Below are 192,500 nucleotides of genomic sequence, written 5' to 3'. Positions count from 1 at the left end.
ACAGCCCAGACCACCAGCTAAGGTCCCTAAGTTACTGTTAAGTGGAAAAGGATGTGGAGTTGCACAGACAGCTAGGATGTTGGCTTAGAAGCAGCCATCATTGAAAGAGTGCGTAATAGCTCACTAGTCGAGTGATTCTGCGCCGAAAATGTACCGGGGCTAAACAGTACACCGAAGCTGTGGATTCAGTAATGAATGGTAGGAGAGCGTTCTATAGGCGGTGAAGGCATACCGTAAGGAGTGTTGGAGCGTATAGAAGTGAGAATGCCGGTATGAGTAGCGAAAGACGGGTGAGAATCCCGTCCACCGATAGACTAAGGTTTCCAGGGGAAGGCTCGTCCTCCCTGGGTTAGTCGGGACCTAAGCAAAAGCCGAACGGCGTATGCGATGGATAACAGGTAGAAATTCCTGTACTTGGGGTAACGTTTGAGCGATGGAGGGACACAGGAGGTGAATCCACGCAGACGGATGGAAGCGTCTGTAGAAGCAGTGAAGCGGGAGAAGAGTGAAAGGCTTATCTCTAACGACGAGCTGTGACCTGTAGCGAAGCAAGAAGTAGCGAAGGTGGATAATCAAACTGTCGAGAAAAGCTTCTAGTGAGTGCACCCAACCCGTACCGCAAACCGACACAGGTAGTCAAGTGGAGAACACTAAGGTGAGCGAGAGAACTCTCGTTAAGGAACTCGGCAAAAAGACCCCGTAACTTCGGGAGAAGGGGTGCTGACGCAAGTCAGCCGCAGTGAATAGGCCCAGGCGACTGTTTATCAAAAACACAGGTTTCTGCTAAATCGTAAGATGATGTATAGGAGCTGACGCCTGCCCGGTGCTGGAAGGTTAAGAGGAGTGCTTAGCGCAAGCGAAGGTGCGAATTGAAGCCCCAGTAAACGGCGGCCGTAACTATAACGGTCCTAAGGTAGCGAAATTCCTTGTCGGGTAAGTTCCGACCCGCACGAAAGGCGTAACGATCTGGGCACTGTCTCAACGAGAGACTCGGTGAAATTATAGTACCTGTGAAGATGCAGGTTACCCGCGACAGGACGGAAAGACCCCATGGAGCTTTACTGCAACTTGATATTGAGTGTTTGTGTGACATGTACAGGATAGGTAGGAGCTTAGGAAGTGTGTACGCCAGTATGCATGGAGGCGATGGTGGGATACTACCCTTGTGATATGAACCCTCTAACTCGCGCCAAGCAAGCGGAAGACAGTGTCAGGTGGGCAGTTTGACTGGGGCGGTCGCCTCCTAAAGAGTAACGGAGGCGCCCAAAGGTTCCCTCAGAATGGTTGGAAATCATTCGCAGAGTGCAAAGGCAGAAGGGAGCTTGACTGCGAGACCTACAAGTCGAGCAGGGACGAAAGTCGGGCTTAGTGATCCGGTGGTACCGCATGGAAGGGCCATCGCTCAACGGATAAAAGCTACCCTGGGGATAACAGGCTTATCTCCCCCAAGAGTTCACATCGACGGGGAGGTTTGGCACCTCGATGTCGGCTCATCGCATCCTGGGGCTGAAGTCGGTCCCAAGGGTTGGGCTGTTCGCCCATTAAAGCGGTACGCGAGCTGGGTTCAGAACGTCGTGAGACAGTTCGGTCCCTATCCGTCGCGGGCGTAGGAAATTTGAGAAGAGCTGTCCTTAGTACGAGAGGACCGGGATGGACACACCGCTGGTGTACCAGTTGTTCCGCCAGGAGCATCGCTGGGTAGCTATGTGTGGGATGGATAACCGCTGAAAGCATCTAAGCGGGAAGCCAGCTTCAAGATGAGATTTCCCATTCGTGAGAAGTAAGACCCCTGAGAGACGATCAGGTAGATAGGCTAGAAGTGGAAGTATAGTGATATATGGAGCGGACTAGTACTAATCGGTCGAGGACTTAACCATAAAGATTTTGAGGTTTTGTGAGGTGTTATTTAGTTTTGAGTGATCGAGAGACGCTCTAAGACATAAAGAAGACGTGTGGTGATGATGGCAAGAAGGACACACCTGTTCCCATGCCGAACACAGCAGTTAAGCTTCTTAGCGCCGATGGTAGTTGGAACTTTGTTCCTGTGAGAGTAGGACGTTGCCACGCGTTTTTCATTTATGTTTATTCCGCCATAGCTCAGCTGGCAGAGCGCATGACTGTTAATCATGATGTCGTAGGTTCGAGCCCTACTGGCGGAGTCATGATGTACAGGTTAGCAGGGAGAGTTGTCCGAGCTGGCCGAAGGAGCACGGTTGGAAACCGTGTAAACGTATAGAATACGTTTCAAGGGTTCGAATCCCTTACTCTCCGTACATTTTATCTGATAAATAATATCCTGGCCCGTTGGTCAAGCGGTTAAGACACCGCCCTTTCACGGCGGTAACACGGGTTCGAATCCCGTACGGGTCATCAAGAAATGAATATAAGGGGAATTAGCTCAGTTGGGAGAGCGTCTGCCTTACAAGCAGAATGTCAGCGGTTCGAGCCCGTTATTCCCCATTTTAATTGAATATGGTCCGGTGGTGTAGGGGTTAACATGCTTGCCTGTCACGCAGGAGATCGCGGGTTCAAATCCCGTCCGGACCGTTTTGGCTTGGTAGCTCAGTTGGTAGAGCACTTGATTGAAGCTCAAGGTGTCGGCAGTTCGATTCTGTCCCAAGCCATATGGAGGGGTAGCGAAGTGGCTAAACGCGGCGGACTGTAAATCCGCTCCTTCGGGTTCGGCAGTTCGAATCTGCCCCCCTCCATTAATAATAGGAATTTAAACCTGCTTCGTGGTAATAGGGGCTTAGTTTAACGGTAGAACAACGGTCTCCAAAACCGTTAGTGTGGGTTCGATTCCTACAGTCCCTGTTTTCATTCATGGCGGTTGTGGCGAAGTGGTTAACGCATCGGTTTGTGGATCCGACATTCGTGGGTTCGATTCCCATCAGCCGCCTATTGTTTAAGTATTTTATTATTATTGGGGTATAGCCAAGCGGTAAGGCATCGGACTTTGACTCCGTGATTCGTTGGTTCGAATCCAGCTACCCCAGTTTTTTTGTGGCGGTATAGCCAAGTGGTAAGGCACGAGTCTGCAAAACTCTGATCGCCGGTTCAAATCCGACTACCGCCTTCTATCACTATGGCGGTGTGGCGGAATTGGCAGACGCGCTGGACTCAAAATCCTGTGCCCTCACGGGCGTATCGGTTCGACCCCGATCACCGCTATCTTAGGAAAGCATTTATCATTACATGGTAGATTGCTTTCCTCTTTTTGTTTAAATAAAGGTTATGATTTTGAAAGGAGGGGCATAGGTGCGAAGTAAGGTGATTGATTATTTTTCTAAGGAAGCAATCCCCTTTCCTGAAGGCTATCTTGATATTCAAATTCCAGCCTGGACTCTGATTGAGGATTCGTATCTTGCCGAACTTAAAGCTTTATTTCATCAAACATCAGGTCACCTACTGCAAGAAGAAGAATTGGACAATCCACTTGTCTATACCTCTTTGGGTTTATCTGACATCCATGGTTTAGATGATTTTAGACGGTGGCTTCGATGTGACTATCAGCATAAACAAGCTTATAAAATTTATTATTCTAAATTAAGACCCTATCTATTAGCTTTTCATGCTGAATCTGCACAGGTTATCATTAATCAAGAGGAATATCTTGTTTTTGAAGAGAATTATATTGATCAAATGAGGCAGCATGCGGCAGACTATGATGAAAGGCTTAGGACTTATGCTCAAAATTATTTGGGTCTAAAAGGAAATGTAATGACCCATATTAAGGAGCAAGCCTATGAAGAGTTTATATTTCGTTTAATCGCAAACCATCGCTATTCTAAAGAGATAGAGCAAGTTGATGAATTAGCTTATGATACTTATATTCAAAAAAAATCACTTGAGGGCTATGATCCTATCAACTTGTTTCATGACTTGCCTTTTGATTTCTTTCGAGATCGATATGGTGAAATCTTGTATAATGAAGAACTTTTTGACTATTTCTCAAATCAATTTAATTTTGAACCAAGGAATTTATAAACTAGCGTTTGAATAAGATTTCTCAAATTGGTATATTATTGGATAGAGTCGTAAAAGGGGGAGAACAGGTTGGAAGAAAGAATCATTGATAGATGGTTTTTTGTGCTTTTTACCATTGTGGGCATTTCTCTATCCTTTTTTACTTTTTTATTGTTGTTTCCAGATTACTTGTCTAAGCCAATCGAATCGCCTATTCATTATAGCGACTATATTGTCGACTTGAGTTCATCGAGCGGGTATATTTTGGAAGATTTTAAGCCAAACCAAGATACTTTTGATATCAAAACAAAGGTTGACCAACCTCTTTTGGAAGATTCAAATGAGGATGTATTAGGGGAAGACATGCCCTGGTTCTATTATAGTCCTAACGTTGCGATCGTCTCTCCAAGTTCCCTTGCGAATCGCTATCCTGTCAAAAGCCGAGAACTCCTCAATGATTTTACACTTAGGAAGAATGCTGAAGGGTCATTCCTCTTTCAATTTAATGAGCCTTTTACGGGTTGGCATGATCAAGGGAAAGGACTGACTTATTACGAGAAAGGAAGAGAAATAAGAACCTTTAAACAGGGAAATACTCGGGCTTCCGATTGGCAAGTATATGGAAATTGGATAAGAAGGCTGCTACCATTTCCGCGTGAACGCTATTTCTTTGTAAAGAGTCAGCAAAGCTATAGTCAACAATATAATAGTTTCGATATTAAGTATGGGATTGTTTATAAGAACCCACAGGAAATCATTCTATCCGCTCCACCGACAACCTTTGGCTCAAAAGTGCGTTCGACTACCCAGAATTACGTTGAAATGCCCTTAGATGTGATTGAAGAAGTCACAACAGATAATGAGGTTTGGCTCCATGTGAAAGTAGGCTACAATGACCTCGGATGGCTTAAAAAGGATGACTCCTATCAGGATTATGTTCTTACATACTACAGTGAAACGACTCTCTTAGATAAGATACAAGAGACACTCAATGCATATATACCATATATTAGCGCAAATACTGGTGCTTCATTTGTTAATAATGATTCAATGGCACAGGTATCAGTTAATAATCAAATATTTTTCCCAGCCTCAACACAAAAGATTTATGTTCTAGGAGAAGTCTATCATCAATATAAGACGGGTGAACTTTTTCCAGAATCTGTCTATTATACAACTTGGGATGATATCGTTCCGGGTGCTGGAACCCTGCAAGACTTTCCAGCTGGATCGGCTTTTTCCATTGATTACTTAGTCAATCAAGTGGTGTCCATTTCAGATAATACAGCTGCTAACAGCTTAATTGAAGTGGTTGGTGGCGGTAATCGAATTACGCCACACATGCATCAATTAGGGCTTTATGATACTTATGTTAATGGCAAATACTATCACCGTGATACAAATGGTTTGTTTCAGACAACTCCTGCCGATGCAGCTAGATATTTTGCTTTGCTCTATAATAGTCAAGTCAATGGAGAGCCTTACGATGATCAATTAATTCTTAAGCTGATGCAAAATAGTCATACTTATATTCGGACTTATATTCCAGTTCGCTCTTGGAACAAGTCTGGTTCTGGCGAAATGGAGCAGAATGATGTAGCAACCTTTGTGACACCCTATGGTTCATATAGTCTTGCTGTCTATACGAATTATCCTTGGAATTACATGGCAGTGGGTGAGCAGATGGCGGCCTTGTCACTAGCCGTCTATAACACCTTTAACGATTACCGTTCTTTACTCTGGCAGCCTGTGGAAGATCCAGAAAGTTATATGGCGGATCTCATTTACGAACAGAACCAAGCCCAAGTGGAAGAAGAATCATTAAAAGATGAAGAAGTCGAATAATAATTAAGAGATGATGAAGTTTAAATCTTCATCATCTCTTTTTTAAATATAGAATGTGTTAGATCGTTTAGTAAAGGTGATTTAACTAAATAAGAAATCCCCAGAACCATCCTAGGTTTGGGGAATAAGAAATTTCCATCGAATTTATTTGTATTGTGAATAAGCATCGAGAACAAGTTTAGCCGTATCACTTGTAAGGGAGTAAAAAATCTTAGTCCCATCTCGTTCAGCAGATACAATTCCAGCTTCACGTAATTTGCTAATATGTTGTGAAACAGTTGATTGGGTCAAATCTAGAGATTCTTGGATTTTACTAACATTTAACACACCATTGTCCTTAAGTGATAAGGCTATTGAAAAACGAATTGGGTGAGCCAGTAATTTAATGACATTTACGAAGTCAGTAAGTTCTGGAGAGTTAACGATATACTTTTGCATACTTTCCCTCCTATTTTCATAATTTATTAGTGCTAGTACGCATTGTAACATATCATTATGAAAAAGTTTATTCATAAGTATTAAATATCAGTAACAATGAAATAAAATCAGAAAAGAGATTGACAAACAAAAACATTCAATAGTGAAATGACCGAATGTAAGTGGTATCATCGATTATTAAGGAGGGATATTATGTCAAATCTACCATTAAGAAATGAAGTTCCTGTTGACCATACTTGGGATTTAAGTTTATTGTTTTCTAGCCAAGAGGCATTTGAAGAAGCAATCCTTAACTATCATGAACTGTTAGAAACGATTCAGACTTATAAAGGAAAGTTAATAAATGCTGAGGAAATCATCGATGCGCTGAGTTTATATGAAAAAATTATAACTGATTTTTCCAAAATAAGTCATTATGGTGAACTCGCCTATGAAGTGGATAAACTCGATCCTTTAAAGGAAGAGAATAATGCGAGCGTGCGAAATTTAAGGAATAAAACAGGTGCAGCAACTGCCTTTATTCGAGTTGAAATTGCTGAAAATAATATTGAATTACTTCAGTCCGTTATGGATTCAGATGAAGGTAAGGGCTATCGCGTTTATATCCAAGATATAATAGACCATAAAGATCATATTCTTTCTGAAGAAATGGAAACTTTTCTAGGATTTGTAAGCTCTGAGCTATTCAATCAATATCAGATTTATAACACCTTGATGTATCAGGACTTATCTTTTGCTGATTTTAGTGCAGGAGGAAAAACTTACTCAAATTCTTTCGCTGGTTTTGAAGGGGAATATGAAGTAGACCTCAAGGCAGAAGTGCGTCATAATGCCTGGAAGTCTTTTCATGCCGGATTATCCAAATATCAAAATACAGCAGCAATTAATTATATATCCCACACGCAAACTGAAAAGAAATTATCTTTAGAGAGGGGATATGAATCGGTCTTTGATTATCTGTTAGCTGACCAAGGAATTGACCGCTCAACCTATGACAAACATATTGACCTGTTGATGACTGAGTTTGCCCCAGTGATGCAACGTTATGCGCGTTTGTTGAAAGAAAAGCATGGGCTCGACACGATGAGTCTAGCGGACATCAAAATTCCTTATTCAACAGATTCCGGCCACAATCTTAGCATTTCGGAGGGTGAAGAAATTGTTAAGAAAGCCTTGTCGGTCTATGGACCTGATTATAATGCCTATGTCGACCGGGCTTTTAATGAACGTTGGATTGATTTTCCTATGAATCAAACTAAAACAACCGGTGGTTTTTCAACTACGGTTCCTGGAGGTCCTTCCTATGTCTTGTTAAATTGGACCGGGTATTTGAGTGAAGCTTTGGTTTTGGCACATGAATTAGGGCATTCGAGCCACTTCCAGTTAACCTATCAAAATCAATCGGTATTATCACCAGAAGTCAGCCTTTATTTTGTTGAAGCACCATCCACATGTAATGAAGTGATTACCTGTCAGTACCTATTAAATGGAGACTTGAGCCATGAGGACAAGATCGGTTTAATTGGCGAGTTTATTTCAAGAACCTATTTCCATAATATGGTGACTCACCTTTTAGAAGCTGATTTCCAGCGTAAAGTCTATCAAGCTGTTGACCGCTTTGAGAATTTGAACGCAGATAAGCTCAATCGATTCTTCTATGATACCCTGAAGAAATTCTGGGGAGATGCATTAGAAATTAATGAAGGGGCTGAGCTCACCTGGATGCGACAACCTCATTATTTTATGGGACTCTATTCTTACACTTATTCTGCTGGTTTGACAATCGGAACCCAGGTAGGACTTAAAATTGCAAATCAAGATCAAGAAGTGATTGAAAACTGGTTAACTGCTTTAAAAGCAGGAAGTAGTTTAAATCCTCTTGAATTAACCAATTATGTTGGGGTAGATATGTCGACTCCTGACGCTTTAAGAGCGACCATCCAATATGTTAGTTCCTTAGTGGATCATTTAGAAGAAGATTGTAATATGACGAATGCATGACATTTTTCTTGACCACTTGCCTTCTTGTAAAGGTCTCGTTATATACATTGCAGACAATCGACGAGGCTTTTAAAGATCACTAACAAGTGCTTTTGAACCGTGAAATAAAGAGTCACTTCTTGTAGAATACGATCATATTTAAAAATGACTTAAGAAGCGAGGGTTAATGATTAACAAGAGATCCTAGTTGATAAGTCCGAAGGAGTATTCAATGAAAAGAAGTAGAAAGATTCGATTGATGAGCGGTTTGTTGGTCCTTGTTTGCCCTTTTAATCCAGTTAATGCGACAGCAAACAGTCATCCCTCAATTGATGGTAAAGCTGCCCTTGGTTGGATAAAGCGTTCTGAAGTAGCGATCAGACAATCGATCCAAGACCAACAATATATTCAAAAAGATGTATACACGGTCCAGTGGGGAGATACTTTAGGTAGCATTGCCAATGCGACCAACCATTCTCTGCATGATCTGATTCAAATCAATCAGATTGATGACCCAGATTTAATTGTTCCAGGAATGAAGATATATTTCAGTCAAAGTCCCCTCGCAGGGCGAACTCCACTGAATCAGCCGGGAGTTAATGAAAAAGAGGCCGATTATGTTGAAACGACTCAACCGATGAATCCTTTAACTGAAGCAAGCGCAGAAGAAGGAGTAGAAGTAGCTGAGGTAAATAGGAAGGCTTCTAATGAGGAGGAAGAGACTCAAAACAGGCCATTAAATCCTCCTATGATAGCAGTGGAGGCAGATGAATGGGAACCTACTGAGAATGAGGCGGCTGTGTCAGTCGAGACTGACAATTCAGCAATTGAGTCAGTAGACAATTCGGCTGTCCTCTCCGATTCCGCCACACCGTCAACTAATGGTGAAAATGTTTCACCTGAGACGAATGAAATAGAAACCAGCACACTGCCATTCGAGGATCCTCAAGCAGCTTTTGCAGATGTGGTTAAGAGCTATGGCGTCTCAACGGCTGAACAAGAAATGTGGGCAAGTATTATAGAAGGAGAGTCTGGATGGGATTATCAAAATACGAATCCTTATTCTGGTGCATATGGCTTGCCGCAATCTCTCCCAGGTCATAAAATGGCCTCCCATGGGGCTGATTGGCAGACAAATCCCCATACCCAATTACGCTGGATGTATGATTATATGATGAATCGTTATGGATCGATTACAGCTGCTTGGAATTTCTGGCAGGCAAATCATTGGTATTAAAAAGATTAGCACAACTGTTTAGCGGTTGTGCTTTTTGAATTTAAAAAAATGACGTGATAAACTGGCTATGAATTATTTTTGAGGAGGGTGTGTATGGATTCTCAAACACGGATCACATTCATTAATGGTCTGGATACAATTGGTGGTAATATTATCTCTTTGGAGAAGGACAACTTTCGAATCATTACGGATTTTGGGGCGATTGGAGGAGCGGATATATCAGAACTAACTGATCCAAAAAATACACAAATTTTATTGGATAAGGGTCAGCTACCTAGACTTGATGGGGTTTACTCAAAAGAGTTTATCACGTCTAGTGATATATCGGCTTATGAAGCATCTCCTGTTTCAACGATTATCTGCTTGTCTCATCTGCATTTAGACCATTTAGGCTCCCTTGGACAAGTTGTTCCGGATATTCCCGTTTTTGCTTCTGAAGAGGCCGTTCATTTCTATCATCATTTGACGGATAATGGCTTATTGCCTCGCTATCCGGTGAACTGGCAAGCGGTTCCTTATGATCAGATCGTTGAACATGGACCTTTCAGTATCCAGTTCAAGGAGAGTGACCACGATACCACAGGGGCTTGTGCTCTCTTTATTCAGACGAAGGACCTCAAGGTCATTCACTCTGGGGACTTGCGGTTATCAGGATTCTGTCCCCACAAGGTCTTCAAGTGGGTCGAGGAAGCCTATCATTTTGCCCCCGATATCTTGTTATTAGAAGGGACATCCTATTCAAGATTAGGAGAGGAAGTTCAGGATGTACCGCCGATTGAGGAAAAAACCTATTCAATTAATTGTTCAACTGAACGCTCGCTCATGCACCAGATAAAAGAATTGATGGTGCAAAAAGACCAGAATCTATTTGCGATTGATTTATATCCTCAAAATATCCAACGACTGGCTGAACTGATTGAGGTATCACAGGAATGCGGGCGGACATTTGTCTTAGATTCAGCTTATTATAAGCTCATTAGTCACTATCTTCAGGAGGTCCCTGAATCACTTTTATATTTGAGTGAAAGGGAAGACGAGAAAGCCATTACAATTGACCAAATACGAGCGAATCCAGGGGCCTTTCTGCTACAAGTAGATTATGAAAGACATCAGGTGCTCTTTGATGTTCCTGTGGGATACTACCTTCACTCAAATGGTATGCCTCTAGGTCCTTTCATGCCGGAGTATGAACCTTATGTTTCAAGCTTAATCAATCAGGGGTGGGCCTATTATCATGCTGAAGTTTCTGGCCATGCTGATCCTCAAAGTTTATTGACAATTGCCTATACAATCCAGGCTCGACTCCTGATTCCTTGGCATACTTTTAAGCCAGAATTATATAGGGAGACCTTGAATCAATATGGTGTCCATGCTATTCTTCCAGACCCAATGGTTCGCTATACTTTAACCGATTTGTTAGGGGAGTGAGAGGATGCAGATTCAATTTATTCTAACAAGTGATACCCATGCGCAATGGCAAGACCATCCGAATCATCCAGGATATTCTTTATTAAACACAGCGAGTTTGATTCGGAAATTACGTCAAGATCATTTGGGCCCTACCATCCAGATTGACCTGGGAGATTTTATTCAAGGTTCCTCCATGGCAACTTATACAGGTAAGGTTAAGGAGGATGGGGATGTCTACAGCCGAGTGATGAACCAGTTAGACTATCATTATCAAATAATTGGCAATCATGAATTTAATTTTGGTAGGCAGTATCAAGATTCAGCTCTTGATGGGCTGAATGCTAAGATTTTATGCAGTAATATTGTGCAGCAAGACACCGACCTTCCTTTCAAGGGAGCTGCTTATGATATCTTGGATTTTAATGGTCAAAAGATCGGGATAATTGGTGTGACCACTCATTATATTCCCCATTGGGAGTTACCTGCCCATTACCAAGGCCTTCAATTCAAGGATGCCTTTGAAACAGTCAAGGAATATGTTCATCGACTTCGAGATCGGGTCGACCTACTGGTTGTTGCTTATCATGGCGGATTTGAAAGAGATCTTGTTACAGGTGTACCAACTGAAGAGCTGACTGGTGAAAATCAAGGCTATCAAATGTTGGAGGAGATTTCAGGTATTGATTTGTTATTGACGGGTCATCAGCACCGAATAATTTGTGAAACATATAAGCAAACCTTATGCTTACAACCAGGCTACGGAGGGGAGACGGTCGGGCAAGCACTGGTAGAAATGGAAGCGGGTGAGATACTTTCGGTCCAGGGGGCCTTGCATTCTTTTGAGGAGCATGAGGCGAATCGTTTAATCAAAGATGTTTTAGAACCCGAGTATTCCGATAGTTTAGAATGGCTCTCTGAGATTCTAGGTTATGCTTCGATTATCTCACCCACTCAGTCTGAAGCAGAAGCCCGCATCGAAGGGCATCCCTTCATTGAATATATCAACTATCTAATTAAAAAAGAAATGAAGGCTGACTTTGCTGGCTCCTCCTTACTGAACCATCACTTTGCAGAATTTCAAGGAGAAGTCACTCGTGAGACCTTATTAAAGATCTATCCCTTTTATAATTTGATTGCAAAGGTAAAAGTATCAGGTGAAGCCCTATATTCGATTATGGAACATAACATGGCGTATTTTGACTTAGACAGTGGGGGAGAAATAATTGTCAATCCATCTTACCTGTCCCCCAAGCCTAAGCATTATAACTATGATTTATATACTGGCTTCACTACGGAAGTCGATTTGAGTCGAACCGTCGGCAATCGCGTACTGACAATCATTGATGAGCGAACTCAAAGACCAATCGATCGAGACAAGGACTATACTTTAGCTGTTACCCAATATCGTGCAGTGGGGGGAGGAGATTATCGCGATTTTAGTTCGGATAAAATTATTCAAATGTCACAAGAAGATATCGCAACGCTCATTCAAAAAGGTTTAAAGGAATTAAAACAGAAAGAATGGGACTATATTAATCACCATTATCAGCATGTTGTTTGGCGCCATCCTTTACAATAACTTTACAAAAAACATGAGTGGATTTACATGGAATTTACATTGGTTTGCTATACTGACTTCACTATGAAAGGGGCGCGACATAATGCAAGTCCGTTTTGAAGATGTCACAATGGCCTTTAAAGATAAAAAGGTTCTCGATCAAATTAATTTCACACTCCCGAGCCATCAACTCATTTCTTTTTTGGGTCCATCAGGATGTGGGAAGTCAACCACACTCTATCTTATTTCCGGATTGCTCACAGCCACATCAGGTAAAATTTTCTTTGATGATGTCGATGTGACAAAGGTAGACCCAGTTAAGCGAGGCGTTGGCTTAGTTTTTCAGAATTATGCCCTGTATCCGCACTTAACTGTTAGGCAGAACATTCAATTTCCACTCAGAATGGCTGGCATGAAGCGCAAAGAGCAAAAGGAAAGAGCGGAAGAGATGGCTGTTTTGACTAGAATTCAAGATCAGCTAGATAAATACCCACGTCAATTATCGGGAGGTCAGCAGCAAAGAGTTGCCATTTCGAGAGCCTTAGCCAAATCACCTGAAATCCTTTTAATGGATGAGCCATTATCGAACTTGGATGCGCGTTTGCGAATTGAAATGCGCGAAGAAATAAGGCGAATCCAACAAGAAACAGGTATTACAACCGTTTTTGTTACCCACGATCAAGAGGAAGCACTTAGTATAGCAGATAAGGTGATGGTGCTCGATCAAGGAAAGATTCAGCAATTGTCCGACCCGGTGACTTTATATCAGCAACCAAAAAATTTATTCGTTGCACAATTTATCGGTTCTCCTGTCATCAATACATTGACTAAGAACGCTTCACTTTTGAATCCTCACCATCCTATTATGGCATTTGATTGGGATAAAATTGGTGTGCGGTCTGAAGATCTGGAGATCGGGAGTCCAGAGGATTATCTAGTCAAAGCGGTCGTTGAACGAGTAGAAGTCATAGGGAAGGATGTCACGGTGCATCTGAACCAAGCGGGACAATCGCTTCTTGCGTCTGATTTGCCGATTACAATCCAAGAAGGCCAGGAAGTCTTTCTGAAAGCTCACACCCAACATATCTTAATGTTTGATCCACGAGGTAATCGTCTGCCTTTTAATGAGGTGAGCGACCATGAATCGTAAAGCTAACTTAAAATCTACGATCCAAGCCCTTCTCTATATTTTACCGATGCTTTTAGTGATTGGGATATTTACTATTTACCCCATTCTTAAGTCCATCGATATGAGTTTTTATACACGTTATAATATTTTTTCTGGGGTCGTAGAAGAGCGAGGTATTGATAATTTCTTAACGATTTTTTCAGATCCCAAATTTTATCTTGCCTTAAAAAACACCTCTGTGTATGTTTTGTGGGTCGTTCCCTGTTCATTAGTTATCTCCTTAATCATTGCGGTCCTCCTTAATCAAATCCCATGGATTAAAGGTTTTTTCCGAACCGTTTATTTTCTTCCCTTCGTTACTTCAACAGTAGCCATATCAATTGTTTGGTCTTGGCTTTACCATTCGAAATATGGGCTCATGAATTATTTCCTAGGGTTCTTTGGAATAGAAGCTATGACGTGGTTGAATTCGCCTAAGTTAGCAATGCCGGCAGTGATTATCATGGCAATCTGGAAGGGGTTGGGCTTTAATATCCTTCTTTTACTAGTTGGCTTAGGAAACATCGATGAAACCTACTATAAAGCAGCTAAGGTAGATGGAGCCAATGGCTTACAGCGGTTCTTTCGAATTACATTGCCTCTCTTACGTCCTACGCTCTTTTTATTAACGGTTGTCGGTGTCATTAACTCCTTCAAAGTGTTTGATGAGGTCTTTGCTCTGTTTGGAGGAAGACCAGGCCCAGCTGGGTCTGCTACAACCCTTGTTTATTACCTCTATCGAAAATTCTATGAACAGTATGACTATGGTATGGCAGCTGCCACAGGAATGGTCTTATTTGGAATTGTTCTTTTACTAACGATTATTCAATATATGGGCAACCGCTATTTTGAAAAGAGAGGTGGTTAGGATGAAGCGTATCTTACAGCTGACGATCACGTATCTAATTTTAGCTATTGGGGGCTTTTTTATGATTTTGCCCTTTTATTGGATGCTGTCAACCAGTTTAAAGACGGCTGGGCAGACAAGTGCCATTCCACCGATTTGGTGGCCCAATGAAATGCGTTGGGAGAACTATCGTCAAGCATTGGCTGCAGCCCCATTTGATCGTTATTTTATAAATAGTGTGATTATAACACTGACGACAACGATTGGTGAATTGATTACCAGCATATTAGCAGCCTTTGCTTTTTCTAAATTTAAGTTTTGGGGGAAAGACCTAATCTTTCTTATTCTATTAGGAACCATGATGGTGCCAGGAGAGTTAATGACGATTCCGAACTTTGTGACCTTATCGAATTGGGGCATGATTAATACTTATGGTGCTCTAATTCTTCCATGGTTGGCTTCGGTATTTTCGGTCTTTACCTTGAAACAATCTTTTCAGAGTGTACCTGATGAATTATATTATGCAGCAATAACAGATGGGGCTAGTGATTGGCGCTTTCTGTGGGAGATGATGGTCCCCTTATCAAAATCTTCGATCATTGCTGTGCTAATTCTAAAGGTTATCGGATCGTGGAATTCTTTTATGTGGCCGTTGATTGTAACAAATGACCGCACCATGAGGACTTTACCGGTTGGTTTACAAGCCTTCACGACAGAATCCGGCACGCATTTTGAGCTGTTAATGGCAGCCTCAACGATCGTGATTTTGCCGATGGTCATTTTTTACCTAATCTTCCAAAAACATATTATCCAAGGAATATCGCGCTCTGGTCTGAAGGGATAGTTGACTGTCGCACTTGGCATTTCAAAAGGAGAGTAAAAATGAAAAGAATAAAGTTACTTCTAGCTGTGGTTGTTACTTTTATTGTATCGAATGTATTGGCGCCGTTTGCCTTCGCTCAAGAACCAGTTGAAATTACTTTCTGGCATGCTATGAATGGTCCACATCAAGAAGCGATTACAAAATTAGTTGAGGCCTTTAATGCTTCCCAAACAGACTATAAAGTTGTTGAACAAAATCAGGGGGACTATGCAACCTTGCAACAATCAATTATTGCTGCTGGGGTATCAAAGGATCTACCAGTGATGGCGCAGTTAACTGCTTCAACAGTCGTTGATTTCAAAGATCAAGGGCTAACACTGCCTCTCGATGATTATCTTATTGCTGATAATGGCTTCACCGATGAATTGAAGTCAGACATTTTTGAAGGTTTTACCAAAGGGGTAACACTTGATGATAAAATCTATGCCATTCCATTCTCAAAATCTGTTCGCTTGATGTTTGTTAACCAGGACCTCTTAGACGAGGTGGGGGCTGAAATTCCGACCACTTGGGAAGAAGTAAAAGAATTGGGCGAAAAATTAGATGAGGCAGGAAAAGAAGAACCTGCTATGGGATTTGAAAATGGTCCCTCAATGGAATATGAGACAATGGCACGTCAAAACGGGGCTACTTGGATTGCGGATGATCTATCTTCAACCGATATAGCGTCAGAAAAAGCTGTTGAACCTTTAGCATTTATTAAAGCGTTAATCGACGATGGTCATGCCCGTTTAGCTGGAGAAGATAGTTACATGTCTGGGCCATTCTCACAAGGCGCAACTGCCCTTTATATCGGCTCTTCTGCTGGTTTACCCCATGTACTACCAGGTGTGGAAGAATCTGGAATGAACTTAAAGACCGCAGAAATTCCTGTTTATGGCCAAGGAGACCCTCTGACGCTCTATGCTGGGAATGACCTAGGTGTCTTTGCATCGGCTTCTGATGAACAAATTGCAGGTGCTATTCAATTTATGGCTTTCTTATTACAAGCAGATAATACAGCACAATGGGCTGTTGATACAGGCTACTTACCGATTACCCAAGCAGGTGTCGATTCAGAAATTTGGCAGCAATATTTAGAAGATACCCCTTATATGCAAGCAGCGACAAAAGAGCTTGAGTATGGCAATTCACAAGTTCCTTACGTTGGCTCTTCTGAAGTGTTTACAGAGTTAAATATTGCACTAGAAAATGTTTTCATTAATGGAGAAGATCCAATGAGTGAAATGCAAAGAATTGAAGATCTTGTTAAGTCTCATCTAGGACTTTAAGCGATGGTTGATCCTATTCCAGCTCTCAAATAGAAGCGAAGTGATTGAGCTGATCTCCTGATGAAAAGGCTGAGAGAGGATGATGATGCTTTGCAGCTATGGAGGTTTGGAAGAACTTTTTAAAGATAAGCAGATGTCACCAAATTCTTCTAAATGGGATACTGAAAGATATCGACTATACTAGATGGGTAATTTATCTTATAAAGCATTCGCTTTAATATTGATAGGGTTGGGGAAGAAAGACACTTCCCTCAACCCTATTTTTGACTATTCAATACAGGGGATCGGATCTTTTAAAGTACAAATAAACTATAAAAAACTCTTGTGTAGTTCTTAGATGATCCAAAAACAGGTCAAAGTATGATGAAGTTTCAGCATCCGCCTATTTCGCCTTTAAGAACTTATGGTATAATAGGCTGCAATTGATAATATCATGGGGGGTGAATCCAATCAGAACGAGTCATTATGAGAAAGCATTTGTTGTAGGAGATATTCATGGTATGGCTGATGAGTTTGAAGAACTTCTCGAAAAGTGGTCTCCTCAAGACCAACAATTGATTTTAATTGGCGACTATATGGATCGCGGATACGCCAATCAAAAGGTCTTGGAGAAGATATGGGAGCTCCAGTCGCAGTATTCAGTCATCACACTGAGGGGCAATCATGAAGAGATGTTATTAAATTTCTTGCGAAGTCCCAGTAATTATTTTAATCATTTTGTTATGAATGGGGCAGTGGAGACTTTAAGCCAACTCACAGACCTACCCGAGCAGCTGATTACGAAAGCGAATAGTCGGAAGCTGACTCGTCAGCTAAAACGGTGCTATCCTCGTCTTGAAGATTGGTTAATGAATTTGCCCTACTATGTAGAATTTGGCGAATTTATTATTGTTCACGCTGGAATTGATCTGTCCTTAGATGATTGGCATCAGACTTCTGATTACGACTTCCTGTGGCTGCGTGATCATTTTCATCATGCAATCAATCAGACGGGTAAGCAAATTATTTTTGGACATACGCCTACGATGGTCTTGAATCAGAATTACTATAATTCAGACGTGTGGCGAAAAGACGGGAAATGGGGTATCGACGGGGGAGCCGTCTTCGGTGGCCAACTGCATGCTTTAGAGATAAGTCAATCAGCCGTCATTGATATTCATTCAGTGAGGGTCCAAGAAGGGAATTAAAATATCAGCAATGAGTCTATCAGATAACATCATTCATTTAGTCAGTCAGACGGTCCATATTAAGTCCTCTCAGGTACGTTCCGTTCTAAAACTTTTGGATGAAGGGAACACAGTTCCCTTTATCGCGAGATACCGTAAGGAGCAAACGGGGTCTTTAGATGAAGTGCAAATTGATACCATCCAAAAGCATTACCACTATCAGCTAAACCTGGAGCAAGAAAAGGAAAAGATTATTCGAACCATCGACGATCAGAAAAAATTAACGCCAGAATTAAGGATTCAAATAGAGTCTGCCAGCACCTTACAAAAATTGGAAGACTTGTACCGTCCATTTAAGCCCAAAAAACAAACAAAGGCGATGCAAGCCATTGAAAATGGTTTAGAGCCCCTCGCTGACTGGGTTTTAAAGGTGCATCCTCAAGCAGAAAAATTTGCCAATTATTGGCAAAAATTCCGCAGTCCAGAAGTCCCAGATGAAGCCAGCGCTAGAGCAGGAGTTCACGAAATTATTGCCCAGCAAGTGGCCGATCGTGCAGATTTTCGTGAGTTCATTCGCAAGTATACTCGGTATAATGGATATTGGGAGACGAAATTGAAAGAAGCTAAGAAGGATGAGAAAGAGACATATAAGCTTTATTATGATTTCAAAAGCCCTTTTCGAGAGATAGCGGACCACCAAGTTTTAGCTAGTAATCGCGGAGAGAAAATGGAGGTCTTGACCATCCAATTAACGGTGGATCATGACCCAGCGCTTCATTATCTAAAAAAACATCTGTTAAATGACCAGTTCAATGATGATCAGGTTACAATGATTGAAAATGCAATTGAAGATTCCTACAAACGTTTTATTTTTCCATCTATCCAAAGAGAGTTGAGAAAAGAACGTACTGAGCAAGCTGATCAACAAGCAATTAAGCTTTTTGGGGATAATCTTCGCCAGTTATTACTACAGCCACCACTAAAAGGCAAGATCGTTCTAGGTTTAGATCCTGCTTATCGTACAGGATGTAAGCTAGCAGTGATTGATCAGACGGGGAGGGTGCTAACTAAATCTGTTATTTACCCACATCCTCCTGCTTCAAAAGAAAAGAGAGAAGGAGCTAAACGGGATCTCAAACAATTGATCGAAGCCTATCAGGTTGAGCTGATTGCAATTGGTAATGGAACAGCGAGTCGTGAGTCTGTCACCTTTGTCAGTGAAGTGATCCGACAACTGGATCAAAGAGTCCAGTTTATTGTAGTAAACGAGGCAGGGGCCTCTGTCTACTCTGCTAGTGAAGTCGCTCGTCAGGAATTTCCTGACTTCCAAGTGGAAGAGCGTTCAGCGGTCAGTATCGCAAGACGGCTCCAAGATCCACTTGCAGAACTTATCAAGATTGATCCCAAATCAATGGGCATTGGTCAGTATCAGCACGATGTTAATCAAAATCAACTAGGACAGGCTTTAGATTTTGTTGTGAAGATGACAGTCAATCAGGTAGGGGTCGACGTTAATACTGCAAGTCCTCAATTACTAGAACACATTTCAGGTATGACGACCGCAACGGCGAAAAATTTAGTGGCTTTAAGGGATGAGCAAGGCAGCTTTACAAGCCGAGATCAACTCAAAAAAGTGAAGCGGTTGGGACCTAAGACCTTTGAACAGGCGATTGGATTTATGCGGATTTTGGATGGGGAAAATCCTTTAGATCAAACTTCTATCCATCCTGAATCCTATTCGATCGCTGAAGAAATTCTTTCAAGGGCCGGTGTGGATCGTAGCGATTTAGGTTCTGATGACAGTATCTGTGCGATTAAGGCGGTTGATCTTCAAGGGCTAGCAGAGGAGGTCAATATAGGCAAAGAAACGCTCTCTGATATCGTTCAGGCCTTATTATACCCACTGCGAGATATTAGAGATCTCCAAGATGCCCCTCTATTACGAGAGGATGTGTTGACACTCGATGATCTGCGGGAGGGAATGATTCTAGAAGGATCTGTTCGCAATGTCGTAGACTTTGGAGCTTTTGTTGATATTGGTGTCAAAGAAGACGGACTCATCCATATTTCCCATCTCTATCAGCGAGATGGAAGGTTTATCAACCATCCAAGTGAAGTGGTTGGAATTGGAGATATTGTGAAGGTCGAAGTAGTCAGTATTGACCAAGCAAGAGGACGTATTGGCTTGAAACAATTAGCAAATCACTCTAAGAAATCTGTCTAATCGATCATTTAGTAAATAAGTTGTAGCGGAGCATTCTCCCAAAAAATGGCTTGTTTTTTCATATTTAGGCTTGACATTTAGGGGATAACTTCGCTACAATGAAATTTGTTCACTTTAGGTGAGGCGGTCGTGGCGGAATGGCAGACGCGCCAGCTTGAGGGGCTGGTGTCCTTAAGGATGTGGAAGTTCGAGTCTTCTCGGCCGCAGTTTGAGACGGAATCGTTTATCGATTGACTCAAGATAGCAGTTTTGTTATCTTGGGTCTTTCTTTGTTATTGTCTCATTTGTCTTTTGAAGGGATCATTTAATGAGGAATGAATCCAGGGGAGAATTTGAATAATAGATTGTGAATCTTTAATCAAATAAAACCAATTTAAAGAGTTGATCGATTATAATTAAAAATATTCTCATTTATTAATGGTAATGAAAGCGTATAAAATGCTTGTTTTAAGCCTTTTATAAGGTTTGGAGAGGCAAGTTTTTAAATTAATTTTAATTAAAAATAATAAATTCGCTTGTGAAACCGTTTTTAATATGTTAAAGTTACCTAGGTGCTAAAGGAAAAATGAAAGCGATTCTATGTTATGAGTTGAGTCGAGTGACATGGATAGAATTATTTTTTTTAGACGATATACCAACAATAGCTAGTTGAAAGGAATTGTTATATGAGTGTTAATGATATTGTCATTTTAGTTCGGGACTTCCTCTGGGATTATGTTCTTTTATTTGGTTTTATTGGGATTGGTTTATTTTTAACAATCCGGTTACGTTTTCCACAGTTTTCACGTGTGTTTCCCGCTTTCAAGAAATTGATTTCAGACATTATTCACAAAGTGCCGGCTGAACCCGGTGGGATGACGCCGTTTCAGTCTCTAGCAACGGCAGTTGCTGCTCAGGTAGGAACAGGGAATATCGTTGGGGTAGCGACCGCGATTACTTCTGGGGGACCAGGAGCTGCTTTCTGGATGCTGATTTCTGGATTCTTGGGGATGGCGACTATCTTTACTGAAGCAACCATGGCTCAAGTTTATCGGGAACGTGATGATAATGGTGAATTAGTTGGGGGTCCTGCTTATTATATTAAAAATGGTCTTAAGCAGGAATGGCTAGCCTTCCTCTTCGCTTTATTCTGTATTATTGGATTGGGAATCGTGGGAATTATGGTTCAAGCAAACTCCATTATTACCTCGATGAACTCTGCCTTTGGCTTTAACCAAATTGCGATTACAGTCGTGTTAATGTTGGTAGTTGGGTGGATTCTGATCGGGGGAATGGGCCGAATTGCGAAGTTCTCTGAAAACGTTGTGCCGGTAATGGCTTTTGCTTATGTAGCTTCTTCATTGCTTGTTCTCATCTTAAACATTGACCAAGTTTTACCTACTTTGCGCTTAATTATCGTCGGTGCATTTAACCCTCAAGCAATCGCGGGTGGTGCCATGGGAATTGGCGTTAAAGAAGCAGTCCGCTACGGTTTGGCACGTGGTCTATTCTCTAATGAGGCAGGTATGGGATCCACGCCGCATTCACATGCGGTTGCTGTTCAAAAGCACCCTGCTGAACAAGGTTTTATTGCCATGATTGGTGTATTTATCTGTACGTTCGTAATCTGTGTCGCAACTGTTATGATTAACTTATTAACAGGATCATTCTCTGAAGAAGTGATGTATGAATTAAGCAGTGCAGAGTTAGCTGAATATGCTCAAATTATGACCCAAACAGCCTTTGCTAAGCAGTTTGGTGCCATTGGAGAAGGTTTCTTGTCCATTTCATTATCAGCCTTTTCATTAACGACTATTGTGGGTTGGTTCTTCTTTGCTGAATCTAATGTCAAGTATATTTTCCGGAAACCGGCGATTGTCAAAGGCTTTAAGCTATTGGCACTCATCGCCATTGCGCTAGGTTATTACGCTGGTTCTGGTGTGATCTGGGACCTAGCCGACCTTTCAATGGGTCTAATGGCCTTGCCAAATATTATTGCTTTAATTTTTCTTTCTGGACAAGCCGTCAAGGTTCTACGCGACTATGACAAGCAAATGGAAATGGCACCTGAGCATCTGACCTGGGAGTATAAATATGAAAATGTGGATGAGGGCGTCTTTTAAGAGTTAAAGCAGAAGATTTCCGGGAAGGCTGAGTGCCCACTCAGCCTTCCTTTTTTTGATGGTGTTTTAATCAAACAGATCGTTTATAATAAGGATAAGCTGAAATAAGAGGTGATATTATGCATGTGAAACGGTGGTTGATTCCTTTGATTGCCGCGCTTTTGTTTGTTTCTATTTATCCATCAGGTTCGACAAACTGTGTGTTAGCGGCTCCTAGCAAGGTGGAAGAAAAAGAAATCATTCGGAATCAAGAAGATGAAAATCAGGAAGTATTAAATTTTATTGAGGCTTTTGATCATTTAGAAGCCTCTGATCGTTATCAAGTAGCGATTCGGTGGATTGATTTAATGGATCAATCAACCATTGGTGAGGTCAATGTGATTGGCCAGCAGAGTAGTGGGGATTTCCTAGCTCATTTTAAGTTTTATCCTTCGAATTATGTGCCGCAAATAACGGAGTTTAATCTTTTGTCTTATCAAAGGTACGACCTTGTCTATGCTCAATTATTTAAGCTATTGGATTCACTTGCCTTCTACAAACAGCCCTTCTTTGATTATCATTTCGATAAATTAATCAAAAAATATAAGGAAGATTATGTTCAAGTTGACCAGCAGGAATTCAAAACAGGAAATCTGGCACAAAAGCCTGTGACTCCTTTTATCATTCAACCGAATAAAGATAAATTAAATAAAGTGGCAAAGGATTATTTAGAAAAAAACCCCTTGAATGGAAAATATGATTTAAAAATTGACCGAATCGAGATTCCAGGTAACTTTTTTGAAGGCCAAAAACAATTTGGCCTTGATTATCAAATGTTTGTTAATTTGCAAGAGGCATCGACTAAAGACCGAAACTACCATCACTGGCAGAATGAATTTCAGCAGCAAGTACGTCTTAGTGAGGAAGAGAGTGTGTTTTCGGTTCAGTTCCAAGTAAAATCAACGATATCCGATCAATTATTAAAAGGCCATCCAGAGCGAGAAAGATGGATGAATGATTTTGAACAGTCAAACTTATTATCAGGGCGTGGCATAATGGATAAGGTAACAAAAGTGCATATGACCTTAGATCCAGATAAACAGACCTATCAATTGGTGGTTGAAGGTATGATGGAAAGCCTTGACTTCAACCTTTTTAAGGAAGACACAGCAGAGCTATCTACTAAGCATATCCGGATGGAATATCAATTTTCTCCGACAGACATTGAAGTTCCTGACCTTGATAGCATCCATACAATGTCCATTGATGAAGCGAATTACCAAATAGAGCAGTTGCTTGATAAGTAACCTATTTGTGACAGGTGGCCGGTCTAGACCAATTGGCATACCTATACAAGGGTTAAAACAGGAGGCGTTTTATGAAACGATTTCGACTCAATTCCGCAGGAGTTTTAAAAGTTAAAAATGGAGAGAGATTACTCACTTTGAATGATTTTGAATCGTCTGAAATCCTAGCCACGATGCCTGAAGGGCAAGTGATTCTGGTGGGTGATGCTGATAAGACTTTTACAGTTCAAGCTATTGTTGGGAGACAGAACAAAGGGTTTGCCTGGATTATCTTTGACGATCTGACCCAAATTTGGAGTGAAGATTACCTAGTGGACTTGCTCGAAGAAGCCGTTAAAAAACGCCAAGACCTGATTGAGGATCCTTTAACGAATGGTTATCGGCTTTTTAATGGTGAAGGAGATGGGGTTGGCGGGATCACAATCGACTACTATGATGGCTTCATTCAAATTAACTGGTATTCGAAGGGAGCTTATTGCTATCGGACATGGTGGCTACAGGCTTTGAATGTTATCGGAATTCATGTGAAAGGAATCTATGAAACTAAGCGCTACTCTGTCGGGTCTGATGACTCTGCAATTGCGCATACCTGGGGCATTGAAGCGCCTAAGCCCCTGGTCATTTCAGAAGCGGGTAGGAAGTATGCTATTTATTTAGGTGAAAGCTGGATGACCGGAGTTTTCTTTGATCAGAGAGAGGTCCGAAATTTTATTCAAACCCAGGTTCATGAGGGAAGAGTATTAAATCTCTTTAGTTATACTGGAGCCTTCTCGATTGCGGCCTCCTTGGGCGGTGCAAAGCATGTGGTTTCAGTTGATGTAGCCAAGAGGACCTTAGAATGGACTCAAGAAAACTTCGAATTAAATGGTCTGAATAACAAAGAGGACCATCACGAAATTCGGATTATCGATGTGTTCGATTATTTGGATTATGCATCGAAGCAGTCCCTCCGCTTTGACTGGGTAATCTGTGATCCTCCCAGTTTTGCGCGAACCAAAACATCTACTTTCCAAGCCTTGAATGACTATCCAACATTAGCCAAGAAGCTTTTTGCCTTAACGAAAGTGGGCGGGTTCTGCGTCTTGAGTACTAATCATAGTGGCTATACCAAAGAGCAATTTACAAAGGATATGAATCAGATCGGTCAAGGAAAGTTTCAGTTGATCCAAAGCTTTGGTCTACCAAGTGACTTTCCAAATTCCAAAGATCCGCAGAGTGCGTATTTAAAAGTGCTCGTTTATTATCGTGCTCGTTAGTCCGCTAATTGATGACGCGCCATGATTTGGCGTTGAGCGAGGATAAATGAGTGTGCTACAATGGAAAATAGAAGAGATCAAAATGATCATATAAACAGGAGGATTAAAAGATGCAATGTCCAAATTGTGGTCGCAGGGTGCGCAGTAAGTCGCAATGTGCTTATTGTGGTTATCGCTTTAACTCAGCCGATAAAAAAGAATATACAGAGAAGACTTTACCGAGTGATGACACCCCAACCGCTCCTGATCAGACTGCCAAGAGCACGTCAAAAGGAGAGAGGCCCCAGCCCCAACCCCTAGATTCTCGTAAAAGAAATGACCATTCAAACAGCTCAGTTGCTAGACGTAGCTTGGAGCAGGAAATGAAAGAGGCCGAATTTGAGGCGCAACAAGCCTATTTACGTGCCTCAAGCCCTGAAAATGAATCGGAGCCAATTGATGAGGAAGAAGATTTCAAGAGAAGAGCAGATGAGGTATTCTCTTACCCCTATACTGCAAACAGCTCAGAACAAATATCGACTGAAGATGATGAAGACTATATTTTGCCTAAGACAAAGCAATCCTCATCCTTATTAAAAAAACTGTTCGGTTTCCTTATTATGCTGGCTATTCTTGCGTTGCTCTTCTTGTTTGGACCTCAGCTCTATGACCAGGCGACAGAATGGTGGGCCGCAAGGCAATCAGACTCGACCGAAACAATAGAAGAATCTTCTGATAAAGAGGCCTCATCACAAGACGAGAAAGACCATTCAGATTCTTCTCAAGAGATGGCGGATAAAGATCAGAAGTCGGATAAAGACCAGAAGTCAGATAACCAAGCGGTCCAAGATGAGCCGAGTTATCACATTACTAAAAGTGATGTCGATACAAGCGGGTACCCTCGAATTAAGGTTAAACTTTCCTTTGCTGAGACATTAGCCGATGTCAAGGAGGATACTTTTGATTTTAAGGTTCAGTACAATGAAACGGAAGTTCCCCTACAAGATAACTACACGCTTGAAAAAGTAGGAAAAGATATTTTACTAAGCTTTGTCGATCCCGCCGTTTCCGTTGTCGGTGAGGATACTAGCCAGCAGATTTTGCAAATTAGTGGTGAGAATTTCTCAGATAGTGTCGAATATAAAGTGCCAGCGGATGATGGTGATAAAAAAATCAAGGAAGCACTTAATGATATTGTGAATAGTCAGTTGGCTGGATTAAAGGATGTATCTGTCTTTATTCAGCCAATAGATGAACAGGTTCCTTATGTTTATAATGACCAGGTGATGAACGCCGACCAATCAATTGGATGGTTTGTCCTTCAGTGGATTCATGAACTGCTTGCTGAAGGGACGATTCAACCTGACCAGATCATTGAAGTGAATGACCAATTGATTGCTTCTGGTGACACTGGCCAAGTTGGGACGAAAGTGATCCCAGCCTTCACCCTGCAAGATATGATTAATTTAGTGGCGATGGAAAATGATGCCAGCGCCATGAACCATCTGATCCAGCTCGCAGGTGGTGTGAATGAATTTAACCTATGGCTGAAGAAAGCTGGATATTTCTCAACGAGAATGAATGCCCCTCTAGCCATTGAATCAGGCCGTAATATTACTGGGGCAACAACAAGTGCAACAGATCTTGGAAGTTTGATGCTGAAATTGGCGAAAGACAAGCTCTTTACTGGGGATCAATCATCCTTTAATGGTGTCTTTAAGGAGACTTTGATGTTATCGCCAAACACACTTAAATTCCCAGGTGAAAATGCTAATTTTGGTAGACGATATGAGATGATGTCTTCAGATCTCAATAATGAAACTCAAAATTATGAAGGGATTATTGAGACTAGCATTGGGGATATAGCGGTGGTTATTATGGCAGATAAGGTTCAGTCGGCCGATTCCATCATTCCAACTATTCGCCAAATTATTGAAGAGAGTCTTTCTTATTTGATAAATGGTGATCAAGAAACGACGCAAGAAACGATGCAAGAAACAACAAGCTCGCAAGAGCAATCTGTTCTTCCCCAAGAAAATGAACCAGTTGCAACAACTGTAAACGAAAATGTGGGGAATCAAGGTCATCTCTCACCCTCAGGGGAACCTGTGGATAATTTGTATGAAGGAAAACAAACAGAAAATTTCTACTGGTTTGGTGATCAATACCGACGTGGAACGTGGTATTTAGGAGAAGATGGAGCCTGGTTCTTCAGGTAATTTGAGCCTAATTTGCTAAAGGATTTGGAGAACCTCCAAATCCTTTTTTTAAACTTAACTTTTTACGTTATCACTTTTTAGGTGTATAATTGATGAAAAGGAGGAATGGATATGAATCCAGCACTTGTTCAAATTGTTGTTTACGTCATCAAAGAAAAATATCAAACTGAGAAGGCCTTTTATACAGAGAAATTAGGAATTTCGCCGCAATCTTGGGACCGGTGGAAAAAAGGAGAGCAGGGGCTAAAGTTTGAAAACATGCAGATCCTTGCGACACTCTTTACGGATTATGAGTGGATGCTCGTTCAGAAAGTTGTTCGAAATGCGGATATGATGCCTGATGTCATGGCAGATCCCATCAGTGAATACTTGTACTTGAAGTACCAGATTGCTAGAACTTGGGTGGATCATGGTCTAGTTACTTTAGAGTGGCACAAGAGCGAAAATCATATTGAGAAAAGAAATACAACTATTTTACAATTGGTTGCTGACTATAATTTTTGGGGTTACAATGATATTATTGAAATACGTTTGCCAGGTGTGATACGCCAGCAAATTGAAAGAGATGAAGTCAAATTACTTCAATGGTTTGACAATCAAGTTGAAGAGTTGCGAGATTATAAGCAAGACTAAAAGAGAATGTGGTGGGATGCTTGGCTAAAAAGAAAAGACAAGGAAAGCCAAAATCAAAGCGCTGGCATGTAAGATCAAGAAGGTGGAAGCAAAGACTGAAAAAGTGGCGCGTCAGCCTATTTAAGAAGCTTGGCAGAGCAACTGTTTTTTTAAGCATTCTATTTTTTCTATTTCTATGTCTCATGCTGCGTTGGCTTTATTATGAAGTAAATCGGCCAGGAGAAGCAGATCTACAGCTACAGTATGAGCAGCAACAAAAGGAAAAATTCGTCAAAGAGCTCGTTCCAACCGCCCAGTCTCTTCAAAGAGAATTTGGGATTTTAGCCTCTGTTTCATTGGCGCAAGCGATGATTGAATCGGACTTCGGTAGGAGCCAGCTCGCTAGCCAGCATTTCAATTTATATGGTGTCAAGACGGATGCGAATGACCCTCAAGCAGCCCTCTATCCGACTCTAGAGTACTATGATGAGGAGTGGGTTGAGATCCATGATTATTTCAAGGTCTATGCTTCTTGGCAGGAGTCGATGCGAGAACACTCCTTGTTAATTGTGAATGGAACCACTTGGAATCCAAACCAATATGAAGCAGTGCTCCAAGCAAGAACCTATCAGGACCAGGCAAGAGCATTACAGAGTTCCGGCTATGCTACGGATCCTGACTATGGTGATAAGTTGATCAAAATGATTCAGGAGTGGCAGCTTGATCAATATGATCAGCCCTCAGAAAATAAAGAATGAGAGATAGGAGAATTTTATGGCGCAGCGGCATTTTCCGGGAGAAACAATTGGAATAATTGGCTCCTCACTGTCAAGTGCTTTTCTAGCCCAAGCAGCTGGAGCTTTAGGATACCAGGTGGGTAGCCTGGTTCATGAATCGATTAATCCAGTTCAGCAGTTTGCGAGTTGGCAAGAAATTCACAGTGTATTTACTGAGGCGCATTTGGTACAATTTGCCAAACAAGTTGATACCGTTTATGTGGAACTCGGTCTCTTAACGAGTCAAGATTTTACAATATTAGCAGAGCATACTGATCTCGTTTTGTCAGAAAATTTAATCACAATTTCAACTGACCGATTAATTGAAAAAGCTTACCTGGATTCTAGTAAGACTCTTGTGACGCCCTTCTCAATGGTCACTTCTCTTGAAGATATCAATGAAGCAGTTGAATATTTAGGCTACCCTTGTGTTCTTAAATCAAGCCAAAGGCACTTGGCCCATGCAAATGACCATCTGCTCCTTTTTGGCGAAGAAGACCTCATTAAGGCTGAAGAAAAGGTGAATTCTGGTACTTGCATATTAGAAGCTTGGATTCCTGTTGAGAAGAAAGTTTCATTGACCGTGGTTCGAAATGACCGAGGAGACACTCTAATCTATCCTCCACTTGAATTAATCGATAAGGGAATGACGACCGGTAAGCAGGTTCGCTATCCGGCCCGAATTAATCAAACTCTGCAAAAAGAGTTGGATCGGATCGGGGCTCAAACAGCAAAATCGGTTAATTTAGTAGGGTCTTTGACATTTGAATTTTTTATTACATCTGCTGGAGTTATCTATATCAATCATGCTTCCATTGGGCTAGGAGAAGCTGCTATATTTACCAAGGGCTTTTTTTCGGTCTCACACTTTGAAGCGTGTGTTCGTGCCTTAGCCGGACTTTCCTTGCCAAATATAGAGCCGTTAAACCTGGCGGGGGTTGGGATTCCTATGCAACAAGCCAAGTTTGATAAGGTGATGGTTCAGTTTGCCTCTCGCACGGACTGGGGATTTGTGTTTGCAAATATTTCGGATCCATCGGGGACTCGATTGGAGGGTCAAATAGTGGTGACTGGAGATAGTTTAGAGTCTTGTGACCGCCAGATTGACATGACAGAGTTATATCATTAAGAATATTAAAAAAGCTTCCCCTTGATCGCTATGATCTAGGGAGGAAGCTTTTTTTGTCAGGAAATTAACTGAGGCTTATGTATGTTGGGGCATTTTTTGTTATAATGATGGGTATATTGTGAGGGAAAGGGAGGAACCCCAGAATGACACTGATGGAAAGTATAGATCAATTAAATAGCCAGCAGAGGTTAGCGGTTCTAACAACGGAAGGCCCTCTATTAATATCGGCAGGCGCAGGGTCAGGCAAAACACGGGTTTTAACGCATCGGATTGCTTATCTGATTGAGCAAAAGCAAGTAAACCCATGGAATGTTTTGGCGATTACCTTTACTAACAAAGCGGCAAATGAAATGAAAGAAAGAATCCACGCAATTGTCGGTCCCGATTCGGAGTCTGTATGGGTCTCAACCTTTCATTCAATGTGTGTCAGAATTTTACGCAGAGAAGCTGAAAGTATCGGCTATCAGAGAAATTTTTCAATTGTTGATCCATCTGACCAACTCACGCTGTTGCGACAAATATTAAAAGAACTTAATTTAGACTCTAAGCAATTTCGTGAGAAGGACTTACTATGGGTGATTGATCAAGCAAAAAATAAGGGGCAGACAAGTGAGTCTTTTGCTCAGGAAGCCTCTTCTTATATTGAAGAAATTCAAGCTAAAGTGTTCGATCTTTATCAAAAGAAGTTGAAAGAATCCAATACAATGGATTTTAATGACCTTATTTTAAATACGGTTAAGCTCTTAGAAGAGAACAAAGCAGTCCGCTTATATTACCAGCAGAAGTTCCAATATATTCATGTTGATGAGTATCAAGATACAAATAATATTCAATACCAATTAGTCAAACTGCTAGCGGGATTGTTAAATAATCTTTGTGTAGTAGGAGATAGTGATCAGAGTATCTATGGTTGGAGAGGGGCCAATATGGAGAATATTCTCCATTTCGAAGCAGACTATCCCAATGCCAAAGTTATCCTGCTCGAACAAAACTATCGTTCAACCCAAATGATTCTTAAGGCTGCTAATAGCGTGATTCAAAACAATCGAAACCGAAAGATCAAGAATTTATGGTCTGAAAAAACAGGCGGCGATAAAATAAAGTTTTACAATGCCTATAGTGATCAGGACGAGTCGCGCTATGTGGTTCAAGAGATCATTAATCTTAAAGATTCAGACTCATTCCAAAATGAAGATTTTGCAATTCTTTATCGGACTCAGGCTCAGTCAAGATCTTTAGAAGACCAATTGCTTAAGGCAAATTTACCTTATCGAGTGGTTGGTGGCTTGCAATTTTACCGGCGTAAAGAAATTCAAGATACATTGGCCTACCTTCGTCTAATCGATAATCCAGATGACAATTTAAGCTTTAATCGGATTGTCAATGTACCTAAAAGAGGGATTGGACCCGGAACGCTCGGTAAGCTTGCTGACTTTGCGAGCTCGAAAGGGGTATCTTGGTTAGCAGCGATCGACTTGCTCGACCAGTCGTCACTATCACCTGCTATCAGACGACGTCTTGAGCAATTCAACCATTTAATCACTGACTTAAAGAAGCAAGCAGAATTCTTATCCGTGACGGACCTTGTCGAACAAGTTTGGAAATTATCAGGTTATACCCAAGCGCTCATAGACGAGGGAGGCCTTGAGAATCAGAGCCGACTTGAAAACTTAGAAGAATTAGCGTCTGTTACTAAAGAGTTTGACCAAGCTCACAGTCAGATAGGCCATGGGGACGGTCTTAATAGAGTGGCTTTGACCAAATTGCCACAAGAAGAAAGTCAAGATTCACAATTGTCTGATGTAGATCCTTCACTGAATGACTCAGACCCGCATGGCCTATTAAGGCTCTTCTTAACAGATTTGTCTTTGGCTAGTGACCAGCAAAATGAAGAAAGTGGAACAGCTGTTACATTGATGACAATGCATGCTGCCAAAGGTTTGGAATTCCCAGTTGTTTTCATTGTGGGGATGGAGGAAGGGCTTTTTCCTAGTTACCGGGCTTTTGAGAACCAAGAAGAGATGGAAGAAGAAAGGCGACTAGCCTACGTTGCCATGACACGTGCACAGGAAAAGCTCTACTTAACAGCCTGCAAAAGTCGATTACTATATGGAAGATACCAAAATAACGCCTTAAGTCGATTTGTGGATGAGGTTGATCCTGCCTTAATGCAGAGGGTGGCTGAAGCCTTTCATTCCAAAGGTTTAGTTATGGACCAGCAAATTGGGGAACGCCTAAATTCAGTCAATCGACCGAGAAAAGCGAGTCACCACAAGGTATTGAAGTCAAAACGATCTGTCAGACAAAGGGATTCAAATGAGCAAACCTCTTCTGATATTCCTGTATGGCAAGTAGGCGACCAGGTAGACCATAGAACTTGGGGTAAGGGGACAGTTGTTAAGCTTGAAGGAGGTCAAGAAGATCAGATTCTCCACGTGGCTTTCGACCAGCAAGGGATTAAGAAATTAATGGCCGCTTTTGCGCCAATTACAAAAGTGATCAAGTAGGGGGTAAGTGATGGAAAATATACAGTCGCATTTAAATGACTTAAAGAATCAGTTAAATGAATATGCCTATCACTATTATGTCTTAGATGAATCCTTAATTTCGGATGCTGAATATGATCGCTTATATCAGGAACTCCTAGAATTAGAGCGGAAGCATCCTGAATGGATCACCCCCGATTCACCGACTCAGAGAATTGGTGACCAACTGATTGAAGGGTTCGAAAAGGTGAAACATGCAGAGACTATGTACTCATTGGCCAATGCTTTTAATCGAGCAGATTTGACCCGCTTTATTGATCGGATTGAAGCAATGGTGGGGCAAGGTGTGACTTTCGTCTGTGAATGTAAAATTGATGGCTTAGCAATTGCTGTGACCTATCAAGAGGGTCAACTGATACGGGGGGCGACGAGAGGAAATGGGAGTATCGGTGAAGATATCACACAAAATTTAAGAACCATTCCTTCTATCCCCTTAAAGTTACGCCAACCTGTGACAGGGGAGTTTCGTGGTGAAGCCTATATGCCAAAAGCTGTTTTTATGAAACTGAACCAGCAAAGGGAGGAAACTGCTCAACCTCCTTTAGCTAATCCTAGAAACGCGGCGGCTGGAGCTTTAAGGCAGATCAATCCTAGGAAGGCTGCTGAACGTGAATTAAATGTCTTCATGTATGGAGCGGCCCAGACTGAAGGGGTTCAAATGGATTCACAAGTTGAATTGTTTGAGGCCTTTGAAAAGATGGGTCTTCGCACGAACCCTCTACGCCAAGAATGTCAAAATCTAGATGAGATTTGGGAATTTATTGAGCAAGTTGGCCAGCAGAGGCATGATTTGCCTTATGAGATTGATGGAGTGGTTATTAAGGTCAACCAGTTTGCTCAACAAGACTTACTGGGTTATACCGTTAAAGCACCGCGCTGGGCGATTGCCTACAAATTTCCGGCTGAAATGGCTCAAACAAGGATTCTAAGTATTGATTGGTCTGTTGGGCGAACAGGTGTTGTAACACCTACGGCAGTAATGGAGCCCGTTAAACTAGCTGGTACGACAGTTCAAAGAGCCAGCTTACATAATGTTGATTTGATTCGTCAACTCGACGTTAGACTTGGGGACCTTGTTAGTATCCATAAAGCGGGAGACATCATACCAGAAGTAACACAGGTCCTAAAGGATCAACGCTCTACCACGTCTCAACCTTTGATGTTTCCAGAAACCTGTCCGATCTGTAGCCAAGAATTAGTTCAATTAGAGGGTGAAGTAGCCATTCGTTGCGTCAATCCAAATTGCCCGGCTCAGAGATTGGCTCAGATTAGTCATTTTGTGTCAAGAAATGCCATGAATATTACAGGACTGGGTGAAAAGGTGGTACAGCAATTAATTGATATAAAATTAATTGAAACAGCTGCTGACCTATATTATTTATCAGTTGATGACCTATTGAAGATTGATCATTTTAAAGAAAAGTCGGCTAAAAAACTTTATCTAGCTATTCAGAGTTCCAAAGGAAATTCTCTGGAGCGTTTATTGTTTGGTTTAGGTATTCGCCATGTCGGTGTCAAAGCAGCTCGCTTAATTGCGCAAAAGTTTGGTACAATAGATGCGGTGATGGGTGCGGGGCCCGACCAAATCGAGCAGATCGATGGGGTTGGACCGATGATTAGTCGCTCCTTATCTTCTTATTTCCAGCAAGATGATTCCCGTAAAATGGTCGAGAGACTAAAGGAAGCAGGACTAAACCTAACTTATATGGGAGTCAGTGAGGAAAGACAAGATGTGAATAGTGATTGGCTCGATCAAACAATTGTCTTAACAGGCTCTTTATCCCATTTTACCCGTGATCAAGCCAAGCAGATGCTTGAAGGCTTGGGTGCTAAAGTGACAGGGAGTGTCTCGAAAAAGACGGATGTCTTAATATATGGGGATTCTCCGGGTAGTAAACTAGATAAAGCTCAAAATCTAGGGATCACAACGATGGATGAGTTAACATTTGTAAGTAAGCTAGAAGAAAGCGGAGTAATATTAGATGAAAGAGAAAACTAGATTAATTATAATCACTTTGTTATTAAGCCTTTTATCAGGGTGTTTAAATGATATTGATTCACAAAATAATAGCGAAAAAAAGCTGAGTCCGGATACCGTATCGATTCAGACAACAGCCAATCAATTATCACCTGATAATTATCGCTCGGTGATTACGGATGGGCGCTATGAACTAGGCGCGACAGCAAGTTCTGATTCATCCTTATCCTCCCCAGGGAATACCTTTGCCTTCGAAGAAGGTTTAATGCGTTTAGCACGTGAAGTGTTCCCCACTGACCAGTACTTCCTTCAAGAGGGGCAGTTAATGAATATTAATATGCTGACTTCTTGGACGAGTCGTGAATCGGAAGAGAATCCTGAAGGCTTAAATCCGGCTATTCCAAGCAGCCAACCCCAACCATCTGAAGAGCAGACATCTTCAAATGAAAGCTCTCAGATCGATCCAGAAGAGACTGAGACAACAATTGATGAAAATGGTCAAACTTTCGAAATGGATGAAGAAGGGAATTTAATTGAACAGGAAAATCCAGTTCAAGATAAAAAGGATCAACCAGAAGTTCAATCGACACCTATTTACCTATCGCAAATAATGGAAAAGAATATTATGGTCGAGACAGATGATGGGTTTGAATTGGCAGGAATCGTGATCGGTTTGTCGATGAATTCTTCTTATAAGTATTCAGATCCTGAAGGTGTTGTCTACGAACAAGAAATATCAATGGGAGAGATGCGAGAACGCGGAAGAGCTTATGCTAATATCATTGTGGGGCGGTTAAGAGCAACGGAGCAGTTAAGGTCAATCCCGATCGTCGTTGGAATCTATCGTCAAGCGGATGAGGATGAAATTGTTGGAGGGACCTATATTTCGGATGGTATTTCACGCGAGGGGAATGCTGTATCTGATTGGACTGACCGTAATGAGTACCGAATTGCTTTACCACTCCTTCAATCAGGAGTGGAAGCTGAGAAGTATGCTTATTTTGATAATTTTTCAGAAGCCGTTCGAAACTTTTTCCCAAATTTAAATGGGGTATCAGGTCAGGCCCTATATATTAATGATAATTTGAATACACTAGATATTGAGATTGTGACTCAATTTTATGAGATCACAGAAATTACGGCTCTGACCCAACATGTGACAGATATGGCACAGCGCTATTTACCCGAACATATTGATATTGAGATCAAAATTTCGTCTGATGTAGGCTTAGAATCATTTTTAGCAAGAAGAGCAGGTCAAACAGCCTTCCAATCTTATATTTTTAGGCAGTAGGTTAAGGAGGAAAGATATGATAACACGGGATGATGTAAAGCACGTGGCGCAACTAGCCAAGTTAAGTTTTGATGAGGAGACACTGGATCAATTCACTCCTGCCATGCAGGATATTATCCATATGGTGGAAAAGTTGCAAGCTGTCAATACAGACGGCGTAAAACCAACTTTTCATGGTAACCAGCTCCATAATGTTTACCGGGAAGACATTGCCGTTCAAAATGATCATTACCAAGATTTACTAGCGAACGCTCCGGCAGCTCAGGATGGCTATATTCAAGTGCCAGTCATTATTGAAGAAGGAGAGGGTGCCTAAATGAAACAATTTCCGACTACTATTAAAGGAATCAAAGAAGGTCTGAAAAAGGGGGACTTTACTTCTGTCGAGATCGTCGAACATACTTTCCAACAAATTGAAAGTAAAGAAGATCAGGTCAAATCCTTTATCCATTATGAAGATTATTATCAGCCAGCTTTAGAAGCGGCCAAAGAAGCGGATCAACGTGGCTATGAAGATGACCAACTTCTTTTAAATGGGGTCCCAATTGCTGTTAAGGATAATATTTTAACCAAAGGATATGTCACAACAGCGGCGAGTAAGATGCTTGAGGATTTTGTTCCAACTTATGATGCTTTTGTTGTTAAACAACTGAAAAAAGCAGGTGCTGTGATCGTTGGAAAAGTGAACCTTGATGAATTTGCTATGGGAGGGTCCACTGAAAATTCATCCTTCCAGACTTCGCACAACCCATGGGATTTAACACGGGTACCGGGAGGTTCTTCGGGGGGGTCTGCTTCAGCAGTAGCTGCTCGTCAAGTTCCAGGAGCACTTGGAACGGATACAGGTGGATCCATTAGACAACCAGCTGCTTTTACTGGTTTAGTGGGGATGAAGCCAACTTATGGTAGAGTATCCCGTCATGGCGTGATTGCCTTTGGATCCAGTCTGGATCAAGTTGGCCCTATGACCTTAACCGTTGAAGATAATGCACTTCTCTTACAAGCAATTGCTGGGCAGGATCCAAATGATGCGACTAGCTTACCAAATTCAACTCAAGCATTTGATGCCTTGATTGGCCAGACAATTGCTGGAAAGCGGATCGCATTCCCTAAGGAATACCAATCAGAAGCAATCTCTGAGGAAGTACGTCAGGCCATTCAACAAGCCGCTGACTACTTCCGTGACCAAGGCGCGATTGTCGAGGAAGTGTCTCTTCCATATTCGGAATATGGGATTTATGTATACTATATTATATCATCTGCTGAAGCCTCATCGAATTTACAACGGTTTGATGGGATACGGTATGGTCATCGGTCAAGCGATGCCCATAACCTCGACGAAATATATATCAAATCTCGTTCAGAAGGTTTTGGTGAAGAGGTAAAAAGACGGATCATGCTGGGTACTTTTTCACTCAGTGCAGGGGCTTATGATGCGTTCTTTAATCAAGCTGCAAAAGTTCGGACTTTAATCAGCGAAGATTTTGAGCGCGTGTTTGAAGAGTATGATTTAATCATGGGTCCAGTCACAACAAGTACAGCCTATAAAATAGGCGAGCGATCAAATGATCCACTTGAGATGTATGTAGCAGATTTATTAACGGTTCCTATCAACTTGGCAGGCATCCCAAGTATCTCCTTGCCAGCTGGATTTGACCATCAAGGTTTGCCAATTGGGATGGCTCTTACTGGGCCAGCAGGTAGCGAGGCACTTATCTATCAAGTTGCCCATGCCTTCGAAAGCGGCCATGACTTTCACCATCAGGCACCAGAAATATAGGAGGCTGACATAGAATGAATTTTGAAACAATAATTGGTCTTGAAGTCCATGTTGAACTAAAGACGCACTCAAAAATTTTCTCCAATTCCCCAGTTGGATTTGGAGCAGATCCTAATGCTAATACCAATGAAAAAGACTGGGGATATCCAGGGGTCTTGCCCACTCTGAATCGACAAGCGGTCGAATACGGTATGAAGGCTTCTTTGGCCTTAAATTGCCAAATCGCACCTGAAATGAAATTTGACCGGAAGAATTATTTCTACCCCGATTCTCCAGCTGCCTACCAAATTTCTCAATTAGACCAGCCAGTCGGAGCAAATGGCTATCTTGATATTGAAGTCGAAGGCGAAAAACGTCGGATACGGATTGAACGTGTCCACTTAGAAGAAGATGCTGGTAAAAATACGCATGGGACAGATGGGTACTCCTATGTAGACCTTAATCGGCAAGGAACTCCATTGATCGAAATCGTAACTGAAGCTGATATCCGCTCACCAGAGGAAGCTTATGCTTTTCTTGAAGCACTGAGAGAGCGCATCATGTTCACAGGGGTATCCGATGTTAAGATGGAAGAGGGCTCTTTACGTTGTGATGGGAATATTTCGATTAGACCTTATGGACAAGAAACATTTGGGATAAAAACAGAAATTAAGAACCTCAACTCCTTTAACTACGTCCGAAAAGGGTTAGCCTATGAGGAGGGGCGTCAAGCGAATGTGTTGCGGTCTGGAGGCCGTATTCAACAAGAAACACGGCGTTACGATGAAAAGACAGGTAAGACAGTTCTGATGAGAGTTAAGGAAGGGGCAGCGGATTATCGTTATTTCCCTGAGCCTGATATCCCACTTTTGACGATTGATCAAGCCTGGATTGATAAGGTTAAGAGTGAAATGCCTGAGATGCCAGAAGAACGACGGGCGCGCTATACGACTCAATATGACCTGCCTGAATACGATGCAATGGTCTTAACCTTGCAAAGAGAAATGTCTGATTTCTTCGACCAAACCGTCGCTGCTGGAGCAGACCCTAAACAAGCTTCGAATTGGTTAATGGGAGAAGTTTCTGCCTATCTAAATGCTAAACAAAAAGCACTGGCTGAAACAGGCCTGACTCCCGCTAACCTCAGTCAAATGATTCAATTAATTGATCATGGGACCATCTCCTCAAAGATCGCTAAACAGCTCTTCCAAATCCTAGCAGATCAAGGTGGAGATGCTCAAAAAATTGTTGAGGAAAAGGGAATGGCTCAAATTTCAGATCCAGAGGTCCTAAGGCCAATGATTGCGGAAATTATTGAAGGAGATCCTAAGACTGTTGAAGATTATAAAAATGGTAAGGATCGAGCGGTTGGCTACTTTGTGGGTCAAGTCATGAAACAGTCAAAAGGCAAAGCCAATCCGCAAGTGGTAAACCAATTAATTATGGAAAAACTAAAGACCATGTAGGTTTAAAAAACTAGTTGTGCAGACAACTAGTTTTTTTATTGGCTTCTATTTACGGCCTGTTTAAGAATCAGGCAGATTTTATTTTTTTATAATACGAAAGCGGTTTAATTTCTGGTAAAATAAATCTATCAGTATATAAGGAAGTGGTTCAATGAAGAAAACAATCGTATCGCTGGCAATGACAATTTTTGGGACATTTTTAGTAGCCTTATCTGTAAATATGGTGTCTGTTCCAAATGAATTAGGGGAGGGTGGTATTACTGGATTAAGTCTTTTGCTATACTATGCATTAAATTTTGATATCCCTATCTCCGCTTTTATTTTAAATGTTATTGTTCTTATATTGGGGTGGACTTTATTGGATCGAAAGACAATTCTATATACCTTAGTTTCGATTGCAGCCCTGTCCTTATTCTTAAAATGGGTGCATCCTTATGAGTTCGTTCCAGAAAACCAATTGGTAGCACCAGCCGTGACCGGAATCTTAATGGGGTCTGGATTGGGTATCGTGATTCGTGGTGGAGGGTCAACTGGTGGAACGGATGTCATTGCTCTGATTATTAATAAGTACTTTGGGATGAGTGTTTCGACTGCCTTGTTCCTGTGTGATGCAATCATTGTGGGAATGCTTTTCTTCGTGATCGGCATGGAAAAAGGGGTCATTTCAATTATAGGCATTCTGCTGTGGAGTCGTGTCTTAAACTTTTGGATTACGGGCTATAATCCTAAGAACGCCCTGATGGTTATTTCAGATGAATATGAGGCGATTGGCCAAGAAGTAATGGATAAAGTAAAACGAGGTGTTACGGTCTTAAATGGTTATGGCTTCTACTCCAAAAACGCACGGAACATTCTTTATATTGTGGTCTCAAATCGTCAGCTGATGGCTGTTGAAAAAATTATTCATAAGCATGATCCAAAGGCATTTATTACAGTAAATGCTATTCAACAGGTGGATGGGGAAGGCTTCACATTTGCCCCTGAAGTGGAAGAAATATCCTTAGAGATTGATGATTCCATGGCTGAGGAGATTTAATTAAGCGTTAGAGGTCATCTCATCCCAGCTGGAGCAAAGAGATAGAGTGAGAGTTGATTCTAGGAGAAGGCAAAAAAGCGATAAAATATGATGATCATTGCCATTGAGAGAGTGTGAACAATTCTTCAAAATAAAGAGCCAGATGTTTCAATACAAAAAGAATGAAATACACCAAATGTAAAGTCACAAGAAGGCAAAGTGGCCTTCTAGGGACATGCCTTATGAGCATGAGCCAGTGATTTTACATTTGGTGTATTTCGTTGTGTTAAGGCGTGGTTACAGCCTTAAATCTTTAGATAAAATTGACTCGCTTAAACTTTCGGTAATAATTTAGCTTGTTTAATAGGACGTATAAGTGGCGGCGAGGATCCCACTCTTTGTGATAACTGAAGGCATTATAAACTTGCCCTTTTTGATAACAAGATGCAACAGTTTGCCAGTCTGGTGTTTGACCGATGACTTTTTGGGTCAAATGTTTGGTTAGGGAAGTGAAGACAACATTTTCCCTTAAAATCGTAAGGTCCATCGGTTTTTTTAAGAGGTAATCTTCAATATAATATTTCGCCACATTGCCACCAGCAGCAGTAGCATAATAGTTAGTCATTGGTAAGCGGGGATTAATTTCTAAAAAGTTATACTCTCCGGTACGTTCATTATAGATCAGATCAAAATTAGCAAAACCTGTCCATTCCAATGCTTCCAGCAATCGTTTCGAATCATCATAGACTTTTGGATCAATTTCTTGCGTGAGAATTACCAAGTTGTTGCCTAGAGATTCTGGGGTTGGATCTTCGACCATTACTTTACCGAAGGAAATGAGTTTAATTTCAAGGTCATGCGGTGACCGATAAGCAGTAATCGAGGCTTGGTAGGTTGGCTTTAATGCGAGCTGTTCTTGAATGACAATAGAATCATGATAGCCTGCTTCACGGATTAATTTGACGGCTGCTTGAGCATGGGACTTATTTGGGCATAAGTAGACTTTTTCTTTCCCTTTGAAAGATAAATTCTGGTAGAGAGGGGTATTAGCGGCCTTGACTACGTAGGATAAGTGATCAGGCAGTTGGTCCAGCTCACTTTCAGAGAAGGTCTGAGGGTAGGGAATGTGATGGGTCTGGCAAATTTCATAAAAGTTTGACTTATCAATTGCTTGATCATGGATGGCTTGGGATACATAAGGGACGGTCCAATCATTTGGGAAAAGATCACGATAGGTGACAAGTTGTTCAACGAACCAATCATCTGATCCAAAGATGATCTTAGGAAGATCAGGATAAGCCGCTGAAAAATGAGTAATGACCTCTTGCATGGTCTGAGGGAAATCGGTCAACAAATGAGGGTAAAAGTGTTTAGTGATAATTTGAGAGTACTTTGTGCCTTGGAGATCGTGAACAATAATACTTTCGGGTTTGATCCGGTAATATTCATGAATGGCACGACATAAGGAATAGGCTCCTTTATTTGAGCCAATGACAATTGGAACAAAATCTTGTGTCTGCATAGTGTCACATCTTTCTTTATCGATCATTGGGCCTTGCAATAGGATTCAGGGCAAGGTTGGACAAAATAGGCCTTTAAAATTTTTGCTTATTTGGCTTGCGGCCATCGTTGAGGAAGTATACATCATACCAAGTGAGGAAAGTATAGAGGGTCCATATTTTACGTTGGGCTTTAACTCTTCCTTGGTAGTTATCTTCAAGTAATTGTAGAATCTTATCCTGATTAAAGAATTCTCTTACAAAATCTTGACTGAAGGTCTCTTTGATATGCTGGTAATAGGTTTCATCTCTAAGCCAATCTTTAATTGGGACTGGGAAGCCCAGTTTAGGACGTTGTGACCATTCTTTCGGTAGATGGCGTTCAGCTGCCAAGCGAAAGGCATATTTTGTATTATATTCATTAATTTGAAATTTAGTTGGGATTCTTTCTGCTAATTCCATCATTCGGATATCAAGTAAGGGGGTTCGAACTTCTAAGGAATGAGCCATTGACATGCGGTCTGCCTTTAGGAGGATATTTTTTGGCATCCAATGGTGGAGATCAACGTACTCCATTTTCTTTAAATCAGAAAGCTCTTGGGCCTTTTGATAGTACTCTGCCACAATATCGAAGACAGGTATTGATTCTTGATAATCTGAGTTGAGATAAAGGTCTGCTTCATCTTCATCGAAGACCCATGAATGTCCTGCAAACGATTTACTAGGGTCTTTAAGGGTGCTATGAAGGTGCATCTTTCCTTTGAAATTTGGCAGGTGGTCCATTAGATTTGCCAATGAATGGCGCATTTTTTCTGGTAATTTACGGCAGGCTTCCCCAATCTTTAGGATGAGGCGTGAATTTGAATTGAAGCCATAATTAGTGTAGCCCCCAAATAATTCGTCCGCCCCTTCGCCGCTCATCACGACTCGGACATCTCGACTGGCCAACTCTGAAAGAAAGTAGAGGGGGATGAGTGAAGGATTGGCATCCGGCTCATCTAGGTAATATTGAATGAGAGGGAACTCTTCAAAGGCTTGCTGACCAGATAGGAGGAGAGACCGATTCTCGATGCCCAGAAGGTCCGCCAACATTTTAGCTTCGCGTGATTCATTATAAGAATGCTCTCCAAAACCAACAGAATAGGTTTTATCAGGCTTTAAGAGAGCCGCAACGTAACTTGAATCAACGCCACTTGATAGAAAGCTACCGACTTCTACATCTGCTATTTTATGGGCATTGACGGATTCTTCGACAGCTTGTTCAATAGCTGCCACTGCTTCTTGAAGTGTCATTTCCTCCTCACGGGGGCTGGCATCCCAATATTGCTGGATCTCTAAGTCTCCCTCACGATAAACAAAGTAATGGCCTTCCTCAAGCCGATAGACTCCTTTGAAAAAGGTCTCTTTCAACCCCGAATATTCAAAGGTTAAGTAGGGTTTTAAGGCTTTCTTGTTGAGGACTTTGTTGAAATCTGGGTGTCGCAAGAGTGCTTTAATTTCAGATCCATAGATAAAGCTGTTGCCCATTTGAGTATAATACAGCGGCTTAATACCAAAGTGGTCTCTGGCACCAAATAATTCTTTCTTCTTTTGGTCCCAGATGACGAAGGCAAACATACCGCGTAATTTTTTCAATAAATTTGGTCCATACTCTTCATAGCCATGAATTAAGACTTCTGAATCTGTTTCGGTCGTAAAATGGTGTCCCTTTGAGAGGAGGTCTTCTCTAAGTTCTTGATAATTATAAATCTCACCATTAAACGTTAGGACCATCGACCGATCTTCATTATAAAGGGGCTGATCACCACCTGCTAAATCGATGATTGACAAGCGTCTAAAACCTAAAGCGATTGATTCATCAAGATAGTGTCCTGCACTAACAGGTCCACGGTGAATGATAGCCTCCATCATTTCTTCTATAATCGGCTTTTTATCTTCTCTTGTACGATGATCTAAAAATCCAACAATTCCACACATATTACAAGCCTCCATCTTTATTTCGATAGTCATTAACTTAGTTATGATAGCATAGCGGCTTTTTTTCGTCTATGCTTGCCAGTAAAAGAGCTTAGTCGACAGTATCCGAGGGATTCAGCGATTGATGAATTTTTTGAGCAACTGGTCGGGTAATCCCTAATTTGCGCATCTCTTCAATACTGGCTGTTTGAATATTCTTGATACTTTTAAAGTGTTTTAAGAGCTTATTACGTGTCACCGGTCCCACACCTTCAATTTGGTCAAGTCTTGATGCGTATTGGCTTTTAGCGCGTACTTGGCGGTGATAGGAGATCGCGTAGCGGTGAACTTCCTCTTGAATTCTTTGAATGAGGTGGAAGGCTTGACTATGTGGATCGACGGGAACGAGTTCTTCTTTGTAACCATCTAAGAGGGCTGCAGTCCGGTGGTGGTCATCTTTTACCATACCTGCTACAGGAGTCATAAGGTTGAGCTCATTTTCAAGGACATCTCGTGCGGCTCGGACCTGAATGATTCCACCGTCCATCAGGATGAGATCAGGGAGGATAGCTTCTTCTTTTAAAAGTCGGGTATATCTTCTGCGGATGACTTCTTGAGTATGGGCAAACTCATTACTGCCGGTAACTGTTTTGATCTTAAATTTACGATAACTTTTACGGTCGGGTTTTCCCTGCCGATAAACAACCATCCCTGAGACAGAATGGCTCCCTTGAATATTGGAGTGGTCAAAGGCCTCTATGTATTCTGCTTTATCAATGTTTAAATAATTAGCGAGTTCTTCAATGGCACCTAGGGTTTTGCGGGTGCTCATTTCTAAAAGTCTAAATTTTTCATCGAGTGCTAATTTAGCATTTTTCTCGCATAATTCTAGCATTGACCGCTTTTTGCCTCGCAAGGGTGTTTGAATTGGAACTTCGAAGACCTCTGCCAATAGGGCCTGATCCACACTGGCTGGCACTAAGATCGCTCTAGGCATGACTTGGGCCTTTTCTTTATAGAAGCGCGCAATGTAAGTCGTGACCTCATCTTCTGGATCTCTTTCTCCATAAATTGGAAAGAGTGCGGCCTTCCTTTTGAGGATGGATCCTTGTCTGAGCATGAAAGTTTGAATGGACAACCAACCGCGGTCAAAATAATAATTAAAGACATCCATGTTGTCATAATCTTTTGACATAATGGTCTGTCTCTCAACAGTTGTGGTGAGATAATCGATTTGATCACGATAGTCTGCAGCTTGTTCAAAGTCAAGTTTCTCAGCGGACTCTTGCATCTTTATTTGAAGGTCTTTTTTGATCACTGCTACATTTCCGTTAAAAAAGTCTTTAATATGCTGGATCTGGTCTTGGTATTCTTCTTTGGATATTGGATGATCACAGCACCCGATGCACTGCCCCAGATGATAATAAAAACAGGCGCGTGTTTCATTCTTACCACACCGTCGTAAAGGGTAGACCTTATGCAAAAGCTGTTGGGTAGCCGTTGCAGCTTTTACATTGGGAAATGGCCCAAAGTAATGCCCACCATCTTTTAAGACTTGATTTGTGATAATCAATTGGGGGTCACGCTCATTGGTTATTTTGAGATAGGGATACATCGTCCCGTCTTTTAATTTAATATTATATTGAGGCCGGTATTCTTGGATTAAATTGATTTCAAGAATAAGCGCTTCTTTATTGCTATTAGTGACAATCGTTTCAAAGTGGTGGATCTCTGCAACGAGTTTAGTGGTTTTCGTATCGTGTGCGCCACGAAAGTAAGACCGAACTCGGTTCTTAAGATTTTTTGCTTTGCCGATGTAGATGATTTTATTGTTTTTATCATACATCAAGTAGCAACCTGGCAATTCAGGTAATAATGCTAACTTTTTCTCGATAGTTGAACGAATTTCTTGGGGCGTTTCCTCAGTCATTAGTACTCCTTTCGTTTAGGATAGCGATTGGCTATAAGTTCATCTTCAGCAGTTTGATGTTTTTCGATGAGGTAACGTTCAGTGACAAACTGCTTCCGTTGGTTGAAGTGCCCATAAATAATGATGCGATCATTTAGATGGACTTCCAGCAAAAAGGTTAAAGGGTTACGGGCGATGATCGAAACCAGCTCTTGATGAATTAAGTGCTTGGGATTCATTGGAGAATCAATCAGATTTAACTTAAAGAGGACGAGTGTTGGGTCACTCGCCTTGATAAGCTTTTGGCTGGTTACAATTCCTTTGAACTGTTGTTTTTGAGTCATGATATCCCTCTAAACCGTCAATTTATTCGCTCTAATTATACCAAATATCCTATGAAAAGTTTAGAAGCGGATCCGTATTCAAGGGGAGGGTCCTATGCTATACTGATTAAAAAGGATAAGGGACGTGAAATAATGAAGTTTAATGAATTTGAGTATCAAAGGCCAGATATTAATCAAATTGAGCAGGCTTATAAGGAAAGTGTCCAAGCCATTCGAGAGGCTAAGAACTCGGATGAGGCGGTCAATGCAGTAAGGGAAGTCCAGGCTATTCAAAATAATATTCAGACTCAGTCAACCCTTTGCTCTATTCGCCATTCTATTGATACACGTGATGATTTCTATGCCCAAGAAAATGATTTCTGGGATAACCAGCTACCAATTATTGCAGATTGGGCTTGTGATTATTACCGGGCAACACTTGAGAGTCCTTACCGTCATGATTTAGAAAAGGAACTGCCAGAAACTTTCTTCAAGATCGCAGAGAACACGCTTCGGATTACCAAGCCAGAAATTATTCCTCTTCTACAAAAGGAAAACCGATTAGTCTCAGAATATGGGAAGTTGAAAGCTTCAGCGGTCCTCGAATATCAGGGGGAAACCTATAATTTATCCAGTATTGGTGCCTTAGCCCAATCAACCGATCGGAAGGTCCGTCAAGAAGTTTCTGAGCTCATTGCGAATTGGTATCATAAACACCAAGAAACCTTTGATCGAATTTATGACGATATGGTTAAAGTTCGTCATGAAATTGCCCAAAAATTAGGCTTTAAAGACTTTGTTGAGGTGGGCTATATCCGAATGGGACGGCTTGACTATGATCGCCAGGATGTTGAAGTATACCGTGATGAGGTCCGTCAATATGTCGTACCACTCGCTGAAAAATTGATGGAACGCCAAAAAGAACGGTTAGAGCTTGATGAACTGCGCTATTATGATCTGTGGATCAATTTCCCTAAAGGGAATGCCAAGCCAATTGGTAGCTCTCAAGAGATTGTTGAAAAGGCAGTGAACATGTACCATGAACTCTCAGACGAAACAGGAGAGTTTATTGATTTCATGGTAGAAAATGATTTATTAGATTTAGAAGCTAAGCCTGGTAAGGATACGGGAGGCTACTGTACCCATATTCCGGCTTATAAAGCACCCTTTATCTTTGCCAATTTCAACGGGACATCTGGAGATGTCGAGGTGTTAACGCATGAAGCAGGACATGCTTTCCAAGTTTATAATTCACTTTGGATTGAAACGCCTGAAGCCGTTTGGCCAACTTCTGAATCTTGTGAAATCCATTCAATGTCGATGGAATTCTTGACTTGGCCATGGATGAAAGACTTCTTCGGTGACCAGATCGATAAATTCAAATACCAGCACTTGGCAGGAACCATCTTCTTCCTGCCCTATGGCGTATTAGTGGATCACTTCCAACACGAAGTATATGAGCATCCTGAAATGACTCCTGAAGAAAGAAGACAAACCTGGCGTCGCCTTGAAAAAATCTACACTCCTTGGAAGAATTACGAGGGGAACGAATTTTATGAAAAAGGCGGTTTCTGGTTCAAACAACTCCATATCTTTGTTGAGCCATTCTATTATATTGATTACACTTTGGCTCAAGTTTGTGCTTTCCAATTCTGGAAGAGAAGTCAAATTGATCATGATGAGTCGGTTTGGCAAGACTATCTCACCATTTGTAAGATTGGGGGGACCAAGACCTTTACACAAATTGTGGCAGCTGGGAATCTGAAATCCCCCTTCGAGAAAGGAAATTTAAAAGAAACGCTTGAAGAAATCCAAGCCTTTCTAGAAGGGATTGATGAAGCAGTCCTTCGATCATAGTGAATTGGATAAAAAAAGGAGTTAGAGATGTTAAATTTTGCAACAATCGGCACTTCTTGGATTACATCGCAGATGATTGAGGCTGCAAGATTAACACAACATTACCACCTAAAGGCCGTCCATTCACGCCATCTCGATAAAGCCAAGCAGTTTCAGCAAGACCATGGTGCAGATTACTATACAACGGATATCAGTACTCTTCTATATGATCCAGAGATTCAAGTCGTCTATATCGCGACACCTAATTCGACCCATGTCGATTATGCGCTTCAAGCAGTCGAAGCCAAGAAGCATGTAATTATTGAAAAACCCATGTTTACAAGTTCGGCCCAATGGCATCAAGTTTATGATCTTGCCCAAGAGAATCAAGTACGAATTTTTGAAGCAGCCCTTCATTACCATAGCCGTAATTACAGTCGACTCCGTCCACTCATTAAGCAAAAGATTGAGTCCTGTCAACAGCCTGTTATGGGGGCAAACTTTAATATTGGGCAATATTCATCTAAATATGAGGCCTATTTGGAAGCAAGGGAGAATGGATGGCAAGTGCCCAATGTCTTTTCTGCTACTTATGCAGGCGGGAGCTTAATGGATTTGGGGGTATACCCCCTCTATATCGCCATTGATTTATTTGGGATGCCACAGACTGTTCGCTATCACGCGATCAACGATGGTCAGAAAATTGACTTGTTCGGCACAATTGTTCTAACCTATGCAAAATTTCAGGTGACCATCTTTGTATCGAAGGCCGTACATTCTATACTGGCAAGTGAAATATATGTTGGTGAAGAAACGTTTGTGATTGATAACATATCAAGAATTGACAAGGCCAAATTAGTGAATAAGCAAGGCGAGAGCGTCCAATTAATTAACTACCTACCTGCTAATCCCATGTATGATGAATTAATGACCTTTGCTGAGGTCATACAATCTCCTGGAGATATTCATCATGAAGTGCGATATGAGAATTGGCGTCAGCTTTCCCTACAAGTCACTCAGGTTATGGACTTGCTTCGCCAGTCCGCGAAACTAATTTAAACAAAAACGACGGTTAAAAGTTATCTAAAGGCTTTTAACCGTTTTTTATGAAAGGAAATGACGATGTTTAACGATTTACCCACTCCTCTACAAGAAAAATGGCAGGCTGCCGGCTTTCAAGAGCCGACAGCTATTCAGAAGAAAGTCTTTCAGCAAATGAATATCAAAGAGTCGTTTGCTGCGATATCCCCGACAGGAACAGGCAAGACCCTGGCCTATTTGATTCCACTATTGATGCAATTAGAAGCCAACCATCAATTACAAGCGGTCATATTTGCACCCTCGCAAGAGTTAGCTCAACAGATTCTGCAAGTAAGCAGTGACTGGGGAACGAATTTGGGTTTGACCATTATGAGTCTTATCGGTGGAGCCAACACCAAAAGACAGATTGAACAATTGAAGAAGAAACCAGAGCTGATCATTGCCACGCCAGGCCGTTTCTTAGAATTATTAAAACAGACGGCTAAACTAAAAGTCCATACTGTTCAGTGGTTGATTTATGATGAGGCGGATTATTTATTGGCTAAGACCAATCAGTCCCGCCAAGATCTTGAGCTAATTGAAGGGCGTATGATGCGAGATATTCGTAAAGCCTTTATCTCGGCGACTCAAAGCGAAGATTTGCTGCGCTATCTTGATGCTCAATCACCAGTGCCTGTTCTTCTAAAAAGCTCGATTGAAGAGCAGGCACAATCAGTGAACCATATGGTTGTTCTGTCAAATAATCGAAATAAAGTTGAAAATTTGAGGCGACTCACCCACTTAGATTCAATGAAGGCGCTGGTATTTTTGATCGTATTAGTGACTTAGAACGCGTGGCAGCTAAGTTGATTTATGAACAAGTTCCCATTTCTGTCTTGCACAGTGACCTAAGTAATCAAGAGAGAAAATTCGCAATTAGCTTATTTAATAAACAAGAAACGAAACTTTTATTGACAACAGAAGTGGCAGCACGAGGGATTGATCTGCCAAATATTCCTTATGTGATTCATTTCCACTCAGCCAAAACACCTCATAGCTACATCCATCGATCTGGACGTACGGGACGGATGGGAGCTAAGGGGCAGGTGATTTCCTTGGCAAATGAACAAGAGGCCCGAGACTTGAAGAAGATGTTAGCTTCCCTTGATATTCAACTTGAAAGGCGTAGGCTTTATCGCCAGCAACTGATTGCAGCTCATGATGATTTGAAAGTGACAAAGTCCAAACGATCGGTACAAAATAGAAAGAAAAGTAAAAAGTCGGAAAAAAAGACTAATAATAGAGATTCAATCACTAGAAACCATCATTAAATAAGGATCTTTACAAAATCTTTACATTAAGTTTACACAGAATCATTAAAACTAAGCTACAATGGATGCAGGTGATCAAAAGACAGGAAATGAGGGCATTGTGATGAGAATTTTAATTGCAACAGAAACATTTGTACCAGCAACCGATGGTATCTGTACTCGCTTGGCGCATATGACCGTTGCGATGAAAAAAATGGGACATGAAGTGCTGGTGGTCTCACCTGATTTAGGGATCAAAGACTATCAAGGTGTTCCAGTTGTTGCTATGGATTCATTCACTTTTCCATTGTATGCATCACGGCCTTGGGGGTTGCCATCTCGTCGAATGAAGCAAATCATCGAGGATTTTAATCCAGATATTGTGCATGCAGTGAATCCATTTATTATGGCGACCTCCGCTGTTAAGTATGCCCAGAGATTAGATGTGCCATTGTTGACGTCTTATCATACACATTTACCAGACTATCTTGATCATTATCATTTGTCATTGTTCAAACCTATTTTATGGGATTATATTAAATTCTGGCACCAATCATCCGATTTAAACATTACGGTATCGGATAGTTTACGCCAAGAGCTTTCACTAAAAAATATCCCAACACAGGGGGTTTTACCCAGAGGGATTGACTTAACCCTTCGCCATCCTAAATTTTATGACCAAGATCTGTATGATCAATGGACCTTCCATCAACCTGGGAAAAAGTTGTTAGTTTATGTTGGTCGTTTAGCAGCAGAAAAGGATTTGGACCAGCTTGTCCATATTTTTGACGAAAGAGACGATATCTGCCTTGCAATTGTAGGAGATGGGCCAGCCCGGGAAGATTTAGAAAGAGTCTTTACTGGAAAGCCTGTTACCTTTACTGGATTTCTTTCTGGAGAGCAACTTGCCCGCGCCTATGCTACGGGAGATGCCTTTATTTTCCCATCTATTTCAGAGACTTTCGGCTTGGTGATTTCTGAGGCCATGGCCTCTGGGACACCTGTGATTGCAGCTGAGAATGGGCCGACACTCGAACAGATTGATCCCATGAATACAGGGATGATCTTCAAATCTAAAGACAAGGGCTCTTTACTGCAGGCACTTAACATTCTGGACCAGCCCCTCAAGTTAAAAGAGATGGGCTTAAAATCAAGACGAGAAGCAGAACATTACTCATGGGAGAATGCAACGCGGAAGCTATTAGAATTTTATGACAAAGCAATTCAAGTCCATGCTAAAAAAACCGATCGTGCACAAGCCCTTGTCAATCTGTAATTTAAAGAAAGCGATCTGTGAGTGATTCCTTTAAAGTTAATAGGCACTTTGGCAAGCATATTATTGGCTTTATCTTCGAATCTAGTATAAAATAAACTTAAATAAAATAAGAAAGAAGGCATGAAATTATGGAATTAATTGTTACTTTAATTGTTGGTGGGATCATTGGTTGGCTAGCTGGATTGATTATGGGTAAAGATATTCCTGGTGGTGTGATTGGAAACATCATCGCAGGTATCCTTGGCTCATGGGTAGGTGGCCAATTCCTAGGAACGTTTGGTCCGCAATGGGGTAGCGTTTATATCTTCCCAGCATTAATTGGTGCGATTATTTTAATCGCAGTTGTGTCATTTATTCTTAAACAAAAAAATAAATAGTTAAAAGAATCGATGAAATGATGAAGGACTAAGCTTTCAGGCTTAGTCCTTTTTATTATAGTCTGAGGTTCATTAACGGGAGATAGTTTGTTATAATTTTCAAGAGGTGAACCAGATGGAAGGAAGAATTGATCAAAGTTTCAGTCAAATGTTTTTAATTGATTCAAACTTTTTTAAAGATAAAACATCGAACTCTTTTAATTATGACTTATTGATATCCAAGATTCTTGAGACATCCACTAACCATGATCGGTGTCTTAATGATCAATTAGGAGCACCTTTCTTACCGGATGATCTGACTTGGATTATTACACAAAATATGGGTCAGATCATTAAAGTGCCAGATGAAGGAAAATACGTCGTGATTGAGACGCGGGTTTCCAAGGCCAATCGTTTTTTTGTTAATAGATGGTTTGGCATTTGGCAATCATCGCAGTTAGTCATGGAGTTTCAGATTCAATTCGCTGCTCTCAATCTTCTGACTCGACGGATGGTGACAATCCCCTATCAGAAGCTTGAGGTGTATTGTTTAGTTGATAAGCGGCTCGATCAAAATTTTAAGCGTGTATTGGAAAGCGATCACTTATCCCTCAATAATGAAGAGAATTGTCAAATAGGCGAAGAAGATATTGATAATAATCAACACGTTAACAATCTCGTATATATCCGTTGGGCCTTCCAGGCTATGGATCAACTAATGCATCCAGACTATCAACTTAAACAAATCTCAATTAAATATGGTCATGAAATATTGCCTGATCATCAAGTGAAGTTATTAAATTATCTGGATGATAGTAAGAAAGAAGCAGACCATATAGTCAGTGTCCAAACCTTCCTGAATCAAACGACTCAAGAGGAAGCGTGTCGCGTGGTCACTAAATGGTGTTTAGCTAATTGAAAAGAAGGTAGGTAAAAAATGATCACATTAAAATCAGAAAGAGAAATTCAAGCAATGACTGACTCAGGAAAAGTCTTAGCAGGAATCCATGTAGCGCTGCGAGATTTTATCAAAGTGGGTGTGACAACAGCGCAAATTGACCAGTTTGTTCAAAAGTCTATCGAAGAGGCAGGAGGTGTGGCTGCCCAGATTGGGTATGAGGGATATCGCTTTGCGACGTGTACGAGTGTCAATGATGAGATCTGTCATGGCTTCCCCTCAGACTATGCTTTAAAGTCGGGAGATATTGTCAAGGTAGATTTTTGTGTTGATCTAGATGGGGGAATTTCGGATTCCTGCTGGTGTTATGCGGTAGGCGAAGTAAGCGAAGACCATCAACGATTAATGGAAGTAACGGAGCGGGCCTTATATCTGGGGATTGAGCAAGCAAGGGTAGGAAATCGCATTGGTGATATTGGCCATGCCATTCAAAGCTATGTTGAAGGACAAGGATTTGGAGTGGTACGGGATTTTATCGGCCATGGTATTGGCCCAACGATCCACGAGGATCCAGCTGTTCCTCATTATGGTCAACCAGGAAAGGGCTTGAGATTAAAAGAAGGAATGACCCTTACCATTGAGCCGATGGTAACAACCGGAAGCTGGAAAATGAAAATGGATGCCAATGGATGGACTGCTCGCACCCGGGATGGTGGCTATTGCGCGCAATACGAGCATTCTTTAGTCATTACGGCGGATGGACCGAAGATTATGACACAACAAATTGATTAAAAAGAGGGCTATCGACCAAAAAAGTCTTACCTCCTGCTTGATTGTAGGCCGCCTATCATGGGCGAACTTGAATCAAATAGGGAGTGTAAGACTTTTTACTTTATTTTCTTGATGCGGTCATCAAAACTTTGTGATAGATGCGTTCATAGTCTTCAATAATTCGATCCCATTTAAAAGGATGGATTCCTTTAACGGCTGCTTTCACGAGGGCCGCGTAATGGGAGCAAATATAGGTCACAGCCTCATTAAATTCCTCTTGACTAAAACGATCCACTGAGACGCCTACTTGATAATTATCAAAGAAGGAATCAAAGCCTTCATTTCGAGTGTAGATGACGGGAAGGCCTTGGCTCATTGCTTCTGGGTATACTAGTCCAAAGGTTTCTGGATAGGATAAAAGCGCAAAAATATCCATCTGTCGATATAATTGGGCCAATTCACTTGGGGCGAGCGGGCCGTGATAGGTCACAAAATCCATTTCTCTTAATTCTTGGGCAATCTTGGGTTCCCAGTCTGGCCCGACAACGTGAAATTCAATAGGGCCGATCTGAGAGGATAAATTCTGTACCATTTCAGCAAGCTGTATAAAGCGTTTACCAGGTAATAATTTGCCAGTTGAGATGATTCTTAAGGGCTGGTGGAGATCGGTTGTTTTATGATCATAGGCATTTAAGTGCCAATAATCATCGATCCCATTGGCGATCACTTTAGTCTTGGCTTTTAAAGCTTCTTGGTCTTTTGCTGGCACATAGTGGTCAAAGACTTCTTTATAGGAATTCTCTGAAATAAAAACAATTGCTTGTGCGTCGCGCATGATATTGAGGCCGACCGACCGTAGCCAGGGTGCCTTTTGAAAGAAAGTCCGGACATCAGCATTTCGGACGGCCACGATATAAGGGATCTGATGGCTTAAGAATAATTGGCGTGCGACCCAACCATTGGAAAAAAGAGAATGCGCATGAATCAGATCGAAGCGACCAATAGGATAGCGCTGTAGGATATCTTTGAGAATTTTTCGGTGCTTGTAGTGAAATAGAAGACGATCCCACTGGTGGTGAGTTGTCACAATATCTGTGTAGTCGCCGCTTGCAGCGATTTTGTCTTTAGGATATTCATAGGCAATTGGGACATAGACTGTTAACTCATGGCCTTTTTGAATTTGGCGTTCATAGAGGTTGCTAAATAATCGCGAGGTTGAGAAATAGGAGTTAATGTGGAGTATCTTCATAGACTGCACGCTACTCAGAGGTCTTGAGTTGATCTTCAAGTGAGCTCACTCGATTTTCAAGCCTTTCAATTCTTTCATCGACCGCATGATGAGAACCTCCATTTTGCTTGTTTGTGGGAATACTAAACAAGTTTGTTAATAAATAGATAAGGAGGAAGAGGACAATGATGCCAATGATTAAGATCGGCCAACCTGTCCGGTCGACTCGTCGATCGAATTCTTGAATTTGTTTGGTGATTTCTCTTTCAATTTTAGAATTCAGTTCTTCTTCTCTTGCCATTATGGACCTCCTCATCTATTAAATGGCCCATTCACCATTACGGAAAATTGGAATTCTTTGGCCATCTTCAGTGATACCATCAACGTTCATTTCGGCGTTACCAACCATAAAGTCAACATGGACATTAGAGCGGTTGAGGCCTGCTTGTGCTAATTCTTCCTGAGTCATCTGAGTGCCCCCTTGGACTGAAGAAGCATAAGCTTGTCCTAGAGCGATATGGTTTGAGGCATTTTCATCAAACAAGGTATTAAAGAAGATGATGCCAGATTGAGAAATGGGAGATTGATGAGGGACGAGAGCCACTTCGCCAAGGGAAGCGGAACCTTCATTTTCTTCAATTAATTTGATCAAGGTTTCTTCACCTTCGCTTGCACTGGCCTCAACAACCTTTCCGTCTTTGAAGGTGAATTTCATGCCATCGATCACGACGCCACCATGTGCGAGTGGTTTAGACGCTGAGATGTAACCATCTGCTCTTCTTGAATCAGGGGCAGTAAAGACTTCCTCAGTTGGCATATTGGCAATAAAAACTTCACCTTTTTCGTTTGTCGAACCAGCGCTCTCCCAGATATGGTTTTTGGGGAGACCGATGGTGAGGTCAGTACCAGGGCCAGTATAGTGTAGCGCATCGAATTGGTGGTCATTTAAGAAGGCTGCCTTCTCATTTAACCGGTTCTCATGTTCTTCCCAAGCCTTGATTGGGTCTGCTTCATAAATTCGAGTCGTCTTAAAAATTTGATCCCATAAAGCATCGATTTGGTCTTCTGGTGATTTGTCTGGGAAGACTAGCGCAGCCCATTCTTGACTAGCGCCAGCCACTACTAGCCAAGAGACCTTGTTTGATTGAGTCGCGTTTCGTACTTCTTCTAGAGCGTTTGAGAAGGCACGATTACTTGCGTTAATTTTGTTAGGGTCGATCCCTTTTAAGGCGTTGGGATCACGTGAAACTAGTGAGATGCGTTTAGCCCGTTTTTCCACGAAATAATGTCCTTCATCAATCAAGTATTGAGGAACTTCTTGCAGATTTTCCAGGCTACGGTAGGTATAATTTAAACGACTCAAGGCATCATCCGACCAATTGACTTTCACATATGCAGCCCCTGCTTGATAAGCTGCTTCGGTAATCAGTCGCGCCAAAGGAGCCTGGTTGATGTTTGCATTCAATAAGACATAATCTCCCTCTTTGACTGCAATTCCTTTATGAATCATTAAATCAGCATATTTTTTTAACAAAGTTTCAAAATTTTCTAAAGTCATTTATTTCTCCTCTTTCTTATTTGATTATTTTAAGCTTCAATATGGGATGCAATGCCATCTGCTAGGGCATAAAGTTTCTGAATGTCTTCCTCTTCGGCATTTAAGTTAATCTTACAGGTTGCCCCTCCAGGTTTTGCCCCAATAGATAGGAAGGCTTTCTCGAAGTGATCGACTGCGGCGCAGAAGTATTCGTAATAGGTATCTCCTGAACCAAAGACACCGAACACTTTACCAGATAAATCAAGTTGCACGAGGTCGTCATAAAAATCGAGCATTTCATCAGGCAAGATCCCATCGACTCCATATGTATATGAACCAATTAAGCAGGCATCATAATCAAGAAAATCTTCTGCTTCAGCTTGAGAAACCTCTAAGACATCTGTTGTGATGCCTTTTTCCTCAAGTCGGTTGGCTACGATGTCAGCCATTTCTTCAGTATTTCCAGTTAAACTGGCGAAAATAATCAGTGCTTCTGCCAATTTATCTCCTCCTCATCAGAAAAAACGTTTACTTGATGTAGTTATTATAGCAAACCCCATTCATAAATGCTCGATAAGTTAGAAGAAATTATGAACGCTCTAAAAAGCAGAGTTGAATGTGCTATAATGGTCAAAAAGTTTAGCAATCTATGAAGGAGGTTAACATGGCAATACTCGTTACAGGTGGGGCTGGTTATATTGGCAGTCACATTGTGGTAGAGCTTTTGGAGCAGGGGCGAGAGGTTATTGTGGTTGATAATCTATCGAACTCCAAAGCTGAAGTTATCGATCGAATTGAGACCATTGCTGGACGTCGACCTATTTTTTATCAAAAAGATATCTTAGACCAACCGAGCATGGCGGATATTTTCTCAGACCACGATGTCCAAATGGTAATCCATCTCGCAGGTTATAAGGCAGTTGGCGAATCGGTTGTTTCCCCCTTGAAGTATTACCACAACAATATTGGAGGAACAGTTTCATTGCTAGAGGTGATGAATCAATTTGAGGTGAAGCATTTAATTTTCTCATCATCCGCTACGGTTTATGGCTCAGACAACCCCGTACCATTTAATGAAACGATGCCGATTGGCACAGCTAGTAACCCATATGGCTACACAAAATTAGTGATTGAACAGATGCTGCAGGATCTCGTCGTGGCGGATCCTTCTTGGTCGATCACCTCATTGCGTTATTTTAATCCAATCGGTGCTCACAAGTCAGGGCTATTAGGCGAAGATCCACAAGGTATTCCTAATAATCTGATGCCTTATCTCACACAAGTGGCGATTGGCGATCATCCTGAATTGAAAGTCTTTGGTGATGATTATGATACACATGATGGTACAGGTGTTCGCGACTACATTCATGTGGTGGACTTAGCAATTGGACATGTTAAAGCGATTGAAACCAATCTTAACAATACAGGCTTAGCTATCTATAATCTTGGAACAGGTCAAGGATATAGTGTTTTAGATCTTATCAAGGCCTTCGAAGAAGTAAACCAAGTAGAGGTTCCGTATCGAGTAGTGGATCGTAGAGAGGGAGATATTGCGATCGCTTATGCTGATCCCTCTAAAGCTCGAAAAGAGTTGCACTGGCAGGCGGAACGCGACCTGTTGACAATGTGCCGAGATGCTTGGAATTGGCAGTGTCAGCAATCTAGCAATTATAACTAGGAAGGAGGAGCGGGCTTTGAAAGAAAAGCGGATTCTGCATATCATGTCATCCTATGGAGGAGGCATTTCAACTTTTATTTATAATTTGGCTCGCTCTGCAAAGGAACAAAACTTAATTTTTGATGTGGCGACTTATAGTGATACCCCCGATATTTTTGATGAAATCATTCATAAGACGGGAGGAGCCGTCTTTCGCTTAAATAATCCTAAGAGAGAAGGCTGGCAGTCTTATTCAAAATCAATGGAGCTTCCTCTCAAGAAGTATCGTTACGATGCTGTTCATTGTCATGTTTCAGGTTATCGTGCATGGGCCTACTATCAGCTGGTGAAACATTTTCAACCTGGTCTGGAGAAAGATTTTTATATCCACGCCCATTATTTATATCCAAGTGAGGTGACGTCTCGGTCAACTCAATATAAGCGAAGGATTGACCAGAAAATAAACCGTCACCTTTCACGCCTTCCATTGGGATGTTCGCTCCAGGCAATCGATTCACTTTTTGGTTCTCAAGAACATGGGGCACGGGTAGTCATACCAAATTCCATCTCCCCTGACCAGTTTATGCGGGCCCCAGAAGATCAACAAGCTATTAAGCAAGCGCTTCGTAGGCGATATGCAGCAGGCAATCAGGAAATTTTAATTGGTCAAGTGGGCAGGCTAGTGCCGATTAAGAATCATGCCTTCACTCTCAACCTAGTTCAATACAGTCAAAATAAAGGACGGCCTCTCCATCTGTTGGTAGCTGGCGAAGGCCCTTTGAAGGAGCAGTTGGGACAGCAAATAATCCAAAAAGAATTGACTGATTCGGTTCGCTTACTTGGTCGAGTCAGTCCGATTGAAGCGCTCATGCTTGGGTTAGACGCACTAATCATGCCTTCATTTGCAGAAGGTTTTGGGACAGTTGCTGTTGAAGCACAAGCAGCAGGGATTCCTGTCTTGACGAGTGATCAGGTGGTACCGGAGGTCGACCTTGGCTTAGGCCTAGTAAAGCAGCTCTCTCTTGAAACAGGTGAAGCCGTGTGGTACAAGGAATTAATCAAGCTGATTGATCAGAATAACAAGGTTCAAGTGAGTAACCAGGCACGCTCTCAAGCGGTACATTCACACGCCTTCTCTGACCAAGCTGCCTGTGCTATCTATCGACAGGTTTTGGATTATCAAATCAGTCGTTTCCCAATAGAGTAGGAGTTATTATGAAGAATTTTTTGAAAAGGTTGATGGGTTTTTCGATTGGACCGATTATCGGGGCACTTATTTCGATTATCCAAATTCCAATACTGACCCGCTTGATGCTAGTTGATCAGTATGGTGTATCAGGAAATTTTAGAACCCTCATGCTCAATATTCCAAACTTTTTATATTTAGGTTTGGACCAGGCTTTTTCTCGAGAATACCATCAACTTAAAGACAAAAAGCATCTCTTTCAACAGGCCTTATTGATTCCCTTGCTATTAGGTCTTATTTTTTCGGCTGGTCTTTTCTTTTTTAATGAACCGATTGCAGAGTGGCTTTTTGCGAGTCGCCAATATGGTTACGTTGTTATGTGGAGTGGTGTGCTACTCATCGCAATGATTGTCGAACGTTTTGTGCTTCTATTAATTCGGATGGAAGAAAGAGCGAGGGAGTATTCTTTTTTTACGATCTTACTTAAATTGTCTATTTTTATTTGTTCGATTGGGTTGATCTTCCTAGGATTACGTGACTTTAAAGTGATTGTCTATGGGATGATTATTGGTCAATTGTTAGTTGACCTCTTTCTATTCCTTCGATACCGGCAGTTCTTTGATTTAAGTGGTTTCAACTTTGATCAAACCTTAATGAAGCAATTATTTGCTTTTGGTTTGCCCCTCATGATCGCTATGTCCTTGAATGCAACCCTGAATATGATTGATAATATTATGCTTAATTCGATTTCGACTAAGGTGGAATTGGGGATATATACTGCGGGGATAAATATTGTGAATCTAATTGGAATCTTTAAAACCGCCTTTACGACCTTTTGGACCCCGACGGCTTATCGCTGGTATGATGAGGACAAATCGATTAAGCATTTTAAATTTATATCCGATGCTTTACTTTTTATTTTAACGGGTATTTATTTTGGTATCTTAATCTTCAGGCCGGTCATTATGGTTATTTTAGGACCTTCTTATGAACCCGCCAAATATATTTTAGGCTTGCTCTGTTTCCCACATATTATGTACACTCTATCTGAAACAACGACTTTAGGTATTGTCTTTTCACGAAAAACATATTTTAATATCTTTGTTTCTCTTCTAGCTTTAATTCCTAGTGTTGGATTAAACTTATGGCTGACGCCACATCTAGGCGCTTTAGGGGCGGCGAGTGCATCTTGTGGTGCTTATATTATCTTCTATTTAGCGCGAACATATTTCTCTAGACAAACAGGTTTTTATTTTAGTCAAAGAAAGCATCTTCTATCAGTTCTATTGATGGTCTTAGCAGCTTATCTGAATACTTTAGATGCCTCCTATCGATTGATTGGGATCATTCTATTGGGGCTAATGGCTTTGTGGGTGCAATATCCGACAATACAAGATGCCTTATCTATTAAGCGTTCACCTGAACTTTGGAATTTTAACTAGGAAGGAGTGGCGAGCCTTGGCAATCTATTTGTTGTTGCTAGTGATGAGTCTTTTTATGGGAACGCAGCTACTCGCTATTTCAACCCCTCTCGCTCAGATTACGGTCTATCGACTCTTAGCTTTAGCGGCCTATCCTTTATTATTCATGCAAGTTATCTTAGATAATCACCAGGTCAAAATCATACCCCGATCAGCTGCTAGCCGGTTTTTGTTGGTTTATTTTGTATGGTGGATAATTGGACTCATTACAGGTTTATGGGTAGAGGACTTGAAGGGTTGGATTCAAGTATCCTTTTTAATGACGATCGGTCTAGGTAGTATTTTAGCGCTGTATTTTTGGACTGAAAATGATCGGATGTGGCTGAACTTGCTGAAGGGTTCCTGGCTGATGATGACTTTATTGGTTGCTTGGGGTTACTTTGAAATCCTTACGAATCACTATCTATTTGCCGATATGAGCAAGTTAGATAAATACTCCACCTTTGCTAGTCAACCCTGGACACGGATTCCCATAACAACTTTCGCTAACCAGAATGATTATGCCACGATGCTGTTGGCCTATCTGAGTGTCTGTATTTGCCTTTATCTACTTTCTAGCCATTATCTAAAGCGGATAATGTACCTGATGGCCTATCTTTTAGCCAGCTTCCTAATTTTTCAAAGTGGATCCAGGATGTCTTTGATCTGCTTGCTTTTATACAGTGGCTTTTTGCTAGTTTCAAGCATTCGCTTTGATGATTCACCCAAGTTGCTGATGCGGTCCGGAATCATTTTAGCATGTGGTCTTGGTTTGATGGTTCTTCTGATCCCTCACTTACAAGATAAACTAGCAGAAATTTTCTATATCGGAGGCCCTGCTGGAGGCTTGTCAGGAGATACCAAGAGAATGAATAGTTGGCGCAATGGTTTAATTTTCTTGGCCCAAACCGGGGGACTAGGTGTGGGCTCAGGCAATATTGAAAATTGGGCCAAGCTGCGGGGCTTCTGGCCGACCAATGAAATTACCAATATGCATAATTGGTGGTTGGAAATATTGGTGAGTAACGGCTTGGTGGCTTTCGTCCTTTATATAGTGGGATACTTTGGCTTATGTCAACGGTTATTCCAAATCGTTAAACAATTTCGTGGCAGTTTGGCTGCCCAATTGGCCTATCCTTTATTTGGATTCTTATTGATCTTTATATTGGGAAGTATTACAAGTGCGAATAATATGCTAATTGAGTGGCACTGGGTCTTTTTTGGATTGTTAATCGCTTTTGTAAAAATCGTCGACCAAGAGGTTTTAAGACAAGGGAATGTGCATCAATTATTTCAGCAAGGGAGTGCGAGAAAATGAGTTTAGCTACTCTGATTAAGGAATTTTGGCGTTTTATTAAAGAGAACCTATTAAGGATTTTGATGGGTGTGGTGATGGTGGTTGTCTTAGTAGTTAGTGGACGGTATTTCCTTAACCGTTGGGTGCGGCAAGATACCCGTCCAGCCTATGATTATTTAGCAGAAGTCTATCAACAAGAACCTGCTTCATTCCAAATGATTGTCACCATGGAAGATGGGAGTATTTTCTCAACTGCCTCACTCTTCGATGATTATTTTTCAACCCCTCAAGTGGTTCAATCAATTGAAGAGAAGACTGGTGTTCAATTTGCTGACTGGTTAGAAGCAGAGCGGACCCTAGAAATGTATAAGACGAATGATTTTCGAGGTGGATTAGCCGGACTGCGTGATACGGCATCCAATGTGATCACAATGCGGTTTTTGGTTGGGAAAACCAGTGAAGATAATCTGAAGATTGCTCAAGCCTATGCTCAAATGGTTGAAGAGGAGGCTTTGCCTTTTTTTGATAAGATACAAGCAACTATTATTCAAGAACCTGCACTTGGCGAGATGGTACCGATTGAATTAACGGATGAGGTTCCGACCGATGAAACACTCACGCCCTATCAATCAAAAGAAGCCAAGGGACATATTCTATATGGTCTGATGGGGGCTATTTTGGGGACCCTCTTGGTTGTTGGGGTTTTATTTGTCCGTCAATTGTTTAAAAAGGTGATTAACTATGCCTTCGATTATACTTGGCGCTTAGAAGATACTCACTTGTTAGTGGAACACCATCGATCGCCTGAAGCTATCCAAGCTTTAATTGAATTCCCTTCTAATCAAAAGCAGGTCATCGTTAAAGAGGATCGCTTTCAAGATGACGAAGTGCTCATCTCTGACAACCAGCGACAAGTGAGAGTCACGGACTTGAAGCACCTTGATGCGGATTTTTCCTTTGACGAAATCGTGATTATTATTAAGAGTCACTTAACTACAAAAGAGTGGTTTAAGGACCAAATGGACTTTGCCCATCTGTATCCTTGTCGAGTTCGGATTATCCACATTGTCTAGGAGTCATTATGAAAAAATATCAAGAAAATTGTATTTCAATCATTACCCCGGTCTATAATGCTGAACCGTTTTTAACGGAAACCATCCAATGTGTCCTCGATCAGACCTATCCTGATTGGGAGCTCATTTTAATCGATGATGCTAGTCAAGACCAAAGTGTATCGGTAATTGAATCCTATCGTGATCCACGTATTCATTTGTTATCGCTCCCCACCAACTCTGGCGCGGCAGTTGCCCGTAATAAGGGGCTGGCTTATGCAAACGGTCAATATATTGCCTTCCTGGATAGCGATGACCGCTGGACTTCGGATAAGCTGGCTAAGCAGATCGCCTTTATGCAGGAGCATGGTTTTGCCTTCACTTATACGGACTTCTCCTTGATGGATGAATCTGGCAGAATGATCAAACCCGCTGTCCATATACCTTATTCGCTTGATTACTATGCCTTATTAAAGAATACAGCCATTGCATGTTCAACGGTCATGATTGACCGAGAAATCGTTGGCGACTTTAGGATGCCGCTGGTGAGAAAGGGGCAAGACACAGCGACATGGTTAAAATTAATGCGTGAACAGAACCTAACGGCTTATGGCCTTCAGCAAGTTCTGAATGCATACCGCCAAGTACAAGGATCGATCTCATCGAATAAATTTAAAGCTTTAAAGAGAACTTGGCATACTTATCGCAAACTAGAAAAACTCCCTTTCTTGCAGTCGTGCTACTTTTTTACCCATTATGTATGGCAAGCGATCAAAAGGAGATTATAAGTTATTCTAAAATAGAAAGACCTTTGCTATAATGTTGTGCAGAACATCACATGAAAGGGTGATTAAATCTTGGATCTATATAAAGACTTGATCAATCGAAAAACGAAATTAGCGGTAATTGGCTTGGGTTATGTTGGAATGCCCATTGCGATCGAGTTTGCTAACCATGTTGACACGATAGGCTATGATAATAATGAAAATAAGGTTGCTCAATATTTACAAGGGATTGATCCTACTATGGAAGTAGGAGATGAAGCTGTCAAACAATCCGATTTGATTTTTACAGCGGATGAGCGCTTGATTCAAGAGGCTAAGTTTATTATAGTGGCCGTTCCGACGCCTATTAATCAAGATAAGACGCCTAACTTAAGTCCCGTTATCTCAGCTAGCCAAACGGTAGGACGTAACTTAACAAAAGGATCGATTGTTGTCTATGAGTCAACCGTTTATCCTGGTGTCACAGAGGATATCTGTATTGAAGTGCTCGAACAAACATCGGGTTTGAAACATGGTGAGGACTTCTGGGTTGGCTATTCGCCAGAACGCATTAATCCTGGTGATAAGGTCCATACACTCACTTCTATCACAAAAATCGTCTCAGCTACTTCTCCAGTGACCTTGGATACCTTGGCTAAGGTTTATGAGTTAGTGATTAAAGCAGGCGTTCATCGAGCACCAAGTATTAAAGTAGCAGAGGCAGCCAAAGTTGTTGAAAATAGTCAAAGAGACATCAACATAGCCTTTATGAATGAACTGGCCCTGGTCTTTGATCGGATGGGAATTGATTCACAGGATGTGCTTGATGCTATGAATACTAAATGGAACGCTTTAGGATTCACGCCTGGTTTAGTAGGTGGGCACTGTATTGGTGTTGATCCCTATTACTTTGTTTATGAAGCAGAAAATTTGGGTTACCATAGCCAGATTGTCCTTTCGGGCCGACAAATTAATGATCAGATGGGAGACTTTATCGGAGATAAATTCATCAAATTAATGGTCAAAGCTGGAAAAAAAGTGATCGGTTCAAAAGTTGCCATTCTTGGACTGACATTTAAAGAGCATACTCCGGACACACGAAATTCGAAGGTAGCAGATATCATTCGCTATTTAGAAGCATTCGGAGTGGAAATAAATGTGGTGGATCCTTGGGCGGATCCCGCAGATGCTTATAAGGAATACCAAGTGGAACTAGTTGATTTGAAGGATCTGAACGATGTGGATGCCTTGATCATGGCGGTTGGACATCAGGAATTCAAACAATTATCGAATCAAGATATTGAAGGATTGTTTAAAGCGGACCTACCCCACGACCAGCGAGTGATTATTGATGTGAAGAGTATCTTAGATGCCGATTATTTCAAAGAACAAGCCTATACTTTCTGGCGGTTATAATTTCTTGCTGATCTGTCCGATGAAGAAGTGAGGGGATAGCGGTGCATACTCCGACGGCAAAACGCATGATCATTCTATTTTTACTATTTTTGTGTGGAGGTTACCTTCATTCTGAACGGATCCTAGCTCATCATGTTGAGTCATTTGAGAAGCTTCAAATCGATTCAATATCATTCTCATTAAGCCAGAACGAAAGAGAAGATTTATTGAGCCAACTTCCTGCAGACGCTGATCTAAATGATCCTTCCCTGGTTCTTGTGAATGAAAGCCACCCCTGGAATTATGACAGAGTTGTCGATCTGGTAGAAATCCAGCCTGGCTTTTTAGCGGACCGGCATGTGAAGCAAGCATTTGCTGATTTGTGGCAAGCAGGTAAAAGGGCTGGACACCATCTAACGGTTGTTTCGGCTCATCGTACAAAAGAACAACAAGCAGCAAACCGTCAGCAACGGATCAAGTGGTACCAGAGTCTGGGTTATAGCTTGCCTCAATCCATTGACTTAACCAATAGCTACTATGCGCAGCCAGAATCAACTGAGCATTTAACCGGCTTAGCACTCGATCTCATTGGGGATGATTGGCTAAGGAATCGTAATGATCTCTCGCAAGATTATTCTTCTTATGAATCAGCTAAATGGTTAGCAGAAAATGCCCATAACTTCGGTTTTATTTTGCGCTATCCTGAGGGCAAAAAACGTGAAACAGGCTATCAATTTGAACCCTGGCATTACCGTTATGTGGGACGGTCGAATGCGGCTTTTATCCATAAGTACCAGCTGACCCTCGAAGAATATATTGACCTATTGCAAGAAAGAAAGGTGCAGATCGAACAAATTGATCGACAACCTATTCCTACCAAAGTAAGTGACTAAATTATTCTCTAAACGGAGAAGACTAAAAAACCTGTCCATTTGAAAGGACAGGTTTTTTTATAGGAAAAAGGACAGAAGGATATTCAAGAAACCACTGAGGACCATCACTAGGATGGGATTCAACTTAAATTTATTGAGGAGTATAAAGGCGGTAATAAAAATAAAGACCATTGGCCAGCTAATTGTCGCAAGTCCAATCTTAGAAGAGGACCAAAGTGCTGAGATAAGGATAGAAAGACCTGAACTCGCAATCAAGGCGACGACGGTCGGCCGTAAAACTAAGAGCACATTTTGCATCAGGTCAAGTTCTTGGTATTTAGTATAGATTCGAGCGAGGATTGAAACAATGATAATTGATGGTAAGACGCTTCCCAAGGTAGCAACCATTGCACCTGCCAATCCTGCTACTTTGATGCCGATGAAGGTCGCACTGTTGATGGCAATGGGACCGGGTGTCATTTGAGAAATCGTGATGAGGTCTGTATATTCTCCCATTGTGAGCCAGTGATTCTGGTGGACCACTAGGTTCTCAATCAGGGGAAGGGCCGCATATCCGCCACCAAAGGACAGGGATCCAATTTGTAAGAAGCATAAGAAGAGTTGCCAATAAATCACTTAATCACCCCTTTAAGAATGAAAGAATAGAGAAGTCCTAGAAAGAGGCTGGTGACCACAATGATACTAACATCTACTTTAAAGACCGCGAGCGCCAAGAGAGCGAGTCCGAACAGTCCGATTAAGAGAGGCTTCTTTTCTTTGACGAGTCCGGCTCCCATTTCGAAAATAACTGTTGAAATGACAGCAGCAACACCGGCTTGCATGCCATCTAGCATGGTGGCGATCCAGTAATTCTGACTAAAAATTTGATAAAAGTTGGCAATGATCGAAATGATGATAAAAGGGGGAAGAATCGTGGCCAGAACTGTTGCTGCAATTCCCATAAATCCTGCAAGCCGATAACCGACAATAATCGCTGCATTGACTGCGATCGCACCGGGTGAAGATTGCGCAATTGAGACGAGGTCGACCATCTCATTCTCTGAAAACCACTGGTAATCGTCCACAAATTGGCGCTTCATGAGGGACACAATCACGTAACCTCCACCGAAAGTGAAGGCGCTTAGCAAAAAAGTGGCATAAAATAATTTCCATAAGAAATGGAGTTTTTTCACTTTATCATCTCCTAGCTACAGCTATTTCGCGTATGTATGTATTATAAAGAAAGTCACGTGATAGTAAAATGGTTTACTTGGACTGCCATGACAATTCGAAATAAAAGGTTATAATAAAAATAAATCGATAGAAGGAGTGAAACAAATGAAAAAGTTGGGTCTGATCATCAATCCAATTGCAGGTATGGGTGGTAAGGTTGGATTGAAAGGAACAGATGGACAAGAGGTGCTTCGGGAAGCTATTAAGCGGGGGGCAAATCCAGAAGCTCCCACTAAGGCGCAAAAGGCATTGGAGCAACTTAAACCACTATCTGATCAGTTAAGAATCTATGTGGCGGGTGGAAAGATGGGGGCTGACCTACTTGCAAAGAGTCCTTTTCAATATGAAATCATCCATCCGATTGAAGGCGAGAGTCAACCAGAGGATACGCTGCTTTTGGCAGAGAAATTATTAGAGGAAGAGGTTGACTTGATTCTGTTTGCTGGAGGAGATGGCACTGCTAGAGATCTAGCGAGCGTGATTAAAGTAGCAATACCAACGATCGGAATTCCAGCAGGTGTTAAAATCCATTCACCTGTTTATGCCACAACTCCTGAGCACGCAGGAAAACTAGCGCTTAAGAATTTATCGGACCAAGGTTTATCGCTACGAGATGAGGAAGTGATTGATATTGAAGAAGAGGCTTTTAGACGTGATGAAATTATCACCAAGGTCTACGGCTATTTAAGTGTTCCGTATGATGAGTCCCACATGCAGAATTTAAAATCACCCACCCCCCAATCCGATGAAGATGCGCAAGTATCGGCTGCACTCGATATTATCGACCAGATGGAAGAGGATACTTATTATATTATTGGGTCAGGGTCAACGGTTGCTTCCGTAATGACTGAACTCGGAATAGAACCGACGATGTTGGGCGTGGATATTATCCGTAATAAAGAGCTGGTAAAGAAAGATGTTTATGAGCAAGAAATACTCGATATTATAGGAGATCAGCCAGCTAAATTAATTGTGACACCGATGGGAGGACAAGGTTATCTCTTTGGAAGAGGCAATCACCAGCTCTCTGACAAGGTGCTTGAAAGACTAGATAAGACGGACATTCTGATTGTCGCGACACCAGGAAAATTAAATGGCCTTCATGGTAAACCCCTGCTTGTCTATACGGGCAATCGCGCGATTGATGAAAAGATAGCAGGTTACTACCCAGTGATTCAAGGCTATCAAAATTCCCGTATGTATAAGGTGATTGCTGTTTAATAACTTTGTGAATGCTTTTTCAATAAATTGAAGTGGTGCATCAAACATCAGCAATTTATTAACATTTCAAAGTTCAAGAAAGCTTAAAGTAGTATTTGTAGAATCTGTTGCAATTAAATAGCTGCTTAAGAAGGGATAATTCACTTTAATTTATTAAAAATAATAATAAAGAAAATAAAAAAGTGTCAGAATAGTAAGCGCTCTTTGTGATTATATGTTATGATAGTAAATGCATAGGAAATCTATGTGTATTTATCCAAAGGGGGAAAAGATTTAATGAAGACAGATATTGAAATCGCTCAAGAAGCTACTTTACAACCGATTGCAGACATTGCAGCTAAGTTGGATATCTCTGAAGATGTGTTAGAGCCATATGGTAAAACAAAAGCAAAAATTGATTTTACTAAATTAGATATGGATGACAAGAATCTAGGAAAATTAATTCTAGTGACCGCTATCACACCAACACCTGCAGGAGAAGGGAAAACAACTACTTCTATCGGTCTAGCAGATGGTTTATCTAAAATCGGTAAAAAAGTAGCAGTTGCTTTGCGTGAACCTTCATTAGGTCCAGTATTCGGTGTTAAGGGTGGAGCTGCCGGTGGTGGCTATGCTCAAGTCGTTCCAATGGAAGACATCAACCTTCACTTTACTGGCGACTTCCACGCAATTGGAGCAGCGAACAACTTAATTGCTGCTTTATTAGATAATCATATTCACCAAGGAAATGCATTAGATATTGATACAAATCGCATTGTATGGCGTCGTGTAGTAGATATGAACGACCGTAACCTACGTAATATCGTCAATGGATTGGGACGTCGTGCTGATGGTGTGACACGTGAAGATGGCTTCGATATTACAGTTGCATCAGAAGTAATGGCAGCATTCTGCTTATCTAATTCTCTTTCTGAATTGAAAGAAAAATTAGGTAACATGATCGTGGCTTATACGCGTAAGGACAACCAACCTGTACGGGTTAAAGATATTAATGGTGCTGGAGCTGCAACAGCTTTACTGAAAGATGCCATCAAGCCAAACATTGTCCAAACATTAGAAGGAACACCTGCTTTCATCCACGGTGGACCTTTCGCAAACATTGCCCATGGATGTAACTCCATCATCGCAACTAAATTAGCGATGAACCATGCAGAATACACAATTACAGAAGGCGGATTTGGTGCAGACTTAGGTGCTGAGAAATTCTTAGACATCAAGTGTCGTCAAGCAGGCATTGCGCCATCAGCTGTTGTCATTGTAGCGACTATCCGTGCGCTTAAGATGCATGGTGGTGTAGCGAAGAAAGACCTAGGCGAAGAAAATGTAGACGCATTGCGTAACGGAATGCCTAACTTATTGCGTCACATTGACAATGTTCAAAATGTCTTCGGATTGAATGCAGTGGTTGCGATCAACAAATTCCCAACAGATACTGAAGCTGAAGTAAAAGCACTTGAAGAAGAATGTGAAAAAGTTGGCGTGAAAGTTGTGCTAGCTGATCACTTTGCAAAGGGTGGAGAAGGTGCTGTTGAGTTGGCTGAAGCCGTAGTGGAAGCAGCTGATAAAGAGAGCAACTTCAAATTTGCTTATGATGTTGAAGCATCAATCGAAGAAAAAATTGAAACCTTGGTTACAAAAATCTATCGCGGTAAAGGCGTTGAATATACTCCAGCTGCTAAGAAGAAAATTAAACAATTCGAAGAACAAGGTCAAGGCAACTTACCAATTTGTATGGCGAAGACACAATATTCATTCTCTGATGATAAAAATTTATTAGGGGCTCCAGAAGACTTCAAGATTACGATTCGTGATTTAACAGTATCAGCAGGTGCAGGATTCATCGTGGCCCTCACAGGTGATATTATGAAGATGCCAGGACTTCCTAAAGAGCCTGCATCAAACCGCATTGATGTCGATGAGAAAGGAAACATCAGCGGATTATTCTAGTCTAGCTACCAAAATCAAGTGAGAAAACGCGGTCGGGCGAGTCATTATTGCTCGTTCGACTTTTTTAAAGCTATTGATCAAATAGGAGGTTACTATGGCTAAAATTTTAGACGGTAAAGAAGTAGGTAAGGCGATTCGCGAACGTACTAAAAAAGAGGCAGAAGCTTTACGCGAGCAAGGAATCGTTCCTAAATTAGTTGTATTACGCGTTGATGAGAACCCTTCTTCCATGGCCTATGAAAAAAATGCCATGAAAGTAATGGAAAAATGTGGCATCGAGGCCGAAGCACGGACTGAGCTTGATGCCAAAACTACGGAAGACGTATTAAAGATTATCGATGAATTGAATGCTGATCAGTCTGTATCCGGAGTTATCATCATGCAACCTCTTCCTGAAGGCATTGAACGGGCTGAAATTGCTGAAAGATTACATCCATTCAAAGATGTCGATGCCTTGAACCCAATTAATCTTGGGAAATTAGTGAATAATGATGATACAGCGATGGCTCCTTCTACAGCACAAGCTTGTATTGAAATTCTAGATTATTATAACTATGAATTAGAAGGTGCAGAAGTATGTGTTGTTGGCTCTTCACCTGTTGTTGGAAAGCCTCTCGTTGTTATGTTATCAAATCGTAATGCGACAGTTTCAAATACTCATGTTTACACTAAGGATAATACTGTTCACTCTACTTTAGCGGATATTTTAGTGTCTGCAACAGGTGCTCTAGGCCTAGTTGGACCAGATTATATTAAAGAGGGTGCAACCGTTATCGATGTTGGGTATGGATTCAAGGACGGTAAAGCAACAGGCGATGTGCGCTTCGATGAAGTGGAACCTAAAGCCTCTGCGATCACTCCAGTGCCTGGAGGCGTTGGATCTGTTACCACAGGTGTCTTAGCTTCACAAGTTGTTAAAGGTGCTAAGCTCTTAAATGGCGTCAAATAAGGTGGCCCTATGAAAGAATTAAAGATCACAGATTTCGTGAATCAACTAGCCTCTGACCAACCAACACCTGGTGGTGGGGCAGCAGCTGGTGTGACGGCGAGCCTAGGGATAGGAGCCATTTTAATGGCGATGATTTTCTCTAAGACTAAGAAAATGACTGAAGAGGAACAAGAATTTTTGCTCGGCAAGATTGATCAATACCAACAAAGTAAAGAAGTGTTTATTGGGATTATTGATCGCGATGCCACAGAATTTGAACCCTTGTCCAAGGCTTATCGGATGCCAAAAGATTCAGAAGAAGAACAAGCAAAACGTCATCAAGCGATCCAAGAAGGGCTTGAAATTGCAAGTCAGCCACCGATCGATTTAGTTCAAGAAGTTGATAAAATTCTGGTCGACTTTGATCGGGTGATCCCCTTGATTAAGAAAATGATCATTTCAGATGTGGGAGTTGGCTTACAAATGTTGCGCTCAGCGCTTAATGCTTCATCATTAAATTTATACATTAATGGTGGGCAGCTTTCAGATGAAGGCAAGCAGAAAGAGTATTATGAGTTAGCCGATCAAAAAGTTAAAGAACTTTCAGAGAAACTTGATAGTTACTATGAAGAAGTAAAAAAGGTACTTGCACCTTAAAAGAGTAAAGGAGTGTTATTTATGGCAGAAGTTCAAGTTGATGAAAATGGACTAAAGAAAACACCAATGTATGATTATTACATTGAAAAGGGATGCAAAATTACAGATTTTGGTGGTTGGGGATTGCCAATTCAAATCTCAAAAATCGCGGATGAACATGCAGCTGTCCGTAATGCAGTAGGCTTGTTTGACGCTTCTCATATGGGAGAAGTTCGTGTTAAGTCTGGCAAGATGAACTGCTATGATTGGTGGAATGGCCTTATTACAAATGATGTAACGAAGATCACTTATGATGGTAAGGCGCAATACACTGCTGTTTGTAAAGAAGACGGTGGCATGCTCGATGATATGATCTACTACCGTAAAAATGCAGACGAATTCGTCGTAACCCCTAATGGTTCGAACCGTGAGAAGATTGTTAAATGGATGAATGATCATAACCAAGATGGTCAAGTGACGATTACAGATGAAACTTATGACTGGGGATTAATTGCGGTTCAAGGACCTAAAGCAGAAGAATTACTTGCTCGTTTAACCGACACAGATCTCTCTGCGATTGAATATTATTCATACAAAGAAGATCAAAAAGTTGCAGGCTACGACCGTGTTCAGATCTCACGGACTGGTTACACAGGTGAAGAAGGATTTGAATTGTATGTTCCAGCTGAATCCATGGTAGCTATTTGGAAGAAACTTGTTGAAGAAGGACAAGATCTTGGTGTGACAGAATGTGCACTAGGAGCTCGTGATACCTTACGTCTTGAAGCAGGACTTCCATTATACGGCAACGATTTTGATGAATCTGTGAACCCAATTGCTGGTGGTATTGCCTTTGCAGTTCCAAAAGCAAAAGAAGCGGACTATATTGGTAAAGAAGCCATTGCTAATTATCGTGCTGGCGAAAAGAAACAAGCGTCACGTGGCTTCAAGATTGATGGCAAACAGATTGCACGTCATGGAATGGAAGTTAAGAATGAAGAAGGCGAAGTAATTGGAGTTGTTACTTCTGGTACTAAGTCACCAACCTTAGGCTATCCTTTAGGCTTCGTCCGTGTTGATACAGATTATAAAGTGGGCGACAAGGTCTTCATTGATATCCGTGGTAAACTAATTGAAGCGGAATTAACTAAAAAAGACTGGTTAGCTGAAGCTAAATAATTCATTCGATCACTTTCATTTTCATAAGAGTTTTGTTAAAATACTAGTATAAACATCATAAAGAAAAGGGGATATTTACAATGTCACAAGTATTTTTCACTGAAGAACACGATTTTGTTGAAATCTTAGCACCTAACAGAGCGCGTATTGGTTTAACAGCTTTTGCAGCTGAACAATTAGGCGATATCGTTCACGTTGAATTGCCAGAAGTGGATGATGAATTTGACGCTGAAGAAGAAATCGCAACTGTTGAATCTGTAAAATCAGTTTCAGAAGTAGAATTACCATTTGGCGGTAAGATTGTTGCAATCAATGAAGATTTAGAAGACACTCCTGAATTGGTTAACGAAGACCCTCAAGGTAAGGGTTGGTTCTTCGAAATCGAAACTGAAGAAGACATCGATACTGCCGCTTTATTAGCAGAAGAACCTGCTGAATAATTTGTTCGACTTTTAAGAGTGGCCGCAAGGCCACTCTTGTCTTTAAAGAGATAATGTTATCGATTTCATGATTAATGTTATTCTAAAATCGGCATTAATAAAATCAAACGAAGGAGTAGACCATGGCAAATTTTAGATATTTACCAAATACTGAACAAGACCGCCAAGAGATGTTAGAAACAATTGGCGTTAAAGACATTATGGATATCTTCAGCGATATTCCTGAAGAGGTTCGCCGTAAGGAAAAAATGAACCTTCCAGAAGCACTCTCTGAAATGGAATTGGTGAAGGAATTAGGAAATATGGCGGGCAAGAACACCACCTCTTCTCAAATGCCTTACTTTATCGGTGCAGGTACTTATGACCACCATGTTCCATCAATTGTGAAACACATCATCACGCGTCAAGAGTTCTTAACAGCCTATGTTCCTTACCAACCGGAAGTGTCTCAAGGTGAATTACAAGCTTTATTTGAATGGCAAACAATGGTTGCTGAATTAACCGGTATGGATCTAGCAAACTGTGGTTTGTATGATGGTTATAACGCTGTTGCGGAAGCAGCTAATTTAGCTTTCGGAAGTGTTAAGAAAGCGACTAAGGTGCTTGTTTCTAAAGCGTTAGATCCCCAAGCGATTGGAACCGTTAAGTCTTATGGATTTGGTAAAGATTATGCGGTTGAAGAAGTTGAATTGGAAAATGACATCACAAGCCTAGATGATCTTAAAGCTAAGGTTAATGAAGAGGTCGCTGCGGTCATCGTCCAATATCCAAACTTCTTTGGCTCAATCGAAGATTTAAAAGCTATTAAGGAAACGCTTGAAGGGACAAAAGCGCTATTGATTGTATCTGCTAACCCTCTCGCTCTTGCTAAATTAGAAAAACCAGGAGCACTTGGAGCAGACATTACAGTTGGAAATGTGCAACCATTTGGTATTCCAATGGCCTTTGGTGGTCCTCATTGTGGGTATTTTGCAGTAAATAGCAAATTAATGCGTAAGATACCTTCTAGGATTGTTGGTGAAACAGTCGATGAAGAAGGAAAACGCGGATTTGTAATGACCTTGTCTACTCGTGAGCAACATATTCGTCGTGAAAAAGCAACGTCTAACTATTCTTCTAACCAAGCGCTCTTTGCTTTAGCTTCTGCAATTGCAATGACTGCTTATGGAAAAGAAGGGGTTCAAGAACTAGCACAATTAAATATTAACAATGCTCATTATCTAGCTAAACTTCTTAAAGAAAATGGCTTTGAATTGCTCAATACCAAACCATTCTTCAATGAATTCGCAGTTAAATTAAATAAGGATATCAAAGAAGTAAACAAGGCACTTCATGAGAAAGGTTTTGTCGGAGGCTTTGATGCTTCTCAAGCATATGGTCAAGAACATACCTATCTACTATGTGCAACAGAAAAACGTACAAAAGCTGAGATTGAAAGCTTTGTATCAGCTTTAGCGGAGGTGGCTAAATAATGATCTTACAAAATTACGACTCTCTAATTTTTGAAATTTCCCAAGAAGGCCATACTGGTTATGATTTGCCTGTATCAGAGGTAGAAGAATACGATTTAACCAGTGAGCTAGGTGAACTTGCTCGTAAAGAACCTGCTCGGTTACCAGAAGTTTCTGAACTGCAAATCTTACGTCATTATACCCAACTATCAAATCGTAACTTTGGGGTTGAATCAGGTCCTTATCCTCTCGGATCATGTACCATGAAATACAATCCAAAAATTAACGAGGATATTGCTGCATTGGATGGGTTTTCTAATGTTCACCCACAACAAGACCCTGATACCGCTCAAGGCGCTTTGCAGTTGATGTATGAATTACAAGAAGCACTCAAGGAAGTCACTGAATTTGATGCACTGACCTTACAACCTGCAGCTGGAGCGCAAGGTGAGTTAGCAGCGATCATGACCTTTAAAGCTTACTTTGAATCAATTGGAGAAGGAGATCAACGTAAAGTTATTTTAATTCCTGACTCTGCTCACGGTACCAACCCTGCAACAGCAATGGTTGCTGGATTTAAGACGGTTGAGTTACCTTCAACTCCTGAAGGAATTATTGATGTTGAAGCTGTAAGAGCAGCAGTGGGTCCCGATACTGCAGGTATTATGATCACGAACCCTTCAACAGCTGGTCTTTTTGAACGCGATGCTAAAGAAATTGTTGATATCGTTCATGAAGCAGGGGGACTTGCTTTCTATGACGGTGCGAATACTAATGCGATCATGGGAATCACTTCTCCGGGAGCAATGGGATTCGATGCGTGTCACTTAAACTTGCATAAGACATTTACAGGTCCTCACGGTGGTGGCGGTCCTGGTTCAGGTCCTATTGGTGTTGTATCGAAGCTTGCACCGTTCATTCCTGGCCCTAATGTGGTTAAGAATGGCGATAAGTATGAATTCGAAATGCCTGAACAATCCTTTGGACGAGTTAAAGGCGACTATGGTAACTTCGGAGTAAACGTTCGTGCTTATACTTATATCCGTGCTATGGGTGCGGAAGGGTTAAGAAGAGCTTCTGAAGATGCGGTACTTAATGCAAACTACCTTCGTGTTCGTGTTAAGGATGTCTTTGATGCTCCGTTTGATCAGTTTAACAAGAATGACTTCGTCTTGAACTTAACACGTCATAAACGTGATTATAAGGTAAATGCTAAAGATGTTGGTAAGCGTCTATTAGACTATGGTGTACACGCACCTACCACCTACTTCCCTCTTATTGTGGAAGAATGTTTAATGGTTGAACCAACTGAAACAGAATCTAAACGTGACCTCGATTATGTAGCAGATGTGCTCATCAAGATTAATCAAGAAGCTATTGAAAATTCTGAAGTTGTACAAACTGCTCCACATAACACACCAGTTCGTCGTCTTGATGAAGCCGGAGCTTCACGTAAGCCGATTCTAAAATACAACTTTGAAGAGCATGAATCTCAAGCTCAATAATTGACACATTTTTAAGAAAGTCAACGCCCTCCGATTAAAGGAGGGCGTTTTTTAGCGCAGCGCCAGTCAAAAAGGTGTATTTATTCGTGATATATCGTACCAGACTAGGGGTGATTTGATGCGAAAAGGAAGCCTTTTGACTATGATGGTCGTCTGCTATGTGATTGGATGTATCTATTTTAAAGACCACTTCTACCGGCAAACCTTCTATCATGGCCTGTCGCTATCTTATTTAAATGCGTATCAGGCCAGTTTGAAAATTAGTCGTCAAAATAAGATTGACAAGCTAGAGAATCAAGATGCTGCTCAAGTGATCCTTCAAAGTCAGATTTTTGCCCAGAATTTTTATTTATGGCCCTGGGATTGCTGGCGGAAACATGATATTTCAGACCGGGTTGAAGCGATTCCTGATATTAAAGGAGAAGCCACAACAAATCGGAGCCTGGCGGTTGAGAGCCAATCAGATCTACTTTCACCAACAACCTCTTTTGATGATAATGATCATTTATTAAAGGAGACTGTCTTTCAGATTGAGTTTATGAATCGGTCTGTCACATTACCTTCCTTATTAATAAAAGAGCTTAAAATGATTGACATGGAGAATGAGGTAGAAGTTCGACAGCACTTGCATAATTTTTTAGCCAGTCAAGTGGGAGAACCTTTCTTGGAACAAGAGACTTATCGAAACTATCATTCTGTCTACCAAGGTGTTGTGAGGGTAGAACCAGGAACGCTTGGGGGTATAAGGATGAATAAAAGGGTCATTGATCAAATTATCAATGACCTTAGGCAGGGGTTGTCTTTTTCAAGAATAATGATATGGGTTGGCAGCCTTGCAGAAGCATGGCCAGACCGGGTTGAAGTCGACTTGAAATACCAAATGATGACTATCTTTAAAGGACATCAGATCAAGTTACAAGTGCCGATTGTGTCAGGAGGACCCCATTCATTGACAGTAGCTGGTGCTTATCAAGTATGGGCAAAAGAATCGCCAGCGCGCTTATCTGGTTATAATCCCTTGAATGCGATGGATTACCAACAGGAAGTTGATTATTGGATCGCATTTGACAACCAAGGCCAAGGCATTCATGATGCTAAATGGCAAATGAGCTTTGGGGGACCTACCTATATCTACCAAGGGTCTTTGGGTTGTATTAATGTCCCACCCTCTCGAATGACAGAGGTTTATCAATTAGTGGATTTAGGCATGCCCGTTATTATTTTTTAATAGGATAGGAAAGTGTTTTATTAATAGGTATTTGGTGAGTGGAAGTCGATTTCATCTTGTTGGTAACGCTGTTTGTAGATGCGAACTAAATGATTTAACTGGTCCAGGCTTTCTTCATAATTGATGGAACTTGATAGTATTTCAATGATTGAGTTTCCTTCTCTGATGAAGCCATCTGGATTAAATTCTTCATAGCTCTTAGTATGTTCAAAGAACATATGGATGTATTGCTCTCTTAATTCTGCTTCAATGGACAGGTAATTGACTGTCTCAACTCCAACTTTACCATAAAATTTTAAAATAATTTGTTCATGTCCCGACATCAGTGTCTCGACTCTTTCTCTAAAATGATGACGCATTTCGTCAGGGAAATGGTCAAAGGCTTGAGAATGACGATGGACAGCCTGAAGGAGATTGAGGGCTAACTGACTCGTCTCTTTCATTTTACGATAAACCACCAATTTTCGGCTCATCTCAACACGTTGCTTAGCTGTGAATAACCAGTCTTGTTTGAGCAGATCAAAATAATACTGGCATTGATCCAACTGATCTTGCGCTCTTAGGAGGTCTTTCTTTAAACGATGGTACTCCGTATTTTTTACGTAAGGCAGCGCGCAAAAGAATCAAAATTTCAAGGGTGGTGGATTCTAAGATAGAGAAGAAGTGATGGTCATATTTTGGTGGAAAGATTAGCCAATTCACTAAGAAAGATACAATAACGCCGATTGAGGTTTCGAGCACCCGAAGACTGGCGTATTGAATTGGGTTGCTGCCTGCTCCGAGCATGATGACTGCGATATTAATGACGGTTAAAGGAATCACATTGGTCAATTTTAATCCATTCAGAAGGGAAATGGCCAGGATACAGGTAAGGCCAATTGTGATAGGTGAAGCATTTAGCGTCAATAGTATTGTAACTGCGAATAGGCCCCCGATAATATTTGCGATAATACGGTAGCATAGAGTTTCAAAGGATTTTCGGACAGAAGGCTGAGTTGAAAGGCTCGCACCAATCGCAGCTAAACTACCGCTTACATCCGGAATGAGCAGATGCGAACAGAGGATAGCCAAGGTAATCGCGAGTCCAGTTTTTAAGACACGAGCGCCTATTTTCATTCTTAACTCCTTAATGTTCTTATTGGTCCTTATTGAAAAGTGGACGATGGGACGGCTGGATAGGTAGTTGACCGGGTGATCCAATTATAAAAAGAGTAAGATCAGTAGTGAAACTGATCTTATCGGTAAAGGTATTTTAATGATAGGCGATACCAAGCGATTTTTCCATGCTAGCTAGGGTTTGATTGGCCACTTGATTGGCTTTTACCGCTCCGTCTTGGAGAATATCATAGAGGTCATCCGATTCCATTAATTGGTTATAGCGGGTTTGAATGGGCTCGATTATCGAAACGATTAAATCAGCTAAATCCGTCTTAAAGGCACCATAGCCAGTATCATGATAATCTTCAACAATACGATCGATGGCCTTTCCACTGAGGCTGGCATAGATTTCAAGTAGGTTGGCGATAGCTGGTTGATTTTCCTTGTCATAATGAACCTGTCCAATAGAGTCTGTCATGGCAGATTTGACTTTTTTGATAATGACCTTAGGTTCATCCAACATTGAGACGAAGGCCTTATGGTTGGAGTCCGATTTGGACATTTTTTGTGAGGGGTTTTGTAAGCTCATTACGCGTTTGCCGGATGTTGGGAAGATCCCTTCAGGTTTAATGAGGAGACCATCACCGAACCGACTGTTGAATTTATCAACAAAATTTCTGGCCAGTTCCAGGTGCTGTTTTTGATCATCTCCAACAGGGACATACTTCGCTCTATGTAAAATGATATCCCCAGTCATAAGGGCAGGATAACACAATAATCCGGCATTTACTGCTTGTTTTTTAGCAGACTTATCTTTAAATTGTGTCATACGTTCCAGCTCTCCTAAGCCCATCAAGCAAGTAATGAGCCAACCTGCTTGAGCATGGGCAGGAACATCAGATTGGACAAAGATCGTCGATTTCTTAGGATCTAAACCGATTGCAATATAAAGAGCGGCCAATTGTTTCGTTCTTAAACGAAGGGTATCTGGGTCCTGAGGGACGGTAATCGCATGTTGATTAACGATGCAATAGGTCGCATTGTACTGATCCTGTAGGTCGACAAAAGCTTTCATTGCACCAATGTAATTCGCAATGGTGGGTATTCCTGAGGGTTGGACGCCTGAAAATATATTTTCTTTCATAGTGACCTCTTTCTATCCTGTTTACTTTTATATAAGTCTATTATAGCTAAATTTTAATTTAATTGCCAGATAGGGTAGCTGTCATGCTTACTAAATGAGGACTCTTTAAGCGGTAAAACACCTTTTCTATTAAGGACTATTTATAGAAGCTTCCTATATAAGGTAAAAAGATGGTATTGTTCAAGTTTGATTACAATGTTATAATAATCTTGTAAAGGTGATGTTCGTTAAGTGAGAAGCAGATGTCCCTTTATAATGTAGCCAAACTAAAATTAGATATATGTACGTAAGAAGTGAGAACATGTACTAAAGAGAGGAGCACCCTATGGTAACCTTATATGTCACTCCCAGTTGTACGTCATGTAGAAAGGCTCGCGCATGGCTAGAAGAGCATGAAATTCCTTATCAAGAGCGTAATATCTTTACGGAACCTTTAACGATGAATGAAATTAAATATATTTTGCGCATGACAGAAGAAGGAACTGAAGATATCGTCTCAACGCGCTCCAAGGCATACTCTGAATTAAATATCGAGTTAAGTGAATTACCACTTCACGATTTTTATCAGTTGCTTCAAGACCAACCAGGTCTTCTGCGACGTCCGATTATAATAGATGAGAAGCGACTACAAATTGGGTATAATGAAGACGAAATTCGAAGATTTTTACCTAGAGAAGTTAGAGCGCGTGAGTTAAGAAGAGCGCGTATGCTGGTGAATGAATAATTGAGATATTTTACTTCAGAAAGTTATTGAGACCTAGAGATTCATCGAATCTCTAGGCTTTTTTTGAAAGGAGCTTAGCTTGGCATTGAAAGGGATTCGCTTGAAAGACTAGGGGGTTTTTGCTAAGATAGTCTAACGCTGGTACAATTCTTTATAAGTGATCTGATAAGTTGTATAATGATAGTAGAGGTGGAGGTGACTAGCATGGAAATGGAACACATTAATGAGAATTTGATCAAGGTATTGATTGAGTCTGAGGATCTAGAAGAAAGAGGGATTGATTTCCTTGATTTAATTGGGGATCAATCGCGGATTGAGAAATTTTTCTATTCGATCTTAGAAGAAGTCGATGTTGACCATCACTTCCATGACACAGAAGCAGTGACCTTTCAGGTCATTCCTAATAGCAATGGCCTTGAACTCTATATTAGTCGTGCAAACTTAGATGAAATGGATGAGATCTGGGATGAAGAGTTAACTCGCAGGTTCAAAGAACAGAGAGAGACTTTGAAAGACCAATTATTGAACCAACAGAAGGCTCGAAAAAATCAGAAAGATTCTCGACCTACAAAGCATCCGACCCAACAATTTATGAATCGGTTGAATGAGCGACTGTCTAACAAGCCCCAGGAATTGGGTGAAGAGGAAGAAACTGTTGAAATTATCAAATTTAACCAATTAGATGATTTCTTAAAGCTTGCGCGGGAGATTCCAAGTGATTTGATCGAAGCAGATCTTTATCATCTGGACCATGCCTATTATCTAGTAGTCTATAATATTGATCAAGCCGTCAAGACAGTTTATCAAGCAGATCATCTTTTAATGATTCTTGAATATGGTGAAGTTGTCAACACAACTGTTGGGTTACTAGAAGAACATGGCCATCTTCTACGTCAAGAAGATGCCTTAAGCTTCTTTGGTCAAACATTCTAAAAACGCAAACCCTCCCTTTTAAATGTATTTAATTTAAAGGGAGGGTTTTTATGTACGCCGCTTTAAATGAAGATAGGGACTTAGTCTATGCTAGAGAAGCGCTTGATAATCACCATTATTTCTGTCCAAAGTGTGGACAAAAACTTGAGCTTAGACGATCAATCAGGCATAATAAGTTTTTTCGTCACCAAAGTGCTTGTGGCAATCGCTCTCAAGTAAGCCGCCAAGAGTCTCAAATCCACCAAACTGGTAAACGGCTCATCTTAGAAAATGCTCGATCCCATGGCTATGTTGCTAAATTAGAATATAAGATCCGCGCTCTAGACCAAATAGTGGATGTTATTATTATGAATCAAGAAATATTATCCATCTGGGAGTTTCAAAAATCAAAGATTAGCCATGAAGTCTTGGAAAGTCGGCATAATCAATATTTGAAGATTAGCCCCGAGGTCTATTGGATTATAGCAGACCAAGAACTCGCTAGGCCGTATTCTTCTTGGTTCAAGTCAAATGTCCATTACTGTTCAGAATGGGGACACTATCTAATCACCCTCAATACCCAGGCTAACTGCCTAAAAATTTACCACCATCTTCCGACCATAGTATCAAAAGACACTTATCATCTGAACTTTTATCAATTGGATCATGGTGAGGATTGGCAGGACTTTCTTCGGCAAAAAAAGTCAAGTGCAAATTTAACAAGAAGCTATCAAAGGCGTCCATATGACCGGATTCATTCGATTTTGAAAAACCCTTCGTATGCTTTTCACCTCAAGAGAATTTATCAAGAGGGCCTGACCCTAGGTCAATTTCCTCCGTGGATTTTTCAAAGAGCATGGGAGGTCCTCTACTTTAAGGAAGCAGGTTGGATCGTTTTGACCTGGGCCTATCTCGCCATGAGGAAGAAGATAGATGAAGAGGCTTTGACTGTGCATTTGACCCGCGGACTAGCAGAGGGAGTCTTACACCTGCAAGAAAATGTTTTTATTCGTGGATCGATCATTGACCAAGCAAGCCACATGATTTACAACTTGTTCAAAAGGCTAGATCAATCATTATAAATAGGTGAGAGTTAATGTAAAGGCTAACATTAAAGCGCTTTATATGTTAAAATATAACCATTAGAGAAAAAAAGGAGTGGATATAATGTCAGCGAAACAAACAGGAAAGCGTTCTGAGACTCCAGAAAAGTACACCTGGGATTTAGCCGCTATGTACAAAGATCAAGCGACTTATGATCAAGCCTTTAAAAAAGGACAAACAGCTGTGGAAGGCTTAAAAGAACTCGAAGGGACTTTGGGTAAGAGCCCAGAATCTTTAGCTAAAGCTATTGAAACATATTTTGATACCTTGCGAGAAGTAGAAAATCTCTATGTTTATGCACACTTAGTGAATGATCAAGATCAAACAGTCTCTGCTTCTCAGGCACTTGAAGCAAAGGCTTTACAGCTTTATAGTGAGTTTGGCCAAAATGTTGCTTTCTTCCAGCCTGAACTGTTAGCAATTCCTGAAGATCAATTAGAAAGCTTTATTGATCAGAATGAACAGTTACAAGGGTATCGCCATTATCTAGAGGATGTCAATCGGTTTAGACCTCATGTATTGAGTCATTCAGAAGAATTGATGTTAGCAAAGGCGAGTGAAGTGTTTGCGACAGCCAGTAAGACATTTAGCCTCTTGAGTGATGCAGATCTTAAATTCCCTGCGATACAAGATGAAAATGATGAAACGATTCAGTTGACCCATTCTCTTTATGGCAAAATGTTAGAAAGTAAAGACCGGCGTGTTCGTCGAGACACCTTTAAAGAGTACTATACAATCTATGATCAATTTAAGAATACTTTCGCAAGCCTGATTACGGGAGAGATTAAGCTTCACAACTATGAGGCACAGGTTCGCCATTATGATTCAGCCCGTCATGCTGCACTCTTCAATAATAATATTCCAGAAGCAGTTTATGACACTTTAATTGATGCTGTTCATTCTCGGCTAGACCTATTACATCGCTATGTTCATTTACGTAAAGACTTGCTCGAAGTTGATGATTTGGAAATGTATGATATGTACACTCCTCTGCTAGGAGAAGCTCCAATTAAGGTAACCTATGAAGAGGCGCAATCGATCGTTCTTGAGGCAGTTAAGCCAATGGGTGAAGACTACGTTCAAATCATTAAAGAAGCTTTTAGTGAACGTTGGATCGATTTATATGAAAATATCGGTAAACGTTCAGGAGCTTATTCTCATGGTACTGTCGATTCAAAACCCTATATCCTCATGAATTGGCAGGATAGTATCAACCACCTTTATACCTTGATTCATGAGCTAGGCCACTCTGCCCACACCTATCTAGCAGGGAAGAATCAACCCTTTATTTATTCTGGCTATCCTATTTTCCTTGCAGAAATTGCTTCAACAACCAATGAAAATTTACTGACTTATTATCTATTAGATAAATATGATGATCCTAAGATCCGCTTATATATTATTAATAATTTCTTAGATGGAGCGAAGGGCTCTGTCTTTAGACAGACACAATTTGCTGAGTTTGAGCATTTTATGCATGTTGAGGATGCTAAAGGGACACCGTTGACTCAAGACTTCTTGTCAGAAAACTACCGGGAATTAAATGCGAAATACTATGGTCCGGGTGTGAACTCTGATTCTGAAATTGCCTTAGAGTGGTCACGAATTCCTCATTTCTACTACAATTATTATGTCTTCCAATATGCGACAGGCTTTTCAGCGGCTACCTATTTTGCTGCTAAGATTTATGAGGGTGATCAAGAAACCTTGACCTCATATAAGGATCATTTCCTAAAATCAGGCTCATCTAAGTATCCAATTGATACGATGAAGGCAGCGGGACTCGATATGACGCAAGAAGATTATATTCTTAAGACCTTAGATTTATTTGAAGAACGATTAAATGAATTCGAAAGTCTACTAAAAGACCAGTAAGAACCTAAGCAAAACCCCTTCGTGCTTTTAATTAAGCGCGAAGGGGTTTTTAATGTGGATTGAATAACAAGAGATCCTAATTATTTGAATCTTGGGGCCAGTATGCTTCTAAGCGGTAGATAGGTTGCCCTTTTTGCGAGAATTTCTCCTCATATTCTGTTGGAACATTTCCTTCGAAGTCACTATGATGTAAATCTAACCACACTTGACGGAAACAATAACCAAATTGGCTGATCGAAGCAAGGGAGTATTCAAAAAGTCCTTGGTTGTCTGTTTTGAAATGAATCTCCCCCTCTGGATCCATGATGTCTTTATATTGAGCTAAGAAACGTGGAGCTGTTAAGCGACGCTTAGCATGCTTTGTTTTGGGCCATGGATCAGAAAAGTTTAAATAAACGCGGTTGACTTCTCCTTTAGCAAAGAAATGATCTAAATCGCCGCCGTGGGCATTAAGAATTTGTAAGTTGGGTAAGTGGGCTTGGATTTGCAGTTCTAAGATTGAAACGGCGACACTGGTTTGAAGTTCAATGGCTAGATAATTAATAGTAGGATTCTTTCGCGCCATCTCAACGATAAATTGGCCTTTTCCAGAGCCAACCTCAATATGTAAGGGTTGCCTCTGTTCAAAACGAGATTGCCATTTCCCCTTAATTAATTCTGGCTGATCGACAACGTATTGAGGATAAGACTTCAGTTTATCGGCAGCCCATGGTTTATGCCGTAAGCGCATGACTAGCCTCCTTAATTTTCATAGATATTTTGCAACAACATAACCGTTTCATTTAATTGATAATGGCGGTCTTCAGAGAAGTACTGCTTAATCAGATTCAAACAGGCGAGCATGCTATACCATTTAACGCGCTTATTAAAAGAATCTGTTCTGTTAAAATTATAAATTTTCAACCATTCATTCCATCGGCTAGGCGGGAAATAGCGGCACAATAGGAAACAAATATCGTAAAGAGGATCTGCTATTTTAACATTATCCCAGTCAACTAGGTAGAGGTGCTGGTCGGCAGTCATCAGGAAGTTATTATGGTTCAAGTCACCGTGGCAGATAACGTAGGGAACCGTTAGGAAATCTTCATCAATCATTTGTTCCATCTGATAGATTACCCGATTAAAAAAGCGGTGACCCTGTAAAGATACCGGTAAATCTTCGTAGTATAAGCGAATCAGGTCCTGGGGAGTATATTCATGGGCTTGAATTTTTTTTAAGAGTGCCAGAAGGGTTTCATTATGATGAATAGAGTGGATTAGCTGAATCACTGGCTCATAGATCATATCTTCTTTTTTCAGTATTTGGCCATCTTCCCATTCTTGAGCTGTTAAGATATCACCAGAATAGGTTCGTTGTGTCCATTTTAATTTAGGAGTGATCCCCTCAGCAGCTAAGGCAGCAATAAATGGCGAGGTGTTTCTTTTAAAGAAAACTTTTTCATCATGACTAACGCCCATAAAGGCTTGTCCAGTATTGCCATTAAGTGGGGTCATTTGCCATTCTTGGCTATCATGATACATCGTCTCACTCCTCAAAATTTAATCAGTAATTTTTATTGTAACATGACTGCCATGAGGGTCAATATAAAAAAGTGTTTTTCTATCAAGTAGAAAAACACGAAGAGTTTATTTTGCTTGGGCAAGGTAAGTGTTAATGATTTCGCCAGTATAAATATCGGTAGCAAAAGCATAGTAAAAAGTTTCTTCCCCTTCAACTCGTGTGATTCCCCCCATATAAACTAAGGGTTTTGAATCAAATCCATTATATTCAACTGGATCATAATCGATCCAAGAACCGATCACTTTACCATTTTTTGAAAATTCTTCTACGACTTTATGAAGGACTTTTCCAGCGTGTAGCGGTTTGTTTTCCTTATATAATAAACTACCAGCTGCTCCAATAATAATACCGGAAATTAAGACAAGTGTTCCGATGAAGTTGTTCTTCTTCTGTGTCATCAGCATTTCTCCCATCATCAAGATAATAAAAAAATCATACCATAAATTTCTAAATAAATATAGCAAGCCGGATGCAGCGTGAATTGCTTTTAGTCCTTGTTTATGACAAAATAGTTTAGAAGCATGATTCAATTTTTAGGGAGGGAGTAGCACCGCTACGAATAGTATGAATGAAGAAACTTACAAATTAATTCAAGAAGTAACAGAGTTACAAGGAATATCTGGCAATGAGGGTCGGGTTCGTCAATATATGAAGCAAGAGATGGAAGGACTGGTGGATGAGCTCCATACCTCCAGTCTAGGTAATCTTATTGGAATTAAGCACAGTCAAAACAAACAGGCTCCACGGATTATGATCGCCGCTCATATGGATGAGGTTGGTTTTATGGTGCGCAATATAACAGACCGCGGTCTAATTCAGGTGACCCCAATTGGAGGATGGAATCCTTACGTGATTAGTGCGCAACGTTATACCCTAATGACTCAGAAGGGAGATTATCCCATTGTATCAGGGGCGATTCCTCCACATTTGCTTAGAGATCAAGATAAACAGACTCCAATTAAACCAGATTCGATCTTATTTGATGCGGGCTTCGTATCAAAAGAGGAGGCTGAAGAATATGGCGTGCGACCAGGAGATGCGATTGTGCCAGATGTGAAGACAATTAAGACGGCCAATGGTCAGTCCGTTATCGGAAAAGCTTGGGATAATCGCTATGGATGCGCTGCTGTCATTGAGGTCTTACGAGCAATTAAGGATGAGGTTCTTGATAGTGAATTGATTATTGGGGCTTCAGTTCAAGAGGAAGTTGGCTTAAGGGGTATTCGTGGAGCTATTCATGAATTCAAACCTGATATCTTTATTGCAGTGGATTGCTCGCCAGCTAATGATACAGAAAAGGCTACTTCGTCTGAAGGGCAATTAGGGAAAGGCTTTTTATTAAGGATTCAAGATCCTGGCATGATTACTCATAAGGGCTTGAGAGAATATATTGAAGATCAGGCCAAGGAAGAATCGATCCCTTACCAATATTTCTTCTCAAAGGGCGGTACCGATGCGGGTGCAGCTCATGTGATGAATAATGGTGTTCCAAGTGCGGTCATTGGTGTTCCAGCTCGCTATATTCATGGACACCAATCGCTGTATACTCTAGCGGATTACCAAGCTGCGAAGGATATGCTTTTAGCATTGATTCGTAACTTTGATCAAGAAGCCTTGTTAACAATTAAGAATGCCTGAAGGGAGATAAACGATGCCATTTTTAAGTTTCTATAATCCGACTGGAATCGGGGACACTTTGATTTTGACTGCAGGTTCTTGTGATAAAGCACTGCGGTTCGTTGAAACAAATGACTCAATCACTGTGATTAAGAATAAAGAGAGCCAAGCGATTATTGGAATAAATATTTTTAATATTTCAGACCATTTAGAAATAGATGGCCAAGGCCAAGTTTTTCTGACCGACGATCAAGTGGCGACTATCAATCAACTATTAAAAACAGCAAATTTTGATTTTGAAGTAACAGTTGATAATCAGCCTAAATTTGTAGTGGGTGAAGTGGAAGAGTGTGTGGACCATGAAGATTCAGATCATTTACATATCACTAAGACTCGAGTAGCACCTGATGAAGTGTTACAAATTGTGTGTGGGGCACCTAATATCGGCCAAGGGCTCAAAGTCTTAGTCGCTAAGACGGGAGCTGTCATGCCATCTGGTATGATTATTTGGCCGGGTGAATTAAGAGGGGTCTCATCAGATGGTATGATCTGTTCGACACGAGAGTTAGGGCTAGAGGATATAGAGAACTATCCAGGAATTTGGGAATTATCTAGTAAATTTGAACCAGGAACACCGCTTGACCAGGTAGTCGAACTTTATCGGTAAGGTGAGGGAATAGGATGAACGATTCGGATTACAAGGGGCCTGTTTATCGGTCGCAAGATAAAAAAATGAAATCCACTTTGGCTAACAGAAGTTTTCACAAGCCGATTTTGTCCGATCAGGCGCTCGAGATACCAGCTTATGTTAAGAAAAATCCAAGTCATAAGAATTGGGGAAGCCAGACTGGTCAGCGAAGTGAGACCTCTTCATTGACTCAATCAGACTGGCCGAGTAATCAATCAACTTTTCCAGTGAATGACCGTCATCCTGAATTGTCGTCTAACAGACCATCCAAAGCGGAAAGAGAAAGCTCGATTCCTTTCTTAGAAAAAAAGAACCAGTCGAGTAGCTTATCTAATGATCAATTAAATAAAAGGCTACAAGAGCATGCTGATAGGGATTCATCTGTGCAAACAAGCTATATGGATACCATCCCCAGTCAAGCGACCAGTCGGTGGAAGGATCTTCGAGAAGAAGCTTTGAAAAATGAGGCAAGAAATACGGAAAGTAGAACTTCTAGCTTAAGAAATCAAGATCAGTCATTTGCTGACAAACCGATTGAAGCACATTCGAGTGTTGAGGTGAGTCGGGAACTGTTACAAAGACTTGTTAAACCAAAAGACAAATATATATTGCTTGAAGAAGGGACGCAATATGATGAATAAAGATACGATTTATCATTTCGTAGGTATTAAAGGATCCGGCATGTCCGCATTGGCTCTGATTCTGCATGGAGAAGGTTACCGAGTACAAGGATCAGATGTCGGTAAATATTTCTTTACTCAGCAGGAGCTTGAACGCCAGCATATTAAACTCATGGATTTTACTCCGGAAAATATCACAGAAGACTTGACGATTATTGCGGGAAATGCCTTCGATGATAACCATCCAGAATTAGTTAAGGCACGCTCGCTTAACCTGCCCATTTATCGCTATCATGATTTTCTTGGCGATTTGATTGAACGCTATACGTCTGTTGCGGTAACAGGTTCACATGGTAAGACATCTACCACAGGGCTCTTGGCGCACACACTCAAGCAGCTAGCCCCCTTGTCTTATTTAATAGGAGATGGCACGGGCTATGGGGATGAAAAGGCGGATTACTTTGTTTTGGAAGCTTGCGAGTACCGCCGTCATTTTCTTGCTTATCAACCGGACTATGCGATTATAACCAATGTTGATTTTGATCATCCGGACTATTACCAATCGATCGATGATGTCTTTAATGCCTTTCAAGTATTTGCCAGTCAGGCTAAAAAAGGCATTATTGCTTGTGGAGAAGATTCATATTTGGCCCAATTAGAAGTGGATCATCCGATCTACTACTATGGTTTTTCACCAGACCATACAATTTATGCTGCAAATATTGATCGGAATGAGGCTGGGTCTAATTTTGAGGTTTTTATTGAAGGAAAATTATTTGGTGAGTTTTATCTTCCTTCTTACGGTGAGCATAATATTTTGAATGCATTATCGGTTATTGCCTTTTTATACCTTGAAGGCTTTGGAGCCAAAGAGATAGCAACTCATTTAGCTACCTTCCAAGGAGTTAAACGACGGTTTTCAGAGAAGAAAGTCCAAAACCTGATCATGATTGATGACTATGCACACCATCCCAGTGAGATCCGGGCAACGATTGATGCAGCCAAGCAGAAATATCCTAATCGAAAAGTTGTTGCGATTTTTCAACCACATACCTTCTCACGTACTGTTGCCCTGTTAAAAGACTTTGCAGAAGCATTGTCTTTAGCTGATCATGTACATCTAGTGGATATTTTTACATCGGCCCGTGAGACGAGCGGTGAGGTTAAGATAGAAGATCTCGCTTCTATGATTAATGAACGTGTTGAGATTATCTCAAGTGACCACTTGTCTCCCCTGATGGAATATCAAGATGAAGTCTTACTCTTTATGGGAGCAGGGGATATTGATAATCTAGCTCGTCAATTTGAACAAGCATACGGTGCACTACATCCTAAACGGTTATAACAATACGACACATGGCTGGTAGATCCAGCCTTTTTCAATAAGGAGGACGCCATGACACAAAGAAGAATTTTGTTGATTGATGGTTCAAGTTTAGCTTTTCGAGCTTTCTTTTCAATTACGGACCTGGATCGATTTCAGAATCAGAACGGTCTTCATACGAACGCTATCTTTTCTTTTAAACGAATGTTAGATAATGTCCTAGACCAGTTTGACCCGACACATGTGTTAGTTGCCTTCGATAAGAGCAATGTCACTTTTAGAACTCAGAAATATGCAGATTATAAGCTCGGTAGACAGAAGACCCCGAGTGAATTTAGGGAACAACTCCCTTACTTTAGAGTTTTATTAGATGGATATGGGATTCCCTATTATGATCTGTTAAATTACGAAGCGGATGATATTATCGGCACACTTGCGCATCAAGCAAGTGAAGAGGACCAAGTGATCATTCTTTCGGGTGATAAAGATTTAACCCAATTAGCAGCAGACCATCGAACGGTCTATATTACCCGCCGAGGTGTGTCGGATTTAGAAGCCTACACTCCGGCTACGATACAGGAAAAATGGGGCATTACCCCTCAACAGATTATCGATATGAAAGGCTTGATGGGGGATACATCGGATAATTATCCTGGTGTAAGACGGATTGGTGAGAAGACGGCACTCAAGCTACTCCATCAGTTTGGGTCTGTTGAAGATTTATATGAGCAGTTAGATGAACTCAAACCTTCAAAAATGAAGGAGAATTTGATAGCAGACAAGGATCAGGCATTCTTAAGTAAAGACTTAGCCCAGATTCATTGCCAAGTCCCCTTAGAGATCGGTCTGGAGGATCTTAAGAGGAAGGAAGTCAATTCAGACTTACTTTTAAAACTGTATCAAGAAATGGATTTCCGTTCTTTCTTGAAGGACATGGTCGATTCAAGCCCGACTCATCAGCTTACTGATACAAAAGCTCAAGATGTTCCCTATAAGATTCAATGGGTCAGCGAGATTACGCCCTCGATGTTAGTGGACAAGGTCGCTTATTATAGTGAGACACTGGATGACAATTATCATTTTGCACCCATTGAAGCCATTGCTTGGTATGACTATCAAAACCATCAGGTCTATGTGACCGAGGCGAGTCTGGCTTTTGAAAACCCCATTTTCTGTCAATGGCTGTCTAATCCTGACAAAAAAAAGATTTTCTATGACTATAAGCGTGAGGCGGTACTTGCCAGCCGTTATGATTGTCAAGTTAAGGGATTAGATATGGATATCCAACTGGCGCGTTATCTCGTCGACACCAATAATCAACATCGTTTCAAGGAGATTGCTGAATTTATTGGATCTTCTATTCCCATTCAAGATGACGAGGTCATTTATGGGAAAGGAAGCAAGAAAAAGATTCCTAGTGACAAGGAATTATTTTATCAGCATTTAGCCTATAAGTTACAAATTTTATATCAAGCGAAGGGTCCCCTCAAAAACCAATTGAACCAGGTCGAAATGACCCAGCTATATGATGAAATGGAAATTCCCTTAGCCAAAAGTCTGGCTCAAACTGAAATAACGGGTGTTAAGGTGGACCGTCAAATCCTAGAAGACAAAGATCGTCAGTTACAAGTCCAACTGGATAGAATGCAGGCTGAAATTCATGAGATGGCGGGCGGAGACTTTAACTTGAATTCTCCTAAGCAACTAGGTGAAGTCCTCTTTGAACGATTGGAGTTACCAGTCATTAAGAAGACTAAGACAGGCTATTCGACAGCTGCTGATGTCTTAGAGAAGTTAATCGACCATCACCCAATTATTCAAGCGATTCTTGATTATCGTCAATTAGCGAAGCTTCAATCAACCTACTTGAAGGGGCTGCCGCCATTTATTAAGGAAGACGGTAAGATTCACACCCGCTATGTTCAAACTTTAACTCAGACGGGCCGTTTATCTTCGACCGACCCTAACTTACAAAACATTCCGATTCGGATTGAAGAAGGGCGTTTGATTCGTCAGGCCTTTGTTCCGGCACATGAAGACTGGCAAATGTTTGGTGCCGATTACTCCCAAATTGAACTTCGGGTCCTAGCCCATATGGCACAAGATGAGCATATGATCCAAGCTTTTATTGAAGGTGAAGATATTCATTCGACCACTGCCCGTCGTGTCTTTGGTCTAGCAGCGGAAGAGCCAGTTTCTTCAGAACATCGACGTCAGGCTAAAGCAGTCAATTTTGGAATAGTCTATGGCATTTCAGATTATGGCCTTTCTCAAAATTTGAACATTCCTCGTAAGGAAGCAAAAAAGTTTATCGACCGCTACTTTGAACAATTTCCAAAAATTGCAGACTATATGGAAGAAATTGTCCAATCAGCACGGACGCACGGTTATGTTCAGACACTTTTTAATCGACGTCGTTACTTACCTGATATTCATGCTTCGAATTTTAATGTTCGGTCTTTTGCTGAAAGAACTGCGATGAATTCTCCCATTCAAGGAACGGCTGCAGATATTATTAAAATTGCAATGGTGAACTTGAATAAAGCACTTGACCAAGAAGAATTGAAGTCTCGGATCATTCTTCAGGTGCATGACGAGTTGATTTTGGAAGGGCCGCGAGATGAAATGGAACGATTAGAAGTTTTAGTTCCTCAAGTAATGGAATCCGCTTGTAATTTATCAGTCCCCCTAAAAGTTGATTATCATATCGGGGATAATTGGTATGACTTAAAGTAACCCCTTCTTCCGCTTGGGTGTCGCCAGAATATTAGTCTTCTCTATGACTTTGTACGAAATATTCATGAATTCTACAAGGAGTTTAGCTATAATTTAAGAGTAAAACTAAGTTAAGGAAGTTTAAAATGAGTCAATTAATCAATCAACTTGTTCGCTTTGTCTTCGTTGGAGGCACAGCCACCCTGTTAGATATGGGAATTCTCTATCTCTTGAATTATCAGTTTGGGATCAACCATTTTATCGCTGCTACCTGCGCATTTGTGCTGGCTACTTTCTATAATTATGAATTGAGTATGCGATTTGTTTTTTTGAATAAAAACAAACAAGCTAAGAAGACGCATGAAATGATTGCATTTTTTATCTTGAGTATTGTGGGTCTGTTGCTCACACTCTTAGGCTTGTTAATCCTAGTCGACTGGTTAAGGCTTGATGTGATGTTAGCCAAGGTGATTGTTGGTGTTTTTGTCATGACATTCAACTTCATTTCCCGAAAAATATATTTCGAAGGTCAGGAGGAAGGATAATGAAGGTAACAATACTCGTGCCATTCTTCAATGAAGAAGAGATGATTGTAAAAACCCATCAAGCTATTATGGCTGCCATTCAACCCTTGTCCCATTATGAGTTTGAATTGTTGTATGTTGATGATGGGTCAACGGATCAGACATTAGACTTAATGCGAGAGATTGCAGGTGGGAATTCAGAAGTGCATTACCTATCTTTTTCTCGTAATTTCGGTAAAGAAGCAGGGATGCTAGCGGGACTTGAACATGCTAGTGGCGACTGCGTTATTATCATGGACGGTGATTTACAAAATCCTCCCTATCTTATTCACGAGATGCTCGCTAAGTTTGAAGAAGGCTACGATGTGGTAAATGCCAAAAGAACCCGTGAGGGAGATAAAAGGTCCACTCGTTTATTTGCCCAAGCTTTTTATCAAGTTGCAAATCGGTTGATGGATGTGCAATTAACAGATGGGATTTCAGACTTTCGCTTGCTTTCTAGACAGGCGGTCGATGCCATTGTCTCCTTGCAGGAATATAACCGTTTTTCAAAAGGGATTTTCTCCTGGATCGGTTTTAAGGAAACGGTGATCGATTATCCGAATGAACAAAGGGAGGCCGGACAGACGAAGTGGTCTTTTAAGAAGTCATTAAATTATGGCTTAGATGGGATATTATCTTTTTCAAACAAGCCTTTGCGAATGATATTTATTTTAGGCATGGTCTGTATTGCCATAGCGGTGCTTTATCTGCTTTGGCTGTTCATTAATTATCTAAGACACCCAGATTTAGCTGTATCGGGCTACTTCACCACTATTTTTTCTGTGGTCCTCTTTGGTGGGGTCCAGCTTGTTTCAATTGGGGTCTTGGGTGAATATATAGGAAAAATATTCTATGAGGTTAAAAGACGGCCGCATTACTTGATCAAGGAAAGTAATTTTAAGAAGAGAGGTAAATAATGAAGAAAAGACAGTTGATTTACTCAATGAGTGCCTTTTGCCCATTGGTCATCCTGGTCATCGTTTGGTATTTTAACCACTATTTTCCTTTTGGAAGCCAATCCTTCTTGGCCATAGATTTTAACCAACAGTTTATTGACCTTTATCTTTTTATGCGCAATAGCCTTCATTCAGGCGACTTGAATAGCTTGTTTTATTCTTTTACGAAGAGTTTGGGTGGGAACATGGTGGGTGCCTGGGCCTATTATCTTTTGAGTCCCTTTAATTTGTTTTATTTGATCGTCCCTTTGAAATACATCTCTTATGCTATCTTTTTATCTGTTTGGCTGAGATATGCAGCAATTGGTCTTTCAATGGCTTATTATTTGATCAAGCGACATCAAGGGGAATCCTACCCAATCCGAACCATAATATTAGCGGTCGCCTATGCGCTGAATGGTTTTGCTGTATCTTATCAGATGGTTCCCATTTTTATGGATGCCTTGTGGCTCCTGCCAATCTTGCTTGTGGCACTTGAAGAGTTCCTAGATGGCCAAAGGGGCTATCGTTATGTTCTATTGCTCGCATTAACGATGATCATCCAATATTACATGGGTTACATGGTTTGCCTCTTTGTTTTCTTCTATACTTTTTACTACCTCGTGGTCCATTATGGCGACCATGACCTAGCTAGTTTTTTAAAGATTAGCTTACGGAAGGTGCTTTATCTAGGAGTATTATCCCTGCTTGGAATTGGCTTAACCTCTTTTATTCTCTTGCCGAATATCCATAACCTACTAGCATCTAAAGGGGCTTTGAGTTCAGGAATGGAATTTGCTTGGGAATTTCAGATTAATCCTTTAGATATTTTAGCTAAATTGATGATCGGATCATTTGATAATAATGGCTGGTCTGCAGGGCCAAATCTTCCTAATATTTACATGGGATCCTTAGGTTTAATCGGCTTAGTTTTCTATTATTTATCAGACAAAATTAAAAGACGGAATAAAATTGCTAGTACTTTCATGCTGCTGATTTTCTTCTTATCCATTAGTCATGAATGGACCAGTAAGATTTGGCATATGGGGCAAAATCCAGCAGGCTTCTTTTACCGCTTTTCATGGATCTTGATCTTTTTTGTGCTAACGTTAGCCTTTCAGGGGTTAAAAGATTGTAAGGTTGAAAGTTGGAAGGTCTTTGTCATGATGGCCCTAACCTGTCTGGTCCAGGCCGTTATCCTGCCAAAGGAGTATAGTTTTTTAAGTCCTGAACAAAGGCAAGCTTCTGCCTTGTTGGTGGGCTTGATGGTCCTAATCCTATATTTTGTTAAGAGAGGATCCTGGCAATGGTTGATGGTCTTAGCCTTGACCTTCTTTGAGTTGGGTATGAATGCCTTCATTTCTCAAGGAGCGATTAACCATAATAATGCGTATAAGTTCGAGAATGCTTTGAATGTGATCGATGAGGCAGTTGATTTGATACGACCTGACCAGTCAGATTTTTATCGGATATCCAAGACTTTTTATCGGTCTAAGAATGACCCAATGGCCATCAATTACCCTGGCTTGACCACTTTTTCGTCCAGCTTAGAAGCCTCAACTCGTGATCTATTTGAGAATTTAGGCAATTCAGCGATTGATGCATCGATTTATTACTATGGAACTCCCTTAACGGATGCCCTATTTGGTGTCAAATATTACATTGCGAATGAGCCTTTTGAAACGGATCGCCAAGAGGAGATGGACCGAACGTATGTCTTTCCAACAGATGTAACACGTAAAGATATCCTTCAACCGCATAACAAGATGGCTGAAACAGACCGCTTTTCTATTTACAAAGTTTCTCAAACCTTACCCATTGCATTTGCCATCAATCAAGCGGCTGCTCAATTACAGTTAGTCCCTGATCAGCCGATAGCCAACCAGAATGCAATTGCTAAATCCTTAATGTCTCAGAATCAGAATCTTTTTGAAGAGGTGGAGTCAAGTCAGTCTTTCACGAATCTGATCCATGGTGCAACGGAATCTGGTGAACAGATTTATTCTCGCCAAGACTCTACCACGAACGCGCAATTTACTTTGACCTTCACTCCAGAAACGGACGATCCTTATTTTATCAATATTCCTAAGAGCCTTTCGACTTATCAGGATGAAGTTTCGATTCTTGTCAATGGCGAGAAGTTAGACTATCGGTCGAAATTTGGCAGTGATCAGATCTTTAATATCGCTCATCAGCAAAAGGGTCAGAGAATTGACTTAACACTGGAGATTAAGGCAGATAGACAGTTTAACTTGACCCAATTGAAGGTCTTTCGCTTTGATCAAGAACAATTAACGAATTTGGTCACTCAGTTAAAAGATGCCAGCATGAGGGTGGAACGCTGGGGGTCTAATTTTGTTAAGGGATCAATTACTGCCCATGACGCGTCTTGGATATTTACCTCGATCCCCTTTGATGAGGGCTGGCGGGTAAAAGTAGATGGCAAAGAGGTGGAAACCCATGCGATCTGGGATGCGCTCTTAGGCTTCCAAGTCCAACCAGGAGACCATCAGATTGAAATGGTATTTAAACCCAAAGGGTTAACTGTTGGAATCCTCCTCTCTCTTTTTGCGGGGATCAGCTTAATCGGTTTATTCTTTCTTAATCAACGCTATCCTCGGAAGGATAAGGTGCGTTAGCTATGAAATTGACAAAAATTGACCACCATAACTTGATATATGGGGCCGTTATTGCTTATTTATTGACTAGCATTTTGTTGCTCTTAAGAAATAATCAGTTCGGCCATTTCCTGCAATTGGACCAAAGCCTAGCACCCATTAAAGTGGCTTTCTTATGGATCGGGTGTTGGGCTTTTGTCCTAGTTGTAAACCGTGTCTTTAAACTAAATGATTGGCAGGAAGACCAGCTACTGGTTGCCTTGAATAGTTATTTGTTGCTGATAGCCAATCAATCGAGAAGTTCAATGATCATTCTAGGCTGTGGTTTAATTTCTTTTACCTGCCTTCATCTGTATATTGTGAATTATCATAAGGGCTATCGATTTGCCTTTTTGGTCTTGGTTCTATATGGACTATGCTTACTAAGATTAATAAAGACTCACTATTCGCAAGCTCAATTAGGCAAGTTTGCTTGGGAGCCGTCGCTAATGGATGGCCAACTTTTTCAAACCTTTTGCCTTGTATTAATCGGACTGATGATCTGGATGATCCTTTCTCGATACTTGTTTAGTTTTCGACCATTGAACCGATCCTTACCTTGGATTTTGCTGGTGGTTTCCTTGGTTCACATCCTGATTCTATATGGCTTTATGTTTGTACGAATTAAGACTTTTCGAGCCCCAACTTTTGATATGGGGATTTTTACCCAAATGTTTCATTCCATGATCAAGGGACAAGGTCCTGTGACAACGCTCGAGCGAGATCGTTTGTTATCCCATTTTGCCGTTCATTTATCCCCAATCCACTATGTATTATGGCCAGTTTTTCACCTCTTCCCGAATGGTTTGACCTTAGAAGTGAGTCAGGTGATCATTTGTCTATCTGGATTAGGGCCTCTTTATTTAATTTTGAAAGAGTATGGTTTTCTTTCAAGTCAACGCTTAGCCTTCTTAGCAGCCTATCTTTGGTTGCCGACTCTCAATTCAGGCTATTTTTATGACTATCATGAGAATTGCTTTCTGGCTCCTTTAATTCTTTGGGTATTCTACTTTTTATTAACGGATCGCCCTATTTGGGGTGTCTTGGCGAGTGGTTTGCTCTTAATCGTCAAGGAAGATGCCGCCATTTATTTAGTGACCCTGGGTTTATTCTTTTTATTTGAAAAACAAAGGAAATCCAGTAGGCTTCGACTTATTTGCTTACAAATTATCCTACCAATCCTTTATTTTTTAGCGGCCGTATTCTGGTTGAATCAAGCAGGGGAGGGGGCCATGACAAGTCGTTTTGCGAATTTTATGTTGGCTAACCAATCAGGCTTGACTGATGCCTTAATCAACGCTGTTAGCCAACCAGCTTATACTCTGACCAGTATTATGACGCCTTCCAAGCTTACTTATTGTTTGATTATTTTGGCTAGTCAGGCAGGGTTACCCCTTCTGCAAAGAAGATGGCATGTATTCATCCTGGCTTTACCCTTGTTCGTGATTAACCTGTTGAGTGATTGGATTTATCAGGTGGATGTTTTCAAGCAATATCATTTCGGGTCAACGACCCTGATCTTCCTGATGTCTGTTATAGCTTATAAAGAGCTAAGAAAAAGTTGGCAACCCTCTTTTATTCGAGGCATGCTTGCCATGTCTTTGACCTTCACCCTCGTTTTGTTCAATCAAAAGAGTGAATGGTTTAAGGACTACTGGTTAAATCGTAGCAGCTACCAGGAAAGTCACCAAGTGCTTGCGGCACTTCCAAAAGATCAACCGATCTTAGCCAGCTATCAATATACGACTCCTCTTGCTGAAGCAGACGCCCTTTATGACTTGTTTTATCATAATCAAGGAGAAGTTGATAATTCCATTCGCTATCTCATTTACGACCAATCCATCCTGGCGGAGTCCCCTCAAGATCAAGAGAGACAGACAATCCATAAGTATCAGCAAGCGGGCTATCGGGAAATGATCAGGACTGAAGGAGGACTTGTCGTACTCACTAGCGAGTAAGAATTATGGTTATAATGGAGGAAAACCTTTGAAATCCTAATCGCTGACCCAGGTGAATGGCGATTAGTCGGATAAAAATGAAAAGGAGTGTTATTTGATGCCAGAGCTACCAGAAGTGGAGTCGGTCAAGATCGGATTAAATCAACTGGTTCTCGGACAAGAGATTGACCGTGTTCAAGTTGATTGGCCAAGAATTATCGTAGGAGATCTTCAAACCTTTATTAACAGACTCTCAGGGCAAAAAATTATCAATGTCGATCGCAGGGGCAAGTACCTTCTCTTTATTTTGAGTGATTGGGTCTTGATTTCCCATCTAAGAATGGAAGGGAAATATTTATACAAGACAGGGGAAGATCTATCTGACCACCAGAATAGACATGTCCATGTTACTTTCTTTATGAGGGATGGGAGTACCCTCTTATATCATGATGTTAGGAAATTCGGTCGGATGCAATTGATTACACCCGACCAATTAGATCATTATTTTGAAGCTAAGGGACTGGGGCCGGAGCCTACCGTTGAAGACTTTGATATTAGCGTATTTGCTTCCAAACTCGGTAAAACCCATCGCCCGATTAAGCCGGTCTTACTCGATCAAAAGCTTGTGGCGGGTATCGGAAATATCTATGCTGATGAAATTTTATTTCGGGCCGGTATTCATCCCAATACCCCTTGCGATCATTTAAATCCTGATCAGATTAAAGCTCTCCACCAAAGCATTCTTGAAGTTATTCATCAAGCTGTGGCGTCTGGAGGATCAACGATTCGAACTTATCGGAATTCTTTAGGGCAAGCCGGTAAATTTCAGCAAGCACTCCAAGTTTATGGAAAGGAAGGACAGGCTTGTCCTCGATGTGGCAGCAGGATCTGTAAGATAAAGTTAGCGCAACGTGGAACCCACTTCTGCCCAAATTGTCAGGAGGCGAAGAAGGTATGACTTATGTTGTTGGGATTACAGGGGGAATTGCAACGGGGAAGTCGACCATCGCTAATTATCTAAGAGACCAAGGCTTTAAGGTCCTAGATATGGATCAAATGGCCCATCAAGTTCAGCAACCTCATACTAGGGGGTATAGGGCGATCGTAGATCATTTTGGACCTGAAATCTTGAATGACCAAGGACAAATTGATCGTAAGGCACTGGGAAGGATCGTCTTTAGTAATCCGGATGCACTTGAATGGCTTAATCAACTTATCCATCCGCTTGTTTTTCAGGCCCTTGAAGACCAGATTCAAATGACGACTGACCCCTTTCTTTTTGTTGAAGTACCTCTTCTCTATGAAACCGGGCGATTGGAATTCTATGACCAAGTTTGGGTTGCCTTTTTACCTTATGCCATTCAAATTCAACGGCTGATGGCCAGGGATCAATTGGATCAAGGGGAGGCACAAGAACGCATTGCCAGTCAACTTCCTACTAAGGACAAGGCAGACCAGGCAGATGTTGTGATATGCACAGCCCATGACTTGAAGCAGACATACTCTCAAATAACAAAAGCGTTACAGGAGCTTCCCAATCCGTTATAATAGGGTAGAGAATATTGTATGAAAGGAGGAACTTTGATGGAATGTCCAAAATGTCATCACCAGCAGTCAAAAGTGATCGATTCAAGACCAGCTGATGATGGGGCTTCAATTAGAAGACGGAGAGAGTGTGTAACGTGTGGGTATCGCTTTAATACCTTTGAGCGCATTGAAAGAACCCCGATTTTAGTTGTTAAACGCGATGGAACACGTGAAGAGTTCAACCCAGACAAATTATTACGCGGGATAGTTAGAGCAGCCGAGAAACGACCAATTTCTCGTGACCAAATGGTCGAACTCGTAGCAAAGGTAGAAAGCCGCTTGATTGAACAAGGTGAGCATGAAGTGGAAAGCAAAGCGATTGGTGAATATGTGATGCCGCTTCTTATGGAGCTGGATGAGGTGGCTTATATACGTTTCGCGAGTGTGTACCGTGAATTTCAATCACGTGAGCGCTTTATTCAAGAGTTGAAAGCTTTGGATAAGCAGGTCATTCAATCAAAGCTAACAAAAGATGGTCCTACAGGTTAATCCCTATCAGCCTTATCAAGTTAAGGTAATACCGTCCTTAGCACCGCTTCAATTGCAGTGTTTGACCCAGCTCTATCAGCCTATCATGGGTGGACAAGCTTTGAGTCTTTATTTAACCTTAGCCAATCAGCCTCTTAATCATGAAGATTGGACTTATCGACAAGTGCATGCTTGGTTGTTACCGACTTTGAATATGGGAATTCAGGATCTGAATGAAGCTAGAATTCGTCTAGAAGGTGTGGGGTTAATGAGGACCTACCGAGATCAGGCATCGCATGATTCCTATCAGCGTCAAACAATTCTCTATGAATTACAAAGTCCGTTGGCGATTGAGCAATTCTTCAACCATCCGCAACTCTCGAGTGCCTTATACCACCAAATCGGTGATGAAGCTTTTTATAAGCTTAATTACCATTGGAAGGATGAAGGAATTGATCAAGAAAAATATCAAGAGATCAGTCAGACTTTTACAAGTGTCTTTAATCAGAAGTCGCTCCATCATGACTTTGGGGACCTGGTCCTAGTGACGAAGGACGTTCAATATAAAGAACAGTACGGTTATCCGGACTCAAATGAGGATCTTGCTTCTTCTTCTTTCAACCAAACACTCTATCGTCAGATATTAGAAACAAATGGTTTTGACCAGGAGCTTTTAAATAAAGCAGTTATACAACAAGTGGTTCACTTAAGTCAATTTTATGATTTAGACGAACAAACCATGGCCCAAGTTACCCAACTCGCACAAAATCCAATCTCCCAACAAGTGGATTTAGATCTTTTGCGAGACTATGCTCAAAAGAACCAGTACTTTACGAAGCAAAGAGGGCAGAAGCACTCACGCATGGAACAAGCTCAGTCGGTCGATAAAGACAAACTAAAAGCTCTATACCCTGACTTGACCGATGACGAGATTGAACTGGTGGGCATTTGCCAGGAACTAGATCCGGAGGCTTTCTTAAGTCAAATGAAGTTAGCTTCCAATGGCTTTGTGAGCTCGAGTGAGAGCTTTTATTTGCGTGATCTGCGCCAACAATCCTCCTTGAAGGATGATGTGATCAATATGTTGATTTATTATCTGATCGGTCTGGAGAGGCAGGCGAACTTTGAAAGAGGACGATCCAACCGCATTGCGAACCAGTGGCAGCAAGCAGGGCTTGAAGATGCTGGAGAGGCTTTAAACTTTTTGCTTCGTCAGAAAAAGGTGAAAGAAAAGTCACCAAATCAGAGCAATAAAAATCGAGGGGCCTGGAAAAAGTCGATTCCTAAACGGCAAGAGGCTCTGCCTTCCTGGATGAATGGAGAAGGCACTCAAGTGGATGAAAGGGTGCCGGTAAGTCCGACAAATCCTGAATCTGTTCATGCGATCAGGCAGCGCTTAAAAGCTTTAATGAATAAGGAGGAAAGTGAACATGAAGACCATCAAGCAAGTGATGAGTGAGATGCAGACCCGCTTCCCCCAAACGGCAAGCGCTCAGGAACAACTTGAGCGAATCATGGCCTACCCACCGATCAAGGCGTTCATTGAAGAACATTCTCATCAACTTTCGAGTCAAATGATTGCTGATAGCCGATCAAAATTAAACGAATATATGCTGGAGAAAGAAGCCATAAATCGGGGTGAGTCGGGACAAAATCCGGGGTTTACTCCTGAGTTGTTTATTAACTATAACTACATTGATGTGACCTATGTTCCGACGGAGGCCTATTTATCTCAAGAAGCGCAACGCAAACGCGATGCCTTAATTGATAATCGCATGATGTCTCGTGATGTCCGGGAGGCTCAATTAGATGAATATGATTTATCTAGCGAAGATCGTCTTGAATTGATGGAAGAAGTAAGTGACTTCTTGGCCCAGGCCAAACAAGATATTAAGGAATGCCGCGGCATTTATTTAACCGGGCCCTTTGGAGTTGGAAAGACCTATCTACTAGGCGCCTTAGCCAATAGTCTGGTAAAACTTGGAATTGCAGTCAAGATGATTCATTATCCAACCTTCGCTCTGGAGATAAAGAGTCTTATTGGACAGAATGACCAATTAAATGAGCGGATCAATCAGACCAAGAAAGTACCGGTATTGATGATTGATGATATTGGGGCTGAATCCAATTCACCCTGGGTGCGTGATGAGGTTTTGGGGGTTATCTTAGAATACCGTATGAAGGAGTCTTTAGTGACTTTCTTTACTTCAAACTTCTCCATAGCAGAATTAGAAATCCACTTAAGTAGTAGTCGTGATTCTGAAGAACCTTTGAAGGCCAAGCGCTTGATGCAAAGAGTCCGATACTTAGCAAAGGAGTACCCACTTAAGGGACGTAATCGTCGTTTTAACCCTTAAGCGATCATGAGTCTTGCATAAAAGGTGAAAAAGTGATTAAATGATCTTATAGAAAATTGAAAAGACAAGGTCTTAAGAAGGTTTTTTAAAGAGAGAGGCTGGTTGGTGTGAAGCCTTAATGCCCCTTATGATCACCCCTTTTCTTTATCTCTGCCGAAAGCTTACGCAATTAAGCAGAGACGTTTCAGGCGTTAACTGGAAGAGAGGTTATTGAGATTTCAATAACAAAGTTGGGTGGAACCGCGTGCTAAACGTCCCATTGGTCCTATGATGGACCAATGGGATTTTTATTTTATAGAAGGAGTTTGATAATAATGATCAAGATTACACTGCCTGATGGCAATGTTAGAGAATATGAGTCAGGTGTAACACCAGATCAGGTGGCAGCCTCAATCTCTAAGTCACTGGCTAAAGCAACCCTGGCCGGCAAATTAGATGGTCAACTCATCGACCATGATCGCCCAATTGAAAAGGATGGGTTACTAGAGATTATTACAGATAAGAGTGAGGAAGCCCTCGATATCATGCGCCACTCGTCTGCCCATTTAATGGCGCATGCCTTGAGTCGCTTGTATCCTGGTATTCATTTTGGAGTCGGACCTGTTATTGACTCCGGCTTCTACTACGATACAGATAAGGAAGAGCCCGTTACCGAAGAGGACTTACCTCTTATCGAAAAAGAAATGAAGAAGATTATAGCAAGTAATTACCCCATTGTGCGTCGGGTCGTTTCACGTGAAGAAGCCCTGGAGCTCTTTAAGGAGGACCCTTATAAGCAAGAACTCATTCGCGATTTGCCGGAAGACGAGGAGATTACAGTCTATCAGCAAGAAGATTTCACTGATTTATGTCGGGGTATTCATGTCCCATCGACAGGTAAGATCAAGATTTTTAAACTTCTTTCCTTAGCTGGAGCTTATTGGCGCGGGAATTCTGATAACAAGATGATGCAAAGAATCTATGGAACAGCTTTTTATAAGCAAGAGGAATTAGATGAGTTTCTACGTTTGCGTCAAGAGGCTAAGGAGCGTGACCACCGTAAATTAGGCAAAGAACTCGATATCTTCATGATTAGTCAAGAGGCGGGGTCTGGCCTACCTTTCTGGCTTCCAAAAGGAGCGACGGTTCGACGGATTATTGAACGCTATATTATGGACAAAGAAATTTCCTTAGGCTATGAGCATGTCTATACTCCAATTATGGCGAAGACCGACCTGTACAAAACATCCGGGCACTGGGATCATTATCAAGAGGATATGTTTCCACCTATGGATATGGGGGATGGAGAGATGTTGGTCCTTCGTCCTATGAATTGTCCTCACCATATGCTTATCTATAAGAATACCATTCACTCTTATCGTGAGTTGCCAATTCGAATTGCTGAGTTGGGTATGATGCATCGCTATGAGAAATCAGGTGCCTTATCCGGTCTTCAGCGCGTGCGTGAAATGACCCTTAATGACGCCCACTTATTTGTCCGACCCGATCAAATTAAGGATGAATTTAAACGTGTCATTAAACTGATCGAAGAGGTTTATAAGGATTTCGGTATTACAGACTATCGTTATCGCCTTTCTTACCGTGATCCCAAGGATACGAAGAAATATTTTGACGATGATGTGATGTGGGAAAAAGCGCAGTCTATGCTCAAAGAAGCCATGGATGATCTTGGCCTAGAATACTTCGAAGCTGAAGGGGAAGCGGCCTTCTACGGACCCAAATTAGATGTTCAATTTAAGACGGCCATTGGCATTGAAGAAACAATGTCAACGGTTCAATTGGACTTCTTATTACCTGAACGTTTTGACTTAACCTATGTTGGTGAAGATGGTCAAAACACCCATCGTCCAGTTGTGATCCACCGGGGTGTCGTATCAACAATGGAACGCTTCGTTGCCTATTTATTGGAGGAGTATAAAGGGGCATTTCCGACTTGGTTAGCTCCTGTGCAAGTGGTCCTATTGCCAGTGAGCCTTGAGGCGCATGGGGATCAAGTAGCGACCATCTATAATACCTTAAAGGAACAAGGCATTCGGGCTGAGATGGACCTGCGAAATGAGAAATTGGGTTATAAGATTCGGTCTGCCCAAACTTCAAAAGTTCCCTATCAATTAGTGATTGGGGATCAAGAAGTGGAAACAGGCACGGTTAATGTGCGACGTTATGGCCAGGACGCTTCCGAATCAATGAAAGTCCAAGATTTTATTGCAGAGATTCGACGCGATATCGCAAATAAGAGTCAGGCGAGTGAGTCATAAAGCTCTCTATCAAGGAGACTGGATGACATCGAAAGAAGACCAAGCAAGGTGAGCTTGCTTGGTCTCTTTTTTTCTTGATACAGATAATTGTGATACAAAAGAATGTGGTTCTTGAAATGGGTATCCTTACGGTAACCATAGGCATTGCGTTTAAGGACTTTAATTTTATTATTAGTCCCCTCGATTGGGCCATTGGTAAAGGTCTGATGGTCGAAGGTGTTGGGAATGTAAGGCTTGATTTTTAAATCTTCTTAACCCTCTATTATATTGGATGCTGATTCTGTGTTTTAAAAAATGGGGATGATAAAAGATTCTTTCTTCCATCATCCCTATAAATTTTAGAATCTTAAATTTAAGTGAAAGAGGTGAAGTCCTATTTAAAAAATTGCCCGAGGAAGTCTGTGATCGGATTATCCCGTCGATTTTCAAACTCTTTGACTTCTTCACCAGGAGTCTCATCTTTTTTAGCTGCTTCCACAATGGATTCATTGATAGAAGCTTGGATACTGGCTTCCTCAGCTTGACGTTCCGCTAAAGAAGGTTTTTTATTCGTGGGGAGTTTCTCATCCTGATAGAGATCAGGATGGGTTGCCAAACCATTCAGTAAATGGTTAATATCAGCATAAGGAGTGGTCACTGAACCATCAGCATTTGGGAAGACTCCCATGGCGACTGTAACGAGTTCACGCCCTTCTTCTGTACCAGTTGCGACAAAGTTATTACCTGCTGCGTCCGTTGAACCTGACTTCAGCCCCGTAATTCCTTGGCGTTCTTCACTCTGACCCGTTAATAACAAGTTGGTTGTATAAAAAACTTGTTCGAATTCCGTGTCCGCCTTAAAGCGGTATTCAATGGTAGAGGCGATTTGAAGAATTTCTGGGTAGTCTTCACTGACGTGTTGGGCAACTAGGGCCACATCTTGAGCAGACATTTGGTTCTCATCATTGGCACTTGAGCCAGGGGCCCACCATTCTTCTGGCAAAAAGGAATTGGGGAGTCCTGAGTTTGTAAAGAAACGATAGTCTGTTATGCCCCATTCATCTAGTTGGTCCTTAATGGCTTCTACTCCACCTTGTTCAGACCCGTATAAATGCCACATGAGAACAGAGGTAGCATCGTTTCCTGACATCATAATGACCCCGTAGAGCAAGTCTTTAACAGAGTATTTTTGTCCTCCAATTAAATTGGCGCTCGATAATTCATAATTATTAGATAGGACATCCGTAATTTCTTTGGGAGCCTCGATTTCAGTTTCAAGTGTGAGCTTACCTTCATCAATTGCTTTGAAGACTAGGTAAGTTGGAATGATTTTAGACATGGAAGCAATTGGATAGGGTACGTTGGCCTGGCGTTGAGCAAGAATGCGATTCGTTTGACTATCCACGACAACGTAGGAACGTGCATTGACTTGTTCATCAAAGAGTTGCACGAGGTCTTTTGGATAAGAATCTGGCATAGGAATTGAAGGGTATTTCTTGGCTTTTTCGACGTCTTGGGATAAATTCGGTAATTTGGATAGGTTCTTAATCTGGCCTGCCACACGAAGCGGTTGAGTCAAACACAGCATAGTGAATGGCAAGATCATAAATAAAGTAAAATATTTCAATGAAAACTTTGGTGGTCGCATAAGGGGCTCCTTCTGTTGACGAGATTTGAAAAAAAGGACATTCGATCAATTGGTAAACTGAAATTAATTATACCTGAATCAAAAAAGAATTCAAAGTGGGATCGAGGATAGAACTTTTCAGATCGAAATTAGAAAATAGAGGCCTTAGTTTTGACTCCAAATTGTATCATCACTTTGAATCTTTAAACGAAAACGAAAGACCGCTTCTTCGATTTTCTTTAAGGTTGAGATATTCGGTAGGGCTGAGAAATGAATGATTTCTTTACCTGGGATCTCTCGGATTGTGAAGTTGCTGATGATAATATCCGCCTCGGATTTTTTGATATCTTCATAACTGAGATCAATTTTTGAATGGTGAAGGATCTTAATGTTACTCTTGAAGTGGTCTTTGATAAAGGCTTCAACTAATTTCTCATGGCCGGTATTAAAATCACTCAGGATCATCAGTTTTGGTTGGCGGATGTAGGCTTTGAGATAATCATAAAGTTCTTTCCATTGGGTATAAATACAGACAATCATAAATTCCTTGCCATTTTCACTAATTTGGATGTTCATTTCTGCTAAGTAATGGTCTAACATAGACTTTATTCGGTCATAAAAGGCGGGTTGCAGGAAGCGAGCCATCTGGCTGAAGCTTTGATTGCGATTAATTAGGAGTGGTTGATTCCCAATATAAAAATTTTCTGAGTGGACCAGATTATGCAAGTAAATGATGAGGTCCCTAGAATTCTCAGTGGTAATATTAAATTCATCACATAAGGAGTGAATCATTTGCCTGAGCAGCTGGAAAGAACGGTGGTGGTCGGGTGTTTCCATTAAATCCATGGTCGATAAAGCAAAGCTTTCATGAAGATAATTAAAGAAAATTTGATAGATTTGGGTGGTGTCGATCCTAATCGCAAAAAATTGCTCAACATCTTGCTTAATTGTATGAAAATGGGTGTCACTAAGGATTATTGAACAGGCATTGATTTTTTTCTGATCAACTGTAGATAGCTGGGAGTTATAACCCTGTTGGATCCGAAATAAGTTGACGGTTGTTTCCAATAGGAAGTTACGAAAGCTAGCAAAGGATTGGCTTGGTTCAATATAAGAAAAAGGGATCTGCACAAATTCAAGCATTAGTGGTTGTGGCACATGGTCAAAAGGCCAGTCTAAGGGAGAGGTCTTTTGTTTAAAGTATTCAGCAAAGAAATAACGGATGTCTAATTCCTTACCTTCAAAATGAATCGGTTTGGTTCTAAGCATAATTTGGTATTTAGCTTTAGTCAGTTTGTTAATTTGGTTGATAAGTCGGTAGACGGTGGAAACAGAAACCTCGAAATGTTTTGCTGCCTCTTCAATCGTCAGATTGGGTTGGTAGAAGATCTGTTCAATCAACTGAAAAGGAGTAGAATGTGCGATATAGTACTGATAAAAAAATTCATAGGAGATATTATTTTTAAAACGAGCCATCACGCCGCTGTTGGTTAAATGCAGTCTCATCTGGTCTGAAAAAGTCTTCTCGATAAAGTTTAGATCTTCCTTTAGACTTGGTAATGAGGCTTGGATTTGTTTTTCCAACTGATTATAAGTATAGAGTTTTTCTGAATGGTGCAAAAGCTCAATGATCTTTAACTGACGTTTTTGTGAATTACTAAAAAGTGAACGCATAGAATCCTTCCTTTTATCGATCATGATCATGAGTGACTTCGTAAGGTATATTTTACCATAAAATTTTTTGGTGAGCGATTGGGTCAGTAGCTAACTTTGATCAGGTTTTGCTATAATGGTTGAGAAAGAAGGTGAGGATCATCTTGAAAAAATTATTGAATCAAAAACAAATTGAACCCATTATTTTTGCATTGATCAGTCTCTCAATTCTTTTCCCATTTTATATAAGCAGCCTCGTGACAGCACTAGGGGCTGGCATCTTGTTTTTTACCCATTATAAAGAATTGAAAGAAGCATTTCTTAAAACACATTGGTTAGGGATCTTTATTTTTTATAGTCTCCTAGTGGGCCTTTTTTATCAGAACTGGATTGGGGTCGGGGTAGGAGTCGTGATGTTCTTATTTGCCATGCTCTTTTATTTTTATCAACGTTACCTGACGTTCGAATTGTATCAGTTTAATCTTAAGGTGTTTGTCTTCGGGTCAATTCCTTTGGCATTACTCTCTTATTACAAGTACAGTCGAGATGTTTTGAAGAACGGTTATGATTTACTCTATATCTTTAAATATCATAATCCTCAAACACGGGCTGAGGCAACCTTTTTTAATCCAAACTATTATGGACTTTATATTGCGATGGTTCTTATTATGGCAATTTATCTCTTTAGTCAAAATCAGAATCGACGCTTCCGTTGGGTGATGGTATTGACGATCTTAATGAATTTAATGAGTTTGATCTTGACAGGATCACGCTGGTCCATTCCAACTGTGATTGTGGGAGCTGTTATCATGCTCTTCTTCTTAAAGCCCAAGTTAGCATGGGGTTTAGGGTTCTTATTGGTTGGTGGTTTTATCGCGCTGCTCATCCGGCCCGACCTCCTGCCTCGCTTTACGACCTTGGCACATGGTTTTGAGGATCGATTTGCTATTTGGCAAGTGGGATGGAATCTCTTTCTGACAAGTCCAATCGTCGGTAGGGGGCCAATGACTTATGTGAACTTCTATTATTTATTTGCCGACAAGGGAAAAATGCATGCCCATCAATTGTTAGTGGACTGTTTGGCTAATTATGGCTTAGTAGGGATGATGCTCTTAGTCATGGCTTTTTCTCGTTATTTTCGGCGACTCTTTAGGGGAATCTTCAACCCACAAATTCGCCCAGAGATGGGGCTGGTGGTAGCAACTGTCTTGACAGTCCTCTTTCATGGTTTGATGGATGTCGGGATTTTTTGGATCCAGACGGGATATATCTTTTTGGCTCTTGTGACAGTGACCCCAACCCAGTTACAACACTTCAAAACAAAAGAAGCGGACTCACTCTAATGAGTGGTCCGCATCTTTTATTTGTTGGTATTTTGTCCATATTTTTAGGTGATAGTTTAAGGTCGCCATAAATTCATCAGAGACACTATAATTCTTACTCATCAGAACCAGTGTATATAGAGGGACCCCCTCTTCATAGTAAATACCGATATCATGGTAGGCATCATCGTATTGACCATATTTAGAGGCCATGCCCTCAGGTACATACTGTTTGAAACGTAATCCGGGTTCGGACATTAGCATGTAGTCCGATAGCTTATGGTAGGCGGTTGGATTTTGAACAATTTTTTGTAAGTAACCATCTAACATTGAAGGGCAAGCGAAGTTTGATTGATAGAGGTCTTGTGGAATGTCTTGAATGCCTGAAATTCGGATGAGACCCTCTTGGTGACTACCATAATGATTGATATAGTAGACAGCTAAGATATTCCATGCGGTATTATCAGAATAAACAAGCATATTATAGACCAGGTCTTCCACAGTATACCAATCCTTTAAGGGGCTATTGGTAATGTCACCATCCCCTTCTTCATAAAGACTGCTATATGCCGGCACATACGTATCCCAGGTCAAGTTACCTTGATTAATGAGATCGGCGATGATCAGACAAGTTCCTACTTTATTGGTAGAAGCTCCAAAGATCGGCATATTCTCATTCAATGTATAATCTTCCTCGGTTACTAAGTTGTGATAGACGATCCCAAGATTCGTTTGATTATAGCCAAAGTCTTGAATGATTTGTTCTATGAGTGAGTCAACACTATCAAATTGCGAATAATCAACCGGTTCGATTGGAAGATCGTCATCGATCAAATCGGCTAAAAGGTCTTCTTGAGTCGTTTCGAGAGTTGTGGATTGTATGACTGGGTCGCTTTGAAGGTCAGAGGGGGTCTTTTGTTTTTCTGATGAGTGCTTATCGGATTGGCAACCTGTTAAACCAATAACTAAAATGAGGAAACAAAGTATAGACTTCCTAAACATTATAACCTCCTTATTATAGCGGGGGACGGATTGACACCTCTTATTCAGAAGAAAGTTCAACTTTGGCCAACCGTCCTTCCTGGTAATGATACCATTCGTTAATTCTTAAGTTAAGCTCACCCATGAAAGTGTCGACCATTCCAACATCAATCGTCATGAGAACCAGTGTGTAGACGGGCTGGCCATTCTCATAGTAGATGCCGGTATCATGGTAAACATTATTATATTGGCCATATTTCGTGGCCATTCCCTCATCATGGTAGAGCTTAAAGCGTAGATGCGGCTGCGCCTCCAGCATAAAGTCCTTGAGTTTATCATAGCGAGAGGAGTCGGCTATTTTGTTAAGGAAGGTATTCAATAGATTAGGAGTCGCATAATTATAGTTATCGATTAAGGGTTTGGAAAGTGGATCTATTTTTGAGGCTTTTAATAATGATTTTTTGACATCTCCATAATGATCATTATAGTAGTCCAGCATAATACGCCATGCAGTATTGTCTGAATAAACGATTAAGTTGAACATTAAGTCTTCCAAGTCATAGGATGACTTTAAAGGACTATTGGAGATGAGCCCATCTCCAGCTTGAAAACTCTTAGGGGATGCAGGTAACTTTGTTTGCCAATCGATCGTCCCCTTATAGATTTGGTCAATGTACAGGGTTGCAAGGCCGACCTTGTTCGTTGAGGCAGCATAGGCCGCCTTATTCTCATTGAGATAGAAACGCTCGTTAGTGATACGGTTTTCATAGACGATACCAAGATTCTTTTCAGGTAAGTCGTATTCTTTAATTAAGGATCGGATAACCTCTGAGATATTTTGGTATTGTGAATAATCAATCCCTGATAGATTAGGTGTTTCATCTTGAACAGCGTCAATTTCCTGGCTTTCATTTGAAGAGCTACCAGACAAGTGACCAGAAGTAACATCAGAACCAACCTTTTCGATCAGGCTTGTTTCTTCCTGTGAAGTACTAGGTTCCTGGCTGGAAGTACTGGGAACTTGTGTGTGACCATCCGGAATAATCAATTCTGGAATTCCTCCGATGTTTTGATGGTTATCACGAGATTTGGCAGTACCTAAGAGCCCATCATCAGAAGTTTCTGGGTCAGGTCGATCGCTTTGCAATGAAGTGGTCTGGTCTTCTTGTGAGCTTTCAATAATGAGTGGTTGTTCGATGGCAGGAACCTTTTGGAGTGAAGCTTCACTTGTTGCAGTGGTCTCTTTATGGTGCGGATTGTTCCCTTGGTTTGGCCCTTGACAACCACTTAGAAAAATAATCATAATAAGAATCAAGAGGTAGTTTTCTTTGGACATATTCTTGCTCCTAATGTAGTCATTTCTTACCGTCTCATTATACCGAAAAGAAAAACGAATGAAAGAGAATTTTTCTTTTTAAAGAAAAACATCTTGATTATGAGAATTATCCATGATATGATTAAGCAGTTGGAAAACAAGTAGAAGCAAAATGTTTCTCGCCGGGCATTGGAGTGCAGGGCAAATGATTAAGTATGAGAGGCTGAGTGTCTCTTTGTCTTATCATGGAGAAATGTGCGCATCGAACGATGGGCTTTTTTGTTTATACTTGTGGCAAAAATACTATGGAGGTGGACTCATATCGCAAAAGAAGCCTTGATTAATGGGGAAATTCGTGCAAAAGAACTGAGAGTCATTGGTGATAATGGTGAGCAAATCGGTGTTAAGTCACTACAAGATGCCTTGACGATTGCTGAATCTTTTGACCTAGACCTGGTCCTTGTTTCACCACAAGCCAAGCCCCCCGTTGCTAGAATCATGGATTATGGAAAGTATCGTTACGAACAACAAAAGAAGGAAAAAGAACAACGCAAGAATGCCAAGGTAATCAATGTCAAAGAAGTGCGCTTAAGCCCTTCGATTGATGATCACGATTACCAAACAAAATTAAGACAAGCCATTAAATTCTTAGAAAAGGGCGATAAAGTAAAGGCAAGCATTCGTTTTAGAGGCCGTTCGATCACCCATAAGGATCTTGGCCGTGACGTGCTAGAAGACTTTATCGAAGATACCCAAGAAGTGGCAATTGTTGAATCAAAACCGACAATGGAAGGGCGCAGCATGTTTATGCTGTTGGCTCCTAAACCTGATTCTAATAAGTAATTTTTTAACCATATCAACTATTCAGGAGGATTATCATGCCAAAACAAAAAACACATCGCGGATTAGCTAAACGTGTAAAGAAAACAGCTTCAGGAAAATTAAAACGTTCACACGCTTTTACATCTCACCGTTTCCATGGCAAGACTAAGAAACAACGTCGCCAGTTAGCTAAACCAGGACTTGTTTCTGCATCCGATATGAAACGTATTAAGCAACAAATCGTCAATCTATAGATCTAAGGGAGGAAATAATCAATGGCACGTGTTAAAGGTGGATATGTCACTCGTCAACGTCGTAAACGTACGCTAAAATTAGCTAAAGGCTACTATGGCGCGAAATCAAAATTATTTAAGACTGCAAAACAACAAGTTATGAAGTCTTACATGTATGCTTATCGTGACCGTCGACAAACAAAACGTAACTTCCGTCGTTTGTGGATTACACGGATCAATGCAGCAGCTCGTCAAAATGAAATGAGCTATTCTGTTCTGATGAACGGTTTGAAGAAAGCTGGAATTGAGATTAACCGTAAGATGTTAGCAGAACTTGCTGTTAATGATGAAGCAGCTTTCAAGGCATTAGTGGATGAAGCGAAGAAGGCTTTAGCATAATTGAGAACCCGGCAAAAAGGTTCAATAATTTATGGTTTTATAATTTATAGGGTTGATGGAAGCGATTGGCTTGCTTCAACCCTATTTTTAAATACACAAAAACACAGAAGTCCGATCTATTTAGGCTGCGATCAAATATAGAAAGGACTCTGTGTAGGGGTTGTATTATTGAAAGGAAGGAGGGCAAAAAGCATTTTTCGAACCCGGTGGGGGGGAGATGGCCCTCTTTATAAGTTGCGGAGCAAGGTCAATGGGTGTTTGTCGTGAGTTGTTGAGATCATATTCGAGTGACATTGGTGGTACATCATCATGTCTAATTGTTCCAAAACAGCTTCATGGCTAAACGCTTTGTCAATAATAAAGCCAGCTCTTTCATTCATCGAATCGAAGATAACGAGAGTCGGTGTTCGTTTAACCCCCATGCTTTTTGCAATTCTTAAATCTTTAAAATAGAGCTCTTTGACGAAATCTGAGTGGAAATCCTCGTCAAAAAGGTCGAGGTCCAGCTGACAATCTTCTGCAATGGAATAAATGGTCTCTTCCGAAACACGTGAGAGTTCTGCACAAATTTCTTTTTGGAAGGCCATTAAGAAGTTCCGTCCTTTGCGCTTGCCTTGAAAGCTGGCGGCCTTAATCGCAAGAGCTGATTGATAGAGTTTGGTATAAAGCTCGTTTCGTAAGGCTAAATTGCCCGGTTGATAGCCTAAGCGTTGGATGAAGTCGTTAATGACACTTTCATTGTGGATACACAAAATATTCAGATTAATTTTTGACGAAATGAGCGTCTTGACTTTGAGTATTTCTTGCTCGAAGGCATAACACTTGCGACCCAAGGGATTGACAAATAAGTAGAAGTCAAAATAATTTGGATGGCCATTCACATGGTAATCAATTAAATAGTTACTCATTTTACCCCTCTTTCTTTTTGATTTGTTCATTCTTCCGAAGTTGGGTCATCGAACCTAACGCACCCTAAGTCTAGCATAAATATCCTAGGCGTCCTACTAATACGCTTCTCAAAGGTGGTTAGATGGTAACCCCAAATATATAGTATGCAATAGAATGTGTATAATTTCAAATCGATCAATAAATCTTTCGACTCATCATGAGTTTATGCTACAATAGGCCTTGTCTGAAGAGATAAAGAGGAATGAGGTGAGAGCGATCGTTGAGGATGATTTTGTAGCCGATTGGGACTTGTTTCTTGCGCCTTATGCCCAAGCCGTTGAAGAATTAAAGGTGAAGTTAAAAAACATCCGTAAAGAGTACCATGATCTGAACAAGCATGCACCTATTGAATTTGTAACGGGCCGAGTCAAATCCAAGGAAAGTATCTTGGAGAAGATGGATGTTCGCGGAATTGCTCCGGAGGATATTTTGATTGGTGTGCAAGATATTGCTGGCATTCGGATTATGTGCCAATTTGTGGAAGATATTTATGAAGTCGCAGACCTCTTGATGGATCGAAGTGATTTTAAAGTGATCTTAATCCGAGATTATATTAAAAATCATAAGTCGAGTGGCTATCGTTCATACCATATGGTGTTAGAGTATCCAGTTGAGCGAGTGGCTGGCAATGTGAAAGTGATTGTTGAGGTCCAGATTCGGACACTCGCTATGAATTTCTGGGCAACGATCGAGCATTCCTTGAATTATAAGTATGATGGTGTCTACCCAGAGGAAATTCTTTACCGTCTACAAAGAGCCTCTGAAGCGGCCTTTCTTCTCGATGGAGAAATGAGTGCTATTCGTGAAGAAATTCGTGAGGCGAGTAAATTATTTGATTCAAAGTAAAACAATTAAAGGGGGCAAGGATTTGAAGACGATTAAGATACATGCGAATCATCTCGATTTATCGCAGCAAATTGCAAGTAAGCTAAAAGAAAAAGCTGAAAATGCTGGTTTAACTTGCCTTCCTTTAGATCAGGTGAGTGATTATATTATAACCGTTGGAGGCGATGGAACCCTTCTGACCGCCTTTCATACCTATCAAGATCAATTAGCTGATAGTCAATTTATTGGGGTTCATACAGGGCACTTGGGTTTTTATACAGATTGGTTGGGAGATGAAATGGATCTCCTAATCCAAGGTATCTTAGATAATGATGAAGAAGCGGTCTCTTATCCCTTACTAGGTATTGAGGTCACGCTCAAAGGGAATCAATCCCTTCATTATTTAGCTTTAAATGAATTTATATTACGTTCCCACCGCAAGACCATGGTTTGTGATGTCGCGATCAGTGACCATTTTTTTGAGGTTTTTCGTGGGGACGGGCTTTGTATCGCAACACCGACAGGCTCTACAGGTATGAACAAATCGGTAGGAGGGGCAGTTCTCCACCCTCGAGTGGAAGCGATCCAGATGACAGAATTAGCCTCTGTAAATAATCGTCTCTATCGTTCACTTGCCTCTCCAATCATATTGCCCAAGGATGAGTGGCTAACATTAAAACCGGCTGATTCCATGCAAGGTATGAACTTCTCAATCGATAATCGTTTTTTTGAAGATCAAGTAGTCGAGCAGGTTCGATTACAGATGTCCCAGCAACGCATCCATTTCGCGAGCTTCCGTCATATGCACTACTGGGATCGTGTGGAAGCGTCCTTCATTGGAAGTGTTAATAGAAAGCCGAGCGAAGAGGCGGGATTACGTGGAATTAAATTGGATTTATGATTTAGAAGAAGAGATGTCGATTAAGGCTTTTCTCAATAAGCAGAGGCTTCCTAAGTCCTTTATCAAGGATGTGAAGTATTCAGGCGAAATCTTATTGAACCATCTAAGGGTGGATGTGCGATTCTCGATTCGTAAAGGAGACCATTTACGGCTTGTTGCACCTGATGAAGAGGGACATGAGACAGTTCCTGCGAGTCACCAAGCGCTTGATATTGTCTATGAGGACCCCGACCTGTTGGTTGTCAATAAGCCCGCTGGTCTCGTTTCGATTCCTTCAGCAAAAGTCCCAGACAGTTCTATGGCAAATCGGGTGAAGGGCTATTATCAACGTCAGAATTATTCAGATCAAGTGATCCATATTGTGACGCGATTAGACCGTGATACAACAGGACTGATGCTTATTGCCAAGCATCGCTTAGCGCATGCTTTGATGGATCGGCAAATGCACCAGGGACAAGTTTATAAGTATTATCAGGCGCTTTCTGCGAGTAATCGATGGGCCAAGCACGGTATCATCGAAGCCCCTATTGCCCGAGATGAGCATTCCATTATTACACGTTGCGTTTGTGAACAAGGTAAATGGTCTAAGACAGAATATTGGTGCATCCAGGCCTTTGACCAGGGAGCTCATTTAAGATTACGCCTTCACACTGGCCGGACCCACCAAATTCGCGTTCACTTAGCTCATAAAGGAGGGGCCCTGGTTGGTGATGACCTTTACGGTGGTCCAGATAGTCATTGGATCCATCGACAAGCCTTGCACTGTGGGGAGTTACGTTTTCGACAACCCTTAACGGGACAAGCTCTTGTGATTAACCAGCCGCTCCCACAAGATATGCGAGACTGGATAAATAATCAATCCCTTAATTAGATAAGTGCAGAGGAGGATTTGAATGGAAGTATTTGAACGATCATTTGAAGAGAGTGTCGCAAGCTTAGAAACCATGCTACGCAATGGTCGAATGACAAGATTTAGAACTGAATTCTTAGCTTTACATAATTATGATCAAGCTAAAATTTTTGCAGAGTTTGACAGTGAAGAAAGACAAAAAGTCTATCAGTACCTAGCCCCTGGTGAAATTGCCGATGTTTTTGATGCCTTTGAATCAGACAATATTCAATTGAGTGAGGGCTACTTCTTAGAGATGGAGAATTCGTATGCAGCCGCTGTGCTGGGCGAGATGTTTGCTGATAATGCGGTCGACATCTTGAATAGCATCGAAAATAAGGAAAAGGTCAATATCTATATGCACCTCATGCCAAATACTTCGGCAAGAGAGATCTCTCAATTAATCAATTATATTGATGAGACCGCAGGTGCCATTATGACGACGGAATTCGTGACGATTCAAGAAGAGTTCACGGTCAAACAAGCCTACGACCATTTAAAAGGAGCCGCCCAACAAGCTGAAACTATTTATTATGTCTACGTGGTGGACGAAGATAATCGGTTAAAGGGGGTTATCTCTCTACGGGACTTAATTGTTAATGAAGATGATAGTTTAATTAGTGATATCCTAAATAATCGCTTAATTACCGTTCAAGTCAATGATGACCAGGTAGAGGTAGCAAAGATGGTACAAGATTATGACCTGCTTGCCTTACCAGTTGTGGGTTTTGATCATGAGTTACTAGGGATTATTACCGTCGATGACGTGCTAGACGTTATGCAAGAAGAGGCCGATAGTGACTATTCTGGTTTGGCTGCTGTCGACGTCAATGAGAACCACGCGACACCCATTCAAGCCTCCAAGAGTCGTTTGCCTTGGCTGGTTACCCTTCTCTTCCTTGGTATGGGGACAGCTTCTCTAATTAGCCAGTTTGAGGGGCTCATCTCGACAGCGCCTGTGCTATCGAGCTTCGTCACATTGATTACAGGGACCGCGGGGAATGCGGGGACCCAGTCTTTAGCGGTCGCTATCCGTAAGTTGACGAATAAATCAGAAGAGGATGCCTTCTTTGCTTCCTTCTGGTTTGAACTCCTGACAGGAGTAGCAACAGGCCTAGTAGTTGGGATCGTGATTGCCATTGTTGCAAGTATATGGAAGGGCAATCTTTTTCTCGGTATCATTATTGGGGTGGCGATGGCCTCGGCGATTGTTGTTGCTAACTTGGCAGGCTCTTTGATTCCAAAAGTGATGGTAAAATTTGGGTTTGATCCAGCTGTAGCGAGTGGGCCTTTTATTTCTACCTTAAGTGACTTAACGTCGGTTTTCATTTATTTTACGATTGCTAGTCTCTTTTTATCCCATTTAAGTTAAGGACGAATGATCAAAGGGATCGATCGTCAATTTCTGAACTAAATCTGCTATTTATCAAATGGATGATTTGATAACAGGTTTAATATTAGCAAGATAAAACACCGAATGTGAAAACATAAAAAGGCAGCATGCCTCATCTTGGAGGATGGCCTCAGTACTCAAACATTCGGTGTATTTTCATTTTGATTTATTATTAGACAGGCTTCAGTACTTATTTTTAAATTAAGTACTTAGCTAGATCGTGGTGGGGGATGCCCGCATCGAGGTAGCCTAGGGGATTGCTTAACTGATAACCTAGTTTGTAATAAAAATCCAGGGCTTGATCTTGGGCTGACAAGACGATCTTTTGTCCGCCTAGTTTTTTGATTTTTTCTTCGATTTGATTCATAAGTTGATGGCCTATGTTTTGTCCACGATAATTTTTTATAACGGCTACCCGTTGCACTTTATATGTAGGGGTTGGCTGTGAGGTTTGTAGGCTCATTCGAGCTGTTGCTACAGGGAACTCACTTTTGTAACCAACTACTTGCCACATTTTTGGATCCAGGCCGTCCACTTCTAATTCTAAAGGGACATTTTGCTCCTCTACAAAGACTTTTTTTCGGATCATCATGGCATCTTGAAATGATGAATCGTCTTCACCTAAGAACCAATGGTAAATCAAGTGTATCCCTCCTCTTATTTATGATCTTATTATAGTTAAGATTAAGTCAAATCCCAAATGAAATAATGTAAAAAAACCTTGCATAATGAGAGGTCTGTTGTATAGTAAAGACAAGCGATGACATGTTGGAGAGATGGGATCATTTCTCATTTGTCAGAATAGAAGGAGAGTATAAGAATGGTAGAAATGAATTATCAATTAGACGCTCAAACACGCCAACGATTAGAAGCAATAAAGGAGTTAACGGAGATTCCCTCTCCAACTGGCTATACAGTTGAGATCATGAATCACTTGAAGAAGCGGTTCAATGATAAAGGAATTGACTTTAAAGATACATCCAAGGGTGGCTTGTTGGTGACCCTTCCTGGTAAGGACCAAGAACGTCACCGTTACCTAACTGCTCATGTTGACACCTTAGGTGCAATGGTTCGTGCCATTAAGCCAGACGGCCGCTTAAAAATTGACTTGATTGGCGGCTATATGTATAACGCCATTGAAGGGACTTATTGTCAGATTCATTCTTCGTTAACGGGAGAGGTCTATACTGGAACAATTCTCATGCACCAAGCAAGTATTCATGTTTACCGCGATGCAAGAACGGCTGAACGTAATCAGGCAAATATGGAAGTTCGAATTGACCATCCTGTATTTTCTCAAGAAGATGTTGAAAAATTGGGAATCAAAGTCGGAGATTTTATTTCCTTAGCGCCAAGAGCCGAGATTACAGAATCAGGTTATCTCAAATCACGTCACTTAGATGACAAGGTGAGTGTGGCTTTACTGCTTGAAGCCATTGATGCCGTTAAAGCGGGCGACCTCCAGTTGGCCCACACTACCCATTTCTATATTTCAAACAATGAAGAGATTGGTTATGGTGGCAATTCAAATATTCCTTCCAGAGTCGAAGAGTATATTGCGGTTGATATGGGCGCGTTGGGTGATGACCAAACATCCGATGAATATACGGTGTCAATCTGTGCTAAGGATGCGTCTGGTCCATATCATGTAGGACTTCGTAATCACTTGGTCCGTCTATGTCAAGCTAATGATATTCCATACAAGGTGGATATTTATCCCTTCTATCAAAGTGATGCCTCTGCAGCAATGCATGCAGGCTATGATTTACGACACGGTCTATTTGGAGCAGGAATTGATGCAAGTCATGCCTATGAACGAACACATGCCACATCCGTGAAGGCTACTTATGATTTGATTTGCCGTTATCTTGAATCCGACATGTAGAATTTTTTGGCATTAAGAGATCCAAGATGATCTCAACAGTGCCATAAAGAATTTTTACGTGATGGAGGTGACAATTTGGAACGAATTAGTGAAGTTTCGGTTAACTTATTAGGCTATAATCGCAAACAAGTTAATCAGTTAGTGGAGCATAAAGATCAAGTCATCAAACAGCTTGAACAGAAACAGACTCTTTTGATGCAGCAGATCGAGTCTTTAGAAGAGAAAGTGTCTTATTATCAATCCATTGAGTCTGCCCTAAAAGATGGACTATTAGACGCCAGACAAACAGGTAACGAAATTATTAAACAATCGGAAGAAGAAGCGGAAAAGAGGCTAAACAGGGCCAATGAACAAGTGGTTCAGTTTAAAGAGAGTTTTATCCACTATAGTCGTGAATTAGCTCAAAATGGTAATGCTTTGAAAGAAAAACTACAGACCATGCAGAGCCAGGTTTTGACTTTATTAGAGGAAACACAGTCCTTTGTTCAAGAGACTGATTTTGAAGCTTGCTTCCCCGCTAAGCCATTAGAACGGTTGATGGAGCAACTGGATATCTATGAAGAAGAGGAATTAAGAGACCTTCCGCAAAGTAATTTCAATTCAAGTCACCAATTATCCAACGAGGAAAAGATCGAATTGCAGCGACTCATTCATGAAGTCATCCAAAATGAAGCGCAACAAAGACGAGCGAGAGAAGATAAATTGGTTGATTTTAAGAAGGCAAAAGGATTCTCTTAGATGACTTTGGGTGAGACCGTCAGTGATTTCATAGAGAAATCAAAAAGGGTCTCACTCTTTTATTTTTGATCAGTAGTATGATTTAAGGAACAGGAGTCTAGAATGGTAAGCGAAATGGAAAAGGAAGTAAACAAACGTCGGACGTTTGCAATTATCTCTCACCCCGATGCTGGTAAAACAACTATTACGGAGCATTTGCTTTTATATTCAGGTGCGATTCGTGAAGCAGGTACAGTAAAGGCAAAAGGGAAAAAATCAAATAAGTTTGCTAAATCCGATTGGATGGAAATTGAAAAGCAGCGTGGAATTTCAGTGACATCGTCCGTAATGCAGGTCGACTATGATGGCTACCAGGTCAATATTTTGGATACACCTGGGCACGAGGATTTCTCTGAAGATACTTATCGCACATTAATGGCAGTGGATGCGGCTGTGATGGTTGTGGATAGTGGGAAGGGGATTGAAGCGCAGACCAAGAAGTTATTTGAAGTGGTCAGTCAAAGGGGAATTCCGATTTTCACTTTTATGAATAAGCTAGACCGTGATGGACGTGAGCCATTAGATTTGGTAACAGAGTTAGAGGAAGTTCTAGGTATTGATGCTTATCCAATGAATTGGCCCATGGGCATGGGGAAGACTCTATTAGGCCTTTATGATCTCTATAATCAAAGGGTGGAGATCAGGCAAGAGGGAGAGGAAGCCTCCTTTTATGACTTAGATGAAGAGGGACAAGTGAAAGGAGATCTCCCATTTAAGGCGTCTTCAATATATTCACAAGCGATTGAAGATGCGCTTTTATTACATGAAGCGGGGAATGACTTCGATCGTCAAGCCATTGCGGAAGGAAAATTGACACCAGTTTTCTTTGGATCTGCTTTAACAGGATTTGGGGTTCAAACTTTTCTGGATGCCTTTATTGAATTAGCTCATGCTCCTTCACCCACTTTGACCAAGGATGGACAAGCGATCAATCCAACAGATGATCGATTTACTGGCTTTATCTTCAAAATTCAAGCAAATATGAACCCTGCTCACCGGGACCGCATAGCCTTTGTTCGAATTGTTTCGGGCCGGTTTGAGAAGGGAATAAATGTGACGCTCGCCCGGACAGGAAAAGGGATCCGGATGGCACATACCACACAATTTATGGCAGATGCCCGTGAGGAAGTTCAGGATGCCTATGCGGGTGATATTATTGGTCTCTATGATACGGGAAATTTCCAAATTGGAGATACTCTTTATACGGGCAATCAGGTCGTAGAGTTCCCTGATTTACCTCTTTTTACGCCAGAAGTCTTTATGAAGGTTGCGCCTAAGAATGTCTTAAAGCAGAAATCCTTCCATAAAGGAATTGAACAATTAGTCCAGGAGGGAGCCATTCAACTTTATCGTACCTACCATACAGAGGAGTATATTTTAGGGGCTGTTGGTCAATTGCAGTTTGAAGTATTTCAATATCGATTACTTCACGAGTATAATGCAGAAGTTGAGATGACTCCCATGGGGTCCAAGATTGCGCGTTGGATTGATCCAGACCAATTAGATCCTAAGATGTCTTCCAGTCGCAATTTATTAGCTAAGGATCGATTTGGTCAACCGGTCTTTCTATTTGAGAATCAATTTGCTGAGAATTGGTTCAAGGACAAGCATCCAGACGTCGTCCTTAAACAATTGATGTAAATCATTGACGAAACATGTTTTTTTAGCAATTGAATGCGCTTTTGTGTATAATAGCCATAGGCGACGTTAAGCTTATAGCTAAGATTGAATAAGCGGCGTTCGACTTGGAATTAGAGACTATCAAGATAGGATAAGGAGCGATTCAGATGGAAAGAAAAGATTTTCATATTATAGCAGAAACTGGGATTCATGCTCGGCCAGCAACGTTACTCGTTCAAACAGCTAGCAAATTCTCTTCTGATATCAACTTAGAATACAAAGAGAAATCAGTGAACCTTAAGTCCATCATGGGCGTCATGTCTCTTGGTGTGGGGCAAGGCTCAGATGTAACGATCTCGGCTGAAGGGTCTGATGAAGTTGAAGCAATCGAAGCAATTAGCGAGACAATGAAAAAAGAAGGGCTCTCAGAATAATGAGTCAAAAGATAACTGGGATCGCAGCAAGTGAGGGGATTGCAATTGCACCCGTCTATTTGTTAGTGGATCCTGTACTGACATATGAGAAAGTGACAATAGATAATGTCCAAGAGGAACTTGCGCGTTTGAATACAGCTGTTGATCAAGCAAAGGGTGAAATAAAAAAAATTCGCCACCATGCCCAACAACAGTTAGGTGAGGATGAGGCGCAAGTTTTCGATGCACATTTATTGGTGTTAGAGGATCCAGAGTATTTGACACAAATTCAGCAAGTGGTCGAAGAAGAGCAGGTCAATGCCGAGTTGGCGCTAGACCAAGTGACGGCTACTTATATCCAAATGTTTGAAGCCATGGAAGATAACCCTTATATGCAAGAACGAGCGGCCGATTTAAAGGATGTCAGTCAGCGCTTATTAGCGGCACTCTTAGGTGTCGAATTGCCGAATCCATCTACGATCGATCATGAAGTCATCGTTGTAGCCCATGACTTGACGCCTAGTGATACCGCTCAGCTCAACAAAAAGCATGTTAAGGCTTTTGTAACAGAGGTGGGGGGACGCACCTCGCACTCTGCCATTATGGCAAGATCTCTAGAAATCCCTGCTATTGTTGGCGCAACTGGGATCTTAGATCACGTCCAACAAGGTCAGAAGTTGATTGTTGATGCAATTAAGGGAGAGGCCATCGTCGATTCTGATGCAGAGGAATTGAAGACTTACCAAGAAGAACAGATTTCTTATCAGGACCAGCGTCGGCAGTTACAAGCCTTGATTGACGTGAAATCAGCAACAAAAGATGGTAAAGAAATCGAGATTGCAGCCAATATTGGGACTCCTAAGGACTTGGCAGGAGTTAAAGCCAATGGGGCAGATGGTGTAGGGCTCTATCGGACCGAGTTTCTCTATATGGATGCCAAGAATTTGCCGAGTGAAGATGAACAATACGCAGCTTATCGTCAAGCTCTTTGCGAGATGCACCCCAAAGGGGTTGTTGTTCGGACCATGGATATCGGTGGAGACAAGAGCCTGCCTTATCTAGATTTACCTAAAGAGATGAACCCATTCTTGGGTTACCGTGCAATTCGGATTTCTTTAGACCGTCAAGAGATGTTTAAGACGCAATTAAGAGCCTTACTCCGGGCTTCCGTTCACGGGAATTTGAAGATCATGTTTCCGATGATTGCGACTGTCGAAGAATTTAGAAAGGCTAAGGAAATTTTCCAACAAGCTCAAAGAGAATTACAGGCTGAAGGAATTGAAGTATCACAGACTATTGAATTGGGCATTATGATTGAAATCCCAGCAGCAGCTGTGCTTGCAGATCAATTTGCGCAAGAGGTTGATTTTTTCTCAATTGGCACGAATGATCTAATTCAATATACCATGGCTGCCGATCGCATGAATGAACAGGTCGCCTATCTTTATCAGCCATATCACCCAGCTATTTTGAGACTAGTTCATCATGTGATACAAGCTTCCCATCAAGCGGGTAAATGGACGGGGATGTGTGGTGAGATGGCAGCAGATCCGATTGCCATTCCCTTGCTATTAGGATTAGGCTTGGATGAGTTCTCAATGTCTGCATCCAGTATCCTACCGACCCGGAAGTTAGTGAGTGAATGGACGACCGCCCAGGCTCAGGAATTGGCTCAAAAGGCGATTACAGAATGTGCAACTGCTGAGGAAGTGGTTAAGTTAGTGAGGGATTTTGAAGCATCTTAGCTGAAGAGTAACTCACTCATTAGATGATCGCATCAAATAAAAAGGAAGTAAGCAATGACGATTGCCTACTTCCTTTTTTGGTTAATAGCTTAGAGGTGTTTTATTTAAATCGGAAATTCTGTTAGAAGCGATAGCGTTCAATAAATTTCTTTACAACCGGAATGTTAAAGATTAAATATAGGATGATGGAGTTGAGGGGTAAAGAAATCAAATTTTTGACAATTCGCATTGGCATGAAGGCTGCCCATGCTTTGCCATACATCACCTTGATCCAAATGGAGTTGAGTCCGATGTTGATCACGAGTGTGATGAGTAGAACAGCTGGGATAATTTGCTTCCAATCAAGGGGTTTGCGCCATAGGAAGTACCCGTAAATAATTCCACCTAACGCGGCGGATAGGGTGAAGCCGAGAAAGAAATTATCACCATGCAGCATGGCTGTGATGAGGTCATTCGCAATGGCGACAATGAGTGAGTACCAAGGACCAAAAAGTGCGCCGGATAGGGCGGCGCCGATAAAGCCAAAGCCAATTTGTACCAAATTTCCAAAGTTTAAACCTGGCACAAAACTAAGGGCAATCCTTAATCCAAGGATAATACCGAGCAAGGTGATTTGAAGGGTCGAGAGTCGACCTTGATGGGTGTAACGAACTTCTTTTTCCATAATAAAAAACTCTCCTTTTGTAAAGTACACAGAGAGCTACATATTTAATATTCTATGTAGCGAATGCAAAGTAAGACCGCAACTCAAAAATGTGTTTTCGTTTATGGGCAACATTCCATCCCATAACACTTTACGCCTTACTTTTACTCTGACGAGTGACCTGACGACATTCCGATTTAAATAAAGATCGATTCGTTCGATCAAACGGATTATACCATACTTTTATCAATTTTCCTATGGTAGGTTGTGGGATTATCCCCCTTAGGAAGCCGTGAAATGTCCTTTTTATTTTCGATCAAATTGTCTATAATTGAGGGGAGTATTCAAGTATCTATAAATAGAAAGGAAGTACTATGAAGATAGGGATGTTTACCGATACCTACTTTCCTCAATTAAGTGGGGTATCGACATCAATTAAGGTTCTGACAGAAGAATTACGACAACAGGGACATGAAGTGATTATATTCACTACAACAGACCCTAAAGCACAACCAGAACCAGATGTTGTGCGAGTAGCCAGTATCCCATTTTTGAGCTTTTCAGATCGTCGTATTGCATATCGGGGATTTGACCGCTGTTTGAAGATTGCGCGATCAATGGACATCGATATCATTCACACCCATACAGAATTTTCAATGGGGCTGGCTGGCAAGTATGTTGCAAGCCGATTAAATATTCCTAATGTCCACACTTACCATACGATGTATGAGAACTATACCCATTACATCTTGGATGGTCTGTTAGTACAAGCTAGTCATGTTCGCTTATTATCCCGTCAATATTGTAACCTTTCAGATGGGGTGATTGCTCCGAGTCAATTAACTAAGGACACCTTGCTTTCATACGGAATCAATGTTCCCATTCGAATTATTGCAACGGGAGTAGTGATTCCCCCCTATGATCCACAAGCAGCTGACAATTTAAGGGGTCAGTTAGGTATTAGTAAAGACGAGAAGGTGCTTTTATCTCTGTCCCGTCTATCAAAAGAAAAGAATATCATCCAAGTGCTAGAAACTTACCGGAAGCTCCAGGAAAGTCACGACCATTTGCGCTTAGTTGTGGCAGGGGATGGACCAGAAAGAGAGACCTTGGAGAATTATAACCGTAAGTACCAATTAGGTATTGATTTTGTTGGCTTTGTCGACCATGACCAGGTCGGGACCTATTATCAGATGGCGGATCTATATTTAAATGCAAGTGATTCGGAATCACAAGGGTTGACCTATTTAGAAGCGATTGTGAACCGATGCCCGATTATTGCTAAACGCAATGACTATTTAGAAACGATCATCACGCAACCAGAATTTGGCGTTTTATTCGATGACCAGTATTCGATGGTTGAGGCCAGTCAGGACTTTCTAGACCTAATCAACCAAGGAAAAGTTCATGAGATCAATCCTGAATGTTTATATGATCTATCATCGGGTAAGTTTGCTGAGAGTGTTATGGACTACTACCAGTCCCTCATTCAAAAGCATCGCCATCACGATCGAGGGATTTTTGATGCGGTATTTGGCAAAGTGAAAAATGTGATACGAGAAATTGTCATCGGAGGAAAAGCAAATGCAAAATAAAAAAAGAGTCGGATTTATCGGGCTAGGTGTGATGGGTCAAGCCATGGCCCAACATCTTTTGGATGCCGGTTACCCCTTATTTGTTTATAATCGGACCCAGTCAAAAGCGCAAGCTCTAGTCGAACAAGGGGCAAAATGGTGCGAGAGCCCACGCCAAGTTGCGTCAGAAACAGATGTGGTGCTCACCATAGTTGGTTATCCTAGTGATGTGGAAGCAGTTTACTTAGGGGAAGATGGTTTGTTCGCTGGTAGCCGAGAAGGGCAAATATTTGTGGACCTAACAACCTCAAGTCCTAAATTAGCTATTAAATTATCTGAGCAAGGCCAAGAAAAAGGAGTCAAGGTCTTAGATGCACCTGTATCGGGAGGGGACCTTGGAGCTAAGCGAGGAAGCCTTACCGCAATGGTTGGTGGGGATCAAGAGGGGTTAGAGGCTGTTGAATCAATCTTAAAATGCTTTAGTCATTCAATTGTCCTGCATGGCGGACCGGGATCTGGCCAGCATGCTAAGGCCAGCAACCAAATCATGATCGCCGGTACAATGACCGGGATGGTGGAGACCTTGCGTTATGCACGTGCCAATGGTCTCGACCTGGATAAGGTTATTCAGACTTTAACCGGCGGTGCAGCCAATAATTGGTCGCTGGCCAATTACGGCCCTCGGATTTTGAATGAGGATTATTCGCCTGGTTTTTTTGTCAAACATTATATTAAAGATTTAGGTATTGCCTTAGAATCGGAACTCGAACTTCCAGGTACTCAACTAGCTTATGACTTATATCAAAAGCTCTCAGATTTAGGTTATGCGGATGCTGGAACGCAGGCACTAATAAAGCTCTGGTGGAAGGATGAGGCAGAAGACTAAATTCTTGCATTTAGAAGATAGTTTGTTACTATACGTATTATAATAAGTTGGCTACATAAGAGAGAGTGGGGAAATAGTATGAAAGCTTCGGTATTAACCGGGATTATCCAGCGTTTAGAGACAATGACCAAAGCAACTGAAGAGCCAGAGGTAAGACGATTTGAATTGGATGGCGTGGAGAAGTGTCAAGTTGCTTATATTCCGAGTGAAGATGCTTTTGAGATGACGGAATCAAGTACAGGCACAATCTTTCGTTTTGACAACGTTGATTTAGTTGCAATTGAGATATTTGATTTATTGGGTTAATGATGATTCAACCATTCAAAAGAGTAGCCGACCAGCTGCTCTTTTTACTATGACAGGATAAGCCTTTGTAACTTTCCTTCATAATGCTTCCTTCGATTGAGGCGGTGAACCCTCTCAGGCCGATGGGTTATGTTATAATAGAACCAATAATTTCAGAATTTTATAAAGGAGTCTCCAACAAGCTATGAAGATGTTCGTAACCCCGACTTGGCATATCAATTCAATCTATCGTTTGAGCCCACAAGATCTGCTGAACCATGGCATTAAAGGAGTCATCGTGGATTTAGATAACACCTTGCTCGCATGGAATGAGCATGACCATACACCTCAATTAAGGTCCTGGGCGCAGGACTTGGCAAGTAGTGGGATCAAACTTTATATTCTCTCAAATAATCATACGAATCGGGTAGCACGCGTAGCCAAGCCCCTCGATATTCCCTATCAGGGAAGGGCTTATAAGCCACTTTCAAGAAACTTTAAGCAGGCGATGAAGAAGTTAGACTTGCCAAAAGAAAACATTGCAGTGATTGGGGATCAAGTGATGACAGATGTGATCGGAGCGAATCGTTTGGGTCTGAAGGTTATCCTGGTGAAGCCGCTGGTAGATAACGATAACATTTATACAGGTCTGAACCGTTTCTTGGAAAAGATTGCTTTAGCATCTATCGGGATTGATCGTCATGAAGATTGGGGGGACCAACTTGACTAATGACCAGGAATGGAATTACCAATGTATCGGTTGTGGAGCGATGATTCAATGGGAGGATCCCGATCGAGCTGGCTATTTACCTGAATCCGCTTTTAAGAAAGGAATAGAAGAAGACGGTTTTTACTGTCAACGTTGTTTCCGATTGCGCCATTACAATGAATTACATCCGGTAGAAGTCTCAGAAGAAGTCTTTCGAGACCACCTTTCTAGCCTTGCTGATGAAGAGGCTCTAGTGGTAAAAGTTGTCGACATTTTTGACGTTGAGGGAAGCCTCATCAGTGGTTTTTCACGGATTATTGGTAAACAACCCTTTGTCGTCGTAGCAAATAAGATGGACCTACTTCCCAAATCTGTTAAGGCGAACCGGGTTAAACATTGGTTGAAAGAGTGTTTACGAGAGAATGGTTTAATTGCCAGTGAGATTCTTTTGCTATCAGCCCACAAAGAATCGACTCTCCACCCTCTTTTTGACTTAATCAAAACCGCCCTTAAGACCAAGAATGTCTACTTAGTCGGGGTTACTAATGTTGGCAAATCGACCCTTATGAATCAGTTAATTCGCCATTTTGGTGGCGAACAAGGTGTCATCACGACCTCTAATCATCCGGGGACAACCCTAGACAAGATTGTTATCCCTGTGACGGACCAGACCGCCATTATTGATACCCCTGGAATCATTCAGTCCCACCAATTGGCTCATTATTTAGATCGAAGAGGGGTCAAAAATATCCTGCCAAGCAAGCGGATTAAACCGAAGACCTTTCAACTAAACCCTGAACAAACGCTTTTCTTAGCAGGACTTGCTCAAATTGACTTTCTTGCTGGTGATAAGACTTCCTTCACCTGTTATGCCTCAAATGATCTCTACCTTCATAGAAGCAAGCTAGCGGGTGCTAGTGACTTCCTTAGTAAGCATCAAGGAGACCTCTTATCTCCCCCTTATACTGACCAGCTAGTTGAGTTCCCAGAAATGATTGCTCATACTGTATTCTTAGAGCCAAACCAAGATTTAGCAATTTCTGGATTAGGCTGGATCTGTGTGAATCAAAAGGTTCAGCTAAAAGTTTGGATTCCTAAGGGCATCCACTTTAGTATTCGTCAAGCATTGATTTAAGATTAAGATAAGGAGTCTTTATGATCGAATTGAATAAGCAACAAATGAAGTATTTAAGAAAGTACGCCCAGAAGGAGAAGGCGATATTTCAAATTGGAAAGTTAGGATTGACAGAAGTTTTTATTCAACAGGTTGAAGCGGCTTTAAATAAACGCGAACTGGTAAAATTTAATGTATTGCAGAATTCGGACGAAGAAATCAAGGAAGTAGCCCAACAGCTCAGTGAGGTTTTGCAAGCTGTCGTCGTTCAAACAATTGGAAACACAGCCATTCTTTACCGTCCGTCTCAAGAAAGCAAAAATCAAAAATTAAGCTTAGATATTCAGGAACTGAGCTAGAAAGGAAGATATATGCGGCCTAGTATTTCTCAGCTCACGCTTCAGTCACTCGAGCAGGCATGTGAACAGTTAGACCTCACTAGGATGCAACAGGATCTCCATCAATCAGGACGGCGACGGATTGGAATCTTAGGTGGGACCTTTAATCCCCCTCATCTGGGGCACTTGATGATGGCAGAACAAGTTGGTAGTCAATTAGATCTGGATGAGGTCTGGTTTATGCCGACCGCAAAACCTCCCCATGCACCCGGAAAGATGACCATTGCTGCTCAACATCGCTTGCAAATGGTGCAATTAGCGATTCGTAATAACTCACGCTTCAAATTACAAGCTTATGAAGTGAATCGTGGTGGGAAGAATTATACTGTCGATACGATGCGATATTTTGTTAAAGAGTATCCTGAAGCGGATTTTTATTTTATCATTGGAGGCGATTCTGCTAACGACTTACCCAGCTGGAAAGGGATCCAAGACTTAGTTAACTTGGTCCAATTTGTGGGTATACAAAGGCCAGGTACCTCTCCTTATCGGCATCAATATCCCATTATTTGGGTAGACAGTCCTCTAGTTGATCTATCCTCTACTGAGATCCGGTTGAGAGTCTATTTGGATCAGTCGATTCGTTATCAAGTCCCGCTTGAAGTGGAGTCTTATATCTATCACCATCATTTATATTCAGCTCAGACGGAGGGATAAGCATGCGAGAAGCCATTCACTATAAGCAAGACTTGATTGCCCTCAAGCGTCAAGATTTAATTGATCAACTTGAGCGAAGACTATCAGCTAAGCGATTTAGCCATGTCTTAGCGGTTGAGGCGACAGGCATTGAATTAGCTCAACTTTACAAGGTTGATCTAGAGGAAGTATCGATTGTCTGTTTGCTGCACGATTATGCTAAAGAGATGGATCCAGCAGAAATGCTGCGGTTGGCTGAATGTTACTATCCAGCAGATGACTTATCAACAGCTAATGAGGGCATTTGGCATGGTCCAGCTGCTGCGGAAATTGCGCGCACACAAATGCAGGTCCATTCCAGTCATCTACTTGATGCGATTGCCTTCCATACGACTGGCTGGTACCAAATGTCAGATGTTGCAAAGATTTTATATTTAGCAGACTACATTGAACCCTCGCGCGATTTTAAGGGAATTGATAAGATGCGCAAACTCGCTTATCAAGATCTAGACCGAGCGTGTTACCGCAAACAGCGCACATCCATTAAACACCTGATGAAGAAGCAGATGTATATCTATCCCTTACAAATTCTAATTTATAATCACTGGACCGAAAGAATTAATTTAGGACAAAGCCTATAGGAGGTATTATGACGACAGCAAAAGATAAATTATCCATAATTGTTAAAGCCGCAGATGACCGTATGGGGCAGGATATTTTGGCATTAGATGTCAGCCGTTTAACCCCGCTTGCAGAGTATTTTGTTATCATGCACGCCAAGAATGACCGCCAATTGCAGGCGATCATTGAAGAAATTCGTGAAAAGTGTCAAGAGGCTGGTATCGCTATCAAAGGTATTGAAGGAAAAGACGGGGGGAAATGGATTCTATTAGATGCCTATGATGTCGTTGTCCATGTCTTCCATCATGAAGAAAGAGTGCACTATAATCTGGAGAAGATTTGGGTTGAAGCGCCGCTGGTGGACATTTCAGAATGGATTGCACCGCAGTAAGGGCTTGATAATGATTGGGCAATTTTAAATCGTTGTTGTTAAAGAGTGTGAAATTGATTTACCCACCTATCATGAAGGAAATCAATCGAGGGGGTTCCATGGTTAAACAATATACTAAGGAATTAATTCAGGAAGAATTCTTGAAGCTCTTAGAAGAGCAAGCCTTCAATAAGATTACCATCGCGATGCTGACGCAGCGGTGTGAAATCAGCCGAAATACTTTCTATTATCATTACGAGGATATTTATATGTTAGTGAAAGAGATTCTAAAAGAAGAGCTTGATAGAGTCGATAGAGCCTTTAATGCTACTGCTTCCTGGGAAGAGAGCTTGATGCACGCTGCCTCCTTCCTGATGAGCAACAAGAAAGCGGCACAAAATTTGTTCCGCTCAATTGACAAGCAGGATACGGATAACTACCTCTATACGATTTGTGAATCAGTGATGAGTAAATATGTTGAAAATGAGTGTCTAGTTAAGCAGATTGACGCTAAAGAAGAGGATAAACGCCTGATTACGGACTTTTATCGAGCTGCTTTAGTGGGTCTTCTAGATAAATGGATTCAAGAAGGGATGGTCGAGTCACCCGAACAAGTGATTAATCGAATTGGAACTCTATTTGATGGGAATATTGAACGTTCCTTGCGGATCAGTCAAAGATTAGATTAAGGTATGATGATCACTATTTTTACGAGTGCTAAGAAACCTGTAGAAAGGTTTTTGGGCACTCTTTTTAAATTGCCCAAAACTATTACAGTGGAATAAAGTTAGCAGAGTTTAGGATAATTGCCACGTATTATATATGGTTGAAAATCAAGAGAGTCGTTACAATCAAGACAAATCATAAAGGAGGAAATGTTATGGAAATTAAAACGTTTGATGAGCGACTTAAGCTCGGTAATGGGGACTATGATCGTTTAGTTCATTCACGCAAGCCTAAAGGTATTGATGACAAGCAGGCCTACATTGTCGGGACTGGAATTGCAGGCCTCGCGACAGCTGGTTTCCTGATTAAAGATGCACATATGCATCCCTCTAAGATTACCTTTTTAGAAAAAGAAGACATCGCTGGGGGAGCACTTGACGGACGCCTTCTCTCTGAAATCAATTATGTAGCCCGCGGCGGTCGTGAAATGGGCCATCATTTTGAAGTTTTATGGGATTTATTTAGTGTGATTCCTTCAAGAGAAGACCCTGAGATGTCTATCTTAGATTACTTCTATTATACAAATCTTGATGACCCAAACTTTAGTAATTGCCGAATTACACATAAGAAGGGTGAGCGCTATGATAATGGGAAATTTAATCTGTCTCAAGATGTCATTAAAGAAATTATTCACCTAGTCTTAACACCTGATATGGATTTACAGAATGTTGCCGTTGAAGAAATTTTTTCAAAAGAATTCCTAGCGAGTGATTTTTGGATCTTCTATAAGACCATGTTTGCTTTTGAGGATTGGCACTCAGCCTTAGAATTTAAACTATATGTTAATCGTTTTATTCATCATGTGGGAGGATTACCTGACTTATCTGCCTTACAATTTACCCGGTATGATCAGTATGAATCGATTGTCACACCAATGATTGATTGGTTAAGAAAGCAAGGGGTCCAAACCGAATATAATTGCCAGGTTGAAGACCTCGAATTTGAAATAAGTGATAATAAAAAGCTTGCTACTAAGATTGTGGCTACCGATACACAAACAGGTGCCGATAAATCGATTAGCTTGTCAGAAAATGATTTAGTTTTTGTGACAACCGGTTCCCTAGTTGAAGCCTCTTCTTACGGTGATAATTTTACCGCTCCTGATCTTGCAATCGACTCTTCCGAAAGCTTCAAATTGTGGAAAAACATAGCAAAAAAATCACCTGATTTTGGTAAGCCAGAGGTCTTTACTTCAACTATTGACAAGACCAATTGGGAATCTGCTACTATCACGGTCAAGAGTCAGGAAATAGCATCCTACATTGAAAAAATTACCCAACGCAGCCCTTATACAGGAAAAGTTGTGACGGGTGGCATTGTGACAGCTGTTGATTCGAACTGGCTCATGAGCTGGACCATTAACCGGCAAGGTCAATATATGGGTCAACCAGAGGACCAAATAGCAGTATGGGTCTATGGCTTTTTTACAGATGTTGATGGGAACTTCATAAAAAAACCAATGAAAAAATGTACAGGTGAAGAAATTGCTAAGGAATGGTTATACCACATTGGAGTCCCTGAGCATGAATTTGACCGTTTAGCTCAAGAGACTTCTACGATTCCTGTTTATATGCCTTATATCACTTCTCAATTTATGCCAAGAAGCTTTGGGGATCGCCCCTATGTTGTTCCTAAAAATGCAGTAAACTTTGCCTTTCTGGGTCAATTTGTTGAAACGCTCGATAACCCTGGGCGTGATACAGTCTTTACGACTGAATATTCTGGACGCTGTGCCATGGAAGCGGTCTATGTTTTGACCGGCGTAGAGAAAAAAGTTCCAGAGGTTTTTGCCTCAAGTTATGATGTTCGCTACATGTTAGCTGCTGCCAGCGCACTTCAAGATGGTGAAAAACTTAAACTTGATCTTCCATTTGGATTTGGAGCGGTCATTGAAAATAAAATAAGAGGAACTGAAATTGAAAGAATGCTAAAAGAGTATCACTTAATCTAACGGGTGTATCCATTAGCGATTAGATCACCTAACCCCTTGAACCAGTCGTTTAGTTGCCAATAGGTGCTAGTAAACGACTGGTTTTTTATGCTGAATGTAGCCCGAGAAACATCCAGGCACAAACTCAAGCAAAGAGTATGGATGAATACTATTAATTTTTTGAATTTAGGATAAAATTTACAAGTTGTCAGGGATCCACTATAATTTAGAGAAGATAATAGCTGGTTGATGGAGAGACATCTCAGTAAGCTAGCTAGATCAAGAGTAGGAGGGGTCTCATGAAGACAACTGCCATTGTTGCAGAATATAATCCGTTCCATTTTGGCCATGCCTATCAACTCAAGGAGGCACGTCGTCAGACTGGAGCCGATTGTATCGTGGTCCTAATGAGCGGCAATATTGTTCAACGTGGTGAATTTGCTATTCTTGATAAGTGGCAGCGAGCGGAATTAGCTCTTGGACACGGGGCAGACTTAGTACTAGAGTTGCCTTTGGAAGCCAGTCTACAAGCAGCTGATTATTTTGCCTTCTATGCAATGGAAGTGGTTAAGGCTTTAGGTGTGGATCATTTAGTCTTTGGAACTGAATCTGCTGGATTACAAGATTTGCTGGACTACCATGACTTTGTGGTGAACCATCAACCGCTTATTGATGCAAAGATTTCAGGCTTCATTAAGGAAGGGTTCTCCTATAGTAAAGCGCACCAGCTAATAATGGATCAAGCACTCGAAGGTGAGGATAGGGAATTTAACTTTGATCCTCATTTAAGTAACCATATTTTAGCGATTCAATATCTCAAGCACTTGCAGGGAAGTGGGGTTCAACCACTTGCAATTAGACGCTGCCAAGATCCAGATCAACTTGCTCAGGCCTTGGATCTTCCAAAGGGTTTTGTGCCCGAAGCTATCCTATCTGCTAGTCAAATTCGCAGCTTGCCAGCAGATGCGCAAGCTTTAAGACAAAATCTACCCCTGGCGAGTTGGCATAAACTATCCACTCAACCACAGGTTACCTGGTCCGATTATTTTCCCCTCTTACGTTACGCAATTCTTTCATCTGGTCCGGGTCATTTAAGAACCATACAGTCGGTCGATGAAGGGTTTGAGAGAGTCATCTACCAAAAAGCCCTTGAATCCAATTCCTGGCAAGACTTGGTTCAATCCTTAGTTTCGCCACGCTGGACACGATTAGCCATTCAAAGAAAACTTCTTCAGATTTTGTTACACTTAACTAAAGAGGAATGGCAGGACTATCTACAGTTGAGACAAGCGACCTCTCCCATCCGAATTCTGGCTTTTAACCAACAAGGGCGAAGCTTTCTAACGGGGTTCCAATCTGAAAGAATTAAATTGTTCAGTAATCTTTCTAAAGTAATAGAACCTGCTTATCGTCTGATGTTGCGAGCGGACCGTGTCTACCAAGTGAATCTTAATCATCAATTGGAAGACCAGATCATCGCACGTCACCCTATCCACCGCCCCTTTTAATAAAGTGGGATCGAGGTTATTTTTGAATTTGATGGCTCTTGAACACCCTCTTTGAAGGGAAAGAGATATTGACAAGTAATTGTTTCTTAAGTATAATAATTTTTGTCGTTTTAGAGGTGATAGTAATGAAATGGACCGTTCAAAAGATTTATGAAGCATGCCGTGGTGGCGATCTTCTTTCTTTTAGTGAAGAGATTGATATTACGGGACGGATGAATCGAAGAAAGACGGATATACTTCATTTAGAAAAGGTTCAAGCAGATGGCTATTTCCTTTTGCAAGATGGGGCAATCATTCTTCATTATGAGATGACTACGAAGGTAACCTTACCTTCAACCCGGAGTCTTAAACCTGTGGTAGTTCCTTTGACGGTAAAAGTCAAAGAACGCTACGTCGATCAAGCACATGATACGAATGCTCAGGATTATGAAGAGGTGACGATCGGACTTGAGGACGATCAGATTGACCTTGCTGATTCAGTTGTAGATAACCTCGTCTTAAATCTCCCGGTTAGGGTCATTGGGGAGGATGAAGAGGACCAGGATTTACCTTCTGGTCAAGACTGGAAAGTTATAAGTGAGGAGTCTTATAAGATGCAGCAAGCAGCCAAGAAAGAGGAAGAGGATCCTCGGTTTGCAGCCTTAAAAACGTTAAAAATAAAATCAGATGACCAGAATTAGTCATTGATATTTCAGGAGGTGTAGAAGATGGCAGTTCCAAAGAGAAGAACATCTAAATCAGTTAAAAGAAAACGTCGTACACATTTTAAATTAAATGTCCCAGGTATGAATGCGTGTCCTGAATGTGGCGAATTAAAATTAAGCCACCGAGTGTGTTCAGCTTGCGGTTATTATGATGGTAAAGAAGTTACCAGCAAGTCAGCCGACTAATTGAATCAATAAGATAATCAGCTATCTCAGCAAATTCCAGAGCTAAGTGACAATTCGTCCTTAGCTTTTTTGATTTGATGGGATTCCACAGGCTTGTCATAAAAAGTCGATCAAGCTAGATGGATTGAACAGCTACTTTTCTTGACCTTTCTTGACCTATGAGGTATACTGAACGCGTGCAGATTTCTTGAAATGACTAGGAGGAGATATAATGAATTTAGTTCCAACAGTGATTGAACAAACATCCAGAGGGGAACGTGCCTATGATATTTATTCACGTCTTTTAAAGGACCGAATTGTGATGTTGTCTGGTCCAGTCGATGATAATATGGCCAACTCTGTAATTGCCCAACTGTTATTTTTAGATGCCCAAGATCCAGATAAGGATATCTATCTATATATTAATTCTCCTGGAGGTAGTGTTACAGCAGGACTTGCGATTTTTGATACCATGAATTTTATTAAGGCGGATGTCCAAACGATCGTGATCGGAATGGCTGCTTCAATGGCTTCTGTTCTATTAGCTGCAGGGACCAAGGGAAAACGGTTTGCACTTCCAAATGCGGAAGTCATGATTCATCAGCCTTTAGGTGGTGCTCAAGGCCAAGCGACTGAGATTGAGATTGCGGCTCGCCATATCCTTAAGACCCGTGAACGACTCAACCAAATTTTGAGTGAAGCAACAGGGCAACCTTTAGATGTGATTAACCGTGATACTGATCGTGATAATTTTATGAGTGCTGATCAGGCAAAAGAATATGGTTTGGTTGACGAAGTGATGGAGAATCGCAAGGCTCAATCCGATAAAAAAACGAAATAAGTGTTAAAGAGCAGGGTATCCTGCTCTTTTTCTATGACCTGGATATTATTGGACAGAGTGGACTCTTCAAGTCAATTGGTGGTCGATTAACGCCCAACTGAACGAATTCTTATTCCTTGCAGTTTTTTGCGTGAAGGGTATAATGAGATTGTGAAAGGCATTTTTCCACTGAAGTTGATGGTCGTTTATGGACCGTCTGAGGAGGTGCAGACTATGGAGGAGACTTTATTAAGACTTGTCCCAGAATTAAAAGGTTTAATGGCGGTCAGACTCAGAATATTGGATCTCTTGAGTCAACAATCTTCCCCTATAGGGCGCAAGCTTCTTGCCCAAGAGGTTCAAATGAGTGAACGGTCTTTACGTACTCAATTAGCTGTCTTGCGAGACCAAGCCTTGATCGATGTGACGCGGCTAGGAATTGAGTTGCAAGAAGAAGGACGGCTTGTCCTTGAAAGACTGGTGTCAGACCCTGGGGTCAGTTCGGACCAAAGAAGAGCGATGGAACGGGCACTCGAAGAAGAGCTGGGATTAAAAAGATGCTACCTGGTTGATCAAGCTTCCTCTGATTCATTAGACACCTTCCAAGCGCTTGCGCTTCAAGTCCAGACTCTTTTGGCGGAAGAAACAAGTGGACCGATTGATGTGGCTGTGACAGGAGGTACGACACTTGCTAATCTTGCTCAGTATTTGACACCTGATTTGACACGGGCACGGCCTGTGACCTTTGTCTCGTGTCGTGGAGGCGTGTCAGGGACCTTTCATATTCAATCTAATACAGTTGCAGGTTTGATGGCGCAAGCAACGAAGGGGACTTATTTACCCCTCTATCTGCCTGATTCAATGTCCCAAACAGCCTATCAGGAAGTTCAGCAAGACCCATCTATTCAAGAAGTCTTGACTCGCAGTCGTCAAGCACAAGCCATCTTACTAAGTGTAGGCTCAGCTCAGGTGATGGCGGGTAGGCGGCAATTGAGTTCTGAAGAGCAGGATTTGATCACGCAAAAGCAGGTTGTGGGGGAAGCCTTTGGCACTTTTTACAATCGGGACGGTGAAGTGATTTTTTCTTTACCAAGAATAGGCGTCCAGCTTGAAGATTTACAGCGTTTTCCGTTAATATTAACCATAGTAGCGGGTGGTCATAAAGCACTTGCTACCCGAGGCTTCTTCCAATTGTTAAAACAAGAGAAAGAGCAGGTGATTCTCATCTGCGAAAAAAGCCTCGCTTATCAAGTTTTAAATGGGGAAACCCAATTAAATAATAAATCCTAAGGGGGAAAAATTGATGTCAACTAAGATTGCAATTAATGGGTTTGGTCGGATTGGACGGTTAGCACTTCGCCGGATTTTAGAAAAGGGATCCGATTTAGAGGTTGTGGCTATTAATGACTTGACAGATAATGAAGATTTAGCCTATCTATTAAAGTATGATTCAGCTCAAGGACGTTTCCCATATTCAGTGGAAGCTAAGGGCGATGTATTAGTGGTTGATGGCAAAGAAATCAAAGCATTCGAAGAAAAGGACGCATCTAAATTACCTTGGGATCAATTAGGTGTTGAATTTGTCTTAGAGTGTACAGGCTTTTATAATTCAGCTGAAAAAGCCCAAGCACATATTGATGCAGGCGCAAAGCGGGTCTTAATTTCAGCTCCCGCTAAAGATCAAGTCACCAAAACGATCGTATATGGAGTGAACCACCAGGAACTTTCGGCGGATGATGTGATTGTCTCTGCTGCCTCTTGTACGACAAACTGTTTAGCACCAATGGTCAAAGTTTTAAATGATGAGTTTGGCTTAAAATCTGGCCAAATGGTAACCGTTCACGCTTATACAGCAACACAAAAACTCCAAGATTCTCCAGGAGGACGTAAGAATCGTGCGGGTGCCTTCTCAATTATTCCAGCTTCTACTGGAGCAGCTAAGGCGATCGGTAAAGTAATCCCTGAATTAGATGGAAAGATTGATGGGGCTGCTCTTAGAGTACCAACTATTACGGGTTCGCTGACAGAGTTATATGCGGTCTTAGATAAAGAAGTAACGAGTGAAGAGATTAATGCTGCGATGAAGAAACATGCTTCGGATGCTTTTGTTTATGAAGAAGATGAAGTTGTATCAGCTGATATCATCGGTTATCCAGCAGGTTCTGTTTTTGATGCAACCCTAACGAAGGTTATGGGCGAAGGGGATGACCAAATTGTCCTAACCGCGGCATGGTATGATAATGAGTATGGTTTCACAGCGAATATGATCTCAACTTTAGAATATTTTGTAGATTTAAACTAATTTAAAAGCCAGACTGGCGGGGAAGCTTTCGCGCTTCTCCGCTTTTTGTAAGGGAGGAATTTAAATGACAAAAAAAACCATTAAAGATCTTTCAGTAAAGGGAAATACCGTTTTGGTGAGGGTTGATTTTAATGTTCCCATGCAATCCGGCCGAATAACGGATGATAAGCGAATTGTGGCTGCTTTAGAAACGATTCAATATCTGATTGATCATCAAGCGAAGGTCGTCTTATTTTCTCACCTCGGAAAGATCAAACAAGCAGAAGATATCGAAAACCCTGACCGTGATCTCCAACCAGTTGCCAAAAGATTAGCAGAGTTATTGGATCAAGAGGTTACTTTTTGCCCACAAACTCGTGGTAGTGAGTTAGAATCAGCGATCCAATCACTTAAAGAAGGGGAAGTTGTCTTAGTGCAAAATACCCGCTTTGAAGACTTAGATGGTAAGAAAGAATCGAAGAATGACGAGGAATTAGGCAAATATTGGGCCTCTCTGGGGGATTTGTTTGTTAATGATGCTTTTGGAACAGCCCATCGTGCTCACGCTTCAAATGTAGGGATTGCCCAGCATTTAGAATCCGCTATTGGCTTCTTGATGGAAAAGGAGGTTCAATTCTTGGGTGAAGCGGTTGACCAACCCAAGCGTCCCTTTGTCGCGATTCTAGGAGGCGCCAAAGTCTCTGATAAAATCAAAGTGATTGAGAACCTTATCCAGAAGGCCGATAAGATTATTATCGGTGGGGGTATGGCCTATACATTCTTCAAGGCCAAAGGATGGGAAATAGGACAATCAATTTGTGAAGACGACCGCTTAGCCATTGCCAAGGAAATCTTAGAGCAAGCAGGAGATAAGTTGGTCTTACCAGTGGACACAGTGGTCGCTAAAGAATTCTCAAATGAAGCAGACCATCATGTAGTACCCTCTAATCAAATTCCAGCGGAAGAGATGGGGATGGATATTGGACCAAAATCAATTGAGCTGTTTACCGAAACTTTACAGGACGCAGCGACGGTGGTTTGGAATGGCCCAATGGGCGTGTTTGAGATGGCGAATTTTGCTAAGGGGACAGTTGGTCTCTGTCGTGCAATTGCTCAGTTGCAAGATGCGACTACGATTGTTGGGGGCGGTGATTCAGCAGCTGCTGTTAGCCAGTTAGGTTTCGAAGATCAATTCACACATATTTCAACTGGAGGCGGGGCTTCACTGACTTATCTGGAGGGAAGCGAATTGCCTGGTTTAGTTGCAATAGATGACCTTTAATGATGAAGGGAGAAGACAATGTCACGGAAAAAAATTATTGCTGGAAATTGGAAGATGAACAAGCAGATTGAGGAAGTTTATTCTTTTATAGAAGGGTTACCAGACTCATTGCCAGTCGATGATTCACATGTTGCGATCATTGGCGCACCGGCTGTCTATTTGACGACCTTAAGCGAAGCCTTAGAAGATACACCCATCCAATTAGCCGCACAGAATTGCTTTTGGGAAAACAAAGGTGCTTATACAGGAGAGAATAGTCCAAGTGCTCTAGCAAGCATTGGCGTCAGTCATGTCATCATTGGACATTCGGAGCGTCGTCAATATTTCCATGAATCCGATCAAGAAATTAACCAGAAAGCCCAAGCAATTTTTGCGAACGGGATGGTCCCAATTATCTGTTGTGGTGAAAGCCTGGAGACCTATCAGGCCGGCCAAGCCAGCTCATTTGTAGCAGACCAGATAAAAGCTGCCATCAAAGGGTTAACCCTAGATCAAGTACAGAATTTGATGATTGCTTATGAACCCATCTGGGCGATTGGAACTGGGCAATCCGCCACACAAGAGGATGCTCAGCGGATGTGTCAGGCGATACGTCAAGTCATCGCACAAGAATTTAGTGAAGAAGTGGCCAACAAAGTGCACATACTTTACGGTGGTTCGGTTAAGCCTGCGAACATTGGGGAATATCTTCAAGCACCTGATGTGGATGGTGCCCTTGTCGGAGGCGCAAGTTTAGAGGTTCAATCTTTTTTAGACTTATTGGAGGCGAGTAAGTAATGACCAAATCTCCAGTTGCCATTATAATTTTAGATGGTTTTGGCTGGCGCGAGCATCATGTTGAAGGAAATGCGGTGGCTCAAGCACATAAGCCAAACTTTGACCGCTATTACAATACTTTCCCCCATGCCTGTCTCAAAGCCTCAGGATTAGCAGTTGGCTTACCGGAGGGTCAAATGGGAAATTCAGAGGTAGGTCACACTAATATTGGAGCTGGTCGAGTTGTCTATCAGAGTTTAACTCGTATTGATCAAGCCATTAAGACGGGGGAATTTCAATCGAATGCGGCTTTTAATCGGGCTTTTGACCATGTGAAGACCGAGGGGTCTAATCTTCACCTGATGGGCTTATTGTCGGATGGGGGAGTTCATAGCCATATCCATCACTTGATGGCATTAGTTGACTTGGCTAAAGCAAAAGGGATTCAAAAATTATATATCCATGCTTTTATGGATGGTCGTGATGTTGACCCGAAGGCAGGTCTCTCCTATATCGAACAAATCGAGAGTCATTTAACGAAGGTCGGGCTGGGTGAGATCGCTACAGTTTCAGGTCGCTATTATGCCATGGACCGAGATAAGCGGTGGGAACGCCTTCAATTAGCCTATGATGCTTTAGTAAAGGGTCAAGGTAAGTATTTTGAAAGTGCCTATCAGGCGGTTGAGCAAAGTTATCTGCAGGGTGTGACCGATGAGTTTATTGTGCCCTCGGTCATTGGCTCTGAGGGGCATCCAACAGCAGCTATTTCTGACAAGGATGCGGTGATTTTCTTTAACTTTAGACCTGATCGGGCGATTCAATTATCCAATGCCTTAACCCAAGAGGATTGGCCCTATTTTGATCGGGGATCCGGTTTGCAAAATCTGAAGTTGGTAACCATGACACATTATCAAGACGGAATGAAGGCGGATGTGGCTTTTCCCCCTATTCAGCTTAAGAATGTTCTCGGGGAAGTCCTATCCAAGGCAGGGCTTAAGCAGTTACGTATTGCTGAGACCGAGAAATATCCCCATGTGACTTTCTTCATGAATGGGGGAAGTAATGAAGAGTTTCCAGGTGAAGACCGTATTCTCATCCCATCACCCAAAGTGGCCACTTATGATCTCAAGCCAGAGATGTCCGCGTATGAAGTTGGTCAGGCCCTTCATCAATCCATCCAAGAGGACCAGTATGATGCGATAATCTTGAACTTTGCTAATCCTGATATGGTGGGGCATTCAGGGCAATTACAACCGACGATTAGAGCGATTGAGGCAGTAGATGAGAACTTGGGACTAGTTGTCGATGCCATACTAGCTAAGGGAGGAAAGGCAATTATCTTTGCGGATCATGGGAATGCTGAGACGATGACGACTGAGGAAGGCAAACCCCATACAGCGCATACAACTGTCCCAGTGCCGGTCATTGTAACTCAAGCTGGCATCCAGTTAAGAGAAGATGGCCAACTTTGTGATATTGCGCCAACTATGCTGGATCTGCTTCATCTTCCACAACCAGCTGAAATGACAGGCCAGTCCTTGATTGTGAAAGCAAACCATGAGTTGAGTGATTAATTGAATTTTAAGTGATGAATGCATACAATGAAGCTGAAGCAGTCTTGTTTCGATAATCAAAAAGGAGCGAAAAAAATATGTCCTATATTACAGATGTTTATGCGCGTGAAGTGCTCGATTCAAGAGGAAATCCGACGATTGAAGTGGAAGTTTATACAGAAAGTGGGGCCTTTGGTAGAGGAATGGTCCCTTCAGGTGCTTCAACAGGTGAACATGAGGCGGTTGAATTAAGAGACGGTGATGAAGACCGCTACGGTGGTAAAGGGGTTTCCAAGGCTGTGGATAATGTAAACCATGTGATTGCAGCAGCCCTTCTAGGTTATGATGTTCTTGACCAACAAGCAATCGACCAAGTCATGATTGAAATGGATGGAACTGAAAATAAAGGGAAGCTAGGTGCCAATGCGATTCTCGGGGTATCGATTGCTTGTGCTCGAGCAGCGGCTGATTATTTGGATATTCCACTCTACCAATATCTCGGTGGCTTTAACACTAAGGAATTACCTGTTCCCATGATGAATATTGTCAATGGAGGATCTCATTCAGATGCTCCGATCGCTTTCCAAGAATTTATGATTTTGCCGGTTGGAGCAGAAAGCTTTAAAGAAGGATTACGCTGGGGAGCTGAAATCTTCCATCAATTGAAGAAACTTCTGAAAGAACGCGGTCTTGAGACGTCAGTCGGTGATGAAGGAGGATTTGCCCCTCGATTCGAGTCGACTGAAGATGGCGTGGAAACCATTCTTGAGGCGATCCAACAAGCGGGTTATCGTCCAGGAGAAGAAGTCTTCCTTGGGTTTGATTGTGCGGCATCTGAATTTTATGAAGAGGGCGTTTATGATTATTCCCTATTTGAAGGGCCAGAAGGATCTAAACGAACTTCAAGCCAGCAAGTGGATTATCTTGAAGAGTTAGTCAATAAATACCCGATTATTTCAATCGAAGATGGGATGGATGAGAATGATTGGGAAGGTTGGGAACTTTTGACTCAACGCTTGGGCCAAAGAGTTCAATTAGTGGGGGATGACTTGCTAGTGACCAATACGACCAAGTTGCAGCAAGCCATTGATCAAGGTGTTGCGAATTCAATCTTGATTAAGGTGAACCAAATTGGAACCCTAACAGAGACATTTGATGCGATTGAAATGGCTAAAAGAGCTGGCTACACTGCGGTGATTTCGCATCGTTCTGGTGAGACTGAGGATTCTACTATTGCAGACATTGCAGTGGCGACCAATGCGGGACAGATTAAGACCGGGTCTCTCTCACGAACGGATCGGATTGCTAAATACAATCAATTATTAAGGATTGAAGATGAATTAGGTGATTTGGCTCAATACAATGGTAAAAGGGTCTTCTATAATTTAGCAGACTTTAAATAGACAAATAGACCTTGTTGGATCGCTATGAGAAGCGCATCAAGTTGAGCCAATCAAGTTCTGTGCAAGCAAAAAAGCGAGTAGCGTCAAGCTACTCGCTTTTTATTTTAAATCATGGCTGGGTCGTTGAGGAAGTCTCTTTGTCCAGTAGGAAGCTGAGTTTTGTCTCCGAAATGATGATTGCAAGGAAAATCAGGCTAAAGCCAATTAAAGTATATTTGGTTAATTGCTCGATGCCTAAAAGGACAGGAATAATAATTCCAAACACGGATTCCAAGGTCAGAATAATGGCAGCTGTTGATTCATTGGTATAGCGTTGACCGAGATTTTGCAAGAGGATTGCAAGAGTAGTACATAAAACAGCTAGGTATAGCATTTCGAGAACAGCGGGTCGCGTCAATTCAAGGCCTTGGTTATTCTCAAATAAGAAGGTTGCTGGCCAGGATAAAAGGGCTGCGACAATAAATTGAACAATGGTCATCAAGATCGGATCTCTTCCATCAGAATATTTAGTGATCGCGACAATGTGTAGGGCAAAAAGGAAGCCACTAACTAGGGCCAATCCATCACCAATAACGGCATCTTTACCAGCCTCAAAGACGGAATTACCAGCCATTGAAACAAAATAAATGCCGACAATCACTAAGAGTGCCGCAATGAGATTGAACTTGTCTGGTTTTTTGCTTATTAACCACCAGGCAAGGAAGGGAACGATGACGCAGTAGGAGGCGGATAAGAAGGCGGACCGTCCTGGATCGGTATAGGTAACTCCCAGCGTTTGACTGGTATAGGCTGCAAATAAGCAAATACCAATTTTGATTCCGTTGATCCAATCCGCTTTTGTCGCGTTTTTAACCTTGCGCCAGAAGATGGCCACTAGAATTAGCCCTGCTATGGAAAAGCGTAAGGCGAGAATCAGTAGGGGATTAAAAACTGCTGAAACATCCTTGACGACGGTGAGCGAACTGCCCCAAAGAAAAGCAACAATGAGTAAAGCCAATTTGGCTAAAAGTGTGTGCCGAGTTGGTTGTTTTGGTTTTGTTTGTTCTTTCAAAAATAAATCACCTCGGGATGTAGTGTAACAATAAAATTAATAAAGATAAACTACATTTTAATACGAAAAAGGTGAAAATCTTGTCAACAGATAATCGCAGAGTACACTTCTTGCCGAAGAAGGGTCTGGAATTGAAAGAAAAGGAAAAGGATTACTTCCAGAATTTACTAAATAGTCAAAGTCTGCTATCATGTTGGCGGGGAATATTTAGGAAAGGAAGGTGAATAAATGATCGAACTTGTTGATGTCGCTAAGGAGTATCACATAAATAATCACAAGATACGAGCTGTCGACGGGGTATCTTTAAGTATCCAATCCAATGAAATTTTTGGAATAGTGGGTGAGAGTGGCGCAGGCAAATCGACCTTATTACGGTTTATTAACCTGCTCGAAAAGCCAACGACAGGAAGTGTGTTGATCGATGGAGAAGATCTAACTGCTTCAAGTAAAGAGGCTTTACGCTTAAAGCGAAAGAAAATCTCAATGGTTTTTCAGCAGTTTAATCTCTTAAATAATAAGACGGTTGCTGAGAACATCTTGCTCCCACTGTCATTGCATGCTTACGAAGATAGCTTATCCTTAGAGAGTGTCTTGAAATTTGTGGGCTTAGAAAATCAACGTCACCAGTATCCCAGTCAGTTGTCTGGTGGACAAAAGCAAAGAGTTGGGATTGCGCGCGCCTTGATAACTAAACCAGAAATTCTTTTGTGTGATGAGCCGACTTCAGCCTTAGACATGGTCATGACGTCTGAAGTGGTCAATCTCTTAAGAGCTGCCCATCAAAAGTTCAATATGACGATCGTAGTAGTTACGCATGAACTGGATGTTGTTCAACAATTGTGTCAACGTGTTGCCTTAATTGAAGCAGGACGCTTGGTCGATATCGTGGATAACCATTCAGCTCAAGCAAAAAGTTTTGAAGGCACTTATCATGATAAGGTCTTGGAGGTATTGGCGTAGTGGAGTGGAATGAAGTGATTGAAAAGATTCTAGACTACTGGCCTAAATTATGGGCGAGTTTAGGAGAAACAGGGATTATGCTAGGATTTGCAACGCTAGCTGCATTACTAGTGGGACTGCCGCTAGGAACGCTCTTGTTTCTTACGTCGAAGGGACAACGGCTGGGGCATACACCATCCAGTCGGTGGTTGCATCAACTCTTGAACTTGATTGTGAATGTTGTTCGGTCCTTTCCCTTCTTATTACTGGTTGTTGCTATGCAACCGCTGATTAGGCAGGTCTATGGACGAGCAACGGGTGATCCTATTGCTGCCTCTTTTCCTATGATGGTGATTGCTGTGGCCTTGTATGCTAGATTTGTCGAACAATCATTATTTGATGTGCCCAAGGGCGTCGTTGAATTAGCTGATGCATTGGGGGCAAACCTATTTCAATTGATCTTTAAATTTCTTTACGTTGAGGCGAGATCCTCCCTGTTAGTTGGTTTTACGACTGCTTTTATCTCTTTTTTGTCCTATTCGACAATTATGGGGGTTGTTGGCGGTGGTGGCATTGGGGATTTTGCGATTCGATATGGCTATCAGCGGTATGAGAATGAGATCATGTATGTCGCGATCATAATTATTATTGTATTGGTCCAAGTCTTGCAATGGGCGGGGATGAAGTGGGCCCGCCAGTTAGATCGAAGATAAAAAAGGAGAATTATATGCTTAAGAAATTATTGGTTACAGGATTAGTTGCTGCTTTTGGATTATCTGCATTAACAAGTGTTACATATGCCCAAGAAGAGACTGTCTTGAAGGTGGCATCTCAAGTCCCACCTATGACGGATATTGTTGAATTAGCTGCAGAAGCAATTGAAGAGCCCTACACAATTGAATTAGTTGAAGTAACAGACAATGTCCAATATAACGAAGCGGTCTTCAATGATGAAGCTTATGCAAGCTTTGCTCAACACATGCCTTTTATGGAAATGTTTAACAAAGAAAAAGAGGCTGACTTGGTTGCGATTCAACCCATTTATAATGCGGTTGTTGGCTTCTATTCACCCGTTTATAAGTCAATTGACGACATTGAAGAAGGTGCAGAAGTAGCGATTCCATCTGACCCAACAAATGAAGCGCGTGCTCTCTTGATCCTAGCACATTATGGTTTAATTGAGCTTCCAGAAGATATCGGCTTATTCCCTACAGTGGATGATATTGTAGAGAATCCTCACCAATTAAAATTTACCACGCTTGAAGTTGGAAATACACCAGCTGCCTATGAAGATGGAGTTGAACTTGTCTTCTCTTATCCAACATATATCGCGAAATTAGACTTGACGCCAGCGGATGCCCTCTTCTTGGAAGAAGACCCTGAAGATCGCTTTGCCATTCAAGTGGTGGTACGTGAAGGTAACAAGGATAGCGAAGCAACTAAAGCATTGATTAAAGCCTTTAACTCAGACAAGGTTCGTGCATTTGTTGATGAATTATCAGAAAAAGGACATTTGAAACCTTCTTTTGATTCAAATGCGACCGAAGAACCAGCTGATTCAGAAACGACTGAAGAAAGCGCTGAAGAATAATCTGAGTAGTGAAAATATAGATGAAAAGCCCCGAGCAAAAGCTTGGGGCTTTAGTTATGAATAGAAACGGATGAGCTCTTGGGCTGCTCGCGTAGAGTCACTATTATCAAGTGATAATTCAAACTGTTTCTTGGTGATATGGTAGTGCGGATCATAGTAGTGGACCATGAGGTCTTCAATCACACTCGCTGAATCCCCTTCTTTTAATTTATTGATTGCCTGTTGACGTCGGTCTGGGTTCATTTTGTCCATACTTTCTAAGGTCTGGATCAAGTCCTCGATCTGATGAGGTTGATCAGGTTTTAAGTATTCTGACTGGATACGATGGATCCGCAATGAGAGAGAAGACTCGATAAAGACTTGGTGAGGAGAAGATTGGTAGGCTTCAAGTAGGGGAAGTGGAGTATGGACTTTGCCAATACTGGCACTTTCGCCTTCAAGAAAGACTAACTTTTGATCGAATGATTGAAGGATGTGCAGCAAATGAGCTTCATAGTTCTTTTGGCTAGGTTGGGCGGGAAGGCCAACATGACCGAAGTGCGATCCCCGATGACAGGCGATCGCTTCCAGGTCTAAGACTTGTTGGCCCCTTTGTTTGAGTTGGTGGAGAATTTCAGTCTTTCCCGTTCCAGTAAGTCCATTCAAGCAGACAAAATCAAATTGACTGGCTATGGTTGACAAGGTATTGTTTGAATAGTTTCGGTAGGCCTTATACCCCCCTTTAAGTTGGTAGACAGGTTCACCTAAACCCGTTAATAGGCCAAAAATTGATGAAGAACGAAAGCCTCCCGACTTACAATAAAAGACGAGTTGGTAGTCGGCCATTAATCGTTGCACTCGATTGAAATATAGCGGCAACTGGTCACTCATATAACGAATAGCACGTGCCTTGGCTGCTTGAGGGCTAACCTTTTTATATAAAGTGCCGACCGCTTCATGGGTCAAATTATCCATGACTGGTAAGTTAATGGCTTGATAGATGTGACCTGTTTCAAATTCTCTTGGGCTTCTCACATCGATGAAGCAGGGGCGGTCGAGTTGACGAGCTGTTTCGAAGGTAATAACACTTTCCACATTGAACACCTGATTTATTAGTTTTATTAATATGTGCTATTTTAACGCTTTTAAAGGGTAAATGGCAAGTGAACCAACAGATTTTATGGCTGAAGACAGGATTAATTTGAAATGATAAAGACAGTTAGCTTACTTTGTGCTAAACTGAACATGGAAAACAAGTGAAGGGATCTGAAAGAATGAAATCGATCTACAGTTTAAGTTTGGATGAGATGCAGGATTGGTTAGAGGATAAGGGAGAAAAACCTTATCGGGCCGATCAAATTTGGCAATGGCTCTATCGTCATCATGTGGCTTCCTATGATGAAATGACAAATATTCCAAAGACCATTCTCGATCAACTTAAGCAGGAATTCATATTTTCACCTTTGCGGACCCAGATCATTCAAAAGGCTCAAGACCAAACGACAAAATTCCTTTTTGAATTACAAGACCATTCTATGATTGAAACCGTGCTAATGTACCATCACTATGGGATATCCGTGTGTGTTACGACACAGATTGGATGCAATATTGGATGTAAATTTTGTGCCTCTGGCTTGATACCCAAGGTTCGAGACCTAGAAGCGGGTGAAATTGTTGCCCAAATTATGTTTATTCAGCGTTACCTCAACCAACAAGCAAAGGGTGAGAAGGTATCCCATATCGTGGTCATGGGGATTGGGGAACCATTTGATAACTATGATAATGTCTTGCAGTTCATTCGGATCGTGAATTCGGATAAAGGGATGGCGATCGGCGCACGGCATATTACGGTATCGACTTCTGGCCTAGCGCCTAAAATCCGCCAATTTGCGCGTGAAAATATCCAAGTCAACTTAGCGGTTTCCTTGCATGCGCCAAATAATGAGACACGGTCTTCAATTATGAAAATCAATCGCCAATACCCGATTGAAGAGTTATTTGAAGCTATTTATGAGTATATTCACTTGACAAATCGGCGTGTAACCTTTGAATATATTATGATTGATGGGGTTAATGACCGACCAGAACATGCCATAGAATTGGCCAAACTTTTGCGACCAATGCTTAAACTCGCCTATGTGAACCTTATTCCATATAATCCAGTGGCTGAGAACCCTTTCGAACGCTCAAGTGAAGAAAATATCGCGCGTTTTTATGACCTTTTAATGCAGAATGGAGTCAATTGTGTGGTGCGGCGCGAGCATGGTAAAGAAATTGAAGCGGCTTGTGGCCAGCTGCGCTCGCAATATGAGCGCCAGCGACGTGAGAAGCGTGCACGTCGAACCAAGGAAGAACTTCGTCAATTATCACAAGCCAGAAAAGCTAATCAAGTCCAGAATTAGCTAGGTAAAGTTTGACTTCATCATTCCAAAAGACCCCCTGTTTATGCTATAATTTAAAAGGTCATCGAATAAGGAATAAGGAGGAAATTGAATCCATGTATAATGCTTTAATTGTGGCCTTAGTAATTGTATGTATATTAATGATTCTTTTTGTGATTATGCAGCCATCCAAGAGTAATGCTGCTTCTACCTTAACGGGTGGTGGAGATGATGGTTCTGTTAAGCAGAAAGCGCGAGGATTTGAAGCTTTCTTGATCAAGGCAACAACCATTTTAGGCATCTTATTTTTTGTCATTACCTTAGCACTCGCTTTCTTATCAGCTAAATAATCTGTAAGCAGAGAACGTACTACTTGACAGCGTTTAGTCGAGGGTGCGTTTTTTTGTTCTAGGCGGAAGGGTCGAAATCATTGTAAGAATAAGCTACAATAACCATAGTGACTGTGATATTGAGGAGTGATACCATGAATAAGAAACCGCCCTTCAACAAGGCGCTCTATTTAGAAGGCCAGGATGATCATGTTGCCATCCTATTACTTCATGCCTATACTGGGACAACGCGTGACGTCAACCTATTAGCTCGTCAGCTTAATCGTCAAGGATATACGATCCTAGCCCCCTTGTTTAGTGGCCATGACACGCCTGATATCAAGACGATTTTGGACTATTCTCCTCTGATTTGGCGAGAAGAAGCGCACCAAGCTTATGACTGGCTGGTTAGCCAAGCTTATCAGCAAGTGCTTGTTTTTGGTCTATCAATGGGGGGCTTGATGGCAACGGATATTATGGCCCATCCTGATTACCAAGGAGTAGCTGGGGGTGTCTTTAATGCGCCAGTCGTGACAGACCGCCCCCTTGATTTACAAGAATCCTTCATGCACTTAGGTAAGGTGTTGGCGCGGTTGCGGCATGAAAGTGATCAATTTAAAGAGGACTCAGGACAGATATTAGCAGGGCATTTGGAACAGATGAAAGAGATTGAAGCGATCAAGGAAGATGTGACCAGCCGGCTGGACCAGGTCACAGTACCATTCTATATTGCTCAATCAGGAGCGGATGAATTGATCGATCCCCAAGATGCTTATCGTCTGCAAGACCATCTAGTCAACGCACGAATTGATTTTCATTATTTTCCAGAGAATACGCATACGATTCCAACAAATCGAGACCGCCAAGCCTTTGACCAGTCTGTTTTGAATTTTGTAAAGCAAGTTACCCATCCTTATTAGAGCTGAAAGGAGCTAATAGTTGTGAGTCTATCTAAGCTAGAACAAAGAGTTTTAGATTTTCTACAAGAAGATCCGCAAGCAGAGTATAAAGTCGACCAGATAGCCCAACGTTTGAATTATAAAGGGACTAAGAATTACAAGAAGTTAATCAAGGCCTTAGCCTTCTTAGAAAGAGTTGGTGAAATCCAACTGACACCCGCCGGTAAGTTTCGGCCTGTTTCACAAGCTGGCTCGATTAAAGGGGTTTACCGGGCAAATGATAAAGGCTTTGGCTTCTTGAGCGTGGGTGAGGATCAACCTGATCTTTTTGTCCCCAGAGGAAAGAATGCGGGTGCTATGGATGGTGATACCGTCCTGGCTAAGGTGATTAAAGCGATTGATCCAACCACTGGGAAAGGATCTGAGGCTGAAATTGTCGAGATCATTGACCGTAAAGCCAGTCAATTAGTGGGAGAATTCTTTGCCTATAACCAAGATGAAAGAGCTGAATACCAGTACCTAGGTTATATTAAACCGCAAGGTGAATTTTCAGATGCTGTTAAGGTTTTAGTTCGGCCTGATGGGATTCATCCAGCTGATCACACTATTTGTATCGTCAAGATCACAGAATATCCGAATAAAAATCATCCCGATGAAATGATCGGAATTGTATCTAAAGAAATTGGTCACCGAGATGCGCCAGGTATTGATATTCTTGCTATTCTCTATCAATTTGGTATTCCGCATGAATTTCCAGAAAATGTCGTCGAAGCAGCGGAAGCAGTTGAACAAACTATTGATCCGCAAGACCTCCAAGGAAGAGATGACCTGAGGGACCAATTGATCATCACGATTGATGGGGCAGATGCTAAGGACTTAGATGATGCGATCTCTCTGCAGAAAGTTTCTGACAACGAGTATCAATTAGGCGTACACATTGCGGATGTCTCTCATTATGTAACTGAAGGCTCTCCGATCGATCGTGAAGCTTACGAACGGGGAACGTCTGTTTATTTAACGGACCGTGTGGTTCCAATGTTACCGCAGCGTTTGTCAAATGGAATTTGCTCTTTACACCCGCATGAGGACCGCTTAACTCTGACCTGTCAAATGACGATTAACAAACAAGGTAAAGTCACGAATTATCGTCTCTTTAAGAGTGTGATTCAATCTGCTTATCGGATGACTTATCGGGATGTTAATGCGATCTTAGATGGCGATTTAGCTTTGAGAAAAGAATACGAAGAGATTGTTGAGATGCTCGATGAAATGGCAGAGCTCCATCAGATTCTCTTGCAAATGCGCAAGCAAAGAGGGGCATTAGACTTTGATGCACCTGAAGCCAAGATAGTGGTTGATGAAGAAGGACACCCCCAAGACATTATCTTGCGCCAACGCTATACAGGTGAGCGCTTAATTGAGTCCTTCATGCTAATTGCGAATGAAACGGTAGCGGCTCATGTTCTACAAAAGAATTACCCCTTCCTCTACCGGATTCATGAACAACCTGATGAAGCGAAGATGGATCGCTTTGCTGATTTTATTACTTCATTTGGCATTATTCTAAGAGGCGATACAGCTAAGATTGAACCCAAGCAGCTACAAGCTGCCCTCAAACAAGTCAAGGGCACGGAATTTGAACAAGTCGTCTCCACGATGATGTTGAGGTCTATGCAGCAGGCAAAATATTCTGAAGAACCTGCAGGTCACTTCGGTTTAGCGAGTGAGGATTATACACACTTCACTTCGCCTATACGCCGTTATCCTGATTTAATTGTCCACCGTCTTCTTTCTAAGTATCTCCAAAAAGCTCCAAGCCATAAGGAAGTATTAGCTCTGGAAGGAAACCTACCTGGAATTGCGGATCATTCATCAAAGATGGAAAGACGTGCAGTGGATGCTGAAAGAGAAACGGATGCTTTGAAGAAAGCCGAGTATATGGTGGATAAGGTGGGCGAGACTTTCTGGGGAACCATCTCTTCAATTACCTCTTTTGGTATTTTTGTATCCTTGCCAAATACCGTTGAAGGTCTTATTAATCTGAAAACTTTGACGGATGACTACTACCAATTTAACCCACATCATCTCTTGCTGATAGGAGAACGAACTGGAAAAGTCTATCGGATTGGACAGCAGGTGAAGATTGAAGTTCTGGGAGTCAATGTTGAAGAACGTGAAATTGACTTTGCCTTGATCGAGGCAGAGCCTGTTAAGGTTGATGAGCGTCTTCTTCAAGTCGCTCCTAAAAAAGAAAAGCCAAAAGGAAGAAAGGTGCGTTCAACCAAACGAGGTCAAAGACGAAAAGATTTTTCTTCTAGAACGCATCAACCTAAAAAAAGAGGCAGACAAAAGCAGTCGGCTAACCGTCAATTTAAAATTAAAAGGAATAAAAGAAAATAAATTGAATCAGGCAGTCTCGCAACTCATCTGAGAAAAGCTCCTGATTAGAAAGGAGTCTCAATGGCTAAAAAACAAACAACAGATAAACCATTGGCTCAGAATCGTAAAGCGCGCCACGACTATACTATTATCGAAACATATGAAGCAGGTCTTGTCTTGACTGGAACTGAAATCAAGTCGATTCGAGCAGGTAAGATGAATATTCAAGATGGCTTTATTTCCTTTAACCAAGGGGAAGCTTGGCTAAAGAATGCTCATATTAGTCCCTATGATCATGGGAATTTATTCAACCATGACCCCCTTAGGGAGCGCAAGCTCTTGCTACATGCCAAGGAAATTCGGGAATTATCCAAGGCCAGCCAGCAGCAAGGGATGACCGTTGTCCCCTTGAAAGTCTATTTGGTTCGTGGGCGAGCTAAATTATTAATTGGCTTAGCTAAAGGGAAGCACCATTATGATAAGCGCCAATCTCTGAAAGAACAGCAGGCTAAGCGTGATATTGAACGTGCTTTGAAGAATCGTTAAAGGTTAAAATAGCGCAATAGATCCCTTGGCCCTTTCTTCGAGGATACCAGAGGATCTGTTGCGCTTTTATGATTTTTTCTGATAGAGTTCGCCGTGCATCTTGATGACATAAGGATAATAAGGCAGATCTTTTGAAACGGTGCGGATTAACCTTTCATCTTGACTGAAAAAATAGAGCTTGTATCCTTGATGATGAGGTTCAAGCTGGACCTCCCCTGTATTGAATAGGAAAGTCAAGGAGGGAGGGGGGAGCGGCTGAAAAGAAAATTGCCGTGAGAAATAAAAGCGATCTGCCAATTCATAGGAATCGAGTAAGACTTGTTGTTTAAACTGTTCCAAATCATTATGGACTGAATTTTCTTCCAGGGGAGGAAGCCCTTGTGGATCCAAGTAACCCGCAAATGAAGGGGGAAGTGGGTCGATAAGAGGGGCTAGTTCAGGTGGGAGATAGAGCCGGCAAGTATAAAGTAGGATACCAGTTTGACCTGTTGTTAATGTCACTTCAAGCCAACCCTGGATGAGCTGATTGTCTGATAAAGGAAGGCTAGAAGCGGAATAGCGTTTAAATGTCATTCCAGCTTTTATGACATTGGCAAAGTTGGTGTCGAGTTCCTTTAATAACTGCTGATTGTTTTGCTCTTTGATGATAGGGTCTATCTGTTGTCGGACAAGGATTTCTTCTGCTTGGGATTGGTAGAACTGTGTGAGTGTAAGATAACGCAAACTATTGATTCGATTGAGATGAAGGATTCCCATGAAGATGAGTTGGCTTATAACCATAAAAACTAATACCATTAAGAGGACCATACCATTTTTATGCTGCTTCATGAGAGATTTCCTCGTCAATAAAATGGACCTTAAAGAGATGGCGATAAACTTGTTGGTTGGTGAATTCGACTTGAATATTCAAGCAGGAACCTAATCGTGTGATCCTCCAACTTCTGACTTGGTACAGATATGGCTGATGACCGGGGGTCTTATATATTTTCTGCTTGTTCAAGATGATCCGTGTATGATTATGGGGAACTTGAGAATCAGTCAGCTCAATTTGGGATGTCGACCAATCCTGAATGGTGAAGTGCTGAAGTTCTTGATCGAATATCAAGCAAAAGTGTTGCCATTCTAAGTCTAAGTCACTGCGGATTTCTTGGTCAATCCTTCTAAAATGAGATAGACATGTCATTAAACTTTGGAGAATGAGTGACAGGATCAAGAGAGCAAGGAGGGTTTCCATTAATGTAAACCCACCTTGCTTGTTAGTTTTCCGGCTCAATGGCTTGTAGTTGAATTTCATAAACCTCTCCTTCCTTAAAAGTAGCAGACCAGCCTGTGGAGGAGTGATCCAAACTGACGATCGAAAGATCAAAGAGGTTAGGACTTTCTAGCATTGTTTCATCTGAAATCATAGGATCATGGAGGATCTGGATCAATTGTACAAAATTATGCCATTTTTGATTTTCTTCCTTAAGAATTGAACGGTGCCCGAGTGCTAGGTTGAAAGCAGGGAGATAGAAGCTCATCATCCAGCCAATCAGGCAAAGGCCTACCAGCGATTCGATCATGGTGAAGGCTTTTTTATGATTTGAATACAAATTGACCACTCCCTAATTGAAATACCAGGGCCATCTCGTCACCATCTCTATGATGAAAGTAAACAGTCTCGAAATGATCTGTTCGACCACTTGGCAAATAGGTGAAGGTTACCTGGTTGATGATGGACCAGTCTTCAGGACATTCAACCTGGTCATCGATTTGCCCAGTATGTCCATTCACAATATAGATGGTTGAACCTGGCATAAATCGGACATAGTAAGGCGTCTGATGGAGCATAGAATATTCTTGCGTGAGATAGATTTGCGTTTTGAGTTGATCTTTGAAGATCTTCATTTGATAAGAAAGAGCCAATCTCTGGGGCGGCACGACTTGTAAAGTCAATAGAATAATCGAGAGGATCGTCAAGACGATCAGCATTTCAAACAAGGTGAAGGCTTTTTTGTAACTAGCCATTAGGGATTAGCTAATAAGCTAGGAAGTTGGTCTCCGATTCGAGTTTCCGCTTCCTTTGCCTGCTTTTCAGTTAGATATCCCTCAGCAACAAGGATTTCAAGTGTCACAGCTTGCCCGCTTCCCTCGACCAAGTAATAGGCATTGGCTTGAGTAGAAACAATCTCTGTAATATTTTCGTTTGCCTGCTTGTCAATTCGCTGCTTTTGTCCGGATATATTAGGGATAATAATGACCATTAATAGGGCTACAATCCCTAGAACAATTAACATTTCGATCATGGTGAAGGCCTCCTTAAATCGGCTGCCTTTAATGGCTTCTTTTAATTGCTTAAGCTTATTTTTCATAGAAATCCTCCTTAAATTTCGATTGTTAGCATAGGTAACATCAGTAATAAATACATGGCGATGATGACAATAGCAATTAGGATAAAGAGCAGAGGTTGGATTAGGTTGATTTTGTTGTTAAGGTCTTCTAGGGTATCTGCAAAGACTTTTTGTGCATAGAGCCGGCATTTTGCCCCTGTTTGACTGGTGATTTCTCCTTGGTAGACCATCATGGGAAATTCATCCGTAAAAATATCCAGTTCCTTTAGGCTGTCAGTAAGTGAGATCCCTTTTAGGAAATTTTCTTCCAAGAGGCTTGCTAAGTGACTTAACAAAGGGTCGATTGGGTAAGCGGCGAGAAGGGCTAAAATTTGTTGGATGGAAAATCCACTCTCGAAGAAATAACCAAATTCTTCAGCTAACCGGTAAGAACAAAAGCTTCGGATGTACTTGCGAATGACCGGCAGTCGGGCTAATAATTGTAACCGTTCAATCAGTGTTTTTTTATGCAAGAAAATATCACATGCGAGATAGATTAGAATAACCAGTGCCATGCCGGTGATGGTAAGTTGCGGTAGGTAGGTAAACGCGATGATTAACCAACGGGCAAGGGGTTGATTATTTAGGGCCTCTTCGGAAATGAAAGTTAGGATTTGTGGGAGCATAAATTTTCGAAGTCCAAATAGAAGCCCCACTAAAAATATCACTAAAAAAACCGGGTATAAAAGGGCTTTAACTAACTTATGTTGATAATCTGTCATTAACTTTAAATAGCTAGCGATTTCCATCAAGCATGCATTAAAGCGGCCTTGTTTCTGGGCAAAAAACATCTGAGAGATGACTTTATTAGAAAAACCTAGAGGTTTTAAGGCTTCTTCAAAGCGGTTACCTTTCTTTAATTCATTGAGGAGGTAGTCGATTACCTGCTCTCTTTTGGGTAGTAAAATTTTAAAAAAGCTTAGACTTTGGTTGATTGAAAAGCCCTGATTTAAGAGCTCAGCCAGCGTATGGATAAAATATTGCCGCTCTTTAGCTTTAAGCTTTAAGGGGTCTTTCTTAAATAATCTCAAAGTGGTGATAGGTTTGTGTACCGATATATCCATAGGCCCATACCTTCCTTAGGCGTTTATTTAAGGGGGGGATTGATTCTGAGAGGTCGAGGTTATCTGAAAGACCAATCAAAGCTTTTTTGAGAGGAGACCCTGTGAGGATCTCAAAAAGTACTGCTTGTTTGTAGTGTTTTGATAGATGAGGGCATTGGGAAAGAGAGGATTGTTGACATTGAGGACAGTGACGGGGGACCAAGCGCTGCGAGATGATGCCAATTAAGGTTTGGCTGAGTTGGTGTTGGCTGATGTTTAGCTCCTGCAAACGGCCAAGAACACCCAAAGTGTCCTTGGCGTGAAGGGTAGCAATCATTAAGTGCCCTGTTAAGGCCCCTCGTATTGTCATTCGAGCCGTTTCTTCATCACGGATTTCTCCTATGAAAAGGACATCTGGATGGTGGCGCAAGGCAGATTTGATGAGGAGGTCATAAGAGATATTGGCCTTCTCATTGACTTGCGTTTGGAGAAATCGAGGCTCTTTAATCTCGACCGGGTCTTCCATGGTGATCACTTGTAAGACTTCTTGATCAATTCTTTCCCTGAGTAATTGGTAAATAGTGGTTGTCTTGCCAGAACCGACGGGCCCTGCGATTAAAACGAGCCCACTTTTGCGTCGGACCAAACGTCTTAAGATTAATAGATCTTGTGGAAAGTAGGTCTGAATGATCTTGGCTTGGTGCAGCTTGCCAAATATTAAACGAATGACCAGTGATTCATTTAAGTGGACATCTGTAATTGTGGATAGTCTCAATTCAACTTTTTGCGCAGTGGAACCACCTCCTTGATTAATCGTGACCTCACAAGCCCCTGACTGGGGTTGACGTCTTTCGCCAACATCTAGATTGGCTAGGAATTTTAAGTGAGCAATCACTCGACGCCCCCACTCAAGCGGTCGTTCTCCCCAGAGTGATAGCTGCCCATTGATACGCAGATAGACTTGATAGGTATTCTGATGAGGGATGAAGTGGATATCGGATGCTTGTTGGTTAAAAGCTTGAGCAATTAGAGCTTGACTTGCTTCTTCAATCATGATTTTTCACCTTTTTGACTAGTCTGTAGATAAATACACGCTCACTCTCGATAAAGCGCTATTGACTCTGGTCCTTCCCCATGCCGTGCTATACTTGAAAATTAAATTATGATAGAATAAGTTGACAGCGAGTGTCGTCCACTCTCACAACAGTTATTAAATAATAAAGGAGTTTTATATTCATGATATTTAAAGTGATGTATCAAGAAAGTAAGGATCAAGTTCCACAACGTGAAAGAACGTATTCTTTGTATATTGAAGCAGAAGATAAGGTCGATGCGATCGAACGAATCAGTGAGAATACACCATACAATATTGAATTCGTTCAAGAGTTAAATGAAGCGCATTTAGCCTACGAAAAAGAAACCAATCCTGATTTCAAGTTGGTGGAATTTTAAAATGACAGTATCCATTAAGAACAATGAAGTTGGAGTCTTTGCTCTAGGAGGCCTCAATGAAATTGGAAAGAATATGTATGGTGTCCAATTTCAAGATGAGATCATTATTCTTGATTCAGGTGTGATGTTTCCTGAAGATGAATTATTAGGGATTGACTATGTGATTCAAGATTACCAGTATCTCCTACAAAATCGGCACAAGGTGAAGGCGCTTGTGATCTCTCATGGTCACGAGGACCACATTGGGGGGATTCCTTTCCTTCTCCAACAGATCAATGTCCCAATCTATGCCAGTAAATTAGCCTCTGCCTTGATTCGCAATAAGTTACAAGAACGTGGGCTTTTGCGTGATACAGAAATTCACGAGATCGATGAAGACAGTGTGATTCGCTTTCGTAAGACGACCGTTAGCTTCTACTTGACGGCTCATTCAATTCCAGAAGCATACGGAATTGTCGTCAAGACGCCGCCTGGCAATATCGTGTTTACAGGGGATTATAAGTTTGACTTTACCCCTGTTGGTAAACCGGCAGACTTACATAAGATGGCGAAGATTGGTGAAGAGGGAGTCTTACTCCTAATGGGGGATTCGACAAATTCTGAAATCCCAGCTTTCACCAATTCGGAAAAGCTTGTAGGGCGGTCCATTCGAAATATTATCCAAAGGGAAGAAGGGCGTGTCATTTTTGCAACCTTTGCTTCCAACGTCTCACGTTTACAGCAAGTTGTCACGACGGCTCGAGAGACCAACCGCAAAATTGCTGTTTTTGGGCGCTCGATGGAAGCTTCGATTAAAGTTGGACGTGAGTTAGGTTATATTGATGAGCGGGGCGAAGACATTTTCATAGATGCACGCGATATTGACCGTTATCCTGCCAATGAAATCATCATACTCTGTACAGGTTCTCAAGGAGAGCCAATGGCAGCCTTAAGTCGGATTGCCAATGGAACTCATCGTCAAATTACGTTACAACCAGACGATACGGTCATCTTTTCATCTTCACCTATCCCTGGTAATACGATGAGTGTCAATCGCGTAATTAATCAATTGAGCGAACAGGGTGCAAAGGTGATCCATGGTAAGGTCAATAATATCCATGCCTCTGGTCACGGGGGTCAACAAGAACAATTACTGATGCACCGGTTAATGAAGCCTAAATATTTCATGCCTGTCCATGGGGAATATCGGATGCTGAGTATTCAAGCAGAACTCGCACAAATGACAGGTATTCCTAAAGAAAATTGCTTTGTCCTATCTAACGGCGATGTTCTTGCTATGACAGAAGATTCTGCAAGGATCGCAGGTCATTTTCCTGCCCAAGATGTCTATGTTGATGGGAATGGAATTGGAGATATTGGCAATATCGTACTGAGAGACCGTAGGGCCTTATCGGAAGAAGGTCTTGTCATTGTGACAGCAACTATTGATTATGAAGCAAAACAAATCATTGCAGGTCCAGATATCATGTCCCGCGGCTTTATCTATATGCGTGAATCAGGAGAATTGATTAACGAAATCCAAAACCAGGCCCGAGCGATTATTAATAGAGGATTGAATCAGAATGGAAATCACGTGAATGAAAAGATGATCCGTGACCTCCTATTTTCTGAACTACCACCGGTTATCTTTAAGAAGACTCAAAGGCAACCGATGGTGATGCCAATCTTGTTAGATATTCATAAAGGTGTTCGCAAGCGTCAAGCTAAATCAAAAGAAAAGAAGGGGTAAAGGATGGAACGATTAGATCGCGTACGGCAAAAGCTTAAAAAACTAGATTTAGATGCATTGTTGGTGACAGATTTGAAGAATGTCCGCTATCTATCAGGCTTTACTGGATCTGCTGGAGCAGTGTTAGTGACGGAAGATGCAGCCTATTTTATGACAGATTTTCGTTACACAACCCAAGCGGGTGAACAGGTGAAGGACCTCGAGGTGCGTATCTATCGTCAAGGGCTTTATCCAGAAGTTCAAGGGATTTTAAGTGAGCAGAATATCAAAAAACTGGGTATTGAATCAGATCAGATGACGGTTACTCAGTACCATGCAGCCCAAGAGACCTTATCCTCCCTTATTAAACCAACCCAAGGTTTGGTTGAAGAGCTTCGTCAGGTTAAGGATGCTGATGAATTAGCTATCATCAAAGCGGCATGTGAAATTACGGACCAGGCCTTTGACCATATTCTAGGCTTCATCAAGCCAGGTCTTTCTGAGATTCAGATTGCCAATGAATTGGAAGCCTTCCTTAAGGGAAAAGGTGCATCCGCTATGTCCTTTGATACGATCATTGCTTCCGGTGTCCGTTCAGCTATGCCTCATGGGGTAGCAAGTGATAAGCTAATTGAGCTAGGCGATATTATTACTTTAGATTTTGGTTGTTATTACAAAGGTTATTCATCTGACATGACACGGACCATTGCTGTTGGAAGCATCTCCGATAAGTTGGCTGAAATTTATCAGATTGTTCTTGATGCACATCTTCGAGTGATTGACCAAACGAAGGCAGGAATGACCGGTAAAGAAGTTGACGCCTTGGCTCGTGATTATATTACCCAAAAGGGTTACGGTGAATACTTCGGCCATTCAACAGGACATGGTCTGGGTCTAGATGTACATGAACAACCAGCAGTTTCACACCGTTCGGATGCGGTGATGGTTGAAAATATGGTTATTACGGATGAACCTGGTATTTACCTACCAGGTATAGGCGGGGTTCGGATTGAGGATGACCTGATTATTCAAAAAGATCGTGTCGAATCGACCAACCGTAGTCCTAAAGAATTGATTATCATTTAAGGGGGAAGATGACATGACCAAGAATCAATCTGTGGCTTTTGATTCTCAAACAGACGCTGTGTTTGGAGAAATTAATATTACAACGGGTGTCTTAGAAAATATTGCAGCTGAGGCTGCTTCTGAAATCCCAGGTGTGATCAGCCAAGCCCTAAAATCAGAGGCTGGGAAGTTCTTCCGTATGGAAGGAAATGGGGTCAACGCTAAGATTCATCAAGAAAATCAGCAGTTTGTGATTGATGTGAGTATAAAGATCCGCTATGGCTATAGCGTGCCTGAGGTGGCGCTCGATGTTCAAGAACGAATCAAAGAACAAATCCTCTACATGACAGATATTGTCGTAGGTGAAGTGAATGTTCATGTCTTGTCGATCGAAACAGACCATCAGGGAGATCGCGACCCCGCCTTTTTGCAATTGCCTAAAGAGAATGCAATAGAAACGGGGGAATAAAATGCCCAAGTTGAGCCGGCGCGCTGTCCGAGAAAAGGCAGTACAAAGTCTTTATCAACTTATTAATGCCCAAGAAACATTTGAAAGTGAAGCGGCGATTGCTTTTGCTTTGGAAGCTGGAGATGATCCGGAAGCAGGCTTTCAAGGCTCGGTTGATCCTTACCTCCAGCGTTTAGTAAAGGGAGTCGTCGAAAATAAAGAAGCCTTGGACGCATTAATTAGCGACTATTTAACAGAAGACTGGGCGCTCGAGCGAATCGCAAGTATTGATTTAACGATCTTGCGTTTAGCTTTCTATGAGTTGGTTTATGTTGATGAGGAAGAAGTTCCTGCTAAGGTCAAAGTAAATGAAGCGATTGAGTTAAGTAAGACCTTTAGTGATGATAAATCACGTAAATTTATTTCAGGTGTTTTGGCACAATATTTAGACCAAGTCCAAGATGAATAGTTTTTAGAACTAGATGAGAAACTGTGAAAAATCTGTTTCTTTTCTGGTTCTTTTTTAGATAGAATCATGGAATGATTCTAAAGAAACTATAAAATTTGTGAGACTTTAGCTATAATATAAAGAGAAATAGACCCTTCTAGGGAATAAGGAGCGAATATTGATGATAAGAAAACAAAAAAAATTAATGGTATTATTGGCCGCTTTATCGCTGGTTCCAGTAAGTTTTTCACCTCTGTCAGAGTCCGTCTTAGCCGTCCAACAGACAGGGCAGGTTCAAAGACAGCCAATGTTGGCTTTAGGGGTCTCATTGAATCAGCAACAAGTTCAAGAGACTATTCAACTGCTTGGGGCCTCTGATGTGGCGCCGCAGAATACCCTTTATGTAGATGGTGATCTCATTAACCGCTATTTAAATTTTGAGGTTGATCGCTCGGTTGAAGTCTACTCAAGTGCCTATATTCAACCTCAACCAGAAGGTAGTGGGGTTCAAATTCATATTGTCACACCGCAAAATATTACCCAGGTGAGTTCGACCACTTATCAAAATGCAGCGATTACAGCAGGTGCCAAGAATGCAATCATTAAGATTGCGACCATTACTCCTGTGACCGGAGAAGGAGCCTTAACCGGCCTTTACGCGCTCCTAGAAAAGCAAGGTGTCTCCGTCAACCAAAAAGATGTCCAAGTTGCTCAAAATGAGATTACAGTAGTGAATACAGTTAAAGAAGAGTCAGGATTAAGTGATGAACAAGTCAACAAGATTGTGGCTGAAATCAAGAAAGAAGTTGCTAACCAGGCCCAACATAATCAAGAAATTAATTCAACCGAAATTGTTAATCAAGTAATTAATCAAGTCACCATCAATGGGGACGGAAATGTCACCATTAGCAATGAAACCAAACAAGAGTTGGAACAATATGCTGTTGAGTTTTCTCAGACAGAAGCCGCCAAAGACAAGGATACCTTGGAACAGCTGGACCAATCATTCAACGCGGACTGGTCATCGATTCTGGCTAACGAAGAAAGCCAGATGACTGTTGAAGAGATTCAAAATCGCCAGAAAGCAGATTTTAGTGATGAGAGTCAATATCATCCAATTATCCCAGCCTTATACCAGGCGTTTGACCAATCTGTAGCAGCCGGTGAACGGGTTGACGCCATTTATGCACACACCTTCATTGTTGAAAAGATGCAACCAGAACTAAGTGAGGCCTCTCGCACAGCCCTCAATGAGTTAAGACACCTGATGTATCAATATACAGCGACTTTTGAGGACCAATTAAGACAAGAGGCTCAAGCCCAAGGTCTTGAACTTGCCCCAATTAAAGACCAGTGGTTGGCTAAATTGAACGCGGCACAAGCAGCTCGCTCCTCTGATACCAATCTAGCGGAGTTGATTCAATTAACAGCGAATGCGACTGGGTTTGCTCCTGAAGTTTATACTTATAGCGATTTCACGCAAGAAGGCAAGATCATTTCTTTCACTATTTCTGAAGATTCACCGCTTAAGAACACTGTTCTGGGTCATTATCAATATGACCTTGAAGCTGGCGTATTGAGTCGATGGGATGAGGTTACAGCCACAACTGCTCCAATCGCAATGGCCTACGATTTTTCTGCTGTCTATGGTGTTGGAGTAGAAAATCTTTATCAAGGCCAAGCGATTGATCCGGCTTATATGCTACCAGGATACCAGCCTGTGGAGACCACCACTTCAGGAGAAGAGAGTGAGCAAACAAGCCTTGAGACTTCCCCTGAGACTTCCGTAGAATCCGTAGAAGAGGAAGGTGTGGATCCTCAGCCAGAGGAAGCACCTCAATTGCCAGCCTCCGAGACTCCGGTTCAAGACCATTCACAAGAGAGAAGGTCTTTAGGACCGATCGAAGGAACGGTTGAGCCGCCAGTAGAGGAAGCTGCCCAATAAAAGGGTCCAGTACATTTAAGAGAGCGTGTGACTGTTAGCATCACACAAATAAGGTGTTTTTCGTATGAATGGCTCAGAGAGTCGTAGAAGTCGGGAAAGAACCAGACACCGAATGTTAAATGACAGGAAGTTAAATCCCCAAGCTAAGGAGTATCCTTATGATTGACTCGATTAGTTTAGTACGCAATCCTCGTTTGATAAGCGAGATTGGAGGAGAGGCTTCCCAGTGATTCGACATTTGGTGTCTTTTTTGTGCCGGTCTATCTTAAGAATATTGTCAAAGTCTCTTTTTATCTAGCCGGTAATAGTGTAGGATCCGGAATTATGCTAAAATGATAGGTAATGATGAAAAGGGGGGCGGTTAAGATCGAACAAGCCAGCATGAAGGATTATTTAACAGTCAGTGCACTTTCTCAATACATCAAACAGAAGTTTGAGCGGGACCCCTATTTACAAGTGGTTCGTGTAGTGGGTGAGATTTCGAATTACCGTTTTCGTCCAAATGGTCATCAATACTTTGCCCTAAAAGAAGGTGACATAGTCATTAATGCCATTATGTTTCGTTCACAATTTCAGAAAGTGAAATTTACCCTGGAAGAAGGCATGAAAGTCTATGTGACTGCTCGAGTAGGCGTCTACGAGAATGGGGGTCGCTACCAACTCTATGTTCAATCGATTGAGCCAGATGGCATGGGGGCCTTGTATCTGGCGTTTGAACAACTGAAGAAAAAAATGAAAGAAGCGGGTTTACTAGACCTACCCAAAAAACCATTACATCCCTTTCCCAAGCGATTAGCCATTATTACGAGTCCAAATGGGTCCGTGATTCGAGACATAATAACCACGATCAGACGTCGTTACCCGATTGTCGAGTTAATTGTCTATCCAACCCGGGTTCAAGGAAATGAAGCCGTTCAGGAGATCGTTTCAGCTTTTAAACAAGTCCACCAAGACCGTGACCACTTAGATGGGGTCATTTTAGCTCGAGGTGGGGGATCGATTGAAGATTTATGGTGCTTTAACGAGGAAGCTGTCGCTGAAGCGATTATTTCGTGTTCAATTCCAGTAATTTCATCGATTGGGCATGAAACGGATACGTCACTGGCTGATTTAGTGGCGGATTTAAGGGCTCCCACCCCGACAGCAGCTGCTGAATTAGCGGTACCTGTTTTAAGGGAAGTTCTATTGAGACTGAATCAGTTGAAGGAAGGTTTATTGCTGGCCTTGCACCAGCGTTTAAGTCAGTTTCGCGATCAATTAACCCGGTCGCAGAGAGCCTATGTCTTGACGGATCCTCAGCGGATTTACGAGAATAAGCAGATTCAATTAAGCAGTCTAGGAGAGAAATTGAGGATGCTGTCACAATATGACCTCACGAACAAGCAGCAAGCCCTCAAGTCGATTCACCAGGTTTTAATGACCTACCATCCTGAGCGGCAGCTGACCCTCATGCAAGATCGGTTGATGAGCCAAACGCGACAAGTTCTCCGGCTGACGACTCAGCAAATAGATCGACATAAAACTCAGTTAGTTAGAGAAGTTGCTTTATTGGATGCTTTTAGTCCATTGAAAGTGATGCAACGGGGTTATGCTATCATTGAACATGAGGATCAGATTATCACCTCTAGCCAGTCGATTGAACTAGGTGACCAGTTAGCCATTCAATTAGCCTCGGGCAGGTTACAGGCAAAAGTAACAGCAGTGGATCATAAGGAGGAAATCTAATGACTAAAGAAGAATTGAACACGGTTGAGAAAGAATCTTTTGAATCTGCAATGTCTCAGCTTGAAGAGATTGTCCAGCAATTGGAACGGGGGAGCTTACCTCTCGACCAGTCCATCAAAATGTTTAAAAAGGGAATTGAATTGAGCCAATATTGCCAGAAGGAACTCGATCAAGCTGAAGAAATGGTCACCAAAGTGATGACAGAGTCTGGTTTGAAGAAATTAGATGAGGAGCCCTTGTCATGATGCGTGCGAGTGATTTACGCCGCATTTTCGAAGAGGCGTTGCGACAATATTTACTAGCGGTTCAAACTCCTTTAGAACTTTTAAAGCCAATGGTCTATTCCTTGAATAGTGGAGGCAAACGATTACGCCCCTTGATGCTTCTTACCATCCTAGAGGCGATTGATCCAAGATTAATTGATAAAGGATTGGCAACCGCTATTGCCTTAGAGTTTATTCATACCTATTCTTTAATCCATGATGATTTGCCTGCTATGGACAATGATGATTTGCGTCGTGGTCAACCGACTTCTCATGTTAAGTTTAATGAGGCAACGGCGATTCTTGCGGGTGATGCCCTATTGACGGATGCTTTTGGCTTAATTGCTCAAGATAGACAGCTTGACCCAGCCTTAAAAACCCAACTCATTGCCGATCTCGTTTATGCAGCAGGGTCAACAGGCATGGTGGCAGGTCAACTTGACGATGTGAGTCATCAAGATCAGTCAGTCAGTATAGACCATCTTAAGCAGACGCATTTGATGAAGACGGGCTATCTCTTTATTTTTGCTGTTAAGGCGGGCGGTAGAATTGGCAAGATAAATGAGAAAGCTATCGATCTTTTGAGTCAATTTGGCCATCACTTTGGGACAGCCTATCAAATTCATAATGATTTGAAAGACATCCTAGCTATAGAGAGCGATCCGGACAGTTTGTTAAAGTCTGATGAAGCCAATCATAAGTCGACTTATCCCAGTCTCTTAGGAGTTCAGGAGTCGAAAGATCAACTAAAGCATGAACTTCATCTTGCAGCGTCTTGTATTCAAGCACTCAATCATCAGACGGGTTTAAATTTTTCTGGATTGGAGCAATTTCTTGGTGCCATTTCAATTGAATAAAGGGGAATTATGAAGAAAGAACGTGTAGATAAACTAGTGGTGCAAGCCGGGATCGTTTCATCGCGCGAACAAGCTCGCCGTTTGGTGATGGCGGGACAGATCTATGACCAGAATCATCAGCGCTATGACAAGCCAGGCGAGAAAATCCCAATTGACCGTGAACTGTACTTGAAAGGCAAGCCATTCCCTTATGTTTCTCGTGGGGGGTTAAAGTTGGAGAAGGCTTTACAAGTGTTTGGAATTGATTTAACGGATCAGATTCTTTTGGATATAGGGGCTTCAACGGGTGGCTTTACCGATGTTGCCTTACAGCAGGGTGCCAAGATGTCCTATGCTTTGGATGTGGGCTACAATCAGTTAGCTTATTCATTAAGGCAAGATCCGCGAGTCGTTGTGATGGAGCGACAAAACTTTCGTTATTCTAGACCGGAAGATTTTACTCAAGGGCAGCCAACAATTGCCAGTATTGATGTTTCCTTTATCTCTTTATCCTTGATCTTACCCCCTCTTAAAGACATCTTAAAGCCGATGGGGTCGGTTGTAGCCTTGATCAAGCCGCAGTTTGAAGCGGGGCCAGAGCGAATAGGTAAGAATGGAATTATCAAGGATCCTCAAGTCCATCTCGAAGTGGTGAATGAGGTGCTAACGTTTACAAGTCAGATGGGCTATCAGATTGTGGACCTGACTTATTCACCTATCACTGGGGGTGAAGGGAACATTGAGTATTTAGTTCATTTGCGAAATAGTCAGACTCCGAATACAGATTATGATCAGACCCTTGTGGAAAGGATCGTTAAAGAGAGTCACGAATCACTCGCTTAAGATAAAGGAAGTGAAAAGATGCTGGTCAGCTTACAAATTGAAAATTTTGCCATTATCGATCAAGTGACCATTGATTTCCAGGACCAGATGACAGTCTTATCAGGTGAGACAGGCGCTGGAAAATCAATTATTATTGATGCCTTAAGCATTATTTGTGGTGGACGTGCATCGGGTGATTTTATTCGGGAAGGAGCGGATCGCTTCAACTTGAAGGCCATGTTTAGCCTGGATGATCAATCTAAATTACGCGACCAACTTCATCAAATCGGGATTACGATTGAGGAGGATGAGGAATATCTATTGATCCAACGGGAATTTCAAGCTTCTGGGAAAAATACGATCATGCTTAATGGCCAACTTGCTAATGTCTCCATGCTCAAGGGGATTGGCAAGTATTTAGTGGATATTCACGGCCAGAACGACCATCAAGACTTATTGGATTCATCCAAGCATCTAGACTTACTGGACCATTATGCCATGTCGAACTTAGCAGTAAAGCAGCGAGCCTATACTGAGGCTTATCAAGAATATAACCAATTGAGAAGTCAATTGCTCGAAAGTCAGCAAGACGAACGCGAACAGGCTCAACGTTTAAGCTTTCTTGAATTTCAGTATCAAGAGCTGGAACAGCTGGCTCTCCAACCTGGAGAAGACCAGGAATTGCTTATTCAAAGTAAAAAGTTACAACATGCTCAAGAAACGCATCAGACGATCCAGGCTATTAATCTGCTCTTGACGGACCAAGACCAGAGTGTGGATAGTCAACTGGATCAAGCGGTCCAACTATTACACCAATTATCTACCATCGATGCGGACTATCAAACTTTAGCGCGATCTCTAGAAAGTCTCCAGATAGATTTAAAGGAATTAGCAGGGACAATCGCTTTAAGTGATCAAGAGGTTGACCTAGATGAACGAGAGATTGATGACTTGGAAATGCGATTGAGTCAAATTGAGCAGATGAAGCACAAGTATGCGATGACGGTCGAAGAACTATTAGATTATCAAGTAAAGATTAGTGAAGAAATTTATCAGATCAAGCATCGCGAGGCCTATCTAGCAAAGGTTCAAGCCGAATTTGTTAAGGCTTATGACAAGTGTTATGACTTAGCGGACCAGTTAAGCCAGATCCGTCAAGACCAAGCCAATCACTTACAAGTAGAGATTGAACACCAACTTCAAGAGCTCTATATGTCCAATAGCAAATTTGAAGTACATTTTACTCGGGTCAATGTGGACCAAGCTATTAGGCAAGTGATGTTCAACCGAGAATTTGTTAAATTAGAAGCTAAGGGGCTGGACCAGGTCGAATTTTATGTGCAAACGAATTTAGGTGAAGCGAGTAAACGCTTGGTTAAGGTAGCAAGTGGAGGAGAACTTTCCCGGTTAATGTTGGCCTTGAAGACGATCTTCTCCAGACACCAGGCTGCTCAGACTTTAGTCTTTGATGAGATCGATACTGGGGTATCAGGACGTGTTGCGACCGCAATTGCCCTGAAGTTGGCCCAGATTGGTCAAGGCGCTCAAGTCTTATGTATTACCCATCTTCCTCAAGTAGCAGCGGCTGCTAATCATCAACTATTGATCAGTAAAGGAATTAAGGATGGGCGAACCTTCACTCAAGTCAGGCCTTTGACGGAGGAAGAAAGGACTTGTCAAATTGCTCGGATGATGTCAGGAGCCGACGTCAGTCAATCCTCTCTCGATTTAGCTAGAGAACTGATCGAAAGAATACAGTAAGGAGAATGTATGAAGGACCAAGAGATCCCTCTAATTGTTATTGCAGGGCCAACAGGTGTTGGGAAGACAGATCTATCTATTCAATTGGCTAAACAATTTAGGGGCCAGGTTATCAACGCAGATTCAATTCAAGTCTATCAAGGTCTTGATATTGGCAGTGGGAAGATTACGTCTGAAGAGATGCAAGGCGTTCCCCATCATCTCTTAGATGTAATTAAGCCTGAGGAGACTTATGATGCAAAGACCTTTCAAGAAGTCGCTTGTCAATTGATTCGTCAAATTTATCAAACGGGCCATTTACCGATTCTGGTAGGGGGAACGGGCCTTTATCTAGAGGGCGTCCTTTACCAGATGGAATTTGGAGGGCAGGAGAGTTTTGATCCCGGCTATCGTCAGTTTCTACAAGAAAGACTTCAACATGAAGGAGCCTCTCGCTTATGGCAGGACCTGCAGGTATTGGACCCTGAGGCTGGTCAGAAAATCCCTATCCAAAATGAACGGCGAATTATCCGAGCCTTAGAAGTGATTCACCATACCGGGAAAAAATTCTCCGACCAAAGCGGTCATCAAGATCAGAATTCGCGTTTTAATGAATTATTATTAGTTGTTAATCGGCCGCGCCAAGACCTGTATGATCGGATTAACCAGCGGGTTCTCACCATGGTTGACCAAGGGCTAGAAGAGGAAGTCGCGCGTCTACTTCAATTGGAGAATGGTAGAGATCTACCTTGTTTAAAGGCGATCGGCTATAAAGAATGGCTACCTTACTTTGCTGGTCATATTAACCGTCAAGAGGTGGTGGAGGCCATCCAGAAACATTCTCGCCACTATGCTAAGCGACAACTGACCTGGTTTAGAAATCGGATGAAAAATCCCTATTGGTTGGATGCAAGTGACCCTCAATATGAGGAAGTCGCAAAGCAGGTTGTTGAAGATTTCTTAGTTAAGAGTGAAAGGTGATTGCATGATTGAAGTAGATGCGGGAGTCGAACGTGTTATGATCGTTGGTGTCCAAACAGACCGCTATGAAGAAGATCAATTTGAAGAAATGATGCAAGAAATGGTTGACCTCGCTCAGACGGCTCAGGGTAAAGTGGTCTGTCAAGTCAGACAGAAACTACCTCATTTAGACCATCGTTATGCTGTCGGTCCGGGTAAGCTCGAAGAGATCAAATTGGCACTTGATCATCATAGGATTGACCTCGTGATTTTCTTTAATCCTTTATCGCCAAGTATGAATCGTTCGATTGAGACTGTTCTACAAGTGCGAGTGATTGATCGCGTGCAACTGATTTTAGATATTTTTGCCTTAAGGGCCAAGAGTATGGAAGGACAGCTTCAAGTATCACTGGCCCAATATGAATATCTGTTACCGAGAATCACAGGCCAAGGGAAGATGCTCTCGCGTTTAGGGGGCGGTATTGGCACCCGGGGTCCTGGTGAGACCCAATTGGAAAGTGACCGACGTCATATCCGTTCTCAGATTACCCATATTAAGCGGTCTTTAGATGATGTAGCGAACCATCGTGAACGTACTCGGTCGAAAAGACAGAGAAGCCGTGAATTTAATATTGGTTTAGTGGGGTATACCAATGCTGGCAAGTCAACCATCATGCACCAATTGACGGGAACTGACACCTATGTACAAGACCAACTCTTTGCGACCCTTGATCCCTTGACCCGTCAGTTCTCAATTAATGGCCATCCCGTCTTTACCCTAACGGACACTGTTGGTTTTATTGAAGAGTTGCCGACCGAGTTAATTGAAGCCTTCAAGTCGACCTTGGAGGAGATTCGCTATTTAGACTTGCTTTTACATGTGGTGGATGCTTCTAATCCTGCACATACCATGCATGAAGAGACAGTTCTAAGGATTTTAAGGGATTTAGAAGTTGACCACCTTCCGATTCTGACTGTTTATAATAAGTCAGACTGCTTGAATCAGCCATTTAATCCAACAATCAGTCCAAACGTTCTTATTTCAGCTAAGAATGATCAGGATATGGAAAGGTTAAAGGAGGCAATTTGGCGAATGTGCCTTGAGGAAGCGGAAGAGTACTCCGTTAGAATTCGACCAGAGGATGCTGATCGCATTGCGATCTATCAGCAAAGAACCCTAGTCACTTCGCTTGAATTCAATGAAGAGGAGAACTATTATCAAGTGAGTGGCTTCCGCAAGCTTTTTATTGTAGATTAGGAGGAACCATAGATGTTAACGATGAAAGATATTGTTGAAGAAGGGCATCCTGCTTTGCGTTTGAAGGCAGAGCCGGTGACTTTCCCCATGGATGAGGAATTAAAAGAAGTAGCCAAGGAGATGCTGCAGTTTTTAATCAATAGCCAGGATGAGGAAGTCGCTAGTCGGTATGGCCTAAGAGCAGGTGTTGGTTTAGCCGCACCCCAGATTAATGTGAATAAGCAGCTCTTTGCCATGCTTTTATACCAATATGATGAAGAAGGTCAAAAGCTCGGAACAGAAGTGTGTGAGGTTTTGGTCAATCCTAAAATTACCCGTCATTCTGTCAAAAAGGTTGCCTTGAGTGATGGTGAGGGCTGCTTATCGGTTAATCGTGAAGTGGAGGGCTTGGTCCCTCGTCCGCAAAGAATTACCCTTCAATATCAAGATTTAGAGGGCAATCACCATGAAGTGAAGTGGAAAGATTATAAGGCTATCGTCGCTCAACATGAGATTGACCATTTACATGGAATTATGTTCTATGATCATATTGATGCGTCAGCTCCTTGGCGCCATGATGATCAAACCACATTGATATAGGGGTTGTTCAATGAAAAATATACTTGTTGTCCAGGATATTTCGTGTTTTGGTAAGTGCTCAACAACAGTTGCTTTGCCCATTATTAGTCATTTTAAGCTCACGGCTTCCATTCTTCCAACCGCTATTTTATCAACTCATACGGGACCCGATTTTCCAGGCTATGTCATGACAGACCTGTCTCAACATATGCGAGCGACCATTGCCCATTGGAAAAAATTAGGGCTCCAATTTGATGCGGTCTATACGGGTTATTTGGGGAATGCTTCCCATATTGACTTGTTGATAGAGGCCTTGCCCTATCTACTCAAGGACCAGGGGCTTCTTTTTGTGGACCCAGTCTTTGCCGATCAAGGTGAGTTTTATGCTGGCTTTGATGCCTCTTATGTTGAGGCTCAGAGTGACCTGATTGCAATTAGCGATTATTTGCTACCCAACTATACTGAAGCCTGTCTTCTAACTGGACAGGACTTTTCACATGATGATCCATCTCCTCTCGCTATTAAAAGTTTGCTAGAGTCTTTGCAGGCAATGGGGACCAAGAATGCCATTGTGACTGGAATTCACCGTGGTCAAGAAATTGGAGCTGTCATGCTTGGTCAGGACCAAAAGGTCTACCAGTCTTTTGCTCCTTATGTGGATCAGATGTTTAGCGGAACAGGAGATGTCTTTGCTTCGGTCTTTGTTGGCGAGTGCATGCAGGAGAAGATTTTGTCAGCTCAAGCGGTGCTCGACCAATCAGTTACTTTCGTTTATCAAGCTATTCAAGCGACATTGTCAGACTCAGACCCGATCAATTATGGAATTCATTTCGAGCATGTATTGAATGGCTTATCTTCTAGCCAATAATTGTTTTTAGTCGCTGTCTATCTATGCTATAATGCGAATAGAATTTTATTTTTAGTTAGGAGAAGATAAGATGATATCTGCAGCAGATTTAAGAGCAGGCATGACTTACGTTGATGGCAATGATTTAATTCGTGTTCTAGAAGCGAGTCACCATAAGCCTGGTAAAGGAAATACTGTCATGCGTATGAAGTTACGCAATGTTCGAACAGGAGCAACTTATGATACAACCTTACGTCCCGATGATAAGTATGAACGTGCTTACCTTGAAACCAAGGAAGTTCAATACCTCTACAAGATGGATGGAATGGCGGTCTTTATGGACTTAGAGACCTATGAGCAGTATGAACTACCTGTTGAGTCCATTGAGAATGAACTTTTATACTTATTGGATAATATGCATTGCAAGATCCAATTCTTCGGTTCTGAAGTGATTGGTGTGGAGTTGCCAGGAACGGTCGTGCTCGAAGTGGCTGAGACTCAACCCTCAATCAAGGGCGCAACTGTTACAGGATCAGGTAAGCCAGCTACCATGCAAACGGGATTGGTTGTCAACGTTCCTGATTTTATTGAACAAGGGGAACTCTTAGAGATCGGGACAGCTGATGGTTCATATAAGGGACGTGCAAATAAATAACTAAACAAAAAAACGAAGTGGCAAGACTTCGTTTTTTTTGCTTGACTGGATGACCTCACCGTGAGGAACAGTGAATGAATAGAACTTAGGAAGTCGGCTCAAATTGACTATTATATAAGTCAGCATAAAATCCATTCGCCTGCATTAATTCTTGGTGATGACCCTGTTCAATGATATTTCCATCCTTCATGACCAGAATAAGATCTGCATTACGGATAGTTGAAAGACGGTGAGCAATCACAAAGGAAGTACGCCCCTTCATTAGCTTGTCCATGGCAAGTTGAATTTGTTCTTCGGTTCTTGTATCAACGGAGGAAGTTGCTTCATCAAGAATTAACAAGGGAGCATCTTTGATCAGGGCACGGGCAATTGTCAAGAGTTGTTTTTGACCGACGGACAGGCTAATCGAATCATCTAAGACCGTATCATAGCCATCCGGTAGCGTGTTAATAAAGTGGTCCATTCCGACTGCTTGACAGGCCATGATCAGCTCTTGATCACTGACTGATTGGCGGTTAAAAATCAGGTTATCTCGAATACTTCCTTCGAATAACCAGGTATCTTGTAAGACCATAGCGAAGTGGTCATGGATTTCAGAACGTTTCATTGCCTGTAGGTCGACGCCATCAATTTCAATGACGCCTTGGTCGATCTCATAAAACCGCATTAATAGATTGACGAGGGTCGTTTTACCTGCACCCGTTGGGCCAACTATGGCAATCTTTTGACCGGGTTTGGCGCTGGCTGAGAAGTGATGAATAATGGCCTGGTTGGGTTCATAGCCAAAGGTAACATCTTTAAAATCGACATAACCCGTCACTTGGTCAATTTGTTGGCCTTTAGCCGATTCATCCGTCAATTCTTCCTCATTTAAGAAGTCAAAGACGCGGCCAATGGCAGCTCTTGCTTGAGCCAAGGCTTGGCCTGCTTGAGCTAACTGTTGAATGGGTTGACTAAACATCCGGATATACATCATAAAGGCAACGATCACCCCCATGGTAATTTGTCCCTTAATGACTAAAGAAGCTCCCACGATACAAACCAGGACATAACCAAAATTACTAATAAAAACCATCATCGGCATGGCGATGCCTGAAAAGAACCGGGCCCGCCATATACTGGACTGTAGGCGGTCATTAATTTCATCAAAGGTAGCCTTGGCCTTGTCAACGGCATTATAAGTTAGGACAACTTGATGTCCAGTATACATCTCTTCAATATGCCCATTAATTTCAGCCAGCTGATCTTGTTGCCTCTTAAAGAAAGAACGAGATTTATTCATTAAAAGCATCATCAAGACAAAACCAATTGAAACGGTTGCGATCGAAACCCAGGTGAGAGTAGTATCCGTTCTAAACATCATAACCAATGAGCCAATTAATAAAGTAGCAGCTGATACTAGGGTTGAAAGGCTTTGATTGAGGGATTGGCCTAAAGAATCTAAGTCATTCGTCACGCGTGAGAGGGTATCCCCTTGTGAATGACTGTCAAAGTAGGCAAGGGGCATCTGATGGATTTTGTCTTCCATAGCGGTCCTTAATTTTTGGGTGATGCGTTGTGAAAGAGTCGCCATAATAAAAGAAGCGACATAATTGACAAATGCCCCAACTAAATAAAGGAGCGCGAGTCGCAGGGCAATTTCACCGATACGGTCGATCTGCATGGATCCCACAATGCCTTGGGCAATCAGGTCCGTCATCTTACGAATTCGGTCTGGTCCAATGACCGATATATAAGATCCAATAATAGAGAAGATAGTGGCTAAAACAAAGAGGAGACGGTAGCCTTTAGTAAAGTGATTGAGGCTTATTTTCTTTTTATTCATGGGCTAACTCCTCCTCGTTAAGTTGTGAATAAGCAATTTCTTGATAGACTTTATTATGGGCCAGCAACTCCTTATGGGTGCCTTGGCCAACGACTCGTCCTTGGTCTAGAACCAGAATTAAATCAGCCTCCATGATGGTTGAAATGCGTTGCGCCACAATGAGTTTCGTTGTTTGACTTGTTTTTTCTTGTAATACCTGTCTGAGGAGACGGTCAGTCTTATAATCAAGGGCTGAGAAAGAATCATCGAAGATTAGAAATTCAGGCTTTCTAGCGAGTGCACGAGCAATGGCTATACGTTGTTTTTGACCGCCCGAATAATTCTTACCGGCTTGAGATACGCGACTTTCTAGTTGGTCCTCACGACTTGCCACGAATTCTTCGGCTTGGGCAATTTGGATAGCCTCCCAGATCTGATCAGTTGTTAAGGGACTTTGACTTGATTCCCCAAAATCAATATTCGAAGCAATGGTGCCCTTAAAGAGGATAGCGGTCTGAGGAATATAACCAATCAAGTTATTTAAGGCTTGGCGACTATATTCTTGAATGGGGTGGCCATTCAAGAGGATGCGTCCGGTAGTTGCATCATAAAGACGAGGAATCAGGTTAATCAGGGTTGATTTTCCTGAACCTGTTGCTCCGATAAAAGCAATTGTTTGTCCTCTTGAAGCTTTAAAGGAAATATCATGAAGAATAGGTTGACTAGCGCCAGGATATTGGAAGGACACCTGATCTACAATAAGTTCACCCTGACTTGTCGCTTGGATGGATTGTTGATCAGTGGGATAGTGCATTGTCTGACGCGTATCGACCACTTCATTAATTCGATTAGCAGAGACAATTGTACGGGGGAGGATCATGAAGATGACGGTCATCATCATAAAGCCAATGACGACCTGCATGGCATAGGATGAGAAGATGACCATGTCTGAGAAGAGAAGGATTTTTTCTTGGAAGAGGGCAGCCGAGATTAAATAGGCACCCACCCAATAGACCGCAAGGGTCAATCCGCTGGAGACGAGCATCATGACAGGCTGCATGAGACCCATCGCCCTGAAAATAAAAAGATTTAAACCGGTTAAGTCATCGTTGGCTTGTTCAAATTTGCTTGTTTGATAAGCTTGAGCATTATAAGCGCGAATGACCCGCATTCCCGTCAGAGATTCACGCATGACTTGATTCAAGCGGTCGGTGGTTGTTTGAACTTGGCGCTGCTTGGGAAAGACTAAGAAAAGTAGGGTACCCAAAGTTGTTAGCATAATGAGAACCGCGATTAAGGTGATGGTTAACCATTGTTGATTTTTACCAGCAATTTTGGTCATGGCGATCGTGGCCATTAAAGGGCCACGTACAACCACTTGTAAACCGACTGCGATGAACATTTGTATTTGGACAATATCATTCGTTGTTCGGGTTAAAAGGCTCGGAACAGAGAAGTGCTTAATTTCAGTGGTGTCAAAGTTCATGACAGTGTGAAAAACAGTTTTTCTTAAGCGTGAAGAAAAGCTTGCAGCAATCTGGCTAGATAAGAAGACCACGATCATGGATAAGAAGAAACTCAATAAGGAGAGCAAAATCATCCCTTTACCAGGTGCATAAATATCACTGAGTTGAACCTGCGGGTGCTGCAAGGCTTTGGTAATATCAGCCATGTGGTCTGGAATAGAGAGTTCAATCCAGACGCTAGCAGCAATCAGCAGAATCGCTAACAGAATCATGACCCATTCTTTAAGAGATAGTCGTTTGAATAATTTAATCATTTATTTCCTCCTCTGACTCAAGCGTTTGATTAGCATTGATAATATTTTGTTCAATCAACTGTAGCGTACGATCAAAGTGATCCAGGTCATATTGGGGGATATCGGCAAAGATTAAGTCTTTGAGAAGAGTAAAGAATTGATCCATCATGACCGATTTTTCATAGCCCAAATCTGTTAGTTGAATGATCTTATGACGTTTATCTTCAGGAAGTGTGGATGTTTGGATGAAATGGTTTTTCTCCATCCGTTTGACTAAATGACTGGCTGCTGATTTTGATATTTGATGGAATTCTTCAATGTCTTTTTGATAGATGTTTTTTTGGTCGTGGTCACTTAGAAATTGTAGGGTTGTTCCTTGAGGGCCATCCAGGTGTTCGAAGTCGTATTGGCGAGCTAATTGATGAGCTAAAATTTCAATTTCATGAACAAGCTTTCTAAAATCAGTATGCAAAAAGGGCACCTCTCTTCCGATTAGTTATCATGTGAACTATTTTAATCGCATTTTAGAAGATGTCAATAAGGATTTTTTAATATTCCTTACTCTCCAACCATCCGTCTGATGTTTTAATACTTCGTTTTTGTGTATCAAAGGATCTTTAAAGGTTCTAAAACAGACGGGCTAGAATTGGCTATCAGTGGAGGAGAACCTTTTAACTAAGAATTTGACTGGTCTGTGTTATAGGATACTTCATCAATTATGCGCCTATCGTTCTTCTCCCTTTTATCCGTTAAGAGATGAAGGATAAAAGGACATTTCATATATCTTTCATAATAATTGAGTTTATGTTAAGATTTAATTACAAATAATCTATTTAGGAAGGTAAGAGTATGAAAGTAAGAGATCTTCTTCTATCTTCATCCGCATTAATCGCCTCGGTGGCGGTGGTTGCGACGGTGAATCCATCAATATCAGCTCAAACGAAGCCCCATACAGTTGAGCACGGAGAGTACCTAGCTTTAATTGCTAGTAAGTATGGAATAACAGTAAAAAATATTATTGACTGGAATCAATTAACAACGAATTACCTCTACTCAGGGCAACAGTTAGTTGTGACAAACCCCAGTCAAGAACCATCCGTCACTCCGACCAGACCTGAGACAAATCCTCCAGCATCACAGCCTTCAGAGACGCCATCTACTGAGGCGCCTTCGAATGAGACGCCTTCAACGAGTAGTCAACCAAGTGTAGAGTCTACGACACCTAGACCTATGACTCAAGGGACCTATACTGTTCGCCCTGGTGACTCTTTATGGGCGATTGCGAACCACCATGGAATGACTATTACACAACTCAAGCAAGTGAATGGACTCCGTTCCAATATGATCCACCCCGGTGACCGCTTGAAAGTGGTAAAAGAGGCGCAATCAGCAACCAGACTACAACCCAGCCGACCTGCTAATCCGTCTGAAAGACCCGCTCAACCAAGACTTACGGAGACCCCATCTAATCCTTCAAATCGTACGCAGACAGTCTATTATACAGTTAAGCCTGGTGACTCTCTGTGGCTGATTTCGAACAAGTATGGCCTCACCATCAATGAATTGAAACGGTTAAATGGCCTCACTTCAAATATGATTCATCCAGGGAACAAACTGCGTGTTGGGAAGTCAGAGGCACCTGCTCAGCCTAGCCAACCTGTTCAACCAACGCCAACACCACAACCAGAGGATAAGGACGAATCGGTTAACCAACCAATACCTAGTCCCGCGCAGCCTCGAGAACAAGCAACTAAATACTATACTGTTCAGTCTGGTGATTATTTATGGAAGATTGCCAATGATCATCATATTTCAGTTGCTCAGCTAAAGGCATGGAATAATTTGACATCAAATTATATATATGCAGGTAATCGGCTGATTGTAGCCAAAGGGACGACAGATGGTTCAACTCGTCCTGAAAGACCTAAGCCTGAAGAGAAACCAGAAGAAGAAGCACCTCAGCCAACGCCTTCCCCACAACCAACGACTTACTATAGGGTTAAGCCTGGCGACTCCTTATGGAAGATTGCCAATCAGTTTGGTGTGACCATAAATCAAATTAAGGCATGGAACCGCATGACCTCTAATATGATTCATCCAGGAGACCGACTCTTGGTAAGTAATGGTAAGGGTGAGGATTCTGGTCACACACCAAGACCAGAAACACCACCTAGAGATGGATCAGATGCTAACCTAAGTGGGGTTCATGAAGCGGTGCAGAATGTCTTGAACCAGTATCAAAATGCCAACCTCTCAGTTTTCTTTGAAAGTGCTGTGAATGGTGATTCTCGAACAGCTTCTTGGAATGCAGACTCACAAGCCTTCTATGGAGCTTCTTCAACCAAACTAGTGCTCTTAGGCTATGTTCAAGACCAGATTGAAAAAGGAATCATCAGTTGGGATACTCGTTTCCCTTATACTAATGCTGCACACCAGCATCCAGAATCTTACTTCTATGGAACAGGTGGTTCAGGCGATATCCGTTTTCAACCAGGTTACTGGAATAAGACTTACTCCGTCCGTTACCTGGTAGAGAAAGTAACCAGTATTTCAGATAATTTGGCAGCGGACCTGCTCTTACATCATGTGGGTTATCGTAACCGTGCCGATCTTAACCGGTTTACTCAAGAAGCTTATGGGGATTCAAGCTATGACCGTAATATCAGTGCGCGCGAGTTTACTAAGTTAGTGAAGCATATTTGGCAGCAGAAAGACCCAACCGTTAAGCAGTTATTAACTCATACTCAATCGGATGGGACTCGAATTGATGCAATTCCAGTCAAAACCCATCAAAAGACTGGGGACTATGGTGGATTCCACAATGCAGCTGGTTATGTAGAAGGACAAAAGCCATTCTATCTGACCATTCTGACGCGGGCTTGGTCAGATTCCGCTATCGGAAATCTAGCCAACCAAATCTATCGTGCAGTGAATCGTTAGTAATGTCAGGCAAAATGAACTGAATAAAGAGACTCTATGACATATAGGGCTCATGACTCTAAAAAGAGACCAAACAATTGATTGTTGTTTGGTCTCCTTTATTGGCTCTTTGTCAAATAGGGTTGATGGTATTGAAAGTAGACTAAGCAACAAGTTGTTGCTTGGTCTCTTTTTCTTTTCTTCCTGACACATACAGTCGCGATATTAAAAGAATGCGGTTCTTGAAATGGGTATCCTTACGGTAGCCATAGGCATTGCGTTTAAGGACTTTAATTTTATTGTTAATCCCTTCGATTGGGCCATTGGTAATGGTTGGATGGTCAAAGGTGTTGGAAATATAAGGCTGGAATTTCTTAAAGGTTCTTAAAACCCTTCTTAATCCAGGCGCGAGATGTTGGTTAGGTGCTTGATGTAGCGTCATCATAAACTGATCGTAATCAGACTTTTCTAGGGCATAACGAAGGTTTTGAACCATCCGATACGATTCTTTAAAGACTTGATTTTGATCTAAGAGATAATCGACGATATGACCAGTATTCGTTAAAGAATCAAAGAGGGTAAACCGGCTGTAGTGTGTGTGGTCAAGGTCTGTCTCCTTCTTTAAGAACAGTTTCCAATACCGCTTCAGCTTATTATAGAGCCGTCTATCGTGGTATTTGACCTGATTCATCCATTGGATACGATACCGATTTAATTCACGATTAAGGGCTTGAACGATGTGGAAGCGATCAATAATAATGGCGGCATTAGGAAAGAGTTGACGGATCAATTCGATGTAGGGAGTGTACATATCGATACAAATGGTTTGGACCTTTTTTCGTTCTTTGCGACTATAACGGTAAAAGTAGGCCTTCAAGTATCTTAATCGTCGATCCTCTACGACATCAATGACTTGGTGGTCGGTGGCATCACAGAAGATAAAGCTCATGGCCCCGTTCACCGTTCGTGTGGACTTAAATTCATCAAAACAAAGATGTTTGGGGAGTGTCGTTGGCCTTTTACGGACTGCGGAAGAGAATGTATCCACGACCCGACGGACTGTATGAATTGAAACATACGTTTGATCGGCGATCGACTTTTCTGAATAGGTTTTGGTGGCTAAGCTAGCAATCTTTTGTTTGGTGGCTCTTGAGATGGAGCAGTTTTTCTCCACAAGTTGTGTCTGTGCAGTGAATGAATGGTGACATTGTTTACAGAGGAATCGTTGTTTATTGAGGATGAGATAACTCGCTTGTCCAGCGGATTCGAGGTAGGTGATTTTAGAAGTACGGGAACCATTCTTAACGACACAACCTTCGTGGTGACAGTTTGGACAGGTATGAACAGGATAGGTGAGTGAACAGTGGATATAGAGCTTATTGTTTTGTTCTTGAACAGAATCTGGGGAGAAATGGATATTTGGGTCTTTAATATTGAGGAGTTTTCTTATATCATTAGTCATGCACAGGGTCCTTTCTGTTTTTTGTTAGCACTTTAAATATATCGGACTTCTGTGTTTTTGTGTATTTAAAAATAGGGTTGACGGAAGATTTTTTCTTCCATCAACCCTATAAATTATAGAACCCCTTTATTTTGACAAGTATACTCGTTAAATATAAGGCATGCGATTTCTGAAAAAACATATTTTAGCTTTCTTAGCTGTGGACCTTAAACTGGAGCCCTCTTACAGGCTGTTTACGATTTAACTGGTCATCATCGGTTCACCTATTGATGGAAGCTTGATCGATCATCTAATGAAACAAGCTCCAAAAGCGTTGAGAAACCAATTGCGATGGCATCGCCAAAGTCATGGACGGCATCCGCTAAGATGGCACTAGATTGAAAAGCTAATCCAGCAAAAACTTCAATGATAGCAAATACTAAATTTTAGCTAAAAGCAATGAGCATATTACGACTTGCTTTCACCAAAAAGACCTCCTATACTAAAGGTGAATTTATTGAACAAGGTGTTCGATATCTTTATTATAGAAGAGTTAGAATGGAGGGCAATAATCAAATTAGACAGGATGTAAGATAAGGTGCATTATGTCTAATTTGTCCGGAGTCATGGATAAACGCGTACAAAAAACTCGATAAGGTATTTATAAAGCCTTCATTGAATTATTAAGTGAAAAACACTCGATAAAATCACGGTCAAAGACATTATTGAACGTGCCAATATTGGACGATCTACCTTTTACGATCATTATGCTGTTAAGGAAGAACTCTTGGAGCAAGTTTGCATAGAGTTGTTTGAACACACCTTTGTGGAGCGACAAGTGCCTGTGGATCCAAGTGAAATGACCACTCACTTGTTCTATCATTTTAAACAGAACAAAGACAAGATTAAAACCTTACTGCTCTCTCATAATAATTATTTTAATCAACAATTTTCTAATTACCTGACCCAATATTTATACCCCTTAGTGATTACTCAAATTCGGCAAAACTTTAAAGGTTTTCCAGAGAATCTCCTGGAATCTTTCTTTGAGACCAGCTTTATGAACCTTTTAATTTGGTGGTTAACCCAAGAGGACGCGCTCAGTGAAGCAGAGTTAGCCGATTACTTTTTGACAATTATTCTGGGAAAAACATATGATAAAAACTCGACCCATAATCGATTGGGGTCTGAAGGTGAGGAGTGAGATCTGATATGGTTTTAAGCAAAAAGATGGAGGGTACGGAACGTTGTTCGGGCATCTTACTGGCTATTTCTTCCTTGCCTAATCCGTATGGGATTGGCTCTTTTGGTCAGTCTGCCTATCAATTTGTTGATTTTTTAGTTGAGACGGAACAGACCTACTGGCAGATCTTACCCTTAACCACAACGAGTTATGGCGATTCTCCCTATCAATCCTTTTCGGTCTCAGCGGGGAACATCTATTTCATTGATCTTGATTATCTGGTACAAGAAGACCTGCTCCTGTCGGAGGAACTGACTGAGATTGACTTTGGTCAAAGACCAGACCAGGTGGATTATGGGTCAATCTACCAGACTCGCTTAAAACTCCTGATCCTTGCGGCAAAGCGATTTCTAGAAGAAGGGGACTTAACGGATTATCACCTTTTTGTAGAAAGGGAAGCAGACTGGCTGAAGGATTATGCAGAATTCATGGCTATCAAAGCGGTCCATGGTATGAGCGCCTGGACAGAATGGGACCGTCCTATTAGACAGCGGGAAGAGCAGGCCCTGGAGGCCTTCCGCCAGCAGTTGGCAAATCAGATCGAACATCATCAGGTGATCCAGTATTTCTTTTATTCACAGTGGGAGAAGTTAAAGAGATATGCCAATCAAAAAGGGATTCAAATTATTGGGGATCTACCAATTTATGTAAGCGAGGATAGTGTTGAGATGTGGGCTCAACGCGACTACTTTCAAGTGGATGAGGAAGGGTTGCCTCGAATGGTAGCTGGGACACCTCCTGATGCCTTTTCAGTTGAAGGACAATACTGGGGCAACCCCCTTTACGATTGGAAATATCATGCGAACCATCATTATGATTGGTGGGTTCACCGTATTCAATCGAGCCTACGCTTATACGACTTGATTCGGTTAGACCATTTTCGAGGTTTTGAAGCCTACTGGGCGATACCAACTGGGTCCGAAACGGCAGCTGCCGGTAGCTGGGTCAAGGGGCCTGGGCAGGACTTCTTTAATCAGCTCAAATCGCGGTTAGGGCATTTACCAATTATTGCGGAAGACCTGGGAGTTATTACGGAAGAAGTGGAGGCTATGCGTGACTCGGCGGGCTTTCCTGGCATGAGGGTTCTGCAATTCGGTTTAGACCATGGGCAAGATTCGCTCCATCTCCCTCACCATTATCATTGGAACACAATCGCTTATGTTGGAACGCATGATAATGAGACAGCCTTAGGTAGATACTTAGGACTTTCTCCTTCAGAGCAAGCGGCTTTTGATGCCTATGCCATGCGGCCACCCACAGAGAGCCCGGCTCAAGCCATGAATCGTTTAATTGCTCAATCGGTTAGCCGAGTGGCGATTTATTGCATGCAAGATTTATTAGACCTTGATAACCAAGCTAGGATGAATCGCCCCAGCTGTTTAGGTCAGAACTGGCAATGGCGGTTGAAGGCTGGCCAATTAGATAATCAATTAGCTAGCAAATTAAGGACTTTAACGAGGCGCTACTATCGATCGAATCCCCACCGGGAGGAAGCCCACTAGGCGGCCAATCTGAATAAGACGATCCTGGGAACAGTTAATTGTTAAATAAGAACAGTTATGTTTATTCATGCACAAGTCTGTTTTTAGAGTCTAAAGATCACGACGAATTTGTCTTGCGATTTGGTGAGCAATTGGGCCCTTTTCTAGACGGTGCTGACAACAAACACACAAAAAAGAGAGGGGGTCCCTCTCTTTTTTACATGCCAGGTAGGATTCGAACCTACGACCTACGGTTTAGAAGACCGTTGCTCTATCCAGCTGAGCTACTGGCACATCATAACTTTACCATCATATAATGTTATGACTAGTTTGTCAAGAATATTCTGATAGATCGTTGATTATTTCACAAAATAATATAACAGTTTAGATCTGTGTTATAACAGGTCGTCTTCTGGATCTCATTTTTCTGCAGGTCTCCCTTTTTGTTACTTATAAGCAAGTGAGTCAGTTTTGCTTGCATTCAGGGGTGGTTGATGTTATTTTATTCATGTAAGGTTGTTATAACAGTTTTTTATCCTGTGTAATAATCAATAAACAAGAGAGGACTGTGAATAGATGGCACGGACTAAAGCAAAAGTAACAATGGAAGACTTGTTACGAACTGATAACTTTGATTTTTCGACGGTACAGGTAATGAATGAAGAGGGGCAAATTGTCAATGAGGAATTGTTAGGGGACATTACCGATGAAGACATGGTTGGCTTCATGGAAGATATGGTATGGGCACGTGAACTCTTCGAACGTTCAACTGCTTTAAACCGTCAAGGACGTCTTGGCTTCTATGCACCAACTTCTGGGCAAGAAGCTTCACAACTCGGAACAGTCTTAGCAACAACAGAGGAAGACTTCTTACTTCCAGGCTACCGTGACGTTCCTCAATTAATTAAGCATGGTTTACCTTTAACTAAAGCTTTCTTATGGTCTAAAGGACATGTTGAGGGGAATAATTACCCAGAAGATTTTAAGGCTTACCCACCACAAATCATTATTGGTGCCCAATATGTTCAAACAGCGGGTGTGGCTTTAGGTATTAAGAAGAATAACCGTCAGGCTGTTGCCATGACTTGGACGGGTGACGGCGGAACTTCTCAAGGCGACTTCTACGAAGGAATTAACTTTGCTGGCGCTTATAAGGCACCTGCTGTCTTCGTAGTTCAAAATAACGGTTGGGCAATCTCAACACCACGTTCTAAACAGACAGCTGCTGTCACACTGGCTCAAAAAGCTGTAGCAGCAGGAATCCCTGGTATCCAAGTAGATGGAATGGACATCTTGGCAGTTTATGCTGTAACGAAGGCTGCACGTGAATATGCAATTGCGGGTAACGGACCAGTTCTAATTGAAACACTTTGCTACCGCTTCGGTCCACATACCCTATCAGGAGATGATCCTAAGCGTTACCAACCTGAAGGAAGCCAAGATGAATGGCGTGCAAAGGATCCACTTATCCGGATGCGTAAGTATTTAACAGATAAGGGACTATGGTCTCAAGAGAAAGAAGACGAGATTGTAGAAAAGACTAAGGAAGAAATTAAGGCAGCCATCAAGGAAGCTGATCAAGTTCCTAAGCAAAAAGTCTCAGAATTCTTGAAGAACATGTACGAGACGCCAGATTATGTGACAAGTGAACAAATTGAATATTATGAAGCAAAGGAGAATAAATAATTATGGCTAAATTAACAATGATTCAGGCAATTACAGATGCCTTAGCCACTGAATTACGTAATGATGACCGTACACTCGTTTTCGGTGAAGACGTTGGTAAGAACGGTGGGGTCTTCCGGGCAACTGAAGGGCTTCAAGAAGAATTTGGTGAAGAACGAGTGATGGATACTCCTCTTGCTGAGTCTGGTATCAGTGGTATGGCAATTGGTCTTGCCTTAGAAGGCTTCCGCCCAATCCCTGAAATTCAATTTAATGGTTTCGTATTTGAAGCTATGGATTCTGTTGCAGGTCAAGCTGCCCGTACACGTTATCGGATGGGTGGAACTCGTAATTTACCAATTACTTTCCGTGCACCATTCGGCGGTGGCGTTCATACACCAGAATTACACGCGGATTCATTAGAAGGCTTATTAGCACAAGCGCCTGGCTTGAAAGTGGTTATTCCTTCAAACCCATATGATGCTAAGGGATTATTAATCTCAGCGATCCGTGATAATGACCCTGTTTACTTCTTAGAGCATATGAAACTTTACCGTTCATTCCGTGAAGAGGTTCCGGAAGAGGAGTATACGGTAGAAATTGGCAAGGCTAAGATTGTTCAAGAAGGAACAGATGTGACCTTAATTGCATACGGAGCAATGGTTCAAGAATCCGTTAAGGCGGCTGAAACTCTAGCGAAAGATGGTATTTCTGCTGAAGTTTTAGACTTAAGAACGGTTCAACCACTTGATATCGAAACAATCGTAAAATCTGTTGAAAAGACAGGCAAAGTGGTCATGGTACAAGAAGCACAACGTCAAGCAGGTGTTGGAAATAAAGTGATTGCTGAAATTTCTGAACGTGCAATTCTATCTCTAACAGCTCCAATTGGGTTTGTTGCAGCACCTGATACAATCTTCCCATTCGGTTTGGCTGAAAAAGACTGGTTACCACATGCTGAAGACATTGTCGCTAAGGTTAAAGAATTAGAAGATTTCTAGTCAATTCCAATACTAAGGGCAAGTAGCGACTTGCCCTTCATTTTGGCAAGGATGAATTGAGCATATTAAAAAGGAGAATAAATAATGGCATTTCAATTTAAATTACCCGCCCTTGGTGAAGGGATTATGGAAGGTGAAATTGTATCCTGGGCAGTAAAAGAAGGGGATACAATTGAAGAAGATCAAACGCTTGTAGAAGTTCAAAATGACAAATCAGTTGAAGAATTACCTTCTCCTGTTGCCGGAACAATTACAAAGATTCTTGTGCAAGAAGGAACAGTTGCTCACCTAGGTGAACCTCTTGTTGAAATCGATGCTCCAGGCCATGAAGATAATTCTGAAGAAGCAGCGCCTGCTCAAGCTGAGGAAGCAGAAGCAGCACCAGCAGCGAGTCAACCAGCAGCCAGCGGCTCAACGGCATACTTCCAATTCAAACTTCCAGCACTTGGTGAAGGAATCATGGAAGGTGAAATCGTATCTTGGGCTGTCAATGAAGGGGACACCATTGAAGAAGATAATACAATTGTAGAAGTTCAAAACGACAAGTCAGTCGAAGAATTACCTTCACCTGTCTCTGGTGTTGTTAAGAAAATCCATGTTCCTGCAGGACAAATCGCACAATTAGGTGATGTTCTCGTTGAAATTGATTCACCTGATCATAATGGTCAAGCCGGTGATGCGGAAGCTGCTCAAGCGCATGCAAATGCTTATGATGATGCGGCAGCTCCAGCTGAAGAGGTTCCAGCTGATCCACGTGGCGAGTCACAAAAACAAGATACATCTATTGAGGTTAGCCAAGGTTTATCCGATGAAGAAGCAAAGAATCGTCGTGTCTTAGCCATGCCATCCGTTCGTAAGTTAGCCCGTGATAAAGGCTTCGATATTACTCGTATTCCTGGATCTGGTAAGAATGGTCGCATTACTCGTGAAGATGTTGAGAACTTCAACCCAGCAGCGAATGCGGGTCAATCCGCAGCTCAACAACCAGCTGCACCTGCAGGTCAAGAACAAGCGCAAGCCGCTGGTGTTGAACAATCAGCTGCTCCAGCTTCTCAACCAGCTGCTCCAGCGAAACCATTCACCTCTTCTCAAGCAGAGCGTGAAGAACGCGTTGCTATGTCTGGAACACGGACAGCGATTGCTCAAGCAATGGTTAACTCTAAGCATACAGCACCTCACGTCACCTTATATGATGAAGTTGAAGTGTCTAAATTATGGGCACACCGTAAGAAATACAAGGAAGTGGCTGCTGAACAAGATGTTAAATTGACCTTCTTACCATATGTTGTGAAGGCATTGATTGCCGCTGCTAAGAAATATCCTGTAATTAATGCATCAATTGATGATGTTTCTAATGAAATTGTTTACAAGAACTACTATAATATAGGTATTGCGACAGATACAGATCGAGGTCTATACGTACCAAACATCAAGAATGCAAATACTAAGAACATGTTCCAAATTGCACAAGAGATTGTTGACCTTTCATCTAAGGCCCATGACGGCTCACTTCAAATGTCTGAGATGTCAGAGGGAACCATTACAATTTCAAATATTGGATCAGCGGGCGGTAAATGGTTTAGCCCAATTATTAACCACCCAGAAGTTGCAATCTTAGGATTCGGATCAATCGTTCAACAACCAATTGTGAATGAGGAAGGCGAATTAGCAGTTGGCCGCGTATGTAAGTTATCACTAAGCTTTGACCATCGAATTGTAGATGGAGCAACTGCACAACGTGCCCTCAATGAGGTGAAACGTTTCTTAGCAGACCCAGAACTATTATTAATGGAAGGATAGTGATCAAATGGTCGTTGGAGATTTTGCAACAGAACTAGATACAGTCGTTATTGGAGCAGGTCCTGGAGGTTATGTTGCAGCGATTCGCGCAGCACAACTTGGTCAAAAAGTTGCGATTGTGGAGAGAGAGTACTTTGGTGGCGTATGTTTAAACGTAGGGTGTATCCCTTCTAAGGCATTGATCCAAGCGGCTCATGTCTATCACCAAACAAAACATCCTGAAATTTTCGGTATTTCAGCTGAGAATGTGACCGTTGATTGGAGTAAGACCCAAGACTGGAAACAAAATCAAGTTGTTAAGAAGATGACTTCAGGCGTGGAAATGCTCTTAAAGAAAAACAAAGTTGAAATTATTGAAGGGGAAGCTTTCTTCTCTGATCGTGATACAATTCGTGTTGTATCAGGAGATAATGCTCAAACCTATACCTTCAAGAATGCAATTTTGGCAAATGGTTCACGACCAATTGAAATTAAAGGCTTTCCTTTCGGTGAACGGATTATCGATTCAACAGGTGGCCTAAACCTACCAGAAATTCCTAAGGAGTTAGTAATTATTGGTGGTGGCGTGATTGGATCTGAGTTAGGCTCTGTTTATGCGAACTTCGGTACTAAGGTAACCATCCTGGAAGGTTCTAAACAATTCATTCCTTCATTTGACAAGGATATGACGAAGTTGGTTGAGAAGGACTTCAAAGCCCATGGTGCTGAAATTGTGACGAATGCAATGGCTAAGGGTGCAGAAGTCAAAGGTGACCGCGTTGTGGTTACATATGAACATAAGGGTGAAGAAAAAACAGTCGAAGCGGATTACATAATGGTAACCGTAGGACGTCGTCCAAATACCGACCAAGTGAACTTAGAACTTGCGGGTATCGATCTTGATGATCGTGGCTTTGTGAAGGTCGATAAACAAGGTCGAACTTCTAATCCACATGTCTTTGCGATTGGAGATATTGTACCTGGACCGATGCTTGCGCATAAAGCTTCTTATGAAGGTAAAGTGGCTGCAGCAGCAATTTCAGGTGAAAAGGATGAAGTAGACTACGTTGCGATGCCATCTGTATGCTATACCAACCCTGAATTAGCAACAGCAGGACATACTAAGGATTCAGCTAAGGAAGCTGGATTAGATGTTAAAGTTACGAAATTTCCTTACGGTGGTAACGGTCGGGCAGTTGCGCTTGACCAATATAGTGGATTTGTCCGCTTAGTGACGACTAAGGAAGATAATGTAGTAGTTGGTGTTCAAATTGCAGGTCCAAGTGCTTCTGATGTTATGGCAGAAGTGGTTCTAGCAATTGAAGCAGGAATGAACGCTGAAGATATCGCGTTAACTGTTCACGCTCACCCAACATTAGCAGAAGCAACTATGGATGCTGCCGAAGCAGCGCTTGGTTCACCGATCCATATGTAAGACTTACAAAAAACCTTGCAGGCGAAAGGCTTGCAAGGTTTTTTGTCTTATATTCTGGTGAGTGAACAGTTCTCTCTCTCGTAAAAATTATGGAACTTAAAAAACAGCACCCGATATTTATACTGGGTGCTGTTTTCTTTTAGTTGATCAGATGAATCCTAGTAAGGGTGCGGATTCAGTTTATGGTTTTTGAGCTGTGAAGGTTTGAACACCGTAATAATAAGTGTCGTCCGCAAAAATTGAGAAGGTCACTGCCGAGAAATTTGGATCTAACATATTTCTTCTGTGGCCAGGAGAATTCTTCCACTCGATAAAGAAAATATTAACAAGTTCCTCCATATGTTCTGGCTCTGTAATGGCACCTTTTATTTGATTCTTTGATATTTTGACAATGTTTTCACCATAGGCTGAGCCTAATCCTTCTTCCGTAAATGCCGTAAGCCATGTATCACCATTAGGTCTTTCATGGGCAAAGTGTTTCGCGATTTCCTCAGATCTTAAATCAGTACCTGGCTGAACGTTCGGGTTATAAGTGATTTTTGGAGAATAATTTGTGAGACGGAAATCATTAATAAGTTTTAACATTTCCGTTTGAGCAAAGTTTAAAGAATTTTCAGTTTCCGGTTCTGGGTCTTTTGGATTTTCATGCTCTTGATCAGAATCCGAATTATCTTCAATGCGTTCTGCAGGAACTAATTCTGTCCAAGGAATGGATTCCT

At 41.6% G+C, this 192,500-nt stretch carries 173 protein-coding genes, 14 tRNA genes, 2 rRNA genes, 3 pseudogenes, 1 riboswitch and 1 other annotated feature (1 of these 194 running past the window's edge); of the genes and pseudogenes, 151 read left to right on the top strand and 41 right to left on the bottom strand.

The window, feature by feature from the left end:
• The 16 genes from HMPREF9708_RS02620 to HMPREF9708_RS02545 form a co-directional block, all read left to right on the top strand.
• Positions 1-1,877, top strand: a 23S ribosomal RNA gene (locus HMPREF9708_RS02620); it begins 993 nt to the left of the window's first position.
• A gap of 74 nt (positions 1,878-1,951) precedes the next feature.
• Positions 1,952-2,067: ribosomal RNA gene (gene rrf, locus HMPREF9708_RS02615) — 5S ribosomal RNA — on the top strand.
• 19 nt (positions 2,068-2,086) lie between these two features.
• Positions 2,087-2,159, top strand: a tRNA-Asn gene (locus tag HMPREF9708_RS02610).
• A gap of 21 nt (positions 2,160-2,180) precedes the next feature.
• Positions 2,181-2,271, top strand: a tRNA-Ser gene (locus HMPREF9708_RS02605).
• Between the two features lie 27 nt (positions 2,272-2,298).
• Positions 2,299-2,370, top strand: a tRNA-Glu gene (locus HMPREF9708_RS02600).
• 17 nt (positions 2,371-2,387) lie between these two features.
• Positions 2,388-2,460 (top strand) — tRNA-Val (locus HMPREF9708_RS02595).
• A gap of 14 nt (positions 2,461-2,474) precedes the next feature.
• Positions 2,475-2,547 (top strand) — tRNA-Asp (locus HMPREF9708_RS02590).
• Between the two features lie 4 nt (positions 2,548-2,551).
• Positions 2,552-2,624 (top strand) — tRNA-Phe (locus HMPREF9708_RS02585).
• Between the two features lie 3 nt (positions 2,625-2,627).
• A tRNA-Tyr gene (locus tag HMPREF9708_RS02580) sits at positions 2,628-2,708 on the top strand.
• A gap of 35 nt (positions 2,709-2,743) precedes the next feature.
• Positions 2,744-2,814 (top strand) — tRNA-Trp (locus HMPREF9708_RS02575).
• A 12-nt stretch (positions 2,815-2,826) separates the two neighbouring features.
• Positions 2,827-2,899, top strand: a tRNA-His gene (locus tag HMPREF9708_RS02570).
• A gap of 25 nt (positions 2,900-2,924) precedes the next feature.
• A tRNA-Gln gene (locus HMPREF9708_RS02565) sits at positions 2,925-2,996 on the top strand.
• A gap of 9 nt (positions 2,997-3,005) precedes the next feature.
• Positions 3,006-3,076 (top strand) — tRNA-Cys (locus HMPREF9708_RS02560).
• Positions 3,077-3,087: 11 nt separating this feature from the next.
• Positions 3,088-3,171 (top strand) — tRNA-Leu (locus tag HMPREF9708_RS02555).
• 99 nt (positions 3,172-3,270) lie between these two features.
• Positions 3,271-3,987, top strand: coding sequence for a hypothetical protein (locus tag HMPREF9708_RS02550; RefSeq protein ID WP_156798767.1), 717 nt, complete (start codon positions 3,271-3,273; stop codon positions 3,985-3,987).
• Between the two features lie 69 nt (positions 3,988-4,056).
• Positions 4,057-5,811 carry a serine hydrolase gene (locus HMPREF9708_RS02545; RefSeq protein WP_006308544.1) on the top strand — a complete coding sequence of 585 codons (1,755 nt, stop codon included), beginning with the start codon at positions 4,057-4,059 and terminating at the stop codon, positions 5,809-5,811.
• A 144-nt stretch (positions 5,812-5,955) separates the two neighbouring features.
• Here HMPREF9708_RS02545 and HMPREF9708_RS02540 read toward each other — a convergent pair whose 3' ends face one another.
• Positions 5,956-6,249, bottom strand: a complete 294-nt coding sequence (locus HMPREF9708_RS02540; RefSeq protein WP_006308543.1) for an ArsR/SmtB family transcription factor — start codon at positions 6,247-6,249, stop codon at positions 5,956-5,958.
• A 192-nt stretch (positions 6,250-6,441) separates the two neighbouring features.
• Here HMPREF9708_RS02540 and pepF (HMPREF9708_RS02535) point away from each other — a divergent pair, with 192 nt between their 5' ends.
• The 25 genes from pepF (HMPREF9708_RS02535) to HMPREF9708_RS02415 all read left to right on the top strand — a co-directional run bounded on the left by pepF (HMPREF9708_RS02535) (position 6,442) and on the right by HMPREF9708_RS02415 (position 39,431).
• Positions 6,442-8,250: an oligoendopeptidase F gene (gene pepF, locus HMPREF9708_RS02535; RefSeq protein ID WP_006308542.1), complete on the top strand. Its 1,809-nt coding sequence runs from the start codon at positions 6,442-6,444 to the stop codon at positions 8,248-8,250.
• Between the two features lie 211 nt (positions 8,251-8,461).
• A complete protein-coding gene (locus HMPREF9708_RS07870; RefSeq protein WP_006308541.1) occupies positions 8,462-9,466 on the top strand; it encodes a LysM peptidoglycan-binding domain-containing protein in 1,005 nt (334 codons plus the stop codon).
• Between the two features lie 93 nt (positions 9,467-9,559).
• A complete protein-coding gene (locus tag HMPREF9708_RS02525) occupies positions 9,560-10,894 on the top strand; it encodes an MBL fold metallo-hydrolase (RefSeq protein ID WP_006308540.1) in 1,335 nt (444 codons plus the stop codon).
• Between the two features lie 4 nt (positions 10,895-10,898).
• Positions 10,899-12,455 (top strand): bifunctional metallophosphatase/5'-nucleotidase, encoded by a 1,557-nt coding sequence (locus HMPREF9708_RS02520; RefSeq protein ID WP_006308539.1) that lies wholly within the window; start codon positions 10,899-10,901, stop codon positions 12,453-12,455.
• Positions 12,456-12,537: 82 nt separating this feature from the next.
• On the top strand, positions 12,538-13,584 hold the full coding sequence (locus tag HMPREF9708_RS02515) for an ABC transporter ATP-binding protein (protein ID WP_006308538.1): 1,047 nt from the start codon (positions 12,538-12,540) through the stop codon (positions 13,582-13,584).
• Complete coding sequence (locus HMPREF9708_RS02510) at positions 13,574-14,470, top strand: carbohydrate ABC transporter permease (protein WP_006308537.1); 897 nt, start codon at positions 13,574-13,576, stop codon at positions 14,468-14,470. Before HMPREF9708_RS02515 ends, HMPREF9708_RS02510 begins: the two co-directional genes overlap by 11 nt.
• Position 14,471: 1 nt before the next feature.
• Positions 14,472-15,293 carry a carbohydrate ABC transporter permease gene (locus HMPREF9708_RS02505; RefSeq protein WP_006308536.1) on the top strand — a complete coding sequence of 274 codons (822 nt, stop codon included), beginning with the start codon at positions 14,472-14,474 and terminating at the stop codon, positions 15,291-15,293.
• Positions 15,294-15,331: 38 nt separating this feature from the next.
• A complete protein-coding gene (locus HMPREF9708_RS02500) occupies positions 15,332-16,603 on the top strand; it encodes an ABC transporter substrate-binding protein (RefSeq protein ID WP_006308535.1) in 1,272 nt (423 codons plus the stop codon).
• 440 nt (positions 16,604-17,043) lie between these two features.
• Complete coding sequence (locus HMPREF9708_RS02495) at positions 17,044-17,790, top strand: metallophosphoesterase (protein ID WP_232215531.1); 747 nt, start codon at positions 17,044-17,046, stop codon at positions 17,788-17,790.
• 10 nt (positions 17,791-17,800) lie between these two features.
• A complete protein-coding gene (locus HMPREF9708_RS02490; protein WP_006308533.1) occupies positions 17,801-19,993 on the top strand; it encodes a Tex family protein in 2,193 nt (730 codons plus the stop codon).
• A 123-nt stretch (positions 19,994-20,116) separates the two neighbouring features.
• Positions 20,117-20,199: transfer RNA gene (locus HMPREF9708_RS02485), tRNA-Leu, on the top strand.
• 459 nt (positions 20,200-20,658) lie between these two features.
• Positions 20,659-22,095: an alanine/glycine:cation symporter family protein gene (locus HMPREF9708_RS02480; RefSeq protein WP_006308532.1), complete on the top strand. Its 1,437-nt coding sequence runs from the start codon at positions 20,659-20,661 to the stop codon at positions 22,093-22,095.
• Between the two features lie 119 nt (positions 22,096-22,214).
• A complete protein-coding gene (locus HMPREF9708_RS02475) occupies positions 22,215-23,381 on the top strand; it encodes a hypothetical protein (RefSeq protein WP_006308531.1) in 1,167 nt (388 codons plus the stop codon).
• A 71-nt stretch (positions 23,382-23,452) separates the two neighbouring features.
• The gene (locus tag HMPREF9708_RS02470) at positions 23,453-24,637 is read left to right on the top strand and encodes a class I SAM-dependent rRNA methyltransferase (protein ID WP_006308530.1); all 1,185 of its coding nucleotides are present in this window, start codon (positions 23,453-23,455) and stop codon (positions 24,635-24,637) included.
• A gap of 110 nt (positions 24,638-24,747) precedes the next feature.
• A complete protein-coding gene (locus HMPREF9708_RS02465; RefSeq protein ID WP_006308523.1) occupies positions 24,748-26,835 on the top strand; it encodes a serine hydrolase in 2,088 nt (695 codons plus the stop codon).
• Positions 26,836-26,946: 111 nt separating this feature from the next.
• On the top strand, positions 26,947-27,468 hold the full coding sequence (locus HMPREF9708_RS02460) for a hypothetical protein (RefSeq protein ID WP_006308519.1): 522 nt from the start codon (positions 26,947-26,949) through the stop codon (positions 27,466-27,468).
• A 182-nt stretch (positions 27,469-27,650) separates the two neighbouring features.
• Entirely contained in the window at positions 27,651-28,205 is a 555-nt protein-coding gene (locus HMPREF9708_RS02455; RefSeq protein WP_006308511.1) for a glycoside hydrolase family 73 protein, read from the top strand.
• 16 nt (positions 28,206-28,221) lie between these two features.
• Positions 28,222-29,352: an ATP-grasp domain-containing protein gene (locus tag HMPREF9708_RS02450; protein ID WP_006308510.1), complete on the top strand. Its 1,131-nt coding sequence runs from the start codon at positions 28,222-28,224 to the stop codon at positions 29,350-29,352.
• 143 nt (positions 29,353-29,495) lie between these two features.
• Positions 29,496-31,859 carry a UvrD-helicase domain-containing protein gene (locus tag HMPREF9708_RS02445; protein WP_006308509.1) on the top strand — a complete coding sequence of 788 codons (2,364 nt, stop codon included), beginning with the start codon at positions 29,496-29,498 and terminating at the stop codon, positions 31,857-31,859.
• A gap of 10 nt (positions 31,860-31,869) precedes the next feature.
• Positions 31,870-33,897 (top strand): NAD-dependent DNA ligase LigA, encoded by a 2,028-nt coding sequence (ligA, locus tag HMPREF9708_RS02440; protein ID WP_006308508.1) that lies wholly within the window; start codon positions 31,870-31,872, stop codon positions 33,895-33,897.
• A complete protein-coding gene (locus HMPREF9708_RS02435) occupies positions 33,881-35,170 on the top strand; it encodes a CamS family sex pheromone protein (RefSeq protein WP_006308507.1) in 1,290 nt (429 codons plus the stop codon). Before ligA ends, HMPREF9708_RS02435 begins: the two co-directional genes overlap by 17 nt.
• Before the next feature lie 16 nt (positions 35,171-35,186).
• Positions 35,187-35,486: an Asp-tRNA(Asn)/Glu-tRNA(Gln) amidotransferase subunit GatC gene (gene gatC / locus HMPREF9708_RS02430; RefSeq protein WP_006308506.1), complete on the top strand. Its 300-nt coding sequence runs from the start codon at positions 35,187-35,189 to the stop codon at positions 35,484-35,486.
• Positions 35,487-36,950 (top strand): Asp-tRNA(Asn)/Glu-tRNA(Gln) amidotransferase subunit GatA, encoded by a 1,464-nt coding sequence (gene gatA / locus HMPREF9708_RS02425; protein WP_006308504.1) that lies wholly within the window; start codon positions 35,487-35,489, stop codon positions 36,948-36,950.
• Between the two features lie 14 nt (positions 36,951-36,964).
• Positions 36,965-38,395, top strand: a complete 1,431-nt coding sequence (gatB, locus tag HMPREF9708_RS02420) for an Asp-tRNA(Asn)/Glu-tRNA(Gln) amidotransferase subunit GatB (RefSeq protein WP_006308502.1) — start codon at positions 36,965-36,967, stop codon at positions 38,393-38,395.
• 151 nt (positions 38,396-38,546) lie between these two features.
• Complete coding sequence (locus HMPREF9708_RS02415; RefSeq protein WP_006308500.1) at positions 38,547-39,431, top strand: YitT family protein; 885 nt, start codon at positions 38,547-38,549, stop codon at positions 39,429-39,431.
• 292 nt (positions 39,432-39,723) lie between these two features.
• Here HMPREF9708_RS02415 and HMPREF9708_RS02410 read toward each other — a convergent pair whose 3' ends face one another.
• The 4 genes from HMPREF9708_RS02410 to HMPREF9708_RS02395 form a co-directional block, all read right to left on the bottom strand.
• Positions 39,724-40,932 carry a carboxylate--amine ligase gene (locus tag HMPREF9708_RS02410; protein ID WP_006308498.1) on the bottom strand — a complete coding sequence of 403 codons (1,209 nt, stop codon included), beginning with the start codon at positions 40,930-40,932 and terminating at the stop codon, positions 39,724-39,726.
• Positions 40,933-41,005: 73 nt separating this feature from the next.
• Positions 41,006-42,886, bottom strand: coding sequence for an asparagine synthase (glutamine-hydrolyzing) (gene asnB / locus HMPREF9708_RS02405; protein ID WP_006308496.1), 1,881 nt, complete (start codon positions 42,884-42,886; stop codon positions 41,006-41,008).
• A gap of 91 nt (positions 42,887-42,977) precedes the next feature.
• Complete coding sequence (uvrC, locus tag HMPREF9708_RS02400; protein ID WP_006308493.1) at positions 42,978-44,795, bottom strand: excinuclease ABC subunit UvrC; 1,818 nt, start codon at positions 44,793-44,795, stop codon at positions 42,978-42,980.
• Positions 44,795-45,118, bottom strand: a complete 324-nt coding sequence (locus HMPREF9708_RS02395; RefSeq protein ID WP_006308491.1) for a hypothetical protein — start codon at positions 45,116-45,118, stop codon at positions 44,795-44,797. Before HMPREF9708_RS02395 ends, uvrC begins: the two co-directional genes overlap by 1 nt.
• 132 nt (positions 45,119-45,250) lie before the next feature.
• On the opposite strand from HMPREF9708_RS02395, the gene HMPREF9708_RS02390 reads away from it, so the two are divergent.
• The 8 genes from HMPREF9708_RS02390 (at position 45,251) to map (ending at position 52,585) form a co-directional block, all read left to right on the top strand.
• Positions 45,251-46,954 carry a M3 family oligoendopeptidase gene (locus tag HMPREF9708_RS02390; protein ID WP_006308489.1) on the top strand — a complete coding sequence of 568 codons (1,704 nt, stop codon included), beginning with the start codon at positions 45,251-45,253 and terminating at the stop codon, positions 46,952-46,954.
• Between the two features lie 27 nt (positions 46,955-46,981).
• Positions 46,982-47,992: a Gfo/Idh/MocA family protein gene (locus tag HMPREF9708_RS02385; RefSeq protein ID WP_006308487.1), complete on the top strand. Its 1,011-nt coding sequence runs from the start codon at positions 46,982-46,984 to the stop codon at positions 47,990-47,992.
• 63 nt (positions 47,993-48,055) lie between these two features.
• Positions 48,056-48,802, top strand: coding sequence for a DEAD/DEAH box helicase (locus HMPREF9708_RS07865; RefSeq protein WP_006308478.1), 747 nt, complete (start codon positions 48,056-48,058; stop codon positions 48,800-48,802).
• A gap of 5 nt (positions 48,803-48,807) precedes the next feature.
• Positions 48,808-49,284: a helicase-related protein gene (locus tag HMPREF9708_RS07860; protein WP_006308476.1), complete on the top strand. Its 477-nt coding sequence runs from the start codon at positions 48,808-48,810 to the stop codon at positions 49,282-49,284.
• A gap of 103 nt (positions 49,285-49,387) precedes the next feature.
• Entirely contained in the window at positions 49,388-50,539 is a 1,152-nt protein-coding gene (locus HMPREF9708_RS02375) for a glycosyltransferase family 4 protein (protein ID WP_006308475.1), read from the top strand.
• A 128-nt stretch (positions 50,540-50,667) separates the two neighbouring features.
• Complete coding sequence (locus tag HMPREF9708_RS02370; protein ID WP_006308474.1) at positions 50,668-50,916, top strand: GlsB/YeaQ/YmgE family stress response membrane protein; 249 nt, start codon at positions 50,668-50,670, stop codon at positions 50,914-50,916.
• Positions 50,917-51,031: 115 nt separating this feature from the next.
• On the top strand, positions 51,032-51,814 hold the full coding sequence (locus tag HMPREF9708_RS02365) for an acyl-ACP thioesterase domain-containing protein (RefSeq protein ID WP_006308469.1): 783 nt from the start codon (positions 51,032-51,034) through the stop codon (positions 51,812-51,814).
• An 18-nt stretch (positions 51,815-51,832) separates the two neighbouring features.
• Positions 51,833-52,585 (top strand): type I methionyl aminopeptidase, encoded by a 753-nt coding sequence (gene map / locus HMPREF9708_RS02360; RefSeq protein WP_006308467.1) that lies wholly within the window; start codon positions 51,833-51,835, stop codon positions 52,583-52,585.
• Positions 52,586-52,685: 100 nt separating this feature from the next.
• On the opposite strand, the gene HMPREF9708_RS02355 is transcribed toward map, so the two are convergent.
• From HMPREF9708_RS02355 to HMPREF9708_RS02340, 4 genes are read right to left on the bottom strand one after another with little or no spacing between them, the layout of a single operon-like run.
• Positions 52,686-53,813: a glycosyltransferase family 4 protein gene (locus HMPREF9708_RS02355; protein WP_006308466.1), complete on the bottom strand. Its 1,128-nt coding sequence runs from the start codon at positions 53,811-53,813 to the stop codon at positions 52,686-52,688.
• A gap of 10 nt (positions 53,814-53,823) precedes the next feature.
• Positions 53,824-54,093, bottom strand: coding sequence for a hypothetical protein (locus HMPREF9708_RS02350; protein ID WP_006308465.1), 270 nt, complete (start codon positions 54,091-54,093; stop codon positions 53,824-53,826).
• An 18-nt stretch (positions 54,094-54,111) separates the two neighbouring features.
• A complete protein-coding gene (locus HMPREF9708_RS02345; RefSeq protein ID WP_006308464.1) occupies positions 54,112-55,350 on the bottom strand; it encodes an aminopeptidase in 1,239 nt (412 codons plus the stop codon).
• Between the two features lie 29 nt (positions 55,351-55,379).
• Positions 55,380-55,829, bottom strand: a complete 450-nt coding sequence (locus HMPREF9708_RS02340) for a flavodoxin (protein ID WP_006308463.1) — start codon at positions 55,827-55,829, stop codon at positions 55,380-55,382.
• A gap of 164 nt (positions 55,830-55,993) precedes the next feature.
• On the opposite strand from HMPREF9708_RS02340, the gene galE reads away from it, so the two are divergent.
• The 8 genes from galE (at position 55,994) to HMPREF9708_RS02300 (ending at position 65,033) form a co-directional block, all read left to right on the top strand.
• Entirely contained in the window at positions 55,994-57,007 is a 1,014-nt protein-coding gene (gene galE, locus HMPREF9708_RS02335) for a UDP-glucose 4-epimerase GalE (protein WP_006308462.1), read from the top strand.
• 16 nt (positions 57,008-57,023) lie between these two features.
• On the top strand, positions 57,024-58,193 hold the full coding sequence (locus HMPREF9708_RS02330; protein ID WP_006308460.1) for a glycosyltransferase: 1,170 nt from the start codon (positions 57,024-57,026) through the stop codon (positions 58,191-58,193).
• An 8-nt stretch (positions 58,194-58,201) separates the two neighbouring features.
• Positions 58,202-59,614, top strand: a complete 1,413-nt coding sequence (locus HMPREF9708_RS02325; protein ID WP_006308458.1) for a lipopolysaccharide biosynthesis protein — start codon at positions 58,202-58,204, stop codon at positions 59,612-59,614.
• Between the two features lie 16 nt (positions 59,615-59,630).
• Entirely contained in the window at positions 59,631-60,950 is a 1,320-nt protein-coding gene (locus tag HMPREF9708_RS02320; RefSeq protein ID WP_006308455.1) for an O-antigen ligase family protein, read from the top strand.
• Positions 60,947-62,002: a hypothetical protein gene (locus HMPREF9708_RS02315; protein WP_006308454.1), complete on the top strand. Its 1,056-nt coding sequence runs from the start codon at positions 60,947-60,949 to the stop codon at positions 62,000-62,002. Before HMPREF9708_RS02320 ends, HMPREF9708_RS02315 begins: the two co-directional genes overlap by 4 nt.
• Positions 62,003-62,010: 8 nt before the next feature.
• Positions 62,011-62,769, top strand: a complete 759-nt coding sequence (locus HMPREF9708_RS02310; protein WP_006308452.1) for a glycosyltransferase family 2 protein — start codon at positions 62,011-62,013, stop codon at positions 62,767-62,769.
• A gap of 69 nt (positions 62,770-62,838) precedes the next feature.
• Positions 62,839-64,161 carry a nucleotide sugar dehydrogenase gene (locus tag HMPREF9708_RS02305; RefSeq protein ID WP_006308449.1) on the top strand — a complete coding sequence of 441 codons (1,323 nt, stop codon included), beginning with the start codon at positions 62,839-62,841 and terminating at the stop codon, positions 64,159-64,161.
• A gap of 65 nt (positions 64,162-64,226) precedes the next feature.
• Positions 64,227-65,033 carry a M15 family metallopeptidase gene (locus tag HMPREF9708_RS02300; protein WP_083826840.1) on the top strand — a complete coding sequence of 269 codons (807 nt, stop codon included), beginning with the start codon at positions 64,227-64,229 and terminating at the stop codon, positions 65,031-65,033.
• Between the two features lie 57 nt (positions 65,034-65,090).
• On the opposite strand, the gene HMPREF9708_RS02295 is transcribed toward HMPREF9708_RS02300, so the two are convergent.
• Together HMPREF9708_RS02295 and HMPREF9708_RS02290 are read right to left on the bottom strand one after the other, a co-directional pair.
• Positions 65,091-65,648 (bottom strand): chromate transporter, encoded by a 558-nt coding sequence (locus tag HMPREF9708_RS02295; RefSeq protein ID WP_006308445.1) that lies wholly within the window; start codon positions 65,646-65,648, stop codon positions 65,091-65,093.
• Complete coding sequence (locus tag HMPREF9708_RS02290) at positions 65,645-66,205, bottom strand: chromate transporter (protein ID WP_006308443.1); 561 nt, start codon at positions 66,203-66,205, stop codon at positions 65,645-65,647. The genes HMPREF9708_RS02295 and HMPREF9708_RS02290 overlap by 4 nt, the downstream gene beginning before the upstream one ends.
• A 145-nt stretch (positions 66,206-66,350) precedes the next feature.
• Between HMPREF9708_RS02290 and HMPREF9708_RS02285 the strand changes: the two genes are divergently transcribed.
• The 9 genes from HMPREF9708_RS02285 to HMPREF9708_RS07855 all read left to right on the top strand — a co-directional run bounded on the left by HMPREF9708_RS02285 (position 66,351) and on the right by HMPREF9708_RS07855 (position 76,780).
• On the top strand, positions 66,351-67,466 hold the full coding sequence (locus HMPREF9708_RS02285) for an ATP-NAD kinase family protein (RefSeq protein WP_006308441.1): 1,116 nt from the start codon (positions 66,351-66,353) through the stop codon (positions 67,464-67,466).
• A gap of 276 nt (positions 67,467-67,742) precedes the next feature.
• Positions 67,743-69,413 carry a formate--tetrahydrofolate ligase gene (locus tag HMPREF9708_RS02280; protein WP_006308440.1) on the top strand — a complete coding sequence of 557 codons (1,671 nt, stop codon included), beginning with the start codon at positions 67,743-67,745 and terminating at the stop codon, positions 69,411-69,413.
• Positions 69,414-69,507: 94 nt separating this feature from the next.
• Complete coding sequence (locus HMPREF9708_RS02275; protein ID WP_006308439.1) at positions 69,508-70,362, top strand: bifunctional 5,10-methylenetetrahydrofolate dehydrogenase/5,10-methenyltetrahydrofolate cyclohydrolase; 855 nt, start codon at positions 69,508-69,510, stop codon at positions 70,360-70,362.
• 9 nt (positions 70,363-70,371) lie between these two features.
• Positions 70,372-70,998, top strand: a complete 627-nt coding sequence (locus HMPREF9708_RS02270; protein ID WP_006308438.1) for a cyclodeaminase/cyclohydrolase family protein — start codon at positions 70,372-70,374, stop codon at positions 70,996-70,998.
• A 21-nt stretch (positions 70,999-71,019) separates the two neighbouring features.
• Positions 71,020-72,156, top strand: a complete 1,137-nt coding sequence (gene gcvT / locus HMPREF9708_RS02265; RefSeq protein WP_006308435.1) for a glycine cleavage system aminomethyltransferase GcvT — start codon at positions 71,020-71,022, stop codon at positions 72,154-72,156.
• A gap of 80 nt (positions 72,157-72,236) precedes the next feature.
• Complete coding sequence (gcvH, locus tag HMPREF9708_RS02260; protein ID WP_006308434.1) at positions 72,237-72,596, top strand: glycine cleavage system protein GcvH; 360 nt, start codon at positions 72,237-72,239, stop codon at positions 72,594-72,596.
• A 122-nt stretch (positions 72,597-72,718) separates the two neighbouring features.
• Positions 72,719-74,068 (top strand): aminomethyl-transferring glycine dehydrogenase subunit GcvPA, encoded by a 1,350-nt coding sequence (gene gcvPA, locus HMPREF9708_RS02255; RefSeq protein WP_006308433.1) that lies wholly within the window; start codon positions 72,719-72,721, stop codon positions 74,066-74,068.
• Positions 74,068-75,552, top strand: a complete 1,485-nt coding sequence (gene gcvPB / locus HMPREF9708_RS02250) for an aminomethyl-transferring glycine dehydrogenase subunit GcvPB (RefSeq protein WP_006308432.1) — start codon at positions 74,068-74,070, stop codon at positions 75,550-75,552. The genes gcvPA and gcvPB overlap by 1 nt, the downstream gene beginning before the upstream one ends.
• Before the next feature lie 118 nt (positions 75,553-75,670).
• On the top strand, positions 75,671-76,780 hold the full coding sequence (locus HMPREF9708_RS07855) for a L,D-transpeptidase (protein ID WP_083826839.1): 1,110 nt from the start codon (positions 75,671-75,673) through the stop codon (positions 76,778-76,780).
• A 20-nt stretch (positions 76,781-76,800) separates the two neighbouring features.
• On the opposite strand, the gene HMPREF9708_RS07850 is transcribed toward HMPREF9708_RS07855, so the two are convergent.
• The 3 genes from HMPREF9708_RS07850 to trpS form a co-directional block, all read right to left on the bottom strand.
• On the bottom strand, positions 76,801-77,253 hold the full coding sequence (locus tag HMPREF9708_RS07850) for a hypothetical protein (RefSeq protein WP_156798765.1): 453 nt from the start codon (positions 77,251-77,253) through the stop codon (positions 76,801-76,803).
• A gap of 46 nt (positions 77,254-77,299) precedes the next feature.
• On the bottom strand, positions 77,300-77,896 hold the full coding sequence (locus HMPREF9708_RS07845; RefSeq protein ID WP_006308429.1) for an FUSC family protein: 597 nt from the start codon (positions 77,894-77,896) through the stop codon (positions 77,300-77,302).
• 136 nt (positions 77,897-78,032) lie between these two features.
• Positions 78,033-79,022 (bottom strand): tryptophan--tRNA ligase, encoded by a 990-nt coding sequence (gene trpS / locus HMPREF9708_RS02235; protein WP_006308428.1) that lies wholly within the window; start codon positions 79,020-79,022, stop codon positions 78,033-78,035.
• Positions 79,023-79,347: 325 nt separating this feature from the next.
• On the opposite strand from trpS, the gene spxA reads away from it, so the two are divergent.
• The 4 genes from spxA to pepF (HMPREF9708_RS02215) all read left to right on the top strand — a co-directional run bounded on the left by spxA (position 79,348) and on the right by pepF (HMPREF9708_RS02215) (position 83,637).
• Positions 79,348-79,746, top strand: a complete 399-nt coding sequence (gene spxA, locus HMPREF9708_RS02230; RefSeq protein WP_006308427.1) for a transcriptional regulator SpxA — start codon at positions 79,348-79,350, stop codon at positions 79,744-79,746.
• 204 nt (positions 79,747-79,950) lie between these two features.
• Positions 79,951-80,679 (top strand): adaptor protein MecA, encoded by a 729-nt coding sequence (locus tag HMPREF9708_RS02225; RefSeq protein ID WP_006308426.1) that lies wholly within the window; start codon positions 79,951-79,953, stop codon positions 80,677-80,679.
• Positions 80,680-80,729: 50 nt separating this feature from the next.
• Positions 80,730-81,740: a competence protein CoiA family protein gene (locus HMPREF9708_RS02220; protein WP_006308425.1), complete on the top strand. Its 1,011-nt coding sequence runs from the start codon at positions 80,730-80,732 to the stop codon at positions 81,738-81,740.
• Positions 81,741-81,825: 85 nt separating this feature from the next.
• Positions 81,826-83,637, top strand: coding sequence for an oligoendopeptidase F (gene pepF, locus HMPREF9708_RS02215; RefSeq protein WP_006308424.1), 1,812 nt, complete (start codon positions 81,826-81,828; stop codon positions 83,635-83,637).
• Positions 83,638-83,713: 76 nt separating this feature from the next.
• On the opposite strand, the gene trmB is transcribed toward pepF (HMPREF9708_RS02215), so the two are convergent.
• From trmB to HMPREF9708_RS02200, 3 genes are all read right to left on the bottom strand, one after another.
• On the bottom strand, positions 83,714-84,367 hold the full coding sequence (gene trmB, locus HMPREF9708_RS02210; RefSeq protein ID WP_006308423.1) for a tRNA (guanosine(46)-N7)-methyltransferase TrmB: 654 nt from the start codon (positions 84,365-84,367) through the stop codon (positions 83,714-83,716).
• 11 nt (positions 84,368-84,378) lie between these two features.
• On the bottom strand, positions 84,379-85,158 hold the full coding sequence (locus HMPREF9708_RS02205) for a phosphotransferase family protein (RefSeq protein WP_006308422.1): 780 nt from the start codon (positions 85,156-85,158) through the stop codon (positions 84,379-84,381).
• Between the two features lie 105 nt (positions 85,159-85,263).
• Entirely contained in the window at positions 85,264-85,728 is a 465-nt protein-coding gene (locus tag HMPREF9708_RS02200) for a hypothetical protein (protein ID WP_232215529.1), read from the bottom strand.
• A gap of 34 nt (positions 85,729-85,762) precedes the next feature.
• Between HMPREF9708_RS02200 and pepA the strand changes: the two genes are divergently transcribed.
• The 15 genes from pepA (at position 85,763) to thrS (ending at position 104,927) form a co-directional block, all read left to right on the top strand.
• Entirely contained in the window at positions 85,763-86,836 is a 1,074-nt protein-coding gene (gene pepA / locus HMPREF9708_RS02195) for a glutamyl aminopeptidase (RefSeq protein WP_006308420.1), read from the top strand.
• 13 nt (positions 86,837-86,849) lie between these two features.
• A complete protein-coding gene (gene ytpR / locus HMPREF9708_RS02190; RefSeq protein WP_006308419.1) occupies positions 86,850-87,482 on the top strand; it encodes a YtpR family tRNA-binding protein in 633 nt (210 codons plus the stop codon).
• A gap of 14 nt (positions 87,483-87,496) precedes the next feature.
• Complete coding sequence (locus HMPREF9708_RS02185) at positions 87,497-88,144, top strand: hypothetical protein (protein ID WP_006308418.1); 648 nt, start codon at positions 87,497-87,499, stop codon at positions 88,142-88,144.
• A complete protein-coding gene (murC, locus tag HMPREF9708_RS02180) occupies positions 88,134-89,468 on the top strand; it encodes a UDP-N-acetylmuramate--L-alanine ligase (protein ID WP_006308417.1) in 1,335 nt (444 codons plus the stop codon). Before HMPREF9708_RS02185 ends, murC begins: the two co-directional genes overlap by 11 nt.
• Before the next feature lie 51 nt (positions 89,469-89,519).
• Entirely contained in the window at positions 89,520-92,183 is a 2,664-nt protein-coding gene (polA, locus tag HMPREF9708_RS02175; protein WP_006308416.1) for a DNA polymerase I, read from the top strand.
• 125 nt (positions 92,184-92,308) lie between these two features.
• Entirely contained in the window at positions 92,309-92,707 is a 399-nt protein-coding gene (locus HMPREF9708_RS02170; protein ID WP_006308415.1) for a GtrA family protein, read from the top strand.
• A complete protein-coding gene (gene pgfS / locus HMPREF9708_RS02165; protein ID WP_006308414.1) occupies positions 92,707-93,645 on the top strand; it encodes a glycosyltransferase PgfS in 939 nt (312 codons plus the stop codon). The genes HMPREF9708_RS02170 and pgfS overlap by 1 nt, the downstream gene beginning before the upstream one ends.
• Complete coding sequence (locus tag HMPREF9708_RS02160; protein ID WP_006308413.1) at positions 93,645-96,302, top strand: YfhO family protein; 2,658 nt, start codon at positions 93,645-93,647, stop codon at positions 96,300-96,302. Before pgfS ends, HMPREF9708_RS02160 begins: the two co-directional genes overlap by 1 nt.
• 2 nt (positions 96,303-96,304) lie before the next feature.
• Entirely contained in the window at positions 96,305-98,278 is a 1,974-nt protein-coding gene (locus tag HMPREF9708_RS02155; RefSeq protein ID WP_006308412.1) for a DUF2079 domain-containing protein, read from the top strand.
• Positions 98,279-98,375: 97 nt separating this feature from the next.
• Positions 98,376-99,215, top strand: coding sequence for a DNA-formamidopyrimidine glycosylase (gene mutM / locus HMPREF9708_RS02150; RefSeq protein WP_006308411.1), 840 nt, complete (start codon positions 98,376-98,378; stop codon positions 99,213-99,215).
• Positions 99,212-99,805: a dephospho-CoA kinase gene (gene coaE, locus HMPREF9708_RS02145; RefSeq protein WP_006308410.1), complete on the top strand. Its 594-nt coding sequence runs from the start codon at positions 99,212-99,214 to the stop codon at positions 99,803-99,805. Before mutM ends, coaE begins: the two co-directional genes overlap by 4 nt.
• Before the next feature lie 36 nt (positions 99,806-99,841).
• Entirely contained in the window at positions 99,842-100,333 is a 492-nt protein-coding gene (nrdR, locus tag HMPREF9708_RS02140) for a transcriptional regulator NrdR (protein WP_006308409.1), read from the top strand.
• Positions 100,317-101,771, top strand: a complete 1,455-nt coding sequence (locus tag HMPREF9708_RS02135) for a DnaD domain protein (RefSeq protein WP_006308408.1) — start codon at positions 100,317-100,319, stop codon at positions 101,769-101,771. The genes nrdR and HMPREF9708_RS02135 overlap by 17 nt, the downstream gene beginning before the upstream one ends.
• Positions 101,743-102,669 (top strand): primosomal protein DnaI, encoded by a 927-nt coding sequence (dnaI, locus tag HMPREF9708_RS02130; protein ID WP_006308407.1) that lies wholly within the window; start codon positions 101,743-101,745, stop codon positions 102,667-102,669. The genes HMPREF9708_RS02135 and dnaI overlap by 29 nt, the downstream gene beginning before the upstream one ends.
• Before the next feature lie 47 nt (positions 102,670-102,716).
• Positions 102,717-102,931 (top strand) — a binding site (T-box leader).
• A 52-nt stretch (positions 102,932-102,983) separates the two neighbouring features.
• The gene (thrS, locus tag HMPREF9708_RS02125) at positions 102,984-104,927 is read left to right on the top strand and encodes a threonine--tRNA ligase (RefSeq protein WP_006308406.1); all 1,944 of its coding nucleotides are present in this window, start codon (positions 102,984-102,986) and stop codon (positions 104,925-104,927) included.
• On the opposite strand, the pseudogene HMPREF9708_RS08500 reads toward thrS, so the two are convergent.
• From HMPREF9708_RS08500 to HMPREF9708_RS02115, 3 genes and pseudogenes are all read right to left on the bottom strand, one after another.
• A pseudogene (locus HMPREF9708_RS08500) lies at positions 104,909-105,160 on the bottom strand (transposase); the annotation flags it as partial. The gene thrS and the pseudogene HMPREF9708_RS08500 sit on opposite strands and share 19 nt — an antisense overlap.
• Before the next feature lie 140 nt (positions 105,161-105,300).
• Positions 105,301-106,554, bottom strand: a complete 1,254-nt coding sequence (locus tag HMPREF9708_RS02120; RefSeq protein WP_006308405.1) for a serine hydrolase — start codon at positions 106,552-106,554, stop codon at positions 105,301-105,303.
• A gap of 144 nt (positions 106,555-106,698) precedes the next feature.
• Complete coding sequence (locus tag HMPREF9708_RS02115) at positions 106,699-108,207, bottom strand: helix-turn-helix domain-containing protein (RefSeq protein WP_006308404.1); 1,509 nt, start codon at positions 108,205-108,207, stop codon at positions 106,699-106,701.
• A gap of 155 nt (positions 108,208-108,362) precedes the next feature.
• Between HMPREF9708_RS02115 and HMPREF9708_RS02110 the strand changes: the two genes are divergently transcribed.
• Complete coding sequence (locus HMPREF9708_RS02110; RefSeq protein WP_198004222.1) at positions 108,363-109,529, top strand: O-antigen ligase family protein; 1,167 nt, start codon at positions 108,363-108,365, stop codon at positions 109,527-109,529.
• On the opposite strand, the gene HMPREF9708_RS02105 is transcribed toward HMPREF9708_RS02110, so the two are convergent.
• Entirely contained in the window at positions 109,521-110,510 is a 990-nt protein-coding gene (locus HMPREF9708_RS02105; RefSeq protein ID WP_006308402.1) for a serine hydrolase, read from the bottom strand. The two genes, HMPREF9708_RS02110 and HMPREF9708_RS02105, sit on opposite strands and share 9 nt — an antisense overlap.
• A 40-nt stretch (positions 110,511-110,550) precedes the next feature.
• Positions 110,551-111,825, bottom strand: a complete 1,275-nt coding sequence (locus HMPREF9708_RS07840) for a serine hydrolase (protein WP_006308393.1) — start codon at positions 111,823-111,825, stop codon at positions 110,551-110,553.
• Between the two features lie 300 nt (positions 111,826-112,125).
• On the opposite strand from HMPREF9708_RS07840, the gene infC reads away from it, so the two are divergent.
• Genes infC through rplT form a run of 3 tightly spaced genes read left to right on the top strand, consistent with a single transcriptional unit; the run spans position 112,126 to position 113,258 of the window.
• On the top strand, positions 112,126-112,647 hold the full coding sequence (gene infC, locus HMPREF9708_RS02095) for a translation initiation factor IF-3 (protein ID WP_198004248.1): 522 nt from the start codon (positions 112,126-112,128) through the stop codon (positions 112,645-112,647).
• A 35-nt stretch (positions 112,648-112,682) separates the two neighbouring features.
• Positions 112,683-112,880, top strand: coding sequence for a 50S ribosomal protein L35 (gene rpmI / locus HMPREF9708_RS02090; protein WP_006308391.1), 198 nt, complete (start codon positions 112,683-112,685; stop codon positions 112,878-112,880).
• Positions 112,881-112,901: 21 nt separating this feature from the next.
• Positions 112,902-113,258, top strand: a complete 357-nt coding sequence (gene rplT / locus HMPREF9708_RS02085; protein ID WP_006308390.1) for a 50S ribosomal protein L20 — start codon at positions 112,902-112,904, stop codon at positions 113,256-113,258.
• A gap of 227 nt (positions 113,259-113,485) precedes the next feature.
• Here the strand turns inward: rplT and HMPREF9708_RS02080 are convergent, their stop codons facing one another.
• A complete protein-coding gene (locus HMPREF9708_RS02080; RefSeq protein ID WP_006308389.1) occupies positions 113,486-114,166 on the bottom strand; it encodes a DsbA family protein in 681 nt (226 codons plus the stop codon).
• 247 nt (positions 114,167-114,413) lie between these two features.
• Here HMPREF9708_RS02080 and HMPREF9708_RS02075 point away from each other — a divergent pair, with 247 nt between their 5' ends.
• From HMPREF9708_RS02075 to mgtE, 4 genes are read left to right on the top strand one after another with little or no spacing between them, the layout of a single operon-like run.
• Positions 114,414-115,052: a GTP pyrophosphokinase gene (locus HMPREF9708_RS02075; RefSeq protein ID WP_006308381.1), complete on the top strand. Its 639-nt coding sequence runs from the start codon at positions 114,414-114,416 to the stop codon at positions 115,050-115,052.
• A 22-nt stretch (positions 115,053-115,074) separates the two neighbouring features.
• Positions 115,075-115,932, top strand: coding sequence for an NAD kinase (locus HMPREF9708_RS02070; protein ID WP_006308380.1), 858 nt, complete (start codon positions 115,075-115,077; stop codon positions 115,930-115,932).
• Positions 115,910-116,803 carry an RluA family pseudouridine synthase gene (locus HMPREF9708_RS02065; protein WP_006308379.1) on the top strand — a complete coding sequence of 298 codons (894 nt, stop codon included), beginning with the start codon at positions 115,910-115,912 and terminating at the stop codon, positions 116,801-116,803. Before HMPREF9708_RS02070 ends, HMPREF9708_RS02065 begins: the two co-directional genes overlap by 23 nt.
• Positions 116,804-116,825: 22 nt before the next feature.
• On the top strand, positions 116,826-118,193 hold the full coding sequence (mgtE, locus tag HMPREF9708_RS02060) for a magnesium transporter (RefSeq protein ID WP_006308378.1): 1,368 nt from the start codon (positions 116,826-116,828) through the stop codon (positions 118,191-118,193).
• A 217-nt stretch (positions 118,194-118,410) separates the two neighbouring features.
• Here mgtE and HMPREF9708_RS02055 read toward each other — a convergent pair whose 3' ends face one another.
• On the bottom strand, positions 118,411-118,857 hold the full coding sequence (locus HMPREF9708_RS02055) for a GNAT family N-acetyltransferase (protein ID WP_006308377.1): 447 nt from the start codon (positions 118,855-118,857) through the stop codon (positions 118,411-118,413).
• A 177-nt stretch (positions 118,858-119,034) separates the two neighbouring features.
• On the opposite strand from HMPREF9708_RS02055, the gene HMPREF9708_RS02050 reads away from it, so the two are divergent.
• From HMPREF9708_RS02050 to ptsP, 5 genes are all read left to right on the top strand, one after another.
• Complete coding sequence (locus tag HMPREF9708_RS02050) at positions 119,035-120,099, top strand: M42 family metallopeptidase (protein WP_006308376.1); 1,065 nt, start codon at positions 119,035-119,037, stop codon at positions 120,097-120,099.
• Positions 120,100-120,174: 75 nt separating this feature from the next.
• Complete coding sequence (locus HMPREF9708_RS02045; protein WP_006308375.1) at positions 120,175-120,837, top strand: DivIVA domain-containing protein; 663 nt, start codon at positions 120,175-120,177, stop codon at positions 120,835-120,837.
• A 102-nt stretch (positions 120,838-120,939) separates the two neighbouring features.
• Positions 120,940-122,517 carry a peptide chain release factor 3 gene (locus HMPREF9708_RS02040; protein WP_006308374.1) on the top strand — a complete coding sequence of 526 codons (1,578 nt, stop codon included), beginning with the start codon at positions 120,940-120,942 and terminating at the stop codon, positions 122,515-122,517.
• A gap of 146 nt (positions 122,518-122,663) precedes the next feature.
• Positions 122,664-122,930 carry a phosphocarrier protein HPr gene (locus HMPREF9708_RS02035; protein ID WP_006308373.1) on the top strand — a complete coding sequence of 89 codons (267 nt, stop codon included), beginning with the start codon at positions 122,664-122,666 and terminating at the stop codon, positions 122,928-122,930.
• On the top strand, positions 122,930-124,654 hold the full coding sequence (ptsP, locus tag HMPREF9708_RS02030; protein WP_006308372.1) for a phosphoenolpyruvate--protein phosphotransferase: 1,725 nt from the start codon (positions 122,930-122,932) through the stop codon (positions 124,652-124,654). Before HMPREF9708_RS02035 ends, ptsP begins: the two co-directional genes overlap by 1 nt.
• A 121-nt stretch (positions 124,655-124,775) precedes the next feature.
• Here ptsP and HMPREF9708_RS02025 read toward each other — a convergent pair whose 3' ends face one another.
• Positions 124,776-125,318: a folate family ECF transporter S component gene (locus HMPREF9708_RS02025; protein WP_006308364.1), complete on the bottom strand. Its 543-nt coding sequence runs from the start codon at positions 125,316-125,318 to the stop codon at positions 124,776-124,778.
• A gap of 56 nt (positions 125,319-125,374) precedes the next feature.
• Positions 125,375-125,471, bottom strand: a riboswitch (THF riboswitch).
• Positions 125,472-125,671: 200 nt separating this feature from the next.
• On the opposite strand from HMPREF9708_RS02025, the gene HMPREF9708_RS02020 reads away from it, so the two are divergent.
• From HMPREF9708_RS02020 to eno, 21 genes are all read left to right on the top strand, one after another.
• Entirely contained in the window at positions 125,672-126,892 is a 1,221-nt protein-coding gene (locus HMPREF9708_RS02020) for a glycosyltransferase (protein WP_006308363.1), read from the top strand.
• Positions 126,882-127,757 carry an NAD(P)-dependent oxidoreductase gene (locus tag HMPREF9708_RS02015; RefSeq protein WP_006308362.1) on the top strand — a complete coding sequence of 292 codons (876 nt, stop codon included), beginning with the start codon at positions 126,882-126,884 and terminating at the stop codon, positions 127,755-127,757. The genes HMPREF9708_RS02020 and HMPREF9708_RS02015 overlap by 11 nt, the downstream gene beginning before the upstream one ends.
• Before the next feature lie 78 nt (positions 127,758-127,835).
• On the top strand, positions 127,836-128,063 hold the full coding sequence (locus HMPREF9708_RS02010) for a YkuJ family protein (RefSeq protein WP_006308361.1): 228 nt from the start codon (positions 127,836-127,838) through the stop codon (positions 128,061-128,063).
• 184 nt (positions 128,064-128,247) lie between these two features.
• Positions 128,248-128,772: a YqeG family HAD IIIA-type phosphatase gene (locus HMPREF9708_RS02005; protein ID WP_006308360.1), complete on the top strand. Its 525-nt coding sequence runs from the start codon at positions 128,248-128,250 to the stop codon at positions 128,770-128,772.
• The gene (gene yqeH / locus HMPREF9708_RS02000; protein ID WP_006308359.1) at positions 128,744-129,886 is read left to right on the top strand and encodes a ribosome biogenesis GTPase YqeH; all 1,143 of its coding nucleotides are present in this window, start codon (positions 128,744-128,746) and stop codon (positions 129,884-129,886) included. Before HMPREF9708_RS02005 ends, yqeH begins: the two co-directional genes overlap by 29 nt.
• A 20-nt stretch (positions 129,887-129,906) precedes the next feature.
• Entirely contained in the window at positions 129,907-130,224 is a 318-nt protein-coding gene (locus tag HMPREF9708_RS01995) for a YhbY family RNA-binding protein (protein ID WP_006308358.1), read from the top strand.
• A gap of 12 nt (positions 130,225-130,236) precedes the next feature.
• On the top strand, positions 130,237-130,920 hold the full coding sequence (locus HMPREF9708_RS01990; protein ID WP_006308357.1) for a nicotinate-nucleotide adenylyltransferase: 684 nt from the start codon (positions 130,237-130,239) through the stop codon (positions 130,918-130,920).
• 2 nt (positions 130,921-130,922) lie between these two features.
• Positions 130,923-131,540, top strand: a complete 618-nt coding sequence (gene yqeK, locus HMPREF9708_RS01985; RefSeq protein ID WP_006308356.1) for a bis(5'-nucleosyl)-tetraphosphatase (symmetrical) YqeK — start codon at positions 130,923-130,925, stop codon at positions 131,538-131,540.
• 8 nt (positions 131,541-131,548) lie between these two features.
• Complete coding sequence (gene rsfS, locus HMPREF9708_RS01980; RefSeq protein ID WP_006308355.1) at positions 131,549-131,911, top strand: ribosome silencing factor; 363 nt, start codon at positions 131,549-131,551, stop codon at positions 131,909-131,911.
• Positions 131,912-132,009: 98 nt separating this feature from the next.
• Positions 132,010-132,579 carry a TetR/AcrR family transcriptional regulator gene (locus tag HMPREF9708_RS01975; RefSeq protein WP_006308354.1) on the top strand — a complete coding sequence of 190 codons (570 nt, stop codon included), beginning with the start codon at positions 132,010-132,012 and terminating at the stop codon, positions 132,577-132,579.
• A gap of 191 nt (positions 132,580-132,770) precedes the next feature.
• On the top strand, positions 132,771-134,567 hold the full coding sequence (locus HMPREF9708_RS01970) for an oleate hydratase (RefSeq protein ID WP_006308353.1): 1,797 nt from the start codon (positions 132,771-132,773) through the stop codon (positions 134,565-134,567).
• A gap of 278 nt (positions 134,568-134,845) precedes the next feature.
• Entirely contained in the window at positions 134,846-136,054 is a 1,209-nt protein-coding gene (locus tag HMPREF9708_RS01965) for a tRNA(Met) cytidine acetate ligase (RefSeq protein WP_006308352.1), read from the top strand.
• A 125-nt stretch (positions 136,055-136,179) separates the two neighbouring features.
• Complete coding sequence (locus HMPREF9708_RS01960; RefSeq protein WP_006308351.1) at positions 136,180-136,734, top strand: DUF177 domain-containing protein; 555 nt, start codon at positions 136,180-136,182, stop codon at positions 136,732-136,734.
• Positions 136,735-136,761: 27 nt separating this feature from the next.
• Positions 136,762-136,944: a 50S ribosomal protein L32 gene (gene rpmF / locus HMPREF9708_RS08000; protein WP_006308348.1), complete on the top strand. Its 183-nt coding sequence runs from the start codon at positions 136,762-136,764 to the stop codon at positions 136,942-136,944.
• Positions 136,945-137,155: 211 nt separating this feature from the next.
• Positions 137,156-137,764, top strand: coding sequence for an ATP-dependent Clp endopeptidase proteolytic subunit ClpP (gene clpP, locus HMPREF9708_RS01955; protein ID WP_006308347.1), 609 nt, complete (start codon positions 137,156-137,158; stop codon positions 137,762-137,764).
• A gap of 213 nt (positions 137,765-137,977) precedes the next feature.
• On the top strand, positions 137,978-139,033 hold the full coding sequence (locus HMPREF9708_RS01950; protein WP_006308346.1) for a sugar-binding transcriptional regulator: 1,056 nt from the start codon (positions 137,978-137,980) through the stop codon (positions 139,031-139,033).
• Positions 139,034-139,046: 13 nt separating this feature from the next.
• A complete protein-coding gene (gene gap / locus HMPREF9708_RS01945; RefSeq protein ID WP_006308345.1) occupies positions 139,047-140,045 on the top strand; it encodes a type I glyceraldehyde-3-phosphate dehydrogenase in 999 nt (332 codons plus the stop codon).
• Between the two features lie 64 nt (positions 140,046-140,109).
• Entirely contained in the window at positions 140,110-141,306 is a 1,197-nt protein-coding gene (locus HMPREF9708_RS08495) for a phosphoglycerate kinase (RefSeq protein ID WP_006308344.1), read from the top strand.
• Positions 141,307-141,324: 18 nt separating this feature from the next.
• A complete protein-coding gene (tpiA, locus tag HMPREF9708_RS08490; RefSeq protein WP_006308343.1) occupies positions 141,325-142,083 on the top strand; it encodes a triose-phosphate isomerase in 759 nt (252 codons plus the stop codon).
• Positions 142,083-143,636: a 2,3-bisphosphoglycerate-independent phosphoglycerate mutase gene (gene gpmI / locus HMPREF9708_RS01930; RefSeq protein WP_006308342.1), complete on the top strand. Its 1,554-nt coding sequence runs from the start codon at positions 142,083-142,085 to the stop codon at positions 143,634-143,636. Before tpiA ends, gpmI begins: the two co-directional genes overlap by 1 nt.
• A gap of 77 nt (positions 143,637-143,713) precedes the next feature.
• Positions 143,714-145,018 carry a phosphopyruvate hydratase gene (eno, locus tag HMPREF9708_RS01925; RefSeq protein ID WP_006308341.1) on the top strand — a complete coding sequence of 435 codons (1,305 nt, stop codon included), beginning with the start codon at positions 143,714-143,716 and terminating at the stop codon, positions 145,016-145,018.
• A gap of 109 nt (positions 145,019-145,127) precedes the next feature.
• On the opposite strand, the gene HMPREF9708_RS01920 is transcribed toward eno, so the two are convergent.
• Positions 145,128-146,069, bottom strand: coding sequence for a DMT family transporter (locus HMPREF9708_RS01920; RefSeq protein WP_006308340.1), 942 nt, complete (start codon positions 146,067-146,069; stop codon positions 145,128-145,130).
• Between the two features lie 228 nt (positions 146,070-146,297).
• Between HMPREF9708_RS01920 and HMPREF9708_RS01915 the strand changes: the two genes are divergently transcribed.
• From HMPREF9708_RS01915 to HMPREF9708_RS01905, 3 genes are read left to right on the top strand one after another with little or no spacing between them, the layout of a single operon-like run.
• Positions 146,298-147,029: a methionine ABC transporter ATP-binding protein gene (locus tag HMPREF9708_RS01915; protein ID WP_006308339.1), complete on the top strand. Its 732-nt coding sequence runs from the start codon at positions 146,298-146,300 to the stop codon at positions 147,027-147,029.
• Positions 147,029-147,721, top strand: coding sequence for a methionine ABC transporter permease (locus HMPREF9708_RS01910; RefSeq protein WP_006308338.1), 693 nt, complete (start codon positions 147,029-147,031; stop codon positions 147,719-147,721). Before HMPREF9708_RS01915 ends, HMPREF9708_RS01910 begins: the two co-directional genes overlap by 1 nt.
• A gap of 14 nt (positions 147,722-147,735) precedes the next feature.
• Positions 147,736-148,599, top strand: coding sequence for a MetQ/NlpA family ABC transporter substrate-binding protein (locus tag HMPREF9708_RS01905; protein WP_006308336.1), 864 nt, complete (start codon positions 147,736-147,738; stop codon positions 148,597-148,599).
• A gap of 54 nt (positions 148,600-148,653) precedes the next feature.
• Here the strand turns inward: HMPREF9708_RS01905 and mnmH are convergent, their stop codons facing one another.
• Entirely contained in the window at positions 148,654-149,673 is a 1,020-nt protein-coding gene (gene mnmH, locus HMPREF9708_RS01900; RefSeq protein ID WP_006308335.1) for a tRNA 2-selenouridine(34) synthase MnmH, read from the bottom strand.
• Between the two features lie 179 nt (positions 149,674-149,852).
• Between mnmH and rlmN the strand changes: the two genes are divergently transcribed.
• The 5 genes from rlmN (at position 149,853) to smpB (ending at position 155,112) form a co-directional block, all read left to right on the top strand.
• Positions 149,853-150,980: a 23S rRNA (adenine(2503)-C(2))-methyltransferase RlmN gene (gene rlmN, locus HMPREF9708_RS01895; RefSeq protein ID WP_006308334.1), complete on the top strand. Its 1,128-nt coding sequence runs from the start codon at positions 149,853-149,855 to the stop codon at positions 150,978-150,980.
• Positions 150,981-151,075: 95 nt separating this feature from the next.
• A complete protein-coding gene (gene secG, locus HMPREF9708_RS01890; RefSeq protein WP_006308333.1) occupies positions 151,076-151,309 on the top strand; it encodes a preprotein translocase subunit SecG in 234 nt (77 codons plus the stop codon).
• 134 nt (positions 151,310-151,443) lie between these two features.
• On the top strand, positions 151,444-152,208 hold the full coding sequence (locus HMPREF9708_RS01885) for an alpha/beta hydrolase (RefSeq protein WP_006308332.1): 765 nt from the start codon (positions 151,444-151,446) through the stop codon (positions 152,206-152,208).
• Between the two features lie 21 nt (positions 152,209-152,229).
• The gene (gene rnr, locus HMPREF9708_RS01880; protein ID WP_006308331.1) at positions 152,230-154,587 is read left to right on the top strand and encodes a ribonuclease R; all 2,358 of its coding nucleotides are present in this window, start codon (positions 152,230-152,232) and stop codon (positions 154,585-154,587) included.
• Between the two features lie 60 nt (positions 154,588-154,647).
• Positions 154,648-155,112 carry an SsrA-binding protein SmpB gene (gene smpB, locus HMPREF9708_RS01875; protein WP_006308330.1) on the top strand — a complete coding sequence of 155 codons (465 nt, stop codon included), beginning with the start codon at positions 154,648-154,650 and terminating at the stop codon, positions 155,110-155,112.
• 66 nt (positions 155,113-155,178) lie between these two features.
• On the opposite strand, the gene HMPREF9708_RS01870 is transcribed toward smpB, so the two are convergent.
• The 7 genes from HMPREF9708_RS01870 to comGA are packed head-to-tail and all read right to left on the bottom strand — an operon-like array spanning position 155,179 to position 159,578.
• The gene (locus tag HMPREF9708_RS01870; protein WP_006308329.1) at positions 155,179-155,940 is read right to left on the bottom strand and encodes a hypothetical protein; all 762 of its coding nucleotides are present in this window, start codon (positions 155,938-155,940) and stop codon (positions 155,179-155,181) included.
• Positions 155,927-156,406, bottom strand: a complete 480-nt coding sequence (comGF, locus tag HMPREF9708_RS01865) for a competence type IV pilus minor pilin ComGF (protein ID WP_006308328.1) — start codon at positions 156,404-156,406, stop codon at positions 155,927-155,929. Before comGF ends, HMPREF9708_RS01870 begins: the two co-directional genes overlap by 14 nt.
• On the bottom strand, positions 156,369-156,704 hold the full coding sequence (locus tag HMPREF9708_RS01860) for a hypothetical protein (RefSeq protein ID WP_006308327.1): 336 nt from the start codon (positions 156,702-156,704) through the stop codon (positions 156,369-156,371). The genes comGF and HMPREF9708_RS01860 overlap by 38 nt, the downstream gene beginning before the upstream one ends.
• Positions 156,688-157,119, bottom strand: a complete 432-nt coding sequence (gene comGD, locus HMPREF9708_RS01855) for a competence type IV pilus minor pilin ComGD (protein ID WP_006308326.1) — start codon at positions 157,117-157,119, stop codon at positions 156,688-156,690. The genes HMPREF9708_RS01860 and comGD overlap by 17 nt, the downstream gene beginning before the upstream one ends.
• Positions 157,119-157,463 carry a competence type IV pilus major pilin ComGC gene (gene comGC / locus HMPREF9708_RS01850; protein ID WP_006308324.1) on the bottom strand — a complete coding sequence of 115 codons (345 nt, stop codon included), beginning with the start codon at positions 157,461-157,463 and terminating at the stop codon, positions 157,119-157,121. Before comGC ends, comGD begins: the two co-directional genes overlap by 1 nt.
• A gap of 11 nt (positions 157,464-157,474) precedes the next feature.
• Positions 157,475-158,545: a competence type IV pilus assembly protein ComGB gene (gene comGB / locus HMPREF9708_RS01845; protein ID WP_006308322.1), complete on the bottom strand. Its 1,071-nt coding sequence runs from the start codon at positions 158,543-158,545 to the stop codon at positions 157,475-157,477.
• Positions 158,499-159,578 carry a competence type IV pilus ATPase ComGA gene (comGA, locus tag HMPREF9708_RS01840; RefSeq protein WP_006308321.1) on the bottom strand — a complete coding sequence of 360 codons (1,080 nt, stop codon included), beginning with the start codon at positions 159,576-159,578 and terminating at the stop codon, positions 158,499-158,501. Before comGA ends, comGB begins: the two co-directional genes overlap by 47 nt.
• A gap of 182 nt (positions 159,579-159,760) precedes the next feature.
• Here comGA and HMPREF9708_RS01835 point away from each other — a divergent pair, with 182 nt between their 5' ends.
• The 16 genes from HMPREF9708_RS01835 (at position 159,761) to efp (ending at position 175,254) form a co-directional block, all read left to right on the top strand.
• Positions 159,761-159,976 (top strand): DNA-directed RNA polymerase subunit epsilon, encoded by a 216-nt coding sequence (locus HMPREF9708_RS01835; RefSeq protein ID WP_006308320.1) that lies wholly within the window; start codon positions 159,761-159,763, stop codon positions 159,974-159,976.
• Position 159,977: 1 nt separating this feature from the next.
• Positions 159,978-161,705 carry a ribonuclease J1 gene (gene rnjA / locus HMPREF9708_RS01830; RefSeq protein ID WP_006308319.1) on the top strand — a complete coding sequence of 576 codons (1,728 nt, stop codon included), beginning with the start codon at positions 159,978-159,980 and terminating at the stop codon, positions 161,703-161,705.
• A gap of 3 nt (positions 161,706-161,708) precedes the next feature.
• A complete protein-coding gene (locus HMPREF9708_RS01825; RefSeq protein ID WP_006308317.1) occupies positions 161,709-162,770 on the top strand; it encodes an aminopeptidase P family protein in 1,062 nt (353 codons plus the stop codon).
• Between the two features lie 13 nt (positions 162,771-162,783).
• Positions 162,784-163,218 (top strand): Asp23/Gls24 family envelope stress response protein, encoded by a 435-nt coding sequence (locus tag HMPREF9708_RS01820; protein WP_006308316.1) that lies wholly within the window; start codon positions 162,784-162,786, stop codon positions 163,216-163,218.
• 1 nt (position 163,219) lies between these two features.
• A complete protein-coding gene (gene nusB / locus HMPREF9708_RS01815) occupies positions 163,220-163,666 on the top strand; it encodes a transcription antitermination factor NusB (protein WP_006308315.1) in 447 nt (148 codons plus the stop codon).
• Positions 163,667-163,826: 160 nt separating this feature from the next.
• Positions 163,827-165,590, top strand: coding sequence for a DUF1002 domain-containing protein (locus tag HMPREF9708_RS01810; protein WP_006308314.1), 1,764 nt, complete (start codon positions 163,827-163,829; stop codon positions 165,588-165,590).
• A 342-nt stretch (positions 165,591-165,932) separates the two neighbouring features.
• On the top strand, positions 165,933-167,315 hold the full coding sequence (gene xseA / locus HMPREF9708_RS01805) for an exodeoxyribonuclease VII large subunit (RefSeq protein WP_232215525.1): 1,383 nt from the start codon (positions 165,933-165,935) through the stop codon (positions 167,313-167,315).
• Entirely contained in the window at positions 167,315-167,560 is a 246-nt protein-coding gene (xseB, locus tag HMPREF9708_RS01800) for an exodeoxyribonuclease VII small subunit (protein WP_006308312.1), read from the top strand. Before xseA ends, xseB begins: the two co-directional genes overlap by 1 nt.
• A complete protein-coding gene (locus HMPREF9708_RS01795; protein ID WP_006308311.1) occupies positions 167,557-168,435 on the top strand; it encodes a polyprenyl synthetase family protein in 879 nt (292 codons plus the stop codon). Before xseB ends, HMPREF9708_RS01795 begins: the two co-directional genes overlap by 4 nt.
• 9 nt (positions 168,436-168,444) lie before the next feature.
• Complete coding sequence (locus HMPREF9708_RS01790; protein ID WP_006308310.1) at positions 168,445-169,257, top strand: TlyA family RNA methyltransferase; 813 nt, start codon at positions 168,445-168,447, stop codon at positions 169,255-169,257.
• A gap of 18 nt (positions 169,258-169,275) precedes the next feature.
• Complete coding sequence (gene recN, locus HMPREF9708_RS01785) at positions 169,276-170,997, top strand: DNA repair protein RecN (protein ID WP_006308309.1); 1,722 nt, start codon at positions 169,276-169,278, stop codon at positions 170,995-170,997.
• Between the two features lie 9 nt (positions 170,998-171,006).
• On the top strand, positions 171,007-171,957 hold the full coding sequence (gene miaA / locus HMPREF9708_RS01780; RefSeq protein WP_006308308.1) for a tRNA (adenosine(37)-N6)-dimethylallyltransferase MiaA: 951 nt from the start codon (positions 171,007-171,009) through the stop codon (positions 171,955-171,957).
• Between the two features lie 4 nt (positions 171,958-171,961).
• Entirely contained in the window at positions 171,962-173,194 is a 1,233-nt protein-coding gene (gene hflX, locus HMPREF9708_RS01775) for a GTPase HflX (RefSeq protein WP_006308307.1), read from the top strand.
• A gap of 12 nt (positions 173,195-173,206) precedes the next feature.
• The gene (gene def / locus HMPREF9708_RS01770; RefSeq protein ID WP_006308306.1) at positions 173,207-173,773 is read left to right on the top strand and encodes a peptide deformylase; all 567 of its coding nucleotides are present in this window, start codon (positions 173,207-173,209) and stop codon (positions 173,771-173,773) included.
• 10 nt (positions 173,774-173,783) lie between these two features.
• Positions 173,784-174,620 (top strand): pyridoxamine kinase, encoded by an 837-nt coding sequence (locus HMPREF9708_RS01765; protein ID WP_006308305.1) that lies wholly within the window; start codon positions 173,784-173,786, stop codon positions 174,618-174,620.
• Between the two features lie 70 nt (positions 174,621-174,690).
• The gene (gene efp, locus HMPREF9708_RS01760) at positions 174,691-175,254 is read left to right on the top strand and encodes an elongation factor P (RefSeq protein WP_006308304.1); all 564 of its coding nucleotides are present in this window, start codon (positions 174,691-174,693) and stop codon (positions 175,252-175,254) included.
• An 85-nt stretch (positions 175,255-175,339) separates the two neighbouring features.
• Here efp and HMPREF9708_RS01755 read toward each other — a convergent pair whose 3' ends face one another.
• From HMPREF9708_RS01755 to HMPREF9708_RS01745, 3 genes are read right to left on the bottom strand one after another with little or no spacing between them, the layout of a single operon-like run.
• A complete protein-coding gene (locus HMPREF9708_RS01755) occupies positions 175,340-177,079 on the bottom strand; it encodes an ABC transporter ATP-binding protein (protein ID WP_006308301.1) in 1,740 nt (579 codons plus the stop codon).
• Entirely contained in the window at positions 177,072-178,838 is a 1,767-nt protein-coding gene (locus HMPREF9708_RS01750) for an ABC transporter ATP-binding protein (RefSeq protein WP_006308299.1), read from the bottom strand. Before HMPREF9708_RS01750 ends, HMPREF9708_RS01755 begins: the two co-directional genes overlap by 8 nt.
• Positions 178,831-179,298, bottom strand: a complete 468-nt coding sequence (locus tag HMPREF9708_RS01745) for a MarR family winged helix-turn-helix transcriptional regulator (protein WP_232215523.1) — start codon at positions 179,296-179,298, stop codon at positions 178,831-178,833. The genes HMPREF9708_RS01750 and HMPREF9708_RS01745 overlap by 8 nt, the downstream gene beginning before the upstream one ends.
• 368 nt (positions 179,299-179,666) lie before the next feature.
• On the opposite strand from HMPREF9708_RS01745, the gene HMPREF9708_RS07835 reads away from it, so the two are divergent.
• Positions 179,667-181,757 (top strand): LysM peptidoglycan-binding domain-containing protein, encoded by a 2,091-nt coding sequence (locus HMPREF9708_RS07835; RefSeq protein WP_006308297.1) that lies wholly within the window; start codon positions 179,667-179,669, stop codon positions 181,755-181,757.
• 142 nt (positions 181,758-181,899) lie between these two features.
• On the opposite strand, the gene HMPREF9708_RS01735 is transcribed toward HMPREF9708_RS07835, so the two are convergent.
• Complete coding sequence (locus HMPREF9708_RS01735) at positions 181,900-183,198, bottom strand: ISL3 family transposase (RefSeq protein ID WP_006308296.1); 1,299 nt, start codon at positions 183,196-183,198, stop codon at positions 181,900-181,902.
• Positions 183,199-183,491: 293 nt separating this feature from the next.
• Positions 183,492-183,644: pseudogene (locus HMPREF9708_RS08485) on the bottom strand (cation transporter); the annotation flags it as partial.
• 239 nt (positions 183,645-183,883) lie between these two features.
• On the opposite strand from HMPREF9708_RS08485, the pseudogene HMPREF9708_RS08665 reads away from it, so the two are divergent.
• The 3 genes and pseudogenes from HMPREF9708_RS08665 to malQ all read left to right on the top strand — a co-directional run.
• Positions 183,884-183,964, top strand: a pseudogene (locus HMPREF9708_RS08665) (TetR family transcriptional regulator); the annotation flags it as partial.
• Between the two features lie 21 nt (positions 183,965-183,985).
• Positions 183,986-184,381: a TetR-like C-terminal domain-containing protein gene (locus HMPREF9708_RS07830; protein ID WP_050814287.1), complete on the top strand. Its 396-nt coding sequence runs from the start codon at positions 183,986-183,988 to the stop codon at positions 184,379-184,381.
• A gap of 8 nt (positions 184,382-184,389) precedes the next feature.
• Positions 184,390-185,922 carry a 4-alpha-glucanotransferase gene (malQ, locus tag HMPREF9708_RS01725; protein WP_006308294.1) on the top strand — a complete coding sequence of 511 codons (1,533 nt, stop codon included), beginning with the start codon at positions 184,390-184,392 and terminating at the stop codon, positions 185,920-185,922.
• A gap of 199 nt (positions 185,923-186,121) precedes the next feature.
• Here the strand turns inward: malQ and HMPREF9708_RS01720 are convergent.
• Positions 186,122-186,195: transfer RNA gene (locus tag HMPREF9708_RS01720), tRNA-Arg, on the bottom strand.
• Positions 186,196-186,477: 282 nt separating this feature from the next.
• Here HMPREF9708_RS01720 and pdhA point away from each other — a divergent pair.
• The 4 genes from pdhA (at position 186,478) to lpdA (ending at position 191,781) form a co-directional block, all read left to right on the top strand.
• Positions 186,478-187,587, top strand: coding sequence for a pyruvate dehydrogenase (acetyl-transferring) E1 component subunit alpha (gene pdhA, locus HMPREF9708_RS01715; protein WP_006308293.1), 1,110 nt, complete (start codon positions 186,478-186,480; stop codon positions 187,585-187,587).
• Positions 187,588-187,589: 2 nt separating this feature from the next.
• Positions 187,590-188,567 (top strand): alpha-ketoacid dehydrogenase subunit beta, encoded by a 978-nt coding sequence (locus HMPREF9708_RS01710; RefSeq protein WP_006308292.1) that lies wholly within the window; start codon positions 187,590-187,592, stop codon positions 188,565-188,567.
• 84 nt (positions 188,568-188,651) lie between these two features.
• Positions 188,652-190,367, top strand: a complete 1,716-nt coding sequence (locus HMPREF9708_RS01705) for a 2-oxo acid dehydrogenase subunit E2 (RefSeq protein ID WP_006308291.1) — start codon at positions 188,652-188,654, stop codon at positions 190,365-190,367.
• A gap of 7 nt (positions 190,368-190,374) precedes the next feature.
• Positions 190,375-191,781, top strand: coding sequence for a dihydrolipoyl dehydrogenase (lpdA, locus tag HMPREF9708_RS01700; RefSeq protein ID WP_006308290.1), 1,407 nt, complete (start codon positions 190,375-190,377; stop codon positions 191,779-191,781).
• A gap of 180 nt (positions 191,782-191,961) precedes the next feature.
• Here the strand turns inward: lpdA and HMPREF9708_RS01695 are convergent.
• Positions 191,962-192,500: CAP domain-containing protein (locus HMPREF9708_RS01695; protein WP_006308289.1), on the bottom strand; the 539-nt coding region annotated here is incomplete at its 5' end.

It is taken from the genome of Facklamia languida CCUG 37842 (genome assembly GCF_000245795.1).
Lineage (GTDB): Bacteria > Bacillota > Bacilli > Lactobacillales > Aerococcaceae > Facklamia > Facklamia languida.
Note: the sequence above shows the minus strand (reverse complement) of the source record. Positions and strands in the feature narration are given on the sequence as shown.

What these genes read in the sequence shown, in the direction of transcription:
- HMPREF9708_RS02540 (WP_006308543.1), bottom strand. Translation starts at nt 6,249, where the DNA reads ATGCAAAAGTATATCGTTAACTCTCCAGAACTTACTGACTTCGTAAAT.
- pepF (WP_006308542.1), top strand. Translation starts at nt 6,442, where the DNA reads ATGTCAAATCTACCATTAAGAAATGAAGTTCCTGTTGACCATACTTGG.
- HMPREF9708_RS07870 (WP_006308541.1), top strand. Translation starts at nt 8,462, where the DNA reads ATGAAAAGAAGTAGAAAGATTCGATTGATGAGCGGTTTGTTGGTCCTT.
- HMPREF9708_RS02525 (WP_006308540.1), top strand. Translation starts at nt 9,560, where the DNA reads ATGGATTCTCAAACACGGATCACATTCATTAATGGTCTGGATACAATT.
- HMPREF9708_RS02520 (WP_006308539.1), top strand. Translation starts at nt 10,899, where the DNA reads ATGCAGATTCAATTTATTCTAACAAGTGATACCCATGCGCAATGGCAA.
- HMPREF9708_RS02515 (WP_006308538.1), top strand. Translation starts at nt 12,538, where the DNA reads ATGCAAGTCCGTTTTGAAGATGTCACAATGGCCTTTAAAGATAAAAAG.
- HMPREF9708_RS02510 (WP_006308537.1), top strand. Translation starts at nt 13,574, where the DNA reads ATGAATCGTAAAGCTAACTTAAAATCTACGATCCAAGCCCTTCTCTAT.
- HMPREF9708_RS02505 (WP_006308536.1), top strand. Translation starts at nt 14,472, where the DNA reads ATGAAGCGTATCTTACAGCTGACGATCACGTATCTAATTTTAGCTATT.
- HMPREF9708_RS02500 (WP_006308535.1), top strand. Translation starts at nt 15,332, where the DNA reads ATGAAAAGAATAAAGTTACTTCTAGCTGTGGTTGTTACTTTTATTGTA.
- HMPREF9708_RS02490 (WP_006308533.1), top strand. Translation starts at nt 17,801, where the DNA reads ATGAGTCTATCAGATAACATCATTCATTTAGTCAGTCAGACGGTCCAT.
- HMPREF9708_RS02480 (WP_006308532.1), top strand. Translation starts at nt 20,659, where the DNA reads ATGAGTGTTAATGATATTGTCATTTTAGTTCGGGACTTCCTCTGGGAT.
- HMPREF9708_RS02475 (WP_006308531.1), top strand. Translation starts at nt 22,215, where the DNA reads ATGCATGTGAAACGGTGGTTGATTCCTTTGATTGCCGCGCTTTTGTTT.
- HMPREF9708_RS02470 (WP_006308530.1), top strand. Translation starts at nt 23,453, where the DNA reads ATGAAACGATTTCGACTCAATTCCGCAGGAGTTTTAAAAGTTAAAAAT.
- HMPREF9708_RS02465 (WP_006308523.1), top strand. Translation starts at nt 24,748, where the DNA reads ATGCAATGTCCAAATTGTGGTCGCAGGGTGCGCAGTAAGTCGCAATGT.
- HMPREF9708_RS02460 (WP_006308519.1), top strand. Translation starts at nt 26,947, where the DNA reads ATGAATCCAGCACTTGTTCAAATTGTTGTTTACGTCATCAAAGAAAAA.
- HMPREF9708_RS02455 (WP_006308511.1), top strand. Translation starts at nt 27,651, where the DNA reads ATGCTGCGTTGGCTTTATTATGAAGTAAATCGGCCAGGAGAAGCAGAT.
- HMPREF9708_RS02450 (WP_006308510.1), top strand. Translation starts at nt 28,222, where the DNA reads ATGGCGCAGCGGCATTTTCCGGGAGAAACAATTGGAATAATTGGCTCC.
- HMPREF9708_RS02445 (WP_006308509.1), top strand. Translation starts at nt 29,496, where the DNA reads ATGACACTGATGGAAAGTATAGATCAATTAAATAGCCAGCAGAGGTTA.
- ligA (WP_006308508.1), top strand. Translation starts at nt 31,870, where the DNA reads ATGGAAAATATACAGTCGCATTTAAATGACTTAAAGAATCAGTTAAAT.
- HMPREF9708_RS02435 (WP_006308507.1), top strand. Translation starts at nt 33,881, where the DNA reads ATGAAAGAGAAAACTAGATTAATTATAATCACTTTGTTATTAAGCCTT.
- gatC (WP_006308506.1), top strand. Translation starts at nt 35,187, where the DNA reads ATGATAACACGGGATGATGTAAAGCACGTGGCGCAACTAGCCAAGTTA.
- gatA (WP_006308504.1), top strand. Translation starts at nt 35,487, where the DNA reads ATGAAACAATTTCCGACTACTATTAAAGGAATCAAAGAAGGTCTGAAA.
- gatB (WP_006308502.1), top strand. Translation starts at nt 36,965, where the DNA reads ATGAATTTTGAAACAATAATTGGTCTTGAAGTCCATGTTGAACTAAAG.
- HMPREF9708_RS02415 (WP_006308500.1), top strand. Translation starts at nt 38,547, where the DNA reads ATGAAGAAAACAATCGTATCGCTGGCAATGACAATTTTTGGGACATTT.
- HMPREF9708_RS02410 (WP_006308498.1), bottom strand. Translation starts at nt 40,932, where the DNA reads ATGCAGACACAAGATTTTGTTCCAATTGTCATTGGCTCAAATAAAGGA.
- asnB (WP_006308496.1), bottom strand. Translation starts at nt 42,886, where the DNA reads ATGTGTGGAATTGTTGGATTTTTAGATCATCGTACAAGAGAAGATAAA.
- uvrC (WP_006308493.1), bottom strand. Translation starts at nt 44,795, where the DNA reads ATGACTGAGGAAACGCCCCAAGAAATTCGTTCAACTATCGAGAAAAAG.
- HMPREF9708_RS02395 (WP_006308491.1), bottom strand. Translation starts at nt 45,118, where the DNA reads ATGACTCAAAAACAACAGTTCAAAGGAATTGTAACCAGCCAAAAGCTT.
- HMPREF9708_RS02390 (WP_006308489.1), top strand. Translation starts at nt 45,251, where the DNA reads ATGAAGTTTAATGAATTTGAGTATCAAAGGCCAGATATTAATCAAATT.
- HMPREF9708_RS02385 (WP_006308487.1), top strand. Translation starts at nt 46,982, where the DNA reads ATGTTAAATTTTGCAACAATCGGCACTTCTTGGATTACATCGCAGATG.
- HMPREF9708_RS07865 (WP_006308478.1), top strand. Translation starts at nt 48,056, where the DNA reads ATGTTTAACGATTTACCCACTCCTCTACAAGAAAAATGGCAGGCTGCC.
- HMPREF9708_RS02375 (WP_006308475.1), top strand. Translation starts at nt 49,388, where the DNA reads ATGAGAATTTTAATTGCAACAGAAACATTTGTACCAGCAACCGATGGT.
- HMPREF9708_RS02370 (WP_006308474.1), top strand. Translation starts at nt 50,668, where the DNA reads ATGGAATTAATTGTTACTTTAATTGTTGGTGGGATCATTGGTTGGCTA.
- HMPREF9708_RS02365 (WP_006308469.1), top strand. Translation starts at nt 51,032, where the DNA reads ATGGAAGGAAGAATTGATCAAAGTTTCAGTCAAATGTTTTTAATTGAT.
- map (WP_006308467.1), top strand. Translation starts at nt 51,833, where the DNA reads ATGATCACATTAAAATCAGAAAGAGAAATTCAAGCAATGACTGACTCA.
- HMPREF9708_RS02355 (WP_006308466.1), bottom strand. Translation starts at nt 53,813, where the DNA reads ATGAAGATACTCCACATTAACTCCTATTTCTCAACCTCGCGATTATTT.
- HMPREF9708_RS02350 (WP_006308465.1), bottom strand. Translation starts at nt 54,093, where the DNA reads ATGGCAAGAGAAGAAGAACTGAATTCTAAAATTGAAAGAGAAATCACC.
- HMPREF9708_RS02345 (WP_006308464.1), bottom strand. Translation starts at nt 55,350, where the DNA reads ATGACTTTAGAAAATTTTGAAACTTTGTTAAAAAAATATGCTGATTTA.
- galE (WP_006308462.1), top strand. Translation starts at nt 55,994, where the DNA reads ATGGCAATACTCGTTACAGGTGGGGCTGGTTATATTGGCAGTCACATT.
- HMPREF9708_RS02325 (WP_006308458.1), top strand. Translation starts at nt 58,202, where the DNA reads ATGAAGAATTTTTTGAAAAGGTTGATGGGTTTTTCGATTGGACCGATT.
- HMPREF9708_RS02315 (WP_006308454.1), top strand. Translation starts at nt 60,947, where the DNA reads ATGAGTTTAGCTACTCTGATTAAGGAATTTTGGCGTTTTATTAAAGAG.
- HMPREF9708_RS02310 (WP_006308452.1), top strand. Translation starts at nt 62,011, where the DNA reads ATGAAAAAATATCAAGAAAATTGTATTTCAATCATTACCCCGGTCTAT.
- HMPREF9708_RS02300 (WP_083826840.1), top strand. Translation starts at nt 64,227, where the DNA reads ATGATCATTCTATTTTTACTATTTTTGTGTGGAGGTTACCTTCATTCT.
- HMPREF9708_RS02285 (WP_006308441.1), top strand. Translation starts at nt 66,351, where the DNA reads ATGAAAAAGTTGGGTCTGATCATCAATCCAATTGCAGGTATGGGTGGT.
- HMPREF9708_RS02280 (WP_006308440.1), top strand. Translation starts at nt 67,743, where the DNA reads ATGAAGACAGATATTGAAATCGCTCAAGAAGCTACTTTACAACCGATT.
- HMPREF9708_RS02275 (WP_006308439.1), top strand. Translation starts at nt 69,508, where the DNA reads ATGGCTAAAATTTTAGACGGTAAAGAAGTAGGTAAGGCGATTCGCGAA.
- HMPREF9708_RS02270 (WP_006308438.1), top strand. Translation starts at nt 70,372, where the DNA reads ATGAAAGAATTAAAGATCACAGATTTCGTGAATCAACTAGCCTCTGAC.
- gcvT (WP_006308435.1), top strand. Translation starts at nt 71,020, where the DNA reads ATGGCAGAAGTTCAAGTTGATGAAAATGGACTAAAGAAAACACCAATG.
- gcvH (WP_006308434.1), top strand. Translation starts at nt 72,237, where the DNA reads ATGTCACAAGTATTTTTCACTGAAGAACACGATTTTGTTGAAATCTTA.
- gcvPA (WP_006308433.1), top strand. Translation starts at nt 72,719, where the DNA reads ATGGCAAATTTTAGATATTTACCAAATACTGAACAAGACCGCCAAGAG.
- gcvPB (WP_006308432.1), top strand. Translation starts at nt 74,068, where the DNA reads ATGATCTTACAAAATTACGACTCTCTAATTTTTGAAATTTCCCAAGAA.
- HMPREF9708_RS07855 (WP_083826839.1), top strand. Translation starts at nt 75,671, where the DNA reads ATGCGAAAAGGAAGCCTTTTGACTATGATGGTCGTCTGCTATGTGATT.
- HMPREF9708_RS07850 (WP_156798765.1), bottom strand. Translation starts at nt 77,253, where the DNA reads ATGAGCCGAAAATTGGTGGTTTATCGTAAAATGAAAGAGACGAGTCAG.
- HMPREF9708_RS07845 (WP_006308429.1), bottom strand. Translation starts at nt 77,896, where the DNA reads ATGAAAATAGGCGCTCGTGTCTTAAAAACTGGACTCGCGATTACCTTG.
- trpS (WP_006308428.1), bottom strand. Translation starts at nt 79,022, where the DNA reads ATGAAAGAAAATATATTTTCAGGCGTCCAACCCTCAGGAATACCCACC.
- spxA (WP_006308427.1), top strand. Translation starts at nt 79,348, where the DNA reads ATGGTAACCTTATATGTCACTCCCAGTTGTACGTCATGTAGAAAGGCT.
- HMPREF9708_RS02225 (WP_006308426.1), top strand. Translation starts at nt 79,951, where the DNA reads ATGGAAATGGAACACATTAATGAGAATTTGATCAAGGTATTGATTGAG.
- HMPREF9708_RS02220 (WP_006308425.1), top strand. Translation starts at nt 80,730, where the DNA reads ATGTACGCCGCTTTAAATGAAGATAGGGACTTAGTCTATGCTAGAGAA.
- pepF (WP_006308424.1), top strand. Translation starts at nt 81,826, where the DNA reads ATGTCAGCGAAACAAACAGGAAAGCGTTCTGAGACTCCAGAAAAGTAC.
- trmB (WP_006308423.1), bottom strand. Translation starts at nt 84,367, where the DNA reads ATGCGCTTACGGCATAAACCATGGGCTGCCGATAAACTGAAGTCTTAT.
- HMPREF9708_RS02205 (WP_006308422.1), bottom strand. Translation starts at nt 85,158, where the DNA reads ATGTATCATGATAGCCAAGAATGGCAAATGACCCCACTTAATGGCAAT.
- pepA (WP_006308420.1), top strand. Translation starts at nt 85,763, where the DNA reads ATGAATGAAGAAACTTACAAATTAATTCAAGAAGTAACAGAGTTACAA.
- ytpR (WP_006308419.1), top strand. Translation starts at nt 86,850, where the DNA reads ATGCCATTTTTAAGTTTCTATAATCCGACTGGAATCGGGGACACTTTG.
- HMPREF9708_RS02185 (WP_006308418.1), top strand. Translation starts at nt 87,497, where the DNA reads ATGAACGATTCGGATTACAAGGGGCCTGTTTATCGGTCGCAAGATAAA.
- murC (WP_006308417.1), top strand. Translation starts at nt 88,134, where the DNA reads ATGATGAATAAAGATACGATTTATCATTTCGTAGGTATTAAAGGATCC.
- polA (WP_006308416.1), top strand. Translation starts at nt 89,520, where the DNA reads ATGACACAAAGAAGAATTTTGTTGATTGATGGTTCAAGTTTAGCTTTT.
- HMPREF9708_RS02170 (WP_006308415.1), top strand. Translation starts at nt 92,309, where the DNA reads ATGAGTCAATTAATCAATCAACTTGTTCGCTTTGTCTTCGTTGGAGGC.
- pgfS (WP_006308414.1), top strand. Translation starts at nt 92,707, where the DNA reads ATGAAGGTAACAATACTCGTGCCATTCTTCAATGAAGAAGAGATGATT.
- HMPREF9708_RS02160 (WP_006308413.1), top strand. Translation starts at nt 93,645, where the DNA reads ATGAAGAAAAGACAGTTGATTTACTCAATGAGTGCCTTTTGCCCATTG.
- HMPREF9708_RS02155 (WP_006308412.1), top strand. Translation starts at nt 96,305, where the DNA reads ATGAAATTGACAAAAATTGACCACCATAACTTGATATATGGGGCCGTT.
- mutM (WP_006308411.1), top strand. Translation starts at nt 98,376, where the DNA reads ATGCCAGAGCTACCAGAAGTGGAGTCGGTCAAGATCGGATTAAATCAA.
- coaE (WP_006308410.1), top strand. Translation starts at nt 99,212, where the DNA reads ATGACTTATGTTGTTGGGATTACAGGGGGAATTGCAACGGGGAAGTCG.
- nrdR (WP_006308409.1), top strand. Translation starts at nt 99,842, where the DNA reads ATGGAATGTCCAAAATGTCATCACCAGCAGTCAAAAGTGATCGATTCA.
- HMPREF9708_RS02135 (WP_006308408.1), top strand. Translation starts at nt 100,317, where the DNA reads ATGGTCCTACAGGTTAATCCCTATCAGCCTTATCAAGTTAAGGTAATA.
- dnaI (WP_006308407.1), top strand. Translation starts at nt 101,743, where the DNA reads ATGAAGACCATCAAGCAAGTGATGAGTGAGATGCAGACCCGCTTCCCC.
- thrS (WP_006308406.1), top strand. Translation starts at nt 102,984, where the DNA reads ATGATCAAGATTACACTGCCTGATGGCAATGTTAGAGAATATGAGTCA.
- HMPREF9708_RS02120 (WP_006308405.1), bottom strand. Translation starts at nt 106,554, where the DNA reads ATGCGACCACCAAAGTTTTCATTGAAATATTTTACTTTATTTATGATC.
- HMPREF9708_RS02115 (WP_006308404.1), bottom strand. Translation starts at nt 108,207, where the DNA reads ATGCGTTCACTTTTTAGTAATTCACAAAAACGTCAGTTAAAGATCATT.
- HMPREF9708_RS02105 (WP_006308402.1), bottom strand. Translation starts at nt 110,510, where the DNA reads ATGTTTAGGAAGTCTATACTTTGTTTCCTCATTTTAGTTATTGGTTTA.
- HMPREF9708_RS07840 (WP_006308393.1), bottom strand. Translation starts at nt 111,825, where the DNA reads ATGTCCAAAGAAAACTACCTCTTGATTCTTATTATGATTATTTTTCTA.
- rpmI (WP_006308391.1), top strand. Translation starts at nt 112,683, where the DNA reads ATGCCAAAACAAAAAACACATCGCGGATTAGCTAAACGTGTAAAGAAA.
- rplT (WP_006308390.1), top strand. Translation starts at nt 112,902, where the DNA reads ATGGCACGTGTTAAAGGTGGATATGTCACTCGTCAACGTCGTAAACGT.
- HMPREF9708_RS02080 (WP_006308389.1), bottom strand. Translation starts at nt 114,166, where the DNA reads ATGAGTAACTATTTAATTGATTACCATGTGAATGGCCATCCAAATTAT.
- mgtE (WP_006308378.1), top strand. Translation starts at nt 116,826, where the DNA reads ATGGAAGTATTTGAACGATCATTTGAAGAGAGTGTCGCAAGCTTAGAA.
- HMPREF9708_RS02050 (WP_006308376.1), top strand. Translation starts at nt 119,035, where the DNA reads ATGGTAGAAATGAATTATCAATTAGACGCTCAAACACGCCAACGATTA.
- HMPREF9708_RS02040 (WP_006308374.1), top strand. Translation starts at nt 120,940, where the DNA reads ATGGTAAGCGAAATGGAAAAGGAAGTAAACAAACGTCGGACGTTTGCA.
- HMPREF9708_RS02035 (WP_006308373.1), top strand. Translation starts at nt 122,664, where the DNA reads ATGGAAAGAAAAGATTTTCATATTATAGCAGAAACTGGGATTCATGCT.
- ptsP (WP_006308372.1), top strand. Translation starts at nt 122,930, where the DNA reads ATGAGTCAAAAGATAACTGGGATCGCAGCAAGTGAGGGGATTGCAATT.
- HMPREF9708_RS02025 (WP_006308364.1), bottom strand. Translation starts at nt 125,318, where the DNA reads ATGGAAAAAGAAGTTCGTTACACCCATCAAGGTCGACTCTCGACCCTT.
- HMPREF9708_RS02020 (WP_006308363.1), top strand. Translation starts at nt 125,672, where the DNA reads ATGAAGATAGGGATGTTTACCGATACCTACTTTCCTCAATTAAGTGGG.
- HMPREF9708_RS02015 (WP_006308362.1), top strand. Translation starts at nt 126,882, where the DNA reads ATGCAAAATAAAAAAAGAGTCGGATTTATCGGGCTAGGTGTGATGGGT.
- HMPREF9708_RS02010 (WP_006308361.1), top strand. Translation starts at nt 127,836, where the DNA reads ATGAAAGCTTCGGTATTAACCGGGATTATCCAGCGTTTAGAGACAATG.
- HMPREF9708_RS02005 (WP_006308360.1), top strand. Translation starts at nt 128,248, where the DNA reads ATGAAGATGTTCGTAACCCCGACTTGGCATATCAATTCAATCTATCGT.
- yqeH (WP_006308359.1), top strand. Translation starts at nt 128,744, where the DNA reads ATGAAGATTGGGGGGACCAACTTGACTAATGACCAGGAATGGAATTAC.
- HMPREF9708_RS01995 (WP_006308358.1), top strand. Translation starts at nt 129,907, where the DNA reads ATGATCGAATTGAATAAGCAACAAATGAAGTATTTAAGAAAGTACGCC.
- HMPREF9708_RS01990 (WP_006308357.1), top strand. Translation starts at nt 130,237, where the DNA reads ATGCGGCCTAGTATTTCTCAGCTCACGCTTCAGTCACTCGAGCAGGCA.
- yqeK (WP_006308356.1), top strand. Translation starts at nt 130,923, where the DNA reads ATGCGAGAAGCCATTCACTATAAGCAAGACTTGATTGCCCTCAAGCGT.
- rsfS (WP_006308355.1), top strand. Translation starts at nt 131,549, where the DNA reads ATGACGACAGCAAAAGATAAATTATCCATAATTGTTAAAGCCGCAGAT.
- HMPREF9708_RS01975 (WP_006308354.1), top strand. Translation starts at nt 132,010, where the DNA reads ATGGTTAAACAATATACTAAGGAATTAATTCAGGAAGAATTCTTGAAG.
- HMPREF9708_RS01970 (WP_006308353.1), top strand. Translation starts at nt 132,771, where the DNA reads ATGGAAATTAAAACGTTTGATGAGCGACTTAAGCTCGGTAATGGGGAC.
- HMPREF9708_RS01965 (WP_006308352.1), top strand. Translation starts at nt 134,846, where the DNA reads ATGAAGACAACTGCCATTGTTGCAGAATATAATCCGTTCCATTTTGGC.
- HMPREF9708_RS01960 (WP_006308351.1), top strand. Translation starts at nt 136,180, where the DNA reads ATGAAATGGACCGTTCAAAAGATTTATGAAGCATGCCGTGGTGGCGAT.
- rpmF (WP_006308348.1), top strand. Translation starts at nt 136,762, where the DNA reads ATGGCAGTTCCAAAGAGAAGAACATCTAAATCAGTTAAAAGAAAACGT.
- clpP (WP_006308347.1), top strand. Translation starts at nt 137,156, where the DNA reads ATGAATTTAGTTCCAACAGTGATTGAACAAACATCCAGAGGGGAACGT.
- HMPREF9708_RS01950 (WP_006308346.1), top strand. Translation starts at nt 137,978, where the DNA reads ATGGAGGAGACTTTATTAAGACTTGTCCCAGAATTAAAAGGTTTAATG.
- gap (WP_006308345.1), top strand. Translation starts at nt 139,047, where the DNA reads ATGTCAACTAAGATTGCAATTAATGGGTTTGGTCGGATTGGACGGTTA.
- HMPREF9708_RS08495 (WP_006308344.1), top strand. Translation starts at nt 140,110, where the DNA reads ATGACAAAAAAAACCATTAAAGATCTTTCAGTAAAGGGAAATACCGTT.
- tpiA (WP_006308343.1), top strand. Translation starts at nt 141,325, where the DNA reads ATGTCACGGAAAAAAATTATTGCTGGAAATTGGAAGATGAACAAGCAG.
- gpmI (WP_006308342.1), top strand. Translation starts at nt 142,083, where the DNA reads ATGACCAAATCTCCAGTTGCCATTATAATTTTAGATGGTTTTGGCTGG.
- eno (WP_006308341.1), top strand. Translation starts at nt 143,714, where the DNA reads ATGTCCTATATTACAGATGTTTATGCGCGTGAAGTGCTCGATTCAAGA.
- HMPREF9708_RS01915 (WP_006308339.1), top strand. Translation starts at nt 146,298, where the DNA reads ATGATCGAACTTGTTGATGTCGCTAAGGAGTATCACATAAATAATCAC.
- HMPREF9708_RS01905 (WP_006308336.1), top strand. Translation starts at nt 147,736, where the DNA reads ATGCTTAAGAAATTATTGGTTACAGGATTAGTTGCTGCTTTTGGATTA.
- rlmN (WP_006308334.1), top strand. Translation starts at nt 149,853, where the DNA reads ATGAAATCGATCTACAGTTTAAGTTTGGATGAGATGCAGGATTGGTTA.
- secG (WP_006308333.1), top strand. Translation starts at nt 151,076, where the DNA reads ATGTATAATGCTTTAATTGTGGCCTTAGTAATTGTATGTATATTAATG.
- HMPREF9708_RS01885 (WP_006308332.1), top strand. Translation starts at nt 151,444, where the DNA reads ATGAATAAGAAACCGCCCTTCAACAAGGCGCTCTATTTAGAAGGCCAG.
- smpB (WP_006308330.1), top strand. Translation starts at nt 154,648, where the DNA reads ATGGCTAAAAAACAAACAACAGATAAACCATTGGCTCAGAATCGTAAA.
- HMPREF9708_RS01870 (WP_006308329.1), bottom strand. Translation starts at nt 155,940, where the DNA reads ATGAAGCAGCATAAAAATGGTATGGTCCTCTTAATGGTATTAGTTTTT.
- comGF (WP_006308328.1), bottom strand. Translation starts at nt 156,406, where the DNA reads ATGAAATTCAACTACAAGCCATTGAGCCGGAAAACTAACAAGCAAGGT.
- comGD (WP_006308326.1), bottom strand. Translation starts at nt 157,119, where the DNA reads ATGGCTAGTTACAAAAAAGCCTTCACCTTGTTTGAAATGCTGATCGTC.
- comGC (WP_006308324.1), bottom strand. Translation starts at nt 157,463, where the DNA reads ATGAAAAATAAGCTTAAGCAATTAAAAGAAGCCATTAAAGGCAGCCGA.
- comGB (WP_006308322.1), bottom strand. Translation starts at nt 158,545, where the DNA reads ATGGATATATCGGTACACAAACCTATCACCACTTTGAGATTATTTAAG.
- comGA (WP_006308321.1), bottom strand. Translation starts at nt 159,578, where the DNA reads ATGATTGAAGAAGCAAGTCAAGCTCTAATTGCTCAAGCTTTTAACCAA.
- HMPREF9708_RS01835 (WP_006308320.1), top strand. Translation starts at nt 159,761, where the DNA reads ATGATATTTAAAGTGATGTATCAAGAAAGTAAGGATCAAGTTCCACAA.
- rnjA (WP_006308319.1), top strand. Translation starts at nt 159,978, where the DNA reads ATGACAGTATCCATTAAGAACAATGAAGTTGGAGTCTTTGCTCTAGGA.
- HMPREF9708_RS01825 (WP_006308317.1), top strand. Translation starts at nt 161,709, where the DNA reads ATGGAACGATTAGATCGCGTACGGCAAAAGCTTAAAAAACTAGATTTA.
- HMPREF9708_RS01820 (WP_006308316.1), top strand. Translation starts at nt 162,784, where the DNA reads ATGACCAAGAATCAATCTGTGGCTTTTGATTCTCAAACAGACGCTGTG.
- nusB (WP_006308315.1), top strand. Translation starts at nt 163,220, where the DNA reads ATGCCCAAGTTGAGCCGGCGCGCTGTCCGAGAAAAGGCAGTACAAAGT.
- HMPREF9708_RS01810 (WP_006308314.1), top strand. Translation starts at nt 163,827, where the DNA reads ATGATAAGAAAACAAAAAAAATTAATGGTATTATTGGCCGCTTTATCG.
- xseA (WP_232215525.1), top strand. Translation starts at nt 165,933, where the DNA reads ATGATGAAAAGGGGGGCGGTTAAGATCGAACAAGCCAGCATGAAGGAT.
- xseB (WP_006308312.1), top strand. Translation starts at nt 167,315, where the DNA reads ATGACTAAAGAAGAATTGAACACGGTTGAGAAAGAATCTTTTGAATCT.
- HMPREF9708_RS01795 (WP_006308311.1), top strand. Translation starts at nt 167,557, where the DNA reads ATGATGCGTGCGAGTGATTTACGCCGCATTTTCGAAGAGGCGTTGCGA.
- HMPREF9708_RS01790 (WP_006308310.1), top strand. Translation starts at nt 168,445, where the DNA reads ATGAAGAAAGAACGTGTAGATAAACTAGTGGTGCAAGCCGGGATCGTT.
- recN (WP_006308309.1), top strand. Translation starts at nt 169,276, where the DNA reads ATGCTGGTCAGCTTACAAATTGAAAATTTTGCCATTATCGATCAAGTG.
- miaA (WP_006308308.1), top strand. Translation starts at nt 171,007, where the DNA reads ATGAAGGACCAAGAGATCCCTCTAATTGTTATTGCAGGGCCAACAGGT.
- hflX (WP_006308307.1), top strand. Translation starts at nt 171,962, where the DNA reads ATGATTGAAGTAGATGCGGGAGTCGAACGTGTTATGATCGTTGGTGTC.
- def (WP_006308306.1), top strand. Translation starts at nt 173,207, where the DNA reads ATGTTAACGATGAAAGATATTGTTGAAGAAGGGCATCCTGCTTTGCGT.
- HMPREF9708_RS01765 (WP_006308305.1), top strand. Translation starts at nt 173,784, where the DNA reads ATGAAAAATATACTTGTTGTCCAGGATATTTCGTGTTTTGGTAAGTGC.
- efp (WP_006308304.1), top strand. Translation starts at nt 174,691, where the DNA reads ATGATATCTGCAGCAGATTTAAGAGCAGGCATGACTTACGTTGATGGC.
- HMPREF9708_RS01755 (WP_006308301.1), bottom strand. Translation starts at nt 177,079, where the DNA reads ATGAATAAAAAGAAAATAAGCCTCAATCACTTTACTAAAGGCTACCGT.
- HMPREF9708_RS01750 (WP_006308299.1), bottom strand. Translation starts at nt 178,838, where the DNA reads ATGATTAAATTATTCAAACGACTATCTCTTAAAGAATGGGTCATGATT.
- HMPREF9708_RS07835 (WP_006308297.1), top strand. Translation starts at nt 179,667, where the DNA reads ATGAAAGTAAGAGATCTTCTTCTATCTTCATCCGCATTAATCGCCTCG.
- HMPREF9708_RS01735 (WP_006308296.1), bottom strand. Translation starts at nt 183,198, where the DNA reads ATGACTAATGATATAAGAAAACTCCTCAATATTAAAGACCCAAATATC.
- malQ (WP_006308294.1), top strand. Translation starts at nt 184,390, where the DNA reads ATGGTTTTAAGCAAAAAGATGGAGGGTACGGAACGTTGTTCGGGCATC.
- pdhA (WP_006308293.1), top strand. Translation starts at nt 186,478, where the DNA reads ATGGCACGGACTAAAGCAAAAGTAACAATGGAAGACTTGTTACGAACT.
- HMPREF9708_RS01710 (WP_006308292.1), top strand. Translation starts at nt 187,590, where the DNA reads ATGGCTAAATTAACAATGATTCAGGCAATTACAGATGCCTTAGCCACT.
- HMPREF9708_RS01705 (WP_006308291.1), top strand. Translation starts at nt 188,652, where the DNA reads ATGGCATTTCAATTTAAATTACCCGCCCTTGGTGAAGGGATTATGGAA.
- lpdA (WP_006308290.1), top strand. Translation starts at nt 190,375, where the DNA reads ATGGTCGTTGGAGATTTTGCAACAGAACTAGATACAGTCGTTATTGGA.